This is a genomic window from Frateuria sp. GZRe14, assembly GCF_051900395.1.
GTDB classification, from domain to species: domain Bacteria; phylum Pseudomonadota; class Gammaproteobacteria; order Xanthomonadales; family Rhodanobacteraceae; genus Frateuria_A; species Frateuria_A edaphi.
This window is the reverse complement of the sequence record NZ_JBHZGJ010000001.1, coordinates 2194597-2420776: the sequence shown is the minus strand read 5'-3', so window position 1 is coordinate 2420776 and position 226180 is coordinate 2194597. Positions and strand designations below refer to the sequence as shown.

The 226180-nt window shown below is 67.1% G+C and carries 198 protein-coding genes, 3 tRNA genes, 1 other RNA gene and 4 pseudogenes (2 of these 206 running past the window's edge); 130 read left to right on the top strand and 76 right to left on the bottom strand.

The genetic code is table 11. The features are described from left to right. Nucleotides 1-2837, bottom strand: the 5' portion of a protein-coding gene (locus ACFWZ1_RS11075) for a multidrug efflux RND transporter permease subunit (protein WP_231320635.1). 343 nt of this gene lie to the left of the window's left edge; only the first 2837 of its 3180 coding nucleotides appear in the window; it begins with the start codon at nucleotides 2835-2837; its stop codon lies beyond the left edge, outside the window. A 14-nt stretch (nucleotides 2838-2851) separates the two neighbouring features. Then, complete coding sequence (locus tag ACFWZ1_RS11070; RefSeq protein ID WP_231320633.1) at nucleotides 2852-4069, bottom strand: efflux RND transporter periplasmic adaptor subunit; 1218 nt, start codon at nucleotides 4067-4069, stop codon at nucleotides 2852-2854. 490 nt (nucleotides 4070-4559) lie between these two features. Between ACFWZ1_RS11070 and ACFWZ1_RS11065 the strand changes: the two genes are divergently transcribed. The 4 genes from ACFWZ1_RS11065 to ACFWZ1_RS11050 all read left to right on the top strand — a co-directional run bounded on the left by ACFWZ1_RS11065 (nucleotide 4560) and on the right by ACFWZ1_RS11050 (nucleotide 12188). Further along, a complete protein-coding gene (locus ACFWZ1_RS11065) occupies nucleotides 4560-9491 on the top strand; it encodes an NAD-glutamate dehydrogenase (protein ID WP_439666449.1) in 4932 nt (1643 codons plus the stop codon). Nucleotides 9492-9648: 157 nt separating this feature from the next. Then, a complete protein-coding gene (locus ACFWZ1_RS11060) occupies nucleotides 9649-10410 on the top strand; it encodes an NAD kinase (RefSeq protein ID WP_231320629.1) in 762 nt (253 codons plus the stop codon). A gap of 91 nt (nucleotides 10411-10501) precedes the next feature. Continuing rightward, nucleotides 10502-11431 (top strand): 5'-nucleotidase, encoded by a 930-nt coding sequence (locus tag ACFWZ1_RS11055; RefSeq protein WP_231320627.1) that lies wholly within the window; start codon nucleotides 10502-10504, stop codon nucleotides 11429-11431. A gap of 73 nt (nucleotides 11432-11504) precedes the next feature. Further along, on the top strand, nucleotides 11505-12188 hold the full coding sequence (locus ACFWZ1_RS11050; RefSeq protein ID WP_439666448.1) for a DUF1003 domain-containing protein: 684 nt from the start codon (nucleotides 11505-11507) through the stop codon (nucleotides 12186-12188). A 21-nt stretch (nucleotides 12189-12209) separates the two neighbouring features. Here the strand turns inward: ACFWZ1_RS11050 and ACFWZ1_RS11045 are convergent, their stop codons facing one another. Next, nucleotides 12210-13088: a DMT family transporter gene (locus ACFWZ1_RS11045; RefSeq protein ID WP_439666447.1), complete on the bottom strand. Its 879-nt coding sequence runs from the start codon at nucleotides 13086-13088 to the stop codon at nucleotides 12210-12212. A gap of 113 nt (nucleotides 13089-13201) precedes the next feature. Between ACFWZ1_RS11045 and ACFWZ1_RS11040 the strand changes: the two genes are divergently transcribed. The 4 genes from ACFWZ1_RS11040 (at nucleotide 13202) to ACFWZ1_RS11025 (ending at nucleotide 18039) form a co-directional block, all read left to right on the top strand. Further along, entirely contained in the window at nucleotides 13202-14371 is a 1170-nt protein-coding gene (locus ACFWZ1_RS11040) for an acyl-CoA dehydrogenase family protein (protein ID WP_231320624.1), read from the top strand. Nucleotides 14372-14514: 143 nt separating this feature from the next. Beyond that, the gene (locus tag ACFWZ1_RS11035) at nucleotides 14515-15066 is read left to right on the top strand and encodes a GNAT family N-acetyltransferase (RefSeq protein WP_439666446.1); all 552 of its coding nucleotides are present in this window, start codon (nucleotides 14515-14517) and stop codon (nucleotides 15064-15066) included. Further along, nucleotides 15063-15665 carry a glutathione S-transferase family protein gene (locus ACFWZ1_RS11030; RefSeq protein WP_439666445.1) on the top strand — a complete coding sequence of 201 codons (603 nt, stop codon included), beginning with the start codon at nucleotides 15063-15065 and terminating at the stop codon, nucleotides 15663-15665. The genes ACFWZ1_RS11035 and ACFWZ1_RS11030 overlap by 4 nt, the downstream gene beginning before the upstream one ends. A gap of 106 nt (nucleotides 15666-15771) precedes the next feature. Continuing rightward, nucleotides 15772-18039, top strand: a complete 2268-nt coding sequence (locus ACFWZ1_RS11025; RefSeq protein WP_439666444.1) for a thiamine pyrophosphate-dependent enzyme — start codon at nucleotides 15772-15774, stop codon at nucleotides 18037-18039. A 176-nt stretch (nucleotides 18040-18215) separates the two neighbouring features. Here the strand turns inward: ACFWZ1_RS11025 and ACFWZ1_RS11020 are convergent, their stop codons facing one another. After that, nucleotides 18216-19895 (bottom strand): diguanylate cyclase domain-containing protein, encoded by a 1680-nt coding sequence (locus ACFWZ1_RS11020; RefSeq protein ID WP_439666443.1) that lies wholly within the window; start codon nucleotides 19893-19895, stop codon nucleotides 18216-18218. A gap of 417 nt (nucleotides 19896-20312) precedes the next feature. On the opposite strand from ACFWZ1_RS11020, the gene ACFWZ1_RS11015 reads away from it, so the two are divergent. From ACFWZ1_RS11015 to purF, 7 genes are all read left to right on the top strand, one after another. After that, nucleotides 20313-20870, top strand: coding sequence for an NADPH-dependent FMN reductase (locus ACFWZ1_RS11015; protein WP_439666442.1), 558 nt, complete (start codon nucleotides 20313-20315; stop codon nucleotides 20868-20870). Between the two features lie 122 nt (nucleotides 20871-20992). Next, nucleotides 20993-21412 carry a heavy metal-responsive transcriptional regulator gene (locus tag ACFWZ1_RS11010; RefSeq protein WP_439666441.1) on the top strand — a complete coding sequence of 140 codons (420 nt, stop codon included), beginning with the start codon at nucleotides 20993-20995 and terminating at the stop codon, nucleotides 21410-21412. Further along, on the top strand, nucleotides 21409-23931 hold the full coding sequence (locus ACFWZ1_RS11005; RefSeq protein ID WP_439666440.1) for a heavy metal translocating P-type ATPase: 2523 nt from the start codon (nucleotides 21409-21411) through the stop codon (nucleotides 23929-23931). The genes ACFWZ1_RS11010 and ACFWZ1_RS11005 overlap by 4 nt, the downstream gene beginning before the upstream one ends. Nucleotides 23932-24039: 108 nt before the next feature. Then, nucleotides 24040-25332, top strand: a complete 1293-nt coding sequence (gene folC, locus ACFWZ1_RS11000; RefSeq protein WP_439666439.1) for a bifunctional tetrahydrofolate synthase/dihydrofolate synthase — start codon at nucleotides 24040-24042, stop codon at nucleotides 25330-25332. A gap of 71 nt (nucleotides 25333-25403) precedes the next feature. Then, on the top strand, nucleotides 25404-26381 hold the full coding sequence (locus tag ACFWZ1_RS10995; protein WP_439666438.1) for an SPOR domain-containing protein: 978 nt from the start codon (nucleotides 25404-25406) through the stop codon (nucleotides 26379-26381). Nucleotides 26382-26403: 22 nt separating this feature from the next. Beyond that, nucleotides 26404-27000, top strand: coding sequence for a CvpA family protein (locus tag ACFWZ1_RS10990; protein ID WP_231320607.1), 597 nt, complete (start codon nucleotides 26404-26406; stop codon nucleotides 26998-27000). A 31-nt stretch (nucleotides 27001-27031) separates the two neighbouring features. Beyond that, nucleotides 27032-28507: an amidophosphoribosyltransferase gene (gene purF / locus ACFWZ1_RS10985; RefSeq protein WP_439666437.1), complete on the top strand. Its 1476-nt coding sequence runs from the start codon at nucleotides 27032-27034 to the stop codon at nucleotides 28505-28507. Between the two features lie 6 nt (nucleotides 28508-28513). Here purF and ACFWZ1_RS10980 read toward each other — a convergent pair whose 3' ends face one another. Further along, nucleotides 28514-28891, bottom strand: a complete 378-nt coding sequence (locus ACFWZ1_RS10980; protein WP_231320605.1) for a VOC family protein — start codon at nucleotides 28889-28891, stop codon at nucleotides 28514-28516. A gap of 83 nt (nucleotides 28892-28974) precedes the next feature. Here ACFWZ1_RS10980 and ACFWZ1_RS10975 point away from each other — a divergent pair, with 83 nt between their 5' ends. After that, the gene (locus ACFWZ1_RS10975; protein WP_439666436.1) at nucleotides 28975-29781 is read left to right on the top strand and encodes a ferritin-like domain-containing protein; all 807 of its coding nucleotides are present in this window, start codon (nucleotides 28975-28977) and stop codon (nucleotides 29779-29781) included. A gap of 120 nt (nucleotides 29782-29901) precedes the next feature. Here the strand turns inward: ACFWZ1_RS10975 and ACFWZ1_RS10970 are convergent. Beyond that, a tRNA-Pro gene (locus ACFWZ1_RS10970) sits at nucleotides 29902-29978 on the bottom strand. A gap of 161 nt (nucleotides 29979-30139) precedes the next feature. Here ACFWZ1_RS10970 and hisS point away from each other — a divergent pair. Genes hisS through ACFWZ1_RS10955 form a run of 3 tightly spaced genes read left to right on the top strand, consistent with a single transcriptional unit; the run spans nucleotide 30140 to nucleotide 33900 of the window. Next, nucleotides 30140-31516 (top strand): histidine--tRNA ligase, encoded by a 1377-nt coding sequence (hisS, locus tag ACFWZ1_RS10965; RefSeq protein WP_231320603.1) that lies wholly within the window; start codon nucleotides 30140-30142, stop codon nucleotides 31514-31516. 35 nt (nucleotides 31517-31551) lie between these two features. After that, complete coding sequence (locus ACFWZ1_RS10960) at nucleotides 31552-33480, top strand: HAL/PAL/TAL family ammonia-lyase (RefSeq protein ID WP_439666435.1); 1929 nt, start codon at nucleotides 31552-31554, stop codon at nucleotides 33478-33480. A gap of 15 nt (nucleotides 33481-33495) precedes the next feature. After that, nucleotides 33496-33900, top strand: a complete 405-nt coding sequence (locus tag ACFWZ1_RS10955) for a DUF6165 family protein (protein ID WP_231320601.1) — start codon at nucleotides 33496-33498, stop codon at nucleotides 33898-33900. 148 nt (nucleotides 33901-34048) lie between these two features. Here the strand turns inward: ACFWZ1_RS10955 and ACFWZ1_RS10950 are convergent, their stop codons facing one another. After that, complete coding sequence (locus ACFWZ1_RS10950) at nucleotides 34049-35119, bottom strand: glycosyltransferase family 9 protein (RefSeq protein WP_439666434.1); 1071 nt, start codon at nucleotides 35117-35119, stop codon at nucleotides 34049-34051. Between the two features lie 21 nt (nucleotides 35120-35140). On the opposite strand from ACFWZ1_RS10950, the gene ACFWZ1_RS10945 reads away from it, so the two are divergent. From ACFWZ1_RS10945 to ACFWZ1_RS10905, 9 genes are all read left to right on the top strand, one after another. Further along, complete coding sequence (locus ACFWZ1_RS10945; protein WP_439666433.1) at nucleotides 35141-35869, top strand: 3-deoxy-D-manno-octulosonic acid kinase; 729 nt, start codon at nucleotides 35141-35143, stop codon at nucleotides 35867-35869. After that, nucleotides 35866-36624: an MBL fold metallo-hydrolase gene (locus ACFWZ1_RS10940; protein ID WP_439666432.1), complete on the top strand. Its 759-nt coding sequence runs from the start codon at nucleotides 35866-35868 to the stop codon at nucleotides 36622-36624. Before ACFWZ1_RS10945 ends, ACFWZ1_RS10940 begins: the two co-directional genes overlap by 4 nt. A gap of 79 nt (nucleotides 36625-36703) precedes the next feature. Next, nucleotides 36704-36796 (top strand) — tRNA-Ser (locus ACFWZ1_RS10935). A gap of 41 nt (nucleotides 36797-36837) precedes the next feature. Then, nucleotides 36838-36934: signal recognition particle sRNA small type (gene ffs, locus ACFWZ1_RS10930), an RNA gene on the top strand. A 130-nt stretch (nucleotides 36935-37064) separates the two neighbouring features. Next, the gene (gene dnaX / locus ACFWZ1_RS10925; protein ID WP_439666431.1) at nucleotides 37065-38732 is read left to right on the top strand and encodes a DNA polymerase III subunit gamma/tau; all 1668 of its coding nucleotides are present in this window, start codon (nucleotides 37065-37067) and stop codon (nucleotides 38730-38732) included. 13 nt (nucleotides 38733-38745) lie between these two features. Next, the gene (locus tag ACFWZ1_RS10920; protein WP_439666430.1) at nucleotides 38746-39069 is read left to right on the top strand and encodes a YbaB/EbfC family nucleoid-associated protein; all 324 of its coding nucleotides are present in this window, start codon (nucleotides 38746-38748) and stop codon (nucleotides 39067-39069) included. Nucleotides 39070-39167: 98 nt separating this feature from the next. Further along, nucleotides 39168-39767, top strand: a complete 600-nt coding sequence (recR, locus tag ACFWZ1_RS10915) for a recombination mediator RecR (protein ID WP_231320594.1) — start codon at nucleotides 39168-39170, stop codon at nucleotides 39765-39767. Continuing rightward, nucleotides 39764-40171, top strand: a complete 408-nt coding sequence (locus ACFWZ1_RS10910; RefSeq protein ID WP_439666429.1) for a GNAT family N-acetyltransferase — start codon at nucleotides 39764-39766, stop codon at nucleotides 40169-40171. Before recR ends, ACFWZ1_RS10910 begins: the two co-directional genes overlap by 4 nt. Nucleotides 40172-40191: 20 nt before the next feature. Further along, nucleotides 40192-40536 (top strand): histidine triad nucleotide-binding protein, encoded by a 345-nt coding sequence (locus ACFWZ1_RS10905; protein ID WP_231326009.1) that lies wholly within the window; start codon nucleotides 40192-40194, stop codon nucleotides 40534-40536. A 147-nt stretch (nucleotides 40537-40683) separates the two neighbouring features. On the opposite strand, the gene ACFWZ1_RS10900 is transcribed toward ACFWZ1_RS10905, so the two are convergent. From ACFWZ1_RS10900 to ACFWZ1_RS10885, 4 genes are read right to left on the bottom strand one after another with little or no spacing between them, the layout of a single operon-like run. Continuing rightward, entirely contained in the window at nucleotides 40684-41283 is a 600-nt protein-coding gene (locus ACFWZ1_RS10900; RefSeq protein WP_231320593.1) for a Slp family lipoprotein, read from the bottom strand. 46 nt (nucleotides 41284-41329) lie between these two features. Further along, nucleotides 41330-43312: a transglutaminase TgpA family protein gene (locus tag ACFWZ1_RS10895; RefSeq protein WP_439666428.1), complete on the bottom strand. Its 1983-nt coding sequence runs from the start codon at nucleotides 43310-43312 to the stop codon at nucleotides 41330-41332. Next, nucleotides 43309-44262 carry a DUF58 domain-containing protein gene (locus tag ACFWZ1_RS10890; RefSeq protein WP_439666427.1) on the bottom strand — a complete coding sequence of 318 codons (954 nt, stop codon included), beginning with the start codon at nucleotides 44260-44262 and terminating at the stop codon, nucleotides 43309-43311. The genes ACFWZ1_RS10895 and ACFWZ1_RS10890 overlap by 4 nt, the downstream gene beginning before the upstream one ends. A 2-nt stretch (nucleotides 44263-44264) precedes the next feature. Beyond that, nucleotides 44265-45206 (bottom strand): AAA family ATPase, encoded by a 942-nt coding sequence (locus tag ACFWZ1_RS10885; RefSeq protein ID WP_231320590.1) that lies wholly within the window; start codon nucleotides 45204-45206, stop codon nucleotides 44265-44267. 124 nt (nucleotides 45207-45330) lie between these two features. Between ACFWZ1_RS10885 and ACFWZ1_RS10880 the strand changes: the two genes are divergently transcribed. Further along, entirely contained in the window at nucleotides 45331-46824 is a 1494-nt protein-coding gene (locus ACFWZ1_RS10880; RefSeq protein WP_439666426.1) for an ArnT family glycosyltransferase, read from the top strand. Nucleotides 46825-46888: 64 nt separating this feature from the next. On the opposite strand, the gene ACFWZ1_RS10875 is transcribed toward ACFWZ1_RS10880, so the two are convergent. Both ACFWZ1_RS10875 and ACFWZ1_RS10870 read right to left on the bottom strand, forming a co-directional pair. Then, nucleotides 46889-47467, bottom strand: a complete 579-nt coding sequence (locus tag ACFWZ1_RS10875) for a Maf family protein (protein WP_231320587.1) — start codon at nucleotides 47465-47467, stop codon at nucleotides 46889-46891. Beyond that, complete coding sequence (locus tag ACFWZ1_RS10870; protein WP_338029227.1) at nucleotides 47464-47922, bottom strand: hypothetical protein; 459 nt, start codon at nucleotides 47920-47922, stop codon at nucleotides 47464-47466. Before ACFWZ1_RS10870 ends, ACFWZ1_RS10875 begins: the two co-directional genes overlap by 4 nt. Before the next feature lie 110 nt (nucleotides 47923-48032). On the opposite strand from ACFWZ1_RS10870, the gene ACFWZ1_RS10865 reads away from it, so the two are divergent. From ACFWZ1_RS10865 to gyrA, 41 genes are all read left to right on the top strand, one after another. Next, nucleotides 48033-48551, top strand: a complete 519-nt coding sequence (locus ACFWZ1_RS10865) for a YceD family protein (protein ID WP_425600783.1) — start codon at nucleotides 48033-48035, stop codon at nucleotides 48549-48551. Between the two features lie 16 nt (nucleotides 48552-48567). Continuing rightward, the gene (rpmF, locus tag ACFWZ1_RS10860; RefSeq protein WP_231320586.1) at nucleotides 48568-48759 is read left to right on the top strand and encodes a 50S ribosomal protein L32; all 192 of its coding nucleotides are present in this window, start codon (nucleotides 48568-48570) and stop codon (nucleotides 48757-48759) included. A 152-nt stretch (nucleotides 48760-48911) separates the two neighbouring features. Next, on the top strand, nucleotides 48912-49886 hold the full coding sequence (locus ACFWZ1_RS10855) for a beta-ketoacyl-ACP synthase III (protein ID WP_231320585.1): 975 nt from the start codon (nucleotides 48912-48914) through the stop codon (nucleotides 49884-49886). 167 nt (nucleotides 49887-50053) lie between these two features. Beyond that, a complete protein-coding gene (gene fabD / locus ACFWZ1_RS10850) occupies nucleotides 50054-50992 on the top strand; it encodes an ACP S-malonyltransferase (RefSeq protein WP_439666425.1) in 939 nt (312 codons plus the stop codon). Between the two features lie 60 nt (nucleotides 50993-51052). Then, nucleotides 51053-51796: a 3-oxoacyl-ACP reductase FabG gene (gene fabG / locus ACFWZ1_RS10845; RefSeq protein WP_439666424.1), complete on the top strand. Its 744-nt coding sequence runs from the start codon at nucleotides 51053-51055 to the stop codon at nucleotides 51794-51796. Nucleotides 51797-51989: 193 nt separating this feature from the next. Beyond that, entirely contained in the window at nucleotides 51990-52229 is a 240-nt protein-coding gene (gene acpP / locus ACFWZ1_RS10840; protein WP_091336635.1) for an acyl carrier protein, read from the top strand. A gap of 184 nt (nucleotides 52230-52413) precedes the next feature. Continuing rightward, entirely contained in the window at nucleotides 52414-53652 is a 1239-nt protein-coding gene (fabF, locus tag ACFWZ1_RS10835; protein WP_231320582.1) for a beta-ketoacyl-ACP synthase II, read from the top strand. Nucleotides 53653-53660: 8 nt separating this feature from the next. Then, nucleotides 53661-54995 carry an aminodeoxychorismate synthase component I gene (locus ACFWZ1_RS10830; RefSeq protein ID WP_439666423.1) on the top strand — a complete coding sequence of 445 codons (1335 nt, stop codon included), beginning with the start codon at nucleotides 53661-53663 and terminating at the stop codon, nucleotides 54993-54995. Further along, complete coding sequence (pabC, locus tag ACFWZ1_RS10825) at nucleotides 54992-55801, top strand: aminodeoxychorismate lyase (RefSeq protein WP_439666422.1); 810 nt, start codon at nucleotides 54992-54994, stop codon at nucleotides 55799-55801. Before ACFWZ1_RS10830 ends, pabC begins: the two co-directional genes overlap by 4 nt. A gap of 105 nt (nucleotides 55802-55906) precedes the next feature. After that, the gene (gene mltG / locus ACFWZ1_RS10820; RefSeq protein ID WP_439666421.1) at nucleotides 55907-56947 is read left to right on the top strand and encodes an endolytic transglycosylase MltG; all 1041 of its coding nucleotides are present in this window, start codon (nucleotides 55907-55909) and stop codon (nucleotides 56945-56947) included. Beyond that, complete coding sequence (gene tmk, locus ACFWZ1_RS10815) at nucleotides 56940-57584, top strand: dTMP kinase (RefSeq protein WP_439666420.1); 645 nt, start codon at nucleotides 56940-56942, stop codon at nucleotides 57582-57584. The genes mltG and tmk overlap by 8 nt, the downstream gene beginning before the upstream one ends. After that, nucleotides 57581-58519, top strand: coding sequence for a DNA polymerase III subunit delta' (gene holB / locus ACFWZ1_RS10810; protein ID WP_439666419.1), 939 nt, complete (start codon nucleotides 57581-57583; stop codon nucleotides 58517-58519). Before tmk ends, holB begins: the two co-directional genes overlap by 4 nt. Nucleotides 58520-58660: 141 nt before the next feature. Next, a complete protein-coding gene (locus tag ACFWZ1_RS10805; protein ID WP_439666418.1) occupies nucleotides 58661-59590 on the top strand; it encodes a PIG-L deacetylase family protein in 930 nt (309 codons plus the stop codon). Nucleotides 59591-59758: 168 nt separating this feature from the next. After that, nucleotides 59759-60112, top strand: a complete 354-nt coding sequence (locus ACFWZ1_RS10800) for a PilZ domain-containing protein (protein WP_231320571.1) — start codon at nucleotides 59759-59761, stop codon at nucleotides 60110-60112. Nucleotides 60113-60427: 315 nt separating this feature from the next. After that, nucleotides 60428-60784 carry an NADH-quinone oxidoreductase subunit A gene (locus ACFWZ1_RS10795; RefSeq protein ID WP_231326002.1) on the top strand — a complete coding sequence of 119 codons (357 nt, stop codon included), beginning with the start codon at nucleotides 60428-60430 and terminating at the stop codon, nucleotides 60782-60784. A 4-nt stretch (nucleotides 60785-60788) separates the two neighbouring features. Then, nucleotides 60789-61346, top strand: coding sequence for a NuoB/complex I 20 kDa subunit family protein (locus tag ACFWZ1_RS10790; protein ID WP_231320569.1), 558 nt, complete (start codon nucleotides 60789-60791; stop codon nucleotides 61344-61346). Between the two features lie 13 nt (nucleotides 61347-61359). Next, nucleotides 61360-62091: an NADH-quinone oxidoreductase subunit C gene (locus ACFWZ1_RS10785; protein ID WP_231320568.1), complete on the top strand. Its 732-nt coding sequence runs from the start codon at nucleotides 61360-61362 to the stop codon at nucleotides 62089-62091. A gap of 1 nt (nucleotide 62092) precedes the next feature. Next, on the top strand, nucleotides 62093-63346 hold the full coding sequence (locus ACFWZ1_RS10780; RefSeq protein ID WP_231320567.1) for an NADH-quinone oxidoreductase subunit D: 1254 nt from the start codon (nucleotides 62093-62095) through the stop codon (nucleotides 63344-63346). A 21-nt stretch (nucleotides 63347-63367) separates the two neighbouring features. Continuing rightward, nucleotides 63368-63895, top strand: a complete 528-nt coding sequence (gene nuoE, locus ACFWZ1_RS10775; protein ID WP_231320566.1) for an NADH-quinone oxidoreductase subunit NuoE — start codon at nucleotides 63368-63370, stop codon at nucleotides 63893-63895. Between the two features lie 8 nt (nucleotides 63896-63903). Next, a complete protein-coding gene (gene nuoF, locus ACFWZ1_RS10770) occupies nucleotides 63904-65229 on the top strand; it encodes an NADH-quinone oxidoreductase subunit NuoF (RefSeq protein ID WP_439666417.1) in 1326 nt (441 codons plus the stop codon). Further along, nucleotides 65229-67559 carry an NADH-quinone oxidoreductase subunit NuoG gene (gene nuoG, locus ACFWZ1_RS10765; RefSeq protein WP_439666416.1) on the top strand — a complete coding sequence of 777 codons (2331 nt, stop codon included), beginning with the start codon at nucleotides 65229-65231 and terminating at the stop codon, nucleotides 67557-67559. The genes nuoF and nuoG overlap by 1 nt, the downstream gene beginning before the upstream one ends. 3 nt (nucleotides 67560-67562) lie before the next feature. Then, nucleotides 67563-68615 carry an NADH-quinone oxidoreductase subunit NuoH gene (gene nuoH / locus ACFWZ1_RS10760; protein ID WP_439666415.1) on the top strand — a complete coding sequence of 351 codons (1053 nt, stop codon included), beginning with the start codon at nucleotides 67563-67565 and terminating at the stop codon, nucleotides 68613-68615. Between the two features lie 8 nt (nucleotides 68616-68623). Further along, nucleotides 68624-69115 (top strand): NADH-quinone oxidoreductase subunit NuoI, encoded by a 492-nt coding sequence (gene nuoI, locus ACFWZ1_RS10755; protein ID WP_231320562.1) that lies wholly within the window; start codon nucleotides 68624-68626, stop codon nucleotides 69113-69115. A 12-nt stretch (nucleotides 69116-69127) separates the two neighbouring features. Further along, on the top strand, nucleotides 69128-69775 hold the full coding sequence (locus tag ACFWZ1_RS10750; protein ID WP_231320561.1) for an NADH-quinone oxidoreductase subunit J: 648 nt from the start codon (nucleotides 69128-69130) through the stop codon (nucleotides 69773-69775). Continuing rightward, nucleotides 69772-70077: an NADH-quinone oxidoreductase subunit NuoK gene (gene nuoK / locus ACFWZ1_RS10745; protein WP_091336603.1), complete on the top strand. Its 306-nt coding sequence runs from the start codon at nucleotides 69772-69774 to the stop codon at nucleotides 70075-70077. The genes ACFWZ1_RS10750 and nuoK overlap by 4 nt, the downstream gene beginning before the upstream one ends. Nucleotides 70078-70081: 4 nt before the next feature. Then, the gene (nuoL, locus tag ACFWZ1_RS10740; RefSeq protein ID WP_439666414.1) at nucleotides 70082-72181 is read left to right on the top strand and encodes an NADH-quinone oxidoreductase subunit L; all 2100 of its coding nucleotides are present in this window, start codon (nucleotides 70082-70084) and stop codon (nucleotides 72179-72181) included. A gap of 13 nt (nucleotides 72182-72194) precedes the next feature. Further along, the gene (locus ACFWZ1_RS10735; RefSeq protein WP_231320557.1) at nucleotides 72195-73703 is read left to right on the top strand and encodes an NADH-quinone oxidoreductase subunit M; all 1509 of its coding nucleotides are present in this window, start codon (nucleotides 72195-72197) and stop codon (nucleotides 73701-73703) included. 16 nt (nucleotides 73704-73719) lie between these two features. Continuing rightward, a complete protein-coding gene (gene nuoN / locus ACFWZ1_RS10730; protein ID WP_439666413.1) occupies nucleotides 73720-75159 on the top strand; it encodes an NADH-quinone oxidoreductase subunit NuoN in 1440 nt (479 codons plus the stop codon). Nucleotides 75160-75284: 125 nt separating this feature from the next. Next, nucleotides 75285-75361, top strand: a tRNA-Met gene (locus ACFWZ1_RS10725). A gap of 190 nt (nucleotides 75362-75551) precedes the next feature. Beyond that, nucleotides 75552-76082, top strand: a complete 531-nt coding sequence (gene rimP / locus ACFWZ1_RS10720; RefSeq protein WP_231326000.1) for a ribosome maturation factor RimP — start codon at nucleotides 75552-75554, stop codon at nucleotides 76080-76082. 100 nt (nucleotides 76083-76182) lie between these two features. Next, nucleotides 76183-77682 carry a transcription termination factor NusA gene (nusA, locus tag ACFWZ1_RS10715; RefSeq protein WP_231320553.1) on the top strand — a complete coding sequence of 500 codons (1500 nt, stop codon included), beginning with the start codon at nucleotides 76183-76185 and terminating at the stop codon, nucleotides 77680-77682. Nucleotides 77683-77811: 129 nt separating this feature from the next. Further along, on the top strand, nucleotides 77812-80568 hold the full coding sequence (gene infB / locus ACFWZ1_RS10710) for a translation initiation factor IF-2 (RefSeq protein WP_439666412.1): 2757 nt from the start codon (nucleotides 77812-77814) through the stop codon (nucleotides 80566-80568). 168 nt (nucleotides 80569-80736) lie between these two features. Further along, nucleotides 80737-81117, top strand: a complete 381-nt coding sequence (gene rbfA / locus ACFWZ1_RS10705; RefSeq protein ID WP_231320549.1) for a 30S ribosome-binding factor RbfA — start codon at nucleotides 80737-80739, stop codon at nucleotides 81115-81117. Beyond that, nucleotides 81098-82096, top strand: coding sequence for a tRNA pseudouridine(55) synthase TruB (gene truB, locus ACFWZ1_RS10700; RefSeq protein WP_439666411.1), 999 nt, complete (start codon nucleotides 81098-81100; stop codon nucleotides 82094-82096). The genes rbfA and truB overlap by 20 nt, the downstream gene beginning before the upstream one ends. 158 nt (nucleotides 82097-82254) lie before the next feature. Next, nucleotides 82255-82524, top strand: a complete 270-nt coding sequence (gene rpsO / locus ACFWZ1_RS10695; RefSeq protein WP_231320547.1) for a 30S ribosomal protein S15 — start codon at nucleotides 82255-82257, stop codon at nucleotides 82522-82524. Between the two features lie 20 nt (nucleotides 82525-82544). Continuing rightward, entirely contained in the window at nucleotides 82545-84650 is a 2106-nt protein-coding gene (gene pnp / locus ACFWZ1_RS10690) for a polyribonucleotide nucleotidyltransferase (protein ID WP_439666410.1), read from the top strand. 230 nt (nucleotides 84651-84880) lie between these two features. Next, on the top strand, nucleotides 84881-85696 hold the full coding sequence (locus tag ACFWZ1_RS10685) for a poly(R)-hydroxyalkanoic acid synthase subunit PhaE (RefSeq protein ID WP_439666409.1): 816 nt from the start codon (nucleotides 84881-84883) through the stop codon (nucleotides 85694-85696). 8 nt (nucleotides 85697-85704) lie between these two features. After that, nucleotides 85705-86775 (top strand): class III poly(R)-hydroxyalkanoic acid synthase subunit PhaC, encoded by a 1071-nt coding sequence (gene phaC / locus ACFWZ1_RS10680; RefSeq protein WP_439666408.1) that lies wholly within the window; start codon nucleotides 85705-85707, stop codon nucleotides 86773-86775. 103 nt (nucleotides 86776-86878) lie between these two features. After that, nucleotides 86879-87907: an S-methyl-5-thioribose-1-phosphate isomerase gene (gene mtnA, locus ACFWZ1_RS10675; protein WP_439666407.1), complete on the top strand. Its 1029-nt coding sequence runs from the start codon at nucleotides 86879-86881 to the stop codon at nucleotides 87905-87907. Further along, nucleotides 87904-88314, top strand: a complete 411-nt coding sequence (locus ACFWZ1_RS10670) for a GtrA family protein (RefSeq protein WP_231320538.1) — start codon at nucleotides 87904-87906, stop codon at nucleotides 88312-88314. Before mtnA ends, ACFWZ1_RS10670 begins: the two co-directional genes overlap by 4 nt. A 148-nt stretch (nucleotides 88315-88462) precedes the next feature. After that, nucleotides 88463-91066: a DNA gyrase subunit A gene (gene gyrA / locus ACFWZ1_RS10665; RefSeq protein WP_439666406.1), complete on the top strand. Its 2604-nt coding sequence runs from the start codon at nucleotides 88463-88465 to the stop codon at nucleotides 91064-91066. Nucleotides 91067-91126: 60 nt separating this feature from the next. Here gyrA and ACFWZ1_RS10660 read toward each other — a convergent pair whose 3' ends face one another. Together ACFWZ1_RS10660 and ACFWZ1_RS10655 are read right to left on the bottom strand one after the other, a co-directional pair. Further along, on the bottom strand, nucleotides 91127-91540 hold the full coding sequence (locus ACFWZ1_RS10660) for a DoxX family protein (RefSeq protein WP_439666405.1): 414 nt from the start codon (nucleotides 91538-91540) through the stop codon (nucleotides 91127-91129). Nucleotides 91541-91669: 129 nt separating this feature from the next. Continuing rightward, nucleotides 91670-92179 carry a peroxiredoxin gene (locus tag ACFWZ1_RS10655; RefSeq protein ID WP_439666404.1) on the bottom strand — a complete coding sequence of 170 codons (510 nt, stop codon included), beginning with the start codon at nucleotides 92177-92179 and terminating at the stop codon, nucleotides 91670-91672. A gap of 132 nt (nucleotides 92180-92311) precedes the next feature. On the opposite strand from ACFWZ1_RS10655, the gene ACFWZ1_RS10650 reads away from it, so the two are divergent. Beyond that, on the top strand, nucleotides 92312-92803 hold the full coding sequence (locus ACFWZ1_RS10650; RefSeq protein ID WP_439666403.1) for an Hsp20/alpha crystallin family protein: 492 nt from the start codon (nucleotides 92312-92314) through the stop codon (nucleotides 92801-92803). A gap of 88 nt (nucleotides 92804-92891) precedes the next feature. Then, nucleotides 92892-93788: a DnaJ C-terminal domain-containing protein gene (locus ACFWZ1_RS10645; RefSeq protein WP_439666402.1), complete on the top strand. Its 897-nt coding sequence runs from the start codon at nucleotides 92892-92894 to the stop codon at nucleotides 93786-93788. A gap of 331 nt (nucleotides 93789-94119) precedes the next feature. Here the strand turns inward: ACFWZ1_RS10645 and pilH are convergent, their stop codons facing one another. The 10 genes and pseudogenes from pilH to ACFWZ1_RS10595 form a co-directional block, all read right to left on the bottom strand. Further along, the gene (gene pilH, locus ACFWZ1_RS10640) at nucleotides 94120-94485 is read right to left on the bottom strand and encodes a twitching motility response regulator PilH (protein WP_231320527.1); all 366 of its coding nucleotides are present in this window, start codon (nucleotides 94483-94485) and stop codon (nucleotides 94120-94122) included. 67 nt (nucleotides 94486-94552) lie between these two features. Further along, nucleotides 94553-95557 (bottom strand): YhdH/YhfP family quinone oxidoreductase, encoded by a 1005-nt coding sequence (locus ACFWZ1_RS10635; RefSeq protein ID WP_439666401.1) that lies wholly within the window; start codon nucleotides 95555-95557, stop codon nucleotides 94553-94555. A 14-nt stretch (nucleotides 95558-95571) separates the two neighbouring features. Then, on the bottom strand, nucleotides 95572-96168 hold the full coding sequence (locus tag ACFWZ1_RS10630) for a TIGR00730 family Rossman fold protein (protein WP_439666400.1): 597 nt from the start codon (nucleotides 96166-96168) through the stop codon (nucleotides 95572-95574). A 169-nt stretch (nucleotides 96169-96337) separates the two neighbouring features. Further along, nucleotides 96338-97765: a dihydrolipoyl dehydrogenase gene (lpdA, locus tag ACFWZ1_RS10625; RefSeq protein WP_439666399.1), complete on the bottom strand. Its 1428-nt coding sequence runs from the start codon at nucleotides 97763-97765 to the stop codon at nucleotides 96338-96340. Nucleotides 97766-97909: 144 nt separating this feature from the next. Beyond that, nucleotides 97910-99112 (bottom strand): 2-oxoglutarate dehydrogenase complex dihydrolipoyllysine-residue succinyltransferase, encoded by a 1203-nt coding sequence (gene odhB, locus ACFWZ1_RS10620; protein ID WP_231320519.1) that lies wholly within the window; start codon nucleotides 99110-99112, stop codon nucleotides 97910-97912. A gap of 76 nt (nucleotides 99113-99188) precedes the next feature. After that, nucleotides 99189-102023, bottom strand: a complete 2835-nt coding sequence (locus ACFWZ1_RS10615; protein WP_439666398.1) for a 2-oxoglutarate dehydrogenase E1 component — start codon at nucleotides 102021-102023, stop codon at nucleotides 99189-99191. Between the two features lie 343 nt (nucleotides 102024-102366). Continuing rightward, nucleotides 102367-104421: a response regulator gene (locus tag ACFWZ1_RS10610; RefSeq protein ID WP_439666397.1), complete on the bottom strand. Its 2055-nt coding sequence runs from the start codon at nucleotides 104419-104421 to the stop codon at nucleotides 102367-102369. Between the two features lie 18 nt (nucleotides 104422-104439). Continuing rightward, nucleotides 104440-105243 (bottom strand): annotated as a pseudogene (locus tag ACFWZ1_RS10605) (response regulator); the annotation flags it as partial. Between the two features lie 135 nt (nucleotides 105244-105378). Continuing rightward, nucleotides 105379-105753: pseudogene (locus ACFWZ1_RS10600) on the bottom strand (ATP-binding protein); the annotation flags it as partial. 162 nt (nucleotides 105754-105915) lie between these two features. Beyond that, nucleotides 105916-109596, bottom strand: a pseudogene (locus ACFWZ1_RS10595) (HAMP domain-containing protein); the annotation flags it as partial. A 597-nt stretch (nucleotides 109597-110193) separates the two neighbouring features. On the opposite strand from ACFWZ1_RS10595, the gene ACFWZ1_RS10590 reads away from it, so the two are divergent. The 3 genes from ACFWZ1_RS10590 to ACFWZ1_RS10580 are packed head-to-tail and all read left to right on the top strand — an operon-like array spanning nucleotide 110194 to nucleotide 111110. Then, entirely contained in the window at nucleotides 110194-110565 is a 372-nt protein-coding gene (locus tag ACFWZ1_RS10590) for a hypothetical protein (protein ID WP_231320511.1), read from the top strand. Nucleotides 110566-110568: 3 nt separating this feature from the next. Beyond that, entirely contained in the window at nucleotides 110569-110847 is a 279-nt protein-coding gene (locus ACFWZ1_RS10585; protein ID WP_231320509.1) for a DUF5985 family protein, read from the top strand. Then, complete coding sequence (locus ACFWZ1_RS10580; RefSeq protein ID WP_231320507.1) at nucleotides 110844-111110, top strand: DUF5985 family protein; 267 nt, start codon at nucleotides 110844-110846, stop codon at nucleotides 111108-111110. Before ACFWZ1_RS10585 ends, ACFWZ1_RS10580 begins: the two co-directional genes overlap by 4 nt. Before the next feature lie 70 nt (nucleotides 111111-111180). Here the strand turns inward: ACFWZ1_RS10580 and ACFWZ1_RS10575 are convergent, their stop codons facing one another. The 3 genes from ACFWZ1_RS10575 to ACFWZ1_RS10565 all read right to left on the bottom strand — a co-directional run bounded on the left by ACFWZ1_RS10575 (nucleotide 111181) and on the right by ACFWZ1_RS10565 (nucleotide 113727). Further along, nucleotides 111181-111681 (bottom strand): hypothetical protein, encoded by a 501-nt coding sequence (locus tag ACFWZ1_RS10575; RefSeq protein WP_439666396.1) that lies wholly within the window; start codon nucleotides 111679-111681, stop codon nucleotides 111181-111183. Continuing rightward, nucleotides 111678-112862 carry a ribosomal protein uL16 3-hydroxylase gene (locus ACFWZ1_RS10570; protein WP_439666395.1) on the bottom strand — a complete coding sequence of 395 codons (1185 nt, stop codon included), beginning with the start codon at nucleotides 112860-112862 and terminating at the stop codon, nucleotides 111678-111680. The genes ACFWZ1_RS10575 and ACFWZ1_RS10570 overlap by 4 nt, the downstream gene beginning before the upstream one ends. A gap of 115 nt (nucleotides 112863-112977) precedes the next feature. Continuing rightward, nucleotides 112978-113727, bottom strand: a complete 750-nt coding sequence (locus ACFWZ1_RS10565) for a sulfite exporter TauE/SafE family protein (protein WP_439666394.1) — start codon at nucleotides 113725-113727, stop codon at nucleotides 112978-112980. 163 nt (nucleotides 113728-113890) lie between these two features. Here ACFWZ1_RS10565 and ACFWZ1_RS10560 point away from each other — a divergent pair, with 163 nt between their 5' ends. Genes ACFWZ1_RS10560 through sat form a run of 4 tightly spaced genes read left to right on the top strand, consistent with a single transcriptional unit; the run spans nucleotide 113891 to nucleotide 119378 of the window. Continuing rightward, a complete protein-coding gene (locus ACFWZ1_RS10560) occupies nucleotides 113891-115702 on the top strand; it encodes an assimilatory sulfite reductase (NADPH) flavoprotein subunit (protein WP_439666393.1) in 1812 nt (603 codons plus the stop codon). 2 nt (nucleotides 115703-115704) lie between these two features. Further along, nucleotides 115705-117399: an assimilatory sulfite reductase (NADPH) hemoprotein subunit gene (cysI, locus tag ACFWZ1_RS10555; RefSeq protein ID WP_439666392.1), complete on the top strand. Its 1695-nt coding sequence runs from the start codon at nucleotides 115705-115707 to the stop codon at nucleotides 117397-117399. Next, a complete protein-coding gene (locus tag ACFWZ1_RS10550; protein ID WP_439666391.1) occupies nucleotides 117396-118118 on the top strand; it encodes a phosphoadenylyl-sulfate reductase in 723 nt (240 codons plus the stop codon). Before cysI ends, ACFWZ1_RS10550 begins: the two co-directional genes overlap by 4 nt. A 42-nt stretch (nucleotides 118119-118160) precedes the next feature. Then, nucleotides 118161-119378, top strand: a complete 1218-nt coding sequence (gene sat / locus ACFWZ1_RS10545) for a sulfate adenylyltransferase (protein ID WP_439666390.1) — start codon at nucleotides 118161-118163, stop codon at nucleotides 119376-119378. Between the two features lie 109 nt (nucleotides 119379-119487). On the opposite strand, the gene ACFWZ1_RS10540 is transcribed toward sat, so the two are convergent. Continuing rightward, a complete protein-coding gene (locus ACFWZ1_RS10540) occupies nucleotides 119488-120480 on the bottom strand; it encodes a LysR substrate-binding domain-containing protein (protein WP_439666389.1) in 993 nt (330 codons plus the stop codon). A gap of 278 nt (nucleotides 120481-120758) precedes the next feature. On the opposite strand from ACFWZ1_RS10540, the gene cysG reads away from it, so the two are divergent. Both cysG and cysK read left to right on the top strand, forming a co-directional pair. Further along, complete coding sequence (gene cysG / locus ACFWZ1_RS10535) at nucleotides 120759-122243, top strand: siroheme synthase CysG (RefSeq protein WP_439666388.1); 1485 nt, start codon at nucleotides 120759-120761, stop codon at nucleotides 122241-122243. Nucleotides 122244-122289: 46 nt separating this feature from the next. Continuing rightward, on the top strand, nucleotides 122290-123270 hold the full coding sequence (gene cysK, locus ACFWZ1_RS10530; RefSeq protein WP_231320491.1) for a cysteine synthase A: 981 nt from the start codon (nucleotides 122290-122292) through the stop codon (nucleotides 123268-123270). Nucleotides 123271-123499: 229 nt separating this feature from the next. Here the strand turns inward: cysK and ACFWZ1_RS10525 are convergent, their stop codons facing one another. Then, nucleotides 123500-123889: a winged helix-turn-helix transcriptional regulator gene (locus ACFWZ1_RS10525; protein ID WP_231320490.1), complete on the bottom strand. Its 390-nt coding sequence runs from the start codon at nucleotides 123887-123889 to the stop codon at nucleotides 123500-123502. Nucleotides 123890-124024: 135 nt separating this feature from the next. Here ACFWZ1_RS10525 and gstA point away from each other — a divergent pair, with 135 nt between their 5' ends. Continuing rightward, nucleotides 124025-124648 (top strand): glutathione transferase GstA, encoded by a 624-nt coding sequence (gene gstA / locus ACFWZ1_RS10520; RefSeq protein WP_439666387.1) that lies wholly within the window; start codon nucleotides 124025-124027, stop codon nucleotides 124646-124648. A gap of 34 nt (nucleotides 124649-124682) precedes the next feature. Here the strand turns inward: gstA and ACFWZ1_RS10515 are convergent, their stop codons facing one another. Continuing rightward, nucleotides 124683-125594: a LysR family transcriptional regulator gene (locus tag ACFWZ1_RS10515; protein ID WP_439666386.1), complete on the bottom strand. Its 912-nt coding sequence runs from the start codon at nucleotides 125592-125594 to the stop codon at nucleotides 124683-124685. 117 nt (nucleotides 125595-125711) lie between these two features. Here ACFWZ1_RS10515 and ACFWZ1_RS10510 point away from each other — a divergent pair, with 117 nt between their 5' ends. Both ACFWZ1_RS10510 and ACFWZ1_RS10505 read left to right on the top strand, forming a co-directional pair. Then, a complete protein-coding gene (locus ACFWZ1_RS10510) occupies nucleotides 125712-126452 on the top strand; it encodes an SDR family oxidoreductase (RefSeq protein WP_439666385.1) in 741 nt (246 codons plus the stop codon). 25 nt (nucleotides 126453-126477) lie between these two features. Further along, the gene (locus ACFWZ1_RS10505) at nucleotides 126478-127380 is read left to right on the top strand and encodes an SDR family NAD(P)-dependent oxidoreductase (protein WP_439666384.1); all 903 of its coding nucleotides are present in this window, start codon (nucleotides 126478-126480) and stop codon (nucleotides 127378-127380) included. Nucleotides 127381-127438: 58 nt separating this feature from the next. Here the strand turns inward: ACFWZ1_RS10505 and purB are convergent, their stop codons facing one another. After that, nucleotides 127439-128806, bottom strand: coding sequence for an adenylosuccinate lyase (purB, locus tag ACFWZ1_RS10500; protein WP_439666383.1), 1368 nt, complete (start codon nucleotides 128804-128806; stop codon nucleotides 127439-127441). A 152-nt stretch (nucleotides 128807-128958) separates the two neighbouring features. Between purB and ACFWZ1_RS10495 the strand changes: the two genes are divergently transcribed. Next, nucleotides 128959-130341, top strand: a complete 1383-nt coding sequence (locus tag ACFWZ1_RS10495; protein ID WP_439666382.1) for a class II fumarate hydratase — start codon at nucleotides 128959-128961, stop codon at nucleotides 130339-130341. An 87-nt stretch (nucleotides 130342-130428) separates the two neighbouring features. On the opposite strand, the gene ACFWZ1_RS10490 is transcribed toward ACFWZ1_RS10495, so the two are convergent. From ACFWZ1_RS10490 to ACFWZ1_RS10475, 4 genes are all read right to left on the bottom strand, one after another. Next, a complete protein-coding gene (locus tag ACFWZ1_RS10490; RefSeq protein WP_439666381.1) occupies nucleotides 130429-131514 on the bottom strand; it encodes a TolB family protein in 1086 nt (361 codons plus the stop codon). A gap of 146 nt (nucleotides 131515-131660) precedes the next feature. Further along, nucleotides 131661-132743, bottom strand: a complete 1083-nt coding sequence (locus ACFWZ1_RS10485) for a TolB family protein (protein WP_439666380.1) — start codon at nucleotides 132741-132743, stop codon at nucleotides 131661-131663. A gap of 151 nt (nucleotides 132744-132894) precedes the next feature. Then, nucleotides 132895-133983, bottom strand: coding sequence for a hypothetical protein (locus ACFWZ1_RS10480; protein ID WP_439666379.1), 1089 nt, complete (start codon nucleotides 133981-133983; stop codon nucleotides 132895-132897). 362 nt (nucleotides 133984-134345) lie between these two features. After that, entirely contained in the window at nucleotides 134346-135659 is a 1314-nt protein-coding gene (locus tag ACFWZ1_RS10475) for a hypothetical protein (protein ID WP_439666378.1), read from the bottom strand. A 153-nt stretch (nucleotides 135660-135812) separates the two neighbouring features. Here ACFWZ1_RS10475 and hutU point away from each other — a divergent pair, with 153 nt between their 5' ends. The 9 genes from hutU to ACFWZ1_RS10430 all read left to right on the top strand — a co-directional run bounded on the left by hutU (nucleotide 135813) and on the right by ACFWZ1_RS10430 (nucleotide 146768). Then, entirely contained in the window at nucleotides 135813-137483 is a 1671-nt protein-coding gene (gene hutU / locus ACFWZ1_RS10470) for a urocanate hydratase (protein ID WP_439666377.1), read from the top strand. Between the two features lie 77 nt (nucleotides 137484-137560). Further along, entirely contained in the window at nucleotides 137561-140113 is a 2553-nt protein-coding gene (locus ACFWZ1_RS10465; RefSeq protein ID WP_439666376.1) for an SIR2 family protein, read from the top strand. Nucleotides 140114-140222: 109 nt separating this feature from the next. Next, on the top strand, nucleotides 140223-140822 hold the full coding sequence (locus tag ACFWZ1_RS10460; protein ID WP_439666375.1) for a hypothetical protein: 600 nt from the start codon (nucleotides 140223-140225) through the stop codon (nucleotides 140820-140822). A 294-nt stretch (nucleotides 140823-141116) separates the two neighbouring features. Beyond that, nucleotides 141117-141755 (top strand): hypothetical protein, encoded by a 639-nt coding sequence (locus tag ACFWZ1_RS10455; protein ID WP_439666374.1) that lies wholly within the window; start codon nucleotides 141117-141119, stop codon nucleotides 141753-141755. 158 nt (nucleotides 141756-141913) lie between these two features. After that, nucleotides 141914-142867 carry a hypothetical protein gene (locus ACFWZ1_RS10450; RefSeq protein WP_439666373.1) on the top strand — a complete coding sequence of 318 codons (954 nt, stop codon included), beginning with the start codon at nucleotides 141914-141916 and terminating at the stop codon, nucleotides 142865-142867. Nucleotides 142868-143087: 220 nt separating this feature from the next. Beyond that, nucleotides 143088-143465, top strand: coding sequence for a VOC family protein (locus ACFWZ1_RS10445; RefSeq protein WP_439666372.1), 378 nt, complete (start codon nucleotides 143088-143090; stop codon nucleotides 143463-143465). A gap of 29 nt (nucleotides 143466-143494) precedes the next feature. Further along, the gene (locus tag ACFWZ1_RS10440) at nucleotides 143495-144043 is read left to right on the top strand and encodes a DUF922 domain-containing protein (RefSeq protein ID WP_439666371.1); all 549 of its coding nucleotides are present in this window, start codon (nucleotides 143495-143497) and stop codon (nucleotides 144041-144043) included. Nucleotides 144044-144465: 422 nt separating this feature from the next. After that, nucleotides 144466-145281, top strand: coding sequence for a hypothetical protein (locus tag ACFWZ1_RS10435; protein WP_439666370.1), 816 nt, complete (start codon nucleotides 144466-144468; stop codon nucleotides 145279-145281). Between the two features lie 284 nt (nucleotides 145282-145565). Next, complete coding sequence (locus tag ACFWZ1_RS10430; RefSeq protein WP_439666369.1) at nucleotides 145566-146768, top strand: sensor histidine kinase; 1203 nt, start codon at nucleotides 145566-145568, stop codon at nucleotides 146766-146768. 116 nt (nucleotides 146769-146884) lie between these two features. Here the strand turns inward: ACFWZ1_RS10430 and ACFWZ1_RS10425 are convergent, their stop codons facing one another. The 3 genes from ACFWZ1_RS10425 to ACFWZ1_RS10415 form a co-directional block, all read right to left on the bottom strand. Further along, the gene (locus ACFWZ1_RS10425) at nucleotides 146885-148042 is read right to left on the bottom strand and encodes a TolB family protein (RefSeq protein ID WP_439666368.1); all 1158 of its coding nucleotides are present in this window, start codon (nucleotides 148040-148042) and stop codon (nucleotides 146885-146887) included. A gap of 85 nt (nucleotides 148043-148127) precedes the next feature. Further along, nucleotides 148128-149222 (bottom strand): TolB family protein, encoded by a 1095-nt coding sequence (locus ACFWZ1_RS10420; RefSeq protein ID WP_439666367.1) that lies wholly within the window; start codon nucleotides 149220-149222, stop codon nucleotides 148128-148130. Between the two features lie 562 nt (nucleotides 149223-149784). Continuing rightward, nucleotides 149785-151005 carry a PQQ-dependent sugar dehydrogenase gene (locus ACFWZ1_RS10415; RefSeq protein WP_439666894.1) on the bottom strand — a complete coding sequence of 407 codons (1221 nt, stop codon included), beginning with the start codon at nucleotides 151003-151005 and terminating at the stop codon, nucleotides 149785-149787. Between the two features lie 162 nt (nucleotides 151006-151167). Here ACFWZ1_RS10415 and ACFWZ1_RS10410 point away from each other — a divergent pair, with 162 nt between their 5' ends. Both ACFWZ1_RS10410 and ACFWZ1_RS10405 read left to right on the top strand, forming a co-directional pair. Then, nucleotides 151168-151788 carry an energy transducer TonB gene (locus ACFWZ1_RS10410; protein ID WP_439666366.1) on the top strand — a complete coding sequence of 207 codons (621 nt, stop codon included), beginning with the start codon at nucleotides 151168-151170 and terminating at the stop codon, nucleotides 151786-151788. Between the two features lie 273 nt (nucleotides 151789-152061). After that, entirely contained in the window at nucleotides 152062-152823 is a 762-nt protein-coding gene (locus ACFWZ1_RS10405) for an alpha/beta fold hydrolase (RefSeq protein WP_439666365.1), read from the top strand. A gap of 264 nt (nucleotides 152824-153087) precedes the next feature. Here ACFWZ1_RS10405 and ACFWZ1_RS10400 read toward each other — a convergent pair whose 3' ends face one another. After that, nucleotides 153088-154203: a right-handed parallel beta-helix repeat-containing protein gene (locus ACFWZ1_RS10400; RefSeq protein WP_439666364.1), complete on the bottom strand. Its 1116-nt coding sequence runs from the start codon at nucleotides 154201-154203 to the stop codon at nucleotides 153088-153090. 489 nt (nucleotides 154204-154692) lie between these two features. Here ACFWZ1_RS10400 and ACFWZ1_RS10395 point away from each other — a divergent pair, with 489 nt between their 5' ends. Beyond that, complete coding sequence (locus ACFWZ1_RS10395; protein ID WP_439666363.1) at nucleotides 154693-155289, top strand: nuclear transport factor 2 family protein; 597 nt, start codon at nucleotides 154693-154695, stop codon at nucleotides 155287-155289. 123 nt (nucleotides 155290-155412) lie between these two features. Here ACFWZ1_RS10395 and ACFWZ1_RS10390 read toward each other — a convergent pair whose 3' ends face one another. Then, nucleotides 155413-158364 (bottom strand): hypothetical protein, encoded by a 2952-nt coding sequence (locus ACFWZ1_RS10390; RefSeq protein ID WP_439666362.1) that lies wholly within the window; start codon nucleotides 158362-158364, stop codon nucleotides 155413-155415. Nucleotides 158365-158409: 45 nt separating this feature from the next. Beyond that, nucleotides 158410-159063 (bottom strand): hypothetical protein, encoded by a 654-nt coding sequence (locus tag ACFWZ1_RS10385; RefSeq protein WP_439666361.1) that lies wholly within the window; start codon nucleotides 159061-159063, stop codon nucleotides 158410-158412. A 221-nt stretch (nucleotides 159064-159284) separates the two neighbouring features. On the opposite strand from ACFWZ1_RS10385, the gene ACFWZ1_RS10380 reads away from it, so the two are divergent. Beyond that, nucleotides 159285-161921 (top strand): tetratricopeptide repeat protein, encoded by a 2637-nt coding sequence (locus ACFWZ1_RS10380; RefSeq protein WP_439666360.1) that lies wholly within the window; start codon nucleotides 159285-159287, stop codon nucleotides 161919-161921. Between the two features lie 206 nt (nucleotides 161922-162127). Here the strand turns inward: ACFWZ1_RS10380 and ACFWZ1_RS10375 are convergent, their stop codons facing one another. Beyond that, on the bottom strand, nucleotides 162128-162718 hold the full coding sequence (locus ACFWZ1_RS10375; RefSeq protein ID WP_439666359.1) for a hypothetical protein: 591 nt from the start codon (nucleotides 162716-162718) through the stop codon (nucleotides 162128-162130). Between the two features lie 43 nt (nucleotides 162719-162761). Between ACFWZ1_RS10375 and ACFWZ1_RS10370 the strand changes: the two genes are divergently transcribed. After that, a complete protein-coding gene (locus ACFWZ1_RS10370) occupies nucleotides 162762-163202 on the top strand; it encodes a winged helix-turn-helix transcriptional regulator (RefSeq protein ID WP_439666358.1) in 441 nt (146 codons plus the stop codon). Between the two features lie 228 nt (nucleotides 163203-163430). Here ACFWZ1_RS10370 and ACFWZ1_RS10365 read toward each other — a convergent pair whose 3' ends face one another. Both ACFWZ1_RS10365 and ACFWZ1_RS10360 read right to left on the bottom strand, forming a co-directional pair. Further along, nucleotides 163431-163928 carry a hypothetical protein gene (locus ACFWZ1_RS10365; protein ID WP_439666357.1) on the bottom strand — a complete coding sequence of 166 codons (498 nt, stop codon included), beginning with the start codon at nucleotides 163926-163928 and terminating at the stop codon, nucleotides 163431-163433. Between the two features lie 204 nt (nucleotides 163929-164132). After that, on the bottom strand, nucleotides 164133-164882 hold the full coding sequence (locus ACFWZ1_RS10360; RefSeq protein ID WP_439666356.1) for a DUF4386 domain-containing protein: 750 nt from the start codon (nucleotides 164880-164882) through the stop codon (nucleotides 164133-164135). A 356-nt stretch (nucleotides 164883-165238) separates the two neighbouring features. On the opposite strand from ACFWZ1_RS10360, the gene ACFWZ1_RS10355 reads away from it, so the two are divergent. The 3 genes and pseudogenes from ACFWZ1_RS10355 (at nucleotide 165239) to ACFWZ1_RS10345 (ending at nucleotide 169700) form a co-directional block, all read left to right on the top strand. Then, nucleotides 165239-167893: a bifunctional diguanylate cyclase/phosphodiesterase gene (locus ACFWZ1_RS10355; RefSeq protein WP_439666355.1), complete on the top strand. Its 2655-nt coding sequence runs from the start codon at nucleotides 165239-165241 to the stop codon at nucleotides 167891-167893. 249 nt (nucleotides 167894-168142) lie between these two features. Beyond that, nucleotides 168143-168573, top strand: a pseudogene (gene arr, locus ACFWZ1_RS10350) (NAD(+)--rifampin ADP-ribosyltransferase). Nucleotides 168574-168788: 215 nt separating this feature from the next. After that, the gene (locus ACFWZ1_RS10345) at nucleotides 168789-169700 is read left to right on the top strand and encodes an alpha/beta hydrolase family protein (RefSeq protein WP_439666354.1); all 912 of its coding nucleotides are present in this window, start codon (nucleotides 168789-168791) and stop codon (nucleotides 169698-169700) included. Between the two features lie 75 nt (nucleotides 169701-169775). Here ACFWZ1_RS10345 and ACFWZ1_RS10340 read toward each other — a convergent pair whose 3' ends face one another. Together ACFWZ1_RS10340 and ACFWZ1_RS10335 are read right to left on the bottom strand one after the other, a co-directional pair. Next, nucleotides 169776-170873: a right-handed parallel beta-helix repeat-containing protein gene (locus ACFWZ1_RS10340; protein WP_439666353.1), complete on the bottom strand. Its 1098-nt coding sequence runs from the start codon at nucleotides 170871-170873 to the stop codon at nucleotides 169776-169778. Between the two features lie 642 nt (nucleotides 170874-171515). Further along, the gene (locus ACFWZ1_RS10335) at nucleotides 171516-171875 is read right to left on the bottom strand and encodes a VOC family protein (protein ID WP_231320431.1); all 360 of its coding nucleotides are present in this window, start codon (nucleotides 171873-171875) and stop codon (nucleotides 171516-171518) included. 174 nt (nucleotides 171876-172049) lie between these two features. On the opposite strand from ACFWZ1_RS10335, the gene ACFWZ1_RS10330 reads away from it, so the two are divergent. From ACFWZ1_RS10330 to ACFWZ1_RS10320, 3 genes are all read left to right on the top strand, one after another. After that, nucleotides 172050-172562: a GNAT family N-acetyltransferase gene (locus ACFWZ1_RS10330; RefSeq protein ID WP_439666352.1), complete on the top strand. Its 513-nt coding sequence runs from the start codon at nucleotides 172050-172052 to the stop codon at nucleotides 172560-172562. 145 nt (nucleotides 172563-172707) lie between these two features. Continuing rightward, nucleotides 172708-173049: an ArsR/SmtB family transcription factor gene (locus ACFWZ1_RS10325; RefSeq protein ID WP_231320428.1), complete on the top strand. Its 342-nt coding sequence runs from the start codon at nucleotides 172708-172710 to the stop codon at nucleotides 173047-173049. Beyond that, the gene (locus ACFWZ1_RS10320; protein ID WP_439666351.1) at nucleotides 173046-173534 is read left to right on the top strand and encodes an SRPBCC family protein; all 489 of its coding nucleotides are present in this window, start codon (nucleotides 173046-173048) and stop codon (nucleotides 173532-173534) included. Before ACFWZ1_RS10325 ends, ACFWZ1_RS10320 begins: the two co-directional genes overlap by 4 nt. A 70-nt stretch (nucleotides 173535-173604) precedes the next feature. Here ACFWZ1_RS10320 and ACFWZ1_RS10315 read toward each other — a convergent pair whose 3' ends face one another. Continuing rightward, on the bottom strand, nucleotides 173605-175245 hold the full coding sequence (locus ACFWZ1_RS10315; protein WP_439666350.1) for an alpha/beta fold hydrolase: 1641 nt from the start codon (nucleotides 175243-175245) through the stop codon (nucleotides 173605-173607). Nucleotides 175246-175784: 539 nt separating this feature from the next. On the opposite strand from ACFWZ1_RS10315, the gene ACFWZ1_RS10310 reads away from it, so the two are divergent. Next, nucleotides 175785-177962 (top strand): alpha-galactosidase, encoded by a 2178-nt coding sequence (locus ACFWZ1_RS10310; protein WP_439666349.1) that lies wholly within the window; start codon nucleotides 175785-175787, stop codon nucleotides 177960-177962. Nucleotides 177963-177985: 23 nt separating this feature from the next. Here the strand turns inward: ACFWZ1_RS10310 and ACFWZ1_RS10305 are convergent, their stop codons facing one another. After that, entirely contained in the window at nucleotides 177986-178225 is a 240-nt protein-coding gene (locus ACFWZ1_RS10305) for a hypothetical protein (protein ID WP_439666348.1), read from the bottom strand. Between the two features lie 405 nt (nucleotides 178226-178630). Here ACFWZ1_RS10305 and ACFWZ1_RS10300 point away from each other — a divergent pair, with 405 nt between their 5' ends. After that, on the top strand, nucleotides 178631-179674 hold the full coding sequence (locus tag ACFWZ1_RS10300; protein ID WP_439666347.1) for a DUF6624 domain-containing protein: 1044 nt from the start codon (nucleotides 178631-178633) through the stop codon (nucleotides 179672-179674). Nucleotides 179675-179700: 26 nt separating this feature from the next. Here ACFWZ1_RS10300 and ACFWZ1_RS10295 read toward each other — a convergent pair whose 3' ends face one another. The 3 genes from ACFWZ1_RS10295 to ACFWZ1_RS10285 are packed head-to-tail and all read right to left on the bottom strand — an operon-like array spanning nucleotide 179701 to nucleotide 181233. Continuing rightward, entirely contained in the window at nucleotides 179701-180144 is a 444-nt protein-coding gene (locus ACFWZ1_RS10295; protein ID WP_439666346.1) for a hypothetical protein, read from the bottom strand. A 1-nt stretch (nucleotide 180145) separates the two neighbouring features. Continuing rightward, on the bottom strand, nucleotides 180146-180445 hold the full coding sequence (locus ACFWZ1_RS10290; RefSeq protein ID WP_231320420.1) for a hypothetical protein: 300 nt from the start codon (nucleotides 180443-180445) through the stop codon (nucleotides 180146-180148). Beyond that, nucleotides 180442-181233 carry a hypothetical protein gene (locus ACFWZ1_RS10285; protein ID WP_439666345.1) on the bottom strand — a complete coding sequence of 264 codons (792 nt, stop codon included), beginning with the start codon at nucleotides 181231-181233 and terminating at the stop codon, nucleotides 180442-180444. The genes ACFWZ1_RS10290 and ACFWZ1_RS10285 overlap by 4 nt, the downstream gene beginning before the upstream one ends. A gap of 438 nt (nucleotides 181234-181671) precedes the next feature. Here ACFWZ1_RS10285 and ACFWZ1_RS10280 point away from each other — a divergent pair, with 438 nt between their 5' ends. The 5 genes from ACFWZ1_RS10280 to ACFWZ1_RS10260 all read left to right on the top strand — a co-directional run bounded on the left by ACFWZ1_RS10280 (nucleotide 181672) and on the right by ACFWZ1_RS10260 (nucleotide 187521). Further along, nucleotides 181672-182058, top strand: coding sequence for a BlaI/MecI/CopY family transcriptional regulator (locus ACFWZ1_RS10280; RefSeq protein WP_231320418.1), 387 nt, complete (start codon nucleotides 181672-181674; stop codon nucleotides 182056-182058). A 10-nt stretch (nucleotides 182059-182068) separates the two neighbouring features. Continuing rightward, nucleotides 182069-183628, top strand: coding sequence for a M56 family metallopeptidase (locus tag ACFWZ1_RS10275; RefSeq protein ID WP_439666344.1), 1560 nt, complete (start codon nucleotides 182069-182071; stop codon nucleotides 183626-183628). Between the two features lie 79 nt (nucleotides 183629-183707). Next, nucleotides 183708-184766 carry a S41 family peptidase gene (locus ACFWZ1_RS10270; protein ID WP_439666343.1) on the top strand — a complete coding sequence of 353 codons (1059 nt, stop codon included), beginning with the start codon at nucleotides 183708-183710 and terminating at the stop codon, nucleotides 184764-184766. Nucleotides 184767-184909: 143 nt separating this feature from the next. Then, on the top strand, nucleotides 184910-185347 hold the full coding sequence (locus ACFWZ1_RS10265) for a DNA methylase (protein ID WP_439666342.1): 438 nt from the start codon (nucleotides 184910-184912) through the stop codon (nucleotides 185345-185347). A 122-nt stretch (nucleotides 185348-185469) separates the two neighbouring features. Next, nucleotides 185470-187521, top strand: a complete 2052-nt coding sequence (locus ACFWZ1_RS10260) for a M13 family metallopeptidase (RefSeq protein WP_439666341.1) — start codon at nucleotides 185470-185472, stop codon at nucleotides 187519-187521. Nucleotides 187522-187539: 18 nt separating this feature from the next. Here the strand turns inward: ACFWZ1_RS10260 and ACFWZ1_RS10255 are convergent, their stop codons facing one another. The 4 genes from ACFWZ1_RS10255 to dbpA form a co-directional block, all read right to left on the bottom strand. Next, nucleotides 187540-188235 carry an NAD-dependent epimerase/dehydratase family protein gene (locus ACFWZ1_RS10255; RefSeq protein ID WP_439666340.1) on the bottom strand — a complete coding sequence of 232 codons (696 nt, stop codon included), beginning with the start codon at nucleotides 188233-188235 and terminating at the stop codon, nucleotides 187540-187542. A 266-nt stretch (nucleotides 188236-188501) separates the two neighbouring features. Then, nucleotides 188502-188714 carry a hypothetical protein gene (locus ACFWZ1_RS10250; protein ID WP_231320412.1) on the bottom strand — a complete coding sequence of 71 codons (213 nt, stop codon included), beginning with the start codon at nucleotides 188712-188714 and terminating at the stop codon, nucleotides 188502-188504. A 126-nt stretch (nucleotides 188715-188840) separates the two neighbouring features. Further along, a complete protein-coding gene (locus tag ACFWZ1_RS10245; RefSeq protein WP_439666339.1) occupies nucleotides 188841-189698 on the bottom strand; it encodes a PA4780 family RIO1-like protein kinase in 858 nt (285 codons plus the stop codon). Between the two features lie 152 nt (nucleotides 189699-189850). Continuing rightward, nucleotides 189851-191230 carry an ATP-dependent RNA helicase DbpA gene (gene dbpA / locus ACFWZ1_RS10240; RefSeq protein ID WP_439666338.1) on the bottom strand — a complete coding sequence of 460 codons (1380 nt, stop codon included), beginning with the start codon at nucleotides 191228-191230 and terminating at the stop codon, nucleotides 189851-189853. A 313-nt stretch (nucleotides 191231-191543) separates the two neighbouring features. Between dbpA and ACFWZ1_RS10235 the strand changes: the two genes are divergently transcribed. Next, nucleotides 191544-191687 (top strand): hypothetical protein, encoded by a 144-nt coding sequence (locus ACFWZ1_RS10235; protein ID WP_231320409.1) that lies wholly within the window; start codon nucleotides 191544-191546, stop codon nucleotides 191685-191687. An 81-nt stretch (nucleotides 191688-191768) separates the two neighbouring features. On the opposite strand, the gene ACFWZ1_RS10230 is transcribed toward ACFWZ1_RS10235, so the two are convergent. The 5 genes from ACFWZ1_RS10230 to ACFWZ1_RS10210 all read right to left on the bottom strand — a co-directional run bounded on the left by ACFWZ1_RS10230 (nucleotide 191769) and on the right by ACFWZ1_RS10210 (nucleotide 194750). Beyond that, a complete protein-coding gene (locus ACFWZ1_RS10230; RefSeq protein WP_231320407.1) occupies nucleotides 191769-191978 on the bottom strand; it encodes a cold-shock protein in 210 nt (69 codons plus the stop codon). Between the two features lie 482 nt (nucleotides 191979-192460). After that, entirely contained in the window at nucleotides 192461-192589 is a 129-nt protein-coding gene (locus ACFWZ1_RS10225) for a hypothetical protein (RefSeq protein ID WP_439666337.1), read from the bottom strand. Nucleotides 192590-192632: 43 nt separating this feature from the next. Beyond that, on the bottom strand, nucleotides 192633-193118 hold the full coding sequence (locus ACFWZ1_RS10220; protein ID WP_439666336.1) for a VOC family protein: 486 nt from the start codon (nucleotides 193116-193118) through the stop codon (nucleotides 192633-192635). 228 nt (nucleotides 193119-193346) lie between these two features. Next, nucleotides 193347-193631 (bottom strand): hypothetical protein, encoded by a 285-nt coding sequence (locus ACFWZ1_RS10215; RefSeq protein ID WP_231320404.1) that lies wholly within the window; start codon nucleotides 193629-193631, stop codon nucleotides 193347-193349. Nucleotides 193632-193802: 171 nt separating this feature from the next. Continuing rightward, nucleotides 193803-194750: a LysR family transcriptional regulator gene (locus tag ACFWZ1_RS10210; RefSeq protein ID WP_439666335.1), complete on the bottom strand. Its 948-nt coding sequence runs from the start codon at nucleotides 194748-194750 to the stop codon at nucleotides 193803-193805. Between ACFWZ1_RS10210 and ACFWZ1_RS10205 the strand changes: the two genes are divergently transcribed. Beyond that, complete coding sequence (locus ACFWZ1_RS10205) at nucleotides 194749-195057, top strand: hypothetical protein (protein ID WP_439666334.1); 309 nt, start codon at nucleotides 194749-194751, stop codon at nucleotides 195055-195057. The genes ACFWZ1_RS10210 and ACFWZ1_RS10205 overlap by 2 nt on opposite strands. Nucleotides 195058-195155: 98 nt before the next feature. Next, nucleotides 195156-195551: a DOPA 4,5-dioxygenase family protein gene (locus ACFWZ1_RS10200; RefSeq protein WP_439666333.1), complete on the top strand. Its 396-nt coding sequence runs from the start codon at nucleotides 195156-195158 to the stop codon at nucleotides 195549-195551. A gap of 88 nt (nucleotides 195552-195639) precedes the next feature. On the opposite strand, the gene ACFWZ1_RS10195 is transcribed toward ACFWZ1_RS10200, so the two are convergent. Beyond that, a complete protein-coding gene (locus ACFWZ1_RS10195; protein ID WP_439666332.1) occupies nucleotides 195640-197160 on the bottom strand; it encodes a serine hydrolase domain-containing protein in 1521 nt (506 codons plus the stop codon). A 112-nt stretch (nucleotides 197161-197272) separates the two neighbouring features. Next, complete coding sequence (locus ACFWZ1_RS10190) at nucleotides 197273-197788, bottom strand: YybH family protein (RefSeq protein ID WP_439666331.1); 516 nt, start codon at nucleotides 197786-197788, stop codon at nucleotides 197273-197275. Nucleotides 197789-198024: 236 nt separating this feature from the next. On the opposite strand from ACFWZ1_RS10190, the gene ACFWZ1_RS10185 reads away from it, so the two are divergent. Then, nucleotides 198025-198450 carry a hypothetical protein gene (locus tag ACFWZ1_RS10185; RefSeq protein ID WP_439666330.1) on the top strand — a complete coding sequence of 142 codons (426 nt, stop codon included), beginning with the start codon at nucleotides 198025-198027 and terminating at the stop codon, nucleotides 198448-198450. 103 nt (nucleotides 198451-198553) lie between these two features. Beyond that, complete coding sequence (locus tag ACFWZ1_RS10180; RefSeq protein WP_439666329.1) at nucleotides 198554-199000, top strand: BON domain-containing protein; 447 nt, start codon at nucleotides 198554-198556, stop codon at nucleotides 198998-199000. 105 nt (nucleotides 199001-199105) lie between these two features. Here the strand turns inward: ACFWZ1_RS10180 and ACFWZ1_RS10175 are convergent, their stop codons facing one another. Further along, nucleotides 199106-199570 carry an NUDIX hydrolase gene (locus ACFWZ1_RS10175; protein WP_439666328.1) on the bottom strand — a complete coding sequence of 155 codons (465 nt, stop codon included), beginning with the start codon at nucleotides 199568-199570 and terminating at the stop codon, nucleotides 199106-199108. 108 nt (nucleotides 199571-199678) lie between these two features. Between ACFWZ1_RS10175 and ACFWZ1_RS10170 the strand changes: the two genes are divergently transcribed. Further along, nucleotides 199679-201121: a phospholipase D-like domain-containing protein gene (locus ACFWZ1_RS10170; protein ID WP_439666327.1), complete on the top strand. Its 1443-nt coding sequence runs from the start codon at nucleotides 199679-199681 to the stop codon at nucleotides 201119-201121. A 68-nt stretch (nucleotides 201122-201189) separates the two neighbouring features. Here the strand turns inward: ACFWZ1_RS10170 and ACFWZ1_RS10165 are convergent, their stop codons facing one another. Next, nucleotides 201190-201744, bottom strand: a complete 555-nt coding sequence (locus ACFWZ1_RS10165; RefSeq protein ID WP_439666326.1) for a hypothetical protein — start codon at nucleotides 201742-201744, stop codon at nucleotides 201190-201192. 111 nt (nucleotides 201745-201855) lie between these two features. Further along, on the bottom strand, nucleotides 201856-202296 hold the full coding sequence (locus ACFWZ1_RS10160) for a helix-turn-helix domain-containing protein (protein WP_439666325.1): 441 nt from the start codon (nucleotides 202294-202296) through the stop codon (nucleotides 201856-201858). 96 nt (nucleotides 202297-202392) lie between these two features. Between ACFWZ1_RS10160 and ACFWZ1_RS10155 the strand changes: the two genes are divergently transcribed. From ACFWZ1_RS10155 to ACFWZ1_RS10130, 6 genes are all read left to right on the top strand, one after another. After that, nucleotides 202393-202902 (top strand): DUF2938 domain-containing protein, encoded by a 510-nt coding sequence (locus tag ACFWZ1_RS10155; RefSeq protein WP_439666324.1) that lies wholly within the window; start codon nucleotides 202393-202395, stop codon nucleotides 202900-202902. Between the two features lie 95 nt (nucleotides 202903-202997). Beyond that, nucleotides 202998-203438 (top strand): SRPBCC family protein, encoded by a 441-nt coding sequence (locus ACFWZ1_RS10150; RefSeq protein ID WP_231320387.1) that lies wholly within the window; start codon nucleotides 202998-203000, stop codon nucleotides 203436-203438. A 49-nt stretch (nucleotides 203439-203487) separates the two neighbouring features. Next, entirely contained in the window at nucleotides 203488-204342 is an 855-nt protein-coding gene (locus tag ACFWZ1_RS10145) for a class I SAM-dependent methyltransferase (RefSeq protein WP_439666323.1), read from the top strand. A 39-nt stretch (nucleotides 204343-204381) separates the two neighbouring features. Then, nucleotides 204382-204840, top strand: coding sequence for a YybH family protein (locus ACFWZ1_RS10140; protein ID WP_439666322.1), 459 nt, complete (start codon nucleotides 204382-204384; stop codon nucleotides 204838-204840). Nucleotides 204841-204986: 146 nt separating this feature from the next. After that, the gene (locus ACFWZ1_RS10135) at nucleotides 204987-205361 is read left to right on the top strand and encodes a carboxypeptidase-like regulatory domain-containing protein (protein ID WP_439666321.1); all 375 of its coding nucleotides are present in this window, start codon (nucleotides 204987-204989) and stop codon (nucleotides 205359-205361) included. A gap of 95 nt (nucleotides 205362-205456) precedes the next feature. Next, nucleotides 205457-206620, top strand: a complete 1164-nt coding sequence (locus ACFWZ1_RS10130; RefSeq protein ID WP_439666320.1) for a glycoside hydrolase family 18 protein — start codon at nucleotides 205457-205459, stop codon at nucleotides 206618-206620. Nucleotides 206621-206876: 256 nt separating this feature from the next. On the opposite strand, the gene ACFWZ1_RS10125 is transcribed toward ACFWZ1_RS10130, so the two are convergent. The 3 genes from ACFWZ1_RS10125 to ACFWZ1_RS10115 are packed head-to-tail and all read right to left on the bottom strand — an operon-like array spanning nucleotide 206877 to nucleotide 208746. Next, nucleotides 206877-207596 (bottom strand): DUF3618 domain-containing protein, encoded by a 720-nt coding sequence (locus ACFWZ1_RS10125; RefSeq protein ID WP_439666319.1) that lies wholly within the window; start codon nucleotides 207594-207596, stop codon nucleotides 206877-206879. After that, nucleotides 207593-208042, bottom strand: coding sequence for a phage holin family protein (locus ACFWZ1_RS10120; protein WP_439666318.1), 450 nt, complete (start codon nucleotides 208040-208042; stop codon nucleotides 207593-207595). The genes ACFWZ1_RS10125 and ACFWZ1_RS10120 overlap by 4 nt, the downstream gene beginning before the upstream one ends. Further along, nucleotides 208039-208746, bottom strand: a complete 708-nt coding sequence (locus tag ACFWZ1_RS10115) for a hypothetical protein (RefSeq protein ID WP_231320378.1) — start codon at nucleotides 208744-208746, stop codon at nucleotides 208039-208041. Before ACFWZ1_RS10115 ends, ACFWZ1_RS10120 begins: the two co-directional genes overlap by 4 nt. Before the next feature lie 443 nt (nucleotides 208747-209189). On the opposite strand from ACFWZ1_RS10115, the gene ACFWZ1_RS10110 reads away from it, so the two are divergent. Then, complete coding sequence (locus ACFWZ1_RS10110) at nucleotides 209190-209813, top strand: TMEM175 family protein (RefSeq protein WP_439666317.1); 624 nt, start codon at nucleotides 209190-209192, stop codon at nucleotides 209811-209813. Between the two features lie 174 nt (nucleotides 209814-209987). After that, a complete protein-coding gene (locus ACFWZ1_RS10105) occupies nucleotides 209988-211538 on the top strand; it encodes a POT-type proton-dependent oligopeptide transporter (RefSeq protein WP_439666316.1) in 1551 nt (516 codons plus the stop codon). Between the two features lie 122 nt (nucleotides 211539-211660). Here ACFWZ1_RS10105 and ACFWZ1_RS10100 read toward each other — a convergent pair whose 3' ends face one another. From ACFWZ1_RS10100 to msrB, 5 genes are all read right to left on the bottom strand, one after another. Further along, nucleotides 211661-212020, bottom strand: a complete 360-nt coding sequence (locus ACFWZ1_RS10100) for a DUF1428 domain-containing protein (protein ID WP_231320375.1) — start codon at nucleotides 212018-212020, stop codon at nucleotides 211661-211663. Nucleotides 212021-212139: 119 nt separating this feature from the next. Further along, on the bottom strand, nucleotides 212140-212976 hold the full coding sequence (locus ACFWZ1_RS10095; protein ID WP_439666315.1) for an exodeoxyribonuclease III: 837 nt from the start codon (nucleotides 212974-212976) through the stop codon (nucleotides 212140-212142). Between the two features lie 27 nt (nucleotides 212977-213003). Next, a complete protein-coding gene (locus ACFWZ1_RS10090) occupies nucleotides 213004-214089 on the bottom strand; it encodes a sugar-transfer associated ATP-grasp domain-containing protein (protein WP_439666314.1) in 1086 nt (361 codons plus the stop codon). A gap of 396 nt (nucleotides 214090-214485) precedes the next feature. Further along, nucleotides 214486-214995 (bottom strand): peptide-methionine (S)-S-oxide reductase MsrA, encoded by a 510-nt coding sequence (gene msrA, locus ACFWZ1_RS10085; protein ID WP_439666313.1) that lies wholly within the window; start codon nucleotides 214993-214995, stop codon nucleotides 214486-214488. After that, the gene (gene msrB, locus ACFWZ1_RS10080) at nucleotides 214992-215453 is read right to left on the bottom strand and encodes a peptide-methionine (R)-S-oxide reductase MsrB (RefSeq protein ID WP_231320368.1); all 462 of its coding nucleotides are present in this window, start codon (nucleotides 215451-215453) and stop codon (nucleotides 214992-214994) included. The genes msrA and msrB overlap by 4 nt, the downstream gene beginning before the upstream one ends. Nucleotides 215454-215783: 330 nt before the next feature. Between msrB and ACFWZ1_RS10075 the strand changes: the two genes are divergently transcribed. The 3 genes from ACFWZ1_RS10075 (at nucleotide 215784) to ACFWZ1_RS10065 (ending at nucleotide 221547) form a co-directional block, all read left to right on the top strand. Then, nucleotides 215784-216797 (top strand): methyltransferase, encoded by a 1014-nt coding sequence (locus ACFWZ1_RS10075; protein ID WP_439666312.1) that lies wholly within the window; start codon nucleotides 215784-215786, stop codon nucleotides 216795-216797. A 155-nt stretch (nucleotides 216798-216952) separates the two neighbouring features. After that, nucleotides 216953-218992 carry a tetratricopeptide repeat-containing sulfotransferase family protein gene (locus ACFWZ1_RS10070; protein ID WP_439666311.1) on the top strand — a complete coding sequence of 680 codons (2040 nt, stop codon included), beginning with the start codon at nucleotides 216953-216955 and terminating at the stop codon, nucleotides 218990-218992. 26 nt (nucleotides 218993-219018) lie between these two features. After that, nucleotides 219019-221547, top strand: coding sequence for a TonB-dependent receptor (locus ACFWZ1_RS10065; protein WP_439666310.1), 2529 nt, complete (start codon nucleotides 219019-219021; stop codon nucleotides 221545-221547). Between the two features lie 71 nt (nucleotides 221548-221618). On the opposite strand, the gene ACFWZ1_RS10060 is transcribed toward ACFWZ1_RS10065, so the two are convergent. Further along, a complete protein-coding gene (locus tag ACFWZ1_RS10060; RefSeq protein ID WP_439666309.1) occupies nucleotides 221619-222932 on the bottom strand; it encodes an amidohydrolase family protein in 1314 nt (437 codons plus the stop codon). Nucleotides 222933-223170: 238 nt separating this feature from the next. Here ACFWZ1_RS10060 and asnB point away from each other — a divergent pair, with 238 nt between their 5' ends. Further along, nucleotides 223171-225111: an asparagine synthase (glutamine-hydrolyzing) gene (asnB, locus tag ACFWZ1_RS10055; RefSeq protein WP_439666308.1), complete on the top strand. Its 1941-nt coding sequence runs from the start codon at nucleotides 223171-223173 to the stop codon at nucleotides 225109-225111. A 15-nt stretch (nucleotides 225112-225126) separates the two neighbouring features. On the opposite strand, the gene ACFWZ1_RS10050 is transcribed toward asnB, so the two are convergent. After that, on the bottom strand, nucleotides 225127-226180 hold the 3' portion of the coding sequence (locus ACFWZ1_RS10050) for a transglycosylase SLT domain-containing protein (RefSeq protein WP_439666307.1). The gene runs 197 nt beyond the window's last position; 1054 of the gene's 1251 nt are visible here — the last part of the coding sequence; its start codon lies beyond the right edge, outside the window — the gene reads right to left on this strand; it ends in the stop codon at nucleotides 225127-225129.

Genomic DNA, 226180 nt, shown 5'->3' with positions numbered 1-226180 from the left:
AACTCCACGATCAGGATCGCGTTCTTCGCCGCCAGGCCGATCACCGTGATCAGGCCCACCTTGAAGTAGATGTCGTTGGGCAGCCCGCGCAACAGCGTGAACACCACCGCGCCCAGGAGGCCCAGCGGCAGCACCAGCAGCACCGAGACCGGGATCGACCAGCTCTCGTAGAGCGCCGCCAACGCCAGGAACACGATCACGATCGACAGCACCATCAGCAGCGTGGCGGCGTTGCCGGAAAGGATTTCCTGGTAGGACTGGCCGGTCCAGTCGAAGCCGTAACCCTGCGGCAGGTCGTTGGTGACGATCTTCTCCATCTCGGTCATCGCCTCGCCCGACGCATGCCCTGGCGTCGGCGAGCCGACGATCTCGACCGCGGCGTAACCGTTGTAGCGGTTCAGCGAGGGCGAGCCCATCTGCCAGTCGGCGTGCACCACGTTCGACAGCGGGATCATCTCCGGCGTGCCCGCGGCCGTGGCCTGCGTACTGCTCGGGGTGAAGAAGTGCTGCAGCGCGTCCGGGCTCATGCGATAGGCCGCGTCGGCCTGCATGATCACGCGCTTGACGCGCCCGCCGTAGGTGAAGTCGTTGACGTACACCGGCGCCAGCATCAGGCCAACCGCGTTGTAGATGTCGCCCACCGACAGGCCCATCGACTGTGCCTGCACGCGGTCCACGTCCAGGTGCAACTGCGGCGCGTCTTCAAGCGCATTGGGGCGCACGCCGGTCAGCACCGGATCCTGGCTGGCCTTGCCCAGCAGCGTGTTGCGCGCCTGCGTTAGCGCTTCGCGCCCCGCGCCGCTGCGATCCTGCAGGTACATGTCGAAGCCGCCGAACTGGCCCAGGCCCTGCACCGTCGGGATGTTGACCACGAAGATGCGTGCATCGTGGATCTGGAACAACGACATGTTCGCCCGCTGGATGAATTCCGCGGCGGTGACGTCACGCTCGGCCCAGTCCTTGAGCTTGATGAAGGCCATGCCGGCGTTCTCGCCGGAACCGATGAAGCTGAAGCCGGCGACCTGCAGTACGGTGTCGACCGCGGGATCCTTTTTCAGGACCTTCAGCATGTCGGCCATCACCTCTTCGGTGCGCTGGCGGGTCGCTCCCGGCGGCAGCTGGATGATCGACATCGCGTAACCCTGGTCCTCCTCGGGCAGGAAGCTGCCGGGCAGGCGGGTGTACAGGAAGCCGGCCAGCACCGCGACCAGCACGAACACGAACATCCAGCGCGGCGCGTGCCGCACGGCGCCGCCGACGTGGCCGGTGTAGGTGCGCGTGGTCCAGTCGAAGAACTGGTTGAACTTGCGGAAGACGACGTTCTTCTTCTTGTGGTGCTCGGGCTTGAGGAAGCTCGCGCACAGCGCCGGCGTGAAGGAAAGCGCCAGGAAGGCCGAGAAACCCATCGACACCGCAATGGTCAGCGCGAACTGCTTGTAGATGATGCCCGAGGCACCCGGCTGCAGCGCCGAGGGCACGAACACCGCGGTCAGCACCACGGTGATCGCCACCACTGCGCCGGTGATCTGGCCCATCGCCTTGCGCGTGGCCTCCTTCGGCGACAGGTTCTCCTCGGTCATGATGCGTTCGACGTTCTCGATCACCACGATCGCGTCGTCGACCACGATGCCGATGGCCAGCACCATGCCGAACAGGGTCAGCTGGTTGATGGTGAAGCCCAGCACCAGCATGCCCAGGAACGTGCCCAGCAGCGCGACCGGGATCACCAGCGTCGGGATGATGGTGGCGCGGATGTTCTGCAGGAACAGCAGCATCACCAGGAAGACGAGGATGATCGCCTCGATCAGCGTGTGCACCACTTCGTCGATGGAGATCTTCACGAAGGTGGTGCTGTCGTACGGGCTGAACCAGGTCACGCCCGGCGGAAAGCTGGGCGCCAGCTCGTCCATCTTGCCGCGCACGGCGGTGGCCACGTTGAGCGCGTTGGCGCCGGGCAGCAGTTGGATCGCGAAAGCGCCGATCGGCTTGCCGTCCACCGTGGTGTTGAAGCCGTAGTTGCCGGGGCCGAAGCTGATCCGGGCCACGTCGCCCAGCTTGACCGTGGTGCCGTCAGGATTGGCGCGCAGGATGATGCCGGCGAACTGCTCGGGCGTGGTGAAGCGGCCTTCGGTCGACACCGTCGCGGTGAAGCCCTGGCCAGGCAACGCCGGATCGGCGCCGATCGAGCCGGCGGCGAACTGCACGTTCTGCGCGCGGATCGCGTTCAGCACTTCGGTGGCCGAGAGGTCGTAGCCATGCAGCTTGTCCGGGTTGAGCCAGATACGCATGGCGTACTCGGAGCCGAACTGGTTGGTGCTGCCCACGCCCGGCACGCGCGCGATCTGGTCGAGCACCTGCGAGCCGACGATGTCGCTCAGGCGGTCGCGATCGATGCTGGGGTTCTCGGACTTCAGCGCCACTACCATCAGGAAGCCGGCGTTGGCCTTGGCCACCACCACGCCCTGTTGCGTTACTTCCGAGGGCAGGCGCGGCGTGGCCAGCGAGACCTTGTTCTGCACCTGCACCTGGGCAATGTCCGGGTCGGTGCCGCTCTCGAAGGTCAGCGTGATGCTGGCGCGGCCGCTGGCGCTGGACGAGGAACTGAAGTACAGCAGATGGTCGATGCCCGTCAGCTGCTGTTCGATGACCTGGGTGACCGCCTTCTCGGTGGTCTCTGCACTGGCGCCCGGATAGGACGCACTGACCGTCACCGAAGGTGGCGCGATGTTGGGGTAGGACTCCACGCCCAGGTTGAGGATGGCCAGCACGCCGCCCAGCGAGATCAGGATGGCCACCACCCAGGCAAAGATCGGGCGGTCGATGAAGAAACTCGGCATGACGTAAGGCTCCGTTACTTGCCGCGCGCGGTCGCGGCGGCGGCCGGCGCCTTCGCGGCCGCCGGAGCCTGGCCGGCCGGGGCCGGCGGCTGCCACGGGGAGGGGTTGGCCGGGGCGCCTTCCTTGACGTTCTGCACCCCCGAGACGATCACCTTCTCGCCGGCCTTCAGGCCGCTGGTGACAACCCAGTTGCCCTCCTGCATGGAGGCGGTGGTGACGTCGTGGCGCGCGACCTTGCCATCGGGGCCGACCACGAAGACGTAGGCACCGACGGTGTCACGCAGCACCGCCGCCTGTGGCACCACGAACACGTTGTGGCGCTGGCCGAGCGACGCTTCGATCGTGACGTACATGCCGGGCAGCAGGGCGTGCTCGGGATTGGGGATGCGCGCGCGCAGCGTCACCGCGCCGGTCGCCGGGTCCACCGAGGTGGAAGAGAAGTCGACCGCGCCCGGCTGCGCGTAGGCGGTGCCGTCGGGGAGGCTGACGCGCACGCTGGCGTCCTGGCCGCTCTTGCCGGCGACGGCCAGCGAGACGTTGCCCTGGCCCTGCGCCTGGCGCAGCTGTTCGAGCTCGGACACGCTCATGTTGAAGTTCACGTACAGCGGATCGATCTGCTCCACGGTGGTCAGCAGCGTGGCTTCGCCCTGGCCGACCAGCGCGCCCTCGGTGACCTGCTGCTGGCCGGCGCGGCCGTCGATCGGCGAGCGCACATCGGCGTAGCCCAGGTTGATCTGCGCCGATTGCACCGAGGCGCGTGCCTGCTGCACGGCGGCTGCTGCGCTGCGCTCGGTCGCCAATGCGTTGTCCAGGTCGGACTTGGAGACATAGCCCTTGGGCGCGAGCTCACGCGCGCGGCTGGCGTTGACCTTCGCGTTGGTGTAGCTGGCCTGCGCCTGCGCCAGGCTCGCCTGGGCCGCACCCAGCGTGGCCTTCAGCGGAGCCGGGTCGATCTGGAACAGCAACTGGCCCTTCTCGACGTCGGTGCCTTCGTCGTAGGTGCGCTTGAGCAGCACGCCGGGCACGCGGGCGCGCACGTCGGCGCTGCGGAACGGAGAGAGGCGTCCGACCAGGTCCTTGGTCAGCGGCACGGTCTGCGCCTTGAGGGTGATCACACCCACCTGCGGCGGCGGCATCTGCTGTTGCCCCTGCGGCTGGTCCTTCCCGCCGCAGGCGGCGAGGGCGAGCATGCCGAGGCACAGGGCCAGGGTGCGCGTTGTCGTGGACTTCATGGGAACTCCATTCTTATGAGGCGTGACCGGGGACGCGGCGGGGAAGCCGGGGAGCATACGAGTGCCGACGTGGCCGACCAGTGCCAGTGGTCGTGACACGGCGTGCCGGCGGCGGGGCGACCGTCGGCTGAAACGCGCAACTATACCGGCGAGTTTACATTTTGCGAACCGCCGCGGCCAAGTTCTTGCGCGCCGCCGGATGTTGTGGACAAAGGCCGGGCAGCGAGTCGCCCCTCGAACGAAGAGACGCGCTCCCTGCGCGATCGTGTTGCATTGTCGCCACCATGCGGTAGCGCACGGGGTTCGCTCCCGCGCAGGGATCGCCTTGCCAGGTGCGCAAGACCGGCTGAACGTGGCCACGGCAACGGGCCCGGGCACTCGCCTCAACGGGCCCTCATCGGTGGAATCGACCTGACGCGAGGCGTATCCTTTTCGGGCTTTACGCCTCCCCAGCGTGGGCACCACTCGTTTCCACTGACAAGCAGATGCCATGAATGCCATTCGCGCGACCAGCGACAGCACGGTTCCCCCGGCTGTCTTCGAGGAACTGAAGAAAAGCGGCTTTGCGACCGGGCGCCTTGATGAGGCGCAATTTTTTATCGGCGCCTTCTTCGCGCGGATGGCGCACAGCGACGTGGACCTGCACACCCCGGGCGAATGGGCCGGCCTGATCGGCGGGCTCCTCGATTTCATCCAGCAGCGTGAACCGGGCCGCGCCAAGGTGCGCGTGTTCAACCCCGAGCGCGGCCATGCCGGGCGCAGCGTGATCGAGGTCGTCACCGACGACATGCCGTTCCTGGTCGACACGGTCAGCATGGTTGCTTCGGACGACCTGCAGATCCATGCGGTGATCCACCCGGTGGTCGGTGCCACGCGCGACGCCAAGGGGCAGCTGCAACGGCTGGGCGGCGACGGCGGCAAGCCGGAATCGGTGATGCATTTCGAGGTCGACCGGGTGGCCGACGAAGCGGCGCAGGCCGCGCTCAAGGCGCGCGTCGAGGCAGCGCTGGAAGACGTGCGCGTGGCCGTGGACGACTGGGCGACCATGCGCGACAAGGCGCTGGCGATCGCCGCCGAGCTGCCGCAGCGCAAGCTGCCGCTGGGCGAGAGCGCGGTGGGCGAGGCTTCGTCGTTCCTGCACTGGCTGGCCGACGACAACTTCACCTTCCTGGGCTATCGCGAATACGAGGTGACCGAGGCCGACGGCGAGGAAGTGCTGCGCGCCATCAACGATTCGGGCCTGGGCATCCTGCGCGGCAGCGAACGCTCGATGGCGCCGCGCTCGCTGCGCAGCCTGGCCGCCTCGTCGCTGCCGCAGTCCGGTTCGACGGACGCGATCATCCTGACCAAGACCAACGCCCGCTCGCACGTGCACCGGCCTGGCTACATGGATTACGTGGGCGTGCTCAAGTTCGACGCGAACGGCAAGCCGATCGCCGAGCAGCGCTTCCTGGGCCTGTTCTCCTCCAACGCCTACATGGCCCGTCCGCAGGACGTGCCGCTGGTGCGCCAGAAGGTCGAGGCGGTGATGTGCCGCTCGGGTCTCAAGCGCGACTCCTACTCGGGCAAGTCGCTGCGCCACATCCTGGAGACGCTGCCGCGCGACGAGCTGTTCCAGAGCAGCGAGGACGAACTGTCCGGCATTGCCAGCGGCATCCTGGAACTGCGCCAGCGCGCCCGCACGCGCCTGTTCGTGCGCCGCGATCGCTACGGCCGTTTCTACACCTGCCTGGTCTACGTGCCGCGCGAGCGCTTCAACACCACGGTGCGCGAGCGCATCGAGAACCTGCTGCGCGATGCGCTGCACGGCGAGCACGTCGACTCGGCCGTATTGATGGGCGAGGCGGCGTTGGCCCGCCTGCACGTCGTGGTGCGCCCGAGGATCGGCGACCGCGCGACTTACGACAGCGCCGCGCTGGAGCAGGCGGTGGCCGCCATCGTGCGCAACTGGCACGACGACGTGCGCGACGCGCTGGTCCAGGCCCGCGGTGACCACGAGGGCGTGGTGCTGGCCAACCGCTACGTCAAGGCACTGCCGGTCGGCTACGTCGACGAGGTGAGCGCGGAAGTGGCGGCCGAGGACGTCTACGAGCTTTCGCAGCTCGAAGGCGACGACGCCGTACGCATGTCCTTCTACCATCCGCCGCAGCGCCCGGACGAACTGCGCTTCAAGGTCTACCGTTCCGGCAGCGACATCGCGCTGTCGGAGGTGCTGCCGCAGCTTGAAAACCTCGGCCTGCGCGTGCTCACCGAGCACGTCTACGACGTGCGCACCGGCGGCACGCCGCTGTTCATCCAGGACTTCGAGGTGCAGCCGGTCGGCCACCTCACCTTCAGCGTCGAACAGGTCGGCACGCTGTTCGAGGACGCCTTCGAGCAGATCTGGCGCGGCAACGCGGAAAACGACGGCTTCAACCGCCTGGTGCTCGGCGCCAAGCTCAACTGGCGCCAGGTCGCCATGCTGCGCGGCTACTGCAAGTACCTGCTGCAGACCGGCGTGTCGTTCTCGCAGGCCTACATGGAAGATGCGCTCAACCGCTACCCGGCCATCGCCGGCGTGCTGGTGGAGCTGTTCAACGCGAAGTTCGACCCGCGTCGCGAAAGCCTTTCGGCCGACGAACTCAAGACCGCCGGCGGCTTGCTCGACGCGGAGATGCGCGTGCTGATCCCGGGCAACGTGCAGGCTGCGCAGCCGTCCCTGGTCGACAACCTGGTCGGCATGCTGTCGCGTCCGCGCGCCGAGCAGGTGGCGACCCTCGAGGATGCCGTCGCGACGCTGCTGGAGAACGTCTCCAGCCTCGACGACGACCGCATCCTGCGCAGCTTCCTGAACGTGATCCGCGCCACCCTGCGCACCAGCTTCTTCCAGCAGTGGGATGGCGCGTTCCGGCCGTACATCAGCTTCAAGTTCGATTCGCACAAGGTGCCCGAGCTGCCCAAGCCGGTGCCCTACCGCGAGATCTTCGTTTCGGCCGCGCGCGTGGAAGGCATCCACCTGCGCTTCGGCGCGGTCGCCCGTGGCGGCCTGCGCTGGTCCGACCGCCGCGAAGACTTCCGCACCGAGGTGCTGGGCCTGGTCAAGGCGCAGATGGTGAAGAACACCGTCATCGTGCCGGTCGGTTCCAAGGGCGGCTTCTTCGTCAAGCGCCCGCCGGTCGGCGGCGACCGCGACGCGCAGCAGGCCGAGGGCATCGCCTGCTACAAGATGTTCATCAACGGACTGCTCGACATCACCGACAACCTGGTCGAGGGCAAGGTCGTGCCGCCGCACGAGGTGGTTCGCCACGACCAGGACGATCCGTACCTGGTGGTCGCGGCCGACAAGGGCACCGCGACGTTCTCCGACATCGCCAACGCCATCTCCATCGAGCACGAGTTCTGGCTCGGCGACGCGTTCGCCTCCGGCGGCTCGAACGGCTACGACCACAAGGGCATGGGCATCACCGCCAAGGGCGCGTGGGAATCGGTGAAGCGCCACTTCCGCGCGCTCGGCCGCGATTCGCAGACGCAGGACTTCACCTGCGTGGGCATCGGCGACATGTCCGGCGACGTGTTCGGCAACGGCATGATGCTGTCCGAGCACATCCGCCTGCTGGCCGCGTTCGACCATCGCCACATCTTCCTGGACCCGAACCCGGATGCGGCAAAGTCCTTCGCCGAGCGCCAGCGCATGTTCAAGATCCCGCGTTCGAGCTGGGAGGACTACGACAAGTCGCTGATCTCCGAGGGTGGCGGCATTTATCCGCGCAGCGCCAAGTCGATCCCGGTCTCGCCGCAGGTGCGCCAGGCGCTGGGCCTGAAGGATGACGTGACCCAGCTCAACCCGAACGAGCTGATGAGCGCGATCCTCAAGGCGCCGGTCGACCTACTGTGGAACGGCGGCATCGGCACCTACGTGAAGTCCTCGCAGGAAACCAACGCCGACGTGGGCGACCGCGCCAACAACGCGCTGCGCATCAACGGTGGCGAGCTGCGCTGCAAGGTGGTCGGCGAGGGCGGCAACCTGGGCTTCACCCAGAAGGGCCGCATCGAGGCGGCGCAGCACGGCGTGCTGCTCAACACGGACTTCATCGACAACTCCGCCGGCGTGGACACCTCCGACCACGAGGTGAACATCAAGATCCTGCTCAACGACGCGGTGCGCCGCGGCGAGCTGACCGAGGAGGGCCGCAACAAGCAGCTCGCCGCTATGACCGACGAGGTCGGCCAGCTGGTGCTATGGGACAACTACCGCCAGAACCAGGCGATCACGCTGATGGAACACCAGTCGGTCAAGCGGCTGGGCTCGATGGCGCATTTCATCCGTGAATTGGAAGCCGAAGGCCTGCTCGACCGCCAGGTCGAGAACCTGCCGTCCGATGCCGAGCTGTCCGAGCGCAAGGCGCGCCACCAGGGCCTGACCCGGCCGGAGCTGTCGGTGCTGCTCTCCTACGACAAGATCAAGCTGTTCCAGCAGTTGCTCGAGTCGGACGTGCCCGAAGACCCGTACCTGTCCAAGGAGCTGGTGCGCTATTTCCCCGAGCCGCTGCACGAGAAGTACGCGGCCAACATGCAGCGCCATCGCCTGAAGCGCGAGATCATCGCCACCGCAGTGACCAACTCGACGATCAACCGCATGGGCGCCACCTTCATGATGCGCATGCAGGAGGACACCGGGCAGGGCCCGGCGTCGATCGCCAAGGCCTATACCGCGGCGCGCGAGATCCTGGATGCCCGCGAGCTGTGGGCCGAAATCGAGGCGCTCGACGGCAAGGTGGCCGAGGACACGCAGATCGACGCGATCATGCAGATCTGGTCACAGCTGCGGCACATGACGCGCTGGCTCCTCAACCGTCCTGGCGCCAGCCTGGACATCGCCGCCAACGTCGAGCGCTACCAGGCCGGCGTCACCGCCCTGCGCCAGGGCCTGCCCGAGGTGCTGACCGAGACCGGAAAGGCCGATTTCGAACTCAGTTGCGAGAAGTGGGAAGGCCTGGGCGTGCCGGCCGAGCTGGCGGTGCGCCTTGCCCGCATGCCGGTGCTGCGCGCGGTGCTGGACATGGTCGAAGTGGCGCGCCAGAGCAACCAGCCGGTTCCCGCGGTCGCGAAGGTGTTCTACGAACTGGGCGAGACGCTGGACCTGGAATGGCTGCGCGGCCAGATCGAGGCGCTGCCGGTGGAAGGCCACTGGCATGCGCAAGCGCGCGGTTCGCTGCTGGACGAGCTCAACCACCAGCATCGCGCGCTGGCCCAGCAGGTGCTCGCACTGGCAGGCGACCGCAAGGACGTCTCGCCGGTGCAGGCATGGCTGCAGCGTGACGATGCCACGCTCAACTACACCCGCAGCATGCTCGCCGAAATCCTGACCCAGAACGCGGACTACCCGATCGCCTCGGTCGCCGTCCGCCGCCTGGCGCAGCTGGCGCAGGTGCCGGTGGGTTGATGCAAATGCCCGGGGCTGCACACCCCGGGCAATCTTGTAGGAGCGCACCTGTGCGCGACTGCGCGGTGGATGGAGCCTCGCGGTCGCGCACAGGTGCGCTCCTACATCGTTATGGGCTGCGCTAAGCTCGAAACATCCCTCGCCATGCCGGATGCCCATGCGCCTCGCCTTCGTCGCCAGCGACACCCCGGTCGCCCAGCAGGCCCGCCGCAAGCTGTCCGAGCGCTATGGGGACCTGCCGCCGCTGGAGGCGGACGTCATCGTGGCGCTGGGCGGCGACGGCTTCATGCTGCGCACCCTTCACGCGCATCGCGCGCTGGACCTGCCGGTCTACGGCATGAAGCTCGGCCGTGTCGGCTTCCTGATGAACAAGCATCAGCTCGACGACCTGCCCGGGCGCATCGAGCGCGCCCATGCCGCCGTGCTGTACCCGCTGCAGATGCGCACCGTCGACGGCGCGGGCAACGAGCAGTTCGCGCTCGCGTTCAACGAGGTGTCGCTGCTGCGCCAGACCAACCAGGCCGCGCACGTGGAAGTGAAGCTCAACGATACGGTCAAGCTCGCGGCGCTGGTCTGCGACGGCATCATGGTCGCCACGCCGGCCGGGTCCACCGCGTACAACCTCTCCGCCCACGGTCCGATCCTGCCACTGGACGCCAACGTGCTGGCACTCACCCCGATCAGCCCGTTCCGCCCACGCCGCTGGCGTGGTGCGATCCTGCCGCACCGTACCCTCGTGACCCTGCGCGTGCTCGAACCGGGCAAGCGGCCGGTCAGCGCCACCGCCGACTTCCTGGAAGTGCGCGACGTGCGCTCGGTCAAGATCTGCCAGGCCCAGGAGTGCGGGGTGAAGCTCCTGTTCGATCCGGAGCACAACCTGGAGCAGCGGATCCTGGACGAGCAGTTCGCCGCGGAATGACGCGCGGGGCCATGGAAGGCGCCGCGGCCGCCCCGACGCGTCGCTCGCCCGGCGTGCCCCTTGCCGCTGACCGTTTTGCTAGATTGCGCGCATGAATCCCGCGACTCCCAGCGCCCACGATCCTGCTGCCAGCACCGACAACCGCCTGGTCGTGGCGATCTCCTCGCGTGCGCTGTTCGACCTGGGCGACAGCCACGCGCTGTTCGAGCGCGACGGCCTGGACGCCTACCGCCGCTTCCAGATCGCGCACGAGAACGAACTCCTGCAGCCGGGCGTCGCGTTTCCGCTGGTACAGAAGCTGCTTGGCCTCAACAAGCTGGCGGGCGACGTGCCGCCGGTGGAGGTGATCCTGCTGTCGCGCAATTCGGGCGACACCGGGCTGCGCATCTTCAACGCGATCCAGCACCACGGCCTGGAGATCAGCCGCGCCGCCTTCACCAGCGGGGCGCCGACCTCCGACTACATCGCTCCGTTCAAGGCCGACCTGTTCCTTTCGGCCAACGCCGAGGACGTCGGCCGTGCGCTGGCCGCCGGCGTGGCCGCTGCCACCATCCTGCCCAGCACCGCGCCGCCGCGCGCGAGCGAGCAGCTGCGCATCGCCTTCGACGGCGATGCGGTGATCTTCGGCGACGAGGGTGAGCGCGTGTCGCGCGAGGAAGGTCTGGAAGCCTTCCACCGCCGCGAGACCGAGCAGGCCGGCGAACCGCTGTCGGTCGGTCCGTTCCGCGGTTTCCTCACCGCGCTGCACCGGCTGCAGACGGCCTTTCCGGCGGAGGACTCGCCGATCCGCACCGCGCTGGTCACCGCGCGCTCCGCGCCGGCGCACAAGCGGGTGATCCTTACCCTTCGCCGATGGGGCGTGCGTATCGACGAGGCCCTGTTCCTGGGTGGCCGGGACAAGGGGCCGTTCCTGGATGCCTTCGGTGCCGACATCTTCTTCGACGATTCGCCTGCCAACGTGGAGTCCGCTCGCCGGCACGTCGCCACCGGCCACGTGCCGCACGGGGTCAGCAACCGCTGACCTCACGCGCGGCGATGCCGGTGCTAGGCTCGCGCCCAGGCAACCGGAGGGTACGGCGGTGGGCAAGCACACGATGGGAACCTGTGCCGTCTGCGGCAAGGAACTGCCGGCGCGCGAGCTCGTTCCCGGCGAACTGATCCGTCCCGAGATCGCCGAGGAACTTGCCAGGCTGGCGCCCGGATGGACGCCGGACCGCCCGGTGTGCCGCGCGGACCTGGCCAGGGCGCGGGCCGCCTACGTGCACGACCTGCTCGAATCGGAGAAAGGCGAGCTCAGCTCGCTCGAAAAAGACGTGCTGCGCAGCCTGCGCGAGCACGAACTGGTCTCCACCGACATCGAGCGCGAATTCGATCGCCAATGGAGTTTCGGCGAGCGCCTGGCCGACCGCATTGCCACCTTCGGCGGCAGCTGGACTTTCCTGGTCGTTTTCGCGGCGTTCCTGCTGGGTTGGGTCGCGGTCAACTCGCTCGCGCTGTGGCGCCATCCGCCCGATCCGTACCCCTACATCTTCCTGAACCTGTTGCTCTCGTGCCTGGCGGCGGTGCAGGCCCCGGTGATCATGATGAGCCAGAACCGGCAGGAGGCGAAGGATCGCCTGCGCTCGCAACACGACTACAAGATCAACCTGAAGGCCGAGCTGGAGATCCGCCACCTCCACGAGAAGGTCGATCACCTGCTCTCCCACCAGTGGGAGCGGCTGGTGCGGATCCAGGAATTGCAGGTCGAGTTGCTTTCGGATCTTGCCCGGCGCCGGTAAGGGCGTCGCGCCGCACCGGTTTCACGGGACCAGCTTCATCCGCCGCCACCAGCCGGTCACCTGCTCCTCGCGCACCAGCGTGAACAGCCCGGCGCCCAGGATCAGCGCGATGCCGGCCAGCATCGGCCAGTCCAGCGCGTCGCCGAACAGCCAGTAACCGAAGCCGATCGCCCACAGCATCTGGCTGTACTGGGTCGGCGCCACCCGGTTGGCGGGGGCGAGCTGGGTGGCGAGCATCAGCAGCACGCCGGCCAGCCCCGCAAGCAAGCCGTAGCCGGCCAGCAGCTCCCACTGGTGCAGGGTCGGCCAGGTGAACGAGGGCAGCATCAGCAGACCGCCGGCCACCAGGGGTCCGATTACCCCGGCGCCGTACAGGCTGACGCGCTTTTCGTGAGCGCCTGCCATGCGCAGCGCCACCACGGACACCGCTGCCGCCACGCCGCAGGAAATGGCCGCGAAGTGCCCCACGCCGAGGTGGCGGAAGCCAGGCCGCAGCACCACCAGCACCCCGACGAAGCCGGCGAAAACCGCCGACCAGCGCCGCCAGCCCACGTGTTCCTTCAGGAACACCACCGACAGCAGGGTCACGAAGATCGGCATCAGGAAGATCAGCGCGAAGGTCTCGGCCATCGGCAAATGGGTGAACGCGACCACGGCCGATACATTGCTTACCGCGCCGGTCACCGCGCGAATCCACCACAGCGACGGGCGGTTGGCGACGAACATTTCGTGCCAGCGGTCGCCCGGCTTGCGGATGAACGGGATCGCGACCAGCCCCAGCACGGCGCCGAAGAACACCGCCTCGAACGCCGGCAGCGTGCCGTGCAGGGATTTGACGAAGGCGTCGCTGATCGCGTAGGCCGCATAGCAGGCAAAGCCAAGTAGTACGCCCTTGAACATGGAGGGTCCGGGTTGGGTGGGGGCCGCGTGGCAGGTGGGCAGGTGCCCCGGCATGACCTCCCGCCACCGCGGGCGGTAGAATGCCGGGCTTGTCCCTCCAACGGAACCCAAGCATGGCCGCCCGTCTCGACCCGCTCGATCTGTACGACGTCCGCTCGCTGCTCAGCGACGAGGAGCGCATGGTGCAGGACACCGTCGGCCGCTTCGTCGACGAGAAGGTGCTGCCCATCATCGGCGACTGCTTCGACCAGGGCCGCTTTCCGAAGGAACTGGTGCCGGAGATCGCGAACCTGGGCCTGCTCGGCGCGACCATCCCGGAAAAGTACGGTTGCGCCGGTATGAACGGCGTGAGCTACGGCCTGATCTGCCAGGAGCTGGAGCGCGGCGACTCGGGCCTGCGCAGCTTCGCCTCGGTGCAGAGCTCGCTGTGCATGTATCCGATCTACGCCTACGGCACCGAAGAGCAGAAGATGCACTACCTGCCGAAGATGGCGGCGGGGGAGATCATCGGATGCTTTGGCCTGACCGAGCCGCACGGCGGCTCCGATCCGGCCAACATGAAGACCAACGCCAAGAAGGACGGCGGGGACTGGGTCATCAACGGCGCCAAGATGTGGATCACCAACGGCAATCTGGCGCACATCGCGATCGTCTGGGCGCAGACCGAGGACGGTATCCAGGGTTTCATCGTGCCGACCGACACCGCCGGTTTCACCGCGCAGGAAGTGCACAAGAAGATGAGCCTGCGCGCCTCGGTCACCTCCGCGCTGTTCTTCGACAACGTGCGCGTGCCCGAAGCCAACCGCCTGCCCAACGTAAAGGGTCTCAAGGGGCCGCTCGGCTGCCTGACCCAGGCGCGCTACGGCATCACCTGGGGTCCGATCGGCGCCGCGCAGGCCTGCCTGAAGGAAGCGCTCGACTACACCGCCGAGCGCATCCTGTTCGGCCGTCCGCTGGCCTCGAACCAGGCCATCCAGCTGAAGCTCGCCGACATGGGGCGGCGCATCACCATGGCGCAGTTGCTGTCGCTGCAGCTCGGTCGCCTGAAGGACGCCGGCACCATGCAGCCGACCCAGGTCTCGCTGGCGAAATGGAACAACTGCCGCATGGCGATCGACATCGCCCGCGAGTGCCGCGACATCCTGGGCGGCGCGGGCATCACCACTGAGCATTCGGCCATCCGCCACGCGCTGAACCTCGAATCGGTGATCACCTACGAGGGCACCGAGACGGTGCACCAGCTGGTGGTCGGCCGCGAGCTGACCGGCATCAACGCGTTCTGATGTTCCTTCTCCACGCCGGAGAAGGTGCACGAAGCGACGGATGAGGGTTCGGCCGTAGCGCAAGGCAAGCTTGCGGCAAGCGCCGAACCCTCTTTCTTTCCGGTCCCTCTCCCGATTGGGAGAGGGCTATCAGGAGACAGGCCTTGCACGTTCCGGACATCCGCATCGAAACCGACCGCCTGATCCTGCGCCCGCCGCGCGTCGAGGACTTCGATGCCTACGCGGCGAACATGGCCGACCTGGAGGCCGCCCGCTTCATCGGCGGGCAGCAGCCGCGCGCGCTGGCATGGCGTGGATTCCTGTCTTCCGCAGGCGCCTGGATGATCCAGGGCTTTTCGATGTTCTCGGTGATCGAGAAGGCCAGCGGCCAGTGGGTCGGTCGCCTCGGTCCCTGGTTCCCGGAGGGCTGGCCCGGCACCGAGGTCGGCTGGGGACTGGCCCGTGCCGCCTGGGGCAAGGGTTACGCCGTCGAAGGCGCGACCGCCGCGATCGACTGGGCATTCGACAACTTGGGCTGGGACGAAGTCATCCACTCGATCCATCCGGACAACGCTCCGTCGCAGGCACTCGCGCAGCGTCTGGGCTCGACCTGCCGGGGACCCGGCAAGCTTCCCGCCCCTTACGAGGATTCGCCCACGGAGATCTGGGGCCAGACCCGCGAACAGTGGCGCGCGCGCCAAAAGGCACGGGCATGATCACCATCTACGGCATGCGGGCCTCCGGCAATTGCTACAAGCTGCAGTTGCTGCTCGACCAGCTTGGTCGCCACTACCGCTGGATCGATGTCGACAGTGCGGGCGGTGCGACGCGCAAGCCTGAATTCCTGGCGAAGAATCCCAACGGCAAAGTGCCGTTGCTCGAGCTCGAGGACGGGCGCCGGCTGGCCGAGTCCGACGCGATCCTCTGTTATCTCGCCGATGGCACGCCGTTCTGGCCCGGGGACGCCTGGTTGCGCGCGCAGACGCTGCAATGGCTGTTTTTCGAGCAATACAGCCACGAGCCGTGCATCGCGGTGGCGCGCTTCATTCGCGGCTGGCTGCCCGCAGGGCATCCGCGCCAGGCCGACGTTCCAGCGCTGATCGAGCGCGGCAAGGCGGTGCTGGGGGTGATGGAAAAGCATCTGGACGGGCGCGAGTGGTTCGTGGGCGAGCGCTACGGGCTTGCGGACATCGCGCTGTTTGCCTACACGCACTGTGCCGGCGACGGCGGTTTCGATCTGTCGGCGTATCCGAACATCCTGGCTTGGCTTGACCGCGTACGCGCGCAGCCGGGTCACTCACCCATGCAGGCCTGATCGAGATCGGTGGGGTGGACATCCGCCCCATCGTTCCCGGCCGCGCCAGGCGCGGTGGGCTGGAGCCCACCCTACAATTGCAACCTCAACTTTCCGAAGAACCGTCATGTCCCTGCCATTCCCCATCACTGCCCGCCACAAAGGCTTCAACCGCGCCGAGATCGTCGACCAGAACTTCAGCGAGTTCGTGACGCTGTGGGAAGGCCAGGTGCGCGGCGCCCCGCGGGATGATCAACCGGTGCTGCCGGGCAGTGCGCTGGACGCGCGGGGCTTTCGCGAACTGTTCGAATCGCAGCTGATCAGCCGCCACCTGGACCTGATGGCGCGCGTGCTGCGCGTGCAGAACAAGGTGTTCTACACGATCGGTTCGTCGGGCCATGAGGGCAACGCGATGGTGGCGCGGCTGACGCGGCACACCGATCCGGCATTCCTGCACTACCGCTCCGGCGGCTTCATGGCCGAGCGCTTCCGCAAGCTGCCGGGCATGGACCCGGTGATGGATTCGGCGCTCTCTTTTGCCGCCAGCAAGGACGATCCGGCCTCTGGCGGCCGCCACAAGGTGTGGGGCTCCAAGCCGCTCTGGGTGCTGCCGCAGACCTCGACCATCGCCTCGCATCTGCCCAAGGCGCTGGGCACGGCGATCGCCATCGACCACGCGCGGCGCATCGGCCACGCGCTGCCGGTGCCGGACGACTCCATCGCCATCTGTTCGTTCGGCGACGCTTCCTCCAACCACGCTACCGCGCAGACCGCCTTCAATGCGGCCGGCTGGACGGCCTATCAGAAGCTGCCCGCGCCGGTGCTGTTCGTGTGCGAGGACAACGGCATCGGCATCTCGGTGAAGACCCCGACCGACTGGGTCGCGGCCAACTACCGCTCGCGCTCCAACCTGGACTACTTCTTCGCCGACGGACTGGACCTGGCCGAGGGCTACGCCCAGGTGCGGCGCGCGGTCGACCATTGCCGCAGCACGCGCCGGCCGACCTTCCTGCACCTGAAGGCCACCCGCGTGATGGGCCACGCCGGCACCGACTTCGAGATCGAGTGGCGCAGCATCGAGGAGCTGTGCGCGGTGGAGGCGACCGATCCGCTGCTGCGTTCGGCTGCGATCGCGCTGGAATCGGGCCTGTACACCAAGGACGAATTGCTGGCGCTGTACGAAGCCACCCGCAAGCGCTGCTTCGCCGCCGCCGAGGACGCCGACCGCCGACCCAGGCTCGAGCGCCTGGACGACGTGATGGCACCGCTCGCACCTTACACGCCCGCCAAAGTGAAGGCCGAAGCCGAGCGCACCGATTACGCCGAGGCGCGCCTGAAGGCCTTCGGCAGCGAAGAGAAGCTGCCGGAGAACCAGCCGCCGCGTCATCTGGCCATCCAGATCGGCCAGGCGTTGCACGACATCATGGCCAAGTACCCCGAGTCGCTGCTGTTTGGCGAGGACGTGGCACAGAAGGGTGGCGTGTACACGGTCACCAAGGGCCTGCATAAGACCTTCAAGAACACCCGCGTGTTCAACACGCTGCTGGACGAGACGGTGATCCTTGGCCTGGCCCAGGGCTACGCCAACATGGGCATGTTGCCGATCCCGGAGATCCAGTACCTGGCGTATTTCCACAACGCCGGCGACCAGATCCGCGGCGAGGCGGCCAGCCTGCAGTTCTTCTCCAACGACCAGTACCGCAACCCGCTGGTGATGCGCGTGGCGTCGCTGGGCTACCAGCGCGGTTTCGGCGGCCACTTCCACAACGACAACTCGATCGCCGCGCTGCGCGACATCCCGGGCCTGGTGGTCGGCTGCCCCAGCCGCGGCGACGACGCGGCGACCATGCTGCGCACGCTCACCGCGCTGGCGAAAGTGGACGGGCGCGTGTGCGCTTTCCTCGAGCCGATCGCGCTTTACATGACCAAGGACCTCTACGAAGCCGGCGACGGCCAGTGGCAGTTCGCCTATCCGGCACCGGGCGAAGCCATGGTGCTGGGCGAGGGCAGGGTTTATGGCGAGGACGCGGAGGACCTGGTCGTGTTCACTTTCGGCAATGGCGTGCCGATGGCGCTGCGCGCCGCGCGTACCATCGAGGCGGAGTTCAAGTGGAAGGTGCGTGTCGTCGACCTGCGCTGGCTCGCGCCGCTCAATGACGCTTTCATCGCGGCGCAGGCGAAGACGGCCAAGCGGATCCTGGTGCTGGACGAGGGCCGCAAGAGCGCCGGCGTGGGCGAGGGCGTGATCACCGCCATCGTGGAGGCGGGCCTTGGCGCCACGCCACTGGAGCGGGTGGTCGGTGCCGACACGTTCACGCCGCTGGCGGGGGCGGCATTCCTGGTGCTGCCGGGCGAGGCGGATGTGGTGGCCGCGGCGCGGCGGCTGGCCGGCTGACGAAGCGCCAGGGCGCGAGGCAGGTCTTTCACGCTCCGCCCTTCCGGCAACTGTCTCCGCAAGCGGGGGAAAAGCTGGCCGACCGCGGGAAGAAGATCCAGGCCGGCACGCCTCCAGGTGAGTGCTCCCCGCTCACGCGGGAAGTACCGGCAGATGGATGGGCACGCGTGGGCGCGCTATTTCTCCACCTCGGTCACCCGCGGCCAGATCTGGTCGGGGATGGCACGCGGCCGGTCGTACAGGCGCGCCTGGTTACGGCCGTTCACCTTGGCCTGGTACATCGCCTGGTCCGCCCGTTCGATCAGTGTTTCCACCGTGTCGGCCAGCGTGCGCATGGCCACGCCGATGCTCACGCTCAGCATGAACTCGCCGTTGACCGGAATCTCCAGCCGATGTACGCGCCGGCACAGCCGGGTGGCGACCTGCATGGCCTGTTCTTCCACCACGCCATCGAGCATGGCGATGAATTCCTCGCCGCCGTAGCGACCGAGCAGGTCGGAGGGACGCAACTCGGCGCGCAGCGCCTCGGCCACTTCGATCAGTGCGCGGTCGCCCGCGCGATGGCCCTGCTGGTCGTTCAGCAGCTTGAAGCGGTCCAGGTCAAGGAACAGAAGTGCCACCGGACGGCCGGTACTTTCCTCCAGCATGGTCTCGGCGCCTTCGTTCCATGCGCGGCGGTTGAGCACGCCGGTGAGCGAATCGTTGTCGGCCAGCGCGCGCACCATGTCTCGGTCGCGCCGCATCGTCAGCGCGCGGTCGCCCAAACCGATGGAGAGCACGATCGCCTCGAACGCGCCGGCCACCACGCTGGCGTCGCTGATCCAGCCCATGTCGGGCAGGGCGCCACTGAGCTGCGCCGTGGACAGCGCGGTGAGCGCCAGCAGCGGCGTCCAGCCGATCAGAAAGAACCATGCGTGGCGGGAGCCGTGCGAGGCGGCCACGATGGCAGTGAGCAGCATGAGCAGTGCGCCCAGGATCAGCAGCGGATCGACCAGCGCCTGAGCCACGTCCACCAGCACGCCGATCGAACTGCTGCGCATCAGCACCAGCAGCGGCATCCCGATCGCCAGCGCCAGCACCGGCGCGCGCAGCAGGGGAGCAAAGCGCTGCAGCTCGCAGAATCGCGCCATGAACAGCGCCGCGAAAGCCACCGACAACGCGATCGAGGCCGACTCGAGCAGGCTGGCCGAGGGCGCCAGCCAGCTCGCCTCCAGCGGATGGAACAGGAAGCCGGTCTGGATGCTCTGGATCAGCGCGTAGCAGAAGATGTAGCCGGCGTACCAGAAGAAGGTGTTGTCGCGCAGCATCAGGGCAAAGCAGAGCGCCATCAGCGCCATCGCCAGCATCACCGCGAAGCACGCGCTGAACAGCGTCAGCCAGTGCGCGTCGTGGGCGAGGAAGGCGGTCAGCGATTCCAGGTGGAAACTCAGCGGCGGCGAAAGTCCGTCCACCGGCTCGAGCTTCAGCAGGATGACGGTGGAGGCGGGCACGCTGGCCGGATAGCGGAACGCCAGCCGCCCGTGGCCCAGCGGCGGCCCGCTGACGTCGTCCAGGGCCAGGCGGCTGATCGGCCCCTTCTCGTTATAAACGGTGATCCGCCCCAGCGCGGGCGGATAGATGGTGAGCACCCGCTCCTCGTCCACCCACGGCGGCTGCGGGCGCAGTACGACCCAGGTACCCAGGCCTTCGCGCGGAAAACCGTGCAGCAGGGAGGGGTCGAACGCGGCCAACTGGCCCTTGTGGAATTGCTCCAACACCATGGCGGGCGTGTCGCCGGCGCGCGCCTCGCGCCAGCCACCGTCCAGCAGCATGGCCGCGTGCACCACGCCAAACCACAGCCACAGCAAACCGAGCACGCTGCCGATCAACGGGAGCCTGCATCGGTTCCAGATCCTCGCTGTGGACAGTGTTCGCATCCCCTTGTCCCCGCTTGGCGACGGCTGCAAGTCCCTGCAGTCCGCGGCCCCTCCTCTCGTACAGGCAAGCCGGAACTCCCGGCGGTGTGCCTGCGTTGAAGACGATCCTACGCGAATCGTCCGGTCCGTCGCCCGCTTTTTTGTAGGCGGGCCAAGGGCTGGGCTAGCAGGCTCCGTGCCAAGGGACGGAAGGCTTTCCGCGCTCACGGGGCGTTGCCGGCGCCGGCGGCATGCTCAGCCGAATCGCGGCCGTGTCTGACCTTGTGGGGTAGCTATGGACCCATAGGAGCAGTCGCGCCGCGGCCTTTCACGAAACGCTGACGCCCGGCGGGGCGCGCACCACGCGGAGATACTCCCATGACCATCAAAGTGGCCGTCCTGGTCGGCAGTCTGCGCAAGGACTCCTTCAACCGCCGCCTCGCTCGCGCGGTCGAAAAGCTGGCTCCCGGTGAACTGGCGTTCGAACACATCGCCATCGGCGACCTGCCATTGTACGACCAGGACCTCGACGGCAACTACCCGGCGCCGTGGAAGGCCCTGAAGCAACAGATCCAGGCCGCGGACGCCCTGCTGTTCGTGACCCCGGAGTACAACCGGTCCGTGCCCGGCGTGCTGAAGAACGCCATCGACATCGCCTCGCGCCCCTATGGCACCAACGCCTTCGCCGGCAAGCCGGGGGCGGTGATCGGTGCCTCGATCGGTTCCACCGGCAGCGCGCTGGCGCAGCAGCACCTGCGCAACACGCTGGCCTACCTGGACGTCCCATTGCTGGGGCAACCGGAGGTGTTCGTGCAGTTCAAGGACGACGGCCCGGTGGATGGCGACGGCAACATCACCGTGGACAGCACGCGCAAGTTCCTGCAGGGGTTCGTCGACCGCTACGTCAAGTGGGTGCACACCATCCTCGGTCGCTGAGCGACCCGCAGGGTTGGCTTCCGCCCACTGCTTTTGCACTCACCCGGCTTCGGTGGGCTGAAGCCCCTGCCGACACGGAAGGGCTTGACTCTGGACCTGGATCAAAGGTCTAGACTTGCTCCATGAACACCCAAACCCCGCTCACCATCGGTGCCGTCGCCAAGCGCGCCGGCGTTGCCATCGACACCATCCGCTATTACGAGCGCGAAGGGCTGTTGCCCGCGCCGCTGCGACGTCCTTCCGGCTACCGCAGTTATGGCGAGGGCACCGTCGCCCAGCTGCGCTTCATCCGCCGCGCCAAGACCCTCGGGTTCACGCTGGAAGAGATCCGCGAGCTGCTTGCGCTTTCCACCGACCGGCAGCGCGGGGTGAAGGCGGTCAAGCAGCGGGCGCAGCAGCGCCTGGCCGACATCGAGGCGCGCATCGCCGAACTGGAGCGGGTGCGCGCCGGCCTGGCCGAACTGGTCGAAGCCTGCCCTGGCCACGGCTCGCCGGATGCGTGTCCGATCCTGCGCGCGCTGGACGGGGAGGAGCGGCCATGAGCGGCTGCTGCCACGCGCCCACGACGGCGGGCGAGCGCGATCCGGTATGCGGCATGACAGTGGACCCGGCCACGACGTCCCACCATGCCGCCCGCGACGGCCGCACCTACCATTTCTGTGGCGCACGCTGCCGCGAGCGATTCATTGCCGCGCCCGGCGACTTTGTCGGCGACACGCCGGCGCCGGCAGCCGCCTGCTGCCAGCGGGAGGCACACGACGCGACCGAGGGGCTTGCACACCTCGTCAAGGACCCGGTGTGCGGCATGGATGTCGATCCGCACGCGGCGGAACACCGCGCCGAGCATGGCGGAAGGACCTGGTATTTCTGCAGCGCGCGTTGCCGTGAACGATTCACCGAAGCGCCCGCGCAGTTCCTGGGCGAGCGCCCGGCACCGCCCGCCGATCCCGGTGCCATTTACACCTGCCCGATGCATCCGGAGGTGCGCCAGGTCGGGCCGGGCGACTGCCCCAAGTGCGGCATGGCACTGGAACCGCTCACGCCCGGCGCGGACGCCAACGACGGTGGCGAGGTGAACGCGCTGGCGCGCCGCTTCGGCTGGCTGGTCGCGCTGACGCTGCCGGCGCTGGTGGTGGAGATGGGGCCGCACCTGACCGGTCGCCCCTGGCCGATGAACTGGGCCGGTGCCCTGGGCTGGATCGAGGCGTTGCTCGCCAGCGTCGTGGTGTTGTGGGGTGGCGCGCCGTTCTTCCGGCGCGGCTGGCGCTCGCTCCGGCCATGGTCGCCGAACATGTATACCCTGATCGCGCTCGGCACCGGCGTGGCCTGGCTCTACAGCGTGGTCGCGCTGCTCGCGCCGGACCTGTTCCCGGCGGGCTTCCGCATCCACGGCCGCGTGGGCGTGTACTTCGAATCGGCGGCCGTGATCGTCACCCTCGTCACCCTGGGCGACCTGCTGGAGCTGCGCGCACGCCGCCGGACCGGTGAAGCGCTCAAGGCCCTGCTCGGGCTGGCGCCCAAGACCGCCCGCCGCCTGGAGCACGGTCACGAGCATGACGTGCCGCTGGAGGCGGTGCGCGTGGGCGACCTGCTGCGCGTGCGTCCCGGCGAGAAAGTGCCGGTCGATGGCATCGCCACCGAGGGCGAGAGCCACGTCGACGAATCGATGCTCACCGGTGAGCCGATGCCCGTCGCCAAGACGGCGGGCGATCGCCTCACCGCAGGTACGGTGAACCAGGACGGCACGCTGTTGCTGCGTGCCCGGAAGGTGGGCGGCGAGACGATGCTGGCGCAGATCGTCGCGCTGGTCGCGCAGGCCCAGCGCAGTCGCGCGCCGTTGCAGCGGGTAGCCGATCGCGTGGCCGCGTGGTTCGTGCCCGCGGTGGTGGCGGTTGCGGTGCTGGCGTTCGCCGCCTGGGCGGTGGCCGGGCCGGAGCCACGACTGGCGCATGCGCTCATCGCCGCCGTGTCGGTGTTGATCATCGCCTGTCCCTGCGCGCTGGGACTGGCCACGCCGATCTCGATCATGGTGGCCAGCGGACGCGGCGCGCAGGCGGGCGTGCTGTTCCGCGACGCCGCGGCGATCGAGGCGCTGCATCGGGTCGACACGCTAGTAGTGGACAAGACCGGTACGCTCACCGAAGGACGTCCGGTGCTGAAGGACGTGCTTGCCTTTGGCGACCTGACGCGCGCGCAGTTGCTGGGTCTGGCCGCCGCACTGGAACAGGCGAGCGAGCATCCGCTGGCACGCGCGATCGTTGCCGGCGCTGCAGCGGAGGGCATAGCGATACCGGCGGCGACCGGCTTCCGCGCGCTCACCGGCCGTGGCGTGCGCGCGCAGGTCGAGGGCCGCGACGTGGCGTTGGGCAACGCACGCCTGCTCGATGAACTTCATGTCGCGCTGGACGAACCCGCTGCGCATCAGGCCGAGCGCCTGCGTGGCGATGGCGCCACCGTGATGTTCCTGACGGTCGAGGGCAGGCTGGCCGGTCTGGTGGCGGTGGCCGATCGCATCAAGCCCGACACGCCCGCCGCGCTCGACACGCTGCGGCGCGAGGGCCTGCGCATCGTGATGCTCACCGGCGATAACGCCACCACGGCGCGGGCGGTGTCGCACCAGTTGCGCATCGACGAGGTGCATGCCGATGTCTCGCCCGCGGACAAGGCCGCGGTGGTCGAGCGGCTCCGGCGTGAAGGACGTCGGGTGGCGATGGCGGGCGATGGCATCAACGATGCGCCGGCACTGGCGGCGGCGGATGTCGGTATCGCCATGGGCAGCGGCGCGGACGTGGCGATGGACAGCGCGCAGGTCACGCTGGTCAAGGGCGAGTTGTCCGCGATCGGGCGGGCGCGGGCGCTGTCGCAGGCGACGGTGCGCAACATCCGCCAGAACCTGTTCTTTGCATTCGTCTACAACGCCGTCGGGGTGCCGTTGGCGGCCGGCCTGCTGTATCCGGTTTTCGGCGTGGTGCTGTCGCCGATGGTCGCGGCACTGGCGATGAGTTTGTCGTCGGTATCGGTGGTGACCAATGCGTTGCGGTTGCGGGGCGCGGAGCTTTGATCCGTCGCGGTGCGTGTGAGTCGCGGGAAAGCCAGGAAAGAACCAGCGACGAGGCACCCGATCCAGCGATGCCTTAAGCTGCGCGCCGCCCTGCCACGAAGGACCCCCATGCTCCGCACGCTCGCCGAATGGCTGGCCTACCAGGAAGGCGTCAACCCCCACAGTATCGAGCTCGGCCTGGAGCGCGTGCGCAAGGTATGGCAACGCATGGGCGCCCCGGCACCGGCACGGCGCGTGATCACCGTCGGCGGCACCAACGGCAAGGGCTCCACGGTCGCGTTGCTCGAAGCGATGCTGGCCGCGGCCGGCATGCGGGTCGGCTGCTACACCTCGCCGCATCTGCTGCATTACAACGAGCGCATCCGCATCGACCGCCACGAAGCCACGGACGAGGCGCTGGTCGCCTCGTTCGAGCGCATCGAAACGGCGCGTGGTAGCGGTGCGGACGCCGTCCCGCTGACCTATTTCGAATACGGCACGCTGGCCGCGCTCGACCTGTTCGCCCGGGCCGATCTCGACGTGGCCGTACTCGAAGTCGGCCTCGGCGGGCGGCTGGACGCGGTCAACATCGTCGATGCCGACGCCGTGGTCGTTACCACCATCGACATGGACCACATGGACTGGCTGGGCAACGACCGCGACAGCATCGGCCGCGAAAAGGCCGGCATTGCGCGCCACGGGCGCCCGGCCATCGTGGGCGAGCTCGAACCGCCGGCCGGCCTGCTCGATGCGCTGGCCGCCAGCGGCGCGCAAGTGCAGCGGGCAGGGCAGGACTTCCGCGTGGAACGGCACGCCCGGGGCTGGCGCTGGCAACACCGCGACGGCACCGCGTTCGAACTGCCCGATCCGGCCTTGGCCGCACCGGTGCAGTACGCCAACGCCGCATCCGCGATTGCCGCCCTGCATGCGCTCGACGCCGCCGGCAGCCTTGAATCACCGATCGCGCTCGGCCAGGCGGCGGCCGATGGACTCACGGCCGTGCAGGTGCCGGCGCGCCTGCAATCGCTGGGCGGCGACCCTGCGGTGGTGGTCGACGTCGGGCACAACCCCCAGGCGGCGCGCGCGCTGGCCGATTGGCTCAAGCTTCGCCGGTTTCCGCGGGTACATGCGGTCTATGGTGTCCTCGCGGACAAGGACGTGGCCGGCGTACTGGCCGCGTTGGGATCGCTGGTCGACCACTGGCACCTGGCCGGGCTGGACCGGGAATCGCCCCGGGGCCTGCCCATCGGCGCGCTGACCGAGGCATTGCGCCAGACCCTGCCGGAGGCGAAGTTCGACGCGCATTCGACCGTCACCGACGCGCTGGCCGCCGCGCGCGCGCAGGCGCGGCCTGGCGAGTGCATCCTGGCGTTCGGCTCGTTCTTCGTCGCGGGCGCGGTACTGGCTGAACCGGACGCCTGAGCGAACCTTGCCGGTGGCACGGGCAGGTATAATCGTCCTGTTGCATGCCGTGCCGCCTTGGAGTTCCAGTCTTGAAAACACGCCTGCTGGGTGCCTTCGTCCTGATTGCGTTGGCGGTGCTGTTCGTGCCGATGTTCTTTTCCAGCACGCCGCCCACGGCCGCGGGCGATCAGGCGGTGAGCCTGGCGATCCCGCCGGCGCCCGATCGCGACCTGCAGACGCGCACGATGAGCCTGGACCCGAATGCCCCGGCCAGCGGCAGCACGACCGCGCCGGTGATTCCGGCGCGCGCGCAGTCGAGCGCACCGGCATCGTCGGACCGCCTGGCCACGGTCGACATCGCCTCGCGCCGCCCGCACGACGTGGAAATGGAACCCGATGCGGCCACGCCGCCCGCGCCGGCGCCGCAACCGGAAACGCCGGCCACGCCCGCGCCGGTTGCGGAGCAGCCGGCCGCGAAGCCGGTCGAAGAACCGACGGCCGCCAGCGTACCGGCCGACACCGCCGGCACGGCCGCGCGCGGCAACTTCACGCTCAACCTCAGCGCCTATTCGAATGACGGCGCGCAGCGATTGATCCGGAAGGTGCGCGCGCTTGGCTATCCCGTCAGCGGTGCGCCGATCCGCCAAAGCGGCCGCGCGCTCACGCTGGTCACCGCCGGACCGTTCCAGACGCGCACGGCCGCCGAAGCCGCACGCCTGAAGATCACCCAGAGCATCCCCGGCGCGCCGGCGCACCTTGAAAGTGGCGCCAGCGACCAGCATGGTGATGTTGCCGCCGCGCCCGCGACACCTGCCGCGGCACAGGCGCGTGCCGGCGGTTACGCAGTGCAGGTGGCCGCGATGGGTAGCCAGGCCGACGCCAATGCGCTGCGCGACAAGTTGCGCGCGGCCGGCTTCGATGGCTTTACCGATTCGGTCAGCAGCGGTGGTCGCACGCTGTGGCGCGTGCGCGCCGGTCCGCAGATCCAGCGGACGGACGCCGAGCGCGTGCGCGACCAGATCAAGGCCAAGCTCGGGATGGCGGGTAATGTGGTGAGCGTGCCGTAAGGCGCGGTCCACCGGGGGCGGCATGAACTGGATCGACTTCACCATCCTCGGCGTGCTGGCCCTGTCCGTGCTGGTCGGACTGTGGCGCGGGCTGGTGTCGGAGGTGCTGTCGCTGGTCGCCTGGGTTGCCGCGTTCTGGGTCGCCTGGACGTTCGGGCCGGTGGTCGCGGCGCACTTCGAGCACAGCATTTCGCTGCCTGCGGCGCGGATCTTGCTCGGCTACGGGTTGTGCTTTGCGGTCGTGTTGATCGTCGGCGCGCTGCTGCGTTTCGTGGCGCGACGGTTGTTGTCGGGCATCGGCCTGGGCGGGCTGGACCGGTTGCTTGGCATGGTGTTCGGCTTTGCGCGCGGTGTGCTGCTGGTGACGCTGGCGGTGTTCCTGGCCAGCTTCACCGGGCTCACCCGCGAGGCTGGCTGGCAACGCTCGTTGTTGCTGCCGCAGTTCGCCGGCGTGGCTGCCTGGCTGGGTGACCGGGTGCCGGAAAGCGTGCGCCGTTACCTGCACCGGCCGGCCCCGTTGCCCAAGTTGCCGCCGGTCACCTTGCCGGTACTTCCGGGCGGTTCACCCGCGCCGGCGCAATCTGTCCTTTCGGCCGCTCAAGCCGCCACGCTCACCTGAAACACGCTTAACGACATCAGGGCATCAAACCATGTGCGGAATCATCGGCATCGTCGGTCCCACCGAAGTGGCATCGGCGCTTTATGACGGACTTACGGTGCTGCAGCACCGGGGCCAGGACGCGGCCGGCATCGTCACCGTCGATGGCGCGCACCTGCGCCTGCACAAGGGCAACGGCCTGGTGCGCGACGTGTTCAACCAGGCCTCGATGAGCCGCCTGCGCGGAAGCATCGGCATCGGCCATTGCCGCTACCCGACTGCCGGCTCCGACAACGCCGACGAGGCACAGCCGTTCTACGTCAACTCGCCCTACGGCATCGCCTTCGCCCACAACGGCAACCTGGTGAACACCGAGGCGCTGCGCCGCGAGATGTTCCAGGACGATCGCCGGCACATCAATACCGATTCCGATTCCGAGGTGCTGCTCAACGTGCTCGCGCACGAGCTGCAGATCCAGGACCGCATGGCGCTCACGCCCGATCAGATCTTCAAGGCGGTAGCCGGCGTGCACGCGCGCGCGCGCGGCGGCTACGCCTGCCTGGCGCTGATCCAGGGCTACGGCCTGCTGGCTTTCCGCGATCCGCATGGCATTCGCCCGCTGGTGCTGGGCGAGCGCGTGACGCCTGAGGGTCGCGAATACGCGGTGGCGTCCGAATCGGTCGCGTTCGACGTGCTCGGCTTCAAGCGGGTGCGCGACGTGGCGCCGGGCGAGGCGGTCTACATCACCGTCGATGGCCAGTTGCACGCGCGCCGCTGCGCCGAGGCCGCGGTGCATGCGCCATGCATCTTCGAGTACGTCTACCTGGCGCGGCCCGATTCGATGATCGAGGACGTTTCGGTGTACAAGGCCCGTCTGCGCATGGGCGAAAAGCTGGCGCAGAAGATCATGCGCGAATGCCCCGACCACGGCATCGACGCGGTGATCCCGATCCCGGACACCGCACGCACCGCCGCCAGCTCGCTGGCCACCGCACTCGGCGTGCCGTTCCGCGAGGGCTTCGTCAAGAACCGCTACGTCGGCCGCACCTTCATCATGCCGGGGCAGGGCGACCGCGTGAAATCGGTGCGCCGCAAGTTGAACGCGATCGACCTGGAGTTCCGCAACAAGACGGTGCTGCTGGTGGACGATTCGATCGTGCGCGGCACCACCTCCAGGCAGATCATCCAGATGGCCCGGGATGCGGGAGCGAAGAAGGTGTATTTCGCCTCGGCCGCGCCGCCCGTGCGCTATCCGAATGTGTACGGCATCGACATGCCTTCGGCCAGCGAACTGGTCGCCGCCGGCAAGACCGAGAAGGAAGTGGAGCAGATGCTCGGCGCCGACTGGCTGATCTACCAGGACCTGGCCGACCTCGTATGGGCGGTGCAGGACGGCAACGAGGAGCTCAGGCAGTTCGATACGTCCTGCTTCTCCGGTGAGTACGTCACCGGCCTGGACCGCGACTACCTGCAGCAGATCGAGATGCTGCGCTCGGACGACGCCAAGGCCGCCCGCCGCAGCGCGTAACCTCGCTCACCGGATGTTGTGGCCGATGTGCCACAACACGCCGGAGGGATCGATCAGGTGGAAATCGCGGATGCGCCACGGGCGGTCCGCCGGGGCCGTCATCCGCACGTTGTGCTCGCGATAGCGGCCGACGATGTCCTGTTCGACCAGGTGGCGGTGCCACGCGTCGGCATCGTCCACCAGCAGGTGCATCATGAAGTTGTCGGCGTGCGCCTGCTCGTAGAAGCGCTGCAGCAGGAAACTGCATTCGCCTTGGGCGAAGTAGGCCACGCCATCGAAGTTGGACTTTTCCTCGAAGCCCACGTCGGCGTAGAAGCGTCGTGACAGGTCGTAGTCACGTGCTGGTACGAACGCCTTGATCTCGACCGCATGAAGGTTGGACATGTCCTGTTCCCTGGAGACGTGGAACGCCACTATGCGGTCGATGGGGTGGCGTTGCAACGCAAGCCACGACGTAAACTTGCCGCATGACCGACCTGCACCAAGCCGCCCGGCGCTGCCTCGACGCCAGCGATCCGGAAGAGAAACTGCGCCTGACCCACGACACATGGCGGGCACTTCAGGCGGGCGAACTTCATCCGGATTCAGAGGCGTCGCCTCCGGAGCCGATCGCAGCCCCGGGCCGGCCGCCACGTCCCGGCCTGGTCGAAGCACGCCACGTCCCGCAGCGCGGGCTGAGTACGCCCGAAGGCCGGGCCGCGCTGGTCCACGCCATCGCGCATATCGAGTTCAACGCGATCAACCTGGCGTGGGATGCGGTCTACCGTTTCCGCGGCTTCCCCGATGACTACTACCGCGACTGGGCCAGCTGCGCCCACGACGAGGCGCGCCATTTCGCCATGCTGAGGGACCGGCTGGCCGAGCTCGGTCACGCCTACGGCGATTTCGATGCCCACAACGGCCTGTGGGAGATGGCCGCAAAGACCGCGCACAGCGACCTCGCCCGCATGGCGCTGGTGCCGCGCGTGCTGGAGGCGCGGGGCCTTGACGTGACGCCCGGCATGATCGAGCGCCTGCGCGGTGTCGGCGACGGGCGCTCCATCGCCATCCTGGACATCATCCTGCGCGAGGAGGTTGCGCACGTTGCGGCAGGCACGCGATGGTTCCGCTGGTGCTGCGAGCGCGACGGGCTGGAACCGCGCGCAACGTTCGTGCAGCTGCTGCGCGATTACATGGGTGGAAGCCTGCGCGGGCCTTTCAACCGTCCCGCGCGGCTGGCGGCCGGTTTCGATGCGGAGGAAATGGATCAGCTGGCTGCCATGGCCACCACCTGACCTTGCGGGGAGCGCCGTTCGGCGCGACCGCCACGCACTTCCGTCGCGCACCAGGATGCACTCCTGCGAGAGCCCGCCAAAGAAAAAGGCCACCGCTAGCGGTGGCCTTTCCACGAACCTTGGTCGGGGTGACATGATTCGAACATGCGACTTCTACGTCCCGAACGTAGCGCTCTACCAGGCTGAGCTACACCCCGTGGAGCCGCGTATCTTAGTGAGCCGGCGCGGGCTTGGCAACATCCCCGCGGCTTTTTTTCGCGCATCGCGCGCCGGGGCGGGCTTGCCCTTCTGCTAACCTAGGCGGCTGCCGTTGCGCGGCCTTCAGCGCCGCTCCCGTTACCCGCAAGCAGAGGATTCCATGGCGCTTACCCCGGCCCGCACCATGCCCGGCGTGCTCGAGTTGCTGCCGCTGGACCAGATCGCGTTCCAGCGCATGCTCGACACCATCCGCCGCAACTTCGAGCGCTTCGGTTTCCTGCCGGTGGAAACGCCGGTGATCGAGTTCTCCGACGTGCTGCTGACCAAGAGCGGCGGCGAGACCGAGCGGCAGGTGTACTTCGTGCAGTCCACCGGCGCGCTGGCCAAGGAAGGCACGCCGGAACTGGCGTTGCGCTTCGACCTTACCGTGCCGCTCGCGCGCTACGTCGCCGAGCACGAGCACGACCTGTCGTTCCCGTTCCGCCGCTACCAGATGCAGCGTGTGTACCGCGGCGAGCGCGCGCAGCGCGGCCGGTTCCGCGAGTTCTACCAGTGCGACATCGACGTGATCGGCAAGGACAGCCTGACCACCCGCTACGACGCCGAACTGCCGGCAGTCATCTACAGCACCTTCCGCGAGCTGGACATCGGTGCCTTCACCATCCAGCTCAACAACCGCAAGCTCATGCGCGGCTATTTCGAGAGCCTGGGCGTGGCCGACGCCGAACAGCAGATGCTGGTCCTGCGCGAGGTGGACAAACTCGACAAGCGCGGTCCCGACTACGTGCGCGACACGCTGACGAGCGAGGCCTTCGGCCTGTCGGCCGACGTCGCGGCGAAGATCCTGGACTTCGTGCAGGTGCGCTCGACTTCGCTGCAGGACGCCTTCGCCAAGCTAGACGCGCTGGGCAGCGGCTCCGAGGCGCTCGAACAGGGCAGGGCGGAACTGAAGGAAGTGCTCGGCCTGATCCGCGACTTCGGGGTGCCCGAATCGCATTTCGCCCTGAACCTCTCGATCGCCCGCGGCCTAGACTATTACACCGGCACCGTCTACGAGACCACGCTCAACGACCACCCGCAGATCGGCTCGATCTGCTCGGGCGGCCGCTACGACAACCTGGCCAGCCAGTACACCAAGTCGAGGCTGCCGGGCGTGGGCATCTCGATCGGCCTGACGCGCCTGTTCTGGCAGTTGCGCGACGCCGGCCTGCTGGGCAACGCGCGCAGCACCGTCGACGTGCTGGTGACGCAGATGGACCCTGCGCAATTGCCGGCCTACCTTGCCATCGCCAACGAACTGCGCACTGCCGGCATCGCTACCGAGGTGGTGCTGGAGAGCGGCAAGCTCGGCAAGCAGTTCAAGTACGCCGATCGCGCCGGCATCCGCTTCGCGGTTGTGCTGGGTGAAGACGAGCTGGCCAAGGGCGTGGTCACGGTCAAGGACCTGCGCCGCGGCGATCAATTCGAAGTGGCGCGCGGCGAGCTGGTCAAAGCGTTGCGCGTGGAACTGGAACAGGCAGCGGCGATGGGGCAGTGAGCCACGGGCTCACCCACGAACACGACGGAGCACCGGTGGACAAGATCATTCTCGATGGCCGCAGCCTCACCCGCGCGCAGCTGGTTGCCGCGGCGCGCCGCAGCGTGCCGGTAGAGCTGGACGCGACGCAGCTCGAGCGCGTGCAGCACGCGGCCGATTTCCTGGCCGACAAGGTCAGTTGCGGCGAGCCGACCTATGGCGTGACCACCGGTTTCGGCAGCAACGCGGACAAGCTCCTCGGCGGGCATCGCATGCGCGACGAGCTGGCGGTGCAGGATGCGTCCAAGGGCGGCGCGAGCCTCATGGAGGAGCTGCAACACAACCTGATCGTCACCCACGCCGTCTGCGTGGGCAAACCGTTCGCGCCGGAAGTGGTGCGGGCGATGCTGGTGATCCGCATCAACACGCTCATGCGCGGCCATTCCGGTATCCGCGTGTCCACGCTCCAGGCGCTCACCGCGATGCTCAACCGCGGCGTGGTGCCGGTGGTGCCGGAGAAGGGTTCGGTCGGCGCCAGCGGCGATCTCGCGCCGCTCTCGCACCTGGCGATCGTGCTGCTGGGCGGTGGCGAGGCTTTCTTCGACGGCGAACGACTGCCGGGCGACGAGGCGCTGAAGCGTGCGGGCCTGGAGCCTATCCGGTTGTCGTTCAAGGAAGGCCTGGCGCTCAACAACGGCACGGCGCAGATGCTGGCCACCGCGGTGCTGGCGCTGGACGAGCTTGAATACCTGCTCGGCGTGGCCGACCTTGCCGCGTCGATGACGCTGGACGCCTTCGCCGGCCGCAGCGGCGCGCTGCGGCCCGAGGTGCACGCGCTGCGTCCGCACCCCGGTCAGATGGAGGCGGCGTCGCACGTGCGCCAGCTCCTGGCCGGTTCGACGCTGGTCGACATTCCCTACCACCTGGTGCCCCGCTTCAAGCCGTGGTCGGCCGATGCGTGGACGCTGCCGGAGGACCTGGCACTGTCCTTCGACATCGGCTGGGACTGGGTGCCGGCCAACCAGCGTCATGGCCGCGAAGCGTTCTACGACCGCTTCCTGCCGTTCAAGGGCGGTAAGAAGCACCAGCCGCAGGACGCCTATTGCCTGCGCTGCATGCCACAGGTGCACGGCGCTGTACGCGATGCCTGGGCGCAGGCCTGCCGCGTGATCGACGTCGAGCTCAACTCGGTGACCGACAATCCGCTGATCTTCCCCGATGCCGAAGGGGCGCAGTTCATCGAGGAGCAGGTGATCTCCGCCGGCCACTTCCACGGCATGCCGCTGGCGCTGGCGATGAGCTACGTCAAGGCCGCGATCCCGGTCCTGGCCTCCATCTCCGAGCGACGACTCAACAAGCTGGTCGACCCGGCCACCAACGACGGCCTGCCGGCCTTCCTCACCGGAAACGAGGACGGCACCGATTCGGGCTTCATGATCGTGCAGTACACCGCCGCCGCGCTGGTCAACGACCTGGCCACCCGTGCGCATCCGGCCAGTGTGTATTCGATCCCCACCAGCGCGAATGCCGAAGACCACGTCTCGATGGGCGCCAACGAGGCGCGCCACGTGCTCGAGATGATGGAGGACCTGGGTCACGTGCTGGCGCTGGAGCTGTACACCGCGGCGCAGGCGCTCGATTACCGCCGTGAAATGCTCAACGCCGCGCGCCGCCTGGCCGCGCGCGGCGAATGGCTCGCGCTGGCCGCCAAGATCGGCAACGCGCCACGCGAAGGCCATCCGCACTACCCCCAGTTCGAGCGGGAAGTGCGCCAGCTGATGGCGGCGCTGGCCGGCAGCGAGGAGTTCCACGCCGGCACCGCCGTGCAGACCGCCCACGCCCTGCTGCGCGAGCGGATCGCCTTCATGCACCGCGATCGTGCGATGGATGGCGATATCCGTACCGTCTGCGCGCTGCAGCAACGACGCGCGTTCGCCGCGGCGGCCCATCCGTGGCTTGTCGCCGACGTCGTCGATTACCCCTGATTCCCCGGAGTCCCCATGAGCCTCATCCAAGTCCCGGTTTCCTATGGCGAGCTGATCGACAAGATCACCATCCTGGAGATCAAGTCGCGCCAGATCAGCGATCCGGCCAAGCTGGCCAACGTGCGCAACGAGCTGGACCTGCTCAACGCGACCTGGGCCAACGACGCTGCCTCGCAGACCGACATCGGTGACGAGCGCGCGCGGCTGCTCGCGGTCAACGAGGCGCTGTGGGACATCGAAGACCGCATCCGGCTGAAGGAGAAGGCGCAGGCGTTCGACGCCGAGTTCGTCGAGCTGGCCCGTTCGGTGTACTTCCGCAACGACGTGCGCGCGGCGGTCAAGCGCGAGATCAACCTCAAGCTCGGATCGCAGCTGGTCGAGGAAAAGTCCTACCAAGATTACCGCTCGCCGGGCGCGTGAGGCGGCCCGTCGGCTCCGCCGCCGTGCGCTGCGCTCAGGTTGAAGGGTTCAGAGACCCGTTAGGCTGAGCGTGGTCCCCCAGGCGAGGTCGAAGCGTCAGCTCCACACCTGCGTCCGGATCCCTTGCCCTTCGGGAGAGGGAGCCGCATCAGCCAAGCCCGCGCGATGAGGCAAACGCCTCGAACCGCTCGATCACATGGTCCACACCGATCAGCTCCATCACGCCGGGGCGCTCGATCTTCGTTCCCCAGGGCAGCTCGCTTGCCGGCTTGCCCAGAAAACGGCGCGCGGCCTCGTCATACTTGTCCACGCACCAGCTGCGATCCGAATACGGTCCGGAGCGGTTCGGATTGCTGGCCGCGTGAAGCCCCAACACCTTGGTGCCGACGGTATTGGCCATGTGCATCGGCCCGGAATCGGGCGTAAGCAACAGTTGCGCTCGACCACACATGGCGAGCATCCGCTTGAGCGTGTCCTTGCCGGTGAGGTCCAGCGGCGGACGCCTGCAGGCCGCCAGCACCGCATCGGCCATGGTGCGCTCGCCGGGGGACGGGCCACCCACCAGTACTACGCGCCAGTCGTGGGCCAGCGCGTGGTCGATTACCGCCGCGTAACGTTCCGGATACCAGTTGCGCAGGGCATGGCTGGACGTGGGACTGACCAGCAGGGTGGGCGTCTCCCCCGATAGTTGTTGCTCGGCCCACGCGTGCGCTTCCTCGGGGACCGGGATGTCCCAGCGCACCTGCGTCTGCTTCAGCCCCAACGGCTCGCAGAAGCTGCCGATTGCATCGAGTACGTGCTCGCCGGTGCGCGCGGGGATGCGCTCGTTGATCACCAGGCTGTGCAGGTCCTTCGAACGCGCGCGGTCGTAGCCGACACGCCGATTGGCATGGATGCCCAGGCTCAGCAGGTTCGAGCGCGCCGCTACCTGCATCTGCAGCAACGCGTCGAAGCGCCGTCCGCGCAATTCATTCCAGACCGCGCGCATCCCGGCCAGGCCGGCGCCTTTGTCGAAGGTGATGAACTCCACCCCCTCGATGTCGCCGACGAGCCTGCGCTCGAGCTTGCCCACCACCCAGGTCAGCGCCGTCTGCGGCCAGGCCCGTTGCAGCGTGCGCACCAGCGGTACCACGTGGGTGACATCGCCGATCGCCGAGGTGCGCAGAAGGCACAGCGTGGGGGGAGCGGGCAGGGGGCTTGGGCTAGAATCGACCGGCATGAACGTCTCCTTCGACCGCACATGATGATGCAGGAGCAGATCCGCGAGGAAGCCGGCGGCGCGATGCTGTTCGATGCCTCGCTGGCGAGCGGCGTGGACAACGACTGGTTCGACCCCGGCTACTGGCGCGCCCGCGATGCACTCGAGGTCCAGGGTGGCGGACGCGGCGGCGTGGCCATGATCGACACGCCCGCCGGCGCGTGCGTCTTGCGCCATTACCACCGTGGTGGCCTGGTCGCCCGCTTCAACCGCGATCGCTATCTCTGGACTGGTGCCGCGCACACGCGCAGCTTCGCCGAGTTTCGCCTGCTGGCGCATATCGCCGCGCTGGAACTGCCCGCGCCGCAGCCGGTGGCCGCACGCTTGCGTCGTCACGGGCTTTTCTACACCGGCGACCTGATCACCCGGCGCATCGACGGTGCGCACACGTTGGCGCAATGCCTTGCCGACGGCCGGCTGGATGCGGACCTGGCGCGCGAGACCGGCGCCCTGGTCGCGCGCTTCCACCGCGAGGGAATCTGGCACGCCGACCTGAACGCGCACAACGTGCTGGTCACCTCCGAGGCGCTCTACCTGATCGACTTCGATCGCGGCGCACTGCGCACGCCAGCAGAAGCCTGGCGGTTGGCGAACCTGGCGCGACTGCGCCGCTCGCTGGTCAAGCTCGGTGCCGCGGAGCGCATTCCCGATTTCCAGGCGGCCAACTGGGGTCCGCTGGTCTACGGCTACGAACGGACAATGGGCGCATGAACTGGTCGCTGCGTTTCCTCGGTGTCGGCGCCGCTCATGCGGTGGAACTGGGTTCCTCCGCCGCGGTGCTCGAACACGGCGGCAAACCCATGCTGCTGATCGATTGCGGCCCGGACACACTGGATCGCTACCAGGCGGCGTACGGTGAGTTGCCGCGCGCGATCTACATTACCCATACCCACCTCGACCATGTCGGCGGCATGGAGCGGCTGTTCACCCGGCTGTGGTTCGACGAGGCGCTGCGAGGCAACGTGCGCATTTTCATCCACGCGGCCCTGGTGCCCTGGTTGCAGGCGCGCGTGGCCGACTACCCGGGCGTGCTGGCCGAGGGCGGCGTCAATTTCTGGGAGGCGTTCCGCCTGGTGCCCTGCAGCCGCGGCTTTTGGCTGGACGGATGGTGGTTCGATGTTTTCCCCACGCGGCACCATCGACCGAACACGTCCTTCGGCTTGGCACTGCACGGCAGCTTCGTGTTCACCGGCGATACCCGGCCGGTACCGGAGATGCTGGCGCAGTTTGCAGCGGGCGGCGAACGCGTCCTGCACGACTGCGGGCTGGTCGGCAATCCGTCGCACAGCGGCGTGGACGACATCGAGCGCGAGTACGACGAGGGATTGCAGCGGCAGCTGGTGCTCTACCACTATGGCAGCGCCGCCGATGGCGAGGCGCTCCGGACGCGTGGCCATGCGATCGCCCGGCCCGGCGGCAGCCTCGTGCTGCCCCCGCCCTTGCCGCCCCACCCGGACGCCGGTTGATTCGCGCAGGTTGTGTCGGTCGGGGGAGATCGCTATCCTTCCGCTTCTTTGCCAGCCCGTTGGGTGGCAAGGAAGATCCGGAGAGGTGTCCGAGTGGTTGAAGGAGCACGCCTGGAAAGTGTGTATACGGCTTATACCCGTATCGCGGGTTCGAATCCCGCCCTCTCCGCCAGTTTCAAGTAGGGCCTGAAAAGCCCACGTCCATGGTGGCCCCGTCGGTCCCCCCGCGACGATAGTCCGCAAACTCCGCCAGGTCCGGAAGGAAGCAACGGTAGTGGATGATTCGGGTGCCGGGGTGTGGCTGGCGGGGCCGCCGCCATTTCGGGGCTCCGACGCGCTCGGCTGACTTGCCGGCGTCGACTTGGCACAATCGGCCTCCGCCCCCAAGTCATTACTGACTTCGAGGCTACCCGCCCAGCCCGCAGAACAGGCTCCAACGCATGTCCTATCAGGTTCTCGCCCGCAAGTGGCGCCCGCGCAAGTTCGTCGAGCTGGTCGGGCAGGAACACGTGGTGCGCGCGCTGACGAACGCGCTGGACACCGGGCGCATGCATCACGCGTACCTCTTCACCGGCACGCGCGGCGTGGGCAAGACCACCATCGCGCGCATCTTTGCCAAGTCGCTCAACTGCGAGCGGGGCGAATCGGCCGATCCCTGCGGCGAATGCGCCGTCTGCACGGCGGTGGATGCCGGCCGCTTCGTCGACCTGCTGGAAATCGACGCGGCCAGCAACACGGGCGTGGACGACGTGCGCGAGGTGATCGAGAACGCGCAGTACGCACCGGCGCGTGGCCGCTTCAAGGTGTACCTGGTGGACGAGGTGCACATGCTCTCCAAGCCGGCCTTCAACGCCTTGCTCAAGACGCTGGAGGAGCCACCGCCGCACGTTAAGTTCCTGCTGGCGACGACCGACCCGCAGAAGCTGCCGGTGACCGTGTTGTCGCGTTGCCTGAAGTTCAACCTGAAGCGCCTGCTGCCCGAGCAGATTTCCGGGCAGATGCGCCACATCCTGGAAGCGGAAAAGATCGTTTACGAGGACGCCGCCATCGGCGAACTGGCGCGCGGTGCGGACGGCTCGCTGCGCGACGGCCTCTCGCTGCTGGACCAGGCGATCGCCTACGGCGGCGGTGCGCTCAAGGCCGACGACGTGCGCGCGATGCTCGGCAGTGTGGCGCGCGGCCAGGTGCTGGGTGTACTCGATGCGCTGGCCGATGGCGATGGCTCGCGGTTGATGGCCGAGTGCGAGCGCATCGCCTCGTACTCGCCCGACTTCGGCGGCGTACTGGACGACCTGGCCGCGACCCTGCATCGCGTCCAGCTGATGCAGCTGGTGCCGGGCTACCACGCCCAGAGCGATGGCGAGGATGCGGAAAGCCTCGCTGCGCTCGCCGAGCGCATGCAGCCGGAAGACGTGCAGCTCTACTACCAGATTGCCACCACCGGTCGACGCGATCTCGCGCTGGCGCCCGACGCGCGCACCGGTTTCGAGATGGCGCTGCTGCGCATGCTGGCGTTCCGCCCGGGCGGAGCGGACGAACCCGCGCCGACCGAACGCATGCCGCGGCCGGCGCCCGCGGCGCGTCCGCCATCGCCCATCGGGCGCGCCGAGCCACCCATGCTCAGTGCCTCGCCCACGCCGCGCGCTCCGGTGGCCTCCGGGCCCGCACCGATCACGCATGCGGCCCCGGTCGGGCGCGCGCCGGTGCCGACCGATGCCCGCGGCCTGCCGCGCTGGGACGCACTGATCGAACAGGCGGGCCTGCGTGGCCCGCTCGGCCAGCTGGCACAGAACGCCGCACTACGCGAGCGCGACGGCAACACGCTGGTGCTGGCGCTGCAGCCGGCGCACATGCACCTGGCCGTCGAGCCGATGGTCGGTCAAATGGCCGACCGCATCGGCGACGTGCTGGGTGAGCGCATCAAGCTGCGCTTCGTCGCCGACAGTCAGGGCGCCACCCAGACGCCTGCCGCCCGCGCCGCCTCGGCCCGCGAAAGCGCGCAAAGCGCCGCCGAGCAGGCGATCGAGGAGGATCCGCTGGTGCAGTCGCTCAAGCGCGAGTTCGGCGCCCGCGTGGTACCGCAGTCCATCAAACCCATCGAAAGTTGAGCGGAGCAGAATCATGAGAGGCCAGATCGGTCAGCTGATGCAGCAGGCCCAGCGCATGCAGGAAGACATGAAGCGTGCGCAGGAGGAGATCGCGAAGATGGAAGTCACCGGCAGCTCCGGCGGCGGCCTGGTCACCGTGCTGATGACCGGCGCGCACGAGGTGCGCCGCGTGCAGATCGACCGCAAGCTGTTCGCGGACGACCCGGAGATGGCCGAGGACCTGGTCGCGGCCGCCGTCAACGACGCGGTCAACAAGGTGGCCGAGGCCAGCCGCAACAAGCTCGGCGGCGTGACCGCCGGGATGAACCTGCCGGCCGGCTTCAAGATGCCGTTCTGACCACGACCTTTGTAGGAACCCATTTGCGGGCGATGCTCTTCCGGCCATTCGGAAAAAGAAGCTCCGCCCGCTTCCTGCAGTTGTCGATACCAGAAACCATGACAGGCTCGCCCTTACTCGCCAATCTCATCGAAGCTCTGCGCTGCCTGCCCGGCGTGGGTGGCAAGAGCGCGCAGCGGATGGCTTTCCACCTGCTCGAACGCGAGCGCACGCGCGGCCTGAAGCTGGCCGGCGCGCTGCGTGAGGCGATGGAGCGCATCGGCAACTGCACGCGCTGTCGCAACTTCAGCGAGGAGCCGGTGTGCGCGCTGTGCGCCAGCACCAGCCGCGACCGCCACGTGCTGTGCGTGGTGGAAACGCCGACCGACCTTGCCGCCATCGAGCAGGCCACCGGTTATCGCGGACAGTACTTCGTGCTGCTCGGCCGTCTGTCGCCGCTGGACGGATTGGGTCCGGAGGAACTCGGCCTGGCGCAACTGAGCGCGCGCCTGGGTGAGGGCGAGATCGAGGAGATGATCATCGCCACCAACCCCACCGTCGAAGGCGAGGCCACCGCGCACTACCTGGCACAGCTGGCGCACGCTGGCGGGGTCAAGCCGACGCGGCTGGCCCACGGCGTGCCGCTGGGCGGCGAACTGGAATACGTCGATCGAGGCACCCTGGCGCATGCCTTCGGCAGCCGCCAGGCGCTGGAATGAGCGAACCGCACCTGTCCTACGCGGTGCCCGCGCCGGCCGACTACTGCGCGCTGCGGCTCGCCGCCGGCCTCAGTCCCATGGATGAGTCGGCCGCCATCGTGGGATTGCCGGCGAGCTGGTGCGCGGTCAGCCTGCGCGTAGGGGACGAGCTGGTAGGCATGGGCCGGATGGTCGCCGATGGCGCCCTGTTCCTGCAGGTGGTCGACATCGCCGTGCGGCCGGACTGGCAGCGTCACGGGCTCGGCCGGCGGATCACGGGCGCGTTGATGGAGGAAGCGCGCCGGCGCGCACCCCGCGGCGTGATCGTCACGTTGCTGGCTGATGGCGAGGCCACGCGGCTGTACGAGCGATTCGGCTTCCGGCTGAGCGCGCCGCGCTCGCAGGGTATGCTGCTGCGCCTGTGAATCCACGCGAGGGCTCGGGCATGGGCGACACCATCTTCGGCAAGATCATCAGGCGCGAGATCCCGGCCGACATCGTTTTCGAGAACGACGACGTGGTCGGCTTCCGCGACCTCAATCCGCAGGCGCCGGTGCATGTGCTCTTTATCCCGAAGAAGCCGCTGCCGACGCTCGACGACGCGCAACCGGCCGATGCCGAACTGCTCGGCAAGGTGCTGCTCGCCGCGGCCGATTACGCCAGGCAGGAAGGGCTTGCCGAGCAGGGCTACCGCACGGTGATCAACTGCAACGAACATGGCGGCCAGACCGTGTTCCATCTGCACGTGCACCTCCTGGCCGGCCGCCGGATGAGCTGGCCGCCGGGCTGAGCGACTTTTCTATGGGCGCTTGCGCTGTGCCTGCCCCGGCTCACCGGTCGCAGCGTGTTCGCTCCTGCTGGAATGTCCGCGATGCGATGCATTTAGCGGCAACAGAAACGCCGGCCCTGGGCCGGCGTTTTTGAGATCGAACCGCGCTTACTTGTGCGCCGGTTTCGGCGCCGGCGCCGGCGGCGGGCGCACGATGATCACGCGCGGGCGGTTCCAGAACGGGTCGCCCCACGGACCCCAGTAGGGACTACCCCAGCCCGGCCCCCAGAACGGGTCGTAGTAACCCGGCGGGTAGCGCACGGTTACCGGACGCTTGGGCCACAGGTACACCACGTCGGCCGCCACGCGCGGGTAGGCATAGTCGTAATCGCCCACCTTCTTCGTTACGGTGCCCTGCAGCGTACCCGTCACCGTGAGCTCGCGGCCACGGGTAAACACCTCCGGATCGTAAAAGCCTTCGTGGCAAGCGACGAAGCGGCCCTCGGTGGCGCCGCTGGTGTCGCTCTCCGGCCGCGCCTGCTTGTCCAGAGGACGGGACAGCAGATAGAAGCAGGTTTCCTGCGGTCCGGGTTCGGTACTGATGATCTCGCCGCCCCAGCGCACTTTCGCACCGCCGGCACCGCCCTGCTGGGCGCCTGCCGTGCTCACGTCGGAGTAGGTGCCCTGCAGCGGCTGGGGCACCGTTGCGCAGGCGGTCAGCAGGCCGAAGGCGGTCGCCAGGCCTAGAGGACGGTAAGGAAAGGACATGATGGTTCTCCCTGGACACCGGCTGCCCTGGCAGCCGCATGGATATTCATTTGACCACGCGCCGGGGCCGGAATTCCCGTACCGCCCGCTGGAATTCCCGCAGCAGTTCAGGCACCGGTTCGTCGTGTGCATAGCGCAGTTCAAGGTAGCGGTTCATCAGTCGCTCCAGTTCAGCGCGCTGCGCCGGCAGAGCTCGCGCGGCGCGGCGCAGGTAATGCTGCGGCCCTTCGCTGCGACGGCGCGTGATGCCGGCGCGCGCGAGCCTGGCCTCCAGCCGGCGTAGCGCCTGGCGCAACGGCTCGGGCCGTTCACGCCGCCACAACGCCCAGCCCACGCCGATGGCAACAAACAGTGCGGTGCCGATCGCCAGCAGGATGCCCAGCATCGCCGTGCCGGTGTCGTGGATGCCGAACGGCGTCAGCAGACCGCGCTGGCGCAGCGCATCGAAACCGATAACGCCCTGGGTCCACCAGTGGTTGACTACATCCCACTGGTTGCGCAACGACGCCAGCCAGCTGGTTTGCACCCAGCCGAGCTGGTCGCCGGCCGCCGCCGCCGCGCCTTGGCTTACGCGCTCCGGCCGCACGGCGGCGGTGGGGTCGACACGCGTCCAGCCGCGACCTTCCAGCCACACTTCGCTCCAGGCGTGCGCATCGGACTGGCGTACCAGCAGGTAGTTGCCCAGCGGATTCCAGTAACCGCCCTGGTAGCCGGTGACCACTCGCGCGGGGATGCCGGCGGCGCGCATCAGCACCGTGAAGGACGAGGCGTAGTGCTCGCAGAAGCCCTCGCGCGTGCCGAACAGGAAGTCGTCTACGGCGTTGCGGCCCAGCGGCGCCGGCGACATGGTGTAGCGGAAGGCGCCATCGTGGAACAAGGCCAGCGCGTCATCGACGATCGCCTGGTCGTCGCCTGCACGGCGCGCCCGCCATTGCGCCGCCAGTGCGTGCGTACGGGGATTGAGCCCCTGCGGTAGGCGCAGGGCGAAACGTCGCGCGGCTTCAGGCAGCTTCGGCTGCAGGTGGTAGTAGAGCGCCGAGCGGAGCGCGTAATGCAGTGGCTCGCGCACGGGCTTATCGCTGAACACCTCGCGGTTGGGGCTTAGTCGCGCGTCCGCCGGTGCCTCCATCGGCATGCCCAGAGCCGGTAGGACGGTGCGGTCGGTCGGTTCCAGGTCGACCTGGTAGCCCGTCGTAACACGAGCTTCCAACGGCTCGAGTGGCCTCGCGCGGCCGTCGGCGAGGCGCAGTTGCACGTGCTCCCAGGTGCGACCGTCGTACGCCCACATCACGTAGGCGCGGAAGTAGCGCTGCTCGGGTGGCGGGGGTGGGCCGTCAAAGGTGACCCGCATCGCCGGGCGCTCGTCGTTCAGCAGTTCGACGAAATCGCCGGGCGACATCTGGTCACTCAGCCCAGTGCGCGCTTCGGTGCGGTTGGGTGCTCCCCACAGCGGCGAACTCAACCGCGGCACCAGGGCGAAGGCTAGCAGGGCCAGCGGCACGGCGGCGGCGAGCAGGGCGAGACCCGGCAGCAGGGCACGCGGCAGGCTTACCGACGCCTGCGCCGGTTCCAACGCACGCAGGGTGGCCAGGGCAGGCAACAGGCCCAGCGCCACCACGAAGGTGGCTACCAGGCCCTGGTCGAACAGCAGCGCGGCCATCAGCCCGAAACAGGCAAAGCTCACGCCGACCTTGGCATCGCGCGGCGCCTCGCTTTCCAGCAGCTTGAGTACCAGCAGGCCGACGGCCAGTGCGGAGCCGGGTTCCTGGCCGAAGATCGTGCCGTAGGTGAAGACGACGCCGATCGCCAGCAAGGCCAGCAACGGCAGCTTGAGCAGCATCGGCGGAGGCGTGCCATGCCGGCGCCGCTGCCACCAGCGCAGCGCGAGTACCAGCGCCAATGCGGCCACCAGCCACCAGGGCAGGTGTGATGCGTGTACGCCGAGGACGCAGGCCATGGTCAGGCACAGCAGGTCGAACGCGCGGCTATCCAGCGAGGGTCCGGTCGGGTGACGTGTCACGCCGATCATGGCAGCGACGCCAGGGCGCTCATGCAGCGCGCGTAATGGCCTGGACCGCTTCCCACCTTGATGGGCAGCCCCGGCAGCCACAGGCTGTGACGGCGGCCCGCGGCGTGCGCCTCGCCCAGCCAGCGGGCGAGACGGGCGATGCGGGCCTCGGTGTCCATCCCCTCCAGTTCGCGCCAGTCCAGGCGCCACTCGGGACGCGACTCGGGCTGTTCGAAATCCTTACTGAGCAAGTGTCCCAGCCGTGCGCTGGCCTTCCATGCGATGTGCTTGCGCGGGTCACCGCTGCGGTAGTCGCGCAGGGCGGCCAGGTCCTCGCCGCGGTGCAGTCGGGGGCGCAGGCCCTCGTCGGCGGGCAGCAGCGGTGGTGGTCCGCCGCTTTCGGGGCGCGGCCAGACCAGCACGGACTGTTCCGGGTGCATCCAGCTCCAGGCGCGAAACAACCCCAGCGGCCACGTCGTCCACACGCGCACTCGCGGCAGGGGCTGCCAGCCACGTTGGCGGGTGGCCAGCGGCAAGGTGACGTCGGCCTTGCCCGAGGCGTCGATGGCGAACGCCTGGCAGGCATCGCCCAGGTCGATGCGGATCGCGCTGCGTGGCCGGGTCGATTCGAATTCGAGCGTCAACGCCAGTGGCTGACCCGCAATCGCCTGCCCCGCGCGAACGCTGGCCAGTGCAAGCCCGTCGAGCGCGCGGAACGCGATCAGCATGCTGGCTGCGCCGGACGCACCCAGCATGCAGGTGAGCAACAGGGCGGCGTTGTTGGAGTAATTGAGCGAGCCGACCAGCATCACCAGCAGCAACACGGTGAAGCCGATACCGAAGCCGGTCGGCACGATGTAGATGCGCCGCCGGTTCAGTTCGATCGGCATCGGCTCCGGGCGGCGGAAGCGGGTGAGCGCAGGCAGCCGCCGTTCGGCCAGCTGCTGCAGGCGGCGCAGCGCGTCGCGCATGGTCAGTCGACCGCGGTATCGGCCAGCAGCGCGCGGGCCAGCGCATCCCCGCTGGCGCCGCGCGAGGGCACCAGCCGGTGCGCGGCCAGCGGTACGAACAACGCCTGGATGTCCTCCGGCAGCACGTGGCCACGGCCACTCAGCAGGGCCCAGGCGCGCGCCGCGCCGAGCAGGGCGATGCCGGCGCGCGGTGACAGTCCCACACGGATGTCGGCGTGACGTCGGCTTGCCGCGAGCAGTGCCTGCAGGTAATCGAGCAATGCGCTGCTTGCAGTGATGCCCTGCGCCTGGAGGTGCAGCGCGGCCAGGCTCGGCGCATCCAGTTGCGGCGTGAGCTGGGCGAGCAGGTCGCGACGATCGCTGCCGCAAAGCAGCGCGCGCTCGGCGGCGGCATCGGGATAGTCGAGCGAGATGCGCAGCATGAAGCGGTCCAGCTGCGAATCGGGCAGGGGGAACGTGCCGTGCAAATCCAGCGGGTTCTGGGTGGCGACGACGAAAAACGGCTGGGCGAGCGTGTGCGTCTGGCCGTCCACCGTGACCTGGCCCTCGGCCATCGCCTCCAGCAGCGCGCTCTGCGTCTTGGGCGTCGCGCGGTTGATCTCGTCGGCGAGCATCAGGCCGGTGAAGATCGGACCCGGATGGAAGCGGAACTGGCCCGTCTCGCGCTCGAACACGCTGACCCCGATAATGTCCGACGGCAACAGGTCGCTGGTGAACTGGACGCGCTGGAAGTCCAGCGTGAAGCTCGCAGCCAGCGCATGCGCCAGCGTGGTCTTGCCCACGCCGGGCACATCCTCCAGCAGCAGGTGGCCGCCTGCGACCAGGCAGGTAAAAGCCAGCTTCACCTGGCGCGGTTTGCCCAGCAGCACGCGGTTGACCTGGGCCATCGCCGCTTCCAGGCGCGGATGGAGCGTTTCTTCGGACAGCGGAGTGGTGGCGGACATGGGTTCCTGGCAGTCGGCACGGGCGGAACGCGGGGAGGGCCGGTCGAGTGTAGCGGCCGGTCTCGCGCGCTGGCGAGGCGGGTTCCTCATTGCGTTCGCCGCTCTGCTCGTTCTCAAGGGCATCGTGGCCGCCACGATGTCGCCATTTGGCGACGAGGCGTTCTACTGGCTGGAAAGCCGGCACCCGGCCTGGGGCTACAGCGATTTGCCGCCGCTCACCGCATGGCTGATCTGGCTGGGCGAACGGGTCGCCGGACATGGCCTGTTCGGCATGCGCTGGCCGTTCCTGATGCTGGGCAGTGCGTTGCCGTGGGTGATGGTGGCGTTCGGGCGGCGCGCGTTCGACGCGCGCACGGGTTGGCAGGCCGGTCTGTTGTGCCTGGCCTTGCCGCTGGCCGGCACCTTCGGCGTGATGGCCATGCCGGACGTGCCGCTGACCCTGGCGGTCGCGGTGGCGCTCTATGCGCTGCTGCGCGCGATGGACGAGGAGCGGCTGCTCCCCTGGCTGCTGCTCGGCGTTGCGCTGGCGGTGGCATGGTTGACCCATTACCGCGCGGCGATGGCGATGCTGGCCGGGCTGTTGCTGCTGGTCTTCACGCCACGCGGTCGCGGGCAGTGGCGCCGGGGCGGATTATGGCTGGCGCTTGCCGTGGCGACGCTGGGGCTGGTCCCCCTGATCGTGTCGAACTGGCGCCAGCACGGCGCGGGGCTTGCGTTCCAGCTGGTCGATCGCAACCCGTGGAGTTTCCATGCCGATGCGCTGGTGCAGCCGCTGGAGCAGGCGATCGCTTGCACGCCGGTGCTTTACGTCCTGCTGCTGTGGGCGTTGTGGCGCAGCTGGCGCCAGCGCGAAGAAGGGGCTCCGTGGGACCTGCTGGCGTGGACCTCGCTGGGTTTCCTGGTGCCGTACCTGGTGTTCGGGCTGTTCGCCGACAACCTTCGCTTTCGCGCGCACTGGCCGTTGCCCGGCTACCTGCCTTTGCTGGCGGCGTTGCCGGCCTTGTGCCGCGAGACGGGCCGGGGCTGGCGCGTGGCCACAGTGGCCGGCGGTGTGCTTGGCGGCATGGGGACATTGCTTGGACTGGCTTACCTGGCGCTGGCGGCCAGCCCGCACGGCGCCGAAGTGCTGGCTGCGAGCAAGGCCTTCCCGACCAACTTCGTGGGTTGGCGCCAGAGCGCGGCGCAGGCACGCACCCTGCTGGGACAGAAGGATGCAGTGCTGGTAGCCGACAATTTCATGCTCGCCGCGGAGCTCGAGTTCCAGCTCGGCGGACGCCCGGTGTATTCGCTGGACAGCACGCTCAACGTCAAGCATGGCCGCGCGCCGCAGTTGGCGATCTGGGGACGCGGCGAAGCAGGGCTGCGCGCCGCGCATGCGGGCGCACCGATGTTGCTGGTGGTGAGCGAGGTGATGCGCGAGCGCGAGAAGCTGGAGCGACTTGGCGCGATCTGCGGAAGCATCCGGTCGCCGGAGCTGGCCACACGGTTGGTGCTGTTCGACGGGCGCAAGAGCTTTGCTTATTACCGCGGTCGGGTGCCGGCGGAGCCACTGGCACGGGTTGCCGATCCGGCGTCCTGCCTGTTCTGGCGCAACGCGCAAGCTTTGCCGCGACCGTAGGGTAGGTTTCAGCCCCCCAACCACCTCGCCGAAGCGACTGCCGGGCTGGAGCCCTGCAGCCGATTTACGGAATGGCCAGGCCGGCCTCGCGTAGCAGCCGCGCCAGCGCGATCAATGGCAGGCCCACCAGCGCCGTCGGGTCGCTGCTGTCGATACGGTCGAACAGCGAGATCCCCAAGCCCTCGCATTTGAAGCTGCCAGCGCAATCGAGCGGCATCTCGCGCTCGACGTAGCGGACGATCTCCGCTTCCGTGAGCTGCCGGAACCGCACGCGCGTGGTGTCCAGGTGCGTATGGCGACGCCCATCGCGAGTGTCGAGCAGGCATAACCCCGTGTGGAAGTGCACCTCGCGGCCGGCGCAATCGGCCAGCTGGGCCCGCGCGCCATCAACGCTGCCGGGCTTGCCCAGGGCGCGCCCATCGAGTTCGGCGATCTGGTCCGAGCCGATCACCAGCGCCCCGTCGAGCCCGCGTGCGGCGCCTTCTGCCTTGGCAATCGCCAGTCGCAGGGCGCCTTCGGCCGGGGACTCGCCGGGCGCCAGGGTTTCGTCCGCGCCGGGCGCCCGTTGTTCGAAGTCCGGCGCCAGACGTCGCAACAGCTCCGCGCGGTAGCGCGAGGTGGAACCCAGGACCAGCCGCGTCATACGTCCGATTCGCGGCGGATGTGTTCGCGCATAGCGTCGTCCAGCTCGTGATGCGCGCGCTCCAGCGCCCGCACCAGCGGGCGCAGCCGGGCGCGGGTCTGGCTCATGTCGGCAGCCGCCTCGTCCAGGCCCTGCTGACTGGCGTCGGGGGCACAGTCGCGGATCCACAGCCGCTGCTGCAGCAGCGAGCGCAGGCCTGCGTCGATCGCCTGCTTGGCTTCCTGCTCGCCGGCGGCCGGCTGGTCGGGGTTGAAGGACATCACCGCATGGGCCTGCTTGAGGCCTTTGCGGCAGGTTTTCAGGTCCGATTCCAGCTGGTCGGCCAGCTCCAGCAACCGGTGCATGCTGTGGCGCCGCCGTTCCAGCCTGCGCCGCCGGCCCACCAGCACGAATGCACCGGCGCCCACCAGCAGCAGGCACATCGCGGCGAGGCCAAAGGCAAGGGAAGCGGGCACAAGGAGAACCAGTTACGATTGGAAGGGCAGTCTGCCGCAGTCCCGACGGCAGGCAAAGCCCGGGTGGCGCGGTTGACTTGGACCCCCGTCGACCCTAAGATTTCGCGATTATGTCCGTGACACTGCCAGAGTCCGTGGACGCTTGGCGCATGGTCTCGGCGCGGCGTTCGTTCGCCGGAGCGCTTCCCGTGGCTGCCATGTCCCGCCTGTGCGGGATGCTGGCCGGCAACGAAGGGGCGGCCCAGTACGCACTGGATTTTGGTCGCGACGATTTCGGCACGGCCTACCTTCAGGTGCATGTCGAGGCGCCGCTGACGCTGACCTGTCAGCGTACGCTCGAACCGTTCGTGCTGCCCCTGACGGTGGACAGCCGGCTTGGCCTGATCCGCAACGAGCGCGAAGAAGCGGCTCTGCCGCCGGGCTGCGAGCCGCTGCTGGTTGATGACGACGGCAAGCTGGACCTAGCCGCCGTGATCGAGGACGAATTGCTGTTGGCAGTGCCGCTGGTACCGGTCAACCCGGACAGCAGCTTGCCACCCGAAGTGACTGGCCCCGGCCCGGAGGAATCCGTGCCTGAGCCCAACGACAACCCGTTCGCGGTTCTGCGCGAACTCAAGAAAACCGATTGAAGCCGGAGATACACCCATGGCCGTTGCCAAGAGCCGCAAGACCCCGTCCACCCGCGGCATGCGTCGTTCGCACGACAAGCTCAAGACCGTGCAGCTGGCGACCGACCCGACCAGCGGCGAGGTGCACCTGCGCCACCACATCACGAAGGACGGCTACTACCGCGGCAAGAAGGTGATCGACACCGCCGCGGCCGTCGACGCCGAGTAAGCGGCTTCCATCGGACGCAACAGGGCGGCGCGGCGACGCGCCGCTTTGCGTTTCGGCGTCCGCGAACGTAACGTTGCGGTTTCGGCGTGGCTGGACATCGGCGCAGCAGCCCCGGCGCCAGTTCCTCGCCTCCGCATGCAGATGGAAAGTCCATGGCCTCGACCTACGCCCGCATCATCGGCACCGGCAGCGCGCTTCCCGAGCGCGTGCTGAGCAACTTCGACCTGGAGAAGTTCGTCGAGACCAGCGACGAGTGGATCCAGTCCCGCACCGGCATTCGCCAGCGCCACGTCGCCGCCGAGGGCGAGACCACCGGCGACCTGGCCTTCCTCGCCGCCGAGCGCGCGCTCGCCGCCGCTGGCGTCAAGGCTTCGGAGCTCGACCTGATCGTGCTGGGCACCACCACGCCGGACCTGATCTTCCCGTCGACCGCCTGCCTGGTACAGCACCGCCTGGGCGCCAACGGCTGCGCTGCATTCGACGTCAACGCGGCCTGCTCCGGTTTTGTCTACGCGCTGGGCGTGGCGGACAAGTTCATCCGCAGCGGCCAGACGAAGAAGGCGCTCGTGATCGGCGCCGAGACGCTGACGCGCATGATCGACTGGAAGGAGCGTGAGACCTGCGTGCTGTTCGGCGACGGCGCCGGAGCGGTGGTGCTCGAGGCCAGCGACGAGCCGGGCATCTACGCCACCTGCATGCATGCCGACGGCGGCCACAAGGAATTGCTGTGGAATCCGGTTGGCGTGTCGGTCGGCTTCCGCGACGAGCCCAATCATGGCGTGCGCATCAAGATGGCCGGTCGCGAGGTATTCAAGGTCGCGGTCAAGACGCTCGACTCCCTCGTCGAGCAGACCCTGAAAGCCGCCGGCATGGAGGCTTCGCAGCTCGACTGGCTGATTCCGCATCAGGCCAACCTGCGCATCATCGAAGCCACCGCCAAGCGGCTGAACATGTCGATGGACCAGGTCATCGTGACCGTCGACAAGCACGCCAACACCTCGTCGGGTTCGGTGCCGCTGGCACTGGACTACGCGGTGCGCTCGGGCAAGGTGCAGCGCGGGCAGAACCTGCTGCTGGAAGCTTTCGGCGGCGGCTTCACCTGGGCTTCGGCGCTGCTGCGCTACTGAGTCCGACTGCCCTGCCGCGATGCCGCCTTCGGGCGGCATCGTCGTTTCCGGCGTAGCCGATAAGCAAGGTCCGAGGAGCGCCAGCAGCCGCGCGCAGAACCTATACGGCTGCGTACGCGCGCCGCTGCTGGCATCATCGCCTTTTTGCCTTTGACGGATCGACACCGATGACCGATACCTCCGCCTCGCTCGCCTTCGTCTTCCCCGGCCAGGGATCGCAATCGGTTGGCATGCTGGCCGACCTTGCCGCCGCGCACGCGGAAGTGCAGGCGACTTTCGAGGAAGCGTCGCAAGGCGCCGGCGTCGACCTGTGGCAGCTCAGCCAGCAGGGTCCAGAGGATCAACTGAACCGCACCGAGAACACGCAGCCGGCGCTGCTGGCGGCGAGCGTGGCGGTGTGGCGCGTGTGGGCCATGCTCGGTGGCGCGCGGCCTGCGCAGCTGTCCGGCCACAGCCTGGGCGAATACAGCGCGCTGGTCTGCGCCGGCGCCCTGTCGCTGCACGATGCCGCGGCGCTGGTGGCGGAACGCGGTCGCCTGATGCAGGCGGCGGTGCCGCCTGGCGTGGGTGCGATGGCGGCGATTCTTGGCGGTGACGATGCGCAGATTGCGCAGGTGTGCGAGGAGGTCGCGCAAGGCCAGGTTGTCTCCCCGGCCAACTACAACTCGCCCGGGCAACTGGTGATCGCCGGCAACGCGGAGGCGGTCGACCGTGCCCTGGTGAAACTCGCCGAGCTGGGCGTGAAGAAGGCGGTCAAGCTCGCGGTGTCGGTGCCCTCGCACTGCGCCCTGATGCGCGAGGCCGCCGATCGGCTTGGCGAACGCATGGCGGCGATCGATTGGTGGCTGCCCACCATCCCGGTGGTGCAGAACGCAGAGGCGCGCAGCTACGGCAACGTGGAGGAAATCCGCGGCGCGCTGCAGCGCCAGCTTTACCTCCCGGTGCGCTGGACCGAATGCGTACAGGCCCTTGCCGGCAACGGCGCCACCCGTGTGCTCGAGTGCGGGCCGGGCAAGGTGCTCTCGGGTCTCATCAAGCGCATCGACAAGGGTTTGGATGCGCGCGCCATCGGCGCGCCGGCCGAACTCGAAGCGGCGCTGGTGTAAACCACCTCTGACGGGACGGGCCTCGCGTCCGTCCCAGGATTCCTGCAAAAGGGCATGACGATGAGCAAGATTCTGGAAGGAGAAATCGCGCTGGTCACCGGCGCCAGCCGCGGCATCGGCGCGGCGATCGCCGACGAGCTGGCGGCGATGGGCGCCACCGTGATCGGTACCGCCACCAGCGAGAATGGCGCCACGGCCATCGGCGAGCGCCTGGCGGCGAACGGTGGCCACGGCCGCGTGCTGGACGTGACCGATGGTGCCGCGGTCGAGGCATTGATCGACGCGATCGGCAAGGAATTCGGCGCCGTCTCGATTTTGGTCAACAACGCCGGCATCACGCGCGACCAGCTGCTGATGCGCATGAAGGACGAGGACTGGCAGGCGATCATCGATACCAACCTGACCTCGGTCTACCGCACCTCCAAGGCCGTGATGCGGGGCATGATGAAAGCGCGCAAGGGCCGCATCATTTCGATCGCCTCGGTGATCGGCCTCACCGGCAATCCGGGGCAGGCCAACTACGCGGCGGCCAAGGCCGGCGTCATCGCCTTCTCAAAATCGCTGGCGCGCGAGATCGGTTCGCGCGGCATCACTGTCAACGTGGTCGCGCCCGGTTTCATCGATACCGACATGACCCGCGCACTGCCGGAGGAATCGAAGCAGGCGCTGCTGGGGCAGATCGCGCTGGGCCGCCTGGGCGAGGCGGGCGATATCGCCAAGGCCGTGGGTTTCCTTGCTTCGCCGGCCGCCGCCTACATCACCGGGGAAACGTTGCACGTCAATGGCGGCATGTACATGCCCTGACGTATGGCGCGGTTGTCGCCAAGAATCCGTTTTTAGGCGACAATTGACCTTTCGCGCCGGCCGGAAAGCCTGCGCGTTTGAACCTGTCGGCGGAGCAATGGCGGCCTGGTCGCTTAGCCACTACAATTCGCCGTCCTTTGCCGGACCCGTGCCGGCCCGACAAAAAAGCACACCCCTTGGGAGGTTTGGCAACATGAGCACCATCGAAGAGCGCGTCAAGAAGATCGTCATCGAGCAGCTGGGCGTGAAGGAAGACGAAGTCACGGCGAACGCTTCGTTCGTGGACGACCTGGGCGCCGATTCGCTGGACACGGTGGAGCTGGTGATGGCTCTCGAGGAAGAGTTCGAGACCGAGATCCCGGACGAAGAGGCCGAGAAGATCACCACCGTTCAGCAGGCCGTGGACTACATCAAGGCCCACACCAAGGACTGATCGGTTTCGTGGCCGGTGTCTGCGCCCATGGCGGCGCGGGTTCCGTTCACGTGGCGATACTGAAAGCTGCGCCACCTTGGCGCAGTTTTCGTTTCTGCGTTTTGAAACGTCCGATACCGTATGGTGGCTGGACGCCGGCCGTTGCGCAGCAGCGAGCCCAGAGAACACGTAAGGATTAAAATCCATGAGCAAACGACGCGTCGTAGTGACCGGCATGGGCATCATCTCGCCGGTCGGCAATGACATCGCCACCGCCTGGGACAACATCCTCAAGGGCAACAGCGGCATCGGCCAGGTGACCCACTTCGACGCCACCGGCTATGCCACGCGCATTGCCGGGCAGGTGCGCGACTTCGACCCGGCACAGTGGATGCCGCCGAAGGACGTCAAGAAGATGGATCCGTTCATCCACTACGGCATTGCCGCCGGCACGCAGGCGCTGCGCGATTCCGGACTGGAGATCACCGAGGCGAACGCGCCGCGTATCGGCGTGGCCGTCGGCGCCGGCATCGGTGGCCTGAACACCATCGAGGACACCTCGATCGAACTGCACGAGAAGGGCCCGCGCCGCGTGTCGCCGTTCTTCGTGCCCAGCTCGATCATCAACATGGTGTCCGGCCACCTGTCGATCATGTTCGGCCTCAAGGGCCCGAACATTGCTTGTGTCACCGCCTGCACCACGGCCACGCACAACATCGGCCTTGCGATGCGCATGATCCAGTACGGCGATGCGGACGTGATGATCGCCGGCGGCGCCGAGTTCGCCACCACCGGCACGGCGATGGCGGGTTTCTGCTCGGCCAAGGCCATGTCCACCCGCAACGACGAGCCGACCAAGGCCAGTCGCCCGTGGGACAAGGACCGCGACGGCTTCGTGCTGTCCGACGGCGCAGGCGTGCTGATGCTGGAAGAGTACGAACACGCGAAGGCACGTGGCGCGAAGATCTACGCCGAGCTGGTCGGCTTCGGCATGAGCGGCGACGCGTACCACATCACCGCGCCGAGCGAGGGCGGCGAGGGTGCCGCGCGATGCATGCAGGCGGCGCTGGACGACGCCGGCGTCAATCCGACCGAAGTGCAGTACATCAATGCGCATGGCACCTCCACGCCGCTGGGCGACCTCGGCGAGGTGATGGCGGCCAAGAAGGTGTTCGGCGAGCACGCCTACAAGCTGGCAATGAGTTCGACCAAGTCGACCACCGGCCACCTGCTGGGTGCTGCGGGTGGCGTCGAGGCGATCTTCACCATCCTGGCGCTGCGCGATCAGGTGCTGCCCCCGACGATCAACCTGGACGAGCCGAGCGAAGGCTGCGACCTGGACTTCGTGCCGCACACGGCCCGCAAGGCCGACGTGGACGTCGCGATCTCCAACTCCTTCGGCTTTGGTGGGACCAACGGCACGCTGGTCTTCCGCCGCCACTGAGCGGAAGCGTGGGCGGCCATCTGAGGGTCCTTGACGGCCGGCGCGACCTGCTCGCGCCGGCCGCTGCTTTTGCGGACCGCTATCCCTGCCTGCTCGAAAGCGTGGTGCGCGGCAGCGCGCAGGCGCGCTACGACATCCTGTTCGCGTTTCCGCGCGAAAAACTTCAATTGCAGGCCGACGGCCGTCTACAAGAGCAGCCGGGTGCCCGATTCCTCGACGCGCTCGACGCCGCCTGGCAGGCCGAGCGCGTACCGCTGCAGCACGACGGGCTGCCGTTCCACGGTGGCTGGGTGCTGATGCTGGCCTATGAACTGGCCGGTGAAATCGAGCCGCGCCTCCGCCTGCCGCCCGGCGAAGGCCTGCCTGTGGCGCTGGCGTTGCGTTGTCCGGCGGCGATCATCATCGACCATGCCCGCGACCGCACGCTGCTGGTGGCCGAGGCAGGAGACGCCGACCTGCTCGATGCGATGGAGGCGGACCTTGCCGTCTCCCTGGCGTTGCCCGCGCTGGCTCCGCCGATCGCCATCGAAGAGGATCCGCCCGAACGCTTCCTGGGTGGCGTCACCCGCGTCCACGAACACCTGCACGCCGGCGACATCTTCCAGGCCAATCTCTCGCGCGCCTGGCGCGCGCGCTATGCGCGGCCGCCCGCGCCGACTGCCTTGTACGGAGCGTTGCGTGCGGCCAACCCGGCGCCGTTCGCGGGCCTGTTGCAACAGCCTGGCTGGGCCGTGATCAGCTCCTCGCCTGAGCGGCTGGTCGAAGTGCGCGACGGCGTGGCGCAGACGCGTCCCATCGCGGGTACGCGCCCACGCGTGGCCGGCGACGACGACGCGGCGCGCATCCGCGAACTCGCCGCGCATCCGAAGGAGCGCGCCGAACACGTCATGCTGATCGACCTGGAGCGCAACGATCTCGGCCGTGTCTGCGTGCCGGGCACGGTCGTGGTCGACGAGCTCATGGTGGTGGAGAGCTACGCCCACGTGCACCACATCGTTTCCAACGTGCGCGGGCGCCTGCGCGAGGGCGTGACGCCAGGGCAGGTGATCGCCGCGACCTTTCCGGGTGGCACCATCACCGGTTGCCCCAAGGTGCGCTGCATGGAGATCATCGCCGCGATCGAGGACGAGCCGCGCGGCGCCTACACCGGTGCGCTGGGTTACCTCGACCTGAGCGGCGAGCTCGACCTCAACATCCTGATACGCACGTTCACCCAGACCGGTTCCGACGTCACACTGCGCGCCGGCGCCGGCATCGTGACCGACTCGATCGCCGAGCGCGAACTGGACGAAACCCGCGCCAAGGCCCGAGGCCTGCTGCGCGCACTGGGAGCGCCCGGTTGATGGCGCGCGTGCTGGTCGACGGGCAGGCAGGCGACCGGGTTTCGGTCCTGGACCGTGGACTCGGTTATGGCGATGGCCTGTTCGAGACGATCCGCTTCCTCGGCGCGGACGCACCATTGTGGTCGCGCCACATGCACCGCCTGGAGGACGGGTGCCGCCGGCTGGGGCTGCTCATGCCAAGTACTGGCACGCTGCTCGCCGAGGCGCGCGCCGTGTCGAGGGAACGGGCGCAATCGGTCGTGCGCATCACCCTGACGCGGGGAATCGGCGCGCGCGGCTACAAGCCGCCTTCGAAGCCCCAGTCCACCCGCATCGTGGCCGCCTTCGATGTTCCGCCACGCGACGAGGCCGCGCAGGCCGAGGGCATTCGCGTGCGCCTGTGCTCCATGCGCCTGGGTGCGCAGCCGGTGCTTGCCGGCCTCAAGCATCTCAATCGCCTGGAGCAGGTGCTGGCTCGCGCCGAATGGGATGACCCGGCAATCGCCGAAGGGTTGTTGTGCGACGCCGACGGATTGGCGATCTCGGCCACCGCGGCCAATCTTTTTGCGGTGTTCGCCGGCGTGCTTGCCACGCCGGCAATCGATCGCTGCGGCGTGGCCGGCGTGGCCAGGGCGCAGGTGCTGGCCGCATGGCCGCAGGTGCGGGTGCGCCGGATTCCGCTTGATGAACTTCGCGGCGCCGACGAGCTCTTTCTATCCTCGAGCGTGCGCGGCATCCTGCCGGTTCGCGAACTGGACGGCAGCGCTTTTGCAGTTGGCCCGGTCACGCGCGCGCTGCAGTCGCATTGGCGCGAACTGGGTTTTTAGGATGCTCTGATCGATGCTGTGCAAGTGGCACAACGCGTCGTCGCTTTGTTTCGCGCGCCGGTGGCGCCTGCGTAGAATGGATCGGATCATCCTTGGGAGTCGTCGATGGGGCGCAAGAAGAGAAAGGGGCGAGCCGCCTGGCGCATCCTGACCTGGGTGCTGCTGCTGGGCGTGCTGGCCGCCGCGGTGGCAGGCTGGTACGACTTCGAGCGCTTCAGCCGCGCACCGCTCGCGGTCGGCCCGCAGCGCCAGACGATCGATGTCGCGCGAGGCACCAGCCTGCGCGGCATCGTGGCGCAATTGCGTGCGCGCGACCTTACCCATGCACCCTCGCTGTACTGGCGCGTGCTGGCCGAACGCATGCGGGTGGCCGACCGGCTGCATGCCGGCGAGTACGCGCTCGACCCGGGCGTCACGCCCGGCCAGCTGCTCAATGCCATGGCCACCGGCCGCGTGTTGCAGCGCGACTTCACCATCGTAGACGGCTGGACCTTCCGCCAACTGCGCGATGCCCTGGCGAACGTACCCACGCTGCGCCACGAGGGCGCTTCGCTGGACGACGCCAGCCTGATGCAACACATCGGGGCCGCTGGCGAGATGCCCGAGGGCCGCTTCCTGCCCGAGACCTACGCCTACGTCAAAGGCGACAGCGACCTGGACATCCTCAAGCGCGCGCACCAGGCCATGGTGCATGCGCTGGCCGAACTCTGGCCCAACCGCGACAAGGACCTGCCGCTGGCCACGCCATACGACGCGTTGATCCTGGCCTCCATCGTGGAGAAGGAAACCGGACGCGCCGACGAGCGGTCGAAGATTGCCGGGGTATTCGTACGCAGGCTGGAAAACCACATGTTGTTGCAGACCGACCCGGCGGTGATCTACGGCATGGGGGCGACCTATGCCGGCAACATCCGCCGCAGCGATCTGCTCGCGGACACGCCCTACAACACCTACCTTCACGCGGGCCTGCCGCCCACGCCGATCGCGCTGCCGGGGCAGCCGGCGATCCAGGCCACGCTGCATCCGGCACCGGGCAAGGCGTTGTACTTCGTGGCGCGCGGCGACGGCAGCCACGTGTTCGCCAGCTCGCTGGCCGAGCACAACCGCAACGTCGCCTGCTATCAGCTGAAGCGCTGCCATGACTGATACCCGGCGCGGACGCTTCATCTCGCTCGAGGGTGGCGAAGGCGCGGGCAAGAGCACGTTGCTGGCTGCCCTTCGTGAATACATCGCGGGGCAGGGCATCGGGCTGGTGCAGACCCGCGAGCCCGGTGGCACGACGGTGGGGGAAGCGATCCGCGCGATCGTACTCGACCCGCAAACGCGCGGAATGGCCGGCGAAACGGAACTGCTGCTGATGTTCGCCTCCCGCGCCCAGCTCGTGCGCGAAACCATCGCCCCGGCCCTTGCTGCCGGGCAATGGGTGCTGTGCGACCGCTACGTCGATGCCAGCTATGCCTATCAGGGCGGCGGCCGCGGCCAACCGCAAGAACGTATCGCCGAACTCGAACGCTGGGCCTGCGCTGGGGTCGTGCCGGACCTGACCCTGTTGCTCGATCTGCCGGTGGCGACGGGCCGCGCACGCGCAGCCGGCCGGGGCGAAGCGGACCGCATCGAGACCGAAGCCGATGCTTTCTTCGAGCGCGTGCGCGCGAACTATCGCGCGCGTGCCGCGGCAGAGCCCCACCGCTTCCGCGTGATCGATGCCGGTCGATCGCCCGAGGCCGTGCTGCAGGCGGCCGTCTCGGCGCTCGCGCCGCTGTTCGCGGAGGACGCGACATGAGTACACCGCCGCCCTGGCACGGGGCGCACTGGCAACGGCTGCAATCGCGCCTGGCGCGCGAGGCTTTGCCACACGCGCTGCTGCTATGCGGTCCCGCAGGCCTGGGCAAGCGCGCCTTCCTGCATCGGTTCGTGCGTGGCCTCCTGTGCGATCGCCCGCGCGAGGGTGAAGCCTGCGGCCAGTGTCGCGCCTGCCTGTTGCTCGACGCCGGCACGCACCCGGACTTCGTCACCATCAGCTATGGCCTGCGCAAGGACGGCGTCCAGCGCAAGGAGATCGTCGTCGAGCAGATCCGCGAACTGTCCGCGCGGCTGGCCATGGCCAGCCAGTTTGGCGGCTGGCAGATCGTGGTGATCGACCCGGCCGATGCGATGAACGCATCGGCCGCCAACGCCCTGCTCAAGACGCTCGAGGAGCCCTCGCCGCAGACCCTCTTGCTGCTGGTCGCCGACGCCCCCTGGCGGCTGCCGCAGACGATCCGCAGCCGTTGCCAGCGGATCGAGTTCCAGCTGCCGCCGCCGGACGAGGCGATGGCCTGGTTGACGGCGCGGGGCGTTGCCGATCCCTCTACCGCGCTGCAGGCGGCCGGGGGCAATCCCGGCCTGGCCCAGGCTTGGGCAGAGCAGGGTGCGCTGGCACGCCGGCAAGCGGTGCGCAAGGATCTGGCGGCGTTGGCCGCCGGTCGCGCCGAACCGATGGAAGTCGCACGCCGCTGGCTGGACGCCGAGCCGGAGCAGTGCCTGTGGTTTGCCGCGCAGGCGGCCGTGGACGAAGCGCGGGCGCGCGCGACCGGCGGCGCAGCGCCGCTTGGCAGCCAGCTCGAAGCCGACGCGCTGGCTGACTGGTTCGCCGCCGCCAGCCGAACGCGCGACGCCCTGCGCGGTCCGCTGCGCGGCGACCTGCTGCTGCTAGAGTTGCTCGCCGGCTGGCACTGACCCGATGACTGCGGGTCTGTCCAGTCGCCTGCCTCACGCTACACGTAGTGCGAACGCGCGCTGCCGCAAGCTGCGCGCAACGATCGCTTGCGGCCCGAAGCCCAGGCGTTCCCCACACCCTGGCGCGGGAGGCGCCACGACATGCCGTTGAGCCCGGAGCTGTACAGCCCCGACGCGCGGACCCGCCTGCTGGTGGTGGCGCCGCATCCCGACGACGAAACCATAGGCACCGGCGAACTGCTGCAACTCGTGCGTGCGGCGGGCGGTGAGGTGCGCGTGCTGCTGCTCAGCGACGGCGACGACAACCCCTGGCCGCAACGCTGGATCGAACGCCGCCTGCGTATCGGCGATGCCGAACGCGCGCGCTGGGGACGGCGGCGACGCGGCGAGGTTGCCGAAGCCCTGCGCCGGCTCGACGTGCCGTTCGATGCCCTGCATGCAATGGGCTGGCCCGACATGGGCCTCACCGCGCTGGTGCGCGAGGATGCCTCGATGGCACGCGCGCGGCTGGTCGAGGAACTGGTGGATTTCCGGCCAAACGTAGTCGCCTTGCCGGCACTGTCCGATCGCCATCCGGACCACGGCAGCGCGCACGTACTGATGCGGCTGGCCCTGGCCGACTGGGACGCCGAGCCGCCTCTGCTGTTCAGCTACCTGGTGCACGGTCGCGGAGAGGCATCTCCCGACGTCGCCCTGCCTGCCGCAGCCGGACGCCACGCGGTCAAGCTCGCGGCGTTGACGGCCCACGGCAGCCAGATGGCGTTGAGCGCAGGCCGCATGCGCCGCCTGACCGATCGCCCCGAGCGTTACGACCGCGTCGCCCGCCCCCCGGCCGACCGCGAGGCGGGCGCGCTGCCCTGGCATCCCAGGGCCTGGCGCTCGCAACTGCGCCTGACCATCGCCAGTCCGGACGGCGTGCGCCACTGGCCCTGGGCCGACGCACCATTGCAGCGCGACGGGCAGGGCCGCTGGCGCCTGGCCGAGGTACCCACGGCACCATGCTTTGCCCGGCTGGACATGGACGTGCCATCGCCGTGGATCTTCGATCGCTGGGGCTGGTGCGAGCTGTAGTCTCCGTGGTCGGGGGTGGGGTGGGCTTGAGCCACCGCCCTTCGCGGCAATGTGGCCCGGTTGGCTGAAGTCCACCCTACGCGATCGGCTGGCTTTGCGCCCGCCCATCCCGCTCGCTACGATGCCGGGGCGCCGGCCGAAACCGGCCGTTCGTTCCGGAGCCCAAGCATGACCCCCACCGCCGCCCGTCAGGGCATCATCTCCCTGAAGATCAAGGACGCCGCGTCGCTCTACAACGCGTACATGCCGTTCCTGAAGAACGGCGGCCTGTTCGCGCCGACCGCCCAACGCTACGCGCTGGGCGATGAGGTGGTGCTGCTGATCACGCTGATGGACGAAACCGAACGATTGTCGGTGGTGGGAAAGGTGGCGTGGATCAGCCCGCTCGGTGCGCAGGGCAACCGCACCGCCGGCATCGGCGTGCACTTCAACGAGTCCGGCGATGCCGAGGTGGCGCGCCAGCGCATCGAGAACATCCTCGCCGGCGTACTTTCGTCAGAGCGCCCGACCCACACCATGTAGCGCACGGCCGCGGCAAATCTCGCGCCGCTCCGGCCCCTTCCGCGCGCTCTTCGCACCGTCGCCTGCGATTTGTGAGAACGGGCGCCATTAACCAATAACTGTCGCGTCCGCAATACTTGGCGTAGTCCCCGCGCGCGCTGATACAATGCCGCGGTTACACGAATGGATTTCGTGGAAATCGGGCGCTCGCGGCCCCCACGCGTGCGATCGTGGCTGGACAGCCCCTGCCGTGCGCGGCCTGCCGAATCGAACCAGCCTGACCGCCGACGTTGGCGGTCACTGATGCGTCCGAAGGGCGCGGAGGTACGTTGCATCGTGCTTGCTCAATACTGGCCTATCTTGCTGTTCATCGGCGTTGCCGCCGGCCTGGGCGTGGTGCTGCTGATCATCGGCATGCTCGCCGGCCCGCGCCGTCCCGAGGCGATCAAGCTCGCACCGTACGAATGCGGTTTCGAGGCCTTCGAAGACGCCCGCATGCGCTTCGACGTCCGCTATTACCTGCTGGCGATCCTTTTCATCATCTTCGACCTGGAAATCGCCTTCCTGTTTCCATGGGCGGTGGTGTTCCAGCAGATCGGCATCGTCGCGCTGATCGAGATGGCGCTGTTTCTGCTGCTGCTGGTGGTCGGGTTCGCGTACGTGTGGAAGAAGGGCGCACTGGAATGGGACTGATCTAATGGGAATGCTGTCTTCCATCGACCGGGTGATGCACAACCCGGAACCGCTGAACCTGGTCGACGACATCCTGCGCCCGGCCGAGGACAACCCGGTCGTGCAGCGCGGCTTCGCCACCACCTCGGTCGACGCGCTGATGAACTGGGCGCGCACCGGCTCGATGTGGCCGATGACCTTCGGCCTGGCCTGCTGCGCGGTCGAGATGATGCACGCCGGCGCGGCGCGACTGGACCTGGACCGCTACGGCGTGATCTTCCGCCCGAGTCCGCGCCAGTCCGACGTGATGATCGTGGCCGGCACGCTGGTCAACAAGATGGCGCCGGCATTGCGCCGCGTCTACGACCAGATGCCCGACCCGAAGTGGGTGATCTCGATGGGTAGCTGCGCCAACGGCGGCGGCTACTACCACTACTCGTACTCGGTGGTGCGCGGCTGCGATCGCATCGTGCCGGTGGACATCTACGTGCCCGGCTGCCCGCCGACGGCCGAAGCGCTGATCCACGGCATCCTGCAATTGCAGAAGAAGATCCGTCGCACCAGCACCATCGCCCGCGGCTAAGGCCCAGAAGCCCATGACCGATACGCAAAACACTTCGCTCGCCGCGCGCCTTGCGGCGCGGTTCGGCGACACCCTGTCGCTGCTGCCCGCGCGCGGCGGCGAGACGACCGCCGAGTTGGCCGCCGCCGATCTGCTGAGCGTCGCCACTGCGCTCCGCGACGAACCGGACTTTCGCTTCGAGCAGCTGATCGACGTCTGCGGTGTCGACTACCTCGGCTACGGCCAGGACGAGTGGGCCACCGAGACGGTCACGGCCACCGGCTTCTCGCGTGGCGTCGAAGGCCAGGCCATGGGCCGCTTCAACTGGGCGGAGCGCCCGCGCGATGCCAACATGCCGCGCCGCTTTGCCGTGGTCGTGCATCTGCTTTCGCTCACTCACAACCGGCGCCTGCGCCTGCGCGTGTTTTGCGAAGACGACGCGCTTCCGATGGTGCCCTCGCTCACCGGGATCTGGCCGGTGGCCAACTGGTTCGAGCGCGAGACGTTCGATCTGTACGGCATCATCTTCGATGGCCATCCGGATCTGCGCCGCATCCTCACCGATTACGGTTTCGTCGGCCATCCGTTCCGCAAGGATTTCCCGCTGATCGGCAACGTCGAGGTCCGCTACGACGCCGAGCAGCAGCGCGTGGTCTACCAGCCGGTGACCATCGAGCCGCGCGTGCTGGTGCCGCGCGTGATCCGCGACGATGCCGATCTTGTCCAGGCCAGAGCCGAGGCCGCCGACGACTGGCGGAAGAACTGACATGCAGGAAATCCGCAATTACACGATGAACTTCGGCCCGCAGCATCCGGCCGCGCACGGCGTGCTGCGCCTGGTGCTGGAGATGGATGGCGAGACCGTGGTGCGCGCCGATCCGCACGTGGGCCTGCTCCATCGCGGTACCGAGAAGCTGGCCGAATCCAAGCCGTTCAACCAGTCGATCGGCTACATGGATCGCCTGGACTACGTGTCGATGATGTGCAACGAGCACGCCTACGTGCGCGCGATCGAGACCCTGCTGGGCATCGAGGCGCCGGAGCGTGCGCAGTACATCCGCACGATGTTCGACGAGATCACCCGCATCCTGAACCATTTGATGTGGATCGGCTCGAACGCGCTCGACCTTGGCGCCATGGCGGTCTTCCTCTACGCGTTCCGCGAGCGCGAGGAGTTGATGGACGTCTACGAGGCCGTGTCTGGCGCGCGCATGCACGCGACCTACTACCGCCCGGGCGGTGTCTACCGCGACCTGCCCGACCGCATGCCGCAGTACAAGGAGTCGCCCTGGCACAAGGGCGCGGACCTGAAGCGCATCAACAGCGCGCGCGAAGGCTCGATGCTGGACTTCATCGAGGAGTTCACCCGCATTTTCCCGTCGCGTGTGGACGAGTACGAGGACCTGCTCACCACCAACCGCATCTGGAAGCAGCGTACCGTCGGCATCGGCGTGATCAGCCCTGACATGGCCAAAGCCTGGGGCATGACCGGCGCGATGCTTCGCGGTTCGGGCGTGGAGTGGGACCTGCGCAAGAAGCAGCCTTACGCCAGGTATGCGCAGATGGACTTCGACATTCCGGTCGGCGTCAACGGCGACTGCTACGACCGCTATCTGGTGCGCGTGGAAGAGATGCGCCAGTCCAATCGCATCATCAAGCAGTGCGTGGACTGGCTGCGCGCCAATCCCGGCCCGGTGATGGTGACGAACTTCAAGGTCGCGCCGCCCTCGCGCGAAGAGATGAAGGAGAGCATGGAAGCGCTCATCCACCATTTCAAATTGTTCACCGAAGGCTACGGCGTTCCCGCCGGCGAGACCTACTGCGCGGTCGAGGCGCCCAAGGGCGAGTTCGGCTGCTACCTCGTTTCCGACGGCGCCAACAAGCCCTTCCGCGTGCACCTGCGCGCGCCGGGCTTCGCCCACCTCTCGTCGATGGACGCCACCGTCAGCGGCCACATGCTGGCCGACGTGGTGGCGATGATCGGCACCTACGATCTCGTGTTCGGCGAAGTCGACCGCTAAGCCGGCACCGAGGAGATTCCCATGAAGGCCACCGGAAATTACGAGCAGGTCAAGCACGTCGATCCGCTCGTCGTGCTGAGCGAGCACACCCGCCACCACATCGACGAATGGGTCGCCAAGTTCCCGGCCGACCGCAAGCGCTCGGCGCTGATCCAGGCGCTGTTCGCTGCGCAGGAGCAGAACCAGGGCTTCCTCACCGACGACCTGATCGTGGCGGTGACCAAGTACCTCGACCTGCCCGCCGTGTGGGGCTACGAGGTGGCGAGCTTCTACTCGATGCTCGAAACCAAGCCGGTCGGCCGTAACAACGTGGCGATCTGCACCAACATCTCGTGCTGGCTCAACGGCGCCGAAGGCCTGGTGCGCCACTGCGAGAAGAAGCTGGGCGTGAAGCTCGGCGAAAGCACGCCGGACGGCCGCGTGTACCTCAAGCGCGAAGAAGAGTGCATCGCCGCCTGCGTGTATGCGCCGGCGATGACGGTCAACGGTCATTACCACGAGCGGCTCACGCCCGAGAAGCTCGACGAAATTCTCGACGGTCTGGAGTGAGGCAGGGCATGGCTAGCAGCAACGGTCCGGTCGGACCCGCACCGCAAGACCACCAGGTCGTCTACACGACGCTGCACTTCGACACGCCGTGGTCGATGGACAGCTACGAGAAGGTCGACGGCTACAAGGCGTGGCGCAAGATCCTCGCCGAGAAGCCCGATCCCGCCGGCCTGATCGAAGAGGTCAAGAAGTCCAGCCTGCGCGGCCGTGGCGGCGCGGGCTTTCCGACGGGCCTGAAGTGGTCGTTCATGCCCAAAGGCACGATGCAGAAGTACATCCTCTGCAACTCGGACGAGTCCGAGCCTGGCACCGCCAAGGATCGCGACATCCTGCGCTACAACCCGCATTCGGTCATCGAAGGCCTGGCGATCGCCTGCTACTGCACCGGCTCGACCGTCGCCTACAACTACCTGCGCGGCGAGTTCCACCACGAGCCCTACGAGCACTTCGAGGCGGCGCTGAAGGAAGCCTACGCGGCAGGGCTGCTGGGCAAGAACGTCGGCGGCTCGGGCATCGATGTGGACATCTATACGGCGCTGGGCGCCGGCGCCTATATCTGCGGCGAGGAAACCGCGCTGATGGAATCGCTGGAAGGCAAGAAGGGCCAGCCGCGCTTCAAGCCGCCGTTCCCCGCCAACTTCGGCCTGTACGGCAAGCCGACCACGATCAACAACACCGAGACCTACGCCTCGGTGCCGGCGATCCTGCGCAACGGCGCCGACTGGTTCTTGAACCTCGGCAAGCCGAACAACGGCGGCCCGAAGATCTTCTCGGTCTCCGGCCACGTGAACAACCCGGGCAACTTCGAGATCCGTCTCGGCACGCCGTTCAAGGACCTGCTGGCGATGGCCGGCGGCGTGCGCAATGGCCATCAGCTCAAGGCGGTGATTCCGGGCGGCTCCTCGATGAAGGTGCTGCCGGCGGCGACCATGCTCGAGTGCACCATGGACTACGACAGCCTGCAGAAGGCCGGCTCGGGACTTGGTTCGGGCGCCGTCATCGTGATGGACGACACCACCTGCATGGTGCGCGCCTGCCACCGCATCGCGCGCTTCTACATGGCCGAATCCTGCGGCCAGTGCACGCCGTGCCGCGAAGGCACCGGCTGGATGTACCGCGTGCTCGACCGCATCGTTGCAGGCAAGGGCACTGAGGACGACCTGCATCGCCTGAAGGCGGTCGCCGGCCAGATCGAAGGCCACACCATCTGCGCCTTCGGCGAGGCTGCTGCCTGGCCGGTGCAGGGCTTCCTGCACCACTTCTGGGATGAATTCGAATACTTCGTCGAGCACGGTCGCTCGATGACCGACGACAAGCTTGGAGTCGCCGCCTGATGAGCGCGCAGCCGACCACCACCGCGCCGGACCTGATCAACATCGAGGTCGACGGCAAGCCCACGCAGATCCGCAAGGGCGCGATGATCATCGAAGCCGCCGATGCGATCGGCGTGTCGATCCCGCGTTTCTGCTATCACCGCAAGCTCCCGATCGCGGCCAACTGCCGCATGTGCCTGGTCGACGTGGAGATGGGCGGCAAGCTGATGCCCAAGCCGCAGCCGGCCTGCGCCACTCCCGTGGCCGAAGGCATGAAGGTGATGACGCGCTCGGACAAGGCGCTGAAGTTCCAGAAGGACGTGATGGAATTCCTTCTGATCAACCACCCGCTGGACTGCCCGATCTGCGACCAGGGCGGCGAGTGCGAGCTGCAGGACGTGGCGCTGGGCTATGGCCGCAGCGTTTCGCGCTACACCGAGCGCAAGCGCACCATCGCCGACGAAAACATCGGGCCGCTGGTCGCCACCGAGATGACCCGCTGCATCCAGTGCACGCGCTGCGTGCGCTTCACCAGCGAGATCGCAGGCACCTACGAGCTCGGCGGCATGAATCGCGGCGAGAACCTGCAGATCGGTACGTACATCGGCAAGACCGTCGAGACCGAGCTCTCGGGCAACATCATCGACGTCTGCCCGGTCGGCGCGCTGACCAACAAGCCGTTCCAGTTCAAGGCGCGCGCCTGGGAGCTGATCGCGCGTCCGTCGATCGCCTACCACGATGCGCTGGGCTCCAACCTGTGGCTGCACACGCGCCGTGGCGAGGTACTGCGCACGGTGCCGCGTGACAACGAGGCGATCAACGAGTGCTGGCTGTCCGACCGTGACCGCTTCAGCTACCAGGGCCTGTACGCCGCCGACCGCCTGCATGCGCCGCAGATCAAGCGCAATGGCCAGTGGCAGCAAGCCAGCTGGGAAGAGGCGCTTTCGGTTGCCGCCGAGGCGCTGAAGTCGGTGCCGGGCAGCGACATGGGCATCCTTGCCTCGCCTGCCACCACCAACGAGGAAGGCGACCTGCTGGTGCGCCTGGCGCGCGGGCTGGGCAGCGCGCACGTCGACCATCGCCTGCGCCAGCTGGACCTGTCCGATCGCCCGGTCGCGGCCCGTTTCGAGGTGCCCGTCGCCGAGGTCAGCCAGGTTCAGGGCGCGCTGCTGGTTGGCTCGGACCTGCGCTACGAAATGCCGCTGCTCAACCATCGCCTGCATCAGGCGGTCAAGCGCGGGGCGAAGGTCTATGCGGTCAATCCGGCGCGCTTCGGCTTCAACTACGCGCTGGCCGGCGAGGCCATCGTATCGCCGGCCGCCCTGGTCGACGCGCTGCTCGCGCTGGCCAAGGCCGCGGTCGCCGACGGCGCCGCCGCGCCGGCCGCGCTGGCCGATGCCATCAACGGTGCCCGGCATGACGAGGGCGACCGCGATGCGATCGCCGTGCTCAAGGCGGGCAAGGCCGTGGTGATCCTGGGCGAGGCTGCCGCCACGCATCCGCAGGCGTCCTGGCTGCGTGCCATCGCGCGATTCATCGCGCAGGCCACCAGTGCCGGCTACAACGAACTGCCGGTCGGCGCCAATGCGCTCGGACTGGGGCAGGGCGGCGTGCTGCCGGGCAATGGTGGCCTCGACGCGCAGGCGATGCTTGCCCAGCCGCGCAAGGGTTACGTCCTCTACGGCGTCGAGCCGCCGCACGACTTCGCCGATGGCGCCAAGGCGCTGGCGGCGCTGCGCGGTGCGCAGGCGGTAGTGGCGTTCAGTGCCTACGCCAGCCCGGCGCTGCGCGAAGTGGCCAACGTGCTCTTGCCGATCGCGCTGCTGCCGGAAAACGACGGCACGCTGGTCAACGTGGATGGCCTGGCGCAGAGCGCCATCGCCGGCGCCAAGGCACCCGGCGAGGCCCGCGCTGGCTGGAAGGTGCTGCGCGCCCTGGGCGGCCTGCTGCAGTTGGGTGGCTTCGAGTTCGACGACCTGGCTGGCCTGCGCGAGGGCATCGCCGAACGTCCATTGCCGTCGCACGGCGCATCCCTGGCACCGCGCCAGGGTGGGGCAGTCGGCCTTGTGCGCCTGGCGACCTGGCCGATCTATCGCAGCGACGCCGTGCTCCGCCGGGCCACAGCGCTCAACGCGCACCCGATCAACCGCCCGGCCGCCGTGCGCATGAACGCCAACGAAGCCATGCACCAGGGCCTCACCGCCGGCGTGCAGGTGCGCGTCGCCGATGCGCTGCTGCCGGTGGCGATCGACGCCGCCGTGCCCGATGGCGCCGTGTGGATCGAGGCCGCGCACGACCTGACCGCCACGCTGCCGCCGTACGGCGCGGCCATCACCCTGAGCAAGGCGTAACCCATGGGCGAACAACTCCTCAACGAGCTGGTCTGGCCGGTCGTCTACATCCTGTGCATCGCGGTGCCGCTGATCCTGGCGGTGGCCATGTTCGTGTACTGGGAACGCAAGGTCATCGGCTGGATGCACGTACGCATGGGGCCGAACAAGATCGGCCCCTGGGGCGTCCTGCAGGCTTTTGCGGACGTGGTCAAGCTGCTGATCAAGGAAGTGATCCTTCCTTCCAGCGCCAACCGCTTCCTGTACTACATCGCGCCGCTGCTGGCGCTCGTGCCGGCGTTCGCGGCGTGGGCGGTGGTGCCGTTCGACGACAGGATGGTGCTGGCCAACGTCAATGCAGGCCTGCTGTACCTGCTGGCGATGACCTCGCTGGGCGTGTACGGCATCATCCTGGCCGGCTGGGCATCGAACTCGCGCTATGCGCTGCTCGGCGCCATGCGCTCGGCCGCGCAGGTGATCTCCTATGAGCTCGCCATGGGCCTGTCGCTGGTCTGCGTGCTGGTGCTGGCCGGCTCGCTGAATCTGACCGACATCGTGCATGCGCAGGTTGGCGGGAAGGGCTTCCTCGACTGGTTCTGGCTGCCGTTGCTGCCGGTGTTCATCGTCTACTTCATCTCCGGCGTGGCCGAGACCAACCGCGCGCCGTTCGACGTGGCCGAGGGTGAATCGGAAATCGTCGCCGGTTTCCACGTGGAGTATTCCGGCTCGGCCTTCGCGATCTTCTTCCTGGCCGAGTACGCCAACATGATCCTGGTGAGTTTCCTCGCCTCGATCTTCTTCCTCGGCGGCTGGCTGAGTCCGTTGCAGGGCTGGATCACCGCGGACGTCTCGCCCTGGGTCAACTGGATCTGGACCGGCAGCATCATCTGGCTGCTGATCAAGGCCTTCCTGATGTCCTTTCTGTTTCTGTGGTTCCGCGCGACGTTCCCGCGCTACCGCTACGACCAGATCATGCGGCTGGGCTGGAAGGTGTTCATTCCCATCACGATCGTGTGGGTCCTCGTGGCCGGCTGCATGAAGTATTTCGGCTGGGTCATCGCCGGCACGGGGGCATAAGGCAACTCATGAACCGCATTACCGACTACTTCAAAAGCCTGCTGCTCATCGAGCTGCTCAAGGGCATGGCGCTGACCCTGCGCTACATGTTCAAGCCCAAGTACACCGTGCGCTTCCCGATGGAGCACATTCCGCGCTCGAACCGCTTCCGCGGCTTGCACGCGCTGCGCCGCTACCCGAATGGCGAGGAGCGCTGCATCGCCTGCAAGCTGTGTGAGGCGGTGTGCCCGGCGCTGGCGATCACCATCGACTCCGCTCCGCGCGAGGGCGATGGCCAGCGCCGCACCACGCGCTACGACATCGACCTGTTCAAGTGCATCTTCTGCGGCTTCTGCGAGGAGAGCTGCCCGGTCGACTCGATCGTCGAGACCTCGGTGATGGAATACCACTTCGAGCAGCGTGGCCAGAACGTGGTGACCAAGGCGCAGCTGCTCGCCATCGGCGACCGCTTCGAGCCGGAGATCGCCGCGGCCCGCGCGCAAGACGCGGCGTACCGCTAAAGGGCCACCGACATGATCGATACCAACCTTCTGCAATTGATCTGCTTCTACGGATTCGCCGCGGTGACCGTGGCCGCCGCCCTGGCGGTGATCACGGTGAAGAACTCGGTGCACGCGGTGCTCTCGCTGGTCCTGGCCTTCTTCAGCACCGCCTGCATCTGGCTGTTGGCCGAGGCCGAGTTCCTGGCCATCGCGCTGATCGTGGTCTACGTGGGCGCGGTGATGGTGCTGTTCCTGTTCGTGGTGATGATGCTCGACATCAAGATGGAACAGGTCCGCGAGGGCTTCATCCGCTACCTGCCGGTCGGCATCATCGTGGCGTTGGTCATGCTCGGCGAGATGCTCGCGTTGATCGGCGTGCGCGCCATGCACGCGCACGTGATGGGCGCCGATCCGGCCGCGGCCATGGGCCTGTCCAATACCGCCTGGCTGGGCGGGGCGCTGTACACGACTTACCTGTTGCCGTTCGAGATCGCCGCGCTGATCCTGACCGTGGGCGTGGTCGTGGCGGTCGCGCTGACCCTGCGCCATCGCGGCGACAAGCGGCACGAATCGGCCAGCGAGCAGGTGCGCGTCAACCCGCGCGACCGCATCCGCGTGGTCAAGATGGCGCCTTCGCGCCCGGATGAACCGACCGCTTCGCAGGAGCCGCTGCAATGATCACGCTGTCGCATTTCATCGTGCTCGGCGCGGTGCTGTTCTGCATCGCCGTCGCAGGTCTTTTCATCAACCGCAAGAACGTCATCGTGCTGCTGATGGCGATCGAGCTGATGCTGCTTGCAGTGAACATGAACTTCGTGGCGTTCTCGCGCTTCCTGGGCGATGTATCCGGCCAGGTGTTCGTGTTCTTCATCCTCACCGTCGCGGCGGCCGAGTCCGCGATCGGCCTGGCGATCCTGGTGCTGCTGTTCCGCAACCGCAGCACGGTCAACGTCGCCGAAATCGACTCGATGAAGGGCTGAGCCGATGCAACTTTCGACCTCCATCCTGCTGACCATCGCGCTGGCTCCGCTCATCGGCTGCCTGCTCGCAGGCTTCCTCGGCAAGCAGATCGGCCGCGTGGGTGCGCACAGCGCGACCATCCTCGGCCTGCTGGTTTCCTGCGCGCTGTCGTTCTACGTGCTCTACCAGCTCACCGCGGGTGGCGCGCCGGCCTACAACCAGGACATCTACACGTGGTTCGAGATCGGCCGCCTGCACGTCAGCGTCGGCTTCCTGGTCGACCGCCTTACCGTCATGATGATGGTGGTGGTGACCTTCGTCTCGCTGCTGGTGCACGTCTACACCATCGGCTACATGGCCGACGACCCGGGTTACCAGCGCTTCTTCAGCTACATCTCGCTGTTCACCTTCGCGATGTTGATGCTCGTGATGAGCAACAACTTCATGCAGCTGTTCTTCGGCTGGGAAGGCGTGGGCCTGGTGTCCTACCTGCTGATCGGCTTCTGGTACAAGCGCCCGACCGCGATCTTCGCCAACCTCAAGGCGTTCCTGGTCAACCGCGTGGGCGACTTCGGCTTCCTGCTCGGTATTGCCGCGGTGCTGTACTTTTTGAACACGCTGGACTACGCCACTGCGTTTGCCGGTGCGCCCAGCTTGATCGGCAAGTCGCTGGCGTTGACTGCCAACATCCATTGGGACGCGGCCACGGTCATCTGCGTGCTGCTGTTCGTGGGCGCGATGGGCAAGTCCGCCCAGGTGCCGCTGCACGTATGGCTGCCCGACTCGATGGAAGGCCCGACCCCGATCTCCGCACTGATCCACGCGGCGACGATGGTGACTGCGGGCATCTTCATGGTCGCCCGCATGTCGCCGTTCTTCGAATTGTCCGAGGGCGCGCTCAGCTTCGTGATGGTCATCGGCGCCACCGGTGCGCTCTTCACCGGCCTGATCGGCATCGTGCAGAACGACATCAAGCGCGTGGTCGCCTACTCGACGCTCTCGCAGCTGGGCTACATGACCGTGGCGCTTGGCGTGTCGGCCTATGCCGGCGCGGTGTTCCACCTGATGACCCACGCGTTCTTCAAGGCGCTGCTGTTCCTGGGCGCGGGCTCAGTGATCATCGCCATGCACCACGAGCAGGACATGCGCTACATGGGTGGCCTGCGCAAGTACATGCCGATCACCTGGATCACGATGTGGATCGGTTCGCTGGCGCTGGTGGCGATCCCGTTCACCTCGGGCTTCTACTCCAAGGATGCGATCATCGAGGCGGTCGGCGAGTCGCATCGCTGGGGTTCGGGCTACGCCTACGTCTGCGTGTTGGCCGGTGCGTTCGTCACGGCGCTGTACACCTTCCGGCAGATGTACCTGACCTTCCACGGCAAGGAGCGTTTCGTGGTGGTGGGCCATCATGGCCACGCGCATGAGGCCGTCCATCATGACGCGCACGGGGACGACGCCCACGCGGACGAACACCACGCACCTTCGGACGATCCGCACCACGGGCACAAGCCGGGCGAGCTGGAGCATGCACCGCACGAATCGCCCTGGGTGGTGACGCTGCCGTTGGTGCTGCTGGCGATCCCTTCGCTGTTGGTGGGCTTCTTCACGATCGGGCCGATGCTGTTCGGTGACTGGTTCGGGCAGGCGGTCCATGTGGAGGAGGCCAACAATGTGCTGGGCGAGCTCGGCCACGAGTTCCACGGCGCCGCGGCCATGGCACTGCATGGGTTCGCCAGCTGGCCGTTCGCTCTGGTGGCACTGGCCTTCGTGATCACCACCTACATCTACCTGTTCAACCCGGCCATGGCGGGAAGGATCAAGAGCGCGCTCAAGCCGCTGTGGACGGTGCTGGACCGCAAGTACTGGGTCGACGACGTCTACTTCGCCATCTTCGCGCGCGGCGGCGTTGCGCTCGGCCGGCTGTTCTGGAAGGCCGGCGACGCGGCAGTGATTGACGGCGCGATGGTCAACGGCTCGGCCGGGCTGGTGCAGCGCATCGCCGCCGGCGTGCGCCGCCTGCAGTCCGGCTACCTCTACCACTACGCCTTCGCGATGATTCTCGGCCTGATCCTGCTGCTGGGCGGGTTCTGGGTCTTCGGGTCCGTGCAGATCGGGCAATAAGGAAGCACGCTCCATGTTCAATCACTTGCTCAGCCTGCTGATCTGGCTCCCCATCGTCGGCGCCATCCCGGTGCTGCTGGCCGGCAGCGGCCGCCCGGGCCTGGCCCGCTGGATCTCGCTGCTGGTAGCGGTGCTTACCTTCGTGGCCAGCCTGTTCCTGCTGACCGGCTACGCCCCGGCCGATAGCGCCATGCAGCTGGTGGAAAGCCACGTCTGGATTGCTTCGCTCGGCGTGCACTATGGCCTGGCCGTGGATGGCATCTCGGTAGCGCTGATCCTGCTCACCAGCTTCGTCACGATCCTGGTGATCGTGGGCGCCTGGGAGGTGATCCAGGACAAGCCGCACCAGTACATGGCCGCCATGCTGGTGCTCGAGGGCCTGATGATCGGCGTGTTCTGCGCCACCGACGCGTTGCTGTTCTACGTGTTCTTCGAGGCGATGCTCATTCCGATGTTCATCCTGATCGGCATCTGGGGTGGCCCGCGGCGCGTCTACGCCACATTGAAATTCTTCATCTACACCTTCCTCGGCTCGATCTTCATGCTGATCGGGCTGATCTACCTGTACCTGAAGGCGGGAACCTTCGATCTGCACACGCTGGCCGCGCTGCCTCTGACGATGAAGGAGCAGACCTGGCTGTTCTTCGCCTTCCTGATCGCCTTCGCGGTGAAGGTCCCGATGGTGCCGGTGCACACCTGGTTGCCGGATGCCCACGTGGAGGCGCCGACTGGCGGTTCGGTGGTGCTGGCCGCAGTGATGCTGAAGATCGGCGGATACGGTTTCCTGCGCTTCTCGCTGCCGATCGTGCCGGACGCGTCCGAGCATTTCGCCTGGCTGATCATCGTGCTCAGCCTGATCGCGGTGGTCTACATCGGCTACGTGGCGCTGGTGCAGGAGGACATGAAGAAGCTGGTGGCGTATTCGTCCGTGGCGCACATGGGCTTCGTGACACTGGGCATCTTCATCGCCTTCATGCTGGTACGCGATGCCAACAACCTGGACGCGGCCAAGCTCGGCATGCAGGGTGCGATGGTGCAGATGATTTCGCACGGGTTCGTGTCCGGCGCGATGTTCTCCTGCATCGGTGTCATGTACGACCGCATGCATACGCGACTGATCAAGGACTACGGCGGCGTGATCAACGTGATGCCGTGGTTCGGATTCTTCTACGTGTTCTTCGCCATGGCCAACTCCGGCCTGCCGGGCACCAGCGGTTTCGTCGGCGAATTCATGGTGGTGCTGGCCAGCTTCGCGGCCAACCCGTGGATCGCGCTGTTCGCCGCCTTCACCCTGATCATCGGCGCGGCGTACACGCTGTGGATGGTCAAGCGTGTGCTGTGGGGCGACATCACCAACCCGCACGTGCGCGAGATGAAGGAAATCAACGGACGCGAAACGTTCGTGCTGGCCGCCTTCGCACTCGCCGTACTGGCGCTGGGCATCTGGCCGCAGCCGCTGATCCACCTGATGGACGCCTCGGTGTCCCAGTTGGTGCAGCAGCTCGCCGTTCACAAGATCTAAGCGGAATTACACGCCAATGCCCAATCTCAACGACATCATGATCATGCTGCCGGAGTTCTATCTGGTGGCGGCGGCGTGCCTCCTGTTGCTGCTGGACGCCTGGATGAAGCCGGAGCAGCGAAACATCCTGCACTGGGTGTCCATTCTGGTGGTGCTGGTCGGCATCTACCTCGTGGTAGCCGGCCAGCCGGACGTGACGGTGACCGCCTTCGGCGGCATGTTCGTGCGCGACCAGGCCGCAGAGATCCTCAAGGTCTTCGCACTGCTGTGCACCGGCCTGATCTTCGTCTTCTCGCGCCCGTACTTGGTGGACCGCAAGCTGTTCCAGGGCGAGTTCTACACGCTGATGATCTTCGCCACCATCGGCGCCATGCTGCTGGTCTCGGCCGGCAACCTGGTGATGGTGTACCTGGGCCTCGAGCTGCTGACGCTGTGCTCGTACGGCCTGGTGGCGCTGAACCGCGATTCGCCGCTGTCGTCCGAGGCGGCGATGAAGTACTTCGTGCTGGGCGCGCTTTCCTCGGGCATGCTGCTGTACGGCATGTCGATGGTCTATGGCGCCACCGGCACGCTGGCGCTCGCGCAGCTGCACGGCGCAGTGGTGCAGGCGGGCATGTCCAACCTGATGGTATTCGGGCTGATCTTCATGATCGTCGGGATCAGCTTCAAGCTGGGCGTGGCGCCGTTCCACATGTGGATTCCGGACGTCTACCAGGGCGCTCCCACGGCAGTCACCACGTTTGTCGCCTCGACCTCCAAGATCGCCGCGTTCGGCATGGCCTATCGTCTGCTCGAATCGGGCATGGGCGGACTGGCGGGGCAGTGGCAGTTGATGCTGGCGGTGCTGGCGGTCGCATCGCTGGCGATCGGCAACCTGGTCGCGATCGTGCAGACCAACCTCAAGCGCCTGCTGGCCTATTCGACCATCTCGCACATGGGCTTCCTGCTGCTTGGCCTGGTCAATGCGGGTCCCGAGGGTTACGCGGCCGCGATGTTCTACGCCATCTGCTACGCGCTGATGAGCACCGCCGCCTTCGGCGTGATCCTGGCGCTGGCGCGGGCTGGTTTCGAGTGCGAGGAAATCGACGACTTCAAGGGCCTCAACCAGCGCTCGCCGTGGATGGCATTCCTGATGATGCTGGCCATGTTCTCGCTTGCCGGCGTGCCACCGATGTTCGGCTTCTTTGCCAAGCTGCTGGTGCTGCAGGCGGCGATCGATGCCGGCATGCTGTGGCTGGCGATCGTCGGTGCGGTGTTCGCGATCATTGGCCTGTACTACTACTTGCGCGTGGTCAAGGTCATGTATTTCGACAAGCCCGCCGAAGGTCTGGAAGTGCGTCCGCAATCGGATGGATTCCTGCGCACCGCGCTGTCGCTCAATGCGCTGGTGTTGCTGGCGCTGGGCTTGTACTGGGGTCCGCTACTGGGCTGGTGCCGCTCGGCCTTCGCGGGCTGATGGTTTTCGCAGGGGTGGCTTGGGCCACCCTGCGGGAAGATGGGCCGAAGCCCACCCTGAGAAGAAAAACGGTACGGAAAAGCTTGCAAGAAATCGGCCATGCCGCTATAGTTTGCGGACTCTGATGCGGGGTGGAGCAGTCTGGCAGCTCGTCGGGCTCATAACCCGAAGGTCGCAGGTTCGAATCCTGCCCCCGCTACCAGATCTTTCTTAGAACAAGAAAGCCTCCTCGTGAGGCTTTTTTGTTGGGCGCAAGGATGCGTCGCGATGCATCGACCGTTGCAAGGTCGACGCGCCGCCGGAAAGAGCCTGGACGAGTCGGCACATCGTCGGGGTAAGGAAATGGGCCGTTGTGCCCTTTTTTTGTTTCTGGAATCACGCAAACGACGACTATGGATACGCAGGCACTCGCACAACGCTTCACCGACGTCCTGGCCGACCTTGGCCTGGAATGCCTCGGTGTGGAGTTTTCCCCGTCGCAAGGGCAGAGTACCCTGCGCGTTTATCTGGACGTGCTCGATCGCGCCGAGGGGCGTGAGGTGACGCTGGACGACTGCGAGGCGGCCAGTCGCGAGCTCTCGGCGATGCTGGACGTGGAAGACCCGATTCCGGGCCATTACGTGCTCGAGGTTTCTTCGCCAGGCATCGATCGTCCGCTGTTTACGGCGGCCCAGTTCGCCGGGGTGGTGGGGCAGGAAGTGAAGGTGCTGCTGAAGGCGCCGATCGAGGGTCGTCGCCGTCTGCGTGGCAGGCTCGCCGCGGTCGATGGCGACAAGCTGACTTTCGAGGCCGAGGGCAAGACGTTCGAATTCGACCATGCCGACGTGGAAAGCGCGCGCGTGGTGCCGGACTGGGCAGCGCTGGGCTACGTGCCGCAGCCCAAGCCGGGCGGCAGGAAATCCGCAAAAAAGACCGGCGAATAAGCACCAGCGAAGCCGGAACAAATTTGAGAGTGCGTCCATGGAAGGCCGCTTCTTGATCCTCGCGTTCATGGATGGGCGCACAAATACCGAGGTTGCTGCAATGAGCAAAGAACTGTTGCTGGTCGTCGACGCGGTCGCCAATGAAAAAGGCGTGCCGCGCGAAGTGATCTTCGAGGCGATGGAAGCCGCGCTGGCTTCGGCCGCCAAGAAGCGCTACCCGGAAGAGGATCCGGACATTCGCGTCGCGATCGACCGCACGAGTGGCGATTACGAGACCTTCCGACGCTGGGAAGTCATCGCCGACGACGGCGAGATGGAATCCCCGTATCACCAGCTGCGCCTGATGGACGCTCTGGACGAGAAGGAAGGCTCCGAGGTCGGCGACTTCATCGAGCAGCAGATCGAGAATGCCGAGTTCGGCCGCATCGCCGCCCAGGCCGCCAAGCAGGTGATCGTGCAGCGCGTGCGCGAGGCCGAGCGCCAGCAGGTGGTCGACGCCTACAAGGATCGCATCGGCGAGCTGATCACCGGCATCGTCAAGCGCGTCGAGCGCGGCAACGTGTACCTGGACCTGGGCGGCAATGCCGAGGCCTTCATCCCGCGCGACAAGACGATTCCGCGCGAGTCGGCCCGCGTCGGCGACCGCGTGCGCGGCTACCTGTATGAGGTCCGCTCGGAAGTCCGCGGCCCGCAGCTGTTCGTCTCGCGCGCCGCGCCGGAATTCATGATCGAACTGTTCAAGCTCGAGGTGCCGGAAGTCGGCCAGGGCCTGGTCGAAATCAAGGGCTGCGCCCGCGACCCGGGCGATCGCGCCAAGATCGCCGTCATCGCGCACGACAGCCGCACCGATCCCATCGGCGCCTGCATCGGCATGCGCGGTTCGCGCGTGCAGGCAGTGTCCAACGAGCTCAACGGCGAGCGCGTCGACATCATCCTGTGGCACGACAACCAGGCGCAGTTCGTCATCAATGCGATGGCACCGGCCGAAGTGCAGTCCATCATCATGGATGAGGAGAAGCACTCGATGGACATCGCGGTTGCCGAGGACAAGCTGTCCCAGGCGATCGGCCGCGGCGGCCAGAACGTGCGGCTGGCGAGCAAGCTCACCGGCTGGCAGCTCAACGTGATGACCCAGGACCAGGTCACCGCCAAGAGCGAGTCCGAGCAGCAGGCCGCTCGCCAGCTGTTCATGGACAAGCTGGAAGTGGACGAGGAGATCGCCAACATCCTGGTGCAGGAAGGTTTCTCCAGCGTCGAGGAAATCGCCTACGTGCCGAGCGCCGAGCTGCTGGCGGTCGAAGGCTTCGACGAGGACATCGTCGAGGAGCTTCGCGCCCGCGCCCGCGACGCGCTGCTCACCGAGGCGCTGGCTGTCGAGGAAGGCATCGCCGAACCGTCCGAGGAACTGCTCGGCCTGCCCGGCATGGACGAGGCCACCGCCTATGCGCTGGCTGCACGTGAAATCAGTACGGTGGACGACTTGGCCGACCTCGCGGTCGACGACCTGATCGACATCGATGGCATGGACGAGGAACGCGCCGCCGCGTTGATCATGGCGGCCCGCGCACCGATGATCGAGCGACTGGAGAAGGGCGGCTAACCGCGGACGGCGGCGCCTTTGGAAGGGCGCGCCGAGGAGGACCTGCGGGTCTTCCGCCATGGATGGAGGTGGACGTGCAGGCCTGGGCCGCACGGACGATAAGCGCGGGAACGGCGGAGAAAGAACACGATGTCGGATATCACGATCAAACAACTTGCCGAGCAAGTGAAAATGCCGGTTGACAAGCTGCTCGGTCAGCTTGCCGAGGCTGGCATGAACTTCTCTGCCCCCGAGCAGTTCATCAGCACCACCGAAAGGATGAAGCTGCTGGGCTTCCTGCGCCGCACGCATGGCAAGGGCGAGGCTGCTCCGGAGGCGGAAGACAGCGCTCCGCGCCAGATCACCCTGAAGCGCCGCAAGGTCAGCGAACTGAAGGTCGCCACGCCTGGTGGCCGCGGTGCGGCGAGCAGCGCCAAGACGGTGAACGTCGAAGTGCGCGCCAAGCGCACCTACGTCAAGCGCAGCGTGATCGCCGAAGAGGCGAGTGCCGAGCCCGAGCGCGAGGAGGCCGTGCGCAAGCTGGCCGAGTCGCAGCAGCAGCGCGAGCATGAGGAGCGCGAGCGCCTGGAATCGGAGCAGCGCCGCCAGCAGGAGGCGCAGCAGCGCGCGCTGGACGAGCAGCACCGGGCTGAGGAGGCACAGCGCCAGAGCGAACAGGCGGCCATCGAGCAGCCTGCCGAGGTCCCGGTTCCCATGGAGGCCTCCGCTCAGGAAGCCGCCGCCGAGGCGCCGGCGCCGGCCACCGCCAGGACCGCTGCGGCCCCCGCGCCGGCGCCGTCCTCCGGTACCGATCACAGTGCGTTCGGCATGATCGTGCCGCGCATCCATGAACCGCGTAAGCGGGAAAAGAAGGTCGTTGCAGCTCCCGCTCCGGCGCCGGCACCCGCTCCGGCACCGGCCCCCGCCGATGCCCGTGGCGCCGCCAAGGCGCGCTATGGCCGCGATCGCGACGAAGGCCCTGGCGGCAAGCGTTTCGCCGGTGGCGAGCTGCACCTGTCCGATGCCGATCGCGCGCGCCGTTCCAGCAAGCGCGGCAAGCCGGGCAAGGGCGGGCGCGAGATGACCCGCGGCGGCACGGGTGCTGCCTCGGGTCCCCACGGCTTCTCCCGCCCGACCGCACCGGTCGTGCGCGAAGTGGTGGTGGGCGAGGCCAACGTGGTCGCCGACCTTGCCCAGAAGATGGCGGTCAAGGGTTCGGAGGTGGTCAAGGCGCTCTTCAAGATGGGCGTGATGGCCACCATCAACCAGACCATCGACCGCGACACCGCGACGCTGGTAGTCGAGGAACTCGGCCATACGCCGGTCGAAGCAAGCGAGAACAACGCCGAGGCCGCACTGGCCGCGCACACGCAGAACGCCGAACTGGAAGGCGAGAAGTCCGCGCGTCCGCCGGTGGTTACCATCATGGGCCACGTGGACCACGGCAAGACCTCTCTGCTGGATTACATCCGTCGTACCAAGGTGGCGGCGGGCGAGGCCGGCGGCATCACCCAGCACATCGGCGCGTACCACGTGGAAACGCCCAAGGGCGTGATCACGTTCCTGGACACCCCGGGCCATGCCGCGTTCACCTCGATGCGCGCCCGCGGCGCGCAGTCGACCGATATCGTGGTGCTGGTGGTGGCGGCCGATGACGGCGTCATGCCGCAGACGGCCGAGGCCGTGCAGCACGCGCGCGCCGCCAAGGTGCCGCTGATCGTGGCGCTCAACAAGATGGACAAGTCCGACGCCAACCCGGACCACGTCAAGCAGGGCCTGGGCAACCTCGAGGTCATCCCGGAAGAGTGGGGCGGCGATACGCCGTTCATCCCGGTGTCGGCAAAGACCGGCATGGGCATCGACGACCTGCTGGACGCTCTTTCCGTGCAGGCCGAGGTGATGGAGCTGACCGCGGTGTTCGACGGCCCCGCTTCCGGCGTGGTGATCGAGTCCAGCCTGGACAAGGGCCGGGGCCCGGTCGCCACCGTGCTGGTGCAACAGGGTACGTTGAAGCGCGGCGATTTCGTCGTCTGCGGCGTGGAGTATGGCCGCATGCGCGCGCTGGTCGACGAGAACGGCAAGACCGTGCAGGAAGCCGGTCCGTCCATTCCCGTGCAGGTGCTTGGCCTGTCCGGCGTGCCGGAGGCGGGTGACGACTTCGTGGTGGTCGCCGATGAACGCCTGGCGCGCGAAGTGGCCGCCGAGCGCCAGCAGAAGCGCCGCGAGACGCGCATGGTCAGCAAGGCCAACCGCCTCGAGGACATCATGGCGCTGATGGGCCAGGGCGCCGAGCAGCAGACGCTCAACATCCTGGTCAAGGCCGACGTGCAGGGTTCGGTGCAGGCGTTGCGCGATTCGCTCAGCCAGATCGGCAACGAGAACGTGAAGGTCAACGTGATCGCCGCCGGCGTCGGTGGCATCACCGAGTCCGACGCGACGCTGGCGGCCGCCTCGAAGGCGCTGGTCATCGGCTTCAACGTCCGTGCCGATGCCTCGGCGCGCAAGGTCATCGATACCGCCGGCCTGGATGTCCGCTACTTCTCGATCATCTACGACGTCATCGACCAGGTGAAGCAGGCCGCTTCGGGTCTGCTGGGCATGGAAGTGCGCGAGGAGATCATCGGCGTGGCGCAGGTCCGCGAGGTCTTCCGCAGCTCCAAGTTCGGCGCGGTGGCCGGCTGCATGATCACCGAAGGCACGGTCAAGCGGAACAAGCCGATCCGGGTGCTGCGCGACAACACGGTGATCTTCCAGGGCGAACTGGAATCGCTGCGCCGCTTCAAGGAACTCGTCGACGAAGTGCGCAACGGCATGGAATGCGGTATCGCCGTGAAGCAGTACAACGACGTGAAGGTCGGCGACCAGATCGAGTGCTTCGAGCGCATCGAGGTTGCCCGCACGCTGTAATGGTGCATCGCTCCCTCTCCCGTCCGGGAGAGGGTCGGGTCAGGGCCGCTCCAGCGCCAGCGTCTGCTGGACTGACGCGGGCCCGCCCCTCGCCCATCCTCTTCCCGGAGGGAGGGGCGACCATGAGGCTGCCGCTGCGCGGCAGCAGCACTTTTGACTGGAGCCACCATGCCTTCACGCGACTTCAAACGCACCGACCGCGTAGGCGCCGAGCTCCGTCGCGAACTCGGTTTGCTTGTCCACGCCGCCGTGCGTGACCACGCGCTGCCGTCGGTCAGCGTTTCCGACGTGGAAGTCACCCGCGACCTCGACTTCGCCACGGTGTGGGTCACCGCACTGCAGGCCGAGCGCGCGAAGGAAGCCGTCAAGGCTCTGAACGAACTGGCGATCGAATTCCGTCGTACGCTCTCGCGCAGCATGCGCCTGCGGCGCGTGCCGGAACTACGTTTCAAGTACGACGATTCGGTCGACAAGAGCGAGCGGATCGAGCGCCTGCTGCGCGACTCGGGCGACATCCAGCCGAATCCCGATGGCGAAAGCGAATCGTAGGTCCCGGGCTTCCCGTCAGGACCCGGCGCGCCGGCTGCGCGACCTGCACGGGATCCTGCTGCTCGACAAGCCGCTGGGCATGAGTTCGAACCAGGCCCTGCAGGCGGCTCGCCGTCTGGTGCGCGCGGCCAAGGGCGGCCATACCGGCGCGCTCGATCCGCTGGCGACCGGCCTGCTGCCGCTGTGCTTTGGCGAGGGCACGAAGATCGCCGGGATGCTGCTGGGGGCGCGCAAGGCGTATCTGGCCGAGTGCCGGCTCGGCGTGACCACCACCACGGCCGACCTCGAAGGCGAGGTCGTGGAACAGCGGCCCGTGCCAGCGCTGGAGGCCGCCGTCATCGAACAGGCGCTCGCCACCCTGCGCGGGCGCATCATGCAGGTTCCGCCGGTGTACTCGGCCCTCAAGCAGCGCGGCGAGCCGCTCTACGTGAAAGCCCGCCGCGGCGAGATCGTCGACGTGCCGCCACGCGAAGTGGAGATCCACCGGCTGGAATGCCTCGCTCACGAAGGCGACCGCCTGAGCCTGCTGGTGGAGTGTGGCTCGGGCACCTACATCCGCAGCCTGGCCGTGGACCTGGGCGAACGCCTGGGCTGCGGCGCGCATCTGACCGCGTTGCGCAGGCTATGGGTCGAACCGTTCCGCGAACCGGTCATGGTCACGCTGGCCGATCTTGAGGCGGCGGCCGGGCAGGGCGAGGCGGCGTTGGATGCGCTGCTGTTGCCGCTGTCGGCCGGGTTGGCCGATCTGCCGGCGCTGGCGCTGGACGAGGATCAGGCTTTCGCAGTCACCCAGGGCCGGCAGATACCCTGGCCAGGCGATCTGGACCAGGGCCGCAGCGCCGCCTTCGCCCCGGACGGACGCCTGCTGGCAATGGTCGAGCCGGATCCATCGGGCCGGGTGAGGATCGTCCGTGGTTTCAACCTGCCGGGTGGGGCGCTCGCGTCAGATAAACCTCCCACGGGAGCGATCGGCCCGTAAACCGCACCATTTCCGCGCTCTTGTTGCCAACCGCTCCGCCTCGCTACAATAGCGAGCTTGTTCCAGAGCTTTACATCCAACCAGCGGAGCTTGTGCAACTTCACCGCCCGGTGAGGTTGCACAAGTTCCGCATCCGCATTTTGAAGGAAGAGATACCCATGTCCCTTACCGCAGAACAGACCAGCAAGATCATTGCTGACTACGGCCGCGTGCCGAACGACACCGGTTCGCCGGAGGTGCAGGTGGCCCTGCTGTCGGCCCGCATCGACCACCTCACCGGTCATTTCAAGGAACACAAGCAGGACCACCACTCGCGTCGTGGCCTGCTGCAGCTGGTGAATCGCCGCAAGAGCCTGCTTGCCTACCTCAAGGATCGTGACCTTGGCCGCTACCAGGCCCTGATCGAACGCCTCGGCCTCCGCCGTTAATCGGACAAGGACACAACACAGTGGCGAAAGTAACCAAGTCATTCCAGTACGGTAATCACGAAGTCACACTGGAGACGGGCGAAATCGCCCGCCAGGCGTCCGGTGCGGTCATGGTCAGCATGGGCGGCACCGTCGTGCTGGTCACCGCTGTCGCCGCGGCCAAGCCGCGCGAGGGGCAGGATTTCTTCCCGCTCACCGTCGACTATGTCGAGAAGTTCTACTCGGCCGGCCGCATCCCGGGCGGCTTCTTCAAGCGCGAAGGCCGTCCGACCGAGAAGGAAACGCTGACCTCGCGCCTGATCGACCGCCCGGTCCGCCCGCTGTTCCCGGACGACTACAAGAACGAAGTGCAGGTCATCGCCCAGGTCGTGTCGCTCAACCCCGAGGTTGATGGCGACATCGTCGCGATGCTGGGCGCCTCCGCTGCGCTGTCGCTGGCCGGCATCCCGTTCAAGGGCCCGATCGGCGCCGCCCGCGTCGGTTACGTCAACGGCCAGTACGTGCTTAATCCGACGCGTACCGAACTGAAGACGTCCGACCTGGATCTCGTCGTCGCCGGTACGGCCGGTGCCGTGCTGATGGTCGAGTCCGAGGCCAAGCTGCTGTCCGAGGAGGTCATGCTCGGCGCGGTGATGTTCGGCCACAAGCAGATGCAGGTCGCGATCAACACCATCGCCGAGCTCGCCACTGAAGCGGCCAAGCCCGCCTCGACCTGGCAGGCGCCAGCGCGCAACGAGTCGCTGGTCGCCGCGCTCAAGGGCGCCGTCGGCAACAAGCTCGAAGAAGCCTTCCAGGTGCGCGACAAGCTGCAGCGCCGCGACGCGATCGCTGCGATCAAGGCCGACGTGCTTGAATCCCTGAAGGGCCAGGCCGAGGCAAACGCCTGGTCGAGTGCCGAGCTGTCGAAGGAATTCGGCGAGCTCGAGTACCACACCATGCGCGACAGCGTGCTCAAGACCAAGGTGCGCATCGACGGCCGCCAGCTCGACGACATCCGTCCGATCAGCGTGCGCGTGGGCGTGCTGCCGCGTACCCACGGCTCGGCGCTGTTCACTCGCGGCGAGACGCAGGCGCTGGTCGTGGCCACGCTGGGCACGACTCGTGATGCGCAGATCATCGACGCGCCGGAAGGCGAGTCCAAGGATCCGTTCCTGTTCCATTACAACTTCCCGCCGTTCTCGGTGGGCGAGGCCGGCCGTTTCGGCGCGCCGAAGCGTCGCGAGATCGGCCACGGTCGCCTTGCCAAGCGCGGCGTGCAGGCGGTCAAGCCCTCGATCGAGGAATTCCCGTACGTGCTGCGCGTGGTCTCGGAAATCACCGAGTCCAACGGCTCGTCCTCGATGGCATCGGTCTGCGGTTCCTCGCTTGCCATGATGGACGCCGGTGTGCCGCTCAAGGCACCGGTGGCCGGCATTGCCATGGGTCTTGTCAAGGAAGGCGGCGACTTCGTCGTGCTGTCGGACATCCTGGGCGACGAGGACCACCTCGGCGACATGGACTTCAAGGTGGCCGGTAGCGCCGATGGCATCTCCGCGCTGCAGATGGACATCAAGATCGACGGCATCACCGAAGAGATCATGAAGGTGGCGCTGGAGCAGGCCAAGCGTGGCCGCCTGCACATCCTGGGCGAGATGGCCAAGGTGATCAGCACGCCGCGTTCGGAGATGAGCGAGTACGCACCGCGCCTGCTCACCATCAAGATCCACCCGGACAAGATCCGCGAGGTCATCGGCAAGGGCGGCGCCACCATCCGCTCGATCACCGAAGAGACCGGCACCACGATCGACATCAGCGACGACGGCACGGTGATCATCGCCTCGGTCAACCGTCTGGCGGCCGACGAGGCCAAGAAGCGCATCGAGCAGATCGTCTCCGACGTCGAGCCGGGCCGCATCTACGAGGGCAAGGTCGCCAAGCTGATGGACTTCGGCGCGTTCGTGACGATCATGCCGGGCAAGGACGGCCTGGTGCACGTCTCGCAGATTTCCTCCGAGCGCGTGGAAAAGGTCTCCGACAAGCTCAAGGAAGGCGATATCGTGAAGGTCAAGGTGCTCGAAGTGGACAAGCAGGGCCGCATCCGCCTGTCCATGAAGGCGGTGGCCGAGGACGAAGCCGCCAACGGCTGAGTTCCCGATGCGCGATAGCGCATCCGATCGATCAGAAAGAAGAAGCGGGCCCATCGGCCCGCTTTTTTTTTGCTCGCCACAAGCCCTCGCTCTTGCGGTACCCCATTGAGAGCGATGCTCTTTCGACCGGAATAAGAGAGCGCCGCTTACGGCTCCCGGCGGCCAGATATCGCAAAGTCACTGCCATACCGTTTTGGTACGATCCCTTCGATCCCCCGCAAGGCAAGCCCGTGACCGCGCACAACCCTGCCAGCGATTTTGAAGCCCTGAGCCGCCAGGTATGGGAGGCGTGGGGCCGCCAATGGCCTGGTCCTGCCGCCGCGCCCGCCAGTGTGCCCGGCATGGACGGCCTCAAGGGCTACCTCGACTGGATGCAGCAGGCCGCCGCGGCCATGACCGGGCAGGGCGCCCACGTCTCCCCGCCGGTACCGCCATTCGCCGGCTGGACCATGCCGGGCATGGGCGTCGCTCCCAGCGGCCTCGACGCACTGCGTGGGCTGCTCGACACTCCCGCCTTCGGCCACACCCGTGAGCAGCAGGCCCGGCAGCAGACGCTCCTGCGCGCGTTGCTCGACCACCAGCAGGCGAGCGCGCGTTACCAGGAACTGCTCGCTCGCGCCCAGGCCCAGGGCGCCGAGCGTATGCAGCGCAAGCTTGCCGAGCCGGGCTTCCAGGTCGATTCGCTCAAGGCCATGTACGACCTATGGGTCGATGCCGTGGAGGAAGCCCATGCAGAAATCGCGCTATCGGACGAATTCCGCGAAGCCTACGCTGCGCAGGGCAACACGCAGATGCGCGTGCGCCAGTTGCAACAGCAGCAGGTCGAACAGTGGTGCCGCGACGTCGGCCTGCCGACGCGCAGCGAGGTCGACACATTGGGCGAGCGCCTGCAGGAGCTTCGTCGTGAGCTGAGGCGCATGCAGGCGGCCGGTCGCGAACCTGCCGCTGCGTTGGCCGTAAAGACGCCCAAACGCAAGACCGCTACCACTCGGGCCAAGGCAAAGCCCGCATCCACCGCCGGCCGCGCGCCACGCAAGCCTCGCTGAGACATTCCATGCATACGCCAGGCCCGCTGGATTCCGCCCGCATCCTCGACGAAATCACCGCTTTCCAGCGCAAGCTCGCCGCCGGCGCGGCCAGCCTGCACGGCCTGGCGGAGCCGGCCTATGCAGACACCCCGCGTGAGGTGATCTACCGCGAGGACAAGCTCACGCTCTGGCGCATGCGCGGTGAGCGCAAGCCGACGTCCAGGACGCCGCTGCTCATCGTCTACGCCCTGGTCAACACCGTGTGGATGACCGACCTGCAGAGTGACCGCTCGCTAGTGCGCAACCTGCTTGCGCAGGGCGAAGACGTGTACCTCATCGACTGGGGTTACCCGGACGGCGCCGACCGCTGGTTGACCCTGGAAGATTACATAGACGGCTATCTCGATCGCTGCGTCGATGCCGTGCGCGCGCAGGCGGGCGCAGACGCCGTCGACCTGCTTGGCATCTGCCAGGGTGGTGCGTTCTCGCTGTGCTACACGGCGCTGTATCCAGAAAAGGTGCGCAACCTGGTCACCATGGTCACGCCGGTGGACTACCACACGCCCGACAACATGCTCTCGCACTGGGCGCGCGACATCGACGTCGACCTGTTCGTGGACACGCTGGGCAACATCCCGGCGGCACTGATGAACTGGGTCTACCTGACGCTCAAGCCGGTGCGCCTGCTGCAGCAGAAGTACGTGAACCTGGTCGATATCCTGGACAACCCGAAGGAACTGGAGAACTTCCTGCGCATGGAGCGGTGGATCTTCGATTCGCCCGACCAGGCCGGCGAGGCGTTCCGTGAATTCGTCAAGGAATTCTTCCAGGCCAACAAGCTCGTCAAGGGCGGCCTCGCGATCGGTGGCAAGCCGGTGGACCTGGCGCGTATCACCCAGCCCATCCTCAACATCTATGCCGAGCAGGACCACCTCGTCCCGCCCGATGCCTCGCGCGCGCTCGGCCTCCACGTGGGCAGCGACGACTACACGGAGCTCGCCTTCAAGGGCGGCCACATCGGCATATACGTCTCCGGGCGCGCCCAGCGCGAAGTGCCGCCGGCCATCCATCGCTGGCTGCGCGAGCACGACGGCTGACCACGCGCCTTTTGTGATGATGTGTGGGCGCAGCTTGCTGCAGGGCAGGCGGCGACGGCGCGCATGCTAGGCTTTTCCGTCCCCTTCGCTGTACACGCCGGCCATGAATACCTCTACCGAATCCCTCCGCGAGCACGACACCATCCGCGCTGTGCAGTGGCGTGGCGATTGCCTGTGCCTGCTCGACCAGCGCCTGTTGCCGTCCGAGGAGCGCTGGATCGAGTGTCGCGACGCCGGGCAGGTCACCCAGGCCATTCGTGACCTTGCCGTGCGTGGCGCCCCGGCGATCGGCATCGCCGCTGCGTGGGGCGTGGTGCTGGCGGCGCAGCAAGGTGCGCCGCTGGATGAGGTGCTGGCCACGCTGCGGGCTGCCCGACCGACCGCGGTGAACCTGATGTGGGCGCTGGACCGCATGAAAACGCGGATCGCCGCCGGCGCGGATGCCGCCGCGCTCGAGCGCGAAGTACAGGCAATCCAGGACGAGGACCTGGCCGCCAACCGCCATATGGGCGAGTTGGGTGCGGCGCTCATCGCGCCCGGCTCGGGCGTGCTGACTCATTGCAACACCGGTTCGCTCGCGACCGCTGGCTATGGCACCGCCTTGGGGGTGATCCGCGCGGGGGTCGCAAGCGGGCGCATCGACGAGGTGTTCGCCGGCGAGACGCGTCCGTGGCAGCAGGGCGCGCGCCTGACCATGTACGAACTGGTGCGCGACCGGATCCCCGCGCACCTGATCGCCGACTCGGCCGCCGCCCACCTGATGCGTTCGGGCAAAGTGCAATGGGTGATCGTCGGCGCCGACCGAATCGCCGCCAACGGCGACACCGCCAACAAGATCGGCACCTATCAGCTGGCCATCGCCGCGCGCCACCACGGCGTCAGGTTCATGGTGGTCGCACCGTCCTCGACGGTCGACATGGCCACGTCCGACGGCGAGGCGATCGAGATCGAACTGCGCCATGCCGACGAATTGCTCGCCACCGGCGGACGCCGCACGGTAGTAGAGGGAGCGCAGGCCTGGAACCCGGTGTTCGATGTCACGCCGGCGGAGTTGATCGATGCGATCGTCACCGAGCGTGGGGTGATCGAGCGGCCCAATGCGGTAGCCATGCAGGCGATGTTCGGCCGGTGAGGTTGCGTCGCGAGGTAGGGCTGTTTGCGATCGGCGGCGTGCTCGGCCTGCTGGCGGACGCCGCCACCGTGCAGGCGCTGGTCGGCTGGGGCAGGTGGAACCCGTACCTGGCCCGCGTGCTGTCGTTCCTGCTGGCGGCCACGGTGACGTGGTCCTGGAACCGGCGCCACACGTTCGCCCATCGCGCGAGCGGTCGCTCGCCGCTGTCCGAATGGCTGCACTGGATGGGCCTGATGGGCCTGGGCGCGTGCGTGAACTACGCCGTTTACGTGGCCCTGCTGCTGTCCTTCGAAACGCTCGGGCGATGGCCGGCGCTGGCCGCGGCGGCCGGGTCGGCGGTGGCTGCGCTGGTCAATTTTTGTTCGGCGCGGGGCGTGCTTTTCCGGCGGTCAAAACAGGCTGGCTAACTCGCTGATTTCAAAGGCAAAAATAAGGGCCTTCCAAACGCATTCGTGATACAATTTCACGATTGCTTGAGGGCCGCGCAACCGCGCGCATGCAGCGTCCGTTGCGCGGCCTTTTTTGGTTCCACGGAAGCCACTGGGAAGCCGATTGATGGCAGAACTCGCCAAAGAAGTCATCCGCGTCAACATCGAAGACGAGATGCGCCAGAGCTACCTCGATTACGCCATGAGCGTGATCGTGGGACGCGCCCTTCCGGATGTACGCGACGGCCTCAAGCCCGTGCATCGCCGCGTCCTCTTTGCGATGAACGAGCTGGGCAACGTCTGGAACAAGCCCTACAAGAAATCGGCCCGCGTGGTCGGTGACGTGATCGGTAAGTACCACCCGCACGGCGACGCGTCGGTGTACGACGCCATCGTGCGCATGGCCCAGCCGTTCTCGCTGCGCTACATGCTGGTCGACGGCCAGGGCAACTTCGGTTCGGTCGACGGCGACAACGCGGCGGCCATGCGATACACCGAAGTGCGCATGTCGCGCCTCACGCACGAACTGCTGGCCGACATCGACAAGGACACGGTCGACTTCGGGCCGAACTACGACGAGAGCGAAAGCGAGCCGCTGGTGTTGCCCACCCGCGTGCCGAACCTGCTCATCAACGGTTCGGCCGGCATCGCGGTCGGCATGGCCACCAACGTGCCGCCGCACAACCTCAACGAGGTGATCGCCGGCACCATCGCGCTGATCGACGAGCCTTCGCTCTCGGTCGACGAGCTGATGCAGTACATCCCGGGTCCGGATTTCCCGACCGCCGGCATCATCAATGGCGCCGCCGGCATCGTCGAGGCCTACCGCACTGGCCGCGGGCGCATCCTGGTGCGCGCGCGCACCGAGATCGAGACCGAGGCCAACGGCCGCGAGACGATCCTTGTCCACGAGTTGCCTTACCAGGTGAACAAGGCGCGGCTGATCGAGAAGATCGCCGAGCTGGTCAAGGAAAAGAAGATCGAGGGCATCAGCGAGTTGCGCGACGAGTCCGACAAGGACGGCATGCGCATCGTGATCGAGGTGCGCCGCGACGCCATGGGCGACGTGGTGCTCAACAACCTGTTCCTGCAGACGCAGTTGCAGGTGACCTTCGGCATCAACATGGTGGCGCTGCTGGACGGCCAGCCGCGCCTGCTCAACCTCAAGGAGATCCTCGAGGCGTTCATCCGCCACCGCCGCGAGGTGGTGACCCGTCGCACCATCTTCGAGCTGCGCAAGGCGCGCGCCCGCGCGCACATCCTCGAAGGCCTGACCGTCGCGCTGGCCAACATCGAGGAGATGATCGAGCTGATCCGCAGCTCCGCCTCGCCGGCCGAGGCACGCGAGCGCATGCTGGCGCGCAAGTGGCAGCCGGGCATGGTCAGCACGCTGCTGGCCGCCGCCGGTGCCGAGGCGTCGCGGCCGGAAGAGATGGACCCGCGCGACGGCCTCAAGGGCGATGGCTACCAGCTGTCCGAGGTGCAGGCGCAGGAAATCCTGGCCATGCGTCTGCACCGCCTGACCGGGTTGGAGCAGGAGAAACTTTCCGACGAATACCGGCAGATCCTGGAAACCATCCGCGGCCTGATCGAGATCCTCGAGAATCCCGAGGTCCTGCTCAAGGTGATCCGCGATGAACTGGAAGTCATCAAGGCCGAGTACGGCGACGCGCGCCGCACCGAGATCCAGCACTCGCAGGAGGATCTCAACGTCCTCGACCTGATCGCGCCGGAGGACATGGTCGTCACGCTGTCGCACACCGGTTACGTCAAGCGCCAGCCGGCCAGCACGTACCGTGCGCAAAAGCGCGGTGGCAAGGGCCGCTCGGCCTCGGCGCTCAAGGATGAAGATGTCGTCGAGCAGCTGTGGGTGGTCAACACCCATGACACGCTGCTCACCTTCACCAGCACCGGCCGCGTCTACTGGCTCAAGGTCTACCAGATGCCGGAGGCGGGCCCGGGTGCGCGCGGCAAGCCGATCGTCAACCTGCTGCCGTTGACCGAAGGCGAGAAGGTGCAGGCGGTGCTGCCGATCCGCGAGTACAGCCCTGACTGCTACGTGTTCTTCGCCACCCGCAGCGGCACGGTGAAGAAGACCCCGCTTACCGAGTTCGCTTTCCAGCTGCAACGCGGCAAGATCGCGATCAACCTGGACGAAGGCGACGCGCTGGTCGACGTGGCCATCACCAACGGCAACAGCGACATCCTGTTGTTCGCCTCCAACGGCAAGGTGAATCGCTTCGACGAGAACACCGTGCGTTCGATGGGACGCACCGCCACCGGCGTGCGTGGCATGCGCCTGGCCGAGGGCGCCGATGTGGTGTCGCTCATCGTGGCGGCCGAGGGCGACATCCTCACGGCCACCGAGCGTGGCTATGGCAAGCGCACGCCGCTGGAGGAGTTCACCAAGAAGGGCCGAGGCACCCAGGGCGTGATCGGCATCCAGTGCTCGGAGCGAAATGGCGCGCTGGTCGCTGCGGTGCAGGTCACCGAAGGCCACGAGCTCATGTTGATCTCCAACCAGGGCACGCTGGTGCGCACTCGCGTCGGGGAAATTTCGCAACTGGGGCGCAATACGCAGGGCGTCACCCTGATCCGTCTGCCTGCGGATGAGAACTTGGTCAGCGTGGTGCGGCTGGATGCCGAGGAAACCAACGGCGAGGACGCCGAGCCTGCCGAGGGCGCCCCGCCGGAGGGGCCGGTGCCCCACCAGGACGGGTCGGAGGCCTGATGGAATGAAGAAAGCTCCGGTTCGCCGGGGCTTTCTTTTTTGGTGCGCAGGAACCGGAGGCTAGCGCCGGTCGATCGAGTACTTTCCAGGGCCGGTGATGCACAACAGCAGCAGGCCACCAATGATCGAGATGTTCTTGTAGAAGTTGATCATGTTGGCCATGCGATCGGCACCTTCCATCGTCCAGTAGTGGTGCCCTATCAACGCGGTGCCGAGCGTGTACAGGGCCAGCAGCAGGGCGAGCGGCCGCGTGCAGAAGCCGAGCACGATTGCCAGGCCCACGAAGAACTCCATGAGGACGACCACGGCCGCCGCCAGCGTCGGCACCGGCAAGCCCTGGCTCGCCATGTAGCCGACCGTTCCCGGGAAGTCGGTCAGCTTGCTCCAGCCGAACAGCACGAACAGGACTACCAGAAGGATCCGGGCGAGCAGGATCACTTCGTTACTGACCTTGTCGAACAGTACGTACCGCATGGCAGCGCTCCTTTGGCGATCGGATGAATATGGCCTGGACTTGCTGATGTTGCGTACTGCGGGCGGATCGTAGCTCCTGCTCACCTCCCATCGCGCGCCGTACTCGCGGCGGTCGCCGATCCACCCGCGTCAGCCGGCCGTCCTGGCCTCGGATGTCGTGATCGCCAGCAGCATCGCTTCGGCGGTCGACACGCGGAATTCGCCAGGCGCCTCCACGTGCAGCTGCCGCACCACACCGTCTTCGGCATACAGCGCGAAGCGGCGGGCGCGCAGCCCCATGCCGTACGCGGTACCGTCGAACTCCAATCCCAGTGCGCGCGTGAAGCTTCCGTTGCCGTCAGCCACCAGTCTCAGGCCCGGTGGCACCTGCTGTACCGCCGCCCAGGCCTGCATCACATAGGCGTCATTGACTGCCATTCCGATCACGTCGACGCCGCGTTCCCGGAACGCCTGGTAGTGCTGTACATAGCCGGGCAGGTGGTGGTCCGAGCAGGTTGGCGTGAAGGCGCCGGGTACGGCGAACAACACCACCCGACCTTGCTTGAACAGGCTGGCGGTGGACAGGCGCCGCACCGGAGCGCCCTCCTCGATCACGGCCACCTCGAGGTCCGGCAGGGCCTGGCCGATCTGGATAGTCATGGGGTTTTCCCGTGGGTTGGGCCGGGCATCGTAAACCCGGCCGGCGACGCCTGTCGCCTTGAATCGGCGGCGCCCGCACCTACTTTTGGGGCAAGCGGCGGCTGCCGTGACCCTTTCTGGAGGAGCAAGCCCATGAGTTCAAACCGCAATCCGATGTGGAACGCCGCCAATGCGTTTCCCGAGGAGATCCGCCACGCCTTCGACCGCTTCTTCCAACAGGACGAGGCCGACCCGTCCAACGTGGTGACCAGCCAGTGGGCGCCGCGCGTGGACATCAAGGAGGAAGACAGGCGCTTCGTGATTTTCGTCGACGTCCCTGGCGTGGATCCGGCGAACATCGAGGTCAGCATGGAAAAGGGAATCCTGACCATCAAGGGCGAGCGCACCGTGCAGAACCAGGAGCAGACCGGTCGATTTACCCGGATCGAGCGCGCGCATGGGACTTTCCATCGCCGTTTCGCGCTGCCGGACAGCGCCGATCCGGAGGGCATCACTGCGGTCGGCCGCCACGGCGTGCTGGAAATCCTGATACCCAAGCGCGCGGAAACCACGCCGCGGCGGATCTCGATTTCCACCGAACACGGCAGCGGCACCGCTGGCGGCTCCAGCAGCGGCAACCACTGAGCGGCTACCGTAGCGTGATCCGGGCGGCCCCTCGCGGAGTAGATCCGCGACGGGCCGCCTGCCTGCGCAGTTTTGCCGAGGAAGGCCAGTGGAATTCAAAGACTATTACGACATTCTCGGGGTAAAGCCCGACGCCAGCGAGGCCGAGATCAAGTCGGCTTATCGCAAGCTGGCGCGGCAGTTCCACCCGGACAAGAACAAGGAACCGGGCGCGGAAGAGCGGTTCAAGGCGATCAACGAGGCCAACGAGGCGTTGCGCGATCCGGAAAAGCGCCGCACGTACGATCAGCTGCGCGCCGGCGGCTACCGTGGTGGCGAGCAGTTCCGCCCGCCGCCGGGTTGGGGGCAGGGCGGCGGCTTCGAGTTTGGCGGGGCCAGCGACGGCGATTTCAGCGATTTCTTCGAGAGCCTGTTCGGCCGTGCCGGGGGCGGGGCGCGTGGTCAGGCAAGGCCGCGCCGCGGCCGTGACGTGCAGGCGCAGGTGCAGATCGACCTGCAGACCGCCTTCGATGGCGGACGCACACGCCTGGCGCTTCATGACGGCGGCAACGAGCGGGTGCTGGAGGTGAAGATTCCGGCCGGCATCCTGCCCGGCCAGGTGATACGCCTGAGTGGCCAGGGCCAGCCGGGTGCCGCCGGCGGCCCCAGCGGTGACCTGATGCTCGAAGTGATGATCCGCGATGACCCGCGGTTCAAGCTGGAGGGGCGGAACGTATCGCACGTGTTGCCCCTGGCGCCATGGGAAGCGGCGCTGGGAGCCACGGTGCCGGTGCCGACGCTGGCGGGCGCCGTGGACCTGCGGATTCCGGCGGGTTCGCAATCGGGTCGCAAGTTGCGCCTGAAAGGCCGTGGCCTACCGGGCAGCCCGGCGGGGGATCAGCTTGTGGAGTTGTCCATCCGCACGCCCGCCGCCGAAAGCGACGCCCAGCGCGAGGCCTACGAGGCCCTGCACAAGCAGTTCGAGGGCTACGACCCGCGCGCCTGACGCTTTCGCGCCCTCTCTTTTGGAAGGAGGGCTCGGTGAGCGGCGATCTCGCGGGGGAGCTGTCGATCGCGCTCCTGAACGTCGAACCGCCACGCGCCTCGGTGAAATGGTCGCGAGTGACGCCGCTCAACTCTCTTCCGGGGAGGGCCGATGGCCCAACAGCACATCCGACGGGGTTTCGCGTCAGGGCTGCTCCGTTTTACTCCCAGGGTGGCTTGGGGAAGAGGCCGATCTTGCGGGAAAGCTGCTTTCCAGCCTGGGGAAGCCGGTCGAGTGTGGACGGGCGGTACTGGCAACCCTTCGCGAAAAAGGCGAAGGGTCAAAGGAAGTGTCAGACCGGCAGCAGCGGCTTGATGGTGGCGACCAGCTCGTCTTCCTTGATCGGCTTGGTCACGTAGGCCTTGGCGCCCTGGCGCATGCCCCACACGCGGTCGGTTTCCTGGTCCTTGGTGGTCACCAGCACGACCGGGATGTGTGCGGTGTCCGGGTCCTTGCTGATGATGCGGGTGGCCTGGAAACCATTGAGGTTGGGCATGACCACGTCCATCAGGATCAGGTCGGGACGTTCCCGCTTGGCCGCTTCGACGCCCGCAGCGCCGTCTTCGGCGGTCAGCGACTCATGGCCGAGCTTCTCGACGATGCGCTTGAGGCCCAGCAGCTGCGATGGGGAGTCGTCGACGATCAGGATTCGTGCCATGAGGTGGGGGTTCCTAGTAGTTGTCGTGGATTCTATGCCGCGAGCGGGGTGCTTCCAAGCGCGGGCTTCACCCGCCGCCGACGCGCACGAGGGTGCGGCCGAAGGACTGGCCAGTCAGCATGCGCTCGAACACGGCCGGCAGTTGCTCCAGCGTGACCTCGTCGGTGGCGATGCGGTCGAGGTGTCGGGGCTTCCAGTCGTCGGCCAGGTGCTGCCAGATGGATTCGCGCAGGTCGCGGGCGGTACCGGCCGAGGCGATGCCGAGCAGGCTCACGCCGCGGATGATGAAGGGCATGACGGTGCTGTCGAAGGCGATGCCGCCGGCGTTGCCGCAGATCGCCACGTTGCCGTAGGGCACGATGAGCGGCAGCAGGCCGGCCAGCATCGGGCCCCCGACATTGTCCAGCGCGCCGCCGAAGCGGGCCGAATCCATCGGCTTGCCGCCGAAGGCGAGCTGGTGGCGGTCGATGCACTGGCTGGCGCCGAGGTCTTGCAGGAAGTCGAAATGGTCGCTCTTGCCGCTGATCGCGTGAACCTCGTACCCGGCGCGGCTGAAGATGTCGATCGCAAGCTGACCGACGCCGCCGCTGGCGCCGGTGACGGCAATCGGGCCGAGCTCCGGCGTCTGCCGGTTGTCCTGCATGCGCAGCAGGGCCAGCGCCGCGGTGAAGCCGGCGGTACCCAGGATCATGCTCTCGCGCAGGGAAAGGCCGGCGGGCAGCGGGATGGTCCAGCGTGCATCCAGCCGGGCGTACTCGGCATAACCGCCGTCGCGCGTCTCGGACAGGCCGCTGCCGGTGCACAGCACGGCGTCGCCTTCCCTGAATGCCGGATCGGTAGAGGCGACCACATGGCCGGCCACGTCGATGCCGCCGTTGAGCGGGTACCGACGCAGGATCTTGCCCCTGCCGGTGCCGGCCAGCGCGTCCTTGTAGTTGACCGACGACCACGCAACCTGTACCAGCACTTCGCCCGGCGTGAGTGCATCCGCGCCCATGGTCTCGATGCCGCTGCGGTAGCCGGCCGGGTCGTTTTGGATGCGCACGGCTCGGAACGCGTTGGTCGGGCTCATCTTGCCTCCTGCACTCAGGCGTCGATGCTGCGGTCGTCCACCCATTTGGGCAGGTAGCGACCCTCGTAGCTTGCCATCCAGTCGAACAGCGCGCCCATATCCTGGCCGAACCAGACGTCCTCGCGCTGCTCCGGCCGCACGAAGCGCTCGGCGACCATGTGGTCTATCATCGCGCTCAGCTGCGTGTAGTAGCCGCGTACGTCGAGGAAGCCACAGGGGTAGCGGTGCAGGCCCAGCTGGGCCCAGGTGAGCATCTCGAACATCTCGTCCATGGTGCCGAAACCGCCGGGCAGGGCGACGAAGGCGTCGGAGAGCTCATACATGCGTGTCTTGCGCTGGTGCATGGTCTCGACCACCACCAGCTCGGTCAGCTCCGGATGGGCGACTTCCAGGTCGACCAGTTGGCGCGGGATCACGCCGATTGCCTTGCCGCCGGCGGCCAGCACCGCGTCGGCCACGGTGCCCATCAGCCCGACCTTGCCGCCGCCATAGACCAGGGCGATACCGCGCCGGGCCATCTCGGTGCCGAAGGCGCGGGCCTGCTCGACGTAGTCGGGATGGCTGCCGCTGCTGGAACCGCAGTAGACGCAGATGGCGGTGGGTTGGGGCATGCGTATCCGGTGTAAGTGTGGTTTGTGTGTGGGAGCCCACCGGTTGGCAACGCTCGTCGCCGGCCGTGGGAACAGTGATCCCCCCCAAGTGGCCTCTGCAGGGATGGGCACGAACGAAACGGCCCGCCCATGTCGCCACGAGCGGGCCGTTTGGCCGTTCGGTGGAAGCTCAGTTGCCCTTGTGGATGGCGCGCTTGTCGACCGACAGCGCGGCCTCGTGCACGGCCTCGGACAGGGTCGGGTGGGCGTGGACGATGCGCGCGAGGTCCTCGGACGAACCCTTGAACTCCATCGCCACGACGCACTCGGCGATCAACTCGGACACGCCCGGGCCGACCATGTGCACGCCTAGGATACGGTCGGTCTCGGCGTGGGCGAGCATCTTCACCTGGCCGATCGCCTCGTTCATCGCCACGGCACGGCCGATGGCGGCGAACGGGAAGGTGCCGACCTTGTAGGGCACGCCTTCGTCCTTGAGCTGCTTTTCGGTCTTGCCGGCCCAGGCGATTTCCGGTTCGGTGTAGATCACCCAGGGCACGGTATCGAGGTTGATGTGGCCGGCCTTGCCGGCGATCCACTCGGCCACCGCCACGCCTTCCTCGGAGCCCTTGTGCGCCAGCATCGGGCCGCGCACGGCGTCACCGATGGCCCACACGCCGTCCACGCCGGTGTGGTTGTGCTCGTCGACCACGATGCGGCCGCGCTCGTCGAGCTTGACGCCGGTGTCGCCGGCCAGCAGGCCATCGGTGTATGCACGGCGGCCCACGGCAACCAGCAGCTTGTCGACGACCAGCTTTTGCTCGCCGTCCTTGTCGGTGTACGTCAGGTGCACACCGTCCTTCTTCACCTCGGCCTTGGAAACCTTGGCGCCGAGCTTGATGGCCAGCCCCTGCTTGGTGAATTCCTTCAGCGCGATCTTGGCGACGTCCGCATCGGCGGCGCCCAGGAAGTCGGGGAGCGCTTCGAGCACGGTCACGTCAGAACCCATGCGCTTCCACACGCTGCCGAGTTCCAGGCCGATCACGCCGGCGCCGATCACGCCCAGGCGCTTGGGCACCTCGGTGAAGTCCAGAGCACCCGCATTGTCGACGATCACCTTGCCGTCAAACTTGGCGAACGGCAGCTCGATCGGCACCGAGCCGGAGGCCAGGATCACGTTGGTGGCGCTGATCGTCTGCTTGGCGCCGTCCTTGCCGGTGATCTCGACCGAATTGCCCTTGAGCAGCTTGCCCTTGCCGTAGAACGCGGTGACCTTGTTGGCCTTGAACAACTGGCCGATGCCGCCGGTGAACTGCTTGACGATCTTGTCCTTGCGGCCGATGAAGGTGCCGAGGTCCACCTTGGCGCCTTCCACGCTGATGCCGTGGACCGGGAAGTTGTGCGAGATGTTCCAGAACTGGCGCGAGGAGTCGAGCAGCGCCTTGGACGGGATGCAGCCCACGTTGAGGCAGGTGCCGCCCAGCGCCTGCTTGCCGTCCTTGCCGGTGAAGTCGTCGACACAGGCGGTCTTCAGGCCCAGCTGCGCGGCGCGGATCGCGGCCACGTAGCCGGCCGGGCCGGCGCCGATGACGATGACGTCGAATTGTTGGTCACTCATGCGAGGTTCCTTGCTGGCGAGCCCTGCTCGCTGGTGAAGCGGAAGATGGGCGCTGGTGCGCCGGAAACAACCGACCTGACGTGGTTCCAGTCGAGTCCGGGCACCAGAGCTTCGTTACCTATTTTCCGATCGCCGGGGCGGCGATCAGAGACCCAGCAGCATCCGCTGCGGGTTCTCCAGCTGGTCCTTGATGTCGACCAGGAACAGCACCGCGTCCTTGCCGTCGATGATGCGGTGGTCGTAGGAGATGGCGATGTACATCATCGGCGCGGCGATGACCTGGCCGTTCTCGACGATCGCGCGCTCCTTGATCGTATGCATGCCCAGGATCGCGCTCTGCGGCGGGTTGACGATCGGCGTGGAGAGCAGCGAGCCGAAAGTGCCGCCGTTGGTGATGGTGAACGTGCCGCCCTGCAGGTCGTCCAGCGAGAGCTTGCCGTCACGCGCCTTCTTGGCGTAGTCGGCGATGCCCTTTTCGATGTCGGCGAAGCCCATGTCCTGCACGTCGCGCAACACCGGCGTCACCAGGCCCTTGTCGGTGGACACGGCGATCGAGATGTCCTGGTAGCCGTGGTAGATGATGTCGTTGCCGTCGACCGACGCGTTGACGATCGGGTGGCGCTTGAGCGCCTCGGCGGCCGCCTTGACGAAGAAGCTCATGAAGCCAAGCTTGATGCCGTGGGTCTTCTGGAACTGCTCGCCCAGCGACTTGCGCATCTTCACGACCTCGGCGAGGTTCACCTCGTTGAACGAGGTGAGCATCGCGATCGAGTTCTTCGACTGCATCAGGCGCTCGGCGATCTTGGCGCGCATGCGGGTCATCGGCACGCGCTCTTCCGGGCGGGCGCCCGGGGTCGGCCGGGCGGCCGGGGCGGCAGGAGCCGGGGCAGCGCCGCCCTTGCCGTAGTTGACGAGGTCTTCCTTGGTCACGCGGCCGTCGCGACCGGTGCCGGCGACCTTGGACGGGTCGATGTTTTCCTCGCTGGCGACGCGACGACCGGCCGGGGACAGTTCGTCCACACCCTTGCCGGTCTGCGGCGCCTCGGCCTTGGCGGGCGCCGCGGCTTTGGGTTCTTCCTTCGCAGCGGGCGCGGGGGCCGGCGCGGCGGCGCCTTCCTCCAGGATGGCGATCACCTGCTGGCTGTTCACCGTGTCGCCGGCCTGGTGCCTGATCTCCTTGAGCACGCCGTCGACCGGCGAGGGCACTTCCAGCACCACCTTGTCGGTTTCAAGGTCGACCAGGTTCTCGTCGCGCTTGACCGCCTCGCCGACCTTCTTGTGCCAGCTGGCGATGGTGGCGTCGGAGACCGACTCGGGCAGGACGGGGACTTTGACTTCGATGGACATGACGGGTCCTTAAAGGTGAGCGCCTCTCCTGGCGCGGCACGTAGCGGCCATCCTGGCCGCATTGATCCGAAAAAGCTTACTCTGCCGCCTGGTCGTCGCCGACCGGCGCGACCAGCGCCTGCTCGACGAGCGCCGTCTGTTCGGCGACGTGGGTGTTGAGGTGGCCGGCGGCCGGCGCCGGGGAGCGGCCACGGCCGGCATAGGAAAGGCTGTGCTTGGTGCCCACGCAGGCCTGCAGATGGTGGCGGATCTGGAACCAGGCGCCCTGGTTCATCGGCTCTTCCTGGCACCACACCACTTCCTTGGCGGAGGGATACCTGGCCAGTTCCTCGACCACGCGCGGGCGCGGGAACGGATAGAGCTGCTCGACGCGCACGATGGCGACGTCCGTGAGCTCGCGCTTCTCCGCGTCCTCGAGCAGGTCGTAATAGACCTTGCCCGAGCAGAGCACCACGCGCTTGACCTTCTTGGCCGCCAGGTCGCGGTGCTCGCCGATCACCAGCTGGAACTCGCCACTGGCCAGTTCGTCCAGCGAGGAGACCGCGAGCTTGTGGCGCAGCAGCGACTTGGGCGTCATCACGATCAGCGGCTTGCGCACCGGGCGCACCATCTGGCGGCGGATCATGTGGAAGGCCTGCGCGGGGGTGGTCGGCACGCACACCTGCATGTTGTCCATCGCGCACAGCTGCAGGAAGCGCTCCAGGCGGGCGGAGGAATGCTCCGGGCCCTGACCTTCGTAGCCGTGCGGCAGGAACAGCGCCAGGCCGCACAGGCGGTTCCACTTGGCTTCGCCGGAACTGATGAACTGATCGATGACCACCTGCGCGCCGTTGGCGAAGTCGCCGAACTGCCCTTCCCAGATGTCCAGCGTCTGCGGGTCGGTCGTGGCATGGCCGTACTCGAACGCCATCACCGCTTCCTCCGAGAGCAGCGAGTCGATGATCTCGACGTCGGCGCCCGCGCGCACGGTGGCCAGCGGCATGTAGGTGTGGCCGTCCTTCTGGTCGTGCAGCACCGCGTGGCGATGGAAGAAGGTGCCGCGGCCGGAGTCCTGGCCGACCAGGCGCAGGTTGTAGTCCTGGTCGATCAGCGTGGCGTAGGCCAGGTTCTCGGCGAAGCCCCAGTCGGCCGGATGCTCGCCCGCGGCCATCTTGCGGCGGTCGTCGTAGATCTTGGCCACGCGCGGCTGCAGCGTGACGTCGGAGGGCAGCTCCAGGATGCGGTTGGCCAGCTCCAGCAACTTCTGCTTCGGCACGCCGGTATCGGTCCTGGTGGAAAGCTTGCCGCCGATGAAGCGGCTCCAGTCCACGTGCACGTCGCGTTGCGGGGCCGGATCGAGCGCGGTCATCGACCCGCCGGCTTCCAGGCGGTCGCGGTAGGTGTCGAGTTCCTTCTGCGCGTCACCTTCGGCCAGCACGCCCTCCTTCACCAGCTGCTGCTGGTAGAGATCGCGGGTGGTCGGACGCTTGCGGATGATCTGGTACATCACCGGCTGCGTCGCCGCGGGCTCGTCCGCCTCGTTGTGGCCGTGGCGGCGGTAGCACACCAGGTCGATCACGACGTCCTTGCGGAACTGCTTGCGGAAGTCGTAAGCCAGGCGGGTGACTTCAATCACCGCTTCGGGGTCGTCGCCGTTCACGTGCAGCACCGGCGCGTTGACCATCTTGGCCAGGTCGGTGCAGTACAGCGTGGAGCGCGCGTCCTGCGGGTTGGAGGTGGTGAAACCCACCTGGTTGTTGATCACGATGTGCAGGCTGCCGCCGATCTTGAAGCCGCGCGCCTGCGACATCTGGAACAGCTCCATGTTGACGCCCTGGCCGGCGAAGGCCGCGTCACCATGGATCAGCACCGCCATTGACTGGGTGTGCTCGCCGTCGTGCCGGCGGATCTGCCGCGCATGCACGGAGCCGGCGACCACCGGGTTGACGATTTCCAGGTGCGAGGGATTGAACGCCAGCGCCACGTGCACGCCGTTGCCCTTGGGCGTCCTGACGTCGGCGGAGAAGCCCATGTGGTACTTCACGTCGCCCGAGTGGGCCGGGTCATCCGGGTGTTCGAATTTGCCCTCGAACTCGTCGAACAAAGTCTTGGGCGGCTTGCCCAGGATGTTGACCAGCACGTTCAGGCGGCCGCGATGGGCCATGCCGATGACGACATCCTTCACGCCATTGTCGCCGGCGGCGCTGACGACGTCGTCGACCATCGGGATCAGGCTGTCGCCGCCCTCCAGCGAGAAGCGCTTCTGGCCGACGTACTTGGTGTGCAGGTAGCGCTCCAGGCCCTCCGCCGCGGTCAGGCCCGCCAGCACGCGCTTCTTGCCGGCCGCGTCCAGGCCGGCGCTGCCGTTGGCCTGCTCCAGCCGGGAGTAGATCCATGCGCGCTGCGCGTGGTCGGAGATGTACATGAACTCCGCGCCGATCGTGCTGGCGTAGATCTTCTTCAGGCGGGCAAGCAGCTCGCGCAGCTTCATGCGCTGGCCGCCGCCGGCGAACGTGCCGCAGTCGAATTCGGTGTCCAGGTCCGCGTCGGACAGGCCGTGGAAGGCCAGCCCCAGGTCTGGCGCCTCCATCTTGTTGGCCAGGCCCAGCGGGTCCAGGTTGGCCGCCAGGTGGCCGCGCGAACGGTAGGCGGTCAGCAGGCGCAGCACGCCGGCCTGCTTGCGGGCGTGGGCGTCGTCGACCGGGGCACCGGAAGCGCGACGCTGTTTCTGCGCCGCCTCGATGCGGGCGATGACGGACGAGTGCGGGATGTCGCTGCCACGACCCTTGAACGATTCGAAGTAACCGGCCCAATCGGCGGTGACCGACGCAGGGTCGGCCAGCCAGGACTCGTACAACTGTTCGACGTAATCGGCGTTGCCGCCAGCGAGTTGGGAGGACTCGGAAAACTCGCGAATCAGGTTCGTGCTCACGTCACCACCGGCAGGGAAGGGAGGCTTTGCGGCCGTCCGACTGGGGAAGGGCGGACGGCCGTATGCAATCTTAACGATTATACGCCGGGCCTGCTGCGCCGCGGCAAGCCGGACAACGCTTCGGAGGTCGCGGTGGGGAAGCGGATTTCAAGGTCGCGCGACGAGGATTGGCATCGCACGGTGCCTTGGAGCGGTCGAGGCCCCTGGCGCCAAAGGGGGCGGCGGTCCAGCCACCGTTCAGTTGCCCGCGCTTGCGGGAGAACTCCAGGTTTGCCCGAGCGCGGCGACCACGTCGGTGGAGCCCACGAGCGCGCTCCGGCGAGGGCACGCAAAAAGGGCCGATTCAATTACGGCTGACGTGCGCCGCGGCAACGATCGCGTCCTGCAACTGCGTCGGTGTGAAAGGTTTGGACACCACGATCACCCCTTCGGGCGCGCCGGAAATCGCTTCCTTGTCGGCGTAACCGCTGATGATGATGCCCGGCAGCCCCGGCTTGACCGCGCGCAGCTTGCGGATCACTTCCGAACCCGAGACCAGCGGCATGGCGTAGTCGCTGATGATGAAGTCGATCGCCTGGAGATGGTCGGCCTGGATCAGCTGGCTTACGTGCTCGCCATCGGCGGCCGTGACGACCATGTGGCCCAGGTCCTCCAGCATCGCCGCGGTGGTGGCGCGCACGCCTTCGTGGTCGTCGACGAGCAGGATGTGGCGGCCGCGGTTCCCCGCGGACGTGCTGTCGATCGCAGGGGCCGCCGGGCGGCGCGCGGCCTCGGGCGCGCGCGGCAACCACAGTTCGACGACCGTGCCCTGGTCCACATGGCTTTCGATGCGCATGGTGCCGCCGGACTGCTGGGCGAATCCGTAGACCATGGACAGGCCCAGGCCGGTGCCCTTGCCGACGGCCTTGGTGGTGAAGAACGGCTCGGTGACGCGCTCGAGCATGTCGGGGGGGATGCCGCAGCCGGTGTCGGAGACCGCCAGCACCACATAGTCGCCTGCGGCCGCCTCGTTGCCGGTGCCGATGCTCACGTTGCGGCACGCGATGCAGATCTTGCCGCCCTCGGGCATGGCGTCGCGGGCATTGATCGCCAGGTTCATCAGCGCCAGTTCGAGTTGGGTCTCATCGGCGTAGGGCGACCACAGGTCCTCCTGCAGCTCCCATTCCAGCGCGACAAGCCCGCCCAGCGTGTACCCCAGCAGCTGGGTGACGCTGCCGGACAGCTCGGTCATGTCGATGTGCGCGGGCTCGAGCTTCTGCTTGCGGGCGAAAGCCAACAACCGGGAGACCAGCTCGGCGCCCTGCTGCGCGGCGTGCCGGGTCATGTCCAGCACCTTGCGCTGGTCGTCGGCCAGCGTGACACGCCGCTCGATCAGGCCCAGCCCGCCGAGCACGGCGGCCAACAGGTTGTTGAAGTCGTGCGCGATGCCGCCGGTCAGCTGCCCCAGCGCGTCCATCTTGCGCACGTGCAGCAGCTGCGTTTCGAGGTTCTTGCGGTCGGTGACGTCGAGCAGGGTGCCGGCGTACTCCAGCGGACGACCGTCGGCGTCGCGCAGCAGCACGGCCTGGTCGAGGAAATGCTTGTAGGTGCCGTCGGCGCACTGCCACCGGTACTCGACCGCATAGGCGCGGCCCTGGCGTCGCGCACTCAGGGCGTCCGCGACGCGGCCGCGGTCTTCCGGATGAAGCCGGTCCAGCCAAAGCGTCGGCGTGGCGACCACGTCGTCGTAGTTGAATCCCGTGACCGCGGTGAAGTTGCCGCTGACGAACTTGGGCATGCGCGGCGTCGCATCCTGGTCCTCCAGGTAAAGCACCAGCGGCAGCGAATGGATGATCGCCGCCTGGCGCTGTTCGGCCAGGCGCAGCTCCTGTTCGGCACGCAGGCGCTCGGCGTTGGCGCGCAGGTTGGCGTCCAGCAGTTCCTGCTCCTGCCTGGCCTTGCGGCGCACCTCGCGGGTCATCATGTACAGGTCGACGAACACCGCCGCCTTGGAGCGCAGCACCACCGGCTCGACCGGCTTGAACACATAGTCGACCGCGCCCATGGAATAGCCGCGGATCAGGTGTTCGGTCTCCTTGTTGACCGCCGACAGGAAGATGATCGGGATGCGCTTGGTTTGCTCGCGCGCGCGGATGATCTGCGCGGTCTCGTAGCCGTCCATGCCGGGCATGTAGACGTCCAGCAGGATCACCGCGAACTCGCCCTTGAGCAGTTGCCTGAGCGCGTCCTCGCCGGAACGGGCGAGCACCACGTCGGCAATGTCTTCCAGCACGGTGCGGATGGCCAGCAGGTTGCGCTCGTCGTCGTCGACGATGAGGATGCGCGCCCGCTCCGGTGGTTCGGACGGGCGGCCGCGGCGCGTGGCGGACGGGGACTGGCGGGAAACAGGTACGTTCATGGGTTCCTGGGCTCCGCGCTACAGCGCGATGGCGGGCGACCGCTCGCGCGAGCGGGCAAGCCACACGCGAAGCAGCGCCAGCAGCAGTTCGATGTCGACCGGCTTGGCGATGTAGTCCGAAGCGCCCGCGTCCAGGCACTTCTGACGGTCGCCCTTCATCGCCTTGGCGGTGACCGCGATCAGGGGCACCTCGGCCAGCGCCGGCTGGGCGCGGATCTGCTGCATGGTTTCGTAGCCGTCCATCTCCGGCATCATGATGTCGATCAGGGCGATGTCGATCCCAGGCGTCTGTTCCAGAATCGCGATGCCCTCGCGGCCGCCCTCGGCATGCATGACTTCCACGCCGTGGCTTTCCAGCACGCTGGTCAGCGAATAGATGTTGCGGATGTCGTCGTCCACGATGAGGATGCGCGCGCCACCCAGCTCAGGCACGGGACGCATGCCACCGGTGGCTTCCGGCATCGCCTGCGGCGCGGGCGTCTGGCGGATGTGGCCGGCCAGGCGCTTGAACACGTCGGCCAGTTGCTCGGGCGCGGCCGGCTTTTCGGTGACGCCGAACGCGCCCAGGCTGAGCGCCGAGCCAAGCTTGTCCGCGCCGGAGATCACCTGGATCGGCATGTGCATGGTCTGCGGATCGTGCTTGAGCAGGTCCAGCAGCACGAAGCCGTCGATGTCGGACAGGCCAAGGTCCAGCGTGATCGCATGCGGCTGCAGCTTGCGCGCGAGCGTCAGCGTGCCGGCGCCGGCGGTGGAAACCACGCCCTTGAGGCCGGCGTCGCGGGCGATGTCCAGCAGGATCGAGGCGAAGGTCGGGTCGTCCTCCACGATCAGCACGAACGGCGAGTCGCCCAATGCATCGCGATCGTCGGTGACCTCCATCGGCGCGGGCAGGGCGCCCGGCACCGTGGCGCCGCTGTTGTCGTAGCGGGCGTTGCTGGTCCCCAGTGGCACGGATACGGGCGAGAGTGCCTCCAGCGGTACGAACAGGGTGAAGGTCGAACCCACGCCCGGGGTCGAGCGCACCTGCAGTTCACCGCCGATCAGGCGCGCGATCTCGCGGCTGATCGAGAGGCCCAGGCCGGTGCCGCCGTACTTGCGGCTGGTGGTGCCGTCGGCCTGCTGGAACGCTTCGAAGATGAGTTTCTGTTTTTCCTTGGGAATGCCGATGCCGGTGTCGGTGACGGCGATCTCGATAGCGTGTTCGGCATAGCGCAACACCGGGTGGTTGGTACTCCAGCCGCCGGACACCGGCCGCACGGCCAGCGTGACGCTGCCCTCGCCGGTGAACTTGAAGGCGTTGGAGAGCAGGTTCAGAACCACCTGCTGCAGGCGCTTCTCGTCGGTGCGGATGGAGGCGGGCAGGGCCGGGTCGAACTCCACCTTGAAATCCAGGTTCTTGTCGCTGGCAAGCTGCCGGAAGGTGCGTTCCATGTGCTGCTTGAGCCCGCTCAAGGGCATGTCGCCGATCTCGATGGAGACCGTGCCGGACTCGATCTTGGAAAGGTCCAGGATGTCGTTGATCAGGCTCAGGAGGTCCGAGCCGGCCGAATGGATGGTGCGGGCGAACTCGGTCTGCTTCTCGCTCAGGTTGCCCTGCGGATTGTCCGCCAGCAGGCGCGAGAGGATCAGCAGCGAATTGAGCGGCGTGCGCAGCTCGTGGCTCATGTTGGCCAGGAACTCGGACTTGTACTTGGAGGTGAGGGCCAGCTGCTCGGCCTTTTCCTCCACCGCGCGGCGGGCCATGTCGATCTCGAAGTTCTTGGCCTCCACCTGCTTCTTTTCGTTCTCCAGCAGCTGGGCCTTCTCCTGCAGCTCCTCGTTGGTGGCGTGCAGCTCTTCCTGCTTCGTGGTGAGCTCGGTCTGGCGCGCCTGCAGCTCCTGGGTGAGAAGCTGGGACTGCTTGAGCAGGCCTTCGGTGCGCATCGTCGCGGCGATCGTGTTGAGCACGATGCCGACCGATTCCATCAGCTGGTCGAGGAAGTTCTGGTGGGTCTCGTTGAAACGGTTGAACGAAGCCAGCTCGATGACCGCCTTGACGTCGTCCTCGAACAACGCCGGCAGGATCGCCACGTTGGCCGGCGGCGCGTGGCCCAGGCCCGAACCGATGCGGATGAAGTTCTCCGGGATGTCGGTCATCAGCATCGCCCGCTTGTCGGCCGCGCACTGGCCAACCAGGCCCTCGCGCAGCTTGAAGGTGGGCTTCAACTGATCGCGGCTCTCGGCGCCGTAGCTGGCGACCAGGTCCAGCACGGTTTCGTTGTCCTCGCGGCGGGCGACGTAGAACACGCCGTACTGCGCGTTCACCAGCGGCGCGAGCTCGGACATGATCAGGTTCGATACCGTCGCCAGGTCGCGCACGCCCTGGAGCATGCGCGAGAAACGGGCGAGGTTGGTCTTGAGCCAGTCCTGTTCCGCATTCTTCAAGGTCTGGTCCTTGAGGTTGCGGATCATCTCGTTGATGTTGTCCTTCAACGCGGCCATCTCGCCCGAGGCGGCCACCGCGATCGAACGGGACAGATCGCCCTTGGTCACCGCAGTCGCCACGTCGGCGATCGAGCGCACCTGGTTGGTGAGGTTCGCGGCCAGCTGGTTCACGTTGTCGGTGAGGTCGCGCCACAAACCCGCGGCGCCGGGCACGCGCGCCTGGCCGCCGAGCTTGCCCTCGATACCCACCTCGCGCGCCATGTTGGTCACCTGGTCGGCGAAGGTGGCGAGCGTCTCGATCATGCCGTTGATGGTGTCGGCCAGCGCCGCGATCTCGCCCTTGGCGTCCACCTGCAGCTTGCGCTTGAGGTTGCCCTGCGCCACCGCGGTCACGACGTCGGCGATGCCGCGCACCTGGTTGGTCAGGTTGGTGGCCATCAGGTTCACGTTGTCGGTGAGGTCCTTCCAGGTGCCGCCCACGCCGGGCACCTGCGCCTGGCCGCCGAGCTTGCCCTCGGTACCCACCTCGCGCGCCACGCGGGTCACCTCGGAGGCGAAGCCGTTCAACTGGTCCACCATCACGTTGATGGTGTCCTTGAGCGCGAGGATCTCGCCCTTGACGTCCACCGTGATCTTCTTGGAAAGGTCGCCGCGCGCCACCGCGGTCGTCACGTCGGCGATGTTTCGCACCTGGCCGGTGAGGTTGTCGGCCATCAGGTTCACGTTGTCGGTGAGGTCCTTCCAGGTGCCCGCCACGCCGCGCACCTGCGCCTGGCCACCGAGCTTGCCTTCGGTACCCACCTCGCGCGCCACGCGGGTCACTTCCGAGGCGAAGGAGTTGAGCTGGTCCACCATCGTGTTGATAGTGTTCTTGAGCTCCAGGATCTCGCCCTTGACGTCCACGGTGATCTTCTTGGAAAGATCGCCCAGCGCCACCGCGGTCGTCACCTCGGCGATGTTTCGCACCTGGCCGGTCAGGTTGGCGGCCATCGCGTTCACGTTGTCGGTGAGGTCCTTCCAGGTACCGCCCACGCCGGGCACCTGCGCCTGGCCGCCGAGCTTGCCTTCCGAACCCACCTCGCGCGCCACGCGGGTCACTTCCGAGGCGAAGGAGTTGAGCTGGTCCACCATCACGTTGATGGTGTTCTTGAGCTCGAGGATCTCGCCCTTGACGTCCACCGTGATCTTCTTGGAAAGGTCACCGCGGGCCACCGCGGTGGTTACCTCGGCGATGTTTCGCACCTGGCCGGTGAGGTTGCCGGCCATCAGGTTCACGTTGTCGGTGAGGTCCTTCCAGGTGCCGGCGACGCCGGGCACCTGCGCCTGGCCGCCGAGCTTGCCTTCCGAACCCACCTCGCGCGCCACGCGGGTCACTTCCGAGGCGAAGGAGTTCAACTGGTCCACCATTACGTTGATGGTGTCCTTGAGGGTGAGGATCTCGCCCTTGACGTCCACCGTGATCTTCTTGGAAAGATCGCCGCGCGCCACCGCCACCGTGACCTCGGCGATGTTTCGCACCTGGCCGGTCAGGTTGTCGGCCATGAGGTTCACGTTGTCGGTCAGGTCGGCCCAGGTGCCGGCCACGCCGGGCACCGTGGCCTGGCCGCCAAGCTTGCCTTCGGTACCCACTTCGCGCGCCACGCGCGTCACTTCCGACGCGAACGCGTTCAGCTGGTCCACCATCACGTTGATGGTGTTCTTGAGCTCCAGGATCTCGCCCTTGACCTCCACCGTGATCTTCTTGGAAAGGTCGCCACGGGCCACCGCGGTGGTCACCTCGGCGATGTTTCGCACCTGGCCGGTGAGGTTGTCACCCATCAGGTTCACGTTGTCGGTCAGGTCCTTCCAGGTGCCGGCGACGCCCGGCACCTGCGCCTGGCCGCCAAGCTTGCCTTCGGTACCCACTTCGCGGGCCACGCGGGTCACTTCCGAGGCGAAGGCGTTCAGCTGATCCACCATCACGTTGATGGTGTTCTTGAGCTCCAGGATCTCGCCCTTGACCTCCACCGTGATCTTCTTGGAAAGATCGCCCGAGGCCACCGCCGTGGTCACCTCGGCGATGTTTCGCACCTGGCCGGTGAGGTTGTCGGCCATGAGGTTCACGTTGTCGGTCAGGTCCTTCCACGTACCCGCGACGCCAGGCACCTGGGCCTGGCCGCCAAGCTTGCCTTCGGTACCCACCTCGCGCGCCACGCGGGTCACTTCCGAAGCGAAGGAGTTGAGCTGGTCCACCATCGTATTGATGGTGTTCTTGAGCTCGAGGATCTCGCCCTTGACCTCCACCGTGATCTTCTTGGAGAGGTCGCCGGAGGCCACGGCCGTGGTCACCTCCGCGATGTTGCGCACCTGGCCGGTCAGGTTGGTGGCCATGGCGTTGACGTTGTCGGTCAGGTCCTTCCAGGTGCCGGCCACGCCCTTCACGGTCGCCTGGCCACCCAGCTTGCCCTCGGTACCCACTTCGCGGGCCACGCGGGTCACCTCGGAGGCGAACGAGGCGAGCTGCGCCACCATCGTGTTCACCACCTTGCCGATGCGCAGGAACTCGCCGCGCAGCGGGCGTCCATCGATCTCCACCGTCATGGTCTGGGACAGGTCGCCCTTGGCCACCGCGCCGATCACGCGCGCCACTTCGGCAGTGGGCTGGACCATGTCCTCGATCAGGTCGTTGACCGAGCGGATCGCGCTTTCCCAGCCGCCGGTGGCCGCCTTGACGCGGCCGCGCTGGTTGATGCGGCCTTCCTTGCCGACCACGATCGACAGGCGTTCCAGTTCGTCGGTCAGCTGCCGGTTGAAACCGACGACTTCATTGAAGAGCCGCGCCACTTCGACGTCGGCGCCGGGGCCGCTCTCGGGCAGGCGCACGCTGAAGTCGCCGCTGCGAAGACTGCGCAGGGCAGCGATGAGCTGGGCACGGTCCAGCGATTCCAGGCGAATTTCGGCGCTCACATGAGTCTCCTGTGGTGACAGCACGTCCTGTCCAGGGTCGAGTCATGGATACGTGGCTGGCACCCGGCATTCGAGGGGCAAGCCGCCGAGGGTGCACGTCCCACGCTGAACCCATGCTTCAACCGGCCAACGCGGTGGACAGGTGGCGACCCGGGCACGAACGTGCCATGGCGCGGCCCGCGCCATGGTTCCCAGGTCAACGCTTCTCCACCGACGCCCCCTCCTGGTGCCGTGTCCGGCCTTCCGGCGCCGCCGAACCATAGCATGGGGCCGGGTTGGCTTCGTGGGAAAGAGTCCATAGAATGCGGGCGGCTGCTACAGCAGGTCGCTCCGCTTCGGGATCGGCTTTTGGGGGTTTGAGGGGGCCCGCGTGATCCGCCAGACAAGGGGGCGAACTTCGGCATGCCATTGGAGAAGGATGTAGCCGGTTTTCTGCGGTCGACATTCCGGTCCATCTGGTCGATGGAACTATTGTTCCTGCTGCTGCGCGATCCCGCGCGCTGCTGGTCCTCTCCGGAACTGGTCGATGCGCTGCGAGCCAGCGAACTGGTCGTGAGCCAGGCGGTGGAATCTCTCCACGCCGCTGGCCTGATCGTGCGCGAGAGCGACGATCTGGTCCGCTACGGCCCGGCCTCCGAAGATCTCCACGAACTCGTCGAAGCCTCCCAGGCCCTGTACGTGCGCTCGCCCGACGCCGTGCTGCGGCTGATCATGCGGTCGCGATCCGACAACCTCGTCGCGTTCGCCGACGCCTTTCGATTCCGTAAGGACTAGCGCGTGTCCCAATACTTCGCACCGGCGGTTTACCTGTTGTGTTTCCTGGCCAGCACGGTCTGTGCGGTGATGCTTGGCCGCAGCTTCCACCGGACCCGCGCCGGGCTGCTGTTCTGGAGCGCCCTGTGTTTCCTGCTGCTGGCGATGCAAAACCTGCTGCTGGTGCTTGACCTGATCGTCTTTCCCGGTTCGGTCGACCTGGCCGTCCCGCGCGCCCTGTTGTCGCTGGCGGCGGTGGCAACGCTGTTGTTCGGCTTCATCTGGAACGGAGAAGGCGAATGACGCTGTTGATCTATTTCCTCTCCGGTGCCGTCACGCTCGGCTTCTTCGTCGGGGGTCTGTTCTTCCTGCGTTTCTGGCGGCGCACCGGCGACAAGCTGTTCCTCGCCTTTTCGCTGGCGTTCGGCTTGCTGGGCGTGGCCCAGATAGTGATCGCGATGACGAACGTGTATTTCGAGGACCGGAGCGCGGCCTATCTGGTCCGCCTGGCGGCGTTCGCGATCATCATCGTGGCGATCGGCCGCAAGAACCGGAAGGTCCTGTAGGGCTGGCTCCAGTCCACCGCTTTTTTCCGTGCGTGATGGGAACTGGGCCGTAAGCCAACCTAGGCCCGTCCTACAGATCCAGCGGCTGCAACGTGCGCGCGCGCTCGGCGCGCTCCCACATCTCGTCGAACTGTTGCCGAAGCGGTGCCCAGCCAGGGCGATCGGCCAGTACGGCACGTCCCTGCGCGCGTTCGGCGTCGGGCTGGAACAGATAGCCGCCACCATCGGTCAGCAGGCATGCCGACGGATTGCCCAGGTCGATCTCCTCGACCGGCACGCGTACCTGGATAACGCTCGGAAGTCGCTGCATCAGCAGGATCAGGCGGTGCCCATCGCGCAGGGCAGTCGCCGGGTCGTTGAGCAACAGGCGGATCTGCGCGCCACGGCCGGCGGTCGCGATGCGGCGCAGCTCGGCCATCTCTTCCGCGCTGGCGTAAAGCGAGTCGTCCAGGCGCGGGAGGCGGATGTCCACCTGTCGGCGCGTCGCGACCAGCAGGGCTTGCCGGGCAGACGCCAGTTCGGCCGGGCTACCGACCGGCAGGGATTCGTCCGGGCCGGGATGGCTCGTCACCGGCGCCCTTTGTGCGGCACGAGGTGGCCATCGTTCACCAGGGTCAGCAGCAGCGCCATGGCCTCGTCGCCGGGCGCGTCGTCGAAGGCGAGCGAGCGTTCGGCGCACAGGCGCCGGGCCAGGTCGGTCGGAGCGGCATACGCGTGGCCATTGGCGAACAGCACCGCCGCGCGCCGACCGCGGCTCCACGCCAGCCGTGACCATGGATGGCGCAATAGCGTCGCGCCGCCGTCCAGGCGTTTGCGCAGGGCAGCCTGGGTCATCGGCCTGGCCGGCGTCGCCGGCGTCTGGGCGTTGCGGTAGCGGGTGATGAATCGCCCGAACCAGTCGCGCAGGCTTTCCTCGTCGAGCGCGCTGGCGAAGGGCAGGGCGATGCGCAGGCGCTCCAGTGCAGCGGCGTCGATCTCGCCCGTCGAACGTGCGGGGGCGAGGTCGGGGTCGGTGTAGCGCTGCGATTCGTCCAGCCGCTCGGCGAGGTAATCGGCCAGGTCGCCGGTGAGTTCCGCCTGCGAGGGCGCGCGCATGCCGACCGAGAAGGTCATGCACGGGCCGCCGAAAGCGACGCCGTCGTGCGGCACACCCGGCGGCAGGTAAAGCATGTCGCCCGGCTCGACCAGCCACTCGTGGGTGGGCTCGAAATGCGCCAATTGCTTCAGTTCGATGTCGGGACGGAAATCCTTCGGCGCCGCCGGGTCGGTGCTGATCGCCCAGTGCCGCGAGCCCAGGGCCTGCAGCAGGAACACGTCGTACTGGTCCACGTGCGCGCCCACGCCGCCACCCGGTTCGGCGTAGGACACCATCACGTCGTCGATCCGCCAGCTCGGCAGAAAGCGGAAATGCTCCAGCAGCTGCGCCACGTCGGCGTCCCACTTGTCCACGTCCTGCACCAGCAGCGTCCAGTTGCGGTCGGGCGTGCGCGAAAAATCGGCTTCGTCGAGCGGCCCGGTCTTCACCGACCAGCGCTCGCGCGCTTCGTCGTGGACGATCAGCCGCGACAGCGCACCGTCCTCGCAGGCCAGGCCGCCCAGGTCATCCGGCCGCAGCGGCGGCTGGAAATCGGGGAAGGCGCTGCGGATCAGCAGCGGGCGTTTTTGCCAGTAGTCACGCAGGAATTGCGCGGGCGGCATGCCCAGCGGTTGTTTAGCCGAACCTCGGACTTCGATCGGGAGTTGCTCGTTCATCCGCGCATTGTAAGGTGCGGGTAGCCGGCTGCGTGCCGGGAAATCCCGTGGAAGTGCCCGCACGCGGCCGCGAATGCATGGCGTTTGCGCGGCGCGGTCCTGCACGGCGCGTTGCCTAACCGAACGCCTTGACCACGTTGTTCACGCCCAGGCCCAGTACGGCGAGCGCCGCCAGCACCGTCGCCACCCGCGCGGGCATGCGCCGGGCAAAGATCGCTCCCACCGGCGCGGCGGCGACGCCGCCTGCGATCAACCCGAGCACGGCCGTGCCATGGCTGAGGCCGATCATCAGCAGGAAGCTGATGCTGGCGGCGATGCTGACCACGCATTTGGCCAGGTGCACCGTGCCGATCACCATCCGCGGCGTGGCGCCACGGGCGACCAGCGTGGTCACGGTGAGCGCGCTCCAGCCGCCGCCGGCCACCGCGTCGGCGAAGCCCGCGCCGAGCCCGAGCACGGGCGTGCCGCGGGGGACGTCCGGCCCGGGCGGGCGTCCCAACGCGCCACGCATCAGCAGGAACACACCCATGCCCAGCAGGTAAGGCGTCAGCGCCAACCGCATCCACTGCGCCGGAACATGCACCACGACCGCGGCGCCGATCACGGCGCCGATCACGCCCGGAATCGCCAGCATCCAGAACAGCGGCCAGCGCACGTTGCCGGCAAGCCAGTGGCTGAGGCCCGACGCGCCGCAGGTGAACGCCTCGGCCTGGTGCACGCTCGCGGTCGCGGTGACCGGCGGCACGCCAAGCCCCAGCAGCATCGCCGCAGAAGTCACGCCATAGGCCATGCCCAACGCGCCATCGACCAGCTGGGCCAGTACGCCGACGGCGGCAAAGGTAAGGAACTCGGCGGGAATCATCATCGATGCGCGCGGGCGTAGGGGTGGCTGGAGTATCCAAGGCGCTGCCCATGCGCGGAAATAAGGGCCTGGTATATCCACATGCCGAGCTGTCCTTTCCCTGGCGCGACCACCGCGCCTAGATTGTCCGGGCCCCACATTTGGACGTCCAAAAGGACAAGATTACGTGAACGCCCTGGCCGCACCAGAGCCCTTGCCAACCATCCTGGCGCCGGAAAAGACGGCCTTGCTCGCCCGACTGGCCGAAGGTCTCGCGCCGGAGGAACTGTACTGGGTGGCCGCCTGGAGCGCGGCCCGCGCCGGCCTGGCGCAGCGTGGTGCCACGCTGATCGATACCCACGCCGGTGCCGGCGAAACGCCGCGACTGACCATCCTTTACGGTAGCCAGACCGGCAATGCCCGGCGGCTGGCCGAGCAGTTGGCCGCGCGCAGCGAGTCGGACGGCCTGCCGGCGCGGCTGGTGCGCGCGGATGCCTATGGGCTGCGCGAACTGGCCAGAGAAACCCATCTGCTGATCGTGATCAGCACCCAGGGCGAAGGCGAGCCACCGGACGATGCCCGTGGTTTCGTCGAATTCGTCGTGGGCAAGCGCGCACCCCGGATGCCCGGGCTTCACTACGCGGTACTGGGGCTGGGCGATTCGAGCTACCCGCAGTTCTGCGCGATCGGTCGCCAGCTCGACGCGCGCCTGGCCGAGCTGGGCGCCAGCCGCCTCGCGCCACTGGGCGAGGCCGACGTCGACATCGACCAGGTTGCCATCCCATGGTCGGCCAAGGCGCTGGAACAGGCGCGCGAGGCGCTTGGCAGGACCCGGTCCGTCACTCGGAACGCCACGGTCCATACCTTGCCCGCGCGCAGCACACACTCGCGCGAGCATCCTTTCGCCGCCACCGTGCTGGGTAACCAGCGCATCGTCTCGCGCGAGAGCGAACGCGCCGTGCATCACCTGGAACTGTCGCTGGAAGGCTCGGGTCTGCGCTATGCGCCCGGCGACGCCATCGGCATCTGGCCGGTCAATCCACCGGCGCTGGTCGAACAATTCCTGCACGCGTTGCGCCTGGACGGCGCGGACGAGGTGACGCACGACGGCCGCACCCTGTCGCTCGCGCGATGGCTGGGTCGCGAGCGCGAACTGACCCGGCTTACCCGCGCCTTCGTCGCCGCCCATGCGGCCGCCAGCGGTCACGCGGACCTGATGCGCGTACTGTGCAAGGAAAATGCGGCGTCGTTCGCCGAGCTGCTCGCCACCCACCAGCCGATCGACCTGCTGCACCGCTACCGCGCGGTGTGGCGGGCGGAAGAACTTGTCGCCGCGCTCCGTCCGCTCACGCCGCGCCTGTATTCCATCGCTTCCAGCCCGCGTGCCGTGGGCGAGGAGGAAGTCCACCTCACGGTCGCGCGGGTGGAATACGAGGCATTCGGCATGCCGCACTGGGGCGCGGCCTCGGCCTTTCTGTCGGCGGCGGAGGACGCGGCCGCGGTGCCGGTGTTCATCGAAACCAACGACCGGTTTCGCCTGCCCGCCGACGACCGCCGCGACATCATCATGATCGGCCCGGGCACGGGCGTGGCGCCGTTTCGAGCCTTCGTGCAGGACCGTCGCGAAACCGGCGCTCGCGGCCGCAACTGGCTGCTGTTCGGCAACCGCCATTTCACCCGCGATTTCCTCTATCAGGTCGAATGGCAGGAAGCGTTGAAAGCGGGGGCACTGCACCGCCTCGACCTGGCTTTTTCCCGTGACGGCGCGCGAAAGGTCTACGTGCAGGACTGCCTGCGCGAACAGGGAAGGGAGCTGTACGCCTGGCTCGAAGGCGGCGCGCACCTGTACGTGTGCGGCGACGCGACGCACATGGCGAAGGACGTGCACGCGACGCTGCTCGACATCGCCATCGCCCACGGCGGGCATTCCCCCGACACGGCCAGGGAATGGCTTACCGACCTCCTCACCCAGGGCCGCTACGCCCGCGACGTGTACTGACCATGCCAGCGCTTTCCGAACTCGAATACATCAAGGATCAAAGCCGGCAGCTGCGCGGCTCCATCGCAGACGGCCTGGCCGATCCGGTCACCGGCGCCATCGGCGAGGCCGACACGAAGTTGCTCAAGTTCCACGGCAGCTACCAGCAGGACGATCGCGACCTGCGCGAGGAACGACGCCGCCAGAAACTGGAGCCGCTTTACAGCTTCATGCTGCGCGCGCGCCTGCCCGGTGGCGTGGTCACGCCGGCGCAATGGCTGGTGTTCGACCGGCTCGCCCGCGACTACGCCAGCAGCGGCCTGCGTATCACCACACGCCAGACGTTCCAGTGGCACGGCATCCTCAAACGCGACCTCAAGCCCACGATCGCGGCGATCAACGACGCCATGGCCAGCACCATCGCCGCCTGCGGCGACGTGCTGCGCAACGTGGTGAGTACCCCGTTGCCGGTGCAGTCGCACGCTCATGCCGAGGCCTACGCCTGGGCAGCGAAGCTGTCCGAGGAGCTCGCGCCGAAGACGACCGCCTACCACGAGCTCTGGCTCGATGGCGAAAAGCTGGTCGGCGAGCCCGAGCCCGAGCCGCTCTACGGCCGCACGTACCTGCCGCGCAAGTTCAAGATCGGTCTGGCGATTCCGCCGCTCAACGATATCGACGTGTTCGCGCAGGACCTGGGGCTGATCGCCATTGCCGAGGACGGCCGCCTCGCCGGCTTCAACCTCGCCATCGGCGGCGGCATGGGCGCCACCCACGGCGATCCCGGCACCTATCCGCGCCTGGCCGAGGTGATCGGCTTCGTCGAGCCGGGGCAGTTGCGCGACGCGGCCGAACAGATCATCGCCATCCAGCGCGACTGGGGCGACCGCGGCGAGCGCAAGTGCGCGCGGCTGAAGTACACGCTGGACCGGCGCGGCACCGATGCGTTCAAGGCCGAACTGGAGCGGCGCCTGGGCTTCGACCTGCAGGCCGCGCGCCCGTACCGCTTCGAGCACAACGGCGACCGCTACGGCTGGTTGCAGGGCAGCGATGGTCGCTGGCATCTCACCCTGCATGTCGAATCCGGCCGCCTGCTCGACCGCGCTGAGCGCCGGTTGCTCAGCGGCATGCGCGAACTGGCGGCGGCGCACACCGGCGACTTCCGCCTCACCTGCAACCAGAACGTGATCGTCGCGAATGTCCAAGCGGCCGACCGCGAACGCATCGACGCCATCGTTGCCGCCCATGGCTTGGACGGCTACCGCCGGCAGAGCGCGATCCGTCGCCACGCGATCGCCTGCGTGGCGCTGCCGACCTGCGGCCTGGCCATGGCCGAGAGCGAGCGCTACCTGCCGACGATCCTGGACAAGCTCGAGGCGCGGCTGGCGCGCCACGGCCTGCTGGACGCACCGATCCTGCTGCGCCTCTCCGGTTGCCCGAACGGCTGCTCCCGGCCGTACCTGGGCGAAATCGCGCTGGTCGGCCGCGCGCCCGGCCGCTACGACCTGCGCCTGGGTGCCGACTTCGCCGGCCAGCGGCTGAATTCCCTCTACCGCGAGAACGTGGACGAGAAGGCAATTCTGGACGCACTCGACCCCCTGTTTGCCGGCTATGCCGCCGAGCGGTCGCCCGGCGAAGGCTTCGGCGATTTCCTGCTGCGCAGCGGTGTCCTCGCGCCGCCGGGACCTGCGCGCCGCATTCCGGCAGAGGTGATCGGATGAACGCGGCGATGCTTCGCCAGGCCGTTGGCGAGCCGCAGGCGCTGGCCGACATCAACGCCCATCTGGCCGGGCTCGATGCCGAGGCGCGCGTGGCCTGGGCGCTGGAACATGTGCCAGGCGAGCACGTGTTGTCCTCCAGCTTCGGCGCGCAGGCGGCGGTGTCGCTGCACATGGTCACGCGGCAACGGCCATGGATCCCGGTGGTCCTGATCGATACCGGCTATCTGTTTCCCGAAACGTACCGCTTCGTCGACGAACTCACCGGGCGGCTCGAGCTCGACCTCAGGGTCTACCGCGCCACGCTGAGCCCGGCCTGGATGGAGGCCCGCCATGGCCGACTGTGGGAGCAGGGCGTGGCCGGCATCGATCGCTACAACCAGATGCGCAAGGTCGAACCGATGCAGCGCGCGCTGGCGGAACTGGGCGCGGCCGGCTGGTTCGCCGGCCTGCGCCGCAGCCAGGCGAGCACGCGCGCCGGCGTGGAGTTCGCCGAACACCGCAACGGCCGCTGGAAATTCCACCCGCTGGCCGACTGGACCGACCGCGACGTCGGCCTCTACCTCAAGCGCCACGATCTTCCCTACCACCCGCTGTGGGAACAGGGCTACACCTCGATCGGCGACGTGCACACCAGTCACCGCTGGGAGCCGGGCATGGACCCGGAGGACACGCGCTTCTTCGGGCTCAAGCGTGAATGCGGCCTGCACAACATCCTTTGAGCCTTGGACTAGCCTAATCACCAGCGACTGGAGGAGAGCCACATGAACGTGACTGCGCTCGCTGCCGATACGGCCGCCACCGACCGCTTGATCGCCCCGCACGGCGGCGTGCTCAAAGACCTGTACCTGCCGTCGGCGGAAGCCGAGGCGCTCGGCGCGCGCATCGGCGACTGGCCGTCGCTGGTGCTCAACACGCGCCAACTGTGCGACCTGGAACTGCTGCTTTCGGGCGCGTTCTCGCCGCTGGAGGGTTTTCTCGGCCGCAACGACTACAACGGCGTGGTGCAGGACATGCGCCTGGCCGACGGCACGCTATGGCCGATGCCGATCACGCTGGACGTGGACGAGGCCTTCTCGGCCAAATTGTCCATCGGTAGCGAGGTGGTGCTGCGCGACGAGGAGGGCATGCCGCTGGCGGTTCTCGAGGTTCAGGACATTTACTGGCCAGACCGCCTCCACGAGGCGCTGCGCGTGTTCGGCACCAGCGACCGCACGCACCCGGGCGTGGCCGAACTGTTCGATCGGACCGGACCGGTGTACCTGGGTGGCCGCGTGCGTGGCCTGCGGCCGCCCGCGCACCCGGATTTCGCCGAGCTGCGCGATACGCCGCGCGCGCTGCGCGCCTGGTTCGAAGCCAATGGCTGGAGCCGCATCGTCGCCTTCCAGACGCGCAACCCCATGCACCGCGCGCACCGCGAACTGACGCTGCGCGCGGCCGAGCAGGTCGGCGCCAGGTTGCTGATCCAGCCCTCGGTCGGGCGCACCAAGCCCGATGACGTCGACTACTCCACCCGCGTGCGCTGCTACCGCGCGCTGCTCTCGCACTACCCGGAGGGCCAGGCCAGGTTGTCGTTGCTGCCGCTGGCCATGCGCATGGGCGGGCCGCGCGAGGCGATGTGGCACGCGATCATCCGCAAGAACTATGGCGCCAGCCATTTCATCGTGGGGCGCGACCACGCCGGCCCGGGCAAGGACGCCAGCGGCAAGCCGTTCTATGGCCCATACGAGGCGCAGCAGCTCCTGGAGCAACACCAGGCGGAGCTCGGCATCCGGATCGTGCCGTTCCCGGCCATGGTCTACGCGGTTAACCGCGATGCCTACATCCCGGCTACCGAAGTGCAGCCCGCGGACGAGGTGCGCGACATCTCCGGTACCGAACTGCGTCGGCGCCTGCGCGAAGGCAGCGAGATCCCCGACTGGTTCTCCTTCCCCGACGTGGTGAAGATCCTGCGCGAACGGCATCCACCTCCCTCCCCGTAAGGCGGCTCTTCTCCCCTTTTGGGCAGACGGCATGGAGGGGCGCAGGAAGCCCCGATTGAGCACTCCTCTTTCGGAGAGGCGGACGCGAGGGCGAAGGCCAACCGCCGCCTCAGGCAGCGTCCGGAAGCGCCACGGCCCGCTCGCGCCAGTGCGGCGCCTGCGGCCATGCGTCCGGCAGCTCGTCGCCGGCCAGCACGCGCGCCACGTCCCGGCGGTCAAGATGCGGCGCGAACCGCCCGATGAACTCCAGCACGAACTCGCGTACCACCGCTTCCCGGCGCAACACGATCCACGTCGTGCATTGCGGGAACAGGTGGTCGGCCGGCAGCACGCGCAGGTCCCCGTCGGCGGCCAGCATCGCCATCTCCGCCAGCACGCCGATGCCCAGGCCCGCGCGGACGTAGGTCTTGATCAGGTCGGCGTCGCCGGCGGTCATCGCGATCTGCGGCACCAGCCCCGCGGTCTCGAACACCCGCCGCAGCGAAGACTCCGGCTTGACCGAGGAGTCGTAGCTGATCAGCGGCTCGGCCGCGAGTTCGGCCAGCGTGGGCGGCAGGGCGCGCCGCGCCAGGGCGTGGCCCGCCGGCGCGACCACCACGCGATGCCAGCGGTAGGCGGGCAGGGCGATGCCGATGGATGGCGGCGCACCGGCCGTGCTGATCACGGCCATGTCCACCCGACCGCTTTCGAGCTGGGCCAGCACGTCGGCATCCTGGCCCGGCTGCAGGTGCACGCTCACCTGAGGGTAGGACTGGTTGAGCGCCGCGATCGAGGCGGGCAGGGCAAAGCGCGCCTGGGTGTGGGTCGTGCCGATGCGCAGTTCGCCATGCGCCTCGTTGCGAAGGTTCGCGGCGATCGAGCGGATGTTGGCCGCCTCGGCCAGGATCACCCGCGCGCGTTCGAGCACCTGGCGGCCGGCGTGGGTGACCGCATCAAGGCTTTTGCCCTTGCGCACGAAAAGCTTGAAGCCAAGTTCATCCTCAAGCTGCTTGAGCTGCTTGCTGAGGCCCGGCTGGGTTGCATGCACGCGTTCGGCGGCCAGGGTGATGTTGAGCCCGGCGTCGGCGATAGCCACCAGGCAGCGGAGTTGGACCAGGGTCATGGCGGGGAATCCGTGTTCGTTCGGCAGGAGGGGTGGACGCGGACGAATCACGGGTACATCGCCCAGGCGCACCTCGGGGTGGGCCGTAGTGATTGCGTGGTGGCTGCCGTTCGCTTGACATATTTGGACGTCTATACGTCCACTCTTGTGCTGTGTCAAGGAAATGTAGCCGGCGCCCCGGTCCACATGCCGTGAAGGCATATGCCGCCGGCGACAATTCATTTGTCGCCCCCGGAGCGCCCGCCTAGCGTGATCGGACTTCCACGCAGGCCGTCTCCTTGAAGCTCTACCCGCTGTTTGCCGACCTCTCGCATCGCGCCGTCCTGGTGGTCGGTGGCGGCGCCGTGGCCGAGCGCAAGGTGGCGGCCTTGCTGGAGGCCGGCGCGCAGGTGACGGTGAATGCGCCCGAGCTGACGCCGCTGCTGCGAGGATGGGTGGAGCGGGGAGCTCTCGCCCATCATCCGGAGCCTTTCCGGGAGGCCTGGCTCGATCGCGTCTGGCTGGTCGTCGCGGCGACGTCCGATCGGGCGACCAACGCCCTGATCGCGGAGCTGGCGGGGCTGCGGCGGTTGTTCGTCAACGTGGTGGACGATGCGCAACTGTCCAGCTTCCACGTGCCCGCGGTGATCGACCGCGCACCGCTGACCATCGCGATTTCCAGCGGCGGCCAGGCGCCGATGCTGGCGCGCCTGCTGCGCGAGCGGCTGGAGAGCCTGCTGGATCATTCGCTGGGCGCGCTGGCCACGCTGGCGGCGCGGCTGCGTCCGCGCATCCGCCTGCGCTTCGCGCAAGCGGCCGCGCGACGGCGCTTCTACGAAACGCTCTTCTCCGGGCCGGTGGCGATCCTGCTGCGACAAGGGCGCGAGGCCGAGGCGCGCCGTGCGGCGGAGAGCGCACTGGCCGACGAGGAGAACACGGCTGCGGGTTCGGTGGTGCTGGTCGGCGCAGGCCCCGGCGATCCGGGGCTGCTCACCCTGCGCGGCCTGCGCGCGCTCAACGGGGCGGACGTGATCCTGCATGACCGCCTGGTCAGCGCTGACGTCCTGGCGCTGGCGCGGCGCGATGCCGAGCGCATCGAGGTCGGCAAGCAGGCAGGCCACCACCACGTCACCCAGCAACAGATCCACGCGTTGATGCTCGAACACGCCCGCGCGGGCCGCCGCGTCGTGCGACTCAAGGGCGGCGATCCGTTCGTGTTCGGGCGCGGCGGCGAAGAGCTCGAATTCCTCCGCGCCCACGGCATCCCTTACGAGGTGGTCCCAGGCATCACCGCGGCGCTCGCCTGCGCCGCCTACGCCGGCGTGCCGCTGACCCACCGCGACCACGCCCAGTCGGTGCGCCTGCTCACCGCTCACTGCCAGGTTTCGCACGACACGCTGGACTGGGCCGCACTGGCGCAGGAGAACCAGACGCTGGCCGTCTACATGGGCGTGGGTGAACTCGCCACCCTGCAGTCGCGGCTGCTCGAGCACGGGCGCGCGCCGGCCACGCCGTTCGCCCTGGTGGAGAACGGTTCGCGCGCCGACCAGCGCGTCGTGACCGGCACGCTGGCCCAGCTCGCCGGGCGCGCCGCGGCCCATGCGGTCCGTTCACCTGCGCTGCTGATACTCGGCGAGGTCGCCACGCTGGCGGGCTCGCTGGCGTGGTTCGGCGCGCCTCCGCTGGGCGCGGGCATCGACGACATCGGCGAAGCGGGCATGGCGGCCCGCGTTCGCCAACCGGCACGCCAGGACGGCGTGCTCGCCGCGCTCCACCAGGCATGAACCCTCGCCGGCGCATCCGCCGGTACTTCCTACGGAGTCAGTACCCATGATCTACAACAGCATCCTGGACACCATCGGCAACACGCCGATCGTCAAGCTGCACCGGCTCGCGCCGAAGAACGTCGAGCTCTACGTGAAGGTGGAGGCCTTCAATCCGGCCGGTTCGGTGAAGGATCGCCTGGCGCTGGCGATCATCCTGGATGCCGAGCAGCGCGGCACGCTCAAGCCCGGCCAGACCGTCATCGAGGCGACCTCCGGCAACACCGGCGTGGCGCTGGCGGCGGTGTGCGCGGCGCGCGGCTATCCGTTCGTGGCGGTGATGACCGAAACCTTTTCGATCGAGCGTCGCAAGCTGATCCGCGCCTACGGCGGCAAGGTCGTGCTGACGCCCGCGGCGGCCCGTGGCACCGGCATGGTCGAAAAGGCCGCCGAGCTCGCGAAGAAGTACGGCTGGTTCCTTGCCAGCCAGTTCGAGAACCCGGCCAACCCGGCCTACCACCGCAGCACGACCGCGGCCGAGATCCTGCGCGACTTCGCCGGCCGCCGGCTCGATTACTTCGTGACCGGCTGGGGCACCGGCGGCACGCTGACCGGCGTCGGCGAAGTGCTCAAGGTCGCGCGGCCGGAAGTGAAGATCATCGCCAGCGAGCCGGCTGGAGCGGCCTTGCTGTCGGGCAAGGAATGGCAGCCGCACAAGATCCAGGGCTGGACGCCCGACTTCGTCCCGGGCGTGCTCAATCGCGAAGTGGTCGATGAGATCCTGCCGGTGGACGACACGGTCGCCCGCGACACCTCGCGCAAGCTGGCGGAGCAGGAAGGCATCTTCGTGGGCCTCTCCTCCGGCGCCACGCTGGCGGCGGCGCTGCAGGCGGCCAAGGGCGCGCCGGAAGGCTCGGTGCTGCTGGCGATGCTGCCGGACACCGGCGAGCGTTACCTGTCGACGTTCCTGTTCGAGGGCGTCAACGAGGGCTCCGATGAAGTGGAGGCGGCAGGGTCGTCGCTGGCCGCAAAGGCCACTGCGGCCTGAGTCGCGTCGCCCCTGTGCGCGCCAGGGCTTGAACCCTCTCCCGTCCGGGAGAGGGCAGGGTGAGCGGCCGGGGCTCGTCCGACTGATCGGGCATGCGAAAAGCAGCGGCGCAAAGCTCCACAGGGGAGCGGCCTACTCCGCAAGAACCGGCGCTCACCCCAACCCTCTCCCTTGAGGGGTGAGGGAGCAGGTTTGCAGGAACGTGTTGCTTCGCGTGATTGCTGGTATTTCAGGCCGCGCGGCGTCCGCGTGCCTTGACGCTGTGCGCCCCAAGCTCCCACTGGTCGATCAGCTTGCGCCCCACGTGGGCCAGCGCTTCGATCGCCGGCAACAGTTCGCGCCCCAGTGGCGTGAGCGCGTATTCGGCCGACGGCGGCGAGGTATCGAGCACGCGCCTCGTCACCAGCCCACGGGACTCCAGTTCGCGCAGCCTGGCGCTGAGGACGCGCGCGGAGATGCGCGGGATGTCGTGGCGCAACTCGCCGAAGCGCCGCGGTTCGGCGCTCAGGTACCAAATCACGTTGGGCGCCCAGGCCCCGCGCAGCAGCGTCAGGCTCTCGGTCAGCGGGCACGCCGGCGGCGGCGCGGCGACTTTGCTCTTGCGTACGGGCAGGCCCATGAGTGTCCTCGGTAACCGTGGGGATACCACATTCTGGCACTAATCCCTGGTTAGGTGGTATCCAACAGTAACTTCGTGCGGCTAGGATGCGCGGCACGTCCAAGGACGTCCCACCCCCACGAAGGAGAGTCACCCATGAAGCTCTACTACATGCCCGGCGCCTGCTCGCTTTCCCCGCACATCGTCGCGCGCGAGGCCGGCATCGACCTTCAGCTGGTGAAGGTCGACGGCAAGACCAAGCGCACGGAAAACGGCGACGACTTCCTGGCGATCAACCCCAAGGGCTACGTGCCCGCGCTGGAGCTGGACGACGGCCAGCTGCTGACCGAAGGCCCGGCGATCGTGCAGTACCTGGCCGACCTCAAGCCCGCCTCGGGCCTGGCGCCCGCCAACGGCACGCTGGCGCGCTACCGCCTGCAGGAAGTGCTCGGCTACATCAACTCCGAGATCCACAAGTCCTACAGCCCGCTGTTCAAGCCGGACACGCCCGAGGCGACGCGGCAGGAGCGCAAGGAGTACCTGCGCAAGCGCTATGCCCTGATCGAAAGCGCCCTGGCGACCCATCCGTGGCTGCTCGGCGACCGCTTCACCGCGGCCGACGCCTACCTGTTCACGGTGACCAACTGGGCAAAGCACGTGGACCTGGACATGTCCGGCTTCCCGGCCATCCAGGCGTTCCAGCACCGCATGCTGGAGCGACCGGCGGTGCAGGAGGTGATGGATGCCGAAGGCCTCGCCCGCCGCGCTGCGGCCGCGTGAGCCACGCCCGCGCCCCGGCCGTTGCCGGGGCGCGTCACAAGCGGCTACCGGCTGCCGGTAGCCGCTTGCCGAACTCGCGTACCAGCCAGTCGATGAACACCCGCACCCGCGGCGACAGTTGCCGGTTGTGCGGGTAGAGCAACGAGACGGGCGTCGGTGTCGGCGGGAAGTCGGGCAGTACGTCGACCAGGCGCCCCGCGGCCAGATCCTCTTCCACGTGATAGCGCGGCACCTGGACCAGTCCCAGGCCCAGCCGAGCGGCAGCAATGTAGGTGTCCGCACCGGCGACCGTGAGCGTCGCCGGCAGGTGTACGTGGCGGACGCTGCCGGCCACGACGAATTCCAGCGGCAGCACCGCACCGATGGCGGAGGAGACGAAGCCGACCGCACGGTGCCCGTCCAACCCCTCGATGCCGTCGGGCGTACCGTGCCGCGCCAGGTAGTCCGGACTGGCGCAGGTGACTTCCTCCAGCAGGGCCAGGCGCCGGCCGACCATTGCGCTGTCGTGCAGGTCGCCCACGCGCAGCACGCAGTCCACGCCCTCGCGCACCAGATCGACCAACCGGTCGCCCTCGCCGATGTGCAACTGCAGTTGCGGATGGTCGGCGAGAAACTGCGGCAGCGCGGGCAGCACGAAGTGGCGCGCCAGCGTGCCCTGTACGTCGACCCGCAACTGGCCGCGCGGCTTGGCGCCGCTGAAGGCCGCCTCGGCATCCTCCACCTCGTCCAGGATCGCGATGCAGCGGCGGTAGTACGCCTCGCCGTCGAGCGTGGGGCGCACCTGACGAGTGGTGCGCTGGAGCAGCCGCACGCCCAGCCGTGCCTCCAGTTGCTTGATCGCCTGGGTCGCGGTGGAGCGCAGCAGCCCCAGGTCCTGCGCCGCCAGCGTGAAGCTGCGCCGCTCCACGATGCGGGTGAAAAGGCGCATCACGTCCAGCCGGTCCATGCGCCACCATTGTTCGTGTGAGACGAAAAGTGTTGCAAAACTAACATGGATTATTTCCATGTGGCGAAAGAGGATGCTTTCCCCACGCCGGCGCGGTGCCGGCCCTGGAGACATCCCATGAGCACACAGCAACAGAAGGTCGCCCTGGTCACGGGCGCATCCCGCGGCATCGGCGCCGCGATCGCCGAGCGCCTCGCACGAGACGGTTTCAGGGTGGTGGTCAACTACGCCGGCGACGCCGCGCCGGCGGAGGCATTGGTGCGCAGCATCGAGCAGGGCGGCGGCAAGGCCGTGGCTGCCCAGGCGGACGTCGGCGATGCCACCGCGGTGCGCCGCCTCTTCGACGCCGCCGAGGCCGCGTTCGGCGGCGTGGACGTGCTGGTCAACAACGCCGGCATCATGAACCTCGCCCCGATCGCCGAGACGGACGACGCCAGCTTCGACCGGCACATCGCGGTCAACCTGCGCGGCACCTTCAACACCCTGCGCGAGGCGGCCCGGCGCATGCATGAGGGCGGCCGCATCATCAACCTGTCCTCCAGCACGGTCGGCCTGCTGATGCCCAGCTACGGGGTCTACGCCGCGACCAAGGCCGCGGTGGAGGCCATGACCGGCGTGCTGGCGAAGGAACTGCGCGGGCGCGGCATCACGGTCAACGCGGTGGCGCCCGGCCCGACCGCCACGCGGCTGTTCCTCGACGGCAAGTCGCCCGAACTCGTCGACCACCTTGCCAAGCTCGCGCCGCTGGAACGCCTGGGCCAGCCGGAGGACATCGCCGCCGTGGTCGCGTTCCTGGCCGGTCCCGATGGTGGCTGGATCAACGGCCAGACGCTTCGCGCCAACGGCGGCATCGTCTGACATCCATCAATCGGGGAATGCGAACATGAAACAGGTCATCCTCATCACCGGCGCATCCAGCGGCTTCGGCGCGCTGGCTGCCCGCGCGCTGGCGCGCGCCGGCCACACGGTCTACGCCAGCATGCGCGAGACCGCCGGCCGCAATGCGCGACAGGTAGAGGCGGCACGCCGCCACGCCGAAGAACACGGCGTGGACCTTCGCACCATTGAACTGGACATCGCCTCGGAGGCCTCCTGCGAGGCGGCAGTGGAGCAGATCGTCGCCGCGCACGGACGGCTGGACGTGATCGTGCACAACGCCGGGCACATGGCGTTCGGGCCGGCCGAGGCGTTCACGCCGGAGCAGTTCGCGCAGTTCTACGACACCAACGTGCTCGGCGCCCAGCGCGTGAACCGCGCGGCGCTGCCGGTGCTGCGGCGGCAGGGGCGGGGATTGCTGGTGTGGGTATCCAGCAGCAGCGCGCGCGGCGGCACGCCGCCGTACCTGGCGCCGTACTTCGCCGCCAAGGCGGCCATGGACGCGCTCGCGGTGAGCTATGCCGGTGAACTGGCGCGCTGGGGCATCGAGACCTCGATCATCGTGCCGGGGGCGTTCACCCAGGGGACCAACCATTTCGTCCATGCCGGCAAGCCGGCGGATGCGGCGCGCGCCGCGGAGTACGACGGCGGTCCCTATGCCGGTCTGCCTGAGCAGGCGCTGCAGGGGCTCGCTTCACTGGAGCCCGCGGATGCCGACGCGGGCGAAGTGGCCGAGGCGATCGTCCGGGTGGTCGATGCACCGTTCGGCCGGCGGCCGTTCCGTGTGCACGTCGATCCGACGCAGGATGGCGCCGAAATCGTCAACGGCATGGCCGACCGCGTGCGTGCCGAGCTGCTGCGGCGTATCGGCCTGGAGGATCTGCTGCATCCGCGCTGCAGGGCGGCCTGACCACCGGCGACAGCGCGAAGCGCCGGCGCCATGGCGCCGGCGCAACCTGCCACGGGTTTCAGATCTCCCGCGCCAGCGGCTCGGCCAGTCCGACGTAACCGCCCGGCGTCAGGTCGAGCAGGCGTTGCCTGGCTTCGGCCGGCAGCGCCAGCCCCTCGATGAAGGTGCGCATCGACTCCCGCGTGATGCCCTGGCCGCGCGTCAGCGCCTTCAACTGCTCGTACGGCTCCGGCAATCCGTACCGGCGCATCACCGTCTGCACCGCCTCGGCCAGCACTTCCCAGCTCGCATCGAGATCGGCGGCGAGCCGCTCGGCGTTCACGGTCAGCTTGCCCAGGCCCTTCTGCAGCGATTCCATCGCCACCAGCGTGTGCCCGAACGCGGTGCCCAGCGCGCGCAGCACGGTCGAATCGGTGAGGTCTCGCTGCCAGCGGCTGATCGGCAGCTTCTCGGCGAAATGCCCCAGCAACGCGTTGGCCAGGCCGAAGTTGCCCTCGGCATTCTCGAAGTCGATCGGGTTGACCTTGTGCGGCATGGTCGAGGAGCCGACCTCGCCCGCCTTCAACGACTGCTTGAAGTAACCCAGCGAGATGTAGCCCCAGATGTCGCGCGCCAGGTCGATCAGGATGATGTTGCCCCGCCGCACTGCGTCGCAGTACTCGGCCACGCCGTCATGCGGCTCGATCTGCGTGGTATAGGCGTTGTAGTCGAGCCCCAGGCTTTCCACGAAGCGCCGCGAGAACGCGCGCCAGTCCAGCTCGGGGTAGGTGATCGCATGGGCGTTGTAGTTGCCCACCGCGCCGTTGATCTTGCCGGGGATCTCCAGGCCCGCCAGCTGCGCGCGCTGGCGCCGCAGGCGCGCCACCACGTTGGCCAGTTCCTTGCCCAGCGTGCTCGGCGAGGCGGTCTGGCCGTGCGTGCGCGAGAGCATCGGCAGGCCGGCGTTGGCGTGCGCCATCTCGCGCAGGCGGGCGATGATCCGGTCGAACATCGGCAGCAGCACGCCCTCGCGCGCATCGCGCAGCATCAGCGCGTAGGACAGGTTGTTGATGTCCTCGCTGGTGCAGGCGAAGTGCACGAACTCCTTGGCCTGCGCCAGCGCAGGATCGGCGCCGATGCGCTCCTTGATGAAGTACTCGATCGCCTTGACGTCGTGATTGGTGGTCGCCTCGATCGCCTTCACGCGCTCGCCGTCGGCCACGCTGAAGTCATTGGCGATGGCGCGCAGCTGGTCGACCTGGGCGCCGGAGAAGGGCGGCAGTTCGACGATGGCGCCCTCGGCGGCCAGCGCCAGCAACCATTCGATTTCCACCTGCACGCGCCGGTGCATCAGGCCGAATTCGCTGAAGATCGGGCGCAGCGTCTCGACCTTGCCGGCATAACGGCCATCCAGCGGCGACAGGGCGGTAAGGGCGTGGGTGGACATCGGGGCAGGTTCCGGCAAGGGGAAAACGCGGCATTTTACATCCCGCCGAACACCACGCCGCACCGGCAAGCGCGACGTCTTGCTCCATGTCATTGCCATCGGGCCGACAGGGGCGCATCTATAGTCCTTTGGACTACGCACAGGAACCCGCCATGGCCGACTACCGCACCGAACACGACAGCATGGGCGAACTCAAGGTCCCCGCCGATGCGCTCTACGGCGCGCAGACCCAGCGCGCGATCGACAACTTCCCGATCTCCGGCCTCGCGCTGCCGCGCGAGTTCATCCGCGCGCTGGGCTTGATCAAGGCGGCCGCGGCGGCCGCCAACCTGGCGCTCGGCCACCTGAAAAAGGGACAGGCCGCGGCGATCCGCAAGGCCGCGCTGGCGGTAGCCGAAGGGCGGTACGACGCCCAGTTCCCGATCGACGTGTTCCAGACCGGCTCGGGCACCAGCACCAACATGAACGCCAACGAGGTGATCGCCCACCTCGCCGCGCAGGGCGGCGCGAAGGTGCACCCCAACGACCACGTCAATTACGGCCAGAGCTCCAACGACGTCATCCCGACGGCCATCCACGTGAGCGCCACGCTGGCCACCAGCGAACGTCTGGTGCCGGCGCTCAGGCACCTGAAGAAGACCATCGACAAGCGCGCCCGCGAGCTGAAGAACGTGCCAAAGACCGGCCGTACCCACCTGATGGACGCGATGCCGGTGACCTTCGGCCAGGAGCTCTCCGGCTGGTCCGCGCAGATCGGTTCGGCCATCGAGCGGATCGAGGATGCGCTCAAGCGCATGCGCCGCCTGCCCCAGGGCGGCACCGCGGTCGGCACCGGCATCAATGCCGATCCGACGTTCGGCCCGGCGGTGGCGCGCGAACTGAAGACGCTCACCGGCGTGCGCTTCGAGTCCGCCGAGAACTTCTTCGAAGGCATGGCCTCGCAGGACTCGGCAGTCGAACTCTCCGGCGCGCTCAAGACGCTGGCCGTCGCGCTGATGAAGATCGCCAACGACCTGCGCTGGATGAACTCCGGTCCCCTGGCCGGCCTTGCGGAGATCGAACTTCCCGCGCTGCAGCCGGGCTCCTCGATCATGCCCGGCAAGGTCAATCCGGTGATCCCGGAAGCCACCGCCATGGTTGCCGCGCAAGTGATAGGCAACGATGCGGCAATCACCATGGGCGGCCAGTCCGGCAACTTCCAGCTCAACGTGATGCTGCCGATGATCGCCTACAACCTGCTGCAGTCGATCGACATCCTGGGCAGCGTCAGCCGCCTGCTCGCCGACAAGGCCATCGCCGGCTTCAAGGTCAACCGCGAGCGCGTCAACCAGGCACTCGCCATGAACCCGATCCTGGTCACCGCGCTCAATCCGGTGATCGGCTACGAGAAGGGCGCCGCCACCGCCAAGCAGGCCTACAAGGAAAAGCGCCCGATCATGGACGTGGCGCTGGAGACCACGGGCCTGTCGAAGGACGAACTCAAGAAACTCCTCGACCCTACCGCGCTCACCCGCGGCGGCATCCACGGCGAATAGCCTTCGCCGGGACAGGCATAGATCGGAGCCGGCCGTGGTTGGCTGAGAGAACGGGGCGGCCGGATGGCCGCCCCGTCGAACGTTGGTCTATGGATGGAACCACGCGTGTTTTTCTGCGGCGCCGTTGGCGACGTTCCTCAGGGTGTTGTTTCGCAAATCGATGATCTGCAGCCAGCGGTCGTCGCCTACCTGATCCACCAGCAGGCGCGTGCTGTCAGAAGACCAGTCCGCGATTCCCGTATAGCTGAGGACATCCGGGCTCGCGTTGGTCAACACGCGCAGATGGCTTCCGTCGGGGTGGATCACGTACACGTTCGTCCAGTACGGGGAGTGATTCGTCTCTGTCTTGAGGAAGGCGATCTTCCTTCCATCCGGCGAATAAAGTGGGTCGCCGCCAGCGGTCGGCAATGGCGTGAGGGTATTGGTCGCGAAGTCCAGGATCCGCATCGGGTTCCCGTCGTACACCCCATGTTGGCCATCAGGCGCAATGTCCAGCGTGCGCTCGTATGAGTTTTCGAACACCTGTCCGGCGAGCTTGACCGCCGACCCCGTGGAAACGTTGACCCGATAGATGGTCGAGAACCATATGCTGGGCTCCAGCCCGCCATCGTCGCCCGAGGCTTCGATCAAGAGGCCGTTGCCGCTGGGGGTCCAATGGAACAGGTTTAGCGGATAACTCGTCCGCTGCCCTGATGCCTTCGGCGGGCAGAAGACAATGTGCTGTTGCGTGCCATCGGCACGGACAGTGCCAAGGCAGTTCCCGCTGACAAAAGCGATGACCCCGTTGGGGCCCCACAGCGGGGCGGTGTGCGGGCCGTCTCCCGTGGTGATCTGGCGGGGCGAGCCGCCTTGCCGATTGACCACGTAAAGCTGCGAGCCGTAATACGGGTTGCCTTCCTGGGCAGCCTCTCCGTGGTACACCACCGAAGCGCCGCCGGGGGACCAACTGGAACCATAGAAAATGGCTCCGTAGGTCACGGGAGCCAGCACCGCTACGTTGTCCCCGGAAGGTTTTACGCGGTAGAGCTGGGTCCCTTCGGCGCCATCGATCGCCCGATGGATCGTCCGCGTGAAGAGGATCGAGGCGGTAGAGGTCTGTGCGGCAGCGGTTGACGCGCCCAGGGCAGTGAGCAGAAGGGCACAGATGGAGCCGGCTAGCTTGTTCGTTTTCATGGGTGATGCTCCCTGACGATAGTCCCCCTGATTCGGCTCGTGCGGTCGGCGTCCGGCCCCGAACACGGGGCCCCCTGCCGGGGATCGATCGACACGGATGTGCGGGCGAAGCGGGGCGGCCGGGCGGCCGCCCCCGGGTAAGTCGCTTAAGGATGGAACCAGGCGTGTTCGCCGGCGGTGCCTTTGGTGACGTTCCGCGCGGTGTTGTCGCGCAGGTCGATCATGTGCAGCCAGCGGTCGTCGCCCACCTGGTCCACCAGCAAGCGCGTGCTGTCCCACGACCAGTCAGCGATCGCGGTATAGGTGAGAAGCGCGTTCGCGTCCGAGGTCAGCTTCCGAAGATGACTTCCATCGGGGTGAATCAGGTAGACGTTCGAGTAGTACGGAGAACCGTTCGTCTCGTTCCTGAGAAAGGCAACCTTCCTGCCGTCCGGAGCGTAGACCGGATCGTAGCCTCCAACCGGCAGCGCGGTGACGGTGTTGCTGGCGAAGTCGATCGAATACAGCGGGTTGCCGTCGTACACCCCTCGCGTGCCATCGGGCGAGATGGCCAGCTTGCGAATCTGGTCACTGTCGAACACCTGGTTGGCCAGCGCCACGGCTGCGCCCGTGGACACGTTGACCCTATAGACATTCGAATACCATTTCTCCGGTTCCAGACCACCCTGCTCGGCGCCGGACGCGACCAGGACGCTCTTGCCGTCAGCTGTCCATCTGGCGATCGAGAGCGAGATGTTCAGCGCCGTCCCCGGCTGGGTCGGTGGGCAAAAGACGATGTGCTGGTTCGTGCCGTCGGCGCGAACGGTGCCAAGGCACTGGATCAACCGGTTGGTGGCGACGTACGCGATGGTCCCGCTGTTGGGCGCCCACAAGGGCTGTTCGGGCCTGCTCGCGCCGCTGGTGATCTGGCGCGGAGAGCTGCCCTGGCGGTCGACCACGTAGAGCTGTGTGCCGTCACTGTTCCTGACTTCGAAGACGGCGGAGGCACCCGTGGGCGACCAACTGCTGGCGGTGATGTCCGTTCCGTACGTGACCGGCATCAGGAGCGCCAGGTCCGACCCGGAAGGCCTGACACGGTAGAGCTGGCTTCCATGCGTGCCGTCGACTGCCCGGTAGAGGGTCCGGGTGAACAGGATCGAGGCGCTGGAGCTTTGCGCAAACGCGGAAGAAGCGCCCAGGGCAGTGAGCAGAAGGGCACAGATGGAGCCTGCAAGCTTGTTGGTTTTCATGGGTAGTGCTCCCAGACGGTAGTCCCCCTGATTCGGGTCGTGCGGTCGGGTCCGGCCCGCGAATGCGGGCTCCCCTGTCGGGCGGGATCGTCACGGGTGTTCTGGCAAAAGCTCGGTGGGGGCGACTGGGCCGCCGCCCCCGGCAAGCGGCTTACGGATGGAACCAGGCGCGCTCGGCCGCGACGCCGTTGGTGACGTTCCTGGCGGTCTTGTTGCGCAGGTCGATCATTCGCACCCACTGGTTGTTCCCGACCTGGTTGAACAGCAGGCGCGAGCCATCGGCCGACCAGTCGGAGATGGACGGGTTGTAGACGTCGGGATTCGTCGTCTGCGCGGGTGCGAGGTGAATGTTGCTGCCATCGGCACGCATGATGTAGATGCGCGACGTCTCGATACTCGGTTCGTAATGGAGGAAGGCGATCTTCGAGCCATCCGGGGAGTAAACCAGCGAGGTGCCATACGTCGAGAGCGGCGTGAGCGTGTTGGTGGTGAAGTCGATGGCATACATCTGGCCCCCGCCGAACACGCCGTGTTTGCCATCGGGAGCAATGACCAGGTCACCTTCGTTGTCGTCGAACACCTGCGCGGTGAGCTTGACGGCCGCTCCGGTGGAAACGTTGACTCTCCAGGCGTCCGAATACGACTTTTCCGGCTCGAGTCCGCCTTCGGGGGCGCTGGCGACCAGCAGGATCCCATTGCCGCTGGCCGTCCACCGCGACAGCGTGACCCAGATGCTCCAGGACTCGCCTTGTTCGCCCGGCGGGCAGAACACGATGTGCTGGTCGGTGCCATCGCCGCGGACCGTCGCGAGGCACTGGCCGTGGCCCTTGGTGGTGACAAAGGCGATGACGCCATTGGGTCCCCACAAAGGATGGGAGTGCTGGCCGTCCCCCGTGGTGAGCTGGCGCGGCGAGCCGCCTTGCCGATTGACTACATACAGTTGCGAGCCGCTGTAGGTGCCGTTCGTTTCACGCGCGACCGCCTCGAACACGACGGAGGAGCCTCCCGGTGACCAGGAGGGGTTTTCGAAGTCGACACCGTAGGTGACGGGCACCAGCGTCGTGAGGTTCTGGCCGGACGGGTCCACCCGGTAGAGCTGGCTGCCGTGGGCGCCGTCGAAACGGTAGATGGGTCGGGTGACGAGGATCGAGGCGGTGGCGGTCTGTGCGGCGGCGGTCGACACGCCCAGGGCGGTGAGCAGAAGGGCACAGATGGAGCCGGCAAGCTTATGGTTTTTCATGGGTGATGCTCCTGACGGAAGTCCCCCTGGTTCGGCTCGGTGCGGTCTGGTCCCGCCCGCTGGAAACGCGGGCTCCCTGTCGGGCTCGATCGCCACGGGTGTTCTGGCGGCGCGGAATAATGCTTCAGTTTTCGTGAGCGTTTTGCGTACGTTCATGTTCAGCTCGCTGTCTAGGCAGTTTTCGGCCGAGCGGCTGCCTGGCGGGCGGAGGCGTGGTTCCGCGCCCCTGCGAGCAAGCCTTGGTGCACAAGGAATACGCGCCGGTCGGCCGGCACATCACGCGTGGCCGAGGGCCACCTTCAATGGAAGGGTTCGATGACAACGATCGCCATGGCAGAACCGGCGATCAGGCCGCCGCGGGCCTAGCGGTCGTCACCCTTGGCGATCGTACGGTCACCCGTGCGCCCGGCCGGCACCACGTGCCAGCCCGGTGCGGGTTTCATCGTCCAGCCTCGGCCTCGCAGCGTGTCGCTCGTGGCATCGCCCGCGGGCGCGCCCACGGTCAACAGCGTCCAGTCGGGCGCCATCAGTGCGCCGCCATCGACAGTGATCGACCCCCAGTCGTCGATCACCTGCATGGTCGGGTACACCGTCCCCGCGTCACCCAGCGGTACCAGGTTGCTCGGGTTGAACTGCACCTTCATGTGCTTGAGCGGCAGCTTCAGCACCGGCCCGGTCACCAGTTGCGCGGTGTACTTCGCCGCTTGCCGCGCTCGGGCCTCGGCACGCGCGTGTTCGCTGGCGAGGAGGGCAGGGCCGCCATAGCGCGCGGCCAGCTTCCCGACATCCGGCGTGGCGCTCATGTCGACGTGCAACGCCTCGGCCAGCATTCGCGCGGGCGAGCCGCCCTGGACGATCGCCTTGCGCCATCCCGGCCGGTAGCGATCGAGCAGGATCCCGTACGCCGGTCCGCTCGGGTAGGCGAACGATCGCGCGAACGTCGAATCGTTCTTCGGATGCCAGGTGAGGTCCCAGTGCGCCATCGCCACCTGCTCGGCCGGCGTGCGGTTGCCGACCATCACGCCGGTGTATTCGGCCAGGCCTTCGTTGCGCTCCAGCGCGGTCTCGGCCTGCTCGGCCTCGGGAAACTTCTGGTAGCGCGCGGCGCGAAACGCCAGCGCATCGGCGGCACGCGCGCGGCGTTCCGCATCGGTCTTCGCCGCCAGTGCGGCATCCAGCGCGCGCCACTCCAGTTGCACCGTGTAGCGGCCTTCCAGCGTGTCCATGTGCGGGCTGTCGCGACCGGCCAGGGGCAGGCCCAGGCTGTCCTGGATACGGTGGAAGGCTTCGTGCGCCATCACCGTGTGCCGTAGCGCGGCGTCTTCCTTCAGCGGCCAAAGCATTTCCGTCCAGCGCACCCCGGCCCACGCCACCGCGGTGTTGGCGATGGCCTGGTCCGGCGGCAACTGACCCACGTACACGCCGCCCTCGGCGCGCAGCCGACCCTCGGCATCCGCCTGGTTGGCCACCACCTGGCGCGTGACCGGGTCCACCAGCAGGGTCGGGCCGCACAGCGACTTGCCCCACAGGCGGCCACCGTCCGCGTGGCAAAGCTGCGCAGCTTCCTTGAAATAGCGGCCGGCGAGGGCGGGATCGATGGCCCGCGCATCGGCACCCATCGCGGCGGGTGCCAGGGCCATCAGCACGAAGCAGGGCAAAGCGGACCGAAGCAACATGCGCGTCTCCCGGACAGGAACGATCGACAGCTTGCCCGCCGAGTCTATCGCCGCGCCCGCCTCGCACACGTGCCGGCGGTCACCCCGTGCGGCCGGGAAAGCCGCCCTGCGCCCGCTGGCTATACTCGGCCATCTGCCTCAAGGAGACCGGCCATGAACGCCCCCACCCGCATCGACACCACCCGCACCATCCGCGCCCCGCGCGGCAGCACGCTCACCTGCAAGAGCTGGCTCACCGAGGCGCCGTACCGGATGATCCAGAACAACCTCGACCCCGAGGTGGCGGAGAACCCGGCGGAGCTCGTGGTCTACGGCGGCATCGGCCGCGCCGCGCGCAACTGGGAATGCTTCGACGCCATCCTGCGCAGCCTTCGCGAGCTCAACGACGACGAAACCCTGCTGGTGCAGTCCGGCAAGCCGGTCGGCGTGTTCCCGACCCACCCGGACGCCCCGCGCGTGCTCATCGCCAACTCCAACCTGGTGCCGGCCTGGGCCAACTGGGAGCACTTCAACGAGCTCGATAAGAAGGGCCTGATGATGTACGGCCAGATGACGGCCGGCAGCTGGATCTACATCGGCTCGCAGGGCATCGTGCAGGGCACCTACGAGACCTTCGTGGAGATGGGCCGCCAGCACTACAACGGCAGCCTCAAGGGCAAGTGGATCCTCACCGCGGGCCTCGGCGGCATGGGCGGCGCGCAGCCGCTGGCCGCGAGCTTGGCCGGCGCCTGCAGCCTCAACATCGAATGCCAGCAGAGCCGCATCGACTTCCGCCTGAAGACCCGCTACGTCGACGAGCAGGCCACCGACCTGGACGACGCGCTGGCGCGCATCGAGAAGTACACCAGGGCCGGCGAAGCCAAGTCCATCGCGCTGCTGGGCAACGCCGCCGAGGTGCTGCCCGAGCTTGTGCACCGTGGTGTGCGCCCGGACGCTGTCACCGACCAGACCAGCGCGCACGACCCGGTCAACGGCTACCTGCCGCTCGGCTGGACCGTGGAAGAGTGGTTCGAGCGCCGCAAGAGCGACCCCAATGGCACCCGCGACGCCGCCAAGCGCTCGATGAAGCAGCACGTGGACGCCATGCTCGCCTTTCACGCCCAGGGCATTCCCACCTTCGACTACGGCAACAACATCCGCCAGATGGCCAAGGACGAAGGCTGCGAGAACGCCTTCGCCTTTCCGGGCTTCGTGCCCGCCTTCGTGCGCCCGTTGTTCTGCCGCGGCATCGGACCGTTCCGCTGGGTCGCGCTATCGGGTGATCCGGAGGACATCTACAAGACCGATCAGAAGGTCAAGGAGCTGATCCCGGACGACAAGCACCTGCACAACTGGCTGGACATGGCGAAGGAGCGGATCAGCTTCCAGGGGTTGCCGGCGCGAATTTGCTGGGTGGGGCTGGGGCAGCGGCACAAGCTGGGGCTGGCGTTCAATGAGATGGTGCGGAAGGGGGAGTTGAAGGCGCCGGTGGTGATCGGGCGGGATCATCTGGATTCGGGGTCGGTGGCGAGTCCGAATCGGGAGACCGAGGCGATGAAGGATGGGAGCGATGCGGTGTCGGATTGGCCGTTGCTCAATGCCATGCTCAATACAGCGGGTGGCGCGACCTGGGTGTCGCTGCATCATGGTGGGGGTGTGGGGATGGGTTACAGCCAGCACTCGGGCGTTGTGATCGTGTGTGATGGCAGCGAGGCGGCGGACAAGCGGATTGCCCGAGTGCTATGGAATGACCCGGGGACGGGAGTGATGCGGCATGCGGATGCGGGGTATGACATCGCGGTTGATTGCGCGCGGGAGCAGGGGTTGAAGCTGCCGATGATCTGAGCAGGAGCCAGGGAGGCTGCCCCAGTTGTTGCCATGGGAGTCTCGACGCGCGACGGGCACAGCGAAAGGAGGCAAATATGAATGATGTTGTGGCGGCTCTTAGCGGTTTCTTTTCTAAGTCCAAATTGCCCGTATTGTTCGCTGGCGCGGGCGTTTCTTCTAGAGCCGGCTTGCCAACCTGGGGAGCCTATTTGGCTGAGCTAGGAGCGGCTGCTTTTGAGTATGATGAATACACGAAATTCATCATAGATCGAGCGATCCGCGATGGCGCCCTCGGAGACGCTGCTGCGTACTACATGATGTGCCGGCAAATGCCGGAGGCAACGAAGCTACGAGAGCTGGCGAGGCCGTTGGAGACCTTCGACGCACAAGCGCTCAGTCATCTAGTCGCACTTCCCTTTCGATCTGTTGTGACTACGAACTTCGATCGGGCGTTGTTTGCGGCTTATGCGAAGTACTCGAAGCAAGCGGTCCAAGAAGTCAACATCGATGATCCCACGTTAGATGCGGCGGCTTTTTGCGAAGACTTGTATATCGCGCGCATCCACGGAAGAGTGGAGGTTCCAGCCTCCATGCGCCTCGCTACAGCGGCTCTAGCAGATCTCGAGAAAAACGCCTCGTACCAACGGTATCTGGAGCACATCTTCAGCCGCAGACAGGTGCTATTTTTAGGGTTTTCCTTTCTTGACCCGGCAATTCAAGCAGTGCTTCGCGCCGTGCGATCTGCCACTAAGAGTATGCACAGGCAAGAGCACCTCGCTTTGGTTCCAAAAGGAGCCTCGGCAGAGTTCCTATTGCAGTTGGAGCTACATTCAATTAGGCGCATGGAGTACGACGATGGGGATCATCACAGTGCGCTATGGGACGGCATTCAGACGTACGCAGCGATTTACAAAAGAAACGAAAAAGAGGCGGTCGATGTTCGGGAGCAACCTTTTTCGGTTGCAAAAAAATACCTGGCTACAGCGTTCGCACGTTCGCGAGTCGGTAAACAACGCGAACCACTTGCGCAGGCGATTGCTGAAGGCGTAGTTTCGGGCGTGGTTCAAGCGTCGGGGGAGTTGGGCGTGAGCGAGCAACAACTAATAATGCAATTGCAGGAAGATCTCTCTCTTAAGGAGGACGCCGCAACTTCGCTTGTCGCTCAATCTGTGGTCGCGTTGGCGAGAGCGGGGGTCTGCAAGATCGAGCTCGGCACCGGAGTTCCGCGTTACTTCCCAGCAAATAGCGAGGCTAGTGCATATGATTCGGCAATTTCGAGGTTATCGGACGGCTCAATTAACCGATACATCTTATTAGAGAAAGGAAAGGATTCAGCTCCGGCACGTCTATTCCTCAAGGAACTTTACGCCCAGCTTCTGCTTACGCGCGGGTGGGAGCTTGGTGCTGCGTTTGCAGCTCGTAAAATGCCCGAGAACGTCAGCGTCTCGGACGTTGCAGACGAGATCAAGGATGTAGGGCTCAAGCCATCGGAGGTCCGAGGGTTGATTCGCTCGGTAGAAAGTTTAGTAACTCGCCCGGATGACGAGGAGGTTGAGCTTTTGGCTGAGCTGGGGCGAACGGCCTTCGGCCTAGAGCTCTTGCTTGAAGCGCCCCATGATCCGGTATTTTTACAACGAACGCTTCCTGAGCGGATCTATTTTGATGCCAACGTGATTATGCCCGCGATTACACCGGGGCATCCTCACTATCAGCTATTTAACGAGACGATCAGCTCGTTAAGAAAGGCGGCTGGTACTGCCATCCTGGATGTTTCACTGCGAGTTTACGATGGGTTTTTGAACGAGATCGTCAGCCATAGGAACCTCGCCCGGGAAGCAATGGATGCGAACGGTGGCGAAGGTGCGATGTGGGAAGCTCGGGCGGTCGGATTGTATGGGTCAGGAAACGTAAACGTTTTTGTGGGGGCCTATTTCAATTATGTTGAGGCCCATGCCGGCGTTTCGTTTGAAGAGTTTTTGCATGTGGCGGCACCCTACAATAACGAGGCAGATCTTAGGAGACACATAGAGAAGCTCGGTTTTCAGGTGATTCGAGATAACCAAGCGAACAAATATGGCATGCCGGAAATCTTGCACTCGCTGGAAAAGTTCTATGCGAACAAGTTGGAAGTGAGTCGTAAGTCTCCAGTGGTAGTGCGGCATGATGCGGCGCAGTTGGCGATTATCTATGCGGAACTACGCGAGGGAATTAGGACGATGTTCGTGTCGGCGGATCGCGGAATTAGATTCGCGTTGGAGTATGAGGGGCACTCCAATATCTCTAATTCCATGATGACGCATTTGGGTCTAACTCAACTAGTGGAACTCTTAATTGGTCGCCTTCCGGCGTCGCGCGGGTTAGCGTCATTGTTGTGGATGTCGCCAGTTTCAAACGATACCGATAGAATCCGAAATTACTTGATAAATCTTGGCCTGAGGGAGCACGATGCCGCGTTGGCGATGGGTATGAGCGAGATCGTCTCTGACGTTTCTGAAGACGCTGGGATGGAGCTTTCTAGGAAAAGACTCAGACTTGACTCTGAGAACGAAAGCGATCGTATTGAGATCAATCATACCCTTGAGCGTTATGAGGCTAGCTTTTTCCAGAAGATGAAGGCGGCCGCTGACAAGATTCGCGGACGAGGCTAATTCAGGCGAAACGTGGGCAACGGGTAAAGGGGTTCAACCGGTAGCGGAGCCAGAGCCCGTTCCTTGGCTACCACGTTCCGCGGTCTGCAGGTTAAAGAGGGGCGACTGCATGTGGAACGCAGAGCGGAATTTGAATTTGGCGCTGCCTCAAGGTTTTTTCGATTGGCTCGAGATTCACCCTGGACTGTCGAGCTGGGTTCAAGCGATCGGTAGCATATTGGCAATATGTGTGGCGATATGGATTGCAAGTCGCGATCGGCGTCACGAGGCGAGTCTTCGCCGTGAAGAGAGGGAGGAGGACCGCCGGCTTCTTGAAATACGCGAAAAACGAATCGCTCGCGCATTAGCGACGGTGGTGATGGTCGACCTTCACGCCATCCAGCAAGACATAGACAGGTTGATTGGGCAGGGCGACATTTCCGATCAGGCCATGTTTCATCAAAACGTGGAACTACTCCTCGAAATACCGAGCTCTTTGGCGGAAATGCGCGGCCGCATTCACGAGCTGGGAGCTGCTGCCGACGTGGTGACGGACTTGGTTGCGGAAATGCAAATGGCGCGGCGCGAGCTTCTTGACTGGAAGTCGATGCAGCGGACTCACCCAGAATCGCGTGACATCGTAGTTGATGTTGAAAAGGTTAGGCGAGCCATTCCGAAGATCGAAGAGCTCGTCACCGTAGCTCTCAATAGGATCGGTCAGCTATTCTAAAAAAGGGGTCAGGTTCAATTTCCAGCCTCGAAAATGAACCTGACACCTATTGTTGGAGCCGTTTTTTCTTTTCTCAGTTATGCGCCGGCAGCGTCTGGTCCGATCGCAGCTCGCGGGTTACCGGGTCTAACAAAAAAAGGGGTCAGGTTCATTTTCCCGCATATTTAAATGAGCCTGACCCCTTTGTTTGCCAAAAAGGGACGGAGGTAATTAAGCTCCATCGGTCTAAGTGCCCCAAGTACGATAGGACGTTGATTCCGACGCTCGGTCTGGATCTACCTTGCGGCGGCCTCGTTGCTGGACAATCTGGAGGAATACGACATGGAAGGTGCGCCGTTCACCCATGAGGAATGGTTTCGACTGCAGCGCAGAGTGAGATGGCTTGGCATTGGATTCTTGCTCGCGATGGCGGTAGCCATCGGGGCAGTGTGGCTTGCGCTTCCCCGGACAGATCCCCTCCGCACCCGCGGACTTGTCATCGTCGATGATGACGGGCGAACACGGATCCTCATGGGCGCGTCCGCCACGTCACCTGCAGATGTACCGAATGCGGCCGGCGCCATCACCTATTTCGACCCACAGGGCCACCGGCGCCTCGCGATCGGCCAGACACCCGCGCTCGTGAAGAACGGAAAGGTAGTCCCCCGCATCAGCAGCGAGGCCAGCTACTCCCTGACGATCTACGATGCCGTCGGCAACGAGCGCGGTGGGGCAGGCTACGTTGCAGGCGCGCGACGAGCGGTGATTGCGCTGGATCGCGCTCCACCCGCTGCGGACGCCGTCGGCTTGCTCGTCGACGACTCAAGCGGATTTGCCGGTTTTGTCGCCAATTACGAACACGACTCGGGAAGCTTCGCGGTGCAGTTGGGGACCCAGGGCGACCGTGCTGCGCTCGACCTCTTCGACACCAAGGGCCGACAAAAAGCCCATTAAGCAGAAAAGGGGTCAGGTTCATTTTCTGAGTTGGTAAATGAACCTGACTCCTTTCTCTGTTTGCCGGAGACAGTTTTGAAAAATAACGGGGTCAGAACCCCTTATTTTGTTTTTGATGGATATGGCGAGTCGCACGAAGTAGGCGTATGGTGCCGCACATGGCGCTGATCAGGGATGAGGATGGTCATGCACAAGGAAGGAGCGTCGGCGCGGCTGCGCCGACGCAGGGCGGGGATCGTCGAAGCGTTCAAAAGCGAAATCCAAACCACGGGAAATTCCACATGCCGCGTTTCTACTTTCTCCGCCGCGCCCTAGTCGTGAGTGTCGGCCTGGCCGCTGCCTGCATGTCGCAGCCCACACTCGCCGATACGCCCACCGCAGTCACCTTCGCGGCAAACAGTGTCTGGGCACAGGAAGTCGGCAACCTCACCCATTCCGACGACTCGCTTGATTACACGGTTGCGGTCGCGGCGGGCAAGACGTTGCAGCTCAACCTCCTGAGCCGTAATCCCAACGTGTTTTTCAAAGTGAAAGATCAGAGCCAGGACAAGGTGGTGCTGGATACCGGCAAGACAGGTGAGTCCACCTGGTCAACACCGAACCCGACGGCCACCACGTATGCGATCCGGGTCTATATCGATTCTGCCGCGATCAAATCCGGCGAAAGCGCGAAATTCGCGCTGCAGATCGGGCAATACGGAGCCGAAGACATGCAATCGCCGGCGACCGCCGTGACGTTCGAAGCTGGCAAGCCATGGGCGCAGCGGGATGGGGTGCTGGATTCCGGGGCTCCTGTCTACAACTTCACCGTTGCCATCGCGGCCGGCATGACAGTCAAGGTCAATCTCGTCTCGGGCAATCCCGAATTGCACTTCAGAGTGACCGACCAGACCCATGACAAAAAGCTGGTCGACACGAGCGTGACCGGGGTGAACACCTGGTCCGAATCGGTTGCGGCGGCGACGAATTACGCGATTCAGGTGTACGTCGATCCAGCGGCGATGCCGTCCGGACAAAAAGCACGGTTTACCCTGCAGGTCGGGCAGTATGCTTCGGGGGACACGCAACCCGCGAAGCCAGCCTCCGTGCCCGCAGCTGCAGAACTGAAGTAGCACTTATGGGGACGGAGGCAATTATGGCCCCGCACGCTCAGCGCCTTGGGTCTTTCAATCGCGAGTCGAGATCAGAGTGCACGTTCGTGACAGGCGCTTTGTGCAAAGTCGACTCCGACCCTGTTTCGAGCCTGCGCCGTCCGGCTGTGACGCCCCTGTAACGGCACGCGCGCAACCTTATGGAGCGCCGCGGTGTTCCCGCCGTGGGGAGGAGAGCACCATGCTCCAGGGTAAGACGTCGAACGCCATCGTCGCGGTCAGCGACCTCGAACGCGCTCGCGCGTTCTACACCGACATCCTCGGCCTGGAACTGGCCGAGGAGGCCATGGAGGACGTGCTGAGGTACCGCACGGGCGACAGCTACCTCGTGGTCTACCGATCCGAAAACGTGCGGCCAGGCTCGGGCAATGCCGTTGCCTGGAATGGCGGCGAAGATGTGGAGACCATCGCCGAGGCGTTGCGCGCGAAGGGCGTGACGCTCGAGGAATATCCTGCGTTGGGGATGCGAATCGACCGCGGCGTCCACATATCCGACGGCTTCGCTGCCATCTGGTTCAAGGATCCGGATGGCAACGTGCTTCACATAAACAGCGTCTGACCTTGCAGCGATAACCGGACGCACACTGCATGTTCGCCGCGCCGCCGCTACCGCCACCAGCCATTCCGGCCCCGGTCATTCGGGAGGAGGTCCGCTACTACGCCATCGAAGGTCGGAACGAGCCGGCGCTGGTCGCACAGATGAATACGAAAGGCTACGCAAGCGGGGGTAACCGCTATTGGGCATACACCGCGCCGCAGCTGACCTGGAATTTCGATGTGAAAGACGTGGGCGGTCGCTGCATGCTTGTCCACCCCAAGGTGTCGCTGATCATCACCACGACCCTGCCGTCGTGGACGCCGCCACCTGGCACGTCCGACACCGTGGTGGCCAAGTGGCATGACCTCGAGCGAGCGATGCGCCATCACGAGGGTGAGCACGCAGAGATAGCCCGCACCGCGGCCGAGGCGTTGGTGGCGTTGATGCGTGAACACCCTACCGACGTCTCCTGCGACCACCTCAACGCCTTCTTGCAGGCGAAGGGGAGGGGGATCATGCAGCGTGCGGACGCTGCTGGTATTCGGCTCGATGCGCAGACCAGGCATGGGGCGTCAGAGGGGGTGGCCCTGCGCTGGTGAGATCAACAGGAACTAATGGGGTCAGATCCCTTTTTATTAAGAGCGGGCATGACTGAGGCTGGGGTCAGAGTGCACTTTTAAAGTTGATTCTGACCAGATCTTTGATCAGCTTCAGATCACAGCCCCGAGGAAGTGGTCGGGTTCCCGTTGTCGGCTGCTTCGTAAACATTCAACCCACTCAACAAACCGAGCGAGAGCGCACTTATGAAAGGCATGGATCAGAAGAAGAGCGACAAGAAGAAACCGCTGAAGACACCGAAGGAGAAGAAGGCTGAGAAGGCTGCAAAAAAGGCCGAGAAGCGATAGGGAGCCGGTTAAGCAAGAAACGGGGTCGGAGTGCACTTTCTCTAGCTGGTTCGTGGAAGTCGACTCTGACCCCGTTGGCGAGGGAGTTAGTTGTTGTCTACGGACAGGGGGAACGTATGCGTCTTTCGAAGGCCGTGTTGGGGCTGCTTTGCTTGCTTCTCGTCGCGAGCTGTGACGGGTCGCGCATGATCGCCGCGTTCAGTTCGCCGGCTGACGAGAAGGTTGCGGCGCACTACATCGAACTGCTCCGTAATCATGACTACGGCGCCATCGAGAGGGACCTCGACCCCTCCATAAAGGCGCCGGGGGTTCATGATGCGCTGGTGGCGATGGCGTCTCTGGTGCCCGCCAAGCCGCCCTTGTCGGTGAAGGTCGTCGGCGTAAGGACGTCCGATGGCGCCGGTGTGCACAGCAGCAACTACACCTACGAATACGAATACCCGGACAAGTGGTTGTTGATCAACGCCGCGGTGAAGAGGGAAGGTGCTGCGCAGACGATCATCGGCTTGAACGTAAAGCCGATCGACAGCTCGCTGGAGGCCATCAACCGCTTCTCGCTCGCGGGCAGGAGCGCCTTGCAGTACGTCGTATTCGTGGCTGCGGTGCTGGTCCCGCTCTTCTGTCTGTATGCCCTTGTGATCTGTATCCGCACGCCCATGCGGGGACGCAAGTGGCCCTGGATTCTTTTCATCCTCTTCGGCGTGTGTTCGCTGTCCATCAACTGGACGTCCGGTGCATGGGAATTCCGCCCCCTGTCCTTCCTGCTTCTCGGGGCAAGCGCTGTCCGTTCCCCTTACGGCCCCTGGGTACTGTCCGCCGCCTTCCCGCTGGGAGCCGCATGGTTCCTCCTCAGACGAAAGGGTCACGTGCGGGTCGTCGCAGCCCCGGCTTCCGTGGATGCAGACGAAGGTGTCCGGACCGGGGTGGACTAGCGCCGGAGAACAGAGATCGTGCACTTTTCTCTGGGGGGCAAGCAGAAACGGGGTCGGGTCCACTTACCACGCGCGGTAAGCGTCCTCTCGCTGGCGAAGTGACACGCGGATTTCCTTGTGGTCTGCGCCCTAAGTGCCGATGATGTTCCCCTTGCATGGTTCCATCGGCCACACCGTCATGCGTGCGCCGCTCCCGTGGCGACGCGCGCATCGGTGGAGAATCCCGGGTCGTCCATGGGTCGCCTGTCACTCATCGTTCCGCCACGACCGACAAGGGAGAAGGCATGTACCCGTCGCCTGCCGAGCAAGCTGCCAACACGGAGGTCTTCATTACCTCCGAGTTGTATGCCCGGGTTCCCCGCAAGGTCGACTACCGGCGCGAGAAGGCCGCGCTCCAGGACCTGGCGGCGCGCATGGCCGGTTGTCCCGACGAGCTGCTTCCCCGGCTGGTCGATCTCGCGCTGGAAGCGACGGGAGCGGTCACCGGTGGATTGAGCCTCTACGACGAGGCATCGACGCCCGGCGCATTCCGCTGGCGTTTTCTCCGCGGCTTGCTGGAGCCGTTTGACGGCGGACTTGCGCCCCGCGACTACAGCCCTTGCGGCATCACGCTCGACCAGCGCGCCCCGGTGCTCGCGCAGAACCCGGAAAAGGTCTACGACTGGCTGGTTGAAGCGGGGCTGTCGCTGCCGGAGGTGCTGCTCGTGCCGCTCTACGTCGGAAACGAGTCGCCGCTGGGCACGCTGTGGGTGGTCGCCGATAGCAACGGGTACTTCGATGGGGAGCATGCCCGCGTCCTGACCGAGTTCGCCTCGTTCGTGGACATCGCGTTGCGCATGGTGCGCAGCGAACAACACCTGCGCCAGACCCTCGACGAGCAGGAAATGCTCACCCGGGAGATGAACCACCGGATCCAGAACCTCTTCGCGATGACCCACAGCCTGGTCCGCATGAGTGCGCGCCATGCAGGCAGCGCAAGCGAACTGGCCGACACGCTGCTCGGGCGGCTGGGGGCGCTGCAGCGCGCCCACGGGCGGGTGCGCAGCGGCTTTGCCTCGTCGCAGGCGGCCCCGAGCGGATCGGATCTGGAGGACCTGATCCGCGACATCATGGAGCCGCACGAAGCAAAGTCTGGACCCGCGCGTTGCGCCCTCTCCGGCACGCCGCTCGTTTGCGGCCCGCGCAGCGCGACGGCTCTCGCGCTCATCTTCCACGAGTTGGCGACCAACGCCGCCAAGTACGGCGCGCTCTCCACCGAGGTCGGCCGTGTCGCCATCGACTGGCGCGAAGAGGGCGAACGCCTGTTCCTGCGTTGGACCGAGAACGGAGGACCGCGGATCGAGGGCAACCCTGAGCGGTCGGGATTCGGCGCAACTCTGGTGTTGAACTCGGTGACCCGGCAACTGGGCGGCTCGCTTCGGCACGACTGGCGACCGTCGGGTTTGGTCCTTCAAATGGAACTGCCGATCGCAGCGCTCGCCCAGTGAGCGTCCTATTTCCGAATCTGTAAGAGAGGGGGCAGGTTCTTTTTTCCGAATGCACTTACATGGCGCATGGAAGTGAACTTGCCCCCGTTCCGCTCCTCCGAGTAGCCCCGTGGCGCTCAGGGCTGGAACCAGGATCCCGGTCCACCCTCGCCATCCGGCAGGCGTACCTGGGCGCCGGTGTCGAGGTCGAGGATGTGGAGCTCGTGCCGCGGGTGGACGATCGGATCCCCGGTGTAGACGAGCTTCTCGGCCAGTAGTCGCCTACCGTTCCTGGACCACTGCACGGGCAGCCAGCTTATCGTCGTGTTGTTGTAGTTCCTCGTGATCTGGCGAAGGTTGTCGCCGAGGCGACCTGCCACGTATACGTTGGCGAAATCGATGTATCCGGGAATGGTGGTATGCCCGCCCAACGCGACGCGCGCGCCGTCCGGCGAATACACGAACGAGTAGCCGTCGATGGGATACGCGCTGAAGGCCCCGGTGGCGAGGTCGACTCTGTAGACGCTGGGTTGGATCTCGGGGTCACGGAACAGCAGCGCCTCGCGCCCGGTCGGGGAAAAGTACAGCTCGTCGGGCTGGGGTTCGGCTGCCTGGGGCTGGACACGCGAGGCGCTGGTGCTGATGCGAATGGGCGGCCAGTGGGCAAGCAGTGAAGCCTGGCCCGTGCGCGAATCCACGCGCCAGGCGGAACTGAGGAGCACCGGCTCCAGGCTGCCCTCGTAGTGGCCAGTCCGGATGAGGATGTTCGTGCCGTCGACCATCCATTGCGGAGGCTGGAGCAGGCTGTCTTCCGGCGGACAGAACAACTCGTGCTGGCCTTCGCCATCGCCGCGCACCAGGGCCAGGCAGGGGCCCTCCGCATAGGCGATGCCGCCCGGGCCCCATGCCGGCATGCTGTGGGTGCCCGTGCCTTGGGTGATCTGACGCACGCTGCCGCCCTCGCGGTCCATCGCATAGAGCTGCGAGCGGCCCGGCCGGTCCTCACGGAAGAGTTCGTAGACGATGCTGTTGCCGCTGGGCGACCAGCCGCCGAGCCTGTACTGGACGCCGGATGTTTGCGGCGTCAGTCGCACCGTGCGCAGACCCTGCGGATCGGTGCGGTAGATGCCGATGCTGTCGATCTGGTTGTACGTGCGCCATTGCGTGCGGGAAAAAGCGATGGCGGCGGTGGAGGGCGAAGAAGCCTGTGGCAGGGGGCTCTGCCCCAGAAGCGGAGTGCTCAGCAGCGCGAGGCCGAGAAGCCCCCAGAGGCTCGGATGGTGATGTCTGTTCATGTGTTTCTCCTGAAGCGATCTGCTCATGGCGATCTGTTTCCGCGATGCCGTGGCAGTGCACGTCGGCACCGCGGGCGCGGCCGGCTCAGGGCTGAAACCAGGCTCCCTCGATGGCCTCTCCGTCCGGGAGGCGGGTCTGTCTGCCCGTGGCAACCTCAACGATTCGCAACTCCTGCTTCACCGGAGGGAGCGAGCGTTGCGCGTTGAGCGTGCGCCGGATCGCCAGCACGTATTGGGCATCCCTGGACCACTGCACGGGGACCCAGTGGATGTCCGGATTGCTGTAGTTCCTGCTGAGCTGATGCGTGTCGGAACCTTCGCGCCGGTCGGATACGTACAGGTTGGAGAAGCCCGTTCCATCGGGCAGGACCAGATACCCGCCGAAGGCGACGCGATTGCCGCCCGGCGCGTACTTGAACCCGTAACCCTCGGAGTTGTACGACCAGAAGTAGCCATTGCTGAACGTGACGCGGAGGGCCGGCCACCCACCACCCCAGAGCATCCCCTCCTCACGCGTCGGAGAGAAACTGAACTTGGGTTGTTGTGTGTGCTGCTCGTCCTCGAGACGGAACAGACGCGTCGCCTGACCCGTACTCGCGTTTACGCGCCACAGCGTCTGGTAGATGGGACCCTGGGGCCCGCCCCGATGGCCGGCCTGGATGAGCAGGCTCGTGCCGTCGGTCGTCCATTGCGGCCGGCGCAACAGGTGGTCGTCGGGCGGACAGAAGAGGACATGCTGGTTCTCACCATCGCCACGCACCAACGCCAGGCACCGCCCTTCGGCATAGGCAATGCCGCCGGGGCCCCACACCGGCATGCTGTGGCTGCCCTGGCCATGGGTAACCTGCCGGACGCCGCCACCCTGGCGGTCCATCACGTAGAGCTGCGACTGGCCTGCGGGACGGTCGTTGCGCACGAGCTCGTACACGATGCCGGTGCCTTGCGGCGACCAGCCGCCGAGCTTGAACTGGTAGCCCGATATGCGGGGCGTGAGCCGAATCGTACGCAGACCCTGGGGATCGGTGCGAAAGATGCTGATGCTGTCGATCCGGTTGTCCTGGGTGTACTGCGTGCGGGAAAAAAGGACAGCGGCAGTCGAGCTCTGGGCGTCGGCGGGTGGCGCGCCCAAGGCAGTGAGCAGGAGGGCACAGATCGAGCCGACACGCTTGTGGGTTTTCATGGCTGAACCTCCCAGCGGTAATCCCCCTGATTCGGTTCGAGCGGTCTGGTCCGGCCCCGCGCATGCGGGCTCTTCTGCTGGGCTCGATCGCCACGTAGTTTTTTGCGGCGCGGAATACTGCTTCAGCCTTCGTGAGCGCTCTGCATTTGTTCAGGATCAGCACGCTGAGCGGTTCGCGCCCGACAGACGCGTGGCCCGGTTCGCGCTCCGCCCGGCTTCAAAAGACCATGCCTTTCTCACGCGACCAGCGAATGCAACGGCGCGGACAGGTCCGTCCGAAGCATCTGCGAGGCGAGCAGGCACGTCAGTCCACTGTTGCAAGAGCAGCGGATCGATAGGCGAGCGGAAATAAAAAAGGGGCAGCCCTCAGGCGGCCCCTGGGAGCGCCTAGTCGGTGACGCTTAACGGGTGTGAGTGTCGTGCTTGGTGTTCGAGTAGAAGTTGCTGCAGAAGAAAAGGGATCAGGTCGTTTTCCCGAGTTGATAAATGAACCTGACCCTCGGCCAAGGTGGTGGTTCAGCTCTACAAAGGAGCAAGTTCGAGAGGCTATCTCGATTGCCGATTATTTCGGCATGAGGTGGTACAAGCCGCCCGGTGCGGCATCTTCCAGCATCCAGAGCGAGCCGTCCGGCGCTTCTTCGATATCGCGGACGCGTTTGCCGATGTTCCAGCGCTGGACGGCGGTGGCTCCGCCCTTGCCGTCGAACGTGACGCGAACGATGGTCTCGGCGGCAAGTCCGCTGATCAAGGCGCTGCCTTTCCAGTGCGGGAAAACGTTGCCCTTGTAGAACATCAGGTTGCCCGGTGCGATCACCGGCACCCAGTAGATCACCGGCTTGGCGAGGTCGGGGCGCGTGTCAGGATTGGGGATGGGCACGCCGTTGTAGTTCACGCCATAGGAGACCAGCGGCCAGCCGTAGTTCTTGCCACGCTGGATCAGGTTGAGTTCGTCCCCGCCGCGCGGGCCATGCTCGACTTCCCACAACCGGCCGTCGGGTGCGAAGGCGAGGCCATACGGTGTGCGGACACCGGTGGCCCAGGTTTCGGCCGGCGTCAGGTTGGGCCCGGGGAAGGTATAGGTGCTGACCACCGGCGCGGTCTTGGCTTTCTCCGTGTCCTCGGCAGGGTCAATCAACGGAATGGTGCGCGCACCGACCTTGCCTGCCCACGGGTTGCCGGGCGCGGGCTTGCCGTCCAGCGTCAGACGCAGGATCTTGCCTGCCGGCTGGTCGGGATCCTGCGCGGGCGTGAAGCGCTGGCGGTCGCCCACCGTGAGGAAGAGATATTTGCCATCCGGCGAGAAGGCGATCTGGGCGCCGGCCTGGCCGCCCTTGCCGGTCGGCATCTGTCGCCACAGCACCTTGAAGCCGTCGAGGCGAGGCTGCTTGCCATCGAGCACGAGCTGCCCGCGGCCCAGCGTCAGGCCGCCGCCATACTCGCCCGGGGCGACATAGGTGAGGTAGACATTGTGGTCGGTGGCGTAATGGGGCGAGAGGAAGACGCCCAGCATGCCGTTCTGGCCTTCCACATAGGAGGGCGGGACGCCTGCGATCTCGGTCTTGGCGCCTTGCGGGGTAACCAGGGCGACGCGGCCGACCTTCTCGGTCACCAGCATGCGGCCATCGGGCAGGAACGCGATGCGCCAGGGTAGATCGAAGCTCGCCACCTTCGTCATGGTAAAGGGCAGGCCGGGATCGGTTTCCTGTTCCCCCGCGTTGGTCTGCGCATGGACGGCGCACGTCAGCAGGGCCGCAAGAATGCCCCCGGTTGCCAGCTTCATCATCTGCACGCTTCCTTCTTTGAACGACCTGAAACATCTTAGTGTCAGGCTGCCGCGGTGGTGTGACGGGCCCGACCGGAAGAAAAACGGCCCCGCGCCCCTTTCGTGTTCGTCCCTCGCTCTGCTTCACTACCGTACGTTCTCGTTCCGGCTTGGAGCCTATCGATGATGGTCCGCGCATGGGCGCTCGTCGCTTTGTTGCTGGTGGCGTGCCTGCCTCTTTGGGCGCAGACGGCCACCGACGCCACCTTGCCTTCGGTGGTTCAATCGCCCGTCGAATACCCTCCCGCTGCGGTTTCGGCCGGCGAGGAAGGCACCGTCATGGTTGCCCTGGAGGTGGACGCGAGCGGGCGGGCGCGCGATGTGCGAGTGCACGCATCCAGTGGCCATCCGCTGCTGGACGAGGCGGCGCTCCGAAGCGTTGCCCACTGGTCGTTCCGGCCTGCCACAAGGAAGGGCGAGCCGGTGGCGCAGCCGATCCGGGTGCCTGTCGCCTTTCGGCTTGATAGGCAGGAGGGCGCCATGACGGCACCGTCGGTCGCCAGCCTGGGCGGCGCACTCCTGTGTCTGCTCGGAACTGCGGTCTGGCTGATCGGGTTCGTTTGGTCGGTGGTTCTGGCCAAGCGCCGTTCGATCCTCTGGCTTTCCGGCATGGTTGCGGTCTGGATCGTGACCTACCCGATTTTCGTTGCCGTGCATTGGTCCGTCGCCAAGCGCACCCTGGCTGTAGTGCTGGGCGGTCTCTTTTTGTGCTTTCTGGGGCTCTACATCGCCCCTTCGGCTTGATCAAAAAAAGTCCGGCCGCGGACAACGGGACGAAGGTGTAGTCGGAGCGGAGTCGAACATCGCTCCGACTTGATCGAAATGGGGCAGGTTCGTTTGAACCGCCCCTCCTTCCCTGGCCCGCTATACGCCGTCGGAGAAGGGCTGCAGCACGCATGCGTGCATGCCTTGACGTGCCGCTTCCCGGGCCAAGGGAACCTGACGCTTTCGTTCCCGCCACTCCCTGGCGGTCTACACGCCGGCTGCACGAGGCGGGGCGTAATGCGGACTGCCCCCGTGCTCGGGCTGAAAGGCCCCGCTGAAGCCCCCGCCATCGAATCGATCAAGGAGAAGGCAATGTCTCCCGCGTCCAAGCCGACGATCGTGTTCTGCCATGGCATCTGGGCGGACGGCTCGTGTTTCAGCAAGGTGATCCCGCCGCTGCAGGCCGACGGTCATGAGGTGATCGCGGTCCAGTACGGACTGGACAGCTACGAGGAAGACCTCGCGACGGTCAAGCGCACCCTCAACCGCGTTGGCAGTCCCGTCATTCTGGTCGGCCATTCCTATGGCGGTGCCACCATCACGGGCGCTGGCGTCGACGAGCGCGTCGTCGGCCTTGTCTACATTGCAGCCGTCGCGCCTGATGCCGGCGAGACCGTGCAAGACCAGCTCGACAAATATCCTTCGGACATCTTCAGCCGTGTCGAAGTCGCGGACGGGCGCGCTTGGATGCTTCCGAACGGCACGGAATTCTTTGCCGGTGATTTGTCCGAGGAAGACCAGAAGCTTGTCTGGGCCACGCACTATGCGCCGGTCGCGGACCTGTTCCAGCAGCAGAAGCTCGGCAAGAACGACGTCGCTTGGAAAACCAAGCCGAGCTGGTTCGTGCTGGCGACCGAGGACCACACCGTACATCCGGATCTCCAGCGCTGGGTCTCCAGCCGCATGGGAGCGACCGTCACCGAGGTCGCAAGCAGCCATGTACCGATGCTTTCGCAACCCGATGTCGTGATCGACGTGATTCGCAAGGCCGCGGCTTCGGTTACGCAGGGATAGGCAGTACTGGCCCGCCAGCGCCAGCTTTTCGTTGCGATAGCCGCATCGTTGCCTGCAATAGAAGCCGTGCGCCGAGGCGCATTCCCCGGTAATGCCCCATCCACGTCAAGGGATGGCGACCGTAATGGCACGCCCTGCAGGGATCGGTAGTGCGCGAGCGCCGAAGCGGGCGGCAAGACCACCCCCGCAGGCCGGATCGATAAGCGAGAGACAAAAAAAGGGGCAGCCATGAGGCTGCCCCGGGGAGTACACAGCGGGTGATGCTTAACGGGTGTAGGTGTCGTACTTCGTGTTCGAGTAGAGGTTGCTGTACACGGAAATGTTGTAGCAGCCCTTGCTGAACTGGATGTCGCGGCTCAGCGAACCGCCTTCCTTGGTGGCGGACATGTAGCGGGTGCTGTTGTACTTGAGCGTGTTGCCGGTGATCAGCCAGTCGTGCGACTTGCCACTCGGGCGCACGCCCGCCAGGCCGTTCTGGGTCGCGAAGTTGCCGGTGAACGTCACGTAGCCGGCGCCGATGCCCATCGCGCCGAAACCGTAGTTGCCCTTCAGCGTGTTGCCGACGATCGCGATGTCGGAAATGTTGGTGTGCAGCTCGATGCCGTTGCCGTGGTTGTCGGCAAAGGTGTTGTTCTCGAGGCGGACGGCGTTGGTCTGGCCTTCGGTCATCGGCTCGATGTCGATGCCGGCTTCCGGCAGCGTGCCGTTGGTGCCCTGGAAGGTGCTGTTGACGATGTAGACGTGCTGCGACGGACCGATCGACAGGCCCTGGCGGCGGTTGTTGCTCGACACGACACCGTCGACGGTCACGTAATTGGAGCGCATGTGGACCTTGTTGACGTCCTTGGCGCCGATCCAGACGCCGTCGCCCCAGAAGTTGGAGAGGTTGACCTTCTGCACGAGCACGTTGGTCGCGGCCGTGATGTTGATGCCGTAGCCCCACTCGCCGGTGTCGCCGATGTGCTTGGCGCGGTCACCGATCAGGTTGCCGCCCGAGATGCTCACGTCGGTTACGTTGTAGATCTGGAACACCATGTAGCGGCTGGCGCTGGTCGGGATCACTTCCACGGTGGCCAGCGGATCCATCACGACGCTGGTGTGCGAGCGCAGCTTGATGGGCTTGGTGGCGTTGACCATGTAATGGCCGGCCGGGATGGTGACCGTGCCGCCGGTGGTCGGCAGCGCGTTGATCGCGGCCTGAATGGCGGCGGTGTCGTCATGCACGCCGTTGCCCAGGGCGCCGGTGGTACGCACGTCGATGGTCGCGGTCTGGCCGATGACCGGCTTGGGCATGGCAGTCCACCAGTCGGCGGCGAACGAGGGCGCGGCGACGGCGGAAAGGGCCAGCGCGGCGAACGCCAGCATCAACGGCTTCTTCACGAGGCGCTTCGTGGTGACGGAGGTGCGAGCGGCCGCCGCAAGCGTTTGGTTCTTAAGGGAAACGTTCATTTTTTTGGCAGGTCTCGGGTCTTTGTCGGGAAAAGACTTCGTCACGCGAAGCTCACGGCAAAAATGCGCGATCGTCACATGCCTGAGCAAGCTCGACAGAAGGCCGCTGTGACGAATCCTTGACGCCGTTGGCAGAAAGTGCCGAATGGCCCTGCAGGCGCCCCCTAGCGGTTGGGAACCACATCACACACGGGCCGGAGAGCACCCAGGCAGGGCGTGTCAGCCAGCGCCGCGCCATTTACCGTAGAGCCCGTTCCGAGGCGGAAACCACGCTGCCGGCTGTTTCAGGGAGGCGGGTAATCGAAGTCGTAGCCGGCATGGGAAGCCGACGGCGACGTTCGTTTTCTGCTGCCCGCGAAGACGTCGCGCACTGCCGGAACCTTGAAATCCACCCACCCCGACACCCAACGGAGTACGCGCATGAACCTGATCCCGTCCCGCAAGCTGCTTCTGACGTGCGCACTGACGCTCGCAGCGTCGTTTCCCCTGGGGGCCGCCGCGCAGAGCTCCGCCGCGTCGAGCGTCCCGGTATCCGGCACCGCCACTGCAGGAACACAGCCCACGCCGATCGCGCGACCGGCGGACGTGGCATCCATCGACGCGATACTGAAAGCGGCCTACGACACGATTTCGGGGCCCAAGGGCCACCAGCGCGACTGGGATCGCCTGCGTTCGTTGTTCGCGCCAGGGGCGCGGATGATTCCCACGCGCACCGGCGAGGACGGCGTCACCACGACGCGGGTGCTGAGCGTCGATGAGTACATCCGCCTGGGCGACCCGAAGCTCAAGGAGATCGGCTTCTTCGAAGACGAGGTACACCGCACGGTGCAGCGATTCGGCAACATCGCCCAGGTGTTCAGCACCTACGAAACGCGCCATGCGGCGGCCGACAAGCCTTTCCAGCGCGGCATCAACAGCATCCAGCTCCTGTTCGATGGCCATCGCTGGTGGATCGTGACCATCTACTGGCAGGGCGAGCGCCCGGATTTGCCGATCCCGAAGCAGTTCGGCGGCTGAGCCTTTTCGCCATTTGGCCATGGCGCGCGCCGCGCGCCAGTTGCCGGATAGGCAGAACCGCCGATGAGTGAAGACCGCCGCGGCGGTGTGGCCGCCCGCCCGAAGGCGGGCGACCATGCCGGGCTACCAGCTGAAGCCCGCGCCCGCGGAGACGCTGCGCTCGCTGCCGGAGAAAGCGCCGCCAAGGGACACGCTGGCATTCGGCGCAACCAGATGCTGGTAGCCCACTGCGAGTGCGGGCCTGCCGCCCTGGGAGCCGATGCCGACGCCAACGCGGTTGCGCCCGGGCAGGCCGGCGGTGTTCATCGCCGCGGCGGCCATGGCGCCGTTCATCGCACCCACGCGGTCGATGCGCGCATCGGTCTGCGCGAAGCGCCGCTGGATCTGCTGCTCGAATTGCGCGAGGCCATCGGTCCACGCGGCGAAGCGGGTGTCGGTATAGGCCTTGGAGGCGCTCAGCGTGGCCGCGTCGCCAGCCTGCACCTGGCCCACATTCGCCGCATCGGTGGTCGCGGTACCGGCAGCCACGTGGGTGACGCGACGCTCGCTGCCGGACGCGCCGACGGACACCGTGTTCGCTTGGTCCGCAACCGAGCCATTGCCCAGCGCGACGCTGTTGTCGGCGGTGGCCTGCGCGTTGTTGCCGTAGGCCGCCGAATAGTCGCCGGACGCCAGTGCGTCGTCGCCCACCGCCGTGGTGTTGGTGCCCAGCGCCTGCGCGCCTGCACCGACCGCCACCGAGGACGCCGCGATCGCGCCGTCGCCGATCGCGACGCTGCCTTCGCTCTGCGCCTGTGCGTTGCGGCCTACCGCCACGCCGCCCTCGGCCGATGCCTGCGCGCCGTCGCCGCAGGCGATCGCCTGGGTCCCGCATCCGCCGCTGCCACCGAGGCTGGCCAGCCATTCCTCTTCGGTACCGGTGTAGCCCGCGGCCACCGCCACTTGGTAGGCGCTGGCACCGGCCGGCCCCTGCGGGCCCGCGGTTCCAGTCGCGCCGGTCGCCCCCGTAGCACCTGTATCGCCAGCGGAGCCTTGTGGGCCCGTGGCGCCGGTGGCACCCGTGGCACCGGTGGCACCCGTCGGGCCCGCCGGTCCCTGCGGCCCGACCAGCGAGGCCAGCCATTCGGTTTCGGTACCGACGAAGCCATTGTTGACGGCGACCTGGTAGGCGCTGTCGCCGGCGATGCCGACGCCCGACGTGGTCATCCATGAGTCCACCGCCGCGAACGCCGCCCCGACGCTGTTGTAGTTCGTCCCCTGGATGGCGTATGCCGGCGGGGTGTATGTCCCGCCCGCGTAGCTGGCGCCGCCGCCCAGTGCGGACATCATCGGCAGCAACTGCGACAGGTTCACCGCATCGGTATCCGCGGTGCCCGCGGCAAGGTGGATGATCTGGTGCTCCGCGCCGGCCTGGCCAACGGAGACCGCATAGTCGCGGTCGGCCACCGCACCGAACCCGATCGCGGTGCTGCCGATGTTGAACGCACGGCTGTCGACGCCGATCACCGTGCTGCTCTCGCCCGCGGCCAGGTTGCCGCCGCCGACGACGACCGAATACTTGCCGGTCGCGCCGCTGGCCTCGCTGCTGGCTTCGTTCGTGCCGTCGCCGTCCAGGTCGAGGTCCAGTGTCACCGCGCCGTCGCCGTCGCGGTCGTACCAGCTGCCGACCACCACCGCGCCGTCACCGCCGGCCAGGCCCAGTTCTCCCAGTGCGACGCTGCGCGCGCCGGTGGCGATATTCAGGCGGCCGATCGACACGCTGCGGCTGCCGCTGGCGACGTTGATGCTGCCCACGGCAGTAGCGCCGGCATTGGACGCCTCGTTGAAGCCGCCGATCGCGAACGACTCGGTGCCGCTGGCGACGTTGCCCGTGCCCATCGCCGCGGAGTTGGTCGTCGACGCGGTATTGCTGTTGCCGAAGACGCTGCTGTAGTCGCCAGAAGCGGTGTTGAGCAAGCCGACTGCGGTCGCCTGCCCTCCGCTTGCGACATTCGCGTAGCCCACCGCGAGGGACCCCAGGCCCGAGGCGCGCGACGCGACGCCGAGCGCAGTGGCGAAGCTGGCGGAGGCGGTCGTGACCTCGGAGCTGCTCTCGTTCGTGCCGTCTCCATCGAGGTCCAGATCGATGGTGACCCCGCCGTTGCCGTCCGCGTCGACCCAGTTGCCGATCGCCTGGCTGTTCTGGCCCGAAGCGACCGCGCGCACGCCGACGGCGACGCTGCCGACCGCCGAGGCGGTGTTGCGCCAACCGAACGTCTGGGCGCCCTCCGCGCTCGACGTGTTGTTGAAGCCGAAGGCGCTGCTTTGCAGGCCGCCGGCGGTGTTTGCATAACCGAACGCGCTGGCGCTGCTGGCGCCACTGGCGGTGTTCGCGTAACCGAACGCGCTGGCTTGCGCGCCGCTGGCCGTGTTGCCGCCGCCGAAAGCCGTGCCGTTCAGGCCGCTGGCGGTGTTGCCCAGGCCGAACGCGCCGCTCGACGACCCGGTGGCGGTGTTGTTGAAGCCGAATGCCGTGTCGCTGCCGTTGGTCGCGGTGTTATTGCGGCCGAAGGCGACGCTGTTCCCGCCGGCGGCGTTGTTGTTTTCCCCGAACGCGTTGGCGTGCTGGCCGCCGGCGGTATTGTTGAAGCCGAACGCACTGCTGTAGTCGGCGCTGGCGAGGCTGTTGTTGCCGTGCGCGCTGCTGAACATGCCCAGAGCGTTGTTGTTGAACCCGAACGCGCTGCTGTACTGGCCGGCGGACGTGTTCCCGTAGCCGAACGCGCTGCCGTAGCTGTTCCTCGCCACGTTGCCGTAACCGAATGCGCTGCTGTAGGCGGCGCTGGCGTTGTTGAACATTCCGTAGGCGGAAGCCTGCGGATTGCAGGTCGCGTTCTGTCCCAGGACGCCGCCGGAGGCGGTTTCGTTTTCCTCCACGCCCTGGTTGGTGGACGGCGCGGGTGAGATCACGTTACCGCTGGCGTCCACGCAGGAGGGATCGGCAGCCCAGGCGGGCGCCGATATCGCGGCGAGCAGGGCCAGCGCCAGCGGCGACAGCATCCGGTTGCGATCGCGGTTTCGGTTCGAGTGTTTCATGTGCTTCCCCTGTGGTTGGTATTGCTTGAAGAACGCCGCGGCGGCTCAGCCGCGGGGTTGTGATCGGGTGGCGGCGAATGCGTCGAGCGCCCAGACCGCCGCGCGTTGCGCGCCGGCGGCCAGAGCGGCGCTGGCGTAGGCGTCGAGCAGGCGGTCGCGGGCGGCTTGCACGGCGGCGGCCTCGGGCTGCCGGCGACGCGTGAGGTAGTGCGAAGCGGGTCGTGCAAATGGCAGGGCGAGCCAGGCCGCCAGCGCCGTGTCCGTCACCCCCGGGAACACGCGCGAGTGCAGGGCGATGGCGCCGAGGGCTTCTCCTGCGCGCTGCGATCCGCTGGCGACGGCGAGGAAGCGGCGCCATTTATCCAGCAGCAGCGGCGGCGGCGAGGGCGCTTCACCGATCGCGCGCAGGTCCACGGCAGCCAGCCAGGCCATCCCGCGCAACTCGACCGCCCATGCCTGCGCGGTGGCGAGGAGGCCAGGTTCGCTGGCGTGCCAGCCGGCCAGCGCATCCATCGCTTCCGCGCAAAGGCTGTCGAGATCGGCCTCCAGGGCCAGCCAGTCCCGATAGGCCTGGCGCCCGAACCCGGCTCTGGCGGCGGTCTGCTCCATGCGCTCGGACTGGTCCCGTTGCGCCCGCCGGAGCAGTTCCGGCAAACGCGGCGGTGCGTTGTTGCCTTGTCCGTCGATCTCCTGGAACACCAGCGCCCCCTCACGTCGCGCAGTTCGCCGCAGGGCACGGGCCCGCCACGTGGGCCGAAGTGGGCCATTCCTGTCCGCTGCGGGTCTTTCCCCGGCGGGGAAAAGTTCTGAAACCTTCTGAAAACCGCTTGCCGGTCGGCCGGTACTGCCTGAAGCTGGCGGCCGATCAGGGGCATCGGGGTGCGGGGATGGAAGAGGCGGCGGGTGCGCCGGACGGGCGAGTGCGGACCGGCACCTGGCGGTTCGGCCGGGTCGTGCTCGACGAGGCGACGGCGCAACTGCACGTCGCCGGCGATCCGGTCCAACTGGACCGCAGCAGCTATGACGTGCTGCTGGCCTTGCTGCGCCACGCCGGCGAAATCGTCACCAAGGACGAACTGCTGGACGCCGGCTGGCCCGGACGCGTGGTGTCGGAAAACTCGCTGGCCAAGGCGGTCAGCCGGCTGCGCCAGGCGCTGGCTGGCGATGGCGAGGCGATCCGCGTCGTCCACGGCTACGGTTACCGCCTGGCGGCAACGGTGCGATTGCAACCCTCGAGCGCGCCGCTCGTCGCGCCTCCCGACGAGGCGATGCGGCTGCGCGAGGGCGACCCGGTCCCGCACCGTTCCGGCTGGCGGATCGAGCGCCGACTGGGTATGGGCAGTTCGGGCGTGACGTTTCTTGCCCGCTCGCCGTCAGGCGACGCGCACGCTTTCAAGTTCGCCAAGGGCGAAGCCGGCGTGCACGGCATCAAGCGCGAGATCACGCTGACCCGCTACATCCGCGCGGTCAAGGCGGACCTGCCCGACGTCGCGCTGGTGGTGGACTGGAACCTCCGCCAGCCGCCGTTCTTCGTCGAGTTGCCGTACTTTCCCCACGGGAACCTGGCCGACTGGGCCGCCGCGCATGGCGGCCTGGCCCAGCTGGATATGGCGATGCGCCTGGAGCTGTGCGCCAGCCTCTGCGAAACGGTGGCCGGGCTGCACGAGATCGGCGTGATCCACAAGGACCTGAAGCCGGAGAACCTCTATCCGTGCCCCGACGCGGATGGCCGCCATCGCATGGTGTTGTCCGACCTTGGCGCGGGCGAGGCGGCACTGTCGCCGCGCCTGGCCGAGCTTGGACTGACCCTGACTCTCCTGGGCAGCGGCGAGGCGCGCGCGGGCAGCCTGATGTACCTCGCGCCCGAAGTCATCGCGGGAGAGGAACCCACGGTGCGCAGCGATGTGTTCGCGCTGGGCGTGCTGCTGTACCAGATGGTCGTGGGAAATCTGCGGCGGCCGCTGGCGCCCGGTTGGGAAAGCGACGTCGAGAATCCGCTGCTGCACGAAGACATCGCGTTGGCCGCCGCGTCGAATCCGGAGCGGCGGCAGCTCGATGCACGCGCGCTGGCTGAGCGCCTGCGCACGCTGGAATCGCGGTGCGAACAGCGGGAGCGCGAAGGCCATGCCCGTGTGATGGCGCAACGCCGCGAGCAGGCGCTGCAGCGCGAACGCAGCCGGCGGCGCCTCTGGCTGACCGCGGCGATCGCGTCCGGCATTGGCCTGGTGGGCGCGCTCGCGATGTACTTCCGGGCCGAAAACGCGCTGCGTGAAGCAGAGACCCAGGCTCGCCAGCACCAGGCGGTGCTCGCCTTCGTGAACCACGACATCCTTGGGCAGGGCGATGCCTATGGCGGCGAGGACGCCGCGCCCGACATCACGCTGCTGGCGGCCGTGCAGCGTGCGGCGAGCCATGTCGACCAGCGCCTGGGCGACGACCCGGCATCAGCCGCGGCGGTCCACGCGATGGTCGGGACGGTGCTGTTCGCGCGCGACCGGCATGCCGCAGCCATCGACGAACTGGAACGCGCGCGGGCGCTCTATCGCGGCGCCGGCAACGACGAGGAAGCACTGGTCCGCGTGGAGACGGCGCTGTGCGACGTCCACCGCATCGCCAGCGATTTCGCGCGTGCCGAAGAGGCGTGCATGGCGGCGTGGAACCGCGCCCGTCGGACCGGGTCGGACGTGGCGCTTGCGTCGCTCAAGCTGGGGCAGTTGCGCACCGAGCAGGGCCATTACGCTGATGCGCACGCGCTGCTGCAGCCCCTGCTGGCGCAATCGGCCTTCGCCGGCAACAGCAAGTACCTTGGCGAACTGCGCTGGGCGCTCGGGCTCGGCGCGCGCAACAGCGGGCGATTCGACGAGGCGCGCCAGCACTTCGAGGCGCTGCTGGCGCTGTACCGGAAGGCCGGGCCGCAAAGCACGTGGATGGGATGGGCCTACAACTCGCTCGGCAGCGTGATGGTGGAAACAGGTGACTACGCACGCGCGGAGACGACCCTGCTCGCCGCACGCGACGCCTTCGTCCATACCCAGGGCGAGGGCGGGGTGGAGGCACAGATGCCCAATATCTGGCGTGCCGAAATCCGCCTGCGCCAGGGCCATTGGCATGAGGCCAGGGCAATGCAGCAGGCGCTCCTCGACGCCTGGCGCGACACGCTCAGGCCCAATCATCCGCTACGCCTGCTGGCCGAGGCGAACCTGGCCTGGGCCGAGGCCGGGGACGGCATGCGCGAACAGGCGCACACCCGGCTGGACGCGGCGTTGCGCAACCGGGCAGTCGTGTTCGACCGCCCGGGCGACCGCATCGCCGAGCGCACTTTGCGCTGGATCCGCGTCGCGATCACCTTGGGCGACCGGGACGCCGCCAATGAATTGTTCGGCGTCCTCGACAAGGGACTGGCGCGCGAGGATCCCGGACCGATTCCGATGCGTGTGAAGGCCCGCTGCCTGCGCGCGCAATGGTCGCTGCTGCAAGGCGACCATAGCGCGCGGATTAACGAAGCTTGCGAAGCGGCAACAGCACCGGCGACGACGATGGATGCCACCGGGGGGTAGTAAGCCCGAAGCGCGACTCCGAGCCCATCTTCGGGGCGGTCGAGGGGATGGGTCCTGCGCGCTGCCCGTTCACGACGATCGACATGCTTCCGGGCGGGGCGCTCCGGACCGATGGATGAGCGAAGGGAATCGAGGGATCGTCGCTTGGCCCTGGCAAACCGAAAGCAGGGCAGGGCACTCTTGAACTCGGCTCTTACTCGTCTTTGCTACTTCAGCCGTGTATCCGTCGCCAGCCAGTTGAGCTCCCAGGTTTTGCCACCGTCGTCGGAGAACGACTGCTCGAAGCGGATCGTGTCCGCGTCGATCGGCGTGATCACGAAACGGACGAAGACAGCACGCCCGTCGAAGTCCTCCTGGTCATAGAACTCGCCACGGCCGTTGACGAATCCGCCGATCGTCGGCTGGCCCAGTGTTCCGCTGCGGCTGCTGGCGAAGTTGAGGCTCCACTGGCGCGACTGGGGATTGTAGAGGCGCAGGTTCAACCCCTCGAAGTGGCCGGCTGGACCATCGGCGGTCAGCTCGACCAGGTTCGCACGGCCGTTCCAGACCTTGCGCACGGTGGTCACGCCCTCGTATTCCACCCATTCGTGCGACCCCGACAAGGGATGCACCAGGCGTTTGAGGTGGGTTTTCCATGTGCCGATCTCGAAATCGAAATCGCGCTGGCCGTCGCGGGGTGTCTGCGCCCGCGTGCTGGTGGCTTGGGTCTCCGCTCGCGCGCACAGGGGCAGGGCCGGCAGGCAAAGCAGCCCGAAGGCGGCCAGCCACGGCAGGAAAGCACGGGAAAGGCTCGGCATGGCATGCTCCAACGCGGTCGGTGACTGAACGCTAGAGGCAGCCATGTACAGCGACAAGACGGCACCTCGAGGTGCGTATCTCCTGGCGAAACCACATCCGCTCGCCGATTGCCCGCTGCACGCCGCGTTCGTTGCGGTCGGCGGCAAATGGAAGCTGACGATCCTGTACTGGCTGGCGCGCGAACCGAACCACTTTTCCGGACTCCTGCGCCGCGTGGCTCCCATCTCGCACAAGGTATTGACCGAACAACTGCGCGAACTGGAAGCCGACGGCCTGATCGAGCGCCACGTGATCGGGCCGGTGCCAGCGCCGGTCCGGTACCGCCTGAGCAGTTACGGCGAGTCGGTGTTACCGCTGGTCGAGCAGGCAAGGGTATGGGGCCAGGTGCACCTAGAACGCGTGCGTGGTCCCCACGCGGGACACCCGACGGCGGGAGAGCCGTCCCTCGGTTGTGGGGAACAAGGGTGGAATAAAGGCGCGTGACTGGGCGGCGGCAGCTGGAGTGATCGCGGCGTCGGCGCTGCGGACGTCCACGCAGAAGCCCGCTCGCGAGACCGTGTCGTATCCCGATCTCGTGGCCAGTTTTCGCATTCGCGAAAGCCGATCAGGGAACGTGGTCAACCAGACCAGCCGGCTAGCTTGCCGGTTGGTTTTCGGTTCGGATTGGGGTGGTGTCGCGTGGACTGCGCGAATGCCCACTGCCACCGTTGCTCAACGACAGCCAACCACGGCCTGCGCAAGCTTCGCACCAGCGGCCAGGCCAAGCGCCAGCGCGGCGTAGGTCACCACCATCGAGCGCTTGCTGAGCACGAGTTCCCATCCGGGCGTGAACCTTTTCGGGGTGACGCCGTAGTCGATCGCTGCGGCGACCGCGGATGTCATGCAGGCGCCGCGCAAGAGCGTGCCCGCGGTCGAGGGCCGATGCCTGGCGCGCCAGAACTCGAAAGGCAGCGCCCAGAAGACGGCCGATGCGTAGTGGGTCGCGAAGCCGAGCAACGTGTGGCTGGCATCGAGCTCGTCACGCCCGGCCGCTTTCTCGCCATGCAGCCAGTGGCTCGTCGCATTGATGGGTTGCAAGGGGCCTTTGCCTTCGGCTTTGGCCAGCAGCGCCAGGGCGGCCACCGAAGCGAGGCTCGCTACGGCACCGGTGACCACGGCGCTGACGGGAAGTGCAGGGCGGTCTCTATTCCGGTTCGTTCGCATTTCCATCGGGCCCCGCCTCTCGCGCGTCGCGTGTGTGCCAAGACTGCGCAACCCACGGTTGGGATCGTGTGAGTCACGCGCTGCACTTCGATGAAGGCAGCCTCGGCCTTGCCGCGCGCGAACCAGTGGCTGGCGAAACAGGGCAGAGCGGCAAGCCCTTTTCGGGCGATCGCCCAGGCCGCAGCGGCCTTGACCTGAGCCGCGGCAGTTTCAGACACCAACGGCCGAAGCTGGCGAGCCCATGCCCGCCCGCTTCCGCCACTCGGCCTCGTCCACGCCCCTGATCAGCAGCCACAACGCCAGCGATAGCTCGGCGAGGAGGCACGGCACCATGATGGCGGGGAACAGACGCGCCTCCAGGTGGGGCGCGAGCAGCAGGGCAAAGCTGTTGATCAGGTAACAGGCGCCCGCGATCTGCATGAGTACGCCGATCAGCTTCGGCAGATAGCGCGAAGTGCGGATCAGGTAGCCCTCGAGCAGGCAAACACATCCAAAGAAGATGAGCCCGATACCGAAGCCGTAATCGTGCAGCTTGATCGCCAGGTACGACCAGGCCTGCAGCTGGGCCTGGTCGAAGGCCTTGGGGTAGGCCGCATCTCCCAGCAGGAACAGCGGCACCAGCAAGATGATCTTGTTGGCCACCAGCACGGCCGTCTGGATGAGATTGAGCAGCAAGTTCAGCAGGGCGAGGTTGCGGCTGACCGGCCGTAGCAGCAGGTAAAGCGCCCACATGACGAACACGTCACACACGTGCATGACCAGGTCGCCGGCGATGCCCAGGCGCCACAGCGATGGCGAGCCCAGGATGTTGCCGGCAGTGGCGGCTGCATCACCGGGTACCGCCAGCCTGCCCCGGATGAAGATCTCCCCGAGCGCGCCGGCGATGATGAGGACGATGTAAAGCAGGCCGGCGATCCGCGCATAGACCTGTGGCGATGTTCCATTCGCTGGAGTGGCCATCGTGAACTCCAAGGTTCGAGACTTGTATCCGTGCGCCGTCCCGGGCGCGAGGTCGCCGGCACGCCAACCCGCGGTCGGCGACGCAGGCTATCGATCGATGGGGCAGCCGGGCACGTGCCGAAGGACACCCCGAAAGCCCTGGGACGGAGAAGGGAAAACGGACGGACAGCGTGCGCGTTTCGGCGGCTCGATCCACTGCTTGCCGATTGGCGAAACCTGTCGTGGCGCTTGCAACCGTGGAAGGTTTCGCGCGGCGCTTTCTTTCCGTGGCCGTGTTCCCGGAACCCTCACTTTCCCGGGATATGATCGCGGAGCCCGCCGTAGCCTGGCGGACCGGGGCTTGCCGAGGGGAATTCGTGCCACCGAAATCGACCGACCGACGTCTCCTTGCGCCGCAAGTCGTCGAACAGGATGCCCTGCCACTGGCCAGCCGGGTGCCCGGCGTGCTCTGGGGACTGATCGCGGTCGGCTGCGGCCTTCTACTGACGTTGTGGCTGTACCGGATCCAGGCGCGGCAGTGGCAGGCGGCGCAGCGCGATGCCGTGGTGGCCGAAGCGGAAAAGGGCGTGGTCCAGCTGCGGGCGAAGCTACGCTCGGCCGAACTGCTGCTGCGATCCCTGCAGACGATGTTCCTGGTCTCGGGGAAGATGGATGCGGGTCAGTTCGCGCGCGTGTATGCCAACCTGGATCCGCGCCGGGACTTTCCGAGCCTTCTCGCCGTGGCGTACGTCGTCCGCGAACCGCGGTCCGACGGCGACCATTTCCCGACCACGCTGGTCGCGCCGCTGGACGGCAATCGCAATCTGCTGGGGCTGGACGTCGTCGACCAGCCGGCGAACCTGCAGGCCTTGCTCCAGTCGCGCGACACGGACCGGCTGGCCGTGTCGGAGCCCTTTCCGCTGGTACAGGACCTGGGCACCAGCGGGCGCAGGCAGGGCATCACGTTGCGGTTGCCCGACTTCGGACCCGGCGATTCGCTCGATTCGCCGGCGGTGCGCCGGCAACGGCTGCGCGGTTCCATCGCGATCTCCTTCCGGATCGCCGACCTGATCCGGACGGGCCTGCCGGCACCGCTGCTGAATGCGGCGCGCATCTCGGTGACGGACATCACCCGGCGGCCGCACGTCCCGCTTTTCGATTCCCATGGCGGCGCGCCAGGAGCGGCGCCCTCGATCGTCCATCGCTTGCCATTCGGGGGACGCATCTGGGAACTGGCGGTCTTTCCGACGGAGGCCGCCGGCAGTCCGCCCTGGCCGCAATCGGTGGCGCCCGCCGGGATACTTGCCAGCGTGTTGCTCGGCCTGCTGGTCTGGTCGCTGACCGACACGCGGCGTCGCGCCGTGGAACTGGGGCGGCGCCTGGGTGAGCGCTACCAGGAAAGCGAGGAGCGCTTTCGCACCCTCAACGAACTGCTTCCCGCGCTCGTGGTGCTTGCCGATGCCGCGGACGGGCGCATCGTCTACGCCAACCAGGCCGCGCGAGGGCGCCTTGGGGAGAGCCTCGCAGGGAGTCCGTTGGCCTCGGTGCTGGAGGTGGACGAGGTCGAGGTGGAACGGCGCCTGGCCAGTCCCGAGACCGGCGCGGTCGAGCTGGCCCTTCACGACGCATCCGGCGGACGCTTCTGGGCCAGCGTGTCGATGTCCTGGTTGATGCTCGATGGACGTCCGCAATGGGCGATGGTCGCCAGCGACGTGACCGAGCAGCGCGCGCTGACCGAACTGCTCGGTTACCAGGCGACCCACGACGAACTCACCGGACTGATCAACCGGCGCGAATTCGAACGTCGCCTGCAGCGGGTGACCCAGGACGTTCGCGAGTCACCACCGTATGCCGCGGTGCTGTTCATCGACCTGGACCAGTTCAAGCTGGTCAACGACACCTCCGGGCACGTGGCAGGTGACCAGCTTTTGCTGCAACTGGCGACGGTGATGCGCGCGCGACTGGGCGAAGAACACGTTCTCGCGCGGCTGGGAGGCGACGAATTCGGCGTGATCCTGGCGGGACTGGATACGCCCGCGCACGCCGCGGAGCTGGCCGAACACCTGCGCCGGGGCCTGGACGGCTTCGTCTTCGTCTGGGAGACCAAGAGCTACATGGCGAGCATCAGCGTGGGCGCCGTCATGATCGATCGTCCCGGCACGCCGTTGGCGGAGTTGCTCGCCGCCGCCGACACCGCCTGCTACATGGCCAAGGAGCAGGGGCGCAACCGCGTGCACTTCTACTCCGAACGGGACGAGCAGAGCGCGCTGCGGCGCGGCGAGATGGAGTGGGCCAATCGTCTGCGCTGGGCGGTGCAGGAGCAGCGTTTCGTGCTGACCTACCAGGAGGTTCGTGCGCTAGGCGCCGAACCGTCGGGGATCCACGTCGAGCTCCTGCTTCGCTTTCGCGACGAACACGGCGACTTGGTGTCCCCCGGGGCGTTCATTCCCGCGGCAGAGCGTTATGGCCTGATGCCGCTGATCGATCGCTGGGTGATCGAGACCGCGCTGGCGAACGTCAACCGGTTGCATCCGGCGGGGGCGGCGCTGCGCATGGTGGCGATCAACCTGTCCGGCGCCAGCATCGACGATGAAACGCTGGCCGAGCGGATCGTCGAGCTGCTGCGCTTGCATCACGTGGCACCCGAGCGCGTGTGTTTCGAGATCACCGAAACGGTGGCGGTACGCAAGTTGGCCGACGTCATCCGCTTCGTGACCCGGCTGCGCGATGCCGGTTGCCGCGTCGCCCTGGACGACTTCGGCGTGGGCATGTCTTCGTTCTCCTATCTCAAGCACCTGCCGGTGGACATCCTCAAGATCGATGGCAGCTTCATCCGCGACATGCTCAGTGATCCGATCAGCCATGCGATGGTGCGTGCGGTAAGCGACATCGCACACCGGTTGGGCCTGGTGGTGGTCGCCGAGTGGGTGACGGACGAGGCGGTCATGGCGTCGTTGCGCGATCTTGGCGTCGACATGGCGCAGGGCTTTTCGCTGCATCAGCCCGAGCGCGTCATGTTCCAGCGGGACTGACTGCCATTCGAGCGGACGAGGGGAGAAGGCCCGGGTAGCTTGGGCCCCTTTCGAAAGGTCGATGCAAAGTCGCAGCTTTCGTTCGAGCTCACGAGTCGCATGGCGGCGCCTACGCGCAAAAAAAAAGGAGGCGCACCTGCGCCTCCCACCAAAAATTTATATCAGCCAGCGGGGCTTGCGGCAAGGCTCGCCGCGTGACCTAGGATCGCCGCCCTGCCGATCGGGCAGGAAGCGTGGGTGCGCCGGACGATGCATGACGACGAGTGGTTTCCGGTTTCGCACGACAACTGCTGCCGGGTGGAAGGACCGTTCTATCACGGGACCCGGGCGGACCTTTCGGTCGGCGACCTGCTGACTGCCGGGTTCGTCTCCAATTACGACGAGCGGATCGTGATGAACCATGTGTACTTCACGGCCGTGCCGAAGGGCGCCGGTCTGGCCGCGGAGATGGCGCGGGGCGAAGGCAGGCCGCGGGTCTATGTCATCGTGCCGACCGGAACATTCGAAGACGACCCGAACATCACGGACAAGAAGTTCCGCGGCAACCGACACGGTCGTACCGGAGCGCGTCGCCGCTGAGGATCGTGGGCGAGCTTGAACGCTGGGAGCCATACGACGCGGAGTTCATCCGGGAACTGAGGCGTCGGGTCGAAGGCGGCATGGGAGAGATCATCAATTGAGCAGCCACGGGTCGGCGTCCCTGGTGTCGTCGGGAGTGAAGTGACGCGCGCTCCGGAGACTGGCGCCAGCGTCCGGGCGGCGTGACGCCAGAGCCGGCTTCGATCGCGCATCGTGCCGGTATCCGCTCGGGTCGAAACCTGTAGTCTTTCGCCCGAACGCAGGTCGGCGCGGCTACCGCGCCGCTTCGGACAGCCCGCTCCGCACGGGAGGACGCATGAACAAGCACGCGCGACAAGGCCTTCTGGCCGTCTGTTTCCTTCTCAGCCTGACCTGCATCGCCAGTCCGCAGACACAGCCGGCGCCCGCCGCCGGACACCGCCCATCGGCGGCTGAAAAACGCGCGTCGATGGAGACGATGGGCATCCCCAGCCACGGCCAACGGATGAATGCGCTGGTATACGTCGCCGCAGGTACCGGCCCACACCCGGCGGTGATCCTGCTCCACGGCTTCCCTGGCAACGAACGCAACCTGGACCTTGCGCAGGACATCCGTCGCGCCGGCTGGGACGTGCTCTATTTCAACTACCGCGGGTCATGGGGTACACCCGGCGATTTCTCCTTCAGCCACGGCATCGAGGATGTCGCATCGGCATTGGCTTACCTGCGGCAACCGGCCGTGGCGAGGAAGCTGCGGCTGGACCCCGCGCGCATCGTGCTGATCGGCCACAGCATGGGCGGCTTCATGGCGATCCAGGCAGCCGCGGCCGATCCCCGCGTCAGGGCCATCGGTGTGATTTCCGGCGGCGATCTCGGTGGGGAGTACCAGCATCTGCGCCGCGACAACGCCAGCGCGGACGCGACGAGAAAAATGGCCGCCGCCTTGGCCGACGAAGGCATGGCCCCGCTGCACGGCTGCACGCCCGATGGTCTCGCGCAGCAGGTGGCCGCACACGCCGCCGATTGGGTGTTCACCGCCAAGGCGCCCGCACTGAAGGACCGCAACGTGCTTGTAGTCACCTCCGACGACGGCCTGGCCAACTACAACGATGCTTTCGCCGACGCGCTGCGCAAGGCGGGCGACGGCCATGTAACCACCACGCACCTGGCCACCGATCACGCCTATTCGGACATGCGTACCGAACTGTCGAAGACGGTGCTTGCCTGGCTGGCCGGATTGGCGCCATAGGTCTCGCGAAGGAAAGCGAAGACAAAAAAAGGGGCAGCCAAAAGGCTGCCCCGTTGCGTTCCCGGCAGGTGCTGCTTAGCGGGTATAGGTGTTGTACTTGGCGTTGGAGAAGATGTTGTTCGACACCTTGATGTTGTACACGTTCGCGCCGAACTGGATGTCACGGCTCAGCGAGCCGCCGTCCTTGGTCGCGGACATGTAGCGGGTGCTGTTGTACTTGAGCGTGTTGCCGGTGATCGACCAGTCGTGCGACTTGCCGCTGGGGCGCACGCCCGCCAGGCCGTTCTCGGTCATGGTGTTGCCGGTGACGGTCACGCCCGGGGCGGACACGCCCAGCACGCCGAAGCCGCGGTTGCCCTTCATCGTGTTGCCGACGATCGCGATGTCGGAGATGTGGGCGTGCATTTCGATGCCGTTGCCATTGTTGCCGGCGAAGGTGTTGTTCTCCAGGCGGATGGTGTTGGTCTGGCCTTCGGTCATCGGCTCGATGTCGATGCCCGCCTCCGGCAGCGTGCCGTTGGTGTTCTGGAAGGTGCTGTTGACGATGTACACGTGCTGGGCCGGGCCGATCGACAGGCCCTGGCGGCGGTTGTTGCTGGACACGACGCCGTTGACGGTCACGTAGTCCGAGCGCACGTGCACGCGCTTGACGTCCTTGGCGCCGATCCAGATGCCGTCGCCCCAGAAGTTGGAGATCTTGATGTTCTTCAGCACGACGTTGGTCGACGCCGTGACGTTGACGCCGTAGCCCCACTCGCCCGAGGTGCCCTTGTGCTTGGTGCGGTCGCCGATCAGGTTGCCGCCGACCACGCGCACGTCGGTCGCGTTGTAGACCTGGATCACCATGTAGCGGCCGGCGCTGGTCGGGATCACTTCCAGGGTAGCGGCCGGATCCATCTTCAGGCGGGTGTGCGAGCGCAGCTTGATCGGCTTGGTGGCGTTGACCATGTAGTGGCCGGCCGGCACGAAGACGGTGCCGCCGCTGGTCGGCAGCGAGTCGACGGCGGCCTGGATGGCGGCAGTGTCGTCATGCACGCCGTTGCCCTGGGCACCGAACTTGTGCACATCCACATAGGCGCTGCCGATGACGGTATGCGGCTTGGGGTTCCACCAGTTGGCCGCAAACGAGGGCGCGGCGACGGCCGAAAGGGCCAGTGCGGTGAATGCGAGCATCAACGGCTTCTTCACAAAGCGCTTCGCGGTGACGGACGTACGAGAAACGGTCGCAAGCTTCTGGTTTTTAACGGAAACGTTCATTTTTAGGCAGGTCTCAGGTCTTTGTCGGGTCAAACTTCGTCACGCGAAGCTCACGACAAAAATGCACAGCCTTCACAAGCCTGAGCAAGCTCGACAGACCAACCTGAATGGCAGATTTATGACCACGTTGGCAAAAAGGGCCCGGGCGCCCCGAAAGTCCGCCGGGGCGGCTGAGAACCGCATCACACAAAGGCCGGAGAAACTTTTGGCGGGATGTGGCCACGCGTTGCGCGGACCGGCGACGCGGGACCCAGTTGAGGCAGCCCTCGACGGACACCTTGGAGGAGCCATCGACGGGACGTGTCAGAGGGTCAGCGGCAGCTCCCTGGGCGGTTGCAAGCGTGAAGCGACGCGTCTTCTCGACGAGGCAGGCTTGCGGCGTTGGCGCTGTCGATTGATGTCGGTATGTGTCGGAACCGGCCCTGCAAGTGGACGCCGGGCTGGAACGTTCCGGTCATTCCCGGGTTGCGGAGGTCGTACGTCCCAAGCGCGAGCTGGCTCGCATCTGGAAGAGAAGAGCGCAACAAAACCCGGGTCGGCTCCGAGCCGATCCTGGAATCAGCCTGACGGCTCTTCGTACAGGCCGAACTCGTTGCCGACCGGATCGGCGAACGCCGCAAAGGCGCCCATGCCAGCCCCGATCTCCGTGCGCGGCGTCAATACGCTGCCGCCCGCTGCTTCGATCTGCCGGAGCGCATGCACGATGTCGTCCACCATGATGTAGACGCGGGTCCGCTCGTCCGGCGTGCGGTCGGCTGCCTTGACCCACGTTCCGCTCACGCCGTCCGCGTCGTCGAAGGCCAGGTTGCCGTCGCCGCGCTGCCGTGTCTTCCAGCCGAAAATGCTGGCATAGAACGCGGCGGAGTCCTCCTCGCGGTTCGCGGGGATTTCGAGGTAGCAGATCTTTCCGTGGGGCATGGGATGACCTCCGGACTATGGCTGTCGTGGTGCGGAACGCAGCTTAATCCGTTGGGGGGGGGCCGGCTTCGCGGACATTCGATGGACACGTGCCGTTTCCGTGGCACCGAACCCCCGACAGGCAGCCCGTGCGAAAGGCGTCCGGGCACCGAAACGTCTTCAAGGGAAATCCCCATGGTCGTGCTGGAAACCGAACGGCTGCAGTTGCGGCGGTTCACGCTGAACGATGCCGCGTTCATCCTGCGGCTGCTCAACGATCCGGGCTTTGTCCGGTACATCGGCGACAAGGGTGTGCGCGATCTGGATGCCGCCCGCGGTTACCTGCAGGCCGGGCCGATGGCCAGCTACGAGCGCCACGGCTTTGGACTGTGGTGCGTCGGTCTGCGCGGCGAAGACACGGCCATCGGCATGGCGGGCCTGATCCGGCGCGACTACCTGGACGACATGGATATCGGCTATGCCTTCCTGCCCGAATACGCCGGGATGGGATACGCGCTGGAGGCGGCCTCCGCGGTGATGGCCCACGCGCGCGGCGTGCTCGATGCACCGCGCGTGCTGGCGATCGTGGACGAGGACAACGCCTCGTCCATCCGGTTGCTGCAAAAGCTCGGCTTCCAGGGCAATGGCGTGGTTCGCGCTCCCGGATCGGAGCACGACGTGCGGCTGTTTGTTGCCGATTCGGAATAACGGCCCACTGCCTGGTTTGCGGATGGCTCGCGAGAGGCCTTGAGCCTGGAGCCGGCAACAAAACTTAGGTATTGACCTAAGTAAGTTGAACTGCCAGACTGCCGCCGTCGGACTTCAGTCCATCCATCGGGAAACCGGCATCGAGATGAGCCCATCCGCCGTCGTCGACGAGGTCTTTTACGCCCTGTCCAACACGACCCGACGAAAAGTCCTGGAGCAGTTGTTCAGCGGGCCAGCCACCGTCAGCGAGCTGGCCGCGCCGTTCGACATGAAGCTCCCTTCGTTCGTGCAGCACCTGTCGGTGCTCGAACAAAGTCGTCTGGTGAAGTCCACGAAACAGGGAAGGGTGCGTACCTACGAGATCGCACCGGAAAGGTTCAAGGCGGCCGAAGACTGGCTCGCCGAGCGGCGCCAGCTGTGGGAAGCCCGGCTAGACCGGTTCGATGCATACGTCCAACGACTCAAGGAAAAGGAATCGCAGGCATGAGCAAGCAACCCACGTTCGATCCCAGGCTCGACATTGTTTTCGAACGGTTTGTGGACGCGCCACCGCAACTGGTGTGGGAAGCCTTGACGAAGCCGGAGCACATCAAGGAGTGGTACATGCCCAAGGCCTGGGGACGCGTGTCGCGCTGCGAGATGGACCCGCGTCCGGGCGGTGTCTTCGGTATCGACATCGTGGTGGGCGACGGCCAGGAGGTCCCCAACCTCGGCTGCATCCTCGAGGCCGTGCCGAGGGAGCGGCTGGTCTGGACGTCCATGTTGTTCCCCGGCTATCGCCCGGCCGTCTTCGACGATATCCCGATCACGGCCATCATGACGCTGGAGCCGGCGGGGACGGGCACGCGCTACGTTTTCACGGCGCTGCACCGGAACGAGGCTGACGTTGCGGCGAACCAGGAGTCCGGTTGGAAAGAGGGCACCGACATCGCGCTCGATCAACTGGTCGCGCATGTCGCGTCGATCAGATAGTCCAGACGCCAGAAAAGGGGAACGGAGGCACGAGCCTCCGTTCCCTCGATGCCACCCGGCAGCAACAGCTTCAGGGCACCAGCAGCCAGCTCACCTGATGCACGTTCGGCGGAGGCGGTAGCCACCAACCCGCGGCAGGGTGGCCGTACTCATAGGTGGCGTCGTCTCGCATGGCGAACGAGTGCATCGGGCCCGCCTGGCAGACCAGGTCCCTGGCGGGCATGACGCCGGAGTTCAGATAGCCGAACTCGGCATCGGTGGTGCAGGCGTTGTCGTCGAACATGGCGCCGTGCGTGGTGGCGTTGTTGACCAGCACCATCGGCGCGGCATGGCCGTTCTCGCGCCGGTCCTTGAGCGCCCCGGCGTAGGGCGTGGACGGATCGAACTCGTGCTGCACCATCAGGGCATGTACCCGGGTGTTCGACTCCAGCCTGCGATCGAGCGCCGGCCGCCACGGCCATTGCTGGCACTTGTCCACCAGCGTGGATGCGCCGACGGCCCAATCGGTGCGGACATCCCTGATCTTCTGCGCGATGCTGCGCGGATCGGTCGAGCCCGAATCGTTGCACTGAAGAGCATCGGCCATGGGGTTGAAGCTGGGCAGGTTGCGCAAATCGGCGAAAGTCATCGCCGCCATCTGTTCGGCGTAGGCGACGTGGGCCGGATCGCCATCCAGTGCCGTGGACATCGCGCTCAGCGATGGCGACACCAGCAGGTCCCAGAAAATCCACATGCCGGTGCCTTCCAGCGAACCCAGCGCCTGGTCCGGCGTCACGCTGCCCATGCGGTGTTCCGAGGCGGCCTGATAGATCCGCTGGAACGTCGTCATCACCTGGTGCGGCGTCGTGCCCATGTGGAACTGCTCGTCATGTCGGGCCATGAACGGGATGAACGCCTGCTGCAGGTTGAGCTGATCCATCGAGGCCCGATGCACTGCCTGCCGCTGCCAGTCCAGGTGCAACCAGTTCATGTTGCTGTCGAGCGCCACGCGCTCGAACCGGTCGGGAAACAGGCGGTCGGCATAGGCCATGAGGCTGGTGCCGCTCGATACGCCCAACAGGTCGGCGTGCTGGAACCCCAGCACGGCGCGCACCAGGTTCAGGTCACGCGCGTGGTTGGGCGTAGTGATGCCTTTGAGGAACGTGGCGTGCTGCTGCAGGCAGGCGCTGATCGACCGGTTCCACCAATCCTGCTGCGCCTGCACGCTACGGGGCGTCGGATTGCGGCTGTCACCGTCCATGAAATTCTCGGCACCGCTGCGCTGCGCATATTCGCAGCTCACCTGCGTGCCCAGGCCGTCGGTGATGCCGCGCAGGTCGACGCCCACCACCAGGTGATCGACCTGGACCTGCGGTTGCCACTGCTCGAGCATCTCGGCCATGGAAGCGCTCGAGTTGTCCGGGCCACCCGCGTTCACCAGCAGCAGGCGCGTGTAGGGCGGCGGATCGAGCGGCCGGGAAATGCCGATGGCGATGTCGCCCTGGCTCGGGTCGGCCCAGTCGACCGGCACCGTGACCAGCGCACACTGGATGGTGCTGCCATCGGTGAATAGCGATGGCGGGCAGGCGCCCCAGTTCACCGATTGCTGGTAATACCTGGCGTACGCCGGATCGCCGCTGTGATCGTCGACACCGTGGGCGCTGGCCAGCCCCGAGAACACCAGGCCGATCAACACGACGAGCTTGCGCGCGGACAGTGCAGGGAAATTCATCCTGATGCCTCCTTCTTCAGTAGTGACATGCCGGACGCATGGGATCGGCCGAGGCATCGGCCCCCAAGGCCGTGGACGGGGCGAAAGCGAGCGCACCGGGTCGCCGGGGACGTCGCCCCGGTGTCGTCTGGAATGATCAATCGCGGTTCTCCCTGTCTACCCGAATCGGGCGGTCACGGCGGCGGAGCGCACGCTCGGCGTCCAGCCAGCCGCGGCACGATGATTCGTCAGGGCGGCAGCATGGGTAAATATCCGGTCGCGGTGTTTTTTCTAGTAACCAGTTCGGCCCTGCGGGAGCGGTCCTGGCGCAGCCGACGGAGACGCAATCCCTTGCCGGCCGCTCCGCCGAGGGCTACCGGCTGTTGTCGACCTTGGCCGCACCGAGTGGCGGTTCGACCGCAATTTCCGGGGACGACATGAGGCGTTCTACTCGTTGCGGGCTCCGGCGAGCGCGACCCTTCCGGCCGTCCATGCGCTGGCATCGGCTCTCGACAAGAGCGACCATCCGGCCAATCGCGATCGCGTTATCCGGAACGCTCATGACCCTTCGTCCTGCATGGGCCTGCCTCGTGCTTGGCTTCCTGGCGGCGTGGCCGCTGGCGACCTGGGCACAGTCGCCGATCCGGATCGGCAACCTCGACAACCGGATCGCCGTGCAGGCCGGGGATTCGGCGCCGGAGCTGCTGCAACTGGCGCGCCCTGGTGGCGTCGCCTGGCAGGGCGCCGCGGCCGCGGCCCTGATCGGGCACGCCGATGTCGCGGGCAGGGAGGTGCCGCTGCACTGGCGCTTCGATCCCGACGCCAGCCGTCACGGGATGGACGCCGCAAGCCTGGTCTACGAAGATCGCGCCGTCGGACTGCGGTTGCGTTGGGAATGGCGCGCGCGGGCTTCGCACGGTCCGCTCGAACATGCGATCCGCATCGAGAACCGCAGCGGGCATCCTGTCTGGCTTCCACTGCAGCCCAGCCTGCAGGTCGCGTGGAAAATCGCGGCAGGCCAGCCGCTGCAGCAGGTGTGGATCGACAAGGGCGCCGGCGAGCCGCCGCCGGTGGGGACGCACCAGGTGCCGATCGCCGATGGCCGCGATTGGCGCGGCACCTCCAGCACGTTCGCGCACCCGCGCCCGGGCGAGACGCGCGAGATCATTCCCTGGTTCCTCGTCCGCAGCGAGGACGCAGGCGTCGGCGGCTGGTACGTCGGCGTGGAATTCAGTGGTCGTGTCGCAATGACCCTGAAGCGGAAGGGCGCGAGGCTGGAAAGCACGGTCGGGCTCGATCCCGAGCCCGGTCCATTCCGCACCCGCCTCGCACCGGGCGAAACCTTCACCACCCCGACGGTCTTCGTCGGCGCCAGCGACGGCGATATCGACGACACCGGCAACGCGCTGCGGCGCTGGGTGCGCGAGGTGCTGGGTGATCCGTCGACGCTGGCCGACGCGGCCTATCCGCTGGTGACGAACAACAGCTGGGGCAGTGCGATGGCAATCGACGAGGCGCAGGCGCGGCGCATGATCGATGATGCGAAGCGGCTGGGCTTCGAGATGTTCCACCTGGACGCAGGCTGGTTCCGCGCCGTCGGCGACTGGCACGCGGATCGGAAGAAGTTCCCCCGCGGCGTGGCGGCGTTGTCGGATTACGCGCACCGCCGTGGCCTGAAGTTCGGGCTCTGGGCGGACTGGGCCCAGGCGGGCACCAGCAAAGGAAAAGGTGCACTGGACGTTGCCGATCCGGAGGTGCGCGACTGGCTGACCACCGACCCGCCGCCCGGCTGGAAGCCCACCGAGTTCAAGGGCATGACGATCGACCTGGGCGTGCCGGCGGCGCAGGCCTGGGCGGCTGGCGAGACCGATCGCCTCGTGCGCGAGTACCACCTCGACATGCTCGAACACGATGGCTACGTCGTCGCACAGGGTTGCGACCGCGACGATCATCCCCACGCACCGGCCGACCCGGCCCGCATCCGGCGTTACCGCGACGACGACTTTCTGTGGGCCGACGGGAGCAATGCGACCGACGTCAGCCTGCACGCCACGCGCGCGTACTACGCCATCCAGCACGCGCTCAAACGCCAGCATCCCGGCCTGCTGCTCGAGATCTGCAACGACGGCGGGCGCATGGTCGATTTCGGCAGCGCCGCCCACGGCGACTACTTCTCCATCGTCGATTCCTACGACCCGCTGTCCAACCGGCAGGCGTTCTACGACGCCAGCCACGTGCTGCCGCCGGCCATGCTCGAGACCTACGTCAAGGCGTGGCCCACGCCCCGGATCGAGAATTTCCGCTACATGCTTCGCAGCGGCATGATGGGCTGGTTCACCGTCATGATCGACACGAACGGCTGGACGCCAGCGCAACACGCGGCCGCGGCCAGGGAAATCGCCTTCTACCAGTCGACGCTGCGACCGCTCATCCGGGCCGCCGATCTCTATCACGTGGGTCCGCGACCGGACGGCAAGGGCTGGGATGGCACCGAGTATTTCGATGGCGTACGCGACCAGGGCGTGGTTTTCGCGTTCCACGGCAGCGATCCGGCGCCCGGCGTGTTCCGCTTCAGGCTACGCGGATTGCGCGCCGGTCATCGGTACCGCGTGCACTTCCGCGACCACTCGGCGCCCGCTCGCGTGGTCGACGGGAGGGAACTGATGGATGTCGGCCTGGCGGTAAGGTTGCCGACGCCGCGATCTTCCGAACTGGTGGTGATCGAGGGCGTTCGTTGAGAGCGTCGACACCGCGGTTTTTTTCAGCCGGAGCAGCCGCCACAACATATGCTGGGCAACTGCACCACTTGCGCCGGCTCCACCGCCCAGCCGGTTCGCTGCAGGACGCCGATCAGGTCCTTCACGGGCACCCAGGACGATATCCGCATGACCAGCCCGCTCATGTCCAGATCGACCAGCGCGCTGGGGTCGATATCGAACATGGCGTCCTGGACCACCTCGAGGCGAGGGCTGGCATCGGTGATTGCGATATGGAATTCCATCGTGCGGCCTCGTTACGGGCATGTCGTTCTGCTGCATCGCATGCTTTCCGATCAAAGCGCTCCTCGTCTTGATCCCGGTCAGCCCGACGGGCGAAACACGCCGGCGGATCAGCTTGGACGGGCCGCCCGCCCCGGGCGGGTCCCCGACTCTCCCCGATCTGTCCCTTTCGCTCCGGTCGCCGCCTACACGCTGTGGTGGAACGCAGATCGACAGCTGCGTAGAGTGACATTGCGCTGCGGCGTCTTGTTTGCCGCTGCCAGGCTTGGTGGCCCTTCGCGCTTGCCCGGAGGAGGACCCGGGCGCGGCACGAGTTTCAGGGGTCGACTTCCGAAACTTTCTACTGGGCGGTCGTGGATGCATGGCCCGCGAGGAAGAAGCCGTACACACCGCAGACGGGAGGCGAAATGCATCTGCGTTATTGCTTGTTGGTCATAGCTGTTGGGCTGGCGCGTGCTGGTGCCGCCTTTGCCTTTACGTCTGATGGAATTGCCGCGCTGGCCAATTTCCAGGCGGTGTCCGGTGAGTTGAACGAAGTCCAGAGCAAAAAGTTCTTCGACACTTTGGCTGAGTCGCGCATGCTTCAAAGAAGCGAGCTAAGCCCGCGAACCATCGACGCCATCGGTGACGTCATTGCGCGTACGAATGGTGGCGACGAACGGAGGTCGGAGTATCTGGACGGGTTCTACGGGCTGTGGTCGCGCGTCGGCATCGACGTGGACCCGCTTGGCTTCGCCAACCTCGAAGACCGTATCGCCCGAAAGCAAGGCGAGCCGCAGCCGTTCGGTACGCTGGCGCGCGGTAAGGCCGACTATCCCGTCGCCGACGCTCAGCGCATCTATGCCGCCGCCCGCGACATGATCGGCCTGGACCCGCGCACGCCCGCGGCACCTATCCATGGCAAAGCCACGCTTGCCATGGCGAAACCTCTGCATCCGACACTTCCCGCATTGCGCGCGGAACTCATGCGCCTGGGAAGCCTGGACCAGGAGGCCCGACGCGAGCCGGCAGGCGGCTTCCAGGGCGGCGACGAAAAGGCGTTCATAAAGCGCATGTCCGATACCGACGCGTATACGTTGCCTAGAGTCAAGGCGATCTTCGACCGGTATGGAATTCCCTCGCCGATGCAGGTGGGCCGGTCAGGCACGCATGCGGCGTTTCTCCTCATACAGCATGCGGTCAACGAGCCGGGACTGATGCGTGGCGCAGTCGCTCAAGCCAAACAGCTAACGGACAGAGGCCAACTGCCAGGCATCGACTACGCATTGCTGTCCGATAGGGTCGACTGCGTCCTCGACCATCGTCCTCAGCAGTTCGGCACGCAAGGTAGCAGAGACCCCAAGAGTTATTGGTATTGCCCTATCGCGGATCCGGAACACGTGAACCAGCGGCGCGCGGCCCTGCATATGGCTCCCTTGGCAAAGGAGCGAATCTATGGAAAGGCCGATTGAGCGATGGAAAGTGGACCGGGAATGCCTTATCCCTGACCGAGCACGTCCTCGACCGTCACCTCCTTGCACGATGCGAAGGCGCCGGTGACGGTCACCGTCACCTGGTTGAGGTAGAACCCGCCGGCCGGCTTTATCCGGACTTCCAGCCCGTCCCTGGTGGCGTGTGCGGTAAAGCCACCGTTGCCCCGCAGGTTCTGGAAGCTTGCGCTCTTGATGAGCCAAGTGGCGTTCTTGAAGACGATGTCGCACGCCGACAGCGGCATCGCGTAGAACGCGTTGTCCGAGATCGACACCCTGTCGCACGCCGTCTTGCGTTCCGGCTCGAGTCCTCGCTGGGACGCTGCCGCAAGGAATGCGTCTCCACGGAACTGGACCTTGCATGTCCTTTCCGTTTTACCCGCCGGCGAGCCCGTGGCTGCGGCGGATAGGGCGTACGACAGGAGCACGGCAAGCGCGGGGAGCGGGTGCATGTCAGTTGGCCTTGATGGGCGCAACGTCGAGGTACTGCTGGTCGGGGACGACCAGTTGCAGGCGCTGGACGCCATTGATCAGGATGACCTGATTACCCGGCACGGCATTGAAGTAGTACATGCCGTCGGATCCGGTCACGTAGTCCATGCAGCCGCCACCGCTGTCACACAGGCGGACGTTCGCGCCGGCCATCGGCACGACCCCGTACTGGAGCGTGATGTCGACGCGACCGCGAACGACCGTGACCGCGGCTGCATCCGTGCAAACGAAGGCCAGCAACAACACAAGCCACTTTTTCATTGGGCGTTCCCCTGGGACACCGGCGAGGTCGTCGGGGATGGCGGACGCGCCTCATCCGCCGGATCCGGATAGGTCGCCAGCTGGCTCCCGTTGGTGGCGCCATAGGCGTTCCTCAACACGATCCATACCGGCTGGGTCCCGATGATCTGGCGCGACGGATAGTCGAAGCGGACCTTTTCCGAATCGTTGAGATCCAGCACGACCGGATCCAGCGCGGGGAGCTGGAAGCGCGCCGTGGGAAATTTGCCGTCCGAGAGGATGACGCGGAAGGTGACGTCGCTGGCGGACGCCTGGATCAGCGCGGGCTGGGTTTCGACGCGAACCTGGGGCAATGTCCCGCCATCGACGGGCAGTACGTTGCCGCTCGCGTCGCGAAGCCGGATGGGTACCCGTACCGTCCATGCCTGGTTGTCCTTCAGGGAATCGGCGATGCGCTGGGCGTCCTTGTCCGCTTCGTTCATCAGGAACAGATAGGTGAATATCGAGACCGCCAGCAGCACGACGTAAGTGGCGGTGGAACCGACGACCTTGAACGTGAGATTCGCCTTTCCGAACATGCGGCCGTCCGCGCTCCAACCCCCTTGGGCTTCACCTTCCTCGGGCGTGGCTTTGCCGGTCGCATCCGCCGGGCGCTTGGGGGTAAGGGCCTTGTAGAGCACCGCGGCCGGAACCAGGGGAATCAGCAGCAGCGCTGCGATGGCAAGCAGGGCGCCTATCGATGCCATCTCGAACTCCTTACCGGTATTTGCCGGACCGGTCGGTCGTCCATCTGCAAACAGGGCTGCCATGCCGGGCGGGGGTGCATCCACCAGGCAGCGCCGGGGGAAGCGCGATCGCTGCGGATCCGGGAACGGCTCGCGTTTTGGACGGGACAGAAGACATGGCTGTCTCCTTGGCTCGATTTCCGATGGATCGAGAAACGAACGCTATGGCCTCGAACACCCCTTACTCGCGGCGGAAGTTGCTCCACGGTATGTAGACGGATTGTGTGTTTCTGCGGCCGAGTTTGCTGACCTTGGCCAGCGCGGTTCCGGAAGACGCGTCTGCCCACGCTGGTTACGCATCGTCCCGTGCCATCCGGCCCGCTCGCGGCGTTCCGGCTCGGGCCGCGACCCGATTCCTGCAGCCACTTTTCCGAGGGTGCCAGCGGGTAGCGCGGGGCGTCTTCATTGCGCCGTTGACATCTACTAATCAAATAGTACTATCTGTTTAGTAAGGAGGATCGCATGACGAATGTACGCCCCACCGAAGGCGAGCTGGCCATCCTGCAGGTCCTGTGGGACCGCCGTGAGCCGTGCACCGTTCGAGAGGTCCACGAGGCACTCTCGCGCCACAAGGACACCGCCTATACGACGGTCCTGAAGATGATGACGATCATGGCCGAGAAGGGCCTGGTCCGCCGCGACGAATCCGAGCGTAGCCACCGCTACGTCGCTGCCCATCCGCAGGCCAATGTGCAGTCGGCGCTGGTGAAGGACCTGGTGCAGCGGGCGTTTTCAGGTTCGGCACTGCAACTCGTGCAGCGTGCGCTGGACGTGGAGGGCGCCAGCCGCGAGGAACTCGACGACATCGCGCAGTTGATCGCTCGCGCCCGCAAGCAACGCGACCGCTGACGCCGCCGCCATGCACATCCTTCCAGACGCGCTCAAGGCGGCGCTCGCGCTGACCCTGCTGCATTCGGTGTGGCAGGTCGCGGCGCTCGCGCTGCTCGCAGGTTTGGTCCTGGCGATCCAGTCCACCGCGAGCGCGAAGGCGCGGCATGCGACGGGCATGGCCTTCCTGCTGGCAATGGTCCTGCTGCCGATGCTGACGCTGGTGAACCTGCTCGCCACCCACGCCAAAGTCGCCGACGCCATGACGGTCGTCCAGGGGCCGCTGGCGCGCGTTCCGGTCGTGGTCGCGTCGATCGCCTATGCGCCCGCCAACCTGGCACCGCTGTGGTTGCCGTGGGTCTGGACGTTTGGCGTGGCGACGATGCTGCTGCGCCTGTGTGGCGGCTGGTGGATGGTCCGCAGGCTGGATCGGAAAGCCTGCGATCGGTTGCCCGCGCACTGGCACGCGCGTGCCGAGGCGTTGCGCCAGTCGCTGGGCATTCGCCGCCAGGTAGCCATCCGGCTGCTGCGCGACACGGGATTGCCGTGTTCGGCTTATGCGTGGCGGCCAGTGATCTGGTTGCCGCTTTCGATGCTGACGCGGCTGTCGCCCGATCAGATCGAGGCGCTCATCGCGCACGAGCTGGCGCATATCCGCCGCCTGGACTGGATCTGGAACAGCCTGCAGTGCCTGGCCGAAGCGTTGCTGTTCTACCACCCGGGCATGTGGTGGCTGAGCCGCCGCATCCGGCAGGAGCGCGAGAACGCCTGTGACGATCTTGCGGTGGCGGCCTGTGGCGACGCCATCGTGCTTGCCGAAGCGCTCAACAACCTCGAGCGCTTGCGTGTCGCCGCCCCGATGTTCGCCTTGTCAGCCAAAGGAGGAGTGCTTATGCAACGCATCAAGCGTCTGTTGTTCCCCGATTCACCGCCGCACCGGCTGCGCCTGGGTGTTCCCCTGGCCCTGCTCGCCGTCGCATGTTCCGGCGCGTTGTATGCCGCACAGGCGAACCGTCCGACCGCCGCGGGCGACGTTGCCGCGCAGGAGGTTCCGCACTGGTGGAACACCGTCGGCCATTCGGTCCACATCGTCGCAACGGTCGACGGGCATCTGCGCGAGTACCGCCAGTGGAGCGATATGGACGGTCGCCCGCACGAGTCCTATACGGTCGACGAGCGTCCCTCGCGCATCGACGCCAAGGTGCGCGAGTGGCTGGCGGTCGCGATGAAGCCGCCGGCACCCCCGGTGCCGCCAGCACCTCCGCCGCCTCCCGTGGCACCGCCTCCGCCCGCGCCCCCGGCGCCGCCGCTTCCGCCCCGGATCGAGACCACGCAGGCCTACACGACCGCCATTGCCATGGTGCAACGGGATGCACGCGTGAGTGCCATCTTGGGAACGCCGATCGGCGCGGTCACCGGTCCGTGTGCGCTCAACGGCGATGCGTTCGACTGCTCGATCATGCTCAGTGGCCCGCAGGGCATCGCGAGGTTGCAGGCGAACGGCGAGCGCCGTGCCGGGCAATGGCGGTACTCGCGACTCGAAGTGCTCCCGGAGCGCGGTGATGCAGTCGATGTGGCGCATCACGACTGAGGGCTTCCCTGGTTTTTTTGTACGCAAGTACTAATCAATTAGTAGTAATGAGGAGCATCGGATGAAAAGGTTCCTGTCATTGGCGGCCTGCGCCGCGTCCCTGTGCGGCGCTTCGTCGGTCGTAAACGCACAATCGACTCCGGGACCGCCCCCGCAGCCGGACATGGTCATCGACGCCGCCACGCGCCAGCAGGTGGTCGACACGCTCGTCGCCGACCTGGAGCGCTATTACGTGTTTCCCGACAAGGCGAAGCAATACGCCGCGATGCTGAACGCCAAACAGCAACAGGGCGCCTACGATGCGGTGTCGAGCGCGGAAGGCTTCGCCCGGCGGCTGACCGGGGATCTGCAGGCCGTCAGCCATGACCGCCATCTGGAGGTCCAGTACAGCGCGGAACCGCTTCCGCCGGAAAGCGCGAACACCGAACCTTCGGCGCAGGAAAAGGCCGAGCTCCTGGGCATCGGCCGCAGGCTCAACTTCGGCATCGAGACGGTGGGCCGGCTGCCTTTCAACATCGGCTACGTCGACCTGCATGCCTTCATGCCGCCCGATCAGGTGAGCAGCCGGTATGCCGCCATGATGACCCTGCTTGGCGATACCCGCGCCCTGATCATCGACCTGCGCAAGAACGACGGCGGCGATCCCGACGCCGTGGGACTGCTTGCCAGTTACCTGTTCGACAGGCGTACCCATCTCAACGACATCTACACGCGCACCGACAACCGCAACCATGAGATGTGGACTCGCACCCGGCTGGATGGGCCCCGCTATGGCGCCGCGCGCGAGGTCTACGTGCTGACCAGCGGCAAGACGTTTTCAGCCGGCGAGGACTTCAGCTACGCGTTGAAGAATCTCAAGCGCGCAACGCTGGTTGGCGAGACCACCGGAGGCGGGGCGCATCCGGGCATGCCGCACATGCTCGACCGGCATTTCGCGGTATTCATCCCGTTCGGTCGCTCCATCAGTCCGGTCACCCATACCGACTGGGAAGGCACCGGTGTCGTCCCGGACCTGGCTGTACCTGCGGACGACGCGCTCGCCGTCGCGCAGCGTCGGCTGCTGACCGGCTTCCTGGCGACCGAGAAGGATCCTGAAGTGCGCGATGCGCTGAACAGGCGCCTGAAAGAGCTCCATTGATCGGGTGATGGAAAAAAGGGTCGGCAATACCGGCCTTTTTTTCCGCCTCGAAGGCCAGGGCCGGCTTTGACGGCAACCGGATACGGGACCCGCTCCAATGACCGGTACGGGCCGACCTGGCCCCATGTCGTTCGGGAATATCCATGAGCTCGTACATCTCCGCCGCTGACCTGGGTATCCGCGTAACGGCGGATGACGAGCAAAGCCTCTTCAAGTGGCTGTTGGCAAGCTTTCTGTTCGGCAAGCGGATCGGCCAGAAGGTGGCCGCCGCCACCTGGCGGGTGCTGGTGGAGGTCCATGGCCTGGATACGCCGCGAAAGCTGTGCGGTTGCACGCACGCTCAACTGGTCCGGATGCTCGGCGAAGGCGGCTACGCGCGTTACGACGAATCCACCGCCGCACGCCTGTCGTTGCTGTGCCGGATGTTGCTGGAGCAATACCAGGGCCGCGTGCTCGGCATCTTCGAAGCCGCCGGAAGCCGCGAAGACTTCGAGCGTCGATTGCGGGAGTTCAAGGGTATCGGCCCGGTGACCGTCGGCATCTTCATGCGCGAAGCCGGCCCGGCGCTGTTCCGGTCCTGACGGACGCGCACGCGGCTCTGGTTGCGCCTGCGCTCGACCGGCGAGGCCCGATATGACCTCCGGCGGTTCCAAAAAGACCCCGCTGCGTGCAAAGTCGCGCGACCTCTTTTCGGAAACGTCCGATGACCCGCCTGGCAATTTCCCTTCGCACTACGATGCTGTCGGCAGCGCTGGCCTTCGCCTCCACGGGCGCCTTGGCCGCCGACGCCACGCCCCACCAGGATTTTCTCGCCGCGCACATCGACACGTCGGTCGATCCGGGCGTGGATTTCTTCCAGTACGCGAACGGAGCCTGGCTGAAGGCGCATCCGATCCCGGCCTCCGAGGCGACGTGGGGCATCGGCAACGAGGTGGATGACGAGCTGTATGCGCGCCTGCGCGGCATCAGCGAATCGGCAGCGAAGCAGCCGGCCGCACCCGGCAGCGACACGCAGAAGATCGGTGATTTCTGGGCCACCGCCATGGACGTGGCGAAGGCCGATCGCCTGGGCCTGCATCCGCTGGATGCCGAGCTGGCGCGCATCGACGCGATTTCCTCGCCCGCTGGCGTGCTCGATGCGGTGTTCGCCTCCAAGCCGATCGGCGCCGGCGCGCTATTCCGCATCGGCATCGCGCAGGACGACAAGGACAGCGCGACGATGGCGGTGCAGATCCACCAGGGCGGGCTGGGCCTGCCCAACCGCGACTTCTACTTCAACCCCGAAGCGGGCGTGGCGAAGATCCGCGCCGCCTACGTCGAGCACCTCGCGCGCACGTTCACGTTGCTCGGTCGCAACCCGGTCGCGGCCAGGGCGGCGGCGACGCAGGTGATGGCGTTCGAGACGGCGCTGGCCAAGGCCTCGCGCAAGCTCGAGGACCTGCGCGATCCGGAGAAGAACTACCACAAGATGGCGCCGGCGGATTTCACCGCCAAGGTCACGCCGTCCATCGACTGGAGCGAGCGGCTCGCGGCCTGGGGCATCCACCCGACCTACGTGATCGTCGGCCAGCCGGAGTTCTTCGCCGCCGAGGACCGCCTGCTGCGCGAGACGCCGCTGCCGGTAATCAAGGATTACCTTCGCTACCACCTGGTCGACGGGTACGCGCCGTTCCTGTCCACCGCATTGGATGAAGCGCACTTCGACTTCCACGGCCGTGCGATGTCTGGCCAGCAGGAGCAGCGCCCGCGCTGGAAGCGGGTGCTAGACGAGGAGAACGACGCCATGGGCATGGTGCTCGGGCGCATCTTCGTCAGGCAGTATTTCCCGGTGGCGTCGAAGCAGCGCTACACGGCGATGGTCGAGGCGATCCGCAGCACCTTCCATGACCGCATCGAACGGCTCGACTGGATGAGTCCCCAAACCCGGGCCAAGGCGCTGGCCAAGCTCGCCGCGGTCACGCCCAAGGTCGGCTATCCGGACAAGTGGAAGGACTATTCGGCGCTGGTCGTGGGACGCGATTCCTATGCGGCGAACGTCATGGCGGCGCGGCGCTGGCAGTTCCAGGACAACCTGGCGAAGTTCGGCAAGCCGGTCGACCGCACCGAATGGGACATGACCCCGCAGACCTACAACGCCTACTACAACCCGTCGAACAACGAGATCGTGCTGCCGGCGGCGATCTTCATGGTGCCGGGCGTGCCCGATGACCAGGTGGACGATGCGGTCGCCTACGGCTATGTCGCCGCCAGCACCATCGGCCACGAGATCACCCACGGGTTCGACGACCAGGGCCGCCAGTACGACGCACAGGGCAACCTGTCCGGGTGGTGGACGGCGCAGGATGCGGCGCGCTTCAACGCCGCGGCGGAAGTGATGGTCAAGCAGTTCAATGCCTACGAACCGCTGCCCGGCCTGCACATCAACGGGAAGGCCAGCCTGGGCGAGAACATCGCCGACTACGGCGGCGTACTGCTCGGGCTGGAAGCTTTCGAGAAGACGGCGCAGTTCAAGAAGGGCGGGAAGATCGGCGGCCTGACGCCGACCCAGCGCTATTTCCTCGGCTATGCGCTGGGCTGGATGAGCCAGCAGCGCGAGCAGCGACTGCGCCAGCGCCTGCTGTCGGATGTGCATGCCCCGGCAAAGTGGCGCGTGCTCGGCCCGATGTCGAACATTCCCGCGTTCTACCAGGCGTTCGACGTGAAGCCCGGCCAGCCCATGTGGCGTGCCCCGCAGGATCGCGTGCGGATCTGGTGATGGAACCGGGGTTGCTTTTCAGGGAACGGGCTTGGGCGCCGTTCCCGTTGGCGAAGGCTCGCGCCCGAGGCGATTGATCGCGTCGTTCTCCACTATCGGGGGCGGCGACGGATCACGCGCCAGGGCGAGCATGGCCCGGCCCACGCGGGCGGTCGTGGTCATCTGGCCAGGCAGCAGGCGCACGGCCAGGGCCAGCGCAGGCGATCCGAGCCGGTACAACAGGTTCAGCTGCTTGTGCGGGGAACGGATGCCTTCCACCGGGCGGATGCCACCCGGCCGGAGCATCACGGTAGTGATCGGCAAGGCGGCAAGGGCGCGCTCGGTTTCGCCCTTGGCCCTTGCCACCATCATGCGACTACCGGGGTCCGAGTAGGCCCCGGAGATGTACAGGAAGCGGCCACGGGGGTTGTACCTGGCGAAGGCCTCGGCCACCTTCGAGGTCAGCGTCAGCGTGACATGACGATAGGCCTCCGCGGTGATCCCCACCAGAGGTGCGCCGGCGCAGTAGAGGCACGCGTCGAACCCTGCCAGCCGATCGCCGAGCGATTCCACCTGCGCGAAATCCGGGCAGGACAGTTTCTCCAGCCGGGCATTGTGGATGCCGGTGGGGTGTCGGCCCAGCGCGACCACCTGCGTCACGTCCGGGGCACGCAGGCACTCGCGAAGCACGCCTTGGCCGACCAGGCCGGTTCCGCCGGTGATGAGGATCCGCATGGGCCATCTCCGCTCGTGGGAATCGCGAGCTTAGCCTTAATGGCGCGTGGCCTATGCGACAGCCGCGCGGGAGGGGGCTTCACTGCGATGAGCATTATGCAGGTGCGCGTACAAGGCGCCATGAAAGCGCTCGCGGCTCGTCGCACGGTCGACTTCTGAAGTACGCCACGAGTGGAAGGAGAGGAGCGCTGCGTCGCTCCGTTGCAACGCGGATATGCCGAGGGGCGCCGTAGCGCCCCTCCATGCATCGTTGCTGGAGTGTTGGGTCAGCTGTTCTTGTGGCTCTGCTCGCCCGCTTTCACATGCTGCTCGTGGCTGCCGCCCTGGCTTCCGCTCTGGCTTCCGCTCTGGTTGCCGCGATTGCCGCCGGACGAGCTGCTGCTGGCCGACTTCGACCTGTCGTCGTTCTTGTGGCTCTGTTCGCCTGCCTTGACGTGCTGCTCGTGCGAACCACCACGGTTGTCATTGCTATTGGGCATTTCCGATCTCCGGGATAGATGGGACAGCACGGCTGTTCACCGTGCTGGGCCACCATCCCTCAACGGGCCTTACGTTGCGGTGAGGAGCCGGTCAAGCGATGTTCGCGATGCCTGCTGCCAGCCAAATCAGTCTTCGGCCATCGCAGCTTCTCGCCCTTGCTGGCGGATGAGTGCTTCCTCGCGCGCGTCGATGATGGACTGCATCACGCTGTCCACGTCGACCGCGCTCTCATCGAACGCGAAGCGGCCGGTCAGCTCGCTTTCGGGCTGCAGTTCGCCCTGTTCGAACAGCGCCCACATTTCCTCGGCGTAGTACGTGTCGAGCAGGTCGGGTGCGAAGCGCGATAGATTGATGGTGAGGTTGCTCACGTCCCGCCGCAGCATCGTGCGCGCGGCGTTGTTGCCGGATGCGCTGACCACCTGGGGCAGGTCGATGATGACCGGGCCGTCGGGCGCCACCAGCACGTTGTACGGAGAAAGATCGCCATGGATCAGGCCGACGCAAAGCATGCGCACCACCTGGCGGATAAGGATGCGGTGGTACTCGCGGGCGGTGTCGGCGGAGAGCTCAACCTCGCCCAGTCGCGGTGCCGACTGGCCATCGGCGTCGGTGACCAGCTCCATCACCAGCACGCCGTTGAAGTAACCGTAGGGTTGCGGCACGCGCACGCCGGCGTCGGCCAGCAGGTAGAGCGCGTCCACTTCGGCATTCTTCCAGGCGGCTTCGGCTTCCTTGCGGCCGAACTTGCTGGCCTTGCCGATCGCGCGCGCCTGCCGGCTGCCGCGCACCTTGCGACCTTCCTGGTATTGCACGCGCTGCTGGAAGCTGCGCTGGGCCATGTCCTTGTAGACCTTGGCGCAACGCACCTGGTCGCCCGAGCGCACGACATAGACGGAAGCTTCCTTGCCGCTCTTGAGCGGGCGCAGGACTTCGTCGATGACGCCGTCGTCGATCAGCTCCTGCAAGCCGGTGGGAGTTTTCATGCGTAGGGGCGGGCGGTCAGTGGGAACTGTCCATTATGAACGGTCGGGCATGACTGCGAGCTGCGTCACTGCGCGTGGCCGTGAACCATCGCCGTGCAGGCCCGCGACCGCGGTCGACCCTCGAACCGGCCGTGCTGGCGCTGCCAGGTTTTTCACCCCAGCGGGCGCACGCGGAAGTTGCGCCCCTTGATCTTGCCGGCGCGCAGGCGCTCGAGCGCCTTGTTGGCCAGCGCGCGGGTGATGGCGACGTACGCGCGGGTGGCGAAGACGTCGATCTTGCCGATGTCGTCGGCCTTGAGGCCGGCGTCGCCGGTGAGTGCGCCAAGGATGTCGCCGGGACGCAGCTTGTCCTGGCGACCGGCATCGATGACCAGGGTCTTCATTGGCGCAAGGTGCAAGGTCTTGCCGCGTGGCGGGGCCAGCTTGAGCGCTCGCCAGGGCAGGGGCTCGCCCAATGCCTGTTCGATGTTCTCGGCCTTGGGTCGCTCGCGCGGCGTGCACAGGGTGATCGCGACGCCCGACTGGCCCGCGCGTCCGGTGCGCCCGATACGGTGCGTGTGTGTGTCCGGGTCGTGCGCGATGTCGTAACTGACCACCAGCGGCAGCGCGACGATGTCCAGGCCGCGCGCTGCGACGTCCGTGGCCACCAGCACGCTGCAACTGCGGTTGGCGAAGCGCACGAGCACTTCATCGCGGTCGCGCTGCTCCATGTCGCCGTGCAGGGCCAGTGCGGAGAAGCCGCGACGGTCCAGCTCCTGCGCCACGGTGTCGACCTCGCGGCGCATGTTGCAGAAGACCAGCGCGTGCTGGTCGCGGTCGCGGCCGAGCAGTTGGGCGAGCGCGTCGGGCTTCTGCGCGGGCTCGACTTCCACGAACTGCTGCTCGATGGCCGGCGCGGCCTCGGCCGGCGTCTCCACGGTGACTTCCACCGGCTCCTTCTGCAGCCGCCGGCTGGTGGTGCGGATCGCTTCCGGATACGTGGCCGAGAACAGCAGCGTCTGGTGATGTTTCGCGATCCGGCCGACGATGTCGTCGATGGCTTCCCCGAAACCCATGTCGAGCATGCGGTCGGCCTCGTCCAGCACCAGTGTCTTGATGCCGCCACCGTGCAGGCTGCCGCGCTTGAGGTGTTCCTGCACGCGGCCGGGGGTGCCCACCACGATGTGCGGATCGTGGGTGAGCGAGGCCAGCTGGGGCCCGAGCGGCATGCCGCCGCACAGGGTCAGCAGCTTGACGTTGGGGAGACTGGCGGCGAGCCGGCGGATCGCCTTGCTTACCTGGTCGGCGAGTTCGCGGGTGGGGCATAGCACCAGTGCCTGCAGCCGGATGGTGTCCACATCCAACGCCTGCAAAAGCCCCAGGCCGAACGCAGCGGTCTTGCCACTGCCAGTGCGCGCCTGGGCGATCACGTCGCGTCCGGCGAGGATCGGGGGAAGGCTCTGCGCCTGCACGGGAGTCATCTCGGCGTAGCCGTGCGTTTCCAGGCTGGCGAGCAGGGCGGGCTTGAGGGGGAGCGTGGTGAAGTCGGTCATTCGCCATGATCGCATCAATCGGCGATGCGGACGGGACAGGGCCGGGCCGCCCAGACATCGCGGCAGGCGTGAGGGTGTAGGATGGCCGTTCGCCCTCTGCACCCGTGTACGCTCGTCCTGGCCGCCCGGCGGCCCTCCGCCGCGTTTCCTTCCGTCGCCCCACGGCTGCGGAATTGGCAGAAGTACCAGCCTACTCATCCGCAACGACGATTCCGCTTTTTGCGCCGGCTCAGCGCCCGGCGCACATCGCCCGCGACACACGCGTCGCGACGGTGGCGGTCATTTCCATCCCAGCCCCGAGAGGACTCCCCGATTGGCCAAGATCAACTATGCGTTCGAAAAGCGTCAGCGCGAACTCGCCAAAAAGAAGCAGCAGGACGCCAAGCAGTCCAAGAAGCGTCCCGTACGCGAGGGTGACAAGCCCGACGACCGGTCGGACAACGTTTCCCCGAAGTGAGCGGTGCCGCCTGAAAGCGCCACAGAGACGCAAAAAAAAGCCCGGCGCAAGGCCGGGCTTTTTCTGGAACGGGCGAAAGCCTTAGAGCGGCTGCACCTGGTCGGCCTGCAGGCCCTTCGGGCCCTGGGTCACGACGAAGGACACCTTCTGGCCTTCCTGCAGGCTCTTGAAGCCCGAGGACGTGATCGAGCGGAAGTGCACGAACACGTCATCGCCGCTGGCGCGGCTGATGAAGCCAAAGCCCTTGGCATCGTTGAACCACTTGACGGTACCGGTTTCGGTCTGCGACATCGTTGTATCTCCTTGGAACGGATGAAAAAGCCGCGAAGTGCGGCGGGGTAGCTGGTTACAAGGAGGAAACGGGTGCAACGGTGTAGTGGAACTGCTCTCTACAGCATCGGGCCACAGTTCGCGTGACCCTTGAAACCCAGCCCGGGCACAGTAGTGTCTGTTGCGTCCCGAAGCAAATGTTTTTGTGAACACAGGTTCAACAGCCGCCGGCGAAGTCGGTTCCCGATCGTCGCCGCCGCGCGCATCGGCCCACGCCAGGCGTGCTCCGGCGCCACGTCCGCGCGGATGCCACCTGGCCCGTTTGGCGGCGGGCCCTGTGGCCCGAACGACTGAACGGGACGTCGCCGGAAAGCGGGCACAACAACCCGACATGCCGCGGACCGGCGAAAAGGAGCCGGCCGGAAAAGGGCGGTCTGGTCTGGCGCAGATGCCGGCATCCCCAGCATGACAGGCGGACAAGGGCATCCTTGCCCTTCGTGCGATCAGGAGAGCTTGTTGTTCTGCAGGGTGACGCGGGTGGCCTGGCGGCCGATCTGCCGCTCGCGCTGCGCGCCGCCGCCCCTGCGGGTCGGGCCATGTAATGCGTGCTGTTGTACTGCGGGACGTTGCACGTGATCAGCTCATCGTGCGATTTGCCGTTGACGCGCGCGCCGCTCAGGCCGTCGCGCGGCGGGCTGCCTCGATCGCGGCGATGTCGATCTTCGTCATCGTCATCATGGCGTCGAATGCGCGCTTGGCCACCGCAGGATCCGGATCGGTGACCGCAGCTGTCAGCACGCGCGGGGTGATCTGCCAGGACAATCCCCATTTGTCCTTGCACCATCCGCAGGCGCTCGGGCTGCCGCCGTTGTCGATGATCGCGTTCCACAGGCGATCGGTCTCGGCCTGGTCGTCGGTCGCGACCTGGAACGAGAAGGCCTCGGTCTGGGGGAAAGCCGGTCCACCGTTCAAGCCCAGGCAGGGGATGCCCATGACCGTGAACTCCACCGTCAGGACGTCGCCCTGCTTGCCGGAGGGATAGTCGCCGGGCGCGCGGTGGACGGCTCCCACGGCGCTGTCGGGGAAGGTCTGGGCGTAGAACTTCGCGGCGTCCAGGGCGGTGCCGTCGTACCAGAGGCAGATGGTGTTCTTGCTGGTCATTTCCCTTCTCCAGGTTGGGGCGGTGAGGCCGCCTTAGTCTGTCGACGGTTGAAGGGGTGCCGGATCGACACGCGGGTCGAGAAAAGTCCTGCGCCGTCGACTGACAATCGGCGAAGGCCCTGGGCCTGCCTTTTATAGGGAAGTTCGGATGGCAGCGGGTGGACGCGCGCGACACGGAGCGTGGAGCGGGGGTGACGCCGCACCGTGTCGTGTTCGCGGGCCGCAGGTTCAATCCGGCGCGAAACGCCAGGTGCCGTCGAGGAACTCGTCCAGCTCCCATCGCTTGAACGGCGCCCGTCCCTTGAACTTGCCGAGGGCCGCGGACACGACGTCCCGATTCCAGTGGGTGACCGGCCGGTTGTGCGATTGCAGGTAGTGATCGATGTAGTACTCGGGCGTCCACGCTTGCGTGGAGGAGGCCTGCACCCTGTCGATCTTCCCGACGTATGCCTTGTTGGGGTGACTCGACCAATCGCCCAGGGCCTGGCCGAGTTGTTCCGCGCTATCCAGCATGGTGTGTCCCGTGAGCTTTCAGACAGTGGGTGATTAGTCCTGCAAGCCGGTCCAGCAGCCGTCAAAACGCCGTTCCGGAGCGGCTGATTATGGCTAACCCACGCCAAACGACAGCGCCGGTTAAGACGCCCGTTGCAAGCAGTTCAGGCAATCGGAGTTCCGCGACGAACGTCAGCGGGTGGTTCTTGCGTTCGGCGCGGACGGAACGATGGTGTCCCGCGATTCGCTCGCAGGATTTTGCCCGTAGCGCGCGAGCAGGAAGTCGATCGCGCTGCGCAGCTTGGCCGTGGGGTGGCGGTCCTGCGCGTAGATCAGATGCATCGGCGAGGGCGTGAGCGACCAGTCGGGCAGGACGCGCAGCAGCCGGCCCGCGGCCAGGTCGTCGGACAACAACGGCTCCGGTTGCAGCGCAATGCCGATGCCGCTGAGCGCTGCAATGCGAAGCGCATCGCCCTGGTTGGCGGTGAAACGCCCACCCACAGTGACGACGCACGTGGTGCCGTCCGGCCCGACCAGTCGCCACACATCCGATCGCCGCCAGTACGACATGCCCAGGCACTCGTGTCGGGCCAGGTCGTCCGGTCGCATGGGATGACCGTGGCGGGCCAGGTACCCGGGCGAGGCGGCCAGGATGCGCCGGTAGTGGCGCAACGGCCGCGCGACCACGCCCGGTTCGGTGACGTCGCCGACCAGGACGCCGAGCTCGAAGCCGCCATCGGCAAGATTCGGTGGACGGTTGTCCAGCGTAAGTTCGACGCTGACCTCGGGGTGACTCGCCATGTACTCGGCCAGCGCGGGCACCATGTGGCTGCCGAAGCCGACCGGCGCCACCAGCCGCAGCCGTCCCCTGGGGGCGGCTTGCAGTTCCAGCGCGCTCGCCTCGGCGAGCGCGACTTCGGCCAGGGCCTGCTTGCACCGCTCGTAGTAAAGCCGCCCCACATCGGAGAGCTGCTGTTTGCGCGTGGTGCGGTGGAGCAGGCGGGCGCCCAGCCGTTGCTCGATCGCCGCGACGTGCTTGGCGACCATGGTCGCGGATACGCCGCTCGCTTCGGCAGCGCCCGCGAAGCTGCCGCAGTCCACCACGCGCACGAACATTTCCATGCCAGCCAGCTTATTCATGATTCAAAACCATGGGGTTGGTTATGAAGCAAAGTCTGGCACGTTTATTACGCCCTGGTGTGGCCTCAACATGCCGCGCATACCTTCCGCAGCGAGGAGCGTCGCCGTGCCGAGCCTTCATCTGGACATACCCAGCATCGATTGGATCGTGCGCCCCGTGCGCGGCGAAAAGCCCGGTGGCGGCAAGGCCCGCCCCGCCGAAAGCGTCCGGCTACCAGCGACGCCGGCAGAGCCGCGCAACCGGCCGGTGCGTGACGTGCGGCAGCCGATCCTGCCGCCCGGCCGGCCCGCCGGTGCCATGGCATGAGGTGGAGCAGCACCGATGCGGATATAAGGGAGACATCGATCGACGTGCCGCGGATGCGTCCCGGCGTACCGATGGGCCTTTCCGGCAGGACAAAAGCCATGAACGAGGCGCACGCGCCGTACCACGCGCACATCTACTACGAAGCGGCCAGCCGGCCGCTGGCCGAGACCATGCGCTGCGTGCTCAGCGAGCGGATGGCCGCCGGCGAACTTGCGCCGTTGCGCTTCGTCGGCAGCCTGAGGGACGGCAAGGCCGGACCGCATCCCTTGCCGCAGTTCGAGATCCACTTCACCGCCGACGGACTGGCGGTGGTGCGCGAGATCATCCAGGCATCCGGACTCACCGCGCTGATCCACCCGCTGACCGACGACGACCTCGCCGATCACACGCGACTGGCCGAATGGATCGGCACGCCGTTGGCGCTGGACCTGGACACGCTCGATCCGCCGGGACGCAACAAGGGCGTTGCGCGTTTCGGCTTGTCGGACTTCTAGTCCTTCAGTGGGTGCGTGCTCCATCACCGCGGCGTCGCTGCCGATGGACGCGGCTACGCCGGATGTGATGGGTCGCAAAGGCCGCTGATCAGTGTCGATCCGCGTTGTCGGCCGGTTTTGCGAAAACCATGTCCTCGAGCCGGACCGCGACCACCTTGCCGCGGTCCACCTGGAACGCCATCACGTTGCCGCTGTTGGGCACCAGTTCCACACGGACCTGGTCGTGCTTGGGATAACCGGTGGCGACGGCGTGCAGGCGGCCCCAATGGATGGCCATCGCGCCGTGCCGATCGACGTGGATCCGCATCGTGCCGAGCAGTGGGTTCGCGTAGGTGCCGGCGTAAGCCTCGCGCGGCAGCGTGAGGTGCCAGGGACGGGCGCGGATCGCAGCACGCTGCCTGCGCACTTGCTGACGCAACCCGGTAGCTTCGCCCGGTAGCGCGGCGAAGCGCTTTGCCACCGCCGCTTCGTTGCCGGTCTGTCCGAGCAACGCGCCATACACGTAATCGGCGACCAGATTGGTCATGCGCGGACAGAGCATGTCTTCGTTGCACAGGACCACCAGACCCGCGTTCTCGTCCGGCATGAGCGACAGGTGCGCGTGGAAGCCGGCGAAGCCGCCGAAGTGATGGAGCAGGCGATGACCCTTGTACTCGCCCGTGTACCAGCCCAATGCATAGCCGGTGCGCTCGAAGTCGAGGTACCGGGCTTTCAGGTCTACCTGGGTCGCGTGCGATTGCCCGATGGCGCGGGCCAGCGAGGGATGGTTACCGGCGGGTGGCTCCAGTTGCGCGATCAGAAACCGCGCCAGGTCCGGCGCGGTGGACACCATGCCGCCGGCTGCCTGCATGGTGTCGTCGGACTTGGTGAGATATAGCGGCGCCTGCGGGTCATCGGAAGCCAGCGAATAGGGCAGGGCCATCGCCCAGCCCCGCGCCTGGGCCTGGCTGATGTAGGCGGAGGTCTGCCGCATGCCCAGCGGCTCGAAGACGTCCTGCTGCAACTGTGCCTGCCAGGGACGCTTGAACCGCGCATCCAGCCAGACGCTGGCGATGTTGTAGCCCACGTTCGTGTACTCGAACGTGCCGTGCGCGGCCTCGGCGCCGGTGCCTGAGCGCGCCACCAGCGCCCGCAGCGTGTCCGGATCGTGCAATCCGCTGAACGCCGTCGCCCAGACCAGCGGCTCGTTGTCGATGCCGGATGTGTGGACGAGCAGGTCGCGCAGGGTGACGGCGCCCGCGTCGATGCCAGCGAAATGCAGCCCGGGAAACATCGCCTGCAACGGCATCGCCAGGTCCGCCTGTCCCTGCTGCACTTTGAGCAACACCTCCAGTGCAGTGAACGGCTTGGTGGCCGAGGCGATATAGAAGTCGGTGCGCGCGGTGACTGGCGCACGGCGAGCGATATCGGCCAGCCCGACGTAATCCTGGTAGACGACCTTGCCATCGTGCACTACCGCGATCGCCATGCCGGTCGGGTGGCCGATCGCCGTGTTGGTCGTCGCCACGAGCTTCGCGAGTGGACCGAAGTCGACCGGGGGACTGTCGGCGCGCGCCGGGTGGGCGAGCGCCACGGCGATAGCCACGAGGAGGGGCGCGAGTGGTTTCATGAGCATGGCTCCGCGGGCAACTGTTGCCTGGCAGAGATACGTGCGGCGCCGGTCCGGTTGCGTCAGGCGCACGCGCGCCACGCCAACTTCGCGCGAACCGTCCTTGCGGGGCTCAGCTCCCTGCAGGGCACGTGGCTTGCCGGGCTTTGCGGAAGGCCGACGCGCCGGCGTCGTCGGTGGCTGTGCCTTCGTCGCCGCCATCGAACAGCACGCGCCAGACGCCATCCTTGCCGCGGTGCCAGACGGTAGCGAAGTGGCCGGCGATGTAATGCGGCTTGGCGGTGGGGTCGACCGCCTCCATCAACCAGCGGCCGCTGGAGTAGGCCACATCCTCGATGCCGCCGGTCACGACCTGCGTGGGATACCAGGCCAGGCGCATGTCCTTGCCGTCGATCAGCCCACGCCAGTGGGCCAGGACGGCTTCCTTCCCGCGCTGGGGTCGGGGCGTGTTGGCGGCGAACACGGCGTCGGCTTCGATATGGCTGGCGAAGGCGGCCGCGTCGTGCTGTTCCACGGAACGGGCGAACGAGAGCTCGCGCTGCCATACCGTGCAGCTTGCGTCGGCGGCATGCGTCATGGTCGGGGCGGCGGCTAGGCCGAGCGCGAGGGACAGGAGCGTACGGTTCATGGGCCTACTCCTCTGGACGTGCGGACGGATCGCCCGCGGCCGGGCGATCATCGCGCCGCCGCGGGCTGCGTGCACCGTTTCGTGCATCGGCGCCTGCTGGACCGGTTCCTGGCACGCGCGCGAATCTATGCCAACCTTCCATTCGCGCTGCGCGAGGGACAGACCGGGGCCAACCTGGCCCGCGCCATCGGGCAGCTGCGGACCTGATCACCCAACCGGCGAAGTGGAGTCACGGAATGAACGCTGCGCGCACCTCATCCTTCATCACGACCTTCAATGCCGCCGTCCTCGGTATCGGCGGGGTGGCCCTGCTGTTCGGGTCCGACGAGCTGTTGCCGCGACTGATGCCGGGGATGCCGGCCGGTGCCACGGTGCTCGGTCAGCTGATCTCGGCCGGATGGCTGGCGCTGGCCTGGCTCAACTGGAACCAGCGCCGGATGATCGTCGGCGGCATCTATGGGCGCCCGACGACGCTTGCCAATCTCATGCTCCATCTCGTCAGCGCGTGCAGCCTTGGCCACCCGGTCCTGGCCGGCGGCGCACCGCGCGCGATGGGTTTCCTGACCGTCCTGTTCGCGGTGATGACCGTGATCTACGGCACGCTGCTCATGCGCGGGCCTTTCGGCGCGGACAAGCCGGCGCGAGCGGGCGCGGGAGGCTGAATACCGGCCCGCACACTCGCCGCGGCAACGACACTTTCGCGCGCCGTTGCCGCAGCGTCGCGCAGCATCGGTCGCCTCGGATCGGCAACCACAGGAGGCGACCGTGGGACAGTTAGCGAAGCTTGCCGCCGCGTTTGCGGCGGGCGCGGCGGCGATGTATCTGCTCGACCCGGTGGCCGGACGCCGCCGGCGAACCATGGCGCGGGACAGGGTGCTTGCGGCGGGACAGGACATCCAGGATTTCGCCCAGGACACGGCCAGGCACGCGGCCGACCGCCTGCACGGCGCATCGGCCCACCTGCACGCGCAGGCGCCCTCGGACGACCGGCAGCTACACGACCGCATCCGCTCCAAGCTCGGGCACCTGGTGGCACAGCCGGGCAAGGTCGAGGTCCACGTGGAGGACGGTCTGGTGACATTGAGCGGTTCGGCACGGCTCGCGGAAGTGGACGAACTGGTCGCGGCAGTCTCGGACATGCTGGGCGTGGCGCGCGTGGACAACCGCCTGGATGCGGCGCAGCTGCCGCCCGCGAGCGAGAGCCGGCACTAGCCTCCAGTGAGGGCGCGACGGCGTTGCCCTGCAGGAGCGCACCTTCCCCGAGGACGACCCATAGGATCGGCCATTCGCGGCGTGGTCTGACGTGCCCCGCCGGCGCTAGGCCGGCATCCGCAGCGCCGGCGCCGGCGGACGCAGGACGAACTCGCGCTGGACGTGCGCGTAGAGTGTGCGCTGGCCACCGAACGGCAACCGCGCGATCGCGTCGGGGAACGACAGCCAGGCGTGATCGTCGTGTTCGGCGTCAAGGTGCACCTCGGCATCGGGCGCCACGAAGGCGACGAACGCCGGCACCACTGCGATGCACTCCTCGCGCACGTCGTAGTAGGTCTCGCATTGGTCGGACGAATAGAGCGCCGTCGGCCGCAGGCCCGTCTCTTCAACGAGTTCGCGCACGGCCGCCTGCCAGGCCGTTTCGCCGGGCTCGAGGTGCCCGGCCGGGTAGGTCCACAGGCCATGGAGGTGGGCCTTGGCGCGGTGCAGGAGCAGCGTACGGGCGTCCTCGCCCTGGCTGCGGACGGGAATTACCGAGACGAGTGAACAGCGCGTGGGTATGCCATGCATGTCTTCTCTCCGACAGGCCGCACGGGACGGGCGATGCCATCGTCGTGCTTGCTTGGGGTTCAGTGGCGCAACCCCATGATTCGATAACAGTTTGACCAGATAGAGCCCATGCAGCCATTCCTTCGCACGCCGGAAGCCGCAAGCCGGTCCACCGTGGGTGCAACCTCCGACGTGCGCAAGTCGCGCACGTGCCATGGCTCCGGCCATCCCGGCGTACTCGACCCGACCGGCAACCTGTCCGGCCGCTCGGCAGTGCGGCGGGTCGGCGCGGGTTTGCGCAAGATCTGGCGTACGGTTGGCCTCGTGCTTGCCGGTGCGTGCTCCGTCGGCCTGGCCGGACTGACCGCGGCGAACGTCTTGCCTGCGGGCCCGGGGCTGTCGCAGGCGCCGGCCAACGTGGCGCCGGTCGATAGCCCGGCGTTCCGGCAGCAGGCCGAAGCCCTGCTCGGAAGTCCGGTCACCCAGGGCGACGCTGTGGTCGACCTGCAGAACGGCGATGCCTATATCCCGGCCATGCTCGCCGACATCCGCTCGGCGCGGAAAAGCATCGAGCTGGAGAGCTACATCCTGCGGCGCGGGCACGTCGCCGATGTCTTCGTCGCCGCGCTGTCCGAGCGCGCGCGCGCCGGCGTGAAGGTGCGCGTGGTGGTCGACTGGATGGGTTCGCGCGGCAACGTGGCCGACGCCGAGCGACTGCGGGCGGCGGGCGTCGATTTCCATTTCTACCGGCCGGTGCGGCTGGACCAGCTGGCGAACCTCAACAAGCGCACCCACCGCAAATTGATGGTGGTGGACGATCACGTGGCCTGGACCGGCGGCATGGGCATCGACGATGCCTGGCTGGGCAATGCCAGCAACGGCAGGCAGAAGCGCGACATGATGTTCCGCATGCGGGGCCCCGCCGTGGCGCAGATGCGCGGCGTATTCGAGGAACACTGGCTGGCCACCGGTGGCAAACCGCTGCCGCCAGCCGACGTGGCGACCTGTTCGCCGGCGGGCCGGTTGCCCGTGCAGGTGATCGCCAGCACCGACCGCGTGGGCGAGTACAACTCCCAGCGCATGTTCCTGCTGGCCATCGCCGGCGCGCGGCGCTCGATCGACCTGGAAGCCTCCTACTTCGTGCCGGACGAGCCAGTGCGGCAGGCCCTGCTGGACGCGCTGGCGCGCGGCGTCCGGGTGCGCATCATCGTCGAAGGCGATCACGTCGATGGCCACATGGTCGGCGACGCCTCGCGCACCTATTGGGCCCAATTCCTCGACGCGGGTGCGCAGATCGCCCGCTACACGCCGTCGCTTTTCCACAGCAAGCTGATGGTGGTCGATGGCTACCTGACGCTTGCCGGCTCGGCAAACTTCGACAGTCGCTCGTTGCATCTCAACGACGAGGCCAATATCGCGATTTACGACGGCCGCTTCGCGGGGCGCATGACCGATGTGTTCGACCGGGACCTGGCCGTGTCACAGCCGGTCACGATGGCACGGCTGCGCGCACGGCCGTGGACGCAGCAGGTCACCGACCGCTTCTGGGCCGAATTCGCTTCCCAGTTGTAATCGCGCCCGCAGGCTCCGTGCCCGCACGCCCATGGCGGGCCCAAGCCCACCCCGCAGGATCCCGCACCTCAGCGGATCGGCGCCATCAGGTGCCGGTAGGGCGTGTCCGCCCACATCACGTACGGCGCATCCGTGACCGGATCGGCCGCCTTCGGATACTGGTCGTAGAACGCCGCATCGGCGCCGACCACCATCACGTGCGGTCCGGTCTTGACCCAATGGTTGCCCTGCGGCTTGCTCGCGTAGGGATCGGTGTTGCTGGCGTCGGTCCCGCCTTCGAGCATGTACATCAGGCCGACCTTGCCGGCCGGCGGCGTGGCGTGGGTCAGCCAGGCGTGTACCCAGCCCATCGCGGCCTTGTCCGCGCACATTGGATCCGGTCCCGGCGTGGCGGGGGCGTCGGGGATGCAGGTGAAGCCGTTGCTGCCCTGGCGCAGCGTGCGCATGGTGCCGTCCGGCTGCATCGTCATGATGGTGGCATGGCGACCCACGCCGGCCGGCGCCGCACGCATGGCGCTGGCGATGAGCTGGGCATCGGAGGGCTGTTTGGGATTGTCGGCATGCGCCACGGGCGTGGCGAGCAGCGCGGTGGCGAGGACAAGGGGAGCGATCGAGGCAGGCATGAGAGGCCTCCCGCAGGACAGCGAGGCCAGCCCGGGTTTCCCGGCGGCATCCTGTGCCCGCGCGTGTTACCGGCCGATCAAGCGCGCGTCAGCAACATCGGACCGTCGTCTTCATGCCAGCGCCCTGCGACGTGGCGGCCGCTTGCCGGCGGGGCGTGCCTGGCTGGCGGTCGCGGCCCGCAGCAGGCGCCGGAACTTCGGGCACTCCAGATGGCTTGGCGCAGGGCAGCTGGCCGCGTGGCGCAGGCCGTCGCGCACCGCGGCGAGCTGACGGATCGTCCGGTCCAGCTCGTCGGCCCTGGCCGCCAGCTGGCGGCGGTCGATGCGCGGCTTGTCGCCGGTCTTGAACAGCGCCGCCAGGTCGTCCAGCGCGAAACCGGCGATGCGTCCCAGCGTGATCAGCGCCAGGCGCTCGAGCACCTGGGGCCCGAACAGGCGCCGCAGGCCATGCCGACCGACCGAGGCGATCAGTCCCTTTTCCTCGTAGAAGCGCAGCGTGGAAGGCGGCAGGCCGGAGCGGCTGGCCACTTCGGCGATATCGAGCAATTTCATGCTTGACCTTAAGTGGACTTGAATTCGTAGGCTCTCCCAAACGCGATCGGGAGACAAACCGATGATGACAAAACAGCAACCACGGGAGCATGGCTCATGGCTGAGCTTGCGCACTTTCTTTTCCACGCCGCCGTGGTCGGTATCGGCGCCACGCTCGTCATGGATGCCTGGTGGCTATGCCAGAAGCACGTCTTGGGCGTGCCGGTGCTCGACTATGCGATGGTCGGCCGTTGGCTTGGTCATCTGGTGCATGGGCGCCTGCGTCATGCAGCGATCAAGAACGCACCGCGGGTAGCCGGGGAACGCGCGATCGGCTGGATGGCGCATTACACGATCGGCATCGGCATCGCCGCCACGCTGCTCGGCGCCGCCGGCGTCGGGTGGGCACACGCACCGTCACCCGGTCCCGCGCTGGCGGTGGGACTGGCCAGTGTGGCTGCACCGTTCCTGGTGCTGCAGCCGGCGCTCGGGGCAGGCCTGGCCGCCTCGCGGACGCCGCGCCCCGGCGTGGCGCGACGGCGCAGCCTGGTCACCCACCTGGTGTTCGGCCTGGGCCTGTATCTGGCGGGCGAAGGGTGGGTGCTGCTCGTCCGGCTGGCGAACTAGCGCGGAAGCAAGCCCCCACGTAACCTGCCGGCCTGTCGAAACGGGGCGCCCGTGCGCGTCGTGCTAGTGAACGCCCTTATGTCAGGAGGCCAACCATGGGTACCGTCCGACTGCACCGTGTCCTTCGCACCACACCCGAGCGCCTCTACCGCGCGTTCGTCGATCCCGACGCCATGGCCAAGTGGCTGCCGCCCAACGGTTTCACCGGCAAGGTCCACCACATGGACGCCCGGGTCGGGGGCAGCTACCGCATGTCGTTCACCAACTTCTCGACGGGCAGCAGCCACACGTTCGGCGGCACGTACCTCGAACTGCAGCCGGGCGAGCGGCTGCGCTACACCGACCGCTTCGACGATCCGGATCTCGCGGGCGAGATGGTCACCACCGTTTCGCTCGCGCGGGTTTCCTGCGGCACCGAGCTGACCGTGGTGCAGGAAGGCATCCCCGACGCGATCCCGACCGAGGCCTGTTACCTCGGCTGGCAGGAATCGCTGGTGCTCCTGGCAAGGCTGGTCGAGGCGGAGATCCCCGACTGAGCCCCGCGCGCACCTCCGGGACCGTCGCGTCCGCTGCCATGCTTGGCCGATGACTGCCGACCGCATGCTCGACAGGCTTGATCGCCTGGCCCGCGATGCAACGCTCGAGGCGGCGGAGCGCTGGCACGCGCGTGCCGAAGCGTTGGACTGGATCGACCGCGTGTGGCATGTCCTCGCGCACGAGGCGCCCGATGCCACCGTCCGCGCGCAAGCGCTGCGCCATCGGCTGGAACGGGCCGACGACATGCTGCACCGGCGCTTGCGCGCGGTGGTCCGGGCCGGGTACGGGCCGGCAGTGTTCCAGCGCTGGCAACAGGAGACGGGCCTCATCGACGGCGAAGGCTACGACGCGCTCGACGAACTGCTCGCCGGCGTGCTGCAACTGGCGGACCCGGGTCCCGGCTCACGACCACTGGAACCGGAGATGGTGTTCTACCAGCCGACGCCGGCGCGCCACGCGCTGGACATGCTCGTGCGCAGCCGCGTGGGTCCGCGCGACGTGCTCGTCGATCTTGGCTCCGGACTCGGGCACGTGCCGATGCTCGCCTCGATCTGTACTGGCGCGCGCGCCATCGGCGTGGAATGGCAGCCGCCCCATGTCGAGGCCGCGCGGCGCGCGGCCCGCCGACTCAAGCTGGAGCGCGTCGGGTTCCTGGCGCAGGACGCGCGCGACGCGGACCTGTCACGCGGCACCGTGTTCTTCCTCTACACCCCATTCCTGGGGACGGTGCTGCGAGAGGTGCTGGACGCGCTGCGGCTCGAAGGGATGCGGCGGCCGATCAGGGTGTGCACCTACGGTCCATGCACCCGCATCGTCGGCGACGAGGCCTGGCTGCATACGGATGGGCCGACGACGGCGGACCGGGTGGCCGTGTTCCGGTGCGTGGGGCAAGGAAGCGATTAAGCTCGACCGGCCGCCGTTGGCCCAACCGAGGAGTACGCGATGAAACTGTCACGCTGGGTGTTCATGGGGCTGCTGGCGCTGGTTGCAGCCCTGCCCGCCGCGGCCGCGACCGACGATGCAGCCGCCATCCGCCAGGTGCTGGCCGACCAGCAGGCCGCCTGGAACCGCGGCGACGTGGAAACCTTCATGCACGGCTACAAGGACGCGCCGGATACCACCTTCGTCGGCAGTTCGGTGCGCAAGGGCTATCAGGCAATCCTGGCGAGCTACCACAAGCACTATGCGAACAACGCGCAGATGGGTCGGCTGACGTTCTCGGACGTCGACGTGCGGATGCTGCCTTGCGCGCAGGGTGAGGTGCGTTACGCAGTGGTCACCGGGCGCTTCCACCTGGATCGCAGCGAACATGGCGAAGCCGCCCAGGATGACGGCGTCTATTCGCTGTTGTGGGAGAAGACGGCGCAAGGCTGGAAGATCATCCTGGATCATTCCAGCTGAGCCGGCATTCGCACTGCTGCAGCTTCGCGCCATGGCAAGGCGCAGAAACCGCCGTCTGCTGCCGGATTCGCGATCGCGCACTTTCTTCTATGCTGCGTGAACGCGATCTTGATTTTGGCAAAGACGCAAGGACACGGAGAGAAGGCATGAGCGAAAGGAAGTACTTCGGCGCCGCCATGTACGGTCGGTTGCTTGTGGGGTGCGTGGGCGCAAGTCTGTTTGCGTTCGCGCCGTCGACCGCGACGGCCCAGGAAACGGGCGGCAGCATCTTCGGCTGGGGACCGGCGGGCCAGACGGTCACGGTAAAGGGAGTGACCTCGGGCATGCGTCGCCACGTCACCATCAAGGACAGCGGGCGTTACTCGATCAGCCGGTTGCCGCTGGGAATCTATACGGTGACGCTGGAGAAGGACGGGAAGGCCGCCGACACGCGTTCGAATGTCGACCTGAAAGTCGGCCGTGGCGCGGAAGTCGATTTCGCCTGTCCCGACGACAAGTGCGCCGGGCACGAAGAGGGCTGAAGGATTCCGGAGGCGCCCCGGGGTGCCTCCTGAGTTCGACCCGGTCCGCCGCCGCCGTGGCATGCTCGATGGCCTGCCGCAGAGGAATTCGCGTCATGCCGCTACGCCCGCCGAGGCTTGTTCTCATCCTGTTTGCCGGCGCGCTGGCCGTGGTCGCTGGCATGGCTCAAGCGACTCGCTATCGCGTAGTGGGCTATGCCACCGACTGGAATGCCACGCAGGCGCACACGCTCGAGCGCATCGATACGTTGATCTTCGCCTTCGCCCACGTCGAGCGGGGCCGCGTGGTGCTGGATGGCGACGCGGCTGCCCGCCTGCGACGGCTGCTGGCGCTCAAGCGCACGAAGCCTTCGCTCAGGGTGACGATCGCGGTGGGCGGTTGGGGCGCCGGCGGTTTCTCCGAGGCGGCCGCGACGGCCGAAGGCCGGCGGGTCTTCGCGCAGAGCGCGGCGAGTCTCGTCGCGGCGCAGGGCGCCGATGGGCTGGACGTGGACTGGGAATATCCGGGCCATGGCGAATCGGGCATCGCTTCCAGCCCGGCCGACCGGACCCACTTCACGCTGCTGCTGAAGGCGCTTCGCCAGGCGCTCGACCAGCAGGGCAAGGGCCGGCATTACGTGCTCAGCATTGCGGTCGCGGATGGGCCGTTCGTCGATGGCGTCGATATCGCGGCGGTTGCGCCGCTGGTCGACTGGTTCAACTTGATGACCTACGACTTCGTCAATCGCATGACGCCAATCACCGGGCATCACACGGGACTGTATCGCTCGCGCCTGGCTGCGGCCGATGCACGCACCGGCGACGGCGCGGTGCGCCAGTTTCTCGCCGCCGGTGCGCCATCGGAGAAACTGCTGCTTGGCGTGGCCTTCTACGGCCGCGAGTTCGCGCAGGTGAAGCCCGACCACGATGGCCTCTACCAATCCTATGGCGATTACCAGGGAGAGCATCCCTGGCCGGAGCTGAAGAAGAAGTACATCGGCCGCAACGGCTTCGTGCGCTACTGGGATCCGCAGGCCAGGGCTGCCTGGTTGTGGAACCGGCGCACGCACGCCTTCATCACCTACGACGACCCTTTGTCGATCGCCGCGAAGGCCGTCTACGTGAAAGCACACAGGCTTGGCGGCCTGATGTATTGGGAACAGAAGCACGATCCCGAGGGCGAACTGGTCGATGCGATCTGGCGGGGGCTGCAGGATGCGCCCTCGAACCGGGAGCAGGAACCGGCGCGCGACGAGCCCGCCCAGCCACCTTTGCGCTGAGTGCACGCGGCGAAGGCGAAGCGCCTCTCGGTGCACTTCCGCGGGAGAAGATTCGAGGCACGTCTTGGACGAGGGCCAGCCGGCCCTACGACCCTGCGCCTACGCCCACGGTAAACGGTGTCCGGAAACCGTTCGCAATGAGCGTAGGCGCGCAGTGCCGACGTCGAAGCGCCTCCCTTGAACCGCCGCCCATCCCTTCCGGGAGAGGGGGCCGACAGGCGGGCGGGGCTTCAGACGGAGCGGGTGCGCCGCCGCATCAATGGCGCACGGTGTCCCTCGGCTCACCCATGTCGTGCATGACGTCGCGTGCCTTGTCGGCACCGGTCCGGACCGCTTCCTTCGCCTTGTCGGCGAGATCGTCGCTGGCTTCTCCCATCAACCGGTTTTCCGGTTCGGTGGTGGGCAGCGCGGCACCAAGCAGGGCACCGACGGCGATGCCCATGGCGCCGAGCGCCAACGGGTTGTCGCGCAACAGGTTGTTGTAGCCCTGCACGGCCCGGTCCTTCTGGTGCAGCAGGGACTCACGCGCGCCCTGGGCCGTGTCGGCCATGCGCGAGGTGGTGTCGGCGACGCGCGACCTGGCCTGGTTCCAGGTGCTGGAAACGGTGTCGGAAACCTCGCTGCCCATCTCACGCGCCCGATCCATCATGCCGCTACCGTCATCGGTGCCGGTATCGGCAAAGCTGCTGCGCATCGGTGCCGGCTCATCGCGGCTGGCGTAAAGCCATAACAGGCCGATGGAGGTCAACAGGGCGGGCACCGGGTTGGCCTTCACCGCGTTGCCGATGTTCTGCGCGAACTCGCGGCCGTTGCCCTTGCCGAAGTTCACCATGCGGTCGAACAGCTGGCCCGGCGAAAGCTTGTTCTCCAGCGCGTCGACGATGTGGTTGATGTCCGCGCGCTGCTGGTCGATCTCCTGCTCCAGGCGCGCCGGATCCTTGTGCGATTCGGCTTCGATCCGTTCGGCAGTGCTCATGGCGTCCTCCCGCGGATGGCATCGGCATCCTTCTGCAGCGAGTGGATGGTGTGGTCGGGCTTGAGCGAGCCAGGCTCGAACTGCTTCTTGCCGGCGTTGATCATGACCCAGCCGACGAGCAAGGCGGCCGCGCCCACGATCAGTGCGGACAACCATGGCGCGAGCACGGTGCTCAGGCCGTACACGCCGGCCATCAGCAGGATGACCAGCCCCGCCAGCATCACGGCGCCGCCGGTGGCCACCGCCGCCACGCCCGCCTTGGTCGCGCGCAGGTTCTCGCGCATCTCGGCCTTGGCCAGCGCCAGTTCCTTGGTGAACAGCATCGGGATTTCGCGCGCCAGCTGCTTGAGCAGGCCACCGATGGAGACGTCTTCCTCGCGCGAGGGTACGGCGCGCAACGCGGGTGGTGTATCGAAGGATTGGGACTGTTCGAAAGACTTGCTCATGGTTGGTTCCTCCCGCGCAGGGTATCCGTGGATGACAGGCTGTCTCGACCGTCGTCCGTCGTGTCGCTCGCGGCCGCGCCGGCGCGGGCCGAGATGGCATCGGCCGTGGAAGCCGAGGGGCCCGGCACCGCGGGGATGGAGCCGGTCAGGCCGCCGGGCGCGGTGGTGTCGATGGTGTCGTTGCCGGTCGCCGGGTGGGCGGCGGTCCCGGGGACGGCCGCGTCGGCATCGGTCCAGCGGGCGCGACTCGTGCGTTCGCTGGTGGCCAGGTTCGACGATCGCCCGCGATCCGCGCCGTTGCTGGCCGAGGCGCGCGCGAAGCGGGTCAGGCCGAAGCCGATGGCGATGCTGCCCGCGATGAACAACGTGGGGTTCTCGCGCGCGATCCGGCGAACGTCATGCAGGATCTCGTCGGCGCTTTTCTCGCGCAGCCCGTCGGCCATGCGGCCCAGGCCGCTGGCCATGTCCGAGACGTGCCGGGACAGATGCGCCACGTCGTCGTCGCGCATTTCGGCCGCGGCGGCCTTGACGCTGTCGGCGAGCGTGTCGACCTTGTCGGCCGCGACGTTGCGGTAGTGCTGCACCTGCTCCTGGCCTTCGGCGCGCACCTTCTCTGCCATGTCCTCGGCGCCTCCGGCGACGCCAGGGTCGGTAACCTTCCCGCCGGCGGACGGGCGGTAGCTGCTGTCCTGGGGTGTATTCATCTGCGAGTCCTCGGTATGGACGGGCGGCGCCCGCGCGCGAATCCGCCTTGCGTCCCTGCCGAATTCGCGGTGTCGGTGGTGTCCATGGGTTTGTCTGCGGCGGTCTCCGCCGCCAGGCCGGTGGCGGGGCGTGGCGCCACCGTGGTTTGGCCGTCTATTCCGTCATGCGCCACGACGGAAGCGCAGCATGGAACAAGCGCGATGACAGGCCCGTCTAAAGGGGTTGCATCTTGCGTCACGGCGGATGAAGGCGCGCGCCGCGGGAAAGCAGGCGCAGGGCAGGCAGGCGTGTGCCGTGTATTGCCCGCGGGGCGGCGCGTCCGGTGTGTGGCGGATGACGTGGCGCGAGGAACACCCGACCCATCGGCCGCAAGGCGAACTTGATAGAGTCCACCCGCACCGGGCGCCGCGCTTGCGGTCGCCTCGCCGGACGGAGGGAACGGATGGACGCGAGTAAACGCCAGGGTCGTCGGCCCGGCATGGGCAAGGGCCGGCTGGAGGCCTTCAGCGATGGCGTGGTCGCCATCATCATCACGATCATGGTGCTGGAGCTGAAGGTGCCGCACGGCAGTTCGCCAGCCGCGCTGGCGCCGCTGTTGCCGGTGCTGCTCAGCTACGTGCTCAGCTTCGTGTACGTGGGCATCTACTGGAACAACCACCACCACATGCTTGCAGTGTGCCGGCGCGTTTCCGGCGGCGTGCTCTGGGCGAACCTGCACTTGCTGTTCTGGCTGTCGTTGTTTCCCTTCGCCACTGCGTGGATGGGGGAGAAACACTTTGCGGCCGCGCCCACGGCCGCCTACGGCGTGGTGCTGCTGATGGCGGCGGTCGCGTACTGGCTGCTGCAGCGGACGCTCGTGCGCCTGCAGGGCGATGACTCGGTGCTCATGCGGGCGATCGGCAGCGACTGGAAGGGCAAGCTTTCCCCGGTGCTGTACGCGCTGGGCATTGCGTCTACCGTGTGGGCGGCCTGGATTGCACAGGCGCTGTACGCGGCGGTGGCCGTGATGTGGCTGGTGCCCGACCGACGGATCGAGGGCCTCGTCGGGAGCGACCAGGACGGGTAGCGCAAGGCTCGCGCGCGCTTGCCCCGACAACGACAACATCTCGTAGTGATGGGCACGGCAAGCAAGCACGCGTTGGCGGCCCGTGCGCCCGACAGACGGCGCCCCACCGGGGCTTCTTGCTACAGTCGGGCGCTGGGGAGGCGCCTCTGGTTCTCCCGATGCACGGGAGTCCGGATGAGCACCACCACCCACGAGGGCGGCCGCCTGCCGCGGCAGATCGGCTACATCATCGGCAACGAGGGTTGCGAGCGGTTCTCGTTCTACGGGATGCGCAACATCCTCACGCCCTTCCTGATCAGCAGCCTGCTGGCCTACATGCCCGAGGCCGAGCGCACGCTCGCGGCCAAGGACGTGTTCCACAGCTTCGTCATCGGCGTGTACTTCTTCCCGCTGCTGGGCGGCTGGATCGCGGACCGCTTCTTCGGCAAGTACCACACGGTGCTGTGGATGAGCCTGGTCTATTGCCTGGGCCACGCGTGCCTGGCGCTGTTCGAGGACCACCGCCTGGGCTTCTTCGCCGGGCTGGGGCTGATCGCGCTGGGCGCCGGCGGCATCAAGCCGCTGGTGGCCTCGTTCGTGGGCGACCAGTTCGACCAGTCCAACAAGCACCTGGCCAAGGTGGTGTTCGACGCCTTCTACTGGATCATCAACTTCGGCTCGTTCTTCGCCTCGCTGCTGATGCCGCTTTTCCTGCGCCAGTTCGGTGCCGCGGTGGCGTTCGGCATTCCGGGCGCGCTGATGTTCGTCGCCACGGTGGTGTTCTGGTTGGGGCGGCGCCAGTACGTGATGGTGCCGCCGGCGCCGCCGGACCGCGACGCGTTCTCTCGGGTGGTGCGTACGGCGTTGCTCAGCCGCCGGCCGGGACGGGCGCGGCCGGGCCTGTGGGTGGCCGTGGCCGGCATCCTGGTGGGACTCGCATCGGCGGCGTTGATCCCCAGCCTCGGTTTCGTGATCGCCGCCTGCCTGGCCGTGGTGGCGGTGATTGCCGGCATCGGCGGCGGCGCCTGGATGCAGATGGACCGCGCCCGCGGCGTGCATCCGGACGCAGCGGTGGACGGTGCGCGCAACGTGTTGCGCGTGCTGGTGATCTTCGCGCTGACCACGCCGTTCTTCTCGCTGTTCGACCAGAAGGCGTCGACCTGGGTGGTGCAGGGCGGGCACATGAGCATGCCGGACTGGTTCCACCCGGCGCAGATGCAGGCATTGAATCCGCTGCTGGTCATGCTGCTGATCCCGTTCAACAACCTGGTCCTCTACCCGTTGTTGCGGCGATTGGGCTACGCGCCCACCGCGTTGCGCCGCATGACCGCGGGCATCGCCTTCAGCGGCCTGGCCTGGATCGCCGTGGGTGCGTTGCAGCTGGCGATCGACGGCGGGGATGCGCTCTCGATCATGTGGCAGGTGCTGCCGTACGCCTTGCTGACCTTCGGCGAAGTACTGGTCTCGGCCACCGGCCTGGAGTTCGCCTACAGCCAGGCGCCGGCGTCGATGAAGGGCGTGGTGATGAGCTTCTGGAACCTCACCACCACGATCGGCAACCTGTGGGTGCTGCTGGCGAACGCGGCAGTGCGCAACGATGCGGTGACCGATTCGATCGCCCGCACCGGGCTCGGCACGATCGCGTTCCAGATGTTCTTCTTCGCCGCGTTCGCGCTGCTGGCGGCACTGGCGTTTGGCCTGTATGCGCGGCGGTATCGGGAGCGGGATTACTACCGAGTGGGGTGAACGCCCGGGGCACGTCGCGTTGGCCCTTGAACGGGCAAGGATCGGGATAGCGGCGCGTGGTCCTTTCCCCGCTCGGCGGGGATGATGCCAGGCGGATGGGCGCCCGGAGCGGGCGCCCTGACTTACCGGCCCAATTCCACCACCGGCGCGAACCCGCCGAAGATCATCCGTTTGCCGTCGAAGGGCATGGGGGTCTTCTCGGGGCTAAGGCGCGGGTCCTTCATCATCTTTTCCATGCCGGCATCGCGCGTGGCCTTGTCGGGCCATTCGATCCAGGAGAACACCACCGCTTCGTCAGGCGTGGCCTGCACGGCGCGGCGGAAATCGGTGAGCTTGCCTTCGGGCACGTCGTCGCTCCAGCACTCGACCACGCGCGTGGCGCCGAACTCCTGGAAGTAGACGTCGAACGTGCTGGCGTGCTCGATGAACTTTTCCCGGTTGGCCGTGGGCACGGCAATCACGAAACCGTCGATGTAGGACATGGCATGTGCTCCTTTGGCGGGGGTTGCCTCTTGTCGACGATCCGGGGCGTGGAAAATCGACAGACGACGAACGCAAAGCGCTTCGGCCCACCGTCCTAGCGAGGGGCCGGACTGAAGCCCTACGAGAGCTCGATCCATAGCGGCGCGTGGTCGCTGCCTGGGCGCATGGCCGGGTCGTCCTCGATGCCAGCCCCGACAACACGCGGCAGCAGACTCTCGCCCACCAGCGCGAAATCCACCCGCGCCGCGTCCAGCCGATGGCGGCTGCGTGGGTGGAACCAGGTGTACGCGCGTGCATCCGGGTACAGGTGGCGGAAGGCGTCGGTCAGCCCCAGGCCTGCGACGAACTCTTCGTTGAAGCGGCGCCGCGCGGTGGCGTGCGGCTCTTCCGTGCGCAGGCGCGGCGCCGTGTCCTGGTGCGTGCGCGAAACGTTCCAGTCGCCGATCAGCACGAGGTCGAGGCCGTCGGCCTGCAGCGCCCGCGCCTCGTCACCCAGCCGCTCGATGAAACGCTGCTTGAACTGGTGCCGGTTGCCGTACGGCCCGCCGTGCTCGGCGTCCCAGTGCGGCCGACCCGTGCCGTTGACCGCATAAACGTTGGCGATGGCCACGCCCAGCGAGGGCAGGCCCGAGACGATCACGCGCCCCTCGGTGTCCCACGGGAAGCGCAGTGGCGTGGCGTCGAGGTCGGCGCGCAGCCAGGTCGCCACGCCGTACGCGCGACCGCCGCGGAAGCGGCCATTGTGCGGATCATGGTTAAGCGAGGCGTGGCAACTGAAGCCGGGCAGGGCGGAGTGCATGCGCGCAACCAGCGCCTGGTCCTGGGGCCGGATGCGCACTTCCTGCAGGCACAGCACCTCGGGCGAGCCCAGCCGCGCATGCAGGACGGGCAGGCCGGTGGCATCGTTCTCCAGCCAGTGCGCCAGGTTCTCGACATTCCACGAGACGATGCGCATCCGCTGCGGGCCGGCGGCGCGAGTTGGTCAGGCGGCTGCCTGCCGCCACAGGTCTTCCCAGCCCAGGCCGCGGAAGCAGGGGCCGCGGGTAGCCTCGGAGAACTTGATGTCGTTGTAGCGCGCGTTCCACTCCATCAGCCGCGGCTGGTCGTCCTCGTCGATGCACAGGTCCCAGCCCAGGCACGGCATGTGCGGGCAGCCCTGGTGCAGCGAGCGGCACAGCTGGGTGGCCGCGGCGAAGTGCGGGATGACACGTCCGCCGAAGCCCAGGCCGGTATCCGGGTGCGCGTCGATGGTGCGCCAGTCGTGCAGGAAACCGGTCTCGTCCAGCGCGCCGTTGGCCGGGTCGACGGCCACGCGCACGTGGCTGCGGCTGCGCACGATGTCGTCGTCGACACGGCCCAGGCGCAGGTAGGCGGCCTTCACCGCGATGCTGCCGTCGAGCTCGCGCGCGGTGGTGATGCGCAGCGTGGCGGTGGCGCTGGGGCTCAGTTCGGCAAAGAAACCGTGCTGGCGGATCGGCGCCTGGAAGACGCCGTCGGGCAACGGCAGGCGGCCGTCCGCCGGGAAGTGCCCGCGCGTCATGAAGGTCACGCTGCGGCCCTGGTAGGAGTTGTCGGCCTTGAACACGGCGCGGTCTTCGCGCGCGAACAGGATGTCGATCAGTTCGCGCTGAGACACGGGGCGGTAGTCGCGCGAGTAATAGAGGCCATCGATGACGTAGGCCAGGTCCGGCAGCGCCTCGGTGTTGAGGATGCGGTTGGTGAAGGACTTGATCAGCGCGACCTTGGCCACCTCGCCGCTCTTGTGCGGGTCGACCACCAGACCATAGTAGTTGTCGGGGATCCAGCCCTCGCGGAAGCCACCGCTCACCGCGGCGTAGACGTGCAGCCAGGGCGCGTAGCGGACGCTGCCAAGCACCTCGCGGGCGTACTCGTCCGCTTGCCGGACCGCCGTGCGATCGGTCGGTCCGCGCTGGCTTTCCACCGCGTGCAGCACGGCCTGCGCCTGCTGGTTGTAGTGCGCCTGGCGCTGCGTCTGCTGCAACCCGGTGTAGAGGCGCTTGGCGGCAGCAAGGCTGGTCTTCTTCAGTGACTTGGCGGACAGGGACATCGACGTTCGATTCCTCTGCGGGAAACAACGAAAGGCGCTGCAGCGGGGCTGCAGCGGGCCGGAAAGGGTCGTGGGCCTGGCCGGCCCGAGCGCACGGGGGCAGGCGGCAGATGCTTGCTGGTGACGCGCCAGTCCGCGGCGTGGATGCTTCCTCGATCGTCTGGCTGGGCCCGGTCGCTTCCGGGATTCTTGGCTGCCCTTGCGTGCGGGAAGGGCCTGCGCGTCATACCGGGCGCGAGCTCAAGGAGTTGTGAAAGTTCGCGGTGCAGGCCGCAGTCGCGCGCTGCGCGCTCCTACAGAGAGCCAGGCCTGTGCGCCAAGGCGATGGCGGCGGGGCAATCGCGCACGGGGTCGCCTGTCGGAGAGCGCCTGTGCGCGACCGCCATGTCCGGTCCGCTAGCCAGCCTCGGCACGCCGGGGCAGCTTCCATCCCGGCCGCACGAAGTGGCAGGTGTAGCCGGTGGGGTAGTGCTGCAGGTAGTCCTGGTGCTCCGGCTCGGCCTCCCAGAAGTCGCCGGCAGGCTCGATCTCGGTGACCGCCTTGCCGGGCCACAGACCCGAGGCGTCGACGTCGGCGACGGTCTCCTCGGCCACGCGTTCCTGTTCGCCGGTGGTGTAGTAGATCGCCGAGCGGTAGCTGCTGCCGCGGTCGTTGCCCTGGCGGTTGGGCGTGCTCGGGTCGTGGATCTGGAAGAAGAACTCCAGCAGGCGGCGGTAGCTGATCTTCTGCGGGTCGAAGATGATCTCGACCGCCTCGGCATGGGTGCCGTGGTTGCGGTAGGTGGCGTTGGCCACGTCGCCGCCGGCGTAGCCCACGCGGGTGGAGATCACGCCCGGCTGGTGGCGCAGCAGTTCCTGCATGCCCCAGAAGCAGCCACCGGCAAGAACGGCGCGTTCGGTGCTCATCGTTGGGCCTCCTTCGTGGTGTCGAACAGCTTGCGGTACTCGCCGTAGCCCTCGCGTTCGAGCGCGTCGAGGGGAATGAAGCGCAGCGAGGCCGAGTTGATGCAGTAGCGCAGACCACCGGTTTCGCGCGGGCCGTCCGGGAAGACGTGGCCCAGGTGGCTGTCGCCGTGGCTGGAGCGCACCTCGGTGCGGATCATGCCGTGGCTCACGTCGCGCTTCTCGACCACATGGGCGGGCTCGACCGGCCGGCTGAAGCTCGGCCAGCCGCAGTGGCCGTCGAACTTGTCCAGCGAGGTGAACAGCGGCTCGCCGGACACCACGTCCACGTACAATCCCGGCTCCCGGTGATCGTTGAAGGCGTTCTCGAACGGACGCTCGGTGCCGCTTTGCTGGGTCACGCGGAATTGTTCGGGGGTAAGGCGGGCGAGCGCCTCGGGCGTCTTGCTGTAGGTCGGCATTGGCTACCTCGTGTGGGTGCAGTATTTCGCTGGCTGGCTGGCGATGGGCGCCTCCGTGCCGAACCGCGGGCGGAAACCCACGATCCGGGCGTCACAACGACATAAGGCCACGCGTAAGCGTTCCAAGCGCTGTCCGGTCACGGCCGCTCCATGGGGCGATCGGCCAAAGGTGCATGTGAAGGCCAGTCAACGGAACGGGTGGCATGATGTGCCGCCCCCGGGCGCGCGCCCGGGGGACACACGTGCTTCGCCGGCCCCCCGTTTCCGGTTACGCATGCCCCGGGCCGACGCACCCACCACCGCCAGCGCGGTTACGGACGGAGCGAGCCCATGCAAGCGCAACCTTCTCCCGATGCGATCCTGCAGACCGGCCTTGCGTTCTGGGCCTCCAAGACGCTGCTGAGCGCGATCGAGCTTGGCGTGTTCACCCGCCTCGCCCGCGGCCCGGCCGAGTTGCCGGCTCTGCGCGACGCGCTTGGCCTGCATGCGCGCTCGGCCCGCGACTTCTTTGACGCGCTGGTCGCGCTGGGCTTCCTCGCGCGTACCGATGGCGTCTACGCGAACACCGCCGAAACCGACCTGTTCCTCGACCGTGCCAAGCCGTCCTACGTCGGCGGCATCCTGGAGATGGCCAACGCGCGCCTCTACCCGTTCTGGCGCGGCCTGACCCTGGCGCTGCGCACCGGCCTGCCGCAGAACGAGGTCGCGCACGGCGGGCCGAACCTGTTCGACACGCTCTACGCCGATCCGGCGCGCCTCGCACAGTTCCTGGCGGCGATGACCGGCATCAGCCGCGGCGCCAACCTGGCGATCGCACGGCAATTCCCCTGGAGGGACTACCGCAGCTTCGTCGACGTCGGCACCGCGCAGGGCGACCTTGCCGCGCAGATCGCGCTCGCCAACCCGCACCTGCATGGCACCGGCTTCGACCTGCCGCAGGTGCGCCCGATCTTCGAGGACTACATGCGCGCGGTCGGCGTGAACGACCGCGTGGATTTCGCGGCGGGCAGCTTCTTCGAACAGGAGCTGCCCAAGGCCGACGTGGTGCTGATGGGCCACATCCTGCACGACTGGGACCTGCCCACCAAACGCATGCTGATCGGCAAAGCCTTTGACGCGCTGCCCGAGGGCGGCGCGCTGGTGGTGTACGAGTCGATCATCGACGACGAGCGCAAGGAAAACGCCTTCGGCCTGCTGATGAGCCTCAACATGCTGATCGAGACGCCCGGCGGGTTCGACTACACCGGTGCCGACTGCGCGGAATGGATGAAGGATGCGGGCTTCCGCCAGACCCGCACCGAGCACCTGGTCGGCCCCGATTCGATGGTGATCGGCATCAAGTGAGCGGCCTGTGCGGCGATCCACTACCGGGCGCTTGGATTCGCCGGTAGGCTGCGCACACCCCGTGTGGAGCGCTGTCGCATGTACTGCACCTTGCCGCCGGCGTCCCGGCCCTTGCCCGCAGCCCGTCCCGTCGGCGCGCCCCGGGACGCGGCGGCGTGAGCGAAGCTGCCGCGGGCACCCTGGAGCAGGCGCTGGCGCACGCCCAACGGTTGCTGGAGCACGATGCCGCGCTGGCCAGGGAGCAGTTGGGGGAAATCCTCAAGGCCGTTCCCGGCCATCCCGGCGCGCTGCGGTTGCTGGCGGTCGCGCACGGGGCACTGGGTGAGGAGGCGGCCGCGCTCGCCATCCTCGCGCCGCTTGCCGAGGGCCAGCCGAACTGGGCCATCGTGCAGCTGGATCTGGGCCTGGCGCTGGGGCGTGCCGGTCGCGGACAGGAGGCGATCGCCGCGCTGCAGCGAGCGGTCGCGCTCAAGCCCGACCTGCCGCAGGCCTGGCGGGCGCTGGGCGATCACCTGGCGGCCGTGGGCGACACCGGAGCGGCCGATGCCGCCTATGCACAGCACGTTCGCCACGCCACCAGCGACCCGCGCCTGCTCGGCGCCGCCGCGGCCCTGGCCGAAGACCGGCTGCCGGATGCCGAGGCCTTGCTGCGTGCACACCTGAAGGCCGTCCCGACCGACGTCGCCGCGATCCGCATGTTCGCCGAGGTCGCCGCCCGCCTGGGCCGCAACGAGGATGCGCTGAACCTGCTTTCCCGGTGCCTCGAGCTCGCGCCCGGCTTCCACGCCGCGCGCCACAACTATGCGCTGGTGCTCCACCGCAGCAACCAGCCCGAACGGGCGCTGGCGGAGATCGAGCAACTGCTCGCCACCGATCCGGATCATCCGGGCTACCGCAACCTCAAGGCCGTGGTGCTGTGCCGCGTGGGCGACTACGCACCGGCCATCGCGATCTACGCCGAGCTGCTGGCGCGTTATCCCGACCAGGCAAGGGTGTGGATGAGCTACGGCCACGCGCTCAAGACCGCAGGACAGCTGGAGCGCGCGATCGACGCCTACCGGCGCAGCCTGGCCATCGAGCCGTCCTTCGGCGAAGTCTGGTGGAGCCTGGCCAACCTCAAGACTTTCCGCTTCGGGCCGCCGGACGTGGCGACCATGCGCACACAGCTGGCGCGTGCCGACCTCGCCGAGGAGGACCGCCTGCACCTGCAGTTCGCGCTCGGCAAGGCGCTGGAGGACGAAGCGGATTACGCGGCCTCGTTCGAACACTACGCCCGCGGCAATGCGATCCGTCGCGCGCAACTGCACTATCGGGCGCAGGACACCCGCGCCCGTGTCGCGCACATCCGTGGGCGCTACACCCGCGACTTCTTCGAGGCGCGCCGGGGCGGCGGATGCCCGGCGCGCGATCCGATTTTCATCGTGGGACTGCCGCGCTCCGGTTCCACGCTGATCGAGCAGATCCTGTCCAGCCACAGCCAGGTCGAAGGCACGATGGAGCTGCCGGAAATCACCTCGCTCACGCGCCTGCTGCGGGAACAGGCGGACGCGGACAGCGCGATGCCGTACCACGACGCGCTGGCCGCGCTCGACGGCGAGGGCCTGCGCGAACTGGGCGAACGGTACCTTGCCGGCACGCGCATCCATCGCAAGACCGGCGCGCCGCTGTTCATCGACAAGATGCCGAACAACTTCATGCATCTTGGGTTGATCCACCTGATCCTGCCCAATGCCATCGTCATCGATGCGCGGCGGCATCCGCTGGCCTGCTGCTTCTCCGGTTTCAAGCAGCACTTCGCGCGGGGGCAGAGTTTCAGCTACAGCCTGGAGGACCTGGGCGCGTATTACCGCGACTACGTCGCGCTGATGGCGCACTTCGATGCGGTGCTGCCGGGGCGCGTGCACCGCGTCGTCTACGAGCGCATGGTCGAGGACACCGAAGGCGAGGTGCGCCGGCTGCTCGCGCACTGCGGCCTGCCGTTCGAGGAGGGCTGCCTGCGCTTCTTCGAGAACGCGCGTCCCGTCCGCACGGCCAGCTCGGAACAGGTGCGCCGACCCATCTATCGCGAGGGCATGGACCAGTGGCGCCATTACGCACGATGGCTGGGGCCGCTGGAGCAGGCGCTGGGGCCGGTGCTCGAAAGCTATCCGGCCGTACCTGAAAGTTTGCAGGGGGAAAACACGCTGTTGTCCTGATCGTCATCTTCAAGGGAGGGGAGTCGATGTACCGCCAAACAAACCGCAAGAAGCCGGGAAGATCGCCCGGAGTTCCATCGTCCGCACGGCTGCCGCTGGCCGCGGCGATCTGCCTGGCCATCGCCGTGCCGGCGTTTGCCCAGGACACGGGGCAGCCGGCTTCGCCGCCCGCGGCCACGCAGAAAAGCAGGAAGGTCACCACGCTCAAGCAGGTGACCGTCACCGCCGAGAAGCGCACCGAAGACCTGCAGAAGGTGCCCGTCAGCATCCAGGTGCTGGGGGAGGAAAAGCTGCAGCAACTGCACGTGCGCGACTTCGACGACTACGTCAAATACCTGCCCAGTGTCTCGTACGAAAGCTTCGGGCCGGGCTTCGCGCACGTGTACATGCGAGGCGTGGCCAGCGGCGGCGACGGCAACCACTCCGGCTCGCTGCCCAGCGTGGGCGTCTACCTGGACGAGGAGCCAGTCACCACCATCCAGGGCCCGCTCGACATCCACATGTACGACATCGCGCGCGTCGAGGTGCTGGCCGGGCCACAGGGCACGCTCTACGGTGCCAGCGCCGAGGCGGGCGCCCTGCGCATCATCACCAACAAGCCCGACCCCAGCGGTTTCGCGGCCAGCTACGCGCTGGGCACGAGCACGGTGAAGAACGGCGGCGTCGGTTACACCGGCGAAGGCATGGCCAACATCCCGCTGGCGAAGAACGCGGCCATCCGCCTGGTCGGCTGGCATGAGCACGATGCCGGCTACATCGACAACAGGACGGGCACGCGGACCTATCCGGTTTCAGGCATCAGCGTCAGCAACGCGAAGGACTGCACGCCCTCGCCGACGCTCGACTGCACCTACCGCGCCGAAAACGCCTATAACGATGCGACCACCAACGGCGCCCGCGCGGCGCTCAAGGTCGACCTGGACGATGACTGGTCGATCAGCCCCACCGTCATGGGCCAGCAGACCATCGCCCACGGCAACTTCGCCTACGATCCGGCGATCGGCGACCTGGCGGTCAGCCATTGGTATCCCGAACGCACGGACGACCGCTGGTGGCAAGCCGCCCTCACGGTGCAGGGCAAGATCGGCAACTTCGACCTGACCTACTCCTACGCGCACCTCAAGCGCAGTCAGGAGGAGGAAAGCGACTACAGCGATTACTCGTTCTGGTACGACACGCTGGCCGGCTACGGCGCGTACATCTACGACAACAGCGGCGCGTTGATCAATCCGTCGCAGTACATCTTCGCCCGCGACCGCTACAACCGCGACAGCCACGAACTGCGCATCGCCTCGCCGTCGGACGATCGCCTGCGGCTCGTCGCGGGCCTGTTCTGGGAGCAGCAGCATCACGACATCCAGCAGCAGTACAAGATCGACAACCTGTCCGACACGCTGGACACCCCCGGCTGGCCCGACACGCTGTGGCTGACCAAGCAGACCCGCGTCGACCAGGACGAGGCGGTGTTCGGCGAGCTCTCCTACGACTTCATACCCGACACCCTCACCGGCACGGTCGGCGGGCGCTACTTCCGCACCAACAACAGCCTGGGCGGCTACTTCGGCTTCAGCTCGGGCTTTTTCCCCGGTTCGAGTTACGGCCAGGCCGGCTGCATCTCGCCCGAGCCCTACCACGGCGCGCCGTGCCTGGACTTCGACAAGCGGGTGAAGGAGACCGGCTCGCTGTTCAAGTTCAACCTGACCTGGAACATCACGCCGACCAAGATGGTTTACGTGACCAAGTCCGAAGGCTTCCGGCCGGGCGGCATCAACCGGCGCGGCACCCTGCCGCCGTACATGTCCGACTACCTCACCAACTACGAGATCGGCTGGAAGAGCACCTGGTTCGACAACCGGCTGTCCTTCAACGGCTCGGTGTTCCGGCAGGACTGGAAGGATTTCCAGTTCAGCATCCTGGGCGCCAACGGTCTCACCGAGATCAAGAACGCCAACCAGGCGCGCATCACCGGCCTGGAATCGGAGCTCAACTGGGCGGCGACCTACAACCTGGAGCTGAGCGCCGGCTTCGCGCTCTACAACGCCAAGCTCACCGCGAACTACTGCGGCTTCACCGACCTGGCCGGCAATCCGATCACCGACTGTCCCGCTGGCACCATCAACCCGCTCACCGGCGAGGCGGTGGATGGACCGCAGGCTCCGGAGGGCTCGCGCCTGCCGGTCACGCCGCGCTTCAAGGGCAACCTGCAGGCCCGCTATACCTTCGACGTGGGCGAGAACGAAGCCTTCCTGCAGGCCGCCATCGTGCACGTGGGCGAGCGCCGTGCGGACCTGCGCCAGTTCGAGGGCGGGCTGCTCGGCAACCTTGCCGCCTACACCACGGCCGACCTCTCCGCCGGCTTCCACAAGAACAGCTGGACGTTCGACGTCTACATCAACAACCTGTTCGACAAGCGCGCGCAGATCTACAAGTACGCCGAGTGCGCGGAGGCGACCTGCGCCGCCCACGATGTGGTGCCGCAGTATCCGAACGGGCAGGTGTACACCGTCACCAACCAGCCGAGGACGATCGGCGTGAGGTTCAGCCAGGAGTTCTAGCCGTCGCTGTTGCAGAAAACCAAAAGCCCCGGCATGTCCGGGGCTTTTTTTTCGTGGCGCTGCGTGGCGCGTCAGTCCGGTCGCTTGTAGAGGACCCCGTCTTTCATCACGAACGGCACGTGCGCCAGAGCGCCGATGTCTGCTGTCGGGTCACCGCGCACCGCAATGATGTCAGCGTGGAGGCCCGCCTTGAGCTGACCGAACGCGTCCTGCTGGCGCAGGATCTTCGCGTCGACGGCGGTGGCGGCGAGCAGGGCCTGGGCGGGGCGCATGCCGTCGCGGACCATCCACTCCAGTTCCTTGTAGTTGTCGCCGTGGGTGAACACGCCCACGTCGCTGCCGTTGCCGATGGTGACGCCGGCCTCCAGCGCGAGCTTGAAGGCGCGTGCCGATTGCTGCATGTCGGCGTCTAGCGGCTGGCCGGGTTTCCAGCCGCGGAAGTACTCGGCGTAGGCCGCTTCGGCTTCCAGCGTGGGCAGGTAGGCGACGCCGTGCTGCTTCATCTGTTCGAACACCTCGCGGGTGCCGCCATAGCCGTGTTCGATGGTATCGACGCCGGCAAGCACCGCGCGGCGCATGCCCTCGGGCGTGGTCGAATGCACCGAGACCGGCAGGCCGAGCGAGTGGGCGGTCTCGACGCCGGCCTTGAGTTCCTCTTCGCTGAAGGTGGGTACCGAGCCGTGGCTCTTGCCGCAGTGGTAGTCGGCGTAGATCTTGATCCAGTCGGCGCCGTGGCCGGCCTGGTCGCGCACCGCGTCGATCATCTGCGGGACGCCACTGACCGGGATGCCGCCCTGCGGCAGGTCCAAGTCGCCGCGGAATCCCATCGGGCCGGGGCCGTAGCAGTGGCTGGCGATGGTCGCGCGCGTGGCGACGAACAGGTGCGGGCCGGGGATAAGTCCCTGGTCGATGGCGTGCTGGACGTCCACGTCCGCGTAGCCGGCGCCCTCGGTGCCCAGGTCGCGCAGAACGGTGAAGCCGGCCATCAGCGTGTCGTGCGCGTGCTGCACGGCTTCGATCGTGCGGTAGGGCAGGGATTCCTTGAGCACCTGGTCGTTCCACAGGGTCTCGTTGTACGGATGCAGGAAGATGTGCGAGTGCGCGTCGATCAACCCGGGCAGCAGGGTGGTGCCGGGCAGGTCGATGGTCTGCGTGCCAGGCGGCAGCTTCACCTGCGAGGCCGGGCCGACCGCCGCGATCCTGTCGCCTTGCACCAGCACCACCCAGCCCGCGTGCGCCTGCTCGCTGCGGGCATCGAACACACGGTCGGCCTTGAGCAGCCAGGGGTGATCGGCGGGCTTGGGCGTCGCGGCGCCGGCGGCGCCGGCAAGCAGCAGACCGCCGAGCAGCGCGGCGAGGGCGCGTTGAAGACGCGGCAATGGCATGGGCGTGTTCCTTCCGGTGGGGCCTGGTCGTCTTTTGTATCACCGACCGCCTGCCTTCGCAGGGCACCTCGAACTGCCCGGAGTTGCAGGAGCGCGCGTGGGCGCGACTGCGATCCGGTCGAGCCCGAGGGCGATCCTGCGGAAGAGCCGGCGGTTTTTCGAATGCTGGGCATGGCCGGCTACAGGGCCGACGGATGGATGCGGTATAAGACCCGTTTGCGGTCGGGAAGCGGGAATCATGTGTGGATTGGCGGGCCTGCTGCTGCCTTCGCCGGCGTGGCAGGAACAAGACCTTGCGGCGCTGGCCGGGGCGATGGGCGGTGCACTCCAGCACCGCGGGCCGGACGACAGCGGCACCTGGGTGGACGCGCCGGCCGGCATCGCGCTGGCGCACCAGCGGTTGAGCATCATCGACCTGTCGCCGCTGGGACACCAGCCGATGGCGTCGGCCGATGGCCGCTATGTGCTGGCCTACAATGGCGAGATCTATAACTTCGGCGAGCTGCGCAGCGAACTGGAGTCGCGCGGAGCGCACTTTCGTGGTCACTCCGACACCGAAGTGCTGCTGGCGGCGTTCGTCGCCTGGGGCGTGGAGGAAAGCCTGCGCCGCTGCAACGGGATGTTCGCGCTGGCGCTGTGGGACCGCAGCGAGCGCTGCCTGTGGCTGGCGCGCGACCGCGTGGGCAAGAAGCCGCTTTACTACGGCTGGGCCGGCGACACGCTGGTGTTCGGCTCGGAGCTGAAGGCGCTCTGGCGGCATCCGGATTTCGACAATGGCGTCGACCGCGACGCGCTGACGCTGCTGCTGCGGCTGGACTACATCCCCGCGCCGCACTGCATCCACGAGCGAGCGTTCAAGCTGATGCCGGGCCGCCTGCTGCGCCTGAACGCTGCAGCCGTCGCCGCCGGCGCCGGCGCGCACCGGCCGGACGTGGCGCAACGCCCGTTCTGGGATGCCCGCGAGCAAATGCGCGCCGCGCTGGCGACCCCTTTCGTCGGCACCGCCGCCGAGGCCGAGGAGCAGCTGGACACGCTGCTGCGCGACGCAGTCGGGCTTCGCATGGTCGCCGACGTGCCGGTAGGCGTGTTCCTTTCAGGCGGCACCGATTCGTCGATCGTCACCTCGATGATGCAGGCGCAGAGCGCGCGCCCGGTGCACAGCTTCAGCATCGGCTTCGAGGGCTCGCACCACGACGAGGCGCCGCTGGCGCGCGAGGTGGCCGGACACCTGCGTACCGACCACACCGAACTCTACGTCAGTGGCGCCGACGCGCTGGCCGTGGTGCCGCAGTTGCCGGCAATGTTCGATGAGCCATTCGCCGATGCCTCGCAGGTGCCGACCGCGCTGGTCGCCAAGCTCGCGCGCGGTGGCGTCACCGTGGCGCTGTCGGGTGACGGCGGCGACGAGCTGTTCTTCGGCTACAGCCGCTACCAGCGTGCGTTGCGCAACTGGCGGATGCTCTCGCGCATACCTTCCGCACTGCGCCGCCCGCTGGCGCGCATCGCACAAGGACAGGGCGAAGCCTCGCGCGGTGGCGGCATGGCCGCGCTGCTGGCGGAGATGGGCGCGCGTGGTATCGGTGACGTGTACCGCAACCGCGTGGCGCGCTGGCGCGACCCGGCCGCGGTGGTGCCGGGCGCGCGGGCGCTCGACTCGTTCTATCACCAGGCCGATCCGCTCGATGGCGTCGGCACGCCGGCCGACGCGATGATGCTGGCCGACTTCGTCACCTACCTGCCGGACGACCTGCTATGCAAGGTCGACCGCACCAGCATGGCCGTGAGCCTGGAGGCGCGCGCGCCGCTGCTGGACTGGCGCGTGGCGGAGTTCGCCTGGTCGCTGCCGCTGGACATGAAGCTGCGCGATGGCGTGAGCAAGTTCCTGCTCAAGAAGGTGCTGCTGCGCTACCTGCCGGCGTCGATGGTGTATCGCGGCAAGCGCGGCTTCGGCGCGCCGGTGACGGAGTGGTTGCGCGGCGATCTGAAGCCCTGGGCGGGCGACCTGCTTTCGCCCGGGCGCCTGGCCGCCGAAGGGGTGTTCGACGCGGCGGCGATCGCGCAGGTATGGCAGCGATTCGGTGGGGGCGAGCGCAAATGGCACACACACCTCTGGAACGTGTTGATGTTCCAGGCCTGGCAGGACTACTGGCGGCAGAGCCGCGCCGCGCTGCGACGGTAGTCCTGGCCGGTGCCGTCAGTCGGACTTGCTGACGGTGAGTTTCTGCCCGATGCGGATGTCGCTTCCGCCCAGGTGGTTCCAGCGTTTCAGCTGCGCGACCTGCACGTGGTACCGACGGGCGAGGTCGAACAGCGTGTCGCCGCGGCGGACCACGTGCACGACCGGCGTGGCCGCGGCCTCGGCGTCGGGCGCGCCCGGGATGTGCTCGGCCGTGCTGGTGGCCGGTGCATCGTCGCGGTCCAGGCCCGGCAGCGCGGGATTCGCGCCCACGCTGGCGACCCGTTCGTTTGGATCGGCGACCGCCTGGGCCAGTAGCGCCGTGCGCAACTGGTCGGCATTCCGGCGCGGAAGCAGCAGCCGGCCACCGTGCCGGGTGTCGATGACGCCGTTGCGGTAGCCGGCGTTGATGACGCTCAGGGTCTCCAGCGGCAGGCCCGCCTGGCGGGCCACTTGTTTGAGGGGAAGGCGCCGGTTCACGTCCAGCGCAACCAGCTGCTGGTCTTCGTCCAGCGTCGGCAGGGTGACGTGGTAGCGCTCCGGCTCGCGCACCACGCAGGCGAGCGCCATCAGCTTGACCAGGTGTGCACGGGTGCCCGCGCGCACCGGCAACGTCGGCACCGCCGGTTCGGCTGGCGGCGCGCCTTCGCGATTGACCAGGCGGTCGATGCCGTAACGGCCAGCGTTGTAGGCGTAGTCAGCCAGGCGCCAGTCCTGGAAGTAGTCGTGATAGTGGCTCAGCAGCGCCATCACCTTGTCGGTCGACTCGGTCAGATCGAGGCGGCCGTCGTAGCTCGGCCCGACGCTCAGGCCCATGTGGCGCGCCGTGTTCGGCATGATCTGCCACATGCCCGCGGCGCGGTTCCGGTTCGGCGCGACCGGGTTGAAGTGACTCTCCACCCACGGCAGCAGCGCGAACTCGCCCGGTACCCCGTGGCGCGCGGCGCTTTCCTCGACGTAGACCAGCCGAGGCAGGATGCGCTGCATCTGCGCCTCGAAGCGCTTGGGGGAACGCGTGTAGCGGCGGGCCCAGGTTTCGATCGCCGGATCGGCCGCGCAATCGGTCATCGCG

What these genes read in the sequence shown, in the direction of transcription:
- asnB (WP_439666308.1), top strand. Translation starts at nt 223,171, where the DNA reads ATGTGTGGATTGGCGGGCCTGCTGCTGCCTTCGCCGGCGTGGCAGGAA.
- ACFWZ1_RS10510 (WP_439666385.1), top strand. Translation starts at nt 125,712, where the DNA reads ATGAGCACACAGCAACAGAAGGTCGCCCTGGTCACGGGCGCATCCCGC.
- ACFWZ1_RS10410 (WP_439666366.1), top strand. Translation starts at nt 151,168, where the DNA reads ATGATGGTCCGCGCATGGGCGCTCGTCGCTTTGTTGCTGGTGGCGTGC.
- ACFWZ1_RS10105 (WP_439666316.1), top strand. Translation starts at nt 209,988, where the DNA reads ATGAGCACCACCACCCACGAGGGCGGCCGCCTGCCGCGGCAGATCGGC.
- ACFWZ1_RS10290 (WP_231320420.1), bottom strand. Translation starts at nt 180,445, where the DNA reads ATGAAAAAGTGGCTTGTGTTGTTGCTGGCCTTCGTTTGCACGGATGCA.
- hutU (WP_439666377.1), top strand. Translation starts at nt 135,813, where the DNA reads ATGAACGCCCCCACCCGCATCGACACCACCCGCACCATCCGCGCCCCG.
- ACFWZ1_RS10095 (WP_439666315.1), bottom strand. Translation starts at nt 212,976, where the DNA reads ATGCGCATCGTCTCGTGGAATGTCGAGAACCTGGCGCACTGGCTGGAG.
- ACFWZ1_RS10550 (WP_439666391.1), top strand. Translation starts at nt 117,396, where the DNA reads ATGAACGCGGCGATGCTTCGCCAGGCCGTTGGCGAGCCGCAGGCGCTG.
- ACFWZ1_RS10230 (WP_231320407.1), bottom strand. Translation starts at nt 191,978, where the DNA reads ATGTCGCAGACCGAAACCGGTACCGTCAAGTGGTTCAACGATGCCAAG.
- nusA (WP_231320553.1), top strand. Translation starts at nt 76,183, where the DNA reads ATGAGCAAAGAACTGTTGCTGGTCGTCGACGCGGTCGCCAATGAAAAA.
- ACFWZ1_RS10465 (WP_439666376.1), top strand. Translation starts at nt 137,561, where the DNA reads ATGAATGATGTTGTGGCGGCTCTTAGCGGTTTCTTTTCTAAGTCCAAA.
- ACFWZ1_RS10905 (WP_231326009.1), top strand. Translation starts at nt 40,192, where the DNA reads ATGGGCGACACCATCTTCGGCAAGATCATCAGGCGCGAGATCCCGGCC.
- infB (WP_439666412.1), top strand. Translation starts at nt 77,812, where the DNA reads ATGTCGGATATCACGATCAAACAACTTGCCGAGCAAGTGAAAATGCCG.
- ACFWZ1_RS10785 (WP_231320568.1), top strand. Translation starts at nt 61,360, where the DNA reads ATGACCGATACGCAAAACACTTCGCTCGCCGCGCGCCTTGCGGCGCGG.
- ACFWZ1_RS10215 (WP_231320404.1), bottom strand. Translation starts at nt 193,631, where the DNA reads ATGCTGGATAGCGCGGAACAACTCGGCCAGGCCCTGGGCGATTGGTCG.
- ACFWZ1_RS10980 (WP_231320605.1), bottom strand. Translation starts at nt 28,891, where the DNA reads ATGTCCAACCTTCATGCGGTCGAGATCAAGGCGTTCGTACCAGCACGT.
- ACFWZ1_RS10220 (WP_439666336.1), bottom strand. Translation starts at nt 193,118, where the DNA reads ATGACCAGCAAGAACACCATCTGCCTCTGGTACGACGGCACCGCCCTG.
- rpmF (WP_231320586.1), top strand. Translation starts at nt 48,568, where the DNA reads ATGGCCGTTGCCAAGAGCCGCAAGACCCCGTCCACCCGCGGCATGCGT.
- nuoI (WP_231320562.1), top strand. Translation starts at nt 68,624, where the DNA reads ATGAACCGCATTACCGACTACTTCAAAAGCCTGCTGCTCATCGAGCTG.
- ACFWZ1_RS10945 (WP_439666433.1), top strand. Translation starts at nt 35,141, where the DNA reads ATGATGATGCAGGAGCAGATCCGCGAGGAAGCCGGCGGCGCGATGCTG.
- ACFWZ1_RS10190 (WP_439666331.1), bottom strand. Translation starts at nt 197,788, where the DNA reads ATGAACCGTACGCTCCTGTCCCTCGCGCTCGGCCTAGCCGCCGCCCCG.
- ACFWZ1_RS10920 (WP_439666430.1), top strand. Translation starts at nt 38,746, where the DNA reads ATGAGAGGCCAGATCGGTCAGCTGATGCAGCAGGCCCAGCGCATGCAG.
- nuoE (WP_231320566.1), top strand. Translation starts at nt 63,368, where the DNA reads ATGAAGGCCACCGGAAATTACGAGCAGGTCAAGCACGTCGATCCGCTC.
- ACFWZ1_RS10415 (WP_439666894.1), bottom strand. Translation starts at nt 151,005, where the DNA reads ATGATGAAGCTGGCAACCGGGGGCATTCTTGCGGCCCTGCTGACGTGC.
- ACFWZ1_RS10300 (WP_439666347.1), top strand. Translation starts at nt 178,631, where the DNA reads ATGCATCTGCGTTATTGCTTGTTGGTCATAGCTGTTGGGCTGGCGCGT.
- ACFWZ1_RS10275 (WP_439666344.1), top strand. Translation starts at nt 182,069, where the DNA reads ATGCACATCCTTCCAGACGCGCTCAAGGCGGCGCTCGCGCTGACCCTG.
- ACFWZ1_RS10310 (WP_439666349.1), top strand. Translation starts at nt 175,785, where the DNA reads ATGACCCTTCGTCCTGCATGGGCCTGCCTCGTGCTTGGCTTCCTGGCG.
- ACFWZ1_RS10655 (WP_439666404.1), bottom strand. Translation starts at nt 92,179, where the DNA reads ATGACTATCCAGATCGGCCAGGCCCTGCCGGACCTCGAGGTGGCCGTG.
- ACFWZ1_RS10245 (WP_439666339.1), bottom strand. Translation starts at nt 189,698, where the DNA reads ATGAAAACTCCCACCGGCTTGCAGGAGCTGATCGACGACGGCGTCATC.
- ACFWZ1_RS10185 (WP_439666330.1), top strand. Translation starts at nt 198,025, where the DNA reads ATGAACGCTGCGCGCACCTCATCCTTCATCACGACCTTCAATGCCGCC.
- rbfA (WP_231320549.1), top strand. Translation starts at nt 80,737, where the DNA reads ATGCCTTCACGCGACTTCAAACGCACCGACCGCGTAGGCGCCGAGCTC.
- cysK (WP_231320491.1), top strand. Translation starts at nt 122,290, where the DNA reads ATGATCTACAACAGCATCCTGGACACCATCGGCAACACGCCGATCGTC.
- ACFWZ1_RS10280 (WP_231320418.1), top strand. Translation starts at nt 181,672, where the DNA reads ATGACGAATGTACGCCCCACCGAAGGCGAGCTGGCCATCCTGCAGGTC.
- ACFWZ1_RS10515 (WP_439666386.1), bottom strand. Translation starts at nt 125,594, where the DNA reads ATGGACCGGCTGGACGTGATGCGCCTTTTCACCCGCATCGTGGAGCGG.
- ACFWZ1_RS10135 (WP_439666321.1), top strand. Translation starts at nt 204,987, where the DNA reads ATGAGCGAAAGGAAGTACTTCGGCGCCGCCATGTACGGTCGGTTGCTT.
- ACFWZ1_RS10130 (WP_439666320.1), top strand. Translation starts at nt 205,457, where the DNA reads ATGCCGCTACGCCCGCCGAGGCTTGTTCTCATCCTGTTTGCCGGCGCG.
- ACFWZ1_RS10480 (WP_439666379.1), bottom strand. Translation starts at nt 133,983, where the DNA reads ATGAAAAACCATAAGCTTGCCGGCTCCATCTGTGCCCTTCTGCTCACC.
- msrA (WP_439666313.1), bottom strand. Translation starts at nt 214,995, where the DNA reads ATGAGCACCGAACGCGCCGTTCTTGCCGGTGGCTGCTTCTGGGGCATG.
- ACFWZ1_RS10890 (WP_439666427.1), bottom strand. Translation starts at nt 44,262, where the DNA reads ATGCGCGACGCGCTGCGCCGCCTGCAGCAGCTGGCCGAACGGCGGCTG.
- tmk (WP_439666420.1), top strand. Translation starts at nt 56,940, where the DNA reads ATGACTGATACCCGGCGCGGACGCTTCATCTCGCTCGAGGGTGGCGAA.
- folC (WP_439666439.1), top strand. Translation starts at nt 24,040, where the DNA reads ATGCTCCGCACGCTCGCCGAATGGCTGGCCTACCAGGAAGGCGTCAAC.
- purB (WP_439666383.1), bottom strand. Translation starts at nt 128,806, where the DNA reads ATGTCCACCCACGCCCTTACCGCCCTGTCGCCGCTGGATGGCCGTTAT.
- ACFWZ1_RS10855 (WP_231320585.1), top strand. Translation starts at nt 48,912, where the DNA reads ATGGCCTCGACCTACGCCCGCATCATCGGCACCGGCAGCGCGCTTCCC.
- ACFWZ1_RS10440 (WP_439666371.1), top strand. Translation starts at nt 143,495, where the DNA reads ATGTTCGCCGCGCCGCCGCTACCGCCACCAGCCATTCCGGCCCCGGTC.
- ACFWZ1_RS11015 (WP_439666442.1), top strand. Translation starts at nt 20,313, where the DNA reads ATGACCATCAAAGTGGCCGTCCTGGTCGGCAGTCTGCGCAAGGACTCC.
- ACFWZ1_RS10345 (WP_439666354.1), top strand. Translation starts at nt 168,789, where the DNA reads ATGAACAAGCACGCGCGACAAGGCCTTCTGGCCGTCTGTTTCCTTCTC.
- ACFWZ1_RS10450 (WP_439666373.1), top strand. Translation starts at nt 141,914, where the DNA reads ATGGCGCTGATCAGGGATGAGGATGGTCATGCACAAGGAAGGAGCGTC.
- rpsO (WP_231320547.1), top strand. Translation starts at nt 82,255, where the DNA reads ATGTCCCTTACCGCAGAACAGACCAGCAAGATCATTGCTGACTACGGC.
- gyrA (WP_439666406.1), top strand. Translation starts at nt 88,463, where the DNA reads ATGGCAGAACTCGCCAAAGAAGTCATCCGCGTCAACATCGAAGACGAG.
- nuoF (WP_439666417.1), top strand. Translation starts at nt 63,904, where the DNA reads ATGGCTAGCAGCAACGGTCCGGTCGGACCCGCACCGCAAGACCACCAG.
- pilH (WP_231320527.1), bottom strand. Translation starts at nt 94,485, where the DNA reads ATGGCACGAATCCTGATCGTCGACGACTCCCCATCGCAGCTGCTGGGC.
- ACFWZ1_RS11060 (WP_231320629.1), top strand. Translation starts at nt 9,649, where the DNA reads ATGCGCCTCGCCTTCGTCGCCAGCGACACCCCGGTCGCCCAGCAGGCC.
- ACFWZ1_RS11050 (WP_439666448.1), top strand. Translation starts at nt 11,505, where the DNA reads ATGGGAACCTGTGCCGTCTGCGGCAAGGAACTGCCGGCGCGCGAGCTC.
- dbpA (WP_439666338.1), bottom strand. Translation starts at nt 191,230, where the DNA reads ATGACCGACTTCACCACGCTCCCCCTCAAGCCCGCCCTGCTCGCCAGC.
- ACFWZ1_RS10255 (WP_439666340.1), bottom strand. Translation starts at nt 188,235, where the DNA reads ATGCGGATCCTCATCACCGGCGGAACCGGCCTGGTCGGCCAAGGCGTG.
- ACFWZ1_RS10115 (WP_231320378.1), bottom strand. Translation starts at nt 208,746, where the DNA reads ATGAATACACCCCAGGACAGCAGCTACCGCCCGTCCGCCGGCGGGAAG.
- ACFWZ1_RS10320 (WP_439666351.1), top strand. Translation starts at nt 173,046, where the DNA reads ATGAGCAAGCAACCCACGTTCGATCCCAGGCTCGACATTGTTTTCGAA.
- ACFWZ1_RS10875 (WP_231320587.1), bottom strand. Translation starts at nt 47,467, where the DNA reads ATGACGCGGCTGGTCCTGGGTTCCACCTCGCGCTACCGCGCGGAGCTG.
- ACFWZ1_RS10790 (WP_231320569.1), top strand. Translation starts at nt 60,789, where the DNA reads ATGGGAATGCTGTCTTCCATCGACCGGGTGATGCACAACCCGGAACCG.
- nuoN (WP_439666413.1), top strand. Translation starts at nt 73,720, where the DNA reads ATGCCCAATCTCAACGACATCATGATCATGCTGCCGGAGTTCTATCTG.
- ACFWZ1_RS10485 (WP_439666380.1), bottom strand. Translation starts at nt 132,743, where the DNA reads ATGAAAACCAACAAGCTTGCAGGCTCCATCTGTGCCCTTCTGCTCACT.
- ACFWZ1_RS10100 (WP_231320375.1), bottom strand. Translation starts at nt 212,020, where the DNA reads ATGTCCTACATCGACGGTTTCGTGATTGCCGTGCCCACGGCCAACCGG.
- ACFWZ1_RS11040 (WP_231320624.1), top strand. Translation starts at nt 13,202, where the DNA reads ATGGCCGCCCGTCTCGACCCGCTCGATCTGTACGACGTCCGCTCGCTG.
- ACFWZ1_RS10265 (WP_439666342.1), top strand. Translation starts at nt 184,910, where the DNA reads ATGAGCTCGTACATCTCCGCCGCTGACCTGGGTATCCGCGTAACGGCG.
- gstA (WP_439666387.1), top strand. Translation starts at nt 124,025, where the DNA reads ATGAAGCTCTACTACATGCCCGGCGCCTGCTCGCTTTCCCCGCACATC.
- ACFWZ1_RS10780 (WP_231320567.1), top strand. Translation starts at nt 62,093, where the DNA reads ATGCAGGAAATCCGCAATTACACGATGAACTTCGGCCCGCAGCATCCG.
- ACFWZ1_RS10370 (WP_439666358.1), top strand. Translation starts at nt 162,762, where the DNA reads ATGTACAGCGACAAGACGGCACCTCGAGGTGCGTATCTCCTGGCGAAA.
- ACFWZ1_RS10165 (WP_439666326.1), bottom strand. Translation starts at nt 201,744, where the DNA reads ATGCCTGCCTCGATCGCTCCCCTTGTCCTCGCCACCGCGCTGCTCGCC.
- ACFWZ1_RS10580 (WP_231320507.1), top strand. Translation starts at nt 110,844, where the DNA reads ATGACGCTGTTGATCTATTTCCTCTCCGGTGCCGTCACGCTCGGCTTC.
- ACFWZ1_RS10910 (WP_439666429.1), top strand. Translation starts at nt 39,764, where the DNA reads ATGAGCGAACCGCACCTGTCCTACGCGGTGCCCGCGCCGGCCGACTAC.
- ACFWZ1_RS10525 (WP_231320490.1), bottom strand. Translation starts at nt 123,889, where the DNA reads ATGGGCCTGCCCGTACGCAAGAGCAAAGTCGCCGCGCCGCCGCCGGCG.
- ACFWZ1_RS10505 (WP_439666384.1), top strand. Translation starts at nt 126,478, where the DNA reads ATGAAACAGGTCATCCTCATCACCGGCGCATCCAGCGGCTTCGGCGCG.
- ACFWZ1_RS10750 (WP_231320561.1), top strand. Translation starts at nt 69,128, where the DNA reads ATGATCGATACCAACCTTCTGCAATTGATCTGCTTCTACGGATTCGCC.
- nuoL (WP_439666414.1), top strand. Translation starts at nt 70,082, where the DNA reads ATGCAACTTTCGACCTCCATCCTGCTGACCATCGCGCTGGCTCCGCTC.
- mltG (WP_439666421.1), top strand. Translation starts at nt 55,907, where the DNA reads ATGGGGCGCAAGAAGAGAAAGGGGCGAGCCGCCTGGCGCATCCTGACC.
- cysI (WP_439666392.1), top strand. Translation starts at nt 115,705, where the DNA reads ATGCCAGCGCTTTCCGAACTCGAATACATCAAGGATCAAAGCCGGCAG.
- odhB (WP_231320519.1), bottom strand. Translation starts at nt 99,112, where the DNA reads ATGTCCATCGAAGTCAAAGTCCCCGTCCTGCCCGAGTCGGTCTCCGAC.
- ACFWZ1_RS11065 (WP_439666449.1), top strand. Translation starts at nt 4,560, where the DNA reads ATGAATGCCATTCGCGCGACCAGCGACAGCACGGTTCCCCCGGCTGTC.
- ACFWZ1_RS10565 (WP_439666394.1), bottom strand. Translation starts at nt 113,727, where the DNA reads ATGATGATTCCCGCCGAGTTCCTTACCTTTGCCGCCGTCGGCGTACTG.
- ACFWZ1_RS10950 (WP_439666434.1), bottom strand. Translation starts at nt 35,119, where the DNA reads ATGCCGGTCGATTCTAGCCCAAGCCCCCTGCCCGCTCCCCCCACGCTG.
- dnaX (WP_439666431.1), top strand. Translation starts at nt 37,065, where the DNA reads ATGTCCTATCAGGTTCTCGCCCGCAAGTGGCGCCCGCGCAAGTTCGTC.
- ACFWZ1_RS11005 (WP_439666440.1), top strand. Translation starts at nt 21,409, where the DNA reads ATGAGCGGCTGCTGCCACGCGCCCACGACGGCGGGCGAGCGCGATCCG.
- ACFWZ1_RS10435 (WP_439666370.1), top strand. Translation starts at nt 144,466, where the DNA reads ATGCGTCTTTCGAAGGCCGTGTTGGGGCTGCTTTGCTTGCTTCTCGTC.
- fabG (WP_439666424.1), top strand. Translation starts at nt 51,053, where the DNA reads ATGAGCAAGATTCTGGAAGGAGAAATCGCGCTGGTCACCGGCGCCAGC.
- ACFWZ1_RS10445 (WP_439666372.1), top strand. Translation starts at nt 143,088, where the DNA reads ATGCTCCAGGGTAAGACGTCGAACGCCATCGTCGCGGTCAGCGACCTC.
- ACFWZ1_RS10175 (WP_439666328.1), bottom strand. Translation starts at nt 199,570, where the DNA reads ATGCATGGCATACCCACGCGCTGTTCACTCGTCTCGGTAATTCCCGTC.
- ACFWZ1_RS10885 (WP_231320590.1), bottom strand. Translation starts at nt 45,206, where the DNA reads ATGTCCGCCACCACTCCGCTGTCCGAAGAAACGCTCCATCCGCGCCTG.
- ACFWZ1_RS10060 (WP_439666309.1), bottom strand. Translation starts at nt 222,932, where the DNA reads ATGCCATTGCCGCGTCTTCAACGCGCCCTCGCCGCGCTGCTCGGCGGT.
- rimP (WP_231326000.1), top strand. Translation starts at nt 75,552, where the DNA reads ATGGATACGCAGGCACTCGCACAACGCTTCACCGACGTCCTGGCCGAC.
- truB (WP_439666411.1), top strand. Translation starts at nt 81,098, where the DNA reads ATGGCGAAAGCGAATCGTAGGTCCCGGGCTTCCCGTCAGGACCCGGCG.
- ACFWZ1_RS10975 (WP_439666436.1), top strand. Translation starts at nt 28,975, where the DNA reads ATGACCGACCTGCACCAAGCCGCCCGGCGCTGCCTCGACGCCAGCGAT.
- recR (WP_231320594.1), top strand. Translation starts at nt 39,168, where the DNA reads ATGACAGGCTCGCCCTTACTCGCCAATCTCATCGAAGCTCTGCGCTGC.
- ACFWZ1_RS10425 (WP_439666368.1), bottom strand. Translation starts at nt 148,042, where the DNA reads ATGAACAGACATCACCATCCGAGCCTCTGGGGGCTTCTCGGCCTCGCG.
- nuoG (WP_439666416.1), top strand. Translation starts at nt 65,229, where the DNA reads ATGAGCGCGCAGCCGACCACCACCGCGCCGGACCTGATCAACATCGAG.
- ACFWZ1_RS11010 (WP_439666441.1), top strand. Translation starts at nt 20,993, where the DNA reads ATGAACACCCAAACCCCGCTCACCATCGGTGCCGTCGCCAAGCGCGCC.
- ACFWZ1_RS10155 (WP_439666324.1), top strand. Translation starts at nt 202,393, where the DNA reads ATGGCTGAGCTTGCGCACTTTCTTTTCCACGCCGCCGTGGTCGGTATC.
- ACFWZ1_RS10145 (WP_439666323.1), top strand. Translation starts at nt 203,488, where the DNA reads ATGACTGCCGACCGCATGCTCGACAGGCTTGATCGCCTGGCCCGCGAT.
- ACFWZ1_RS10110 (WP_439666317.1), top strand. Translation starts at nt 209,190, where the DNA reads ATGGACGCGAGTAAACGCCAGGGTCGTCGGCCCGGCATGGGCAAGGGC.
- ACFWZ1_RS11025 (WP_439666444.1), top strand. Translation starts at nt 15,772, where the DNA reads ATGTCCCTGCCATTCCCCATCACTGCCCGCCACAAAGGCTTCAACCGC.
- ACFWZ1_RS11030 (WP_439666445.1), top strand. Translation starts at nt 15,063, where the DNA reads ATGATCACCATCTACGGCATGCGGGCCTCCGGCAATTGCTACAAGCTG.
- ACFWZ1_RS10200 (WP_439666333.1), top strand. Translation starts at nt 195,156, where the DNA reads ATGAACGAGGCGCACGCGCCGTACCACGCGCACATCTACTACGAAGCG.
- ACFWZ1_RS10340 (WP_439666353.1), bottom strand. Translation starts at nt 170,873, where the DNA reads ATGCTCGCATTCACCGCACTGGCCCTTTCGGCCGTCGCCGCGCCCTCG.
- lpdA (WP_439666399.1), bottom strand. Translation starts at nt 97,765, where the DNA reads ATGAGTGACCAACAATTCGACGTCATCGTCATCGGCGCCGGCCCGGCC.
- ACFWZ1_RS10955 (WP_231320601.1), top strand. Translation starts at nt 33,496, where the DNA reads ATGAGCCTCATCCAAGTCCCGGTTTCCTATGGCGAGCTGATCGACAAG.
- ACFWZ1_RS10420 (WP_439666367.1), bottom strand. Translation starts at nt 149,222, where the DNA reads ATGAAAACCCACAAGCGTGTCGGCTCGATCTGTGCCCTCCTGCTCACT.
- mtnA (WP_439666407.1), top strand. Translation starts at nt 86,879, where the DNA reads ATGAATACCTCTACCGAATCCCTCCGCGAGCACGACACCATCCGCGCT.
- ACFWZ1_RS10065 (WP_439666310.1), top strand. Translation starts at nt 219,019, where the DNA reads ATGTACCGCCAAACAAACCGCAAGAAGCCGGGAAGATCGCCCGGAGTT.
- ACFWZ1_RS10735 (WP_231320557.1), top strand. Translation starts at nt 72,195, where the DNA reads ATGTTCAATCACTTGCTCAGCCTGCTGATCTGGCTCCCCATCGTCGGC.
- ACFWZ1_RS10315 (WP_439666350.1), bottom strand. Translation starts at nt 175,245, where the DNA reads ATGAATTTCCCTGCACTGTCCGCGCGCAAGCTCGTCGTGTTGATCGGC.
- ACFWZ1_RS10495 (WP_439666382.1), top strand. Translation starts at nt 128,959, where the DNA reads ATGGCCGACTACCGCACCGAACACGACAGCATGGGCGAACTCAAGGTC.
- ACFWZ1_RS10365 (WP_439666357.1), bottom strand. Translation starts at nt 163,928, where the DNA reads ATGGAAATGCGAACGAACCGGAATAGAGACCGCCCTGCACTTCCCGTC.
- sat (WP_439666390.1), top strand. Translation starts at nt 118,161, where the DNA reads ATGAACGTGACTGCGCTCGCTGCCGATACGGCCGCCACCGACCGCTTG.
- msrB (WP_231320368.1), bottom strand. Translation starts at nt 215,453, where the DNA reads ATGCCGACCTACAGCAAGACGCCCGAGGCGCTCGCCCGCCTTACCCCC.
- ACFWZ1_RS10295 (WP_439666346.1), bottom strand. Translation starts at nt 180,144, where the DNA reads ATGCACCCGCTCCCCGCGCTTGCCGTGCTCCTGTCGTACGCCCTATCC.
- ACFWZ1_RS11045 (WP_439666447.1), bottom strand. Translation starts at nt 13,088, where the DNA reads ATGTTCAAGGGCGTACTACTTGGCTTTGCCTGCTATGCGGCCTACGCG.
- ACFWZ1_RS10800 (WP_231320571.1), top strand. Translation starts at nt 59,759, where the DNA reads ATGACCCCCACCGCCGCCCGTCAGGGCATCATCTCCCTGAAGATCAAG.
- ACFWZ1_RS11070 (WP_231320633.1), bottom strand. Translation starts at nt 4,069, where the DNA reads ATGAAGTCCACGACAACGCGCACCCTGGCCCTGTGCCTCGGCATGCTC.
- ACFWZ1_RS10490 (WP_439666381.1), bottom strand. Translation starts at nt 131,514, where the DNA reads ATGAAAACGAACAAGCTAGCCGGCTCCATCTGTGCCCTTCTGCTCACT.
- ACFWZ1_RS10590 (WP_231320511.1), top strand. Translation starts at nt 110,194, where the DNA reads ATGCCATTGGAGAAGGATGTAGCCGGTTTTCTGCGGTCGACATTCCGG.
- ACFWZ1_RS10305 (WP_439666348.1), bottom strand. Translation starts at nt 178,225, where the DNA reads ATGGAATTCCATATCGCAATCACCGATGCCAGCCCTCGCCTCGAGGTG.
- ACFWZ1_RS10430 (WP_439666369.1), top strand. Translation starts at nt 145,566, where the DNA reads ATGTACCCGTCGCCTGCCGAGCAAGCTGCCAACACGGAGGTCTTCATT.
- fabD (WP_439666425.1), top strand. Translation starts at nt 50,054, where the DNA reads ATGACCGATACCTCCGCCTCGCTCGCCTTCGTCTTCCCCGGCCAGGGA.
- ACFWZ1_RS10210 (WP_439666335.1), bottom strand. Translation starts at nt 194,750, where the DNA reads ATGAATAAGCTGGCTGGCATGGAAATGTTCGTGCGCGTGGTGGACTGC.
- ACFWZ1_RS10335 (WP_231320431.1), bottom strand. Translation starts at nt 171,875, where the DNA reads ATGCCCCACGGAAAGATCTGCTACCTCGAAATCCCCGCGAACCGCGAG.
- ACFWZ1_RS10630 (WP_439666400.1), bottom strand. Translation starts at nt 96,168, where the DNA reads ATGCCCCAACCCACCGCCATCTGCGTCTACTGCGGTTCCAGCAGCGGC.
- holB (WP_439666419.1), top strand. Translation starts at nt 57,581, where the DNA reads ATGAGTACACCGCCGCCCTGGCACGGGGCGCACTGGCAACGGCTGCAA.
- ACFWZ1_RS10260 (WP_439666341.1), top strand. Translation starts at nt 185,470, where the DNA reads ATGACCCGCCTGGCAATTTCCCTTCGCACTACGATGCTGTCGGCAGCG.
- ACFWZ1_RS10635 (WP_439666401.1), bottom strand. Translation starts at nt 95,557, where the DNA reads ATGAGCCCGACCAACGCGTTCCGAGCCGTGCGCATCCAAAACGACCCG.
- ACFWZ1_RS10390 (WP_439666362.1), bottom strand. Translation starts at nt 158,364, where the DNA reads ATGAAACACTCGAACCGAAACCGCGATCGCAACCGGATGCTGTCGCCG.
- ACFWZ1_RS10090 (WP_439666314.1), bottom strand. Translation starts at nt 214,089, where the DNA reads ATGTCCCTGTCCGCCAAGTCACTGAAGAAGACCAGCCTTGCTGCCGCC.
- phaC (WP_439666408.1), top strand. Translation starts at nt 85,705, where the DNA reads ATGCATACGCCAGGCCCGCTGGATTCCGCCCGCATCCTCGACGAAATC.
- ACFWZ1_RS10125 (WP_439666319.1), bottom strand. Translation starts at nt 207,596, where the DNA reads ATGAGCACTGCCGAACGGATCGAAGCCGAATCGCACAAGGATCCGGCG.
- ACFWZ1_RS10360 (WP_439666356.1), bottom strand. Translation starts at nt 164,882, where the DNA reads ATGGCCACTCCAGCGAATGGAACATCGCCACAGGTCTATGCGCGGATC.
- purF (WP_439666437.1), top strand. Translation starts at nt 27,032, where the DNA reads ATGTGCGGAATCATCGGCATCGTCGGTCCCACCGAAGTGGCATCGGCG.
- ACFWZ1_RS10205 (WP_439666334.1), top strand. Translation starts at nt 194,749, where the DNA reads ATGATTCAAAACCATGGGGTTGGTTATGAAGCAAAGTCTGGCACGTTT.
- ACFWZ1_RS10990 (WP_231320607.1), top strand. Translation starts at nt 26,404, where the DNA reads ATGAACTGGATCGACTTCACCATCCTCGGCGTGCTGGCCCTGTCCGTG.
- ACFWZ1_RS10160 (WP_439666325.1), bottom strand. Translation starts at nt 202,296, where the DNA reads ATGAAATTGCTCGATATCGCCGAAGTGGCCAGCCGCTCCGGCCTGCCG.
- ACFWZ1_RS10805 (WP_439666418.1), top strand. Translation starts at nt 58,661, where the DNA reads ATGCCGTTGAGCCCGGAGCTGTACAGCCCCGACGCGCGGACCCGCCTG.
- ACFWZ1_RS10325 (WP_231320428.1), top strand. Translation starts at nt 172,708, where the DNA reads ATGAGCCCATCCGCCGTCGTCGACGAGGTCTTTTACGCCCTGTCCAAC.
- ACFWZ1_RS10475 (WP_439666378.1), bottom strand. Translation starts at nt 135,659, where the DNA reads ATGTTGCTTCGGTCCGCTTTGCCCTGCTTCGTGCTGATGGCCCTGGCA.
- ACFWZ1_RS10140 (WP_439666322.1), top strand. Translation starts at nt 204,382, where the DNA reads ATGAAACTGTCACGCTGGGTGTTCATGGGGCTGCTGGCGCTGGTTGCA.
- ACFWZ1_RS10865 (WP_425600783.1), top strand. Translation starts at nt 48,033, where the DNA reads ATGTCCGTGACACTGCCAGAGTCCGTGGACGCTTGGCGCATGGTCTCG.
- ACFWZ1_RS10540 (WP_439666389.1), bottom strand. Translation starts at nt 120,480, where the DNA reads ATGACCCTGGTCCAACTCCGCTGCCTGGTGGCTATCGCCGACGCCGGG.
- nuoH (WP_439666415.1), top strand. Translation starts at nt 67,563, where the DNA reads ATGGGCGAACAACTCCTCAACGAGCTGGTCTGGCCGGTCGTCTACATC.
- ACFWZ1_RS10285 (WP_439666345.1), bottom strand. Translation starts at nt 181,233, where the DNA reads ATGGCAGCCCTGTTTGCAGATGGACGACCGACCGGTCCGGCAAATACC.
- acpP (WP_091336635.1), top strand. Translation starts at nt 51,990, where the DNA reads ATGAGCACCATCGAAGAGCGCGTCAAGAAGATCGTCATCGAGCAGCTG.
- ACFWZ1_RS10195 (WP_439666332.1), bottom strand. Translation starts at nt 197,160, where the DNA reads ATGAAACCACTCGCGCCCCTCCTCGTGGCTATCGCCGTGGCGCTCGCC.
- ACFWZ1_RS10250 (WP_231320412.1), bottom strand. Translation starts at nt 188,714, where the DNA reads ATGCCCAATAGCAATGACAACCGTGGTGGTTCGCACGAGCAGCACGTC.
- ACFWZ1_RS10395 (WP_439666363.1), top strand. Translation starts at nt 154,693, where the DNA reads ATGAACCTGATCCCGTCCCGCAAGCTGCTTCTGACGTGCGCACTGACG.
- ACFWZ1_RS10895 (WP_439666428.1), bottom strand. Translation starts at nt 43,312, where the DNA reads ATGATCGGCGTGACACGTCACCCGACCGGACCCTCGCTGGATAGCCGC.
- nuoK (WP_091336603.1), top strand. Translation starts at nt 69,772, where the DNA reads ATGATCACGCTGTCGCATTTCATCGTGCTCGGCGCGGTGCTGTTCTGC.
- ACFWZ1_RS10650 (WP_439666403.1), top strand. Translation starts at nt 92,312, where the DNA reads ATGAGTTCAAACCGCAATCCGATGTGGAACGCCGCCAATGCGTTTCCC.
- fabF (WP_231320582.1), top strand. Translation starts at nt 52,414, where the DNA reads ATGAGCAAACGACGCGTCGTAGTGACCGGCATGGGCATCATCTCGCCG.
- ACFWZ1_RS10610 (WP_439666397.1), bottom strand. Translation starts at nt 104,421, where the DNA reads ATGAACGTACCTGTTTCCCGCCAGTCCCCGTCCGCCACGCGCCGCGGC.
- ACFWZ1_RS10170 (WP_439666327.1), top strand. Translation starts at nt 199,679, where the DNA reads ATGCAGCCATTCCTTCGCACGCCGGAAGCCGCAAGCCGGTCCACCGTG.
- ACFWZ1_RS10900 (WP_231320593.1), bottom strand. Translation starts at nt 41,283, where the DNA reads ATGTCCTTTCCTTACCGTCCTCTAGGCCTGGCGACCGCCTTCGGCCTG.
- ACFWZ1_RS11055 (WP_231320627.1), top strand. Translation starts at nt 10,502, where the DNA reads ATGAATCCCGCGACTCCCAGCGCCCACGATCCTGCTGCCAGCACCGAC.
- ACFWZ1_RS10940 (WP_439666432.1), top strand. Translation starts at nt 35,866, where the DNA reads ATGAACTGGTCGCTGCGTTTCCTCGGTGTCGGCGCCGCTCATGCGGTG.
- ACFWZ1_RS10375 (WP_439666359.1), bottom strand. Translation starts at nt 162,718, where the DNA reads ATGCCGAGCCTTTCCCGTGCTTTCCTGCCGTGGCTGGCCGCCTTCGGG.
- ACFWZ1_RS10460 (WP_439666375.1), top strand. Translation starts at nt 140,223, where the DNA reads ATGTGGAACGCAGAGCGGAATTTGAATTTGGCGCTGCCTCAAGGTTTT.
- ACFWZ1_RS10330 (WP_439666352.1), top strand. Translation starts at nt 172,050, where the DNA reads ATGGTCGTGCTGGAAACCGAACGGCTGCAGTTGCGGCGGTTCACGCTG.
- ACFWZ1_RS10150 (WP_231320387.1), top strand. Translation starts at nt 202,998, where the DNA reads ATGGGTACCGTCCGACTGCACCGTGTCCTTCGCACCACACCCGAGCGC.
- ACFWZ1_RS10570 (WP_439666395.1), bottom strand. Translation starts at nt 112,862, where the DNA reads ATGAACGAGCAACTCCCGATCGAAGTCCGAGGTTCGGCTAAACAACCG.
- ACFWZ1_RS10660 (WP_439666405.1), bottom strand. Translation starts at nt 91,540, where the DNA reads ATGCGGTACGTACTGTTCGACAAGGTCAGTAACGAAGTGATCCTGCTC.
- ACFWZ1_RS10120 (WP_439666318.1), bottom strand. Translation starts at nt 208,042, where the DNA reads ATGAGCAAGTCTTTCGAACAGTCCCAATCCTTCGATACACCACCCGCG.
- hisS (WP_231320603.1), top strand. Translation starts at nt 30,140, where the DNA reads ATGGCGCTTACCCCGGCCCGCACCATGCCCGGCGTGCTCGAGTTGCTG.
- ACFWZ1_RS10075 (WP_439666312.1), top strand. Translation starts at nt 215,784, where the DNA reads ATGCAAGCGCAACCTTCTCCCGATGCGATCCTGCAGACCGGCCTTGCG.